We start from the raw sequence: 230686 nt of genomic DNA on the forward strand, positions 1-230686 counted from the left end.
GATGAAGAAGGAAAATATGTCCCAGGTGACTTTATATGGCAAGATGGTAGTCACCAACATACTCCTTTAACAAAAGATGGTTGTTTGTGCTTTACAGTTGTCAGTAGTGCGCTACATTTTAATAAGGGCTTCAGCAAGTTACTAAATCCAATAGGTAATTTGATTTACTAAGAGAATTTATGCACACAGATATAATAAAAATAGGTATAAGCGCCTGCTTAGCAGGCGAAAAAGTTAGATTTGACACAGGTCATAAAAAGTCAAATTTCTGTATGGATGAGTTAGGTAAACACGTTGAATATACACGGTTTTGTCCGGAGGTAGCGGTAGGTTTACCAATACCTCGACCAACTATTCGCCAAGTTAAAGTGGGAGATACTATTAAAGTATGTCGCCCAGATGGTACTGGAGACGTAGGCCAACAACTTACCGAGTATGGTAAAAAAGTTGCAACAGAACAAGCTAAAGAGTTGAGCGGGTTTGTATTTTGCGCAAAAAGTCCAAGCTGCGGCATGGAACGCATTAAAATATACAACGAAGCAGGCACGGGTAATACTTCTGAAGGCGTTGGTTTTTTTGCTGAGCAAATAATGAAGCACAACCCATTATTGCCATGTGAAGAAAACGGTCGCTTAAATGACATGCATTTACGTGAAAACTTTGTAATGAGAATTTACGTATTTAAAAATTGGCAAAAGTTGGTACAAGAACCACTAACGGTTCACAAGCTTACTCAATTTCATTCTCAGTATAAGTACTTGTTGATGGCTCACAATTACCAAGCTTATCGAGATTTGGGTAATCTGCTTGGAACGTTCGTAGGTGATGATATAAATGCAGTTGCGGATGAATATATTTTAGGTTTGATGACGGGTCTGAAAAAGCCAGCTTCTCGCAGAAATAATTGCAACACCCTAATGCATTTACAAGGCTACTTTAAAAATGATTTATCGAAGGTTGAAAAACAAGAACTTCGTGATGCGATAGACGAATACCGCGAAGGATTGGTGCCATTGTATGTACCACTTACCTTGTTAAAACATCATTTGAAAGTTCATCCGAATGAGTACCTTGAAAAACAAGTGTTTTTTAACCCATACCCTCACGATTTAAAACTACGATTTGGTATTTAATGGATACATTATTTTGGTTTAGGCGCGATTTGCGCCTTTTTTCTAATGAAGCGTTAATTCAAGCGCTAAATAATGGCGCTAAACACGCCATTTTTTTTGTGTCTGAAAAGCAGTGGCAACAACACCAAGCTGCGCCTATTCAGATTGACTTACTCAAGCGCCGAGTTACTTATCTTCAATCACAACTTGCTGATTACGGTATTACTTTACATATTATTGAAGCGCCTAGCTTTTGTGATTGTACGCGCGAGCTTATTAACTTTTGTAAAGCAAACGATGTAAAACACGTAATTGCTAATACAGAATATGAGCTTAATGAAGTAAACCGCGATAAAGCAATTTCGCATGAATGCGATGAGCTTTCTATTACTTTTACTTTGTACGAAGGTGATTTAATTGCACCTGTTGGAACGGTCAAAAATCAAAGTAATGAAATGTATAAAGTGTTTACTCCATTTAAACGTGCATGGTTAAAGCAGTATCAAGATACACACTTTAGTTTGCCACAATGGCCTTTAACTTCTGAGCTTATTGAGTTTGACGAGAGTGACTTACTAAAAAGTGATGGGTGCTCAGATAAGTGGCCGGTTGACGACGAAACACTCTCTACGGTAGTTGATAATTTTATATGCGACAAACTTACAAGTTACGACGACCAGCGTGATATTCCCAGTGTAAAAGGCACATCGGGTTTAAGCCCGTATTTAGCACTAGGTATTGTAAGCACAAAGCAACTGCTTATTAATATTCAGCAGCGTTATCCTGATATTTTAACTACATCAAAAAGTAAAACGTTTACGTGGATTAACGAGCTTGTTTGGCGCGAATTTTACAGGCATTTAATTGCTGAATTTCCGAAGCTTTCGCGCGGCGATAACTTTAACGAAAAGTATAATGCTGTAGTGTGGCGTAAAAGCGAAAGCGATTTTAAAGCATGGTGCGAAGGGCGTACAGGTTACCCATTAGTGGATGCAGCAATGCTACAACTTAAGCAAACCGGTTGGATGCATAATCGTTTACGAATGGTTGTTGCAAGCTTTTTAACTAAACATTTATTAATAGACTGGCGTGAAGGTGAACGCTTTTTCATGCAGCACTTAATTGATGGCGATTTAGCCTCAAATAATGGTGGTTGGCAGTGGGCTGCAAGTACAGGCTGTGATGCTCAGCCTTATTTTAGGGTTTTTAATCCTATCAGACAAAGCGAGCGCTTTGATCCAACGGGCAAGTTTATCCGTAAGTATTTGCCAGAGCTTGAAAACGTGCCAGATAAACACATTCATTTTCCACACACTTATTTAGCCGCAACAGGCAAAGATAAGGAATGTTACTGGCCAGCAATAGTTGATCATAAAGCGGCACGAGAACGTGCACTTGCTGCATTTAAGGTGTGATATGGATAACCAGTTACCAGTAGATAAATTTGTTGAAATATACCAACAGCTTGATAGCACTAATCTTGATTTATTGAGTGATATTTACTGTGACAACATACAGTTTATAGACCCGATGCATGAAATTAACGGCATTGTAGAATTGCGCAGGTACTTTGCTAACTTATACAGCAATGTTAAGCATTGCCAGTTTGATATTAGTGATTCGTTTAATAGCGGTAACAATGCTTTTATTTACTGGACTATGCATTATGCACATCCAAAGCTTTCATCAGGTAAAACTATCTCGGTAGACGGTCATAGCAAGCTTATTTTTAAAGATGGCAAAATTATTAAGCACAGAGACTACTTTAATGTGGGCGAGTTGTTATACAAACATATTCCTTTACTTGGTAGCGTTATAAAGCTAATTGATAAAAGGGCAGGTTAATTATGATCACACTTATAACGGGTGCTACATCAGGTATTGGCGAGCAGCTAGCAATTAAATATGCACAGCTAGGAGACACTGTTATAGCTTGCGGCCGTAATAGTGATAAGCTCGCCGAGCTTGCTAAATACGACAATATCCAAGCATGTAAATTTGATGCAACTAACCTGCAAGATATAAAAGAGTCTACTATTGGCTTTCCTCATTTTGACCGTGTTATTTTAAACGCTGGTAATTGTGAATATATAGATGATGCGCGCAACTTTGATAGCGCGTTGTTTGAGCGTGTAATAAACGTTAACTTACTTTCTATGGGGTATTGCCTTGAGGCGTTACTTCCTAAAATAAATCCAGGCGGCCAACTTGTTTTGGTCAGCTCAAGTGTTACTTACCTTGCGCTACCTCGTTCAGAAGCTTATGGCGCATCAAAAGCGGGTGTAAGTTACTTAGCAAAAAGCTTAGCGGTTGATTTAAATGATGTTGATGTGACTTTAGTTCATCCCGGGTTTGTAAAAACGCCACTTACTAATAAAAATGATTTCCCGATGCCTATGGCCGTTACTGCTGAAAAAGCAGCTGACTACATGATTAAGGGTATTCAAAAACGCCGCAAAGACGTTCATTTCCCTTATCGTTTTACACTTATATTAAAAGCTTTACGCATTTTACCACTGCCGATTTGGCTTAAAATCGCAAAAGGATTAGCCCGTTGAAAAAAATAGCAATAATAGGAACTGGTGTATCTGGTTTAACATGTGGGCATTTGCTTCACAAACATTACGATGTAACCGTATTTGAAAAAAATGATTACATAGGTGGCCACACAGCAACGGTTGATGTTGATGTGTGTGGCATCAAATACGCAATAGACACTGGCTTTATTGTATTTAATGACCGAACTTACCCATATTTTGAAAAGTTACTTTCGCGCATTGGTATTGATAAACAAACAACCCAGATGAGCTTTAGTGTGCACAACGAAGCCACTGGTTTTGAATACAATGGACATACGTTTACAAGCTTATTTGCACAGCGTCGTAATATTGTTAGACCTAAGTTTTGGCGATTATTGTACGACATTGTTAGGTTTAATAAGCTGTGCAAAGCAATGCATGAAAAAGGTGATTACCAGTCTGATCAATCATTAGGGCAATTGCTTAACGATAACCAGTTTAATGACTTTTTTAAATACCATTATATTCTTCCTATGGGCGCGGCTATTTGGTCTACCAGTATTAAAGAAATGGAAAACGTAGGCGTTGAGTTTTTTGTTAAGTTTTTCTTTAATCACGGGCTTTTAGATGTAACCAATAGACCACAGTGGTATGTAGTACCAGGAGGCTCTCGTCAGTACATTAAGCCGCTGATCAGAGGTTTTGCCGACAAAATTAACCTCAATACAAATATTAAATCAGTTACGCGTCAAAATGATGAAGTAACAATAGAGTTTGCCAATGGTGAGCAAAGTAAATTTGATAAAGTAATATTTGCTTGTCATTCAGATCAGGCGCTTGCACTACTGGGTGATGCTACTGAGCAAGAAAAGTCAGTATTGGGTGCAATAGCTTACACTGAGAACTCAGTGGTGTTGCACACCGATACAAACCTTTTACCAGATAGAAAAGCGGCATGGGCGAGCTGGAACTACCTACTTAACAACAACACTGATAAAGCCGCAGTTGTTACTTACCAAATGAATATTTTGCAAGGTATACAATCAGATACGCAGTTCTGTGTAACGCTTAACCATCTTGAAGGAATAAGCCAAAGTAAAATTTTGCGCGAGTTTACTTATCACCACCCTGTATTTAACCAAGAGTCTATTGCAGCTCAAAAACTTAAACACAGTATTGATGGACACAACAATAGTTATTTTTGTGGTGCTTATTGGTACAATGGTTTTCATGAAGATGGCGTACACAGTGGTGTAGATGTAGCCAAGCAACTTGGGGTCGAATTTGACTAGTGCAGTGTATTTAGGCGATGTTAAACATCGCCGTTTTGCTGTTAAAGAACATCGCTTTAGTTACCCTTTATATATGATGTGGGTAGATTTAAATAATCCTCAACAACTAAATGGTGTTCATAAACACATAGGTACATCAGGCTTAAAGGCGTTAAAGTTTAATGAAGCTGATTATCTTAAAGGCACCTCACAGCTTGCTAAACGTCCTCTTATTGAGCGTGCACACGAACAACTTGCCAATTTAGGTATTACTGAAACCTTTACTCATATTTACATGCTTGGGCAACTTCGTTGTTTTGGTGTATATTTTAGTCCTGTTAATTTTTACTTTTTTGGTCATAACGACACCTGTTTTAAATACATGATTGCTGAAGTAAGTAATACACCATGGAACGAACGTCATTATTATTTAGTACCTTTAGAAAAAAAAGTGAACTTTAAAAAGGTTTTTTCCGTATCACCTTTTATGAATCTAGATATGAACTATCATTGGCATGTTAAGCTATCGCCTGATAAAACATTGATACACATTGAAAATAAGCGAAATGAAGAGCTATTATTTGATGCTACACTTCGCTTAAAGCGTAAAGAACTTACTAAAGAAGAAGTTAATAAGTTATTTAAACGTTTTCCGGCCATGACATGGTCTATTTTCAAAGGTATTTATTATCAAGCGTTAAAATTGTTTATAAAACGAGTTCCTTTTTTAGGTCACTCAGGCAAGCCATAAAGCACATAGATAGTCAGGACAATTAATAGGTATTTCAATGGATAAAGTGTCGAGCTTAAATTGCGAACAAAGCACAAACTGGTTAACTAACATATATAAAAAATTAGTGACTAAAGCCTTTTCGTCAATTGAAACAGGCCAAGTTATTTTAGTAGATGCAAACGAGCGTACAGTTTTTGGTGACCCATCCTCAGCACTAAAAGCAACGATTATAGTAAACGATAAAGCTATGTATAAGGCATTTGCATTATCTGGGAGCGTTGGCGCTGGTGAAGCGTATATTTTGGGGCATTGGTCTTGTGACAACTTAACCTCTTTCATTGAGATATTTGCTATAAATGAGAAGCAACTTGATGAGTTTGAGAAGAAATTCGCATTTTTTAGTAATATTGCACATCGGTTTAATCACATAAAAAATAAAAATTCTGAATCGGGCTCTAAGAAAAACATCGTTGCTCATTACGACTTAGGTAATGATTTGTACGAATCATTTTTGAGTAAAGAAATGCTTTATTCAAGTGCTGTATATCCTACAAAAGAAGCGACACTTGAAGAGGCTCAACAATACAAGCTTAAACGCATTTGTGAGCAAGTTGAGCTTCAAAAAAATGATTCAGTAATTGAAATTGGTACAGGGTGGGGGGCTTTTGCTATATATGCAGCCACACATTACGATTGCCATGTAACAACAACAACCATATCTGATGAGCAACATGATTATGTCGCTAATAAAATTTCAGAGCTTGGTCTTGAAAGTAAAATTACATTACTTAAGCTCGATTACAGACAATTGAAAGGAAAGTACGACAAGCTTGTTTCTATCGAAATGATAGAAGCGGTGGGCCATGAGTACTTACCTAGCTTTTTTACCCAATGTGGTGAGCTGTTAAAAGATGACGGTGCCATGCTCATACAAGCTATAACTATTGGCGATCAGCGTTATAAGCATTACTTAAAAAACTCTGATTTTATTCAGCAGTATATTTTTCCAGGCGGGTGTTTGCCATCACTTAACGAAATGAGTGAGCAGATTAAAAATAATACCGACATGGTAATTCATACTGTTAATGATATTGGTGCACACTACGCAAGAACATTAGCAGACTGGCGAAGCCGTTTTATAAAAAGTTGGCCTGATTTGGACCGCTCAAAATTTGATGAACGTTTTTATCGTTTATGGTTGTTTTATTTTGCTTATTGCGAAGGCGCGTTTAGAGCTAGAGCAACAAGTACGGTGCATTTAATGGCGCGTAAACCACGTTTTGTTAGCGATAACGATGATATTGCGCTCGGTTACTAATTTTTTTTTATTTCAAGCAGTGTGGTTTTTATCCTTGATGCTTGAAGCTGATTCGCTACTTTTTAGCGGATTGATTATTGTTTTAATGTTTTGGTTGTCAAAACAAAAAAAACAAGACACCTTACTTCTTATTAAAGCCCTACCTTTAGCACTATTATTAGAATTTATAGCAGTAAAGTTAGGCTTGTTAGAATTTAAAGTTTATCCCTTCCCTCTATGGCTCGTCTTTTTATGGGCTGCGTTATTACTTTCTTTAAATACTTCTATGGTTTTTTTGAGTAAATTAAAGCTTTGGCAGGCCTTTTTAGTATGCATGGCTTTTGCGCCAGCAAGTTATTGGGCTGGAGCACGCTTTGAAGTAATAAGTTTAGGTTTACCTTTATGGCAGTTTTGGCTCGTTTACGGTGCGCTTTGGTCTACAGTGTTTACTGTTATTCTTTTTATAAATCAAAAAATCAAGTTATTCATCAATCGCTGATCGCCCACAATTCCCATTTCGTAACATTACTCATTGACTCAAGGGAGCTTATTTTGAAATTTTTACTAAAGGCAGTTACTTTTTATTTGCTTACAACTTCAATTGTTTTAGCTAACACACAGTTTAACAAAGTAGGCGAAGCACGAATGGAGTATTTATTTTGGGATGTATATGACGCGGTTTTATTTACCTCTTCAGGTAATTACAGCGCAGGAACGCATCCTATTAAATTTAAACTTACCTATTTACGTGACTTTGAAGCTAAAGAAATCGTAAAAGCAACAAATGAGCAGTGGGAGCATATTGGAAAAAAAGAGCTAGCAGACAAATACGACAGTAAATTATTGTCTATTTGGCCTGATATTAGACAAGGTGATTCGCTAACGTTAGTCACAAATGAGCAGGGTATGAGTACTTTTTATCATAATGATGAAAAAATTGGCGAAATAAATGAACCTCAATTTTCGAGTGATTTTTTAGCCATTTGGCTGGATGAAAAAACCTCTGAGCCGAAACTACGAAAGCAACTATTAGGGAATTAATATGAATGTATTTAACGCGTTTAAAACAGCTCTTGTATGCTTATCTGCTTTGTTGCTGATAAGCTGTTCGGCACCAAATGTAGAGCATTATAAAAATACATCGCCAAACTTTGACTTTAAAACATTTTTTAGTGGAAATTTGAAAGCCTACGGTGTTGTACAAGACTTTAAGGGTGAATTGACCCGCAAGCTTGTCGTAGATATGAATGCGAGCTGGGATGGTAACCAGGGCGTTATTGAAGAAGACTTTGTTTATGACGATGGCGAAACTCAAAAGCGTATTTGGAAAATAACGTTAAACGAAGACAATAGTTTAACGGGTGTGGCAGATGATGTTATAGGTACTGCAAAAGGTAGAAGTGATGGCAGCGTATTTCATTGGAATTACGATGTAGAGCTTCCATACGATGGCAGTACTTTAAAAGTGAATTTTGATGATTGGATGTACCTGGTTACACAATCGCGCTTGATAAACCGCACATCTATTGTTAAGTTTGGAGTCGAGGTCGGGGAAGTGACCTTAGTGATCGAAAAAATATAGCTTATTTACCCAGTTGCTTAACTTGCGCCAAAATTGTACTCAAATTAAGTCTTTGTTAACCCAACACGCTGTATTTTACAGAGAATTATTTAAATTTTACTCATTTTTTAAGAATTTAAGCAAAAAATGCAATTTGCTGTTGCTAACTCTTTAAAAATGCATAAAGATAGGTTTTGCGAAGGCAAAATAATAACGAATAGGAATCTAACAATGAATAAAGCTCAATTAGTTGAAAAAATTGCTACTGATGCAGAAATCTCTAAAGCCGCTGCTACTCGTGCTCTTGACGCGTTTACAGGTGCTGTAACTTCTTCTTTAAAAGAAGGTGATTCAGTAGCATTAGTTGGTTTTGGTACTTTCTCAGTAAAAGAACGTGCAGCTCGCACTGGCCGTAACCCACAAACGGGTGCTGAGATCCAAATCGCAGCGGCAACTATCCCAAGCTTTAAAGCAGGTAAAGGTCTTAAAGACCAAGTAAACCCTTAATAGGTTTAACGAATTAAATTAAAAAAAGAGCTAATTAGCTCTTTTTTTTTATGTTTAATAAAGACATCAATTGATGCCTTTATATTATAAATTTATGCTTTTAAGGCTTTATCGCCTCGACCAATGCCAACAGCGCCAGAACGTACAACTTCAATAATATCGGTTTCATGACGAAGAGTGTCTAAAAACGATTCTATTTTGTCTGTGCTGCTCACTAATTGTAGACTATAGCTTTGTCGGCCCATATCTAAAATAGCACCTTGGAACACATCAACTACTCGCGTAACCGCTGCACGAGTCGTCTCGTCTTGAGCAAATACCTTAACAAGCAATAGCTCACGTTCAATGTGACTCATTTCTGTTAAATCGATAATTTTAAGCACGTCGACTAGTTTGTTAACCTGCTTTGTAATTTGCTCTACAACTCTGTCATCACCCATAGTGGTAATGGTAATACGCGACAATGATTGATCGTCAGTTGTGCCCACAGTTAGGCTGTCGATGTTATATGCACGTTGTGAAAAAAGCCCAACAATACGTGATAGGGCACCTGGTTCGTTTTCTAATAAAATAGATAAAATACGACGCATTATGCTTTTACTCCTTTACGTAACCACATCTCATCAATGCCGCCTAACTTAATTTGCATTGGGTATACATGTTCTTTTTCATCAACGTTTATATCTAAAAAGACTAATCGGTCGTTAATTGACATTGCTTTATCGATAGCAGGTTGTAACTCATCTAGTGTGTTTACTTGTATGCCTACATGGCCGTAGCTTTCAACTAACTTAACAAAATCAGGTAGTGAATCCATGTAAGATGATGAATGACGTCCACCGTAAACCATGTCTTGCCATTGGCGTACCATACCTAAAGAGCGGTTATTAAGTGATACAACTTTTACCGCTAGGTTGTACTGTAAACAGGTTGATAGTTCTTGAATATTCATTTGAATAGAGCCATCACCCGTAATACACACAGACTCTTTATCAGGAAAGGCTAGCTTTACGCCCATTGCAGCAGGTAAACCAAAGCCCATGGTGCCTAGGCCGCCTGAGTTGATCCATTGACGAGGATGCTTAAATGGATAATATTGCGCTGCAAACATTTGATGCTGACCAACGTCAGAACTTACGTAAGCATCGCCATTAGTAGCTTTATAAACCGCTTCAATTACAGCTTGTGGCTTAATTTTGTCGCCATCAGTGTTGTAGCTTAAGCACTTTTGTTCGCGCCAGCTGATGATTTGTCGCCACCAATCTTCTTGCGCGCTGCGGTCTATTTTAATTGGGCTTTTATCAATACCCGCTTGTAGTTGTTCAAGTACGGTTGCTAAACAACCTACAACTGGTATGTGTGCTTTAATTGTTTTAGAAATTGAAGTTGGGTCAACATCAACATGAACAATTGTGGCATTAGGGCAAAACTTTTGAACATTATTAGTTACCCTGTCATCAAATCGGGCACCAAGCGCTAAAATCACATCGGCGTTAGCCATTGCTTTGTTTGCCTCAAGCGTGCCGTGCATGCCTAACATACCTACAAAGTTTGGATGCACACCTGAAATACCACCCAATCCCATTAGTGTATTTGTAATGGGGGCATTTAATGATTCAACTAAATGCGTTAATTGCTCTGATGTATTTGAAATGACAATACCACCACCAGAGTAGATAACCAGTTTTTTGGCCTCTAAAATAGCTGTTACGGCTTTGCGAATTTGTTTTGAGTGCCCTTTAGTATTAGGGCTGTAAGTTCTCAGCTCGGTGGTTTTAGGAAATTCGTATTCAAACTTAATAGCAGGGTTAAGCATATCTTTTGGAAGCTCAACAACGACAGGACCTGGGCGGCCAGTGCTAGCAATATAAAAAGCTTTAGCTAAGATTGTAGGGATGTCTTTAGCACTTCTACAGTTAAAACTGTGTTTAACTACAGGGCGAGAACAACCCACAATATCGGTTTCTTGGAATGCATCGTCGCCAATCAAATTTGTAGGCACTTGGCCTGATAACACAACCATAGGAATTGAATCCATGTAGGCCGTTGCAATACCTGTAATACAGTTTGTAGCGCCAGGGCCTGAGGTTGCAAGTACAACACCAACGTCTCCAGTAGCGCGGGCATAGCCGTCAGCCATATGTGTTGCAGCTTGTTCGTGACGTACTAATATATGTTCAATGTCATCTTGCTGAAAAAGTGCATCATATAAGTCTAAAACCGAACCACCGGGATAGCCAAATATGTATTTTACCTTTAACTCTTTTAATGCCTGAACTACTAGTTCAGAACCATTATATTCTTGTTTGCTCATCCTCATTCCTCTGTGCGCTTTTTTATGCATAAAAAAACCCCCGCGTAGTGCGAGGGTTTTTAAAAAGCAGTATCACCTTTTAATACATCCCCGCTGGGCTTATAACTAAGACCAGTACGAGTACGACTAAAAGATTAATGTGTGTGTTCATAGTTTTTACTCTACTTAGCAAAACACTGCTTTTAAATTAAAGATTTTGTATAGGTTTATTTTTAAGGGTTTTGAGCCTTCATGTCAACCTTGAAAGCTGTTTTTTGCATTTTAAATTCGTTTTGTGGCTTTTTTTAATTTAAACCTGCAGAAAGCCTATGTTTAATTGAGTTTACTGGCAGAAATTATGCATTTTAGGTTGTAAGTTCGATTTTAGATATAAAATAGTGTGAGAGACCATTAGCTTTAATTGCATATGTTAACTATATGTTTTTATCGCATGTTTAAATTTCTATTATTAGGTATGATTGCTACATAATTATGTTTGAGGAAAACACAGTGAAAAAAGTGACGTTAATTGCGCTTTTAACTACGCTATTAAGCCCTATGGTGGCGGCTAATAACTTAAGTCCGCATGATGTTGGTATAACTAACGAAGAGCGTATTTTATATTGGCTTAAAAAAAGAGACCAAATATCTTCAAGTGAGTTAGATAGTTCATTTAAGTCATATATGAGTAACAAAGACGTTGCCAATCACTCAATTAAAAATGGCTTTAGGCAATTTAAATCCTCTTCCAACTTTTTTTCAAACACAAATAAACAACAGGTCGCTTTTTCAACGTCGCTAGTGCCAGATCAAAGCGTTAATGATGTAAAAGTGTTAGGTATCTTAATTGATTTTCCTGATCTTAAACATGACGACAATCAACTTGTAGAGCAAGACACCGACATGTTTTACGCTGATTATTCAACTGAGCACTATCAGCAAATGCTTTTTAATACTCAAGGTTATACAGGCCCTGATGGACAAAGCTTAAAAACGGCTGCTGATTATTATAAAGCGGCTTCGGGAAATAGCTTAAACTTTAGCGGGCAGGTATATGGTTGGGTAACCGCTAATAGCAATGCAAAAATATATGGTGAGCGCCAAGGCAGTACACGGGATATAAATGCGCCCGCTTTAATTAAAGAGGCTGTGGAGAAAGCAGTTGCAAAGTTTAATATTAATTTAGCGGATTATGACTTAACTGATTTAGATGATATTGATGGTGACGGTATCCTTAATGAACCTAATGGCATTATTGACCATGTAATGGTATTTCATTCAAGTATTGGCGAAGAAGCGGGTGGCGGTTACCTAAGCACCGATGCTATTTGGTCGCACCGCTACTATGTATTTGATGAAAATAGCGGGCCGAGCGAGATTGCAGGCAGCAACATTAAGCTCTTTGGTTATACCATTAACCCTATTGATGCCGGGATTGGTGTGGTTGTGCATGAGTTTGGGCATGATTTAGGATTATTAGATGAATACGACTTACAATCTAACACGGTAGGTGAGCCTGTCGCATCTTGGTCAGTTATGTCGACAGGAAGTTGGGCTGGTTCGCCAAGAGGCTCAGAGCCAGTTATGTTTAGCCCTTATGCGCTTGAATATTTACAAAAGCGGTACCAGGGTAACTGGGTTAACCAGCTTACGCTTGATATGGATGAGATAGAGGCTAACTCACAGCAAACATTAATTAATACTGCGAGTACTTCACAACAGCAAAATCAAATAAAAATAACACTACCACAAAGGCTCGAAAAATTTAGGGATCCAGTTGAAGGTGATTTTCAATACTATTCAAATACGGGCGACAATATTAGCAACAGCTTAGCTAATACAATAGCGCTACCAAGCACAACTGAGACACTTACTTTAAGCTTTATTGCTTATTACAGTATTGAGCGCGATTACGATTTAGTTCAAGTAAAAGTAAATGGCGAGCCAATCGCGAGTAATTATACGCAAGCGCTTAATCCATACTACGGTGATATTGGTCCGTATATCTCAGGTGATTCATTTCTTAATAGTGATGCTAAGCAACCTAACGGCTATTTGACCCATAAGTTTGATTTATCAGCTTATTCTGGGCAAACAATTGATTTAAAAATTGAATACATAACAGATGCGAACACACATTATTATGGTTTTGTTGTTGATGATATGCGCATTGAGCAAAGTGATACTTTAATTTGGCAAAATAATGCACAAGATCAAGTTCACACTGAGTTTAATGGCTTTGAAAAAGTAGGTAGTTACACATATGCATCGCCATCACATTACTATCTACAACTGCGTTCATACACAGGCGTTGACAGTAGCTTACAAGCTGAGCAGTACTCACCAGGCTTATTATTGTGGTACAGCAATGAATCTCAAGCAGATAATAACACTACCGAGCATCCAGGTAGTGGTTTTACATTAGTGGTAGATGCCGATCAGCGTTCAATAAATAAGGGCAGTACGCAAACTCCGGCTGCTTCAGCAATTCAAATACGTGATGCTGCTTTTAGCCTATATCAACAAAGGGCAGGGTTAGGTGATGATGATTTATCAGCTATCACCGGGTTTACTGATAAAACCGATTATAGCTTTGAAGCGCAAAAACCATCGGGTGTTGTGCTTCCACAGGTTGGTTTTGGCTTTAATATTATAAGCCAGTCAGCAGACAGTGAAGATATAGAAGTAGAGCTTACTTACGATGTTACTAAGGGAATTAATTTTACTAAAAACGGTTTAACCGTTAATTTTAGTGTAGAAGGTTTTGCACTTACTCCTGCGGACAAATTTACGTGGAGTTTTGACGATGGAAGCTCCAGCACAGAGTTAACGCCTACTTATGAATACCAAGACTATGGCACTTATAACGTTGAGTTTATGGCAGATAATGGTACTTCACAGCAAGTCGCTGTAGCACAAGTTACATTAGTTGAACCATTAACTGTAAATGAAATTGAATATGTAATAAACCAAGGAGCTTTAACAGCTGAGGCATCGCTTACAGGTGGAATCGCACCGTATACTTATAATTGGCAGCTAGGAGATGGAAGTACTTTAGCGACTCAATCGCTTACGTATAATTATTTGTACTCTGGCGATTACCAAGTAACGCTTACAGTGACAGATGACGAAGGCACTGAACAATCAAAAGCGATTGATGTAACTGCTAATGTTCCGCTTAGCATAAACGCAAACGTTACAGTTAGTGATTTAAGCGCACAATTTAATGCCCAAGTAACCGGCGGCTTTAATAGTTATACTTACAGTTGGGATTTTGGTGATGGCAGTGCGTTATCAAATTTACAAAACCCAAGGCATACTTATCAAGCTGACGGGACTTATAACGTAACGTTGAATGTTACTGATACTCAAACCAATGATACTTTTACTCAAGAGTTATCTGCTACTGTACAAAAACAACAAAGTAGTTCGGGTTCAAGTGGCGGATCACTGACGGGTTTATTAGGATTATTACTGTTAAGTTTATTTAGGTTTAATACTAACCTGCATAAATACACTAGGTTAGTAAACGCAGTTAGCAAACACAAAAAAGCCCGCTAAATTAGCGGGCTATTTAAATTAATAACAAATATTAATTATAAACGGTCAATTACTGATTGAGTGAAATCAGTTGTACCGTGGCTGCCACCTAAATCGCGAGTTGTACGGTCGCCTGATTTAATTACATCAGCAACAGCACTACGAATACGCTCTGCAGTATCGCCCATATTTAAATGCTCAAGCATTTGAATAGACGCTAAAATTACAGATGTTGGGTTAGCTAGGTTTTTGCCAGCAATATCTGGTGCACTACCGTGTACAGCTTCAAAAATTGCAGCGTCTTCACCAATGTTAGCACCTGGAGCCATACCTAAACCGCCAACTAAACCAGCACAAAGGTCAGATAAAATATCACCAAATAAGTTAGTCGTAACAATTACGTCAAACTCTTCAGGTGTCATTACTAGCTTCATACATGTTGCATCAACAATCATTTCATTTGATTCAATTTGTGGGTAACGCTCAGCTACTTCACGTGCTACTTTTAAAAACAAACCAGATGTTGATTTTAAAATGTTAGCTTTATGAACTGCAGTTACTTTTTTACGACCTTCGCGTACCGCTAGCTCGTATGCAAAAGTTACGATTTTTTCTGCGCCTTCACGCGTAATTATCGACTTTGCTTGTGCTTCATTCCCGTCTTCACTTACTACTTGGCCAGCACCTGAGTACATACCTTGCGTGTTTTCACGAATAGTGATGATATCAATATCGTCGTAACGCGCTTTAGTACCAACAAATGATTTAACTGGACGTACGTTAGCGTATAAACCAAATTGCTTACGAAGTGTTACGTTAATAGATGTAAAACCTTCACCTACAGGCGTAGTTAATGGGCCTTTAAGAGTGATTTTGTTTTTAGCAATTGTATCAACTGTTTCTTGCGGTAATAACTCACCTGTTTTTTCAAGTGCAGCTAGGCCAGCATCAACAAATTCATAATCAAAGTCGCAACCTGCGGCTTTTAATATTTCAAGTGCTGAGTCGATAATGCTCGGACCGATGCCGTCGCCTTTGATCACTGTGATGGTTTGTTTGGCCATTGACTTTTCCTTTAAAGAGTTTGATTTGCACATAAATTATTACTCTGAGAGAGTAACCGCTTGTTAGAACATTTATGTGAACGTGCTTGAAAATTTAAGGGCGCATTTATACCAATTTATCACCCATTTTGCTAGTTTATACAAAAAATACTGGGTATACACGAAAGTTATAATTGGTATAAAGACATAAAATAGCTTCTAATAAACTAAATACTATTAAACAACTCAAGAGATTCTAATTGTTGATAAAAATCAGCTTGGTTATGCCACTTGAGTATTTTTAGCTGTTCATTTAACGTTTGCTGCTGCCACGGAGTTAGCGAAAGTTCTGGTTTAAACACATTTTGAGCAACAACCTTAAGTGTGATCCAAAGTTTATGGGCCTCAGTTAAGTGCTTTTTAGGTGTTTGCTCTGCTTCTAAGAGTGCTGCTGTCCATGGGTTATCACTCAATAAAAGAGTAAGCTGTTGTGTTAGTTGTTCGGTGTTAATTGCATTTACCCCAAAAAAGGAGCAGATAGGGGCACTCAATGTTTTATTTGGTGTGTCGTCAATCAGCGTTTTACGAGAAAGCTGTGTACCGCACTGCGTTAATAAAAAATGGGCGTAAGCGTATAAAGGTAAAGTAATGTGCTCAAACTGGTCATGGTCATTTTTACTAACCAATAAAGCCATTATTTTTACTAATCCATTTAATCTGTTAGTCACGTAGGCTTGCAATGGATGTGGGGTAACATTAACTAATTGTTCAAAAACAACCCGTTGAATTATTGCAGGTGCATTATAATAACCGACCATAGATAAACTATGTTTTAAGTCTTTTGCGGGCTGATGTTCTTTATTATATGGTTTTACTGCCTCGCATAAATTAGCAATTACGAGAGGGTGAGGCGCCATCAGCAGGCTTAATCCTTTATAGCTGTATTCGTGCTGTAACTTAATATTACTTATTAGCTCAAGTAAAGATTGTGCCTTATCAATCTCAAGCTCACTTTGTGGTTTTACATGTTCACTGTTAAATACTTTAAAGCTAATGGTTTTATCAGTGCAATGCCATTGTTTTGGATTATCGTTAAGCGTTGCTTTTACTCTGTACCAGGTTAATTTATTTGGATTTGCTGTACTAATTAAAACATGCCGTTGTTGTGCATCAGTTGCTAAATAAATCATGGTTTGCTCAGCGTATAAAACGCGGCTTCCCGGTAATAATGGCCCTAAATGCGCTATTAGTGATTTAATTAATTGCAGTGCGAACAAGTTAGGTGTGCGAATGTACAAATCGGTAAGTGCTTTATATAAGCTTATATGTTTATTAGCCGTGTTGCTCGTAATGTTCATGCTAATAATATTTGCTAGAGCAATCAGCGTTATGCCCCCATCGTAAAGCATTATTGTAGGGGAACTTACCAATGCTTGTTTATACTTATTTAATTTAGCTAGTAACTGCGTAACAGGTTTTGCTGAATCGCCACTAGCTAACATTACTTTTGCTGCTAACTGATGACGCATTTTCCAAATTTTTTTATCAGAATCTTGAAAAGGTGTTTGCTCGCAAAGCTTGTTTAATTGCGCTCCAACACATAAATGTTCAATGAGTGTAGCGGCTATGTATAGCTCACTTAAGGCACTATTATAATTTTGAGATTTACACAGGGCAGCAGTTATGACGCTCTGACTAACAACTAAATTTGTTGCATAAGAATAACTTGGATTATAAAGCGTTAATCGGGATTGTAATGCGAATGGCTGTTTGCTGTAGAGCACTCTATATTGCTCAGCTAGCTTACTTGCCATTGGATATAGAGCTGTCCATTTTTGTTTATTGTTATAATAACTTAAAAACAGCTGCGTATTATTAAGCAGCTGCTCTAAGGTAGTTGAAACAGCTTCATCCATTAAACCTTCACCTAATTTTGTTCTTGGTATTTATTGTATGCACTCGGGCCCCATAAAAACAGCTGCCCATTTTTAAATAATAGGCCAGTACATTCATCCATAGTGGTAATACCGTCAGATGTTTTATGTTGTGTACGATAAAAAACTATCTGAAATACTTGTTCACCATCTCGTTTGGCATAAGTAAGATCGGGGCTGCCTAAGTAATCAAGAACACTATTTAGTGTTGTTGGCTGCTCAAGTGATAGTTTTTCGATGTAACGTTTATTGAAAGCCTCTCGGTCTTGCCAAATCATAGCTTGAGGATCGTCTTTATAAAAGGTAATCACCAATGCAGCTATCAGTGCATATAGCCCTAAACCTAAAATTAAATATCGGATAAATTTTTTCAATATGGCTTACTCTGACTCCGGTAACTAATATCAGTATACGTTTTGTAATGTTTAGAGGCTATTAACTTGCGACTAATTAAGTCTTAACTGCTTTAAACTAAAACCTAAATTTATATCGGTGCGTAAACTAACCAAGTGCTTTGAAATTACGTACATATCCATATTAGCGGCTAACCTTGCTTTAATACTCGGGCTTAGAGACTCATCTTCGGCTGCTTGTTCAATTGAGTTATAGTTATTAACTATTTGCTGCGCAGATTTAGTACCTATTCCTTTAACTCCCGGAATATCATTTGTTTTATCGCCCGCTAATGCCCAAAAATCAACGAGTTTATTTTGCTCAACACCAAAACGCTCTTTTATACTTGTCTCATCAAGATAGAGCTTTTTAAAGTAATCGTAAACTGTAATGTAAGGGCCAATATAAGGTAAAAAGCCTTTATCAGTAGAAACAACAGTGCTCGTTATTTGATTATTTGATGCCTTAAAGGCAAGCGTTGCAATAATATCATCAGCTTCATCGTTAATAGGCTCAAATACTACAATACCTGTTTCTTCAATTGCGGCTTTAAAATGCAATAGAGCATCTTTTAATACTTGGGGCATTGGCGCGCGTGAATGTTTGTAGTCTTTATAAAAATGATAACGCCAGCTTTTGTCACCATCGAACACAGCAATGGCATGGGTTGCATTACTCGTATCTAAAAGCTTTTTACAGGCGTGGGCTACACGTGCACAGCACGTTTGTATCATTTGCTCGTCGCTATGATGTTTTTGATTCGCGTCAACGGCGTAAATGCGCCTAATTAAATTAAGCGCATCTATAAGAAGTAAATGGGGTTTCAAACTATAAAACTCATGCTTTTATTTTGTAACATGGAACATATTTACTACCAGGGAGCTTCATGCGACCTTGAAGAACAAATGCCTGTAATAATTTATCCATATTTGTCATAAGGGCAGGTTCGCCACTTAAAATGTATGGACCGTTTTGTTTAATGGCTCTAACGCCTTCGTCTTTTACATTACCAGCAACAATACCAGAGAAAGCTCTACGCAAATTAGCCGCGAGTAGCTGTTTAGGCTGATCAAGGTGTAAATCTAGACTTGCCATATTTTCATGTGTTGGTGCAAAAGGTTGTTGAAAGTCGTTATCTATTTTTAATGTCCAGTTAAAGTAGTAGGCATCACCTTCACTTTTACGGTAATCACGAACATTAGCCATCGATGACTTTAGTTTTTGACCGACTAATTCAGGATTATCAATAATTACTTCAAACTTATCCAACGCTTCCTTACCAAGTGTCATTTCAACGAACTCGCATAGCTCTTTAAAGTACGCCTCGCTTTGTTTGGGGCCAGTTAAAATAACAGGTAAACATTGTTTAGTATTATCTGGGTGCAACAATATGCCTAATAAATATAACAACTCTTCAGCAGTACCTGCGCCACCAGGAAAAATGATAATTGCGTGAGCTGTTCTAATAAAAGCTTCAAGGCGTTTTTCAATATCAGGTAAAATAACGAGTTCGTTTACAATAGGATTTGGTGGCTCGGCAGCAATAATGCTTGGCTCTGTTAAACCTAAGTAGCGATTATCGGTGTTACGTTGCTTTGCGTGGCCAATAGTTGCGCCTTTCATTGGGCCTTTCATCGCACCAGGACCACAACCGGTACAAATATTTAATCCACGTAAACCAAGTTCGTAACCTACTTGTTTTGTGTACTTATATTCAACCTCGTTTATTGAATGTCCGCCCCAGCAAACAACCATGTTAGGCTCGCTTTTAACACGCAGCGCACCTGCATTTCTGAGCATATCGAACACCATATGGGTTATGGCTTTTTGCTCTTTTAAATCTTTTTCGTATTTTTGACAAATAAACAAAATATCACGAATAACAGAAAATATATGTTCGTGAATACCGGTAATTATTTCGCCATCAACAAATGCGGTTTCGGGTGGGTTTTCAAGCTCAATTTTAATACCTCGTTCGCGGCTTACTAAACGAATATCAAAATCTTTGTATTTGTCGTATATATCGTTACTGTCGTCGGTATGACTACCTACATTGAGGACTGCAAGTACGCAGTTTCTAAATAATTTATAACGCTCACTAGCAGACGATTGCTCTAATAAATCAACTTCTAATTGCGACAGTAAATCTAAAACCCCAGTTGGGTTTAACTGTATTAACATAGACGTGCTCCTACTACTAAATCGTAAAACTACTTGTCATAAAAGTTATAATAGCTATGACATTATTTACTGGTACAAAGTCTATCTCGCCCTGAATTTTTGGCTTCGTAAAGTGCATCATCAGCTCTATCAAATGCCTTTAATAGGGTATCGCCTTTTTTAAATTGAGTTGCACCTACCGAAATAGTGATCTCAATTTGTTTTTCTCTAAATTTAAAAGGTATATTTTTAATTACCTTTCTTACTTTATCCAGGGGTAATGTTGCGTTTTCTAGCGACACACCTGGCATTAATAGTACAAATTCTTCACCGCCATAACGCGCTATAAAATCAGACTTTCTTACCGATTTTTGCAACGCTTTTGATATAACTTGTAAGGTAATATCACCTGCGGTGTGGCCAAATCTATCATTGATAGATTTAAAGTGGTCAACATCAATAACTGCAAGCGTAACATCTGATGGCTGCACATTAAACAAATGCATTTCGTGATTGTAACGTTCGTCAAATGCAGCCCGGTTAGGCAGTTTTGTAAGTCCATCTAGTAAGCTTTTAAAGCGCTGTTCGTTTAAGCGTTTTTTATACGTTGTTAACTTATCTTCTAAAGTAACAATTCGAGTATTTATTTCATTAAAACTAGCGCTAAGCATTTCTCTGTCTTTTCGTTCTAACTTTTCTTTTGCTATAAAATCTTCGCTTATTGATTTTAATTCGTTATCTACGAGTTCTTTTAAAGATGAGATTGATGTAGCTTTTTGCGTTTGCTCATTAAGATTTTTTATTTTTAGTTCAATGCTTTTATTAAGTGAGTCAAACTCAACTTCCATAGACTCAGAGTGCTTGCTAGTTGAGACGATAGAGTTATGAAGATCTTCGAGGGTTTGATTTAATGAAACTAAAAAGCTTTGCGCGGATTTACGCTCTTTACTTATATTTTTTACCACTACATCAATAATACTAATTGCAACATCAAGTAATGTATCGATTGAGTCACTTTCTGTAATATTATTTTTTATATTATTAATTTGTAGCGTAGCTTCTTCTTCAAGTATAAGTTCATTTGCGAGCTCAAGTAGTTTTTTTGCACGCGCCTGTTTTACTGGGCGCTGCTGATCAACTTGAGGGTTTTGCTTGGTAAGCAACGCTTCATGATAAAAGCTAATAAGTTGATCAAGTAGCGGAATGTAACCATGAGTTGAATGAACGTTATTAATCTCGTGATCGAGTAAATTTCTTAGAGTCCTACGAGTATCGTCAGGTAAACCTTTGGTTTTTTGTAATTGTTTACCGGCACTTTGCACACTGTTGTATAAATTACGTTGCTGAGCTTGTTGAATCGATTCTTGGTTTTTAAGTAGGATTAAAGTTTCACTAATAAGGGGAGCAAGGTTTTCAAAACTCATGCCTTTATTAAGCGCACTTCTAAATTTGGCGAGGCGATTATCTAACTCGATATCTAGTCCTTTACAGCTCAACGATAGTTTAGCTGTAAAGTCACATAGAACATCTACTTGATGTTTACGAGCGCTCTCAACAGCCATACGCGCATCAATTGCTTGTTTTAGCTTTTTATCTGTTGCGTTAGATCTTTGTGACACCTAAGCATACCGCCATCAAATTAATTTCATTATCTTCAGTTTACAACAAATTTTTATTATGTGTAGTTATCTAGTAAAAAACTTAGAAATTTTAATAAGCTACTACTTATAAACTCGTATATAGGGTCATTTATCGTATTTAATTCACTTTTAAATAGGGGCTTGTTAGTCTTGTAAGCAATTAAGTTTCCACTAAGAGTCTCTATGAAAAAGTTATTAGCCCTTTCAATTTTAGCTGCATGTTCAGCGCCTGTATTTGCCGATGTAAATTATTCTTTAGAAATCTCGCAACCACAGCATCATTTAGGTGATGTAAGTGTTGAGTTTCCAAAAACAGCGCAAGCACACCTTGATATAAAACTTCCTGCGTGGCGCACGGGTCGCTACGAAATGTTAAATCTTGCAAATGGCATTCGCTACTTCAAAGCCAAAGACGAAGATGGCAAAGAACTAAAATGGGAAAAAATAGATCACAGTACATGGCGTGTACATCTTAATGAACCTACAGAAGTAAATGTTGACTACCAGGTGTATGCAAATGAGCTTGGTAAACGTGCTCGCCACATTGACGACAGCCATGCATTTATAGATGCGTCAGGCTTTTTTATGTTTAGTGAATCATTTCGCCAAGAGCCTGTAACCGTTAATTTAGACGTGCCTAAAAAGTGGCGTTCTGTATCGGGTATGAATAATTTAAAAGGCAAAAATTCATTTAAAGCAGCCGATTACGATGTACTTGTTGATTCACCAATCGAAACGGGTATTAACCAACTACACACATTTGAAGTAGAAGGGCGTGAATATGATTTAGTTATATGGGGCGATGGTAACTACGATGTAGAGCTAATGCTTACCGATCTTAAAAAATTAGTTGCCACGGGTAATGTAATTTGGGATGGCTATCCGTATGAGCGTTATGTATTTATGGTGCATGCAACATCAGGAGCTGGTGGTGCAACAGAGCATTTAAACTCAACAATTATTCAACGACCACGTGACCGATTTGGTAGCCGCGAAGATTACTTAGGTTTTATTAGCACCGCTGCGCATGAGTTTGTTCATACATGGAATGTTAAAGCATATCGCCCTCAAGGTTTAGTGCCATACGATTACACTAATATGAACTATTCAAAACTGCTGTGGATTGCAGAAGGTTCAACAAGTTACTTTGAAGATCATTTATTAGTGCGCTCAGGCATTCAAACAACAGATGAATTTTTTAAAGTAATGAGTAAAACCATTAACCGTCATTTGCAAACACCGGGCCGTGAAGTGCAAAGCGCAAGCGAAACAAGCTTTGATAAATGGATTAATCAAGGTGGCGATCACGCACGTAACTACAGCACCAATATTTATTCAGAAGGTTCGTTACTTTCACTTGCTTTAGATATCGACTTACTTGAAAAAAGCCAAGGTAAAATAAGCTACCGAGACGTACACAAAGCACTTTATAACAATCATAAAATGCCCGCTGGATTTACAGATACAGATGTACTTAATATCTTAAAAGATTTAACAGGACGTGATTATTCAAGCTGGTGGCAAGAAAATGTAGAGTCGCCTGCAAGTATTAACTTTGACGACTTACTTACTAAAGTAGGCTTGAAATTTGAGCGCCCTGAAAAAGCAAAAGCACTTGCAAGTATTGATGCTACCGCCAAAAATACAGGTGAATTACTGACGTTAAGTTATGTACGCCGTGGTGGCAGTGCGTGGAAAGCGGGTTTAACTACCGATGATAAAATTGTCGCTATAAACAAACATCACGTAGGTAAAGATTTAAAAACTAGCCTAGAAACGTTTAAGGCAGGCGACAAAGTAACCGTTGACTATCTTCGTCGCGATGCACTTGAAAGCTTAACATTAGTATTATCAGAAGATTTCGATAAGCCTAAAAAAGTAGTTGCTGATAAAGAGGCAACGCCACAGCAAAAAGCACTATTCAAAGCATGGATTGGCGTGGAACATCCAAATGATGTGACAAAAAAATAAATTCAGTTTTTATAGAGTTTAAATACAGTTAACAATTATTAAAAAAGAGCTTCGGCTCTTTTTTTGTTTTGTATAATGGCGTATATAATGTACATGGAAATTTAATATTAAAATTAAATTTAATTATTATTTGGTGTTTTTTATTACTAAATAAAATTACTTATGGATATAGCCTCAAAATGAAATTAGACGACGTTGCTTCAGACTTAACCAACTAATTTGTAATTAACGACTATTTGCACCAGTTATTTGATGCAGTAAATGTAATTTCTGTTCAAGGTTATGACAATGAGCGTCGTGTTATTTATTGGAATGAAGGCAGTGTGCGACTTTACGGATACACCAAAGAAGAGGCCATAGGGCAAAAAATAGAAGACCTTATAATTCCAGAATCAATGTGTGAATTTGTAATTGACGCACACAGTGATTGGGTAGAAAAAGACATAGAAATTCCAGCATCCGAAATTACCCTAAAAGGTAAAAATGGCGAAAGTGTATCTGTTTTTTCTAGCCATGTTATGTTTACAAATCAATATAATACAAAACAAATGTATTGCATTGATATTGACTTATCTGAGGTTAAAAAGGCACAAGCAGATGCATCATTTAATGAGGATATGCTAAAAACTATTTTTGAGGCAATTCCTGACTTATTTTTCTTGATGGAAAATGATGGAACTATTATTGAGTATCATGCCAGTAATGAGACCGATCTCTACACCAAGCCAAAGCAATTTATTGGTAAAAAAATGGGTGATGTACTCCCGCGCGCTGTAGCCAAAAAATTTGAAACCTATATCAGCCTCGTATTAGAAAAAGAGCAGATGATGAGCTTTAAATATGAGCTAGCTTTACCCCATGGGCTCGTTTTTTTTGAAGCAAGAATAAATAAAATAACAGAACATAACCAGTTAATGGTTATTATTCGAGATATTACAGAACAGCATAAATCAGATGAACTAATTAGACATCAAGCGTATTACGATAGTCTAACTTTACTCCCTAATCGTTTTTTAGCACTTGATCGTTTGTCGCAATTGCTTATTGAGGTACAAAGAAATAACGAGAAAGCTGCGGTACTGTTTTTGGATTTAGATGACTTTAAAAAAATAAATGATTCCTTAGGTCATGAAACAGGAGACAAACTTTTAATTGAATCAGCGCAAAGGCTACAAGAGGCACTGCGAAAAGACGACACGGTAGGGCGCCTAGGTGGGGATGAGTTTATCGTATTACTACGAGGTATAACTGATCACCATTCTGCTTTAAAAATTACTGAAAAACTGGTCAATAACTTTAGAGCCCCTTTTAAAATTGAGGGCCGAGAACACATACTTACAGCGAGTATTGGTGTAGCCATATACCCAGAAAATGGTAATACAGTAGCTGATTTATTACGAAACGCTGACACTGCAATGTATCAAGCAAAATCATATGGCCGTAATACTTATTCATTTTTTACTAAAAAAATGAATGTAATTATTCAGCGCCGACTAGTAATAGAAGAGCAGATGCGTGGCGCCCTTGAACGCAATGAATTCGAGCTATTCTACCAGCCCCAATTTGACGCCAAAAATAAACACATCATTGGTGCAGAAGCGTTATTACGTTGGCATAACCCTGTGTTAGGTAATGTAACACCTGATGAGTTTATACCTATTGCCGAAAATACAGGATTAATTGTACCTATTGGCAAGTTTGTAATTAGCCAAGCTTTACACTTTTTAAACACATGGCAAAGTACCTGTAAACGCCAACAAAAATATACAATGGCTGTTAACTTATCTCCTCGCCAATTTAGAGACGTAGGACTACTCAGTTTTATTCAAAACTCATTGAGTGAAGCAAACGTAAATCCCGAAAGTTTAGAGCTTGAAATAACTGAGGGAGTATTGATGAGTTGCCACACAAATGTTGTTGATATACTGACCGAAATTACAGCGTTAGGCATTAACTTATCAATGGATGACTTTGGTACAGGTTATTCATCATTAAGTTATTTGAGGGAGTATCCGTTTAATGTACTTAAAATAGATAGAAGTTTTATTGACGGTATTGTACTAAACAATGAAGATTGTAATCTCGTAAAGGCAATTATTGCCATGTCGCACAGTTTAGGGCTGACAGTGGTAGCCGAAGGCGTAGAAACAAAAGAGCAGCATACTTTGTTGAACAAATTAGACTGTGATTTTATGCAAGGCTTCTATTTTAGTAGACCCATACCAGCAAAACAGTTTCTTGATTTTTCGATGAATTTTGATAAAAAGTAAGATCAAACACTCGATTGTAACAATTCATTGCACGGCTATTGACCTCATTAGCTACTGACGAGTAACCTGTTATAGAAACAAATAAAAAGGATTCTATAATGCGTTTAAAACCTCTTGTAGCTACATTAGCAGCCACATTTTCTTTATCACTTTCAAGTAGTGCCATAGCCGACGAAGGCATGTGGCAACCACACCAACTTCCAGAGTTAGAATCAATTTTAAAAGCCAAAGGGCTTGAAATTGATGTTGAATCTATTTCTAAATTAACCGAATTCCCAATGAATGCGGTAATTAGCCTAGGTGGCTGTACAGCATCGTTTGTATCGCCTAAGGGTTTAGTTGTGTCAAACCATCACTGTGTTTATGGCTCGGTGCAATACAATTCAACACCTGAAAACAACATATTAGAAAATGGCTTTTTAGCTAAAAGCCCTGCTGAGGACTTACCAGCAGCGCCGGGTTCACGCGTATACGTCACAGAAACAGTTACTAATGTGACTGACAAAGTTAGTAAAGGTATTGAAGAACTAAGCGGTAAAGCACGCTACGACGCAATAGTAAAAAACGAAAAAGCGCTAGTAGCCCAGTGTGAAGCCGACGAAAGCTACCGTTGTAATGTGTATTCGTTTCATGGTGGTTTAGAGTTTTACCTAATTAAGTCACTTGAAATTAAAGACGTACGTTTATCTTACGCACCAGCTATGGGCGTAGGTAAATACGGTGGCGATATAGATAACTGGATGTGGCCGCGCCACACAGGCGACTTTGGTTTTTACCGCGCTTATGTAGGCAAAGATGGAAAACCAGCTGAGTACAGCGAAGACAACGTACCTTACGTACCAGACTCTTACCTAAAAGTAAGTGCCAAAGGCGTGCAAGAAGGCGACTTTGTAATGGTTACAGGCTACCCAGGGCGTACTAACCGCTACCGCATTGCAACAGAGGTAGATAACGTATTTAACGACAGCTACCCTAAAGCACGCGTTCATAACTCAAAATACGTGTCGCTTATTGAAGAAAACTCAGAAGACGGCAGTAAAGCGCGTATTGCTTACGAAAGCACCATTGCAGGTTATAACAACTATATTAAAAACTATGGTTCGATGATCGAAAGCTTCAAAAAAGGCACTATGCTTGAGCGAAAAAAACAGTTTGAGCAAGAGTTAACACAATGGATCAATAGCGATGGTGAGCGTAAAGAGCAATACGGAAGCGTATTAGGTGAGCTATCTGAGCTAATTGCACAATCACAAGAGCACAGTGAACGCGACCGAATGTTAGGTTATGTACATCGCTCACAGATGATCAGCACAGCACGACGTTTATACCGCCTAGCTTACGAAAAACAAAAGCCAAATAGCGAACGTGAATCTGGTTATCAAGAACGTGACTTACCTCGCATTAAAGCAGGGCTTGAGCGCATGACGCGCCGTTATGATAGCAAAGTAGACAAAGCTATTTTACTGCACTTTTTAGAGCTGTATGCAGCACTTCCAAAAGAAGAGCGCTTTAGCGAGGTTGATAACGTATTTAAAGTACAAAATGGGTTTGATAAAGCAACCCAAAGCGCGTTACTTGATAGCATGTATGAACAGTCAAGACTCGATAATGCCACTGTTCGCAATTCATTATTTGAACAATCGTTTAGCCAGCTAAATCAAAGCCAAGACCCATTTGTGCATTACGCTAAAGCAATATTTAAAGTAATGAAAGCACAGGAAGATAAATCAAAAGCACTTGCAGGTAAATTACAAGCAGCTCGCCCAGAGCTAATGAGCGCAATAATTGCGTTTAACAAAGCTAAAAACAAACCTGTATACGCCGATGCCAATAGCACATTACGAGTAACCTATGGCACCGTAGGTGGCTACTCACCTCAAGATGGCTTGGTAGCAACACCTTTTACCTCGCTTGAAGGGTTACTAGCTAAAAACACCGATGTTGACCCATTTAATGCACCTAAAAAGTTACAAGAGCAAATTAAAGCTAAGCTTTATGGTGATTACACGGGTGGCATGAATACAGTACCCGTTAACTTCTTATCAAATGTAGACACTACCGGTGGTAACTCAGGTTCGCCAACACTTAACGGTAAAGCAGAGCTTGTTGGTTTACTGTTTGACGGTGTTTACGAAAGTATTATTGGTGACTGGGATTACAACCCTGAGCTTAATCGCTCAATCCACGTTGATTCACGCTACATGCTTTGGGTAATGGATAAAGTAGATAATGCACAAAACTTGTTAGACGAAATGACAATCGTAAAATAAGTAATTAGTGAGATAACAGAAGGGCGCTTACTGTAAAGGAAGCGCCTTTTTTATTAATCATAATGGGTTACGGTTTGTATACGTCAGTAGCTGTACTAGCTCAGACTTGATCTGACAGTTACCCGTTTTTTAATCGGTGACTGTCAGTCTAGATTTGAGCTAAATTTTTCTCAGCCCAGATCAATTTTCCATCTAATAAAGTTTCTAATGGCGTTCTGCCACAGCATATTTTTCCTTGATGAGTTCGGTCATTATTGTAATAAATCATCTATTCGTCCAGATCCTTTTGCAATTCCTCTAATGAGCTATATAGCTTTTTACGGAATGTAACTTGATAGAATTCATTGAGTATCGTTTTATGGAAGCGTTCGCAGATACCATTTGTTTGCGGTGACATAGCTTTGGTTTTTGTATGATCGATATCATTAATAGCCAGATATAACTGGTAATCATGATGTTCGACTTTGCCACAATATTCAGTGCCTCTATCGGTTAGAATACGTAGCATAGGAAGCTCGTACTGTTCGAAGTACGACAGTACTTTGTCGTTGAGTATGTCAGCCGCAGTAATTGGCGTTTTCGTGGTGTAGAGCTTAGCGAACGCTACTTTTCTGTATGTATCAACGAAGGTTTGTTGGTAGATACGCCCAACGCCTTTGAGATTACCGACGTAAAATGTATCTTGAGAGCCTAAATAACCTGGGTGAGCCGTTTCAGTTTCACCACACGCTTCGTCATCATGTTTTTTCTTTTCAAGCGCAGCTACTTGAGCGTCGGTGAGAATAATACCTTCGTTAGCCACTTTATTTTCTAGCGCCTTGAGACGCTTTTTAAAGTTCTCTAGGTCATGACGTAGCCATATTGAACGAACACCGCTGCCAGAAACGAATACGCCTTGTTTTCTGAGTTCATTACTCGTTCGGTGTTGGCCGTGAGCTGGATAATCGACAGCGTATTTAATAACGGCTTGTTCAGTTGCTTCATCAACTCTATTTTTTAAGTTTGGCGCCCTACGACTTTTATCAATTAACGCATCAAGTCCACCGTCTTCGATTAATTCTTGATAACGATAAAATGTATCACGGGATACTCCCATCACTTTGCAGGCTCTTGATGCGTTGCCAAGTTCTTCTGCAAGATTAAGTAAACCCGCTTTGTGTTTAATAATTGGATTGTTAGTATGTAGCATGAGAGTTACCTCTTATATGTTTTGATTTAAAGATTCGACACCTTTTATCAAAACGGGTAACTCTCACTTTTGCAAGTTGATGTGTCAGATCTTGTCTGAACTAATACAGCTAAGTGCCATAAGCGGTCATTGGTAGCCACTGTTTTAGTTACGTTTCAGCAACTTACTATGTATTTGGTATTAAACTTGAAAATGTACGTTTGTAAATTTCAGGCCATTCATTAAAATCTAGCCCCCAGATCTCTTTAGCTTCTATAAACTCAGATTCTAATTCTACTTTTTCACCTGCGACTAAATAATCTTCATAAAGTTGATAATAAGAAGCTGCTTTAGTTGAGAACTTTAATTTGTCAAAATTTACTTTCTCACGCTTAGCGCACAATTCTAATTTATTATATATTTTGTAGAGGCTTAAGCTTATAAACGCATGCTGTATTTCTTTACATTTATGCGAAAAATTGCGTTCACTTGCGCGACTTACCAAAGGAATTAAAACTATTTCACAATAATTTTCTAATTCACCATATCGGCCTGCTTTTTGGTAATAAGGGATAATTTTGATTATATCAGCTTCTGACATTTCATAGTCTTCATACAACTCATTCAACAAGAGAATCGCTTCATCATACTTCTTTGACTTAGCCAAAGAAGTTGCATTCTTTACTTGCTTATAAATATCCATTTACACTCCATTGTTAAAAGCGCATAACGCCCTAACAGGCGAAAAATACTTGGCTAAAATCAGCGACGAAGGAGCAAAAGCCAACTGTTATTAGCCCTTTTGAGTAATTTGTTATATATCTTTTACACCTGATACCTTCGTTATAAAAATACCAAGCTTTTCTTGTAGATCTTCATTGGTAGAAATTGACTCTTCATAAGCAGTAATATGGTCAACATCATATTCATTGACACCGTGAGCAATATTGTCGTTAATTCTCTTTGCTTCTTTTAATGCATCAATTAATTCTTTATCCATTACAGCTTTGTATACATTTAATGCATAGTCACGCTTTTCAGAGAAATCTTTATAAACACTTGGATCAGGAGCATCAATTGGGTTAGGTCTTTCATCCATATGTCTTTCTGCACACTCTTCTTGAAGGTAAAATTTAGATGCTTTAATCACTAAAGATAATGACTTACTGAGCTCGAAAAGAATTGGTTTATTTATATCCCATAATCTATCTTTTCTTTGTTGCCTTATCGAGCTGAAATGAATAACTGTTGCCATAAGAGTCGCGAAAGCAATAACTATATTTGTGGCAATTGATACATCAAACTGCACACCTGCAACTAAAATAGAAACAAATAGAATAAATCCAGCAAAAAAACCAACGATGGAACCAACTAGAAATTTAAACACCTAAACCCCGAAAGATATATTACAACTTTATCAGAGAACACTATCCCATTTTAGCGGGAAAACGTTCTTATTTTATGAACTTACATTAATAACAAACAGTTTAAGTTATTGCTAGCTATAAATATTATGCTTTCTGATATTTATACAAGCATTTAAAAAAGAGGAAGGTTTCCTCTTTTTCTTACTAAGTTAGTGACAACTCGCCTGAATAACCATTGATCGCTCCAAGCTTTACTTCGGCAAAGTATCAGTTGCAGATCTTTACACACTGTACTTATTTATATTTTTAAAAGACACTTGAGGCTGTTCTACATAGATAGCGCCACTTTATTTGACGTTTTTTTAGACTTTAAACTAGCAAATAGCGGACGTTAATTTAAATTCCACACTTCAAATAAACATATAAGTTTTATTTCAAAATATGATCTTAAATTACACCACCCTAATGATTTAAAAGTTGTTATTTTGAAGTGTACTTGAAATATACATGGGTCTAATTTTGAGTTTTTGTATTAAGCAAACTTTTGAACATGCTTTTTAGTTTATGTAAGAACGATCTCGGCGTTTGTTTTTCTAGTTCATGTATATGGCCTAAGAAATCTATAAATTCCCCTTTTTGGTATTTAAAGGGCGTTTTTTTGTCTTCATCTAATTCATGTATATGGCCTAAGAAATCTATAAATTCCCCTTTTTGGTATTTAAAGGGCGTTTTTTTGTCTTCATCTAATTGTTCCATTAACTGACTCGGTGAAATAGGAGGACAAGGTAAATCAATCGATTTACTTTGGGTCATAACACGTATGAACTTTCTATCCACCGTTAAAAAGTAATCCATACTATTTGTTTCAGCAGACCATAGATGAAAAGCATCAAGAAGTTGATTATCTGAAATACCTTTGCAAATAGTCTTAAATCTTTCGATGTTCTTCAAGTTAGTTACCATATGCGGAGGCAAACGTTTAAACGTTGGGCTATTAAAATCAGCTTTTGAAGGTTCGAAATTTAGCAATGATTTATAGAAACCTATAATCCTATCTTTTTGTAGGTGCAAACTTAAATCCGACTGTTGAAAGTAGGAACGCTCAACTGCTGATTCAACTTCCTGTATTTCTATATCCGCAAAAATAAAACCTATTTTTCTTATTGCGGATCTATGCCAACTTTCATAGCGTAGTTCAGAATAAGAATATAGTTGAATATCATTTAAACCAGCTTTTTTTGCGATAGTTGGTAGCCACTCAATTTGTTCACTTAGCCAAGACTCGGTATCGTGGGGTAGTTCTTTAGGTATATAACCTAACGACTCGGCCTTCATTTTGCTTTCATCGTCATATTTAGTAAGTTTGGCACCTTCTAGCATCTCGCTATGACTTAAAATACAGTTATCTACAAATATCCTGATTGGTGTGTTCATAAAGCTATCTCTAATTATTATTATCAACCAATATATATGAACTTAAGTTCATTGATAAACTGTCAATAGGTCTGATGAGGCTATTGTTTGATAGAGGTTTTTAAAGTTTGGGTGTGAAATGAGTCGATATCAATCAGCTTTAGTTGATTGTTAGTAATTTGGGTTGTTTAAATCTTCTTTTCTAACACGCTTCTGTCCAAAAACGAGTTTAACCGACCGTCTGCTTCTCGCTCTGAGCTGCCTTTAACTTAAATCAAATCACCTTAACACCCTTAAATATATTTCATGTACATTTTATAACCAAGAAGTGCTAGGTTAGTGGTAAATTAATTGAAGGAAATAATTATGAAATTAGAGTCATTAGCACTGCACCACGGTTACGAATCTGAGCCTACGACCAAATCGGCAGCCGTGCCTATTTATCACACTTCTTCTTATACATTTGACAACACGCAGCATGGCGCTGATTTATTCGATTTAAAAGTACCTGGAAATATTTACACCCGCATAATGAACCCAACCAATGCCGTACTTGAACAACGTATTGCTGCAATGGAAGGGGGTATTGGTGGGCTAGCCGTGGCCTCTGGGATGGCTGCTATTACGTATGCTATTCAATGTTTGTGTGAAGTCGGTACTAACATTGTCAGCACCAGCCAAGTATATGGTGGGACGTATAACTTATTTGCTCATACACTACCTAGGCAAGGTATTGAAGCACGCATGATTAAAGCCGATGACTTTACCGCGTTCGAGAATGCTATTGACGACAACACCCGCGCTGTTTTTTGTGAATCTATTGGTAATCCTGCAGGTAATATTGTTGATATTGAACGTTTAGCACGTATTGCACACGGCAAAGGTGTGCCGCTTATTGTTGATAATACCGTGGCTACGCCGTATTTATGCCGCCCATTTGAGCTGGGCGCCGATATAGTGGTTCACTCACTTACAAAGTATATAAACGGGCACGGTACTGCTATTGGCGGCATGATTGTCGACTCAGGTAAATTTGATTGGAAAGCGAATGCCACGCGCTTTGCAATGATGAACGAGCCCGATCCGTCGTATCACAATGTGGTTTATACCGAAGCTTTTGCTGAAGCTGCATTTATTGCACGTTGTAGAGTAGTGCCACTTAGAAATACTGGCGCAGCGCTTGCGCCTAAAAACGCATCTGACATTTTAATTGGCCTTGAAACCTTAGGCTTAAGAATGGATCGCCACTGCGAGAATGCACAGCAGCTAGCTGAGTATTTAGAAAATCATCCAAAAGTGCTTTGGGTTAATTACGCAGGGCTTAAATCAAGCCCGTATAACGAAATGAGCCAAAAAATTACCAGTGGTCAAGCATCGGGTATTTTAAGCTTTGGTATTGCTGGTGGCCTAGAAGCGGGTACTCGTTTTATTGATGCGCTAAACATGATCTTACGCTTAGTTAATATTGGCGATGCCAAGTCGCTTGCGTGCCATCCTGCGTCAACTACACACCGCCAATTAAATGATGAAGAGCTTGCTAATGCGGGTGTAAGTCGCGATTTAATCCGTTTGTCAGTTGGTATTGAAAACATTGCTGACATAATTGCCGATGTAAGCCAAGCGCTCGATAAAGCATAGTTACCTCACTACCTTTCATAAAAAACTTTAAAGCATAAAAAGCGTTAGTTGAAAATAAACTATCGTTTTTTATGTTTTTCTAAAACCAATTAACAAGTATACACCCTTATTTTATATACCTTTTTTATAAAACCTCCCTAAGACTTTTATATTTCTATCGTTTGTTTTTCATTCACATGTCAATTTTGTATTGACACTAAGATTAGTTACTACTACATTTGTAACAGTGTCACTACAAATGTAGTAATAGGAGCGACAATGAAACTTAGTGATTTTGAAATGGATATTATGCAGCTGCTCTGGCAGGAAGAACCCTGTACCGCGAGTCAACTACATAAAGTGCTTTTAGCTGATAAGCAAAAAGATAAAAAAGTAGCCTATACAACAGTTAAAACTATTGTAGATAGGTTAGAACACAAAGGAGCGATTGAGCGTTGTGGACATGAAGGACGAGCTATTATTTTTAGAACAATCGTTACTCAAGACACATTATCGGAGCAAGCTATGCCTAGTTTTATGCAACGATTTTTTAAAGGTAATTCTCGTAGTTTAATTGCCCACTTTATCAAAGAAGAAAAGCTAAATGATGAAGATATAGAATATTTACAAACGCTTTTAAAAAATAAAAAGTTAGATTAAAGGAGAGGGTAATGACGGATTATTTACTAACTTGCACACTTATTAGCTTATGTATTTTGCTTACAGTAAAAAGGCTTAAAAATGCCCCAGCACGATTAAACTTTTACATTTTAATGATTGCCTTGGCATGTTGGTTTGTCCCTTGGCAGTACTTTTCCCAGTTACCCTTATTTGAAGGGGCAAATCGTTACACATTTAACGTGGCGCAATTGATTCCCGATGTTAAAGCACTAATACCAAATGCTGAACAAGTAGCAACTAAGGACGAATTACAAAGCGATATGGGTATATGGGACTTATTGCCATCACTTAGTAATGTTTTTATAGTTTTAGTTTTAGCTGGTTTTGGATTGTTTTCATTACGCGTGAGCCTTTATGTAAAGCTTATAAAAAACTTATACATTAACTCAAAGCCAAGTCCTGAACTTAAACACATTAACAATCAGTATCCAATTAGACTAACAACCCATACAGAGCCTGCTTTTGCTACCGGGTTAATAAAGCCTGTTATTTGGCTAGAGTCGACGATGGTAAATCGTGAAGAATTAGATTCAGTCATTCAACACGAGGTAACTCATTTACAACAAGGTGATATTTATTGGACGTGGCTTATTTGTTTTATAGAAAGCGTTTTTTGGTGGAATCCTATTTGCTTAAAGTTAACTGGTTTAGCAAAAGAGCAACTCGAACTTAGCTGTGATGAGTTGTGTATGCAAAAGCTAAAAGGTAAATACCAATTGGATTTAGCCAGTTTATTGCTACAAGAGCAAAGTGCTAAAAGCTCGCCTCACTTTTTTACCCCCCCACTTTTGAATATTGCTCATTCTAAGAGTTTTAATATTCAGAGGATCAAAATGTTAAACAAGGAAAAAACAATGAAAAGTAAATATTTGGTTATGGTTGCGGCGGCAATGTCTTTTAGTGCTTTAGCTGCAGCGCAAATTGTAGATGGTAGTTCAGATAACAAGCAGCCAAGTAATAATACGTCTCAGGCTCCTGTTAAAAGTGAAGAATATAAACAACAACTTGCACAGCTTCTAAAAAGTGCTGCTGGGGCAAAAAGTGATACCCCTGAACTGTTAAACCAAGCTGCGCAAGGCATACAACAATGGCACTTAAATAGAGATAAACTTGCTGGTTTTGAAGAAGCTGAAATTAAACTACAAAGCTTTAGGCTGCTAGATCACGTTTACTCTAAACTTGAGCAATATGAAGATATACTGAGTGCTTACGAAAAATGGTATGAGCCTGGTAGTAACCCGCCTTACTTTTTAAAAAATTCACTAGCAACCGCGTATATACAACTAGGGCGTTATGAGCTTGCTGTTTCAGAGCTTGAAGATTTATCAAAACAGCTTGAAGGGAAACTACATGTTGGCTCTGCTGATAACTTAGCACTGGCATACATTTACCTTGATGATTACGATAAAGCGTTAAAAACCCTAGAGAAGGTTGATGCAAAAGACGATGTATACGGAAATATCCTTAAATATTATGTTTATGATAAACAAAATAACCGTAAAAAGATGGATGAAATCAAAAGTAAAATCCCAGAAGCATTTGCAGTTACCCCCGCGTTATTACCACAAAGCGGCCTACCTGGTTCGCAATTGTTGAGATTGCTATAAGTTTTCAATTACGATGAGGCTCGGAGTATCTGAGCCTCTGTTTATGTTATTGGTACAAATACAGTAAAATAGGTCTAGATTATTTAAATCTCTTGGGTAATCGCTTAGCGATAACCTAAATAAAAATGGCTAAAAGTAGTGATTTTTCACAATAGTTGGTATGTTACAAGTAACATTTTATTTAATTGTGTGTGATGAAAAAAAACAAGCGTTCTTCTCTTCAAGATATTGCCGATGCGGTTGGTGTAACCAAAATGACGGTGAGTCGTTATTTACGTAATCCCGAAAAAGTATCAGAGTCTACTCGCACTAAAATTAGTGCAGCTATTGATACGCTAGGTTACATTGCAAATAAAGCCCCTGATTTACTCTCTAATGCTAAAAGCTACTCTATTGGTGTACTAGTCCCATCGTTAACGAACCACGTATTTGCTCAAGTTATAAAAGGTATTGAAGACGTAACAGGGCCTGCAGGATATCAAACAATGTTAGCCCATTATGGTTACAACCCTGAAATTGAAGAAAAACGGGTTGAGTATCTATTGTCGTATCACGTTGATGGTTTAATTTTATCAGAAACCACACACACAGACAGAACGCTAAAAATGATTGAAACGTCAGGCGTACCTGTGATTGAAATAATGGATACTCATCACTCTCCAATGCAGCAAGTGATTGGTTTTGATAACGTTAAAGCCGCTTTTGATATGACGACGGCACTTTTAAATAAAGGCTATCGCAATATTGTTTATATAGGTGCAAGGCTCGATGTACGAACACGCCTAAAATTTCAAGGTTATTCAGATGCTATGTTAGCTAAAGGTTTTACGCCTAAAAGTGTGATGACTGATCAAGCTTCATCTTATAGTTTAGGTGCTGAACTTTTACAAAAAGCGCGTACTGACTACCCAAATACTGACTGTTTGTTTTGTACTAATGATGATTTAGCAATTGGGGCTATTTTTGAATGCCAGCGAAACAACATTTTAGTGCCTAGCCAAATGGGGGTTGTGGGTTTTCATGGCCATGATATTGGCCAAGCAATGGTGCCTCAATTAGCAAGTGTGATCACCCCTCGTTATCAGATAGGTAATGTTGCGGGAAGAGAGTTGTTGAGCCGGATTAATTCAGATTTGGATGCTAGGATTAATTATAAGCAAGTAATTGATACTGGTTATATAGTTCATCTAGGTGAAAGTGTTTAAATACTCTAATTATATGAGCCTAATTACCTGTGCCTAATTACCTGAGCCTAAATAACAAAAGGCTCAGGTAATTTTTATATGTGTGATGATAACTCTACATACTGTAATTTTACAAAAACAGAGAAATAATCATAGCGACAAGTGCGCCAACAGTACCAATAATAGTTTCCATTACCGTCCACGTTTTAAGAGTTTGCATTTCGCTCAAACCGAGATAGCGACTCGCTAACCAAAATCCTGAGTCGTTTACATGGGAGAGCACAATAGAGCCCCCACCAATAGCGATAGTGACAGCGGCAAGCTGCGCTCCATCAAGGCCTAAAGGCTGAAGCATTGGAATAATTAAGCCACACGCTGTAAGCATAGCTACTGTCGCAGAGCCTTGAATAACCCGCACAGCGGCTGATAATACAAAAGCGAGTATTACAATCGGTAATCCTGAGCCAGCTAAGTAATTACCTAGTGCAGTACCTACTCCGGAATCAACTAATACTTGTTTAAATACCCCACCGGCACCAGTGACAAGAATAATAATTCCTGCAGGTTGTAAGGCACTACCACAAATTTCCATGATTCTAGCATTAGGGACACCGCGCCTTGCACCGAGCAAATAAAATGCCATTAGGCAGGCAACTAAAATTGCTGTAAATGGATGACCTATAAAGGCTAACCAATTATATAAATCAGAGTCTTTTTCAACAAAGCGGCTACCAATAGTATTTAAACTAATCATAATTAACGGCAGAGCAATTAAACCTAATGCTAATCCAAAACTAGGCGTCCCTTTACCAACTCTTTGGTTATCGTCGATTTGTTCGTGCTGTGGGAGTTCTACATGAATAGATTTAGAAATAATAGAGCCCCAAATTGGACCTCCTATAATCATTGCCGGTATGGCAGCAATAAGGCCAAATAAAATCATATAACCATAGTCAGCGCCTAATTGAGAGGCAACCAAAATCGGCCCTGGCGCAGGAATAAGAAACGCCTGACAAGACGCTATCCCAGCAAGTAGCCCAATACCAATTTTAACAACGCTGCCACCGCCTTTTCGTACCACAGCAAAAACAATACCGATTAAAAGTACAACGGCTACATCAAAAAAGAGGGGGAGGGCACAAATAAAGCCCGTAAAGGTAAGCGCCCAATTAGCGTTTTTTTCTCCAAAACGGTGTAAAAGTGTGTGGGCAATGCGATCCAGCGCGCCGGTTTCTTCCATTACTTTGCCAAACATGGCGCCTAAAGCGACCACCACCGCTACAAAGCCTAGTGTTCCGGCCATTCCTTTTTGAATTGTAGCGGCAATTATTTCTGGGCTCATTCCTGAGAATAATCCTGCAATCATAGAAACAAGGATCAAAGAGACGACAGCATGTAGTCGTACTTTCATTACTAAAAAAAGCAATAAAAATATGGAGCCTACCGCTGTTAGTATTAATGATAAATCTGACATTTTTCCCTACTTATATTCAGTGTGAATTATGATGTTTAGTGTGTGTTTAACTTCACTTTCGTATTTGTTACGCGTAACATGTTACCCGTAACTCAATATAATATATACATTGAAAATAATTAATTATTAAATTAAGGCGAGGGTAAATACATGAGTAACACAAATGTAGGTCGTATTTATATTGTAATGGGGGTTTCAAGCACAGGAAAGTCAAGTGTGGGTGATGCATTGGCAAAGCGCATTGGCGCTAAATTTATCGACGGAGACGACTTACATCCCAAGGCTAATATATTAAAAATGTCATCTGGGCAGCCTTTAAACGATGCTGATCGTGTGCCTTGGCTCGAAAGAATACGTGATGCTGCATTTAGCATTGAAAAGAAAAATGAAGTCGCGGTAATAGTCTGCTCAGCATTAAAAAAGAAATACCGAGAACAAATATGTGATGGAAATATAGGCATTACCTTTTTACATCTTTTTGGTGATTTTGAGCTGGTTAAAAGCCGTATGCAAGACAGAAAAGGGCATTTTATGCCTGTTGATTTACTCAAAAGCCAATTTGAAGCGCTAGAAGTTCCAAAAGAAGATGAGCCCAATGTTATAAATATAGATATTAATAACTCATTTGAGCAAGTAGTCGAAAGCTGTATTAGCGCAACTAAAATGAATAGCCACAACAAGTTAAAAGTTTTTAGTTAATCAATTAACTGTTACTTTTAACATTTAGGGGCTTTATTTGTTATGAGTTAGCGTCTGCTCGTGGTGTTTCTAAAATCGCTTTTTTTTCATCTTCAGATAATATTATCCAATCAAAAATTTCTTCGTTAGTACGCCCACAACCGGTGCAGTAACCGCTGCGCCTTTCGCATATTCCTAGGCAATCAGTTTTAAATTTAGATTGTTTTTTGTTTTGATTTAATTGGCGCATATTAAAGTCCTAGTGGTGGTGCAATTTCAAAGCGAGTAGAAAACCCGTTACCTTCTTGATTAGTAGAGAGTGTAATGACTGGGGTTTTAGTATCAAGTACAAAGGTGCTGTAAATTGAACTTGCTGTTTCTTTTTGGCTTTCCAACCAACCTGTTTTGGTTAAGCATTGGCGTAATTGCTTAGCCAGTTTTTGATGAGACTTTATTGTTTGCGTTTGTGTTTTAACAGGTGTTTGGCATTGGTAGCTTGCTTGCTCTGACTTATTTAAAGTAACCGTACAGTTTGCTCCAATCATATGAGCACTAGTACGCCATTGATTAGTAAACTGGTTATTTACTTTATCTGTTTTGATTGAATTAAAACCAGACTCATAACTGCTTATAAGGTTATTTATGGTGCTGCATTCATCGGGTGTTACTGTGGTTTTTACAGACTGATTCGTTGTAGTAGTAGTGGTTGTTGTAGTTGTAGTCTGATTAGTTTTGCTGGTACAGCCCGCTAAAATAAACGCGACAATAGAAGGAATAATATAGTTTTTCATAGTTCACAGTAACCGAGTAATTTAGCCACGCACTATATCACACGTGATTTACTGTAAAAATAAAAAGGCCCATATAAATATGAGCCTCTTTGTTAGTCACAACTAATGCTATTTATGGCGACCTTGCAAGCATTTAACTACATCTTCAAGGGCTAAGCCTTGGCGTTGTAGTAATACAGTCAGGTGATAAATTAAATCAGCAGATTCGTTTGTTAGCTCATCGTTATCGTGTTTCATAGCGGCAAGGGCAACTTCTACGCCTTCTTCACCTACTTTTTGACAACTACGGCTTAAGTCTTTTGCAAATAATGACGCTGTGTAGCTTTTTTCAGGGTCGTCATTTTTACGCGCAACAATCACATCTTCTAACTGTGCTAAAAAGCTTAAACTTGGTTTTGCTTCATCACCAAAACAGCTTTGTGTACCTAAGTGACACGTTGGGCCTTCTGGGTTGGCAAGTACTAAAATTGAATCGTAGTCACAATCTGTATGCACAGATACTACGTTTAAGTAGTTTTCTGATGACTCGCCTTTAGTCCATAAACGCGATTTTGAACGCGAGTAAAACGTTACCTTATTGGTATCAAGCGTAACAGCGAGTGCTTCGCTGTTCATAAAGCCTTGCATTAAAATAACACCAGAGCGGGCATCTTGAATAATCGCAGGGATCATATCACTTTTAGCGAAATCGACCTGAGCTTGGTTTTGTTGTGTTACTTGCATAATCTTGCTGCCACTTGGTTATCTGTTAAAAATTGTTTTAGTTCGCCAATGTTAATCACATTTTTATGAAAAACGCTGGCAGCTAATGCACCATCTACTTTGCTTTGTTTAAATACATCAACAAAATCTTGCATACTACCCGCACCGCCAGAGGCGATTAAAGGAATGTCACACAGCTCGCGAATTTTACTTAGTTGCTCGTTGTCGTAACCGTTACGAACGCCATCTTGGTTCATACAGTTTAATACAATTTCGCCTGCGCCTAGGTCTTGTACGCGTTTAACCCATTCTTGTGTTTTATAGCGCGTACGGCTTGATGCATTAGGATCGCCGGTTAATTGGTAAACTAAATACTCGCCGGTAATTTCATCAAAAAAGCTGTCAATGCCGACTACAACACATTGCTTACCAAACTCATCGTGTAATTCTTTAATAAGTTCAGGACGCGCAATAGCAGGGCTGTTAATGCTTATTTTGTCTGCGCCGCGCTCAAGTACCCGCGCTGCATCAGCCACTGATTTAATACCGCCCGCTACACAAAATGGAATATCGATATTACGTGCAATGCTCTCTACCCAGTTTACATCAAGTAGGCGTTTTTCAACGCTTGCACTGATTTCGTAAAAAACCAGTTCATCGGCGCCAGCTTCGCTGTAGGCTTTAGCCATTGTTAAAATATCGCCAACTATTTCATGGCCTTTAAACTTTACGCCTTTAACTACTTGACCGTCTTTAACGTCTAAACACGGGATTATGCGTTTTGATAACATGCCAGTGCCTCCTCAACGCTAAATGCGCCATCAAGCAATGATTTACCTAAAATAACGCCGCCCACACCAAGCTCTTTAAGCTTTTTAATGTCATCTAGTGAGCTTACGCCACCTGAGGCTTGCACTTTAATTGTGCTGTTATGGCGAGTTAAATCTTCGTAAAGCTCAAACGATGGACCCGTCATGGTGCCATCTTTACTGATGTCCGTGCATAAAAAATCAATAACACCTAAGCTTACATAAAAATCTACCAGCTCAAGTAAACCAAATTCAGATTCACTTAACCAACCGTGCGTTGCTGGTGCCCAGCCCATGGCTGTTTTATTTACATCAAGAGCAATTACAAAATGCTCTGCGCCAAATTGCTCAATCCAGGCTTTTACTTGTTCGCGTTTTTCTACTGCCATTGAACCAATAACAACTTGGTTTGCACCGGCTTTTAGCCAATCACTTACATCTTGCTCTGAGCGAATACCGCCGCCCACTTGGTACGGTACGTTAAGTGCTTTGGTTGCAGCTTGAATATGTTTCCACTGTTTTTTACTTGGATCGCGTGCACCTTCTAAATCCACAAGATGTAGTTTACCTGCGCCACTGTCGGCGTATTCTTTTAAACGCGCGCCAAGTTCGAAAGGGTAAAACTGTGCTGTGTCGTATTTACCTTGGTACAAGCGCACAATTTGATTTTGTAATACGTCTAATGCTGGAATAATCACAAATAATCTCTTTTTTGTTAGTTAATGGGCAGCTTACAACTGCCAATCAACAAAATTTTGTAATAAACGTGCGCCAACTTTTGCGCTGCGCTCTGGGTGAAATTGCATGCCTGCGTAGTTGTCTTTAGCAACAATGGCTGAAAAGGTTTGACCATATTCGCCGCTCACTAGTGTGGCGTCGTTTACGGTGTGCGCAAAGCTGTGAACAAAATACACTTGCTCATCAAGCGTTAGCCCTTTAGTTAATGCATGCTCTTTGTTAACGCTTAAGTTGTTCCAACCCATATGCGGCGACGTTAAATTGCCTACATCAAGCGCTTTTACTTGTCCTGGTATTTTACCTAGGCACTGTACGTTACCTTCTTCGGTGCTTTCGCACAGTAACTGCATACCTAAACAAATACCCATAAGCGGGCGCTGGTATTCATTTATAGCTTGTTGCCAACCGTTATCGACTAGGCGTTTCATAGCAACCGATGCATGGCCTACACCTGGCAATATAGCGCGCTCAAAACCCGCTAATTGCTCTGGTGATGTTATTACTGTTGGCGTTTGGCCTAAGCGTTCAAACGCAAAGCGTACGGAATTAATATTGGCACAACCGGTATTAATTATGGCAATCATAAACATCCCTTAGAGCTGGCTGTTTGTTGGGTCGTGTCTTGTGCTACGGCCATACGAAGAGCACGTGAAAACGCTTTAAATAAGCCTTCTACTTGGTGATGACAGTTACCGTCGCTTACCGATAAAATAAGGCTAATAGCGGCGTTATCACTTAAGCTTTTGAAAAAGTGCTCAACCATTTGTACGTCTAAATCGCCAGCTTTTTCGCGACTAAAGTTAGCGTTTAATACAAATGATGCACGGCCCGATAAATCAATTTGTGCTTCGGCTTTACACTCGTCCATAGGAAGCGCAAAACCATAGCGTGCAATTTGCGATTTGGTGCCAAGCGCTTGTTTAAGTGCAACACCAAGAGCAATACCAATGTCTTCAACAAGGTGGTGCTCATCTATGTGTAAATCGCCTTTGGCTTTAATGTTTAAACCAATGTTTGCGTGGGTGCGAATTTGATCTAGCATGTGATCAAAAAAGCCAAGTCCGGTGTCTATGCTGCCATTTTTAGTTTGATCTAAGTTTATGGCTACATCAATTTGGGTTTCTTTAGTGTTGCGTGTAACACGACCTTCGCGGTTTGCGGTAGTCAATTTTGTCACTATCGCACTCCAATCGCCGTCGTATAAAATACCTTCACAACATAAGTTTTGAGCAAGGCCAATATCGGTCTGGCGATCGCCAATAACAAAAGAGCGCGCTAAGTCTACTTTGCCAGAGCGCATAAGCTCGGTAAGTAAGCCCGTTTTAGGTTTACGGCAATCACAGTTTTGCTCATCAAAGTGTGGGCAAATTAATACTTCGTCAAAGCTAATGCCTTGGCTTTGCATTATGTCCATCATTTTGTCTTGTGCTATGTCAAAATCAGCAGTAGGAAAGCTATCCGTGCCTAAACCATCTTGGTTAGACACCATTACTAAACGGTAACCTGAGGCTTGTAATTGTAATAACGCAGGAATAACACCAGGTAAAAATGCTAGCTTTTCAAGGCTATCTACCTGTTTGTCGGTAATTGGCTCTTCAATAATAGTGCCGTCGCGGTCTATAAATAAATAGGGGTTACTCATGATACTTCGTTTCCTGCTAAAGATGCTGCGGTAGCCGGCGTTTGTAAGCCATCTAACCAAATTTTTACTTGTTCAAGTTCTTGTTCACTGCCAATTGAAATTCGTAGCCAGTCGTCTTCACCGTATAGTGTAAAAGCGCGCATAACCAAACCTTGCTCAAGTGCAATTTTAAAGTAGTTTTTGTCGGCTAATTTTAAAGTAACAAAGTTACCTTCACCAGTGAGAATTTTTAATGCAGCAGGGGAGGCGTTTAGCCAATCTACCAACTTAGCTTTTAAGCTATTTAGAATAGTAACTTGGCGGCGCATTGATGTAATTGCATCGGGTGCAATTGCTTGCGCTGCAATACTTGCTACAACACCTGATACCGGATACGGCGCAATGACTTTACGAATTGGCGCTAGTACGCTCACTTGTGCAAGCGTAAAGCCTGTTCTGAGCCCTGCTAGCGCAAAGGCTTTAGAAAGCGTACGCAAAACCACTACATTACTAAACTCATTAATAAGTTTAGTCGCGCTTTGCTCTGGGCAAAACTCTATATAGGCTTCGTCAACAATAACTAATGCTTTACCTGCAAGTGCTGTTGCAATCGCTTTTACTTTATCAAGTGGCGTTAAGCTGCCAGTTGGATTATTTGGGTTACAAATAAATACCAGCTTTGAGCTGCCAACAGCTGCAACTATTTCATCAACACTGCCACTTAATAATAATTCTTGTGTAAGCGCGTTAATACTAACGTTGTGTGTATCGGCGGTAACTTTGTACATACCGTAAGTTGGTAAAAATAGCGCAATACTATCTTTAGCTGGCTCACAGTATGTGCGCACTAAAAGCTCAATGCCTTCATCTGCGCCGCGCGTCATTAATACATTTTCGCTTTCAAGATCTGTATAAGCTGCGTACCTGTCAATAACCAGTTGCGGTTGTGGGTCGGGGTAGCGATTTAAATCCTCAATACTCAGTTCAAGATTTTTAGCATACGGGCTTTCGTTAGCATTTAGCCACGTAGTACCGGTTAGCTTTTCACTTTTTGCAGAGCTGTATGCAGCAAGGGCTGCAATATTCTTAGGTAATAAGCTAGACGCTTGTGCGCTCTCATTGCTCATTTTTAATTGCCTCTAAACGAATTGAAACCGCATTAGCGTGGGCATCAAGGCCTTCTGCATCTGCAAGTGGTAAAATTGCTTTTGAAAGCTGCGTTAAACCACTTTTAGTAATTGTTTGCACTGTGTATGTACGGAAAAAATCAAGCAAGTTTAAACTCGAGTAAGTTGCACTGTAACCATATGTTGGTAACACGTGGTTAGTACCCGATGCGTAATCGCCTGCAGATTCTGGTGTGTAGTCACCTACAAATACTGAGCCTGCATTTTTAACTTTATCTAGGTAAGGTGTTGCATCGCCTAGTTGTAAAATTAAGTGCTCTGGGCCGTATTGCGCCGATACGTCAAATGCTTGTTTAACTGAATCAACTAAAATAAGTGAAGAATTAGCGAGCGCTTGCTCGGCTGTTTCTTTGCGGCTCAAATTAGCTAATTGGCTTGTAAGTGCCTGCTGAGTTTGTTCTATAATACTTTCGCTGTTACATAGTAAAATAACTTGCGAGTCAGCGCCGTGCTCTGCTTGTGAGAGTAAATCGGCGGCTATAAATTCTGGGTTTGCACGTTCATCTGCAATAACTAATACTTCAGAAGGACCTGCTGGCATATCAATTGCCATACCTGGGATAGTTTGCGCAACGAGCTGTTTAGCCATTGTTACGAAGCTATTACCTGGGCCAAAAATTTTGTTTACTTTAGGAACTGATTCAGTGCCATAAGCCATTGCTGCAATTGCGCCTGCGCCACCACTTTCTATCAAAGTAGTAATGCCACATAACTTAGCTGCATATAAAATAGCAGGGTTAATTGCTTTATCACCTTGTACCGGCGTAGCAAGTACAACGGTTTTAGCGCCGCTTAACTGTGCTAATACACCTTGCATAATAACCGACGATGGCAGCGGAGCACTGCCACCGGGTACATAAATACCGACTGCTTCGATGGCTTGATATTTCAGTTCACATACAACGCCTGGTTGGGTTGATAATTTAATATCTTTTGGCAACTGCGCTTCGTGAAAACGTTTAACATTTGCATAAGCGGTGTCAATTGCGTATTTAAGCTCAGCACTTAGTGCTTGCTCAGATGCGTTAATTTCATCTAGCGGTACGCGCAAACGTGGGTTAGCTCTATTATCAAACTCTTTGGCCATGCTAAGTAAGGCCTCATCGCCTTGCTCTTTTACATTACCTAAAATAGTTTTGCATATTGCTTCAACCTTTGCGCTTACAGAAACTGCAGGGCGCATTAGCGCCGCTGCTTGTACTTGTGAAGATTCCTCATTCCAACGAAGCATGGTACTTACTCCATCATTTTTTCAATTGGCATAACTAAAATAGAGTTAGCGCCTAGGGCTTTTAACTGCTCCATTGTTTCCCAAAATAATGTTTCGCTGCTTACCATGTGCAGTGCTACGTATTCTTCATTACCCGCAAGGGCAAGTAGAGTCGGTTGACCAGAACCAGGTAAAATTTCACAAATTTCATCAAGTTTGTTTTTTGGTGCGTGTAGCATGATGTATTTGCTTTCTTTAGCTTGTCTAACACCACGTAGGCGCGGCATAAGCTTATTGATTAGTGCTAGTTTGTCAGCGTCTTGCAGATCTTTATTTTGAATTAAACATGCGTTTGATTCTAAAATTGTATCACCTTGAATTAAGCCGTTAGCTTCAAGTGTTGCGCCAGTAGATACTAAATCACAAATTGCATCAGATAAACCTGCACGTGGTGCTACTTCAACAGAGCCAGTAAGCATTACTGTACTTGCGTTGATGCCTTCGCGCTTTAACCACTGAGTTAAAATTTCTGGGTAGGTAGTTGCAATACGTTTGCCTTCAAACCAGCTCTTATCGCGAGTGCCTAGCTCTTGTGGCCAAGCAAGTGCAAGACGACAGTAACCAAAATCTAGTTTTGAAAGTTTGTTTACTTCGCTTGGAACACCTTGGCGTTCACGTTCTGCTTGAACTTCTACTAGTACGTTTTCGCCAACAATACCTAAATCACATACACCGTCCATTACTAAACCAGGAATATCGTCATCGCGCACACGTAGTACGTCAATTGGCATATTAGTTGAGTGTGCAATTAAGCGTTGTTCACGAAGGTTAAGTTTAACACCTAACTGTTTTAACAGATCTTGACAATCTTTAGATAGGCGGCCGCCTTTTTGGATGGCGATACGTAGACGATTTGTGTTACTCATTATTCATTTTCCTTTAATTTAAAAACTAAAAACCCCGAGGGGAACCTCAGGGCGAAAATGAATCAATGTTTTTTGAATCGCCAGAGGTTCCTTTTAGGAATAACCTCTCAGCGAAAGACCTGACAGGTTATTCCGGTGAATGGTGGTGATGATGTACTGTTGTCAGGTTTAAGCGCATTTTTTATCCTATGTAACTGCTCGTTGTTATAGTAACGTTCAGTTGTTATCTGTTTAAATAAATTTCGCATTCATAAAAACATAAACAGCCATATTATGGCAAGTTTTTTTTAGCTTAATTAAAGCATATCTTATAACTGTCGATAATATTAAGAAGGGAAGTACATTTTTTGCATATATTTGTTTGTTTATTAGCCAAACCAAGCGTTTAGATAATTTAACAGTAAACTAAGGAAGTGTGTATGGATATCATGATTCCTTATTTAGGAAGAATAACCAGACTAGAAGTTGAGTCAAAAAGTGCTTTTCATATTGCGGGTGTGCAAAGTGGATCGGCCGCTGAAAAAGTTGAGCTAGAGAATAAAAAAAGGCGTGAGTTACAAAAAAAGAAAAAGCTCAATATGCTTGATGATCAAAATAGTAAAAAAAAGTCTAACGTAGATGATGACGAAAACCCCCATTTAGATACGTGGGCTTGATAATACCAATTTTACTAAATACATAAGCAATTAACTAAAAAGGCCCTTGCGGGCCTTTTTACTATGTATTTTGCTTATGCCAATTAGCTTAAACTCTTAAGCAGATAGGCATTACTATTGGTTTTTGCTTTTAAATATATAAAAGCTAAATATAGCGAACACACATACCTGAGCTACAATACCTTGCCATGTTGACTTAATACCAAGCCATGCTATTTCAAAGCTCATTGGTAGCGACGCAATACCTATTATATCGGCCTCTTGTAATGCAATAACGGCTTTGCCCATAAGCACAAACGAGAGTGCAAATAATAGGTAAGTGGTAATTGCAAAAAACTTAGCAACCGGTAATTTAATTGAGTACTTAATTAATACCCACGTAATAATAGCCAGTATTGCTACAGCTATCGCGAAACCCGATGCAATAGATGAATATTGAGCAGGCGAGCTTTGCGTTAATAAAGACTGATAAAACAATACGGTTTCGAATACTTCTCGGTACACGGCAATAAAAGAAAGCCCCGCTAATCCCCAAAGTGTTCCCGACTCAAGACGCTTATCTATATTGTCTTTTATATATTTTTGCCATTGTTGCGCACTTGTTTTACTGTGCATCCATACGCCAACATACAGTAGGATTACAGCGGCAAACAATGCACCTGCACCTTCCATAACTTCGCGACTTGCACCACTTATTTCTATTAATGTTTGCGCAGCAGCCCATGTTAAGCCACCGGCAATAAGTGCGGTTACCCAGCCAACATGTACGTATTTAAGCGCATCTTGACGTTTCGTTTTAATAAGCACAGTCATAAGGGCAATTATAACTAAGAGTGCCTCTAAGCCTTCTCGCAGTAATATTATTAAACTCGCTGAAAGTAGGGCGCCATCAGTTAGCTTGGTTTCGTTTAGCATGCTATCTGCTTTAGCGAGTTGCGTTAGTGCGGCATTTACTTTTTCGGCAACGACGGCTGTATCTTTTTCGTTTTTGAATGTTTGGCGTAGGTTCATCAGTTGTACTTCGATGTTTTTACGCAGTGTTTCGTCGTAGGCATTTAAGTTGTTTTCAACAAGCTCAAAGCCATCTAAGTATGCGCTAATTGCTAAATCACTTGCTTGTGAGTAATTGCCTTTAGCATGCGCAGCTTGCGCTGCAAGTAACTGCGTGCGAGTAACTGTTATCGGATTTTTGTTAGCGCTAAATAATTGCTCTGGATTACCACGAAGCCATTTAACGTAATGTGCTTGTGCTTCACTTTGACCTGCCGATAATTGTGCAGGGTTTAGGTTTACAATCTGCGAAGCGGTAATGTTTTGTTCTACATTTTGTGGTTTTTGAACATCTTTAAATGCCAAGCTACCTACATAAAAAGCTAAAGACCATCGTTGTTGTTCATTAAATTGGGTAAAAGCAACCATAGGCGTGTCGTCAATGCCGTTACTTACAGCGTCAAATAACCCCATTAATGAGCGGTTTGTTGCGCGTTCTTCATCGGTAAAGTTGGTAGGCTCTGGCGATAAATTTTTTGCAAGCGGACCGTCGCCTTGACCGCTTTGGCCGTGACACATTGAGCAGTTAGTAGCAAAAAGCGCTTTAGTTTGCTCAACCGGAAGCAGTGATGTAGGTAACGATAGTTGTGGCATAAAGGTAAGCAGCGACTCACGAAGCGCTGAGCTTGCTGCACGTACATCGGCAACACTCGCTTTATTGGCAATCGCTGTATGCAGTGCTTTAGCTTGTGCCTTTACTGTATCAAACTCATTGGTTTGGCTTGATAGCTGTCCAGCTTGCTCAATAATAACGTGCGAAAATTCAGTCATTTCTTGATATTCGTCGGGGTCTAGTATTTCACCATTTCCAACAGCTGCCACGTAATCTACACCTACATACTCTGCAAGCTGTGCAATTTGTTTTATTTTTGTTTGCTCATTAGGTGAGGCCGACACATTAAAGCTTGCCATAGCCATTATAAAAAGCACAAAAAAACAATGAAATTGTCGTTTGCCCAGAGATACCAAATTTAAAAACACGTGAGAATTATTTTTGGACATTGAAAAGCCCTACAGAGGAAAAGCCAAAATTATAATTGTTTTCATTTGCATTTCAAGCGGATTAATTTAAACAAAGAAGATAAATAAAAAGGATAACAATTTATAGAACTTTAAAGTGTTTTTGTAACACGTGAGTAACAGTAACCAAGTGATTTATATAATAACTTGGTTACTGAGTTGATTGCTCACAAAGCATTTATTACTTTGCTTGCTCAGCTGACTTAATGCTGCTTTGAATAAGCGGCGAAATAGTTAAGCCTTGTACAATAATAGAAAATATAACCACAACGTAGGTAACAATAACGATTAGGTTATGTAGGTCAGAGCCGCCTACAAAAACTTGCTCGCGTGGAATTGCTGCCGCCATTGCCAGTGCAAGACCACCGCGTAGCCCACCCCAGGTTAAAATTTTAACACTGTGTTTATCGTAACTTCTAAAGCGTTTAAAGATAACAAAGGGTGCGCCTACGCTAATAAAGCGTGCTAGTAATACTGCAGGTACCATTAGTAAGCCTAAGCCAATTTCACCAAGCGTGATTGGCATCGTCACTATTAGCATACCTATTATTAAAAACAGTAGGGCATTTAAAAAGCTATCGGTTGCATGCCAAAAATCTTTTACGTAACGAGTGTCTTCAGGCCCCGTGCGCTCAGTTGCTTTAGTACGAGTAATGTTACCCATTAATATGCCGCTCGTAACCATGGCAAGTGCGCCTGATATTTCCCAAATATTTGCAGCAGCAAAACCTGCGGTAGGAATAGTTAAGGTTATCAATAAGCGAATGTTTACATCGCGGCTGTTAATAATTAAAAAGTGGCCAACCAAAGCAATAACCAAACCAAACGCAATGCCGCCTAGGGCGTCTACAAAAAAGAGTTCTGCTATATCGCCAAATTGTGCATCGGTGCCATAAAAAGCAACCGAAAAAATGGTCGTAAATATTACTAAACCAATACCGTCGTTAAATAGCGACTCACCTTCTACTTGAACTGAGATTCCTTCTGGCGCTCGCATTTGTTTAATAATAGCAAGTACAGCAATAGGGTCGGTTGGGCTAATAAGCGCGCCAAATAATAAACAGTATATAAACGGTACATCAAAGCCAAATAAGGCAAATAGATAAAAACTTAAATAACCGACTATAAAAGTGGAAGCAATAGTAGAAAATAGCACTAGTGCGGTTATTTCCCAGCGCTGTTTACGAAGCGCCATAAGGTTAATTTCCAATGCGCCAGCATAAAGTAAAAATCCGAGCATACCTTTGAGTAATAACTCGTTAAAGTTAATACTGGAAACAATTTGGGTCATGGCTAACGCATTTTGATCGCCTAATAATTTAACGGCAATAATCAATAATAAAGAAATAACAACTGAGCCTGTAGTAATGGCAATTGTAGTTTGCATTTTGAGGATATATTGGTTTGCAAAAGCAATAAAAATTGCAATGGCAGAGAGAAAACAAATGAGATACCAAGCATTCATTGGCTAACCTTACTATTTTTTTAACGACACACGAAAAAGAGGATTATAAACCCGCGTATGGTACTCCTGTAATATTTCAGAGTCACAGTTTTTATGCCTAAATATAGCTTTTAATAAAGATTATTTTTAGTAAGAGTTAATAGGAAATTAGGCTTTGTAAATATTGTCATTATTAAATTAAATGTACGTTATAAATACACGGTGTATTGTAAAATCGAATGATTAATCTCACTATCAAAGTGCGTATTAATTCGTAAAGTAAAAGTGGGTTTTGTAATTACTTGCCCTTAATGCTTTGCTTACGTAAAATCCCGCTATTATTTATTATAAAGTGATTGGTATTATCAAACAGCTGTTTAGTGCAACCGGGCCTTTAGCGTTATCTTTAGATGGGTATACGCCTCGCCAACCACAAATTGATATGGCAGTAGCTGTTGCGGATGCATTAAAAAACAGTTCGCAATTAGTTGTTGAAGCAGGTACGGGTACGGGTAAAACATTTGCATATTTAGCCCCTGCACTTAAGTCAAAAGGGCGCACAATAATATCAACAGGTTCTAAAGCTTTACAAGAGCAGCTTTATCACCGAGATTTACCGCAACTAGTTAAAGCTTTAAGTGCTTCAAAAAAAACCGCCTTATTAAAAGGGCGCGCCAATTACCTATGCACCTACCGACTTAATCAACATGTTGCACATGTACCTACTGACGACTCTGACGTAATGCATCAACTAGCTATGGTAGCTAAGTTTGCAAGCGAAACACAATCGGGCGATTTGGCTGATTGTATAGGTATAGAAGATGATGCCAAAGTACTGCCTTATGTAAATTCAACAGCCGATAATTGTTTAGGTAAAGAGTGTCCAGATTTTCAAAGCTGTTATATACGTAAAGCACGTTTAACTGCGGCCGATGCCGATGTGGTTGTAATTAATCACCATTTGTTTTTTGCTGATATGGCTGTAAAAGAAAGTGGCTTTGCTGAACTTATGCCAAAAGCAGATGCTTACATATTTGATGAAGCCCATCAGTTAAGCGAAATTGCCAGCGATTACTTTGGTGAAAGTGTTAGCACTAAAAAGTTGGTAGATTTAATTAATGATTTACGTGCTATTTATAGAGCTGAAATTCCCGATATGCTGCAACTTGGTAAAAGCTTAAACAAGCTTGAGACAAGCGTTGCTGATTTACGTTTACAATTTGGTGTTGATGGCAGTAGAGGCGATTGGCGAGAAAAACTAAGCGATAAACAAATTTGCTCGGCGCTCCATCGTGTGATCAGTGATTTAGATTTTGTTTATCAAGTACTCAAGCTTTGCCTAGATAGAAGCGACAAAATTGAGCATCCATTTGAACGTGCACTTGCGTTTAAAGGGCAGTTAGAGCGGGTTTTTGATACAGCCCAAACCGGCTTTAGTTATTGGTATGAAACAACGCGCCGTTATTTAACAATTAATATAACGCCATTGAATGTATCAGCTAAGTTTGCTCAAATGATGCAAGACACGGGCGCAGGATTTGTATTCACTTCTGCAACACTTTCGGTTGATAACAAACTAGAGCATTTTAATGCAAGCCTAGGTTTAAAGCCAAAACAAAGCATGATGGTAGATAGCCCATTTGACTACCCTAATCAGGCGCTGCTGTGTTTACCTCGCTACTTACCCGAATCGCATGCTGATAATATGCCACATGCAATTGTAAAACTAACGCTTGAGCTTATAAAATCAGCACAAGGGCGTTGTTTTGTGTTATTTACTAGCTATCGAATGATGCACTTAGTGGCCGAAGGGCTAACTACACAAATAGACTACCCAGTTTATATGCAAGGGCAAATGTCTAAGCGTATAATTTTAGAGAAATTTACTCGCCATGGTAATGCGGTATTACTCGGCACGGCTTCTTTTTGGGAAGGTGTCGATGTACGCGGCAGTACATTAAGTTGTGTTATTATAGACAAATTGCCATTTGCAGCCCCTGACGATCCATTGCTACAAGCTAAAATGCAAGATTGCCAAATGCAGGGAAAAGACCCTTTTTCACACATACAATTACCGCAGGCTGTAATTGCGCTAAAGCAAGGTGTAGGGCGTTTAATTCGAGATAGTAAAGACAAAGGCGTACTTGTAATATGTGATAATCGCTTAGTTACACGCCAATATGGCCAAGTATTTTTAAAAAGCTTACCACCGATGCGCCGCACGCGAAGCTTAGAAGATGCCAATACATTTTTAAAACAAATTAATTAGAGTACTAAAATGATCAAAAGTAATATCCTTGCCCTTGATGCTTCAACTGAAGCACTTTCAATTGTTTTACATTACCAGGGCCAAACGTTTCATCATTTTGAAGAGTGTCCGCAGCAGCACAGCCAAAAAATACTTCCACTTGTGGATGAACTTTTAACTAAAGCAAACTGTAAATTAAAAGACTTAGACGTAATTGGTTTTGGCCAGGGGCCAGGTAGTTTCACCGGTGTACGTATTAGTGTTGCTATAGCGCAAGGCTTAGCGTATTCAACTAATTTGCCGCTTGTTGGTGTGTCTACACTGGCTACTATGGCTCAACAAACGTTTGAACAAAAAGGCAGCCTGAGTGTTTATCCAAGTATAGATGCGCGTATGGGGGAGATATACTTTGCACATTACCAAGCGCAAAATAATCTAATGCTTTTAGTTAACCAAGAATGCGTTATAAAACCTGATTTACTAAACAATAAGTATATAGCAACCACTGAGCCATCTGTAGCAGTGGGCACAGGTTTTAAAACCTATCCTGATGCGCTTAATGACTTTGAAAACGTGACAATTAATACTGATATTACATTACCAGATGCACGTTATATGTTAGCGCATGTTGAAGCCACGTTTTTAGCGGGTGACGTTGTAAAAGCGAGTGACGCTCAACCTAAATATGTGCGCGATACGGTAACGTGGAAAAAGCTACCAGGACGTGAGTAATCATATTATTTGCAAATTGGTTGTTTTTAAATCATAATTTTATGCAATATTAAGGTTGGAGACGCGTAATGACGCTGCCTATTGGTTCAGGTTTTTTTACCGGAGATATTCCGGGTAGGGTTAGCTCTACTAAAGTTGTTACTAATAAACCACAGAGTTTATTAGACCAACCGGCTGCTCAAAAAACGAATCCCGATTATGTAAAAAGCAGTGTCGAGGGCGTTGAACTTGCTAATCAGCTGTTTAAAAGTAGTGCTAAAAGTAATGAATACAGCCAAACAATTTACGACCAACCGACAGCTCAAGTAAGCAAAGCGATTTCTACTTATACTGAATTTGCTAATTTAGAACGCAGAGCAGAAGTACAAAATTTAATAGGCGTTGATATATACGCTTAACGCTTATTTAAGCGCTTTAGATAAATACAGCTATAAAATTTAATAAAAAGCCCGAACATTTGTTCGGGCTTTTTGTGTTCAAAAGTACGTAAAGCTTACTGCTTAATAAAGCCAATCAGCTTATCTGCTATATCAGTATTATTTTGTGAACCAATAAATTGTTCACTGCCTTTACCATAGGCAAATACCTGCACGTCTACAGCAGTATGTCCGCCTGTTGTCCAGCCAGTAAAGCTTGCATCGCTAATAATACTCTTAACAGCTAAATTAAGCGCTTTTTCACCCATTTTTTTAGCTTGCTCAAGTTTTATTTGGTTTTCAGTTGTAAATTCAATATTGGTGTTAGCAGTCCATACTGGTTTTAAATCATCAGAATCCAGTAAAAGTTGAGTTAGTTTACCAGCAGTTGCTTTAACACCTTTTACTACATCAGTTTCCCATTTGTACTGACCATGTGCGCCAAGGGTTAAACCTCCTGTAGAGTGATCTGCAGTAATGACTAAAATAGTATCTTTATTTTTATCAACATACGCTTTTGCTTTTTCGATTGATTTAGCAAAATCATCCATCTCAGCCATTGCACAGGCTATATCGTTAGAGTGACCACACCAATCAATTTGGCTGCCCTCAATCATCACAAAAAAGCCTTCTTTGTTTTGATTATCTAATAAACCAAGTGCTTTAGACGTTAACTGAGTAAGACGAGTTGGGTTTTCATCTAATGCAAAAGGTAAGCCTTTAGATGCGTATAAACCAATTGCAGGTATTTGTGTAATTTGCCCTAGGTTTTTAATGTCGTCGCCATATTGATAACCAGCGGCTTTAAATTCATCAACTAAATTACGGTCATCACGAATAAAGTATTTAGTACCGCCACCAAGCATTAAATCAACCGGTAATTTACCCGCAATTTTATTGTCGATGTAATCATTGGCAATGTCATTATAATTATTACGTGATTCATTATGCGCCGCAAAACTTGCTGGAGTTGCGTGGTTAATTTGTGAAGTTGCTACAAGCGCTGTTGTCATACCGCGCTCTTTTGCTATTTCCAGCATGGTTTTAACTGATTTTTTGTCTGTATCTACTGCAATTGCGCCATTGTAACTTTTATGACCGCTACTAAGTGCTGTAGCACCTGCTGCGCTGTCTGTCACATAAGTATGGTCATCAGGGTAGGTACGAGCCATACCCTTTAAAATAGTGTCAAAAACCGTGCCTTCTACTTCTTTTGTTGCAGGGTCGTCTTTAAAATAGCGATAAGCCGTGGTGTAAGCCGGACCCATGCCGTCACCAATCATATAAATTACATTTTTAGGTGCTGATTCTGCGTAAGCACCAGAAGCGGTGCATAAAAGCGCTAATAAGCTGATCTGTTTTTTCATGGTTGTGTACCTTATGAGTGTACCTTATTTAATAGCCGCTGATATTGTATACAGATAGTATGATAAATAAATGAATATCTAAGATATTTATAATTTAGGGTTATATGAATAGAATTGTAGTTAACGCTGTTAGTTCTATTTATTTAAATTATACTGGTTATAGCTTAACTACATATGATGCTATCACCTTTTAATTGTTCAAAAGGCATACAAAGCAAATATATTTAAAAAGATCAGCTTATTTTTTTTGTAATTAAGCTTATGATATCGTTTAAATTTTATTTTATATTTTTTACTTTCTTTAGAACATCAAGATAATTAAATAGCGAATTTGGCACCATTTTCTCGGTTAGTGGTCTGACAACTTGTATGCTATAAATAATGATGCTCTAAATTAATAAAGGACTTGCCGTGCAGCCATTTAATATTGAAACCAATAACTTGAATATTCATGGCTTAAAAGTAGGTTCTGGGGATGAAATAGTAATAGCGTTGCATGGTTGGTTAGATAACTGCCACAGTTTTATACCAATGTTAAGTAAAGCTAAGCCAAAGCACACTTGGTACTGTATTGATTTTGTCGGGCATGGTTTATCATCTTGGCGAAGTGATGATGCACATTATTATTTTGTTGATTATATTGATGATGTGTACCAACTTATTAATGCGCTTGGTGTTAAAAAAGTGCATTTAGTTGGGCATTCGATGGGAGCCTTGGTTGCAGGGCTTTTTGCTAGTTGCTTTGGTGATTATGTAAAATCTGTTACCTTTATTGAGGGGATTGGGTGTGTTACAACTCCTAGCGAAGGCGTATGTGAACAGCTAAAAAGTGCAGTATTAAATAGAGCGCGTTTAAAAAATAAGAAGCAGAGAGTTTATAAATCGAAAGAGCTTATTTATGAAGCACGTGCTCAAACAACCGATTTGAATAGTGAGCTTATTGCTCTTTTAATGCAGCGAAATATAAAATCGGTTTTAGATGGTTATACATTAACAACTGATCCAAAGCTTAAAAATCACTCAGGTTTTAGGTTTAATGAGGCGCAATGTATTGGTGCAATAAAAGATTTAATTGCACCGTGCCAATTAATTTTAGGTAACGAAGGTTATTCGTTTGTAAAACAAAATCTGGCAAAGTATATTAGTTATTACAATAGCTTAAAGGTAATTAATGTAGATGGTGGGCACCACTGTCATATGCAAAGTAGTGAACTATGTTTTAAGCATATTCAAGACTTTATGCTGCAAAATGGTGCATGTTAATTGTAAGTTTACGTAAAATGTGGGATTATTCCTCCATTAGAGTATTTGCTCAATTGTTAAAGCGCCTTACTTAGATTAAGGTTAATAAAAATATAATTATAAACAGGGGCTAAGAGTGGAAAAAATCTGGCTTAAGCGCTACCCAGAGGGTATGCCTGAAACAATCGATCCTGAGCATTACAACTCGTTACTCGAAGTGTTCGAAAAAAGTTTTACTGACTACACCGATTTACCTGCATTTACTAATATGGGTAAAACGCTGTCTTATAGCGAAATAGATACAGCAACAAAAAAAGTTGCTTCCTACATTCAAAATGATTTAGGTCTTAAAAAAGGCGACAAAGTTGCCGTAATGATGCCTAACTTACTACAAACACCAGTCACCATTTTAGGTATTTTACGTGCAGGTTGTGTGGTTGTAAATGTTAACCCACTTTACACTGTGCGTGAGTTAGAGCATCAGTTAAAGGATTCTGACACTACCGCTATTTTCATTTTAGCAAACTTTGCTGACACACTTGAAAAGTCACTTGCACACACTGATGTTAAACACATTGTAGTAACGCAAGTAGGCGATATGGTTGGTGGGCTTAAAAAGCACATAGTCAACTTTGTTGTTAAGCACATTAAAAAAATGGTGCCAAAGTTCAACTTACCAAACACAATTAACTTTTCAGACGTTCTAGCTGCAGACGAAACTAAATATACACGTCCTGAAATGAGCTTGTCCGATCTTGCTTTTTTACAGTACACCGGTGGCACAACAGGTGTATCAAAAGGGGCAATGCTGAGCCATGGCAATATGGTTGGTAACCTTGAGCAAGTTTCAGGCTGTTTAGACAAAGTGTTAAATCGTGGTACAGAAGTTGTTGTTACCGCTTTACCGCTTTATCATATATTTGCTTTAACAGCTAACTGCCTGACGTTTATGAAGTACGGTGGTTTAAATATATTAATCACAAATCCACGAGATATGCCTGGGTTTGTTAAAGAGCTAGGTCAGCATAAATTTACAGCTATTACTGGTGTTAATACGTTATTTAACGGTTTATTAAACACACCAGGTTTTGCTGAACTTGATTTCAGTCATTTAAAAATGTCACTTGGTGGCGGTATGGCCGTGCAACGTCCTGTTGCTGAAAAGTGGCAAAAAGTGACTGGCTCAAAATTAATGGAAGGCTATGGCCTTACAGAATGTTCTCCATTAGTAACTATTAGTCCTTATGATTTAGAAGCATATAACGGCTCTATTGGTTTGCCTGCGCCTAATACTGAGATTAAGCTAATACTTGATAACGGTGAAGAGGCCGCTAAAGGTGAACCGGGTGAAATGTGTGTGAAAGGCCCGCAGGTTATGGTGGGCTATTACAATCGACCAGATGCAACAGCTGAATGTTTAAAAGATGGCTGGTTTGCAACAGGTGATATTGCAACTTATGACGATGAAGGTTTCTTCTTTATTGTAGATCGCAAAAAAGACATGATCATTGTATCTGGCTTTAATGTTTTCCCTAATGAGATAGAAGAGGTAGTGGCTATGCACGAAGGTGTGCTTGAAGTTGCTGCTATTGGTATTCCTCACGATGTAAGTGGTGAACAAGTTAAAGTTTTTGTTGTTAAAAAAGACCCTTCTTTAACTGAAAAAGATATAATAAGTCACTGTCGTGATAATTTAACTAATTACAAGGTCCCAAAACTGGTAGAGTTTAGGGATGAGTTACCTAAAACTAACGTAGGTAAAATACTCCGAAGAGCCTTGAAAGATTAGCAACCTATAAAAAAGCCGACATATGTCGGCTTTTTTATTGTAGGAGATTAAGTGCAATACCAATTGATCGAAACCCAAAATCAACTGAACACTTTTGTTGAACAAATAAAAAATAAGCCTATTTTAGCTATTGATACTGAGTTTATGCGTCGTCGCACTTTGTATCCAGAAGTTGCACTTATCCAAGTTTTTGATGGTGAGCATTTAGCGCTTATCGATCCGTTAGCTGAGCTCTCATTATTCGATTTTTGGGAAATACTAAAAGATCCTAGTGTTTTAAAAGTACTGCATTCTCCTTCAGAAGATATTGAGGTTTTTCAAAAATACGCAGGCTTTGTTCCATCCCCACTTTTTGATACACAATTTGCGTTGCAGTTACTTGGGGAAGGTAACTGTATGGGCTTTGCCCTTATGGTAAAAGAGTTGCAAGGTATTGAAATAGATAAAAGTGAGTCACGCACTAACTGGCTACAACGTCCGTTAACTAAAAAACAGTTAGATTATGCTGCTGCAGATACTTTTTACTTATTGCCGTGTTTCGAGCTGATTATAGAGCGTATTAATGCCGCTGGGTTCTTTGACATTGTAATAAACGAGAGTGAGCTGATAGCTAAAAAACGTGCGTTTCAAACACCAGACGAGCTTTTATATAAAGATATTAAAAATGCATGGCAACTCAAACCGCACGAACTTGCGGTTTTAAAAGAACTTGCTGTATGGCGCAGAAGCAAAGCCATTAAGAAAAATTTAGCGCTAAATTTTGTGTTAAAAGAACATAACATGACTGAAATTGCCAAACGTGGTCCTTCAAGTTTAAATGCTCTACGTCAAATTCCAGGAGTTGAAGCTATTGAAGTTAATCGCTCTGGTGTAGATATAATCAAGTGTATTGAAGTTGCCAAAGCAGTACCAGATGCTGAGCATCCTGAAGTACTTAAGCGCTTAATTGATTTTCCTACTTATAAAAAAGTAGCCAAAGATATTAAACAAAAGATCACTAAAGTCGCTAAAGAGCACAATATACCAGAAGACGTTATGGCCTCTAAAAAGCAAATTAATCAATTGATTAGTTGGAATTGGAAGTTAACTAATGAGCAAAAACAAAGCCATATTAAGCCTGATTTATTAAGCTCTTGGCGCTATAACTATGTTAAAGACGCTTTAAAAGAATGGGATACTTAAGACTAGATATTTTTTTTACTGTGTAATACTTATACCAATCCGCAATAATACTTAATCATTTTACGGCGCTAAACGTGTCGTTACCTGTGTTAAAAAATCTCATTTAGAACAACTAAATAGCGATTTTTTTGCCTAGCTATCAACACGTTTTTCCATCCTCAAAATAGATCACTTAATTAAGCGAATTGGTATTATCTATAATTTTTGTGTTACATAGTGAAAAAGTTTTAGTTGCATGCAAGGGATTAAAACGTAGATATTTAGAAAGTTATTAAAAAGTAAATGAAAATAAAGAGGGCGCTTATAAAGCGCCCTTTCTTCAATTACTTCTTTTCTTCATCAGGTAGTGTAACGTTTAGCTCAAGTACGGCTAAATCGTCTTCGTTTTGATCAAACTGAACCTGAACTGCATCGGTACTTACGTTCACGTATTTACGGATCACATCTAAAATATCTTGTTTTAATTGTGGTAAGTAATCCGGCGTTCCTCGCTGAGAACGCTCGTGCGCGACAATGATCTGCAATCGCTCTTTTGCTAGTGACGCACTGTTTTTCTTTTCTGAGCGGAAGTAGTCAAGTAAAGACACGTTAACCTCCAAAAATCCGTTTAAATAAGCCTTTTTTCTCAACGTCTAAGAAGCGAAAATCGACGGTTTCACCTAGTAAGCGGTTAATTGCATCAGAATAAGCTTGGCCTGCATCAGATTCTGTATCCAATATAACAGGTTGGCCTGAGTTTGAAGCACTTAATACCGCTTGCGATTCAGGAATAACCCCTAATAATGGGATTGACAGAATATCTTGCACATCTTCTACCGATAGCATTTCACCTTTTTCAACACGACCAGGGTTATAGCGTGTTAATAGTAAGTGTTCTTTAATATTTTCTAGGCCTTCTTCAGCACGTTTTGATTTGCTGTGTAAAATACCTAAAATACGATCTGAATCTCGAACTGACGACACCTCTGGGTTTGTTGTAACAATTGCTTCATCAGCAAAGTACATCGCCATCATAGCGCCAGCTTCAATACCTGCTGGTGAATCACATACTATGTAATCAAAGTCTTCTTTTAGTTCATTTAGTACGCGTTCAACACCTTCACGTGTTAAAGCATCTTTATCACGAGTTTGTGAAGCAGGTAGTAAAAATAATTTATCTACACGTTTATCTTTAATAAGCGCTTGGTTAAGGTTTGCCTCACCATTAATTACATTTACAAAGTCATAAACAACGCGGCGTTCACAACCCATAATTAAATCTAAGTTACGTAAACCAATATCAAAGTCGATAATAACTGTTTTATAGCCTTTTAACGCTAAGCCTGTGCCAATTGCAGCACTTGATGTTGTTTTACCAACACCGCCTTTACCTGAGGTAACGACAATTACTTTTGCCATGAGATTTATCCTTTAACCAAAGCTGAAATTTCTAATGATTCGTCTTTTTGTTGTATTTGCACTGCATTTCCCCAATGTTCACCTTGTAGCGAATCACTGATCCAGTAATTACCATCTATTGAAACCAGCTCGGCTTCAAGTTTTTGGCAAAAAATGTGTGCTTCTTTAAAACCTTTTGCGCCTGCAATAGCGCGACCGCGTAGGGTGCCATAAATATGCACATTCCCATCGGCAATGACTTCCGCACCATGACTAACTGCGCCAAGTACTATCAAATCTCTATCTTTTGCATAAACTTGTTGTCCAGAGCGAACTGTACCGCTGATAATTTGCGCTGGTAAATGCACCGTTTTTTCTACAATCGATATATTGGGCTCCTGTTTAACAGGTTCGCTCTTAACGTCTTGTGAATAATTTAAAACAGATAAGCCAGCAGCCTTTGCTTGAGTATGTTGCTCATCTGAGCCATTACACACACCAACCGCATTAAAACTCATTCGCTCGATTAATGATTTTAAGTGAACAAAATCAAGTGAACTGTTTTTAATTTCAATTAAATTAACGACAATAGGCGCACCCTCAAAAAACTTAGGGGCCTGGGCTATTTTTACATACAGTTGTTCTGCTAAAAGGTTTATATCAGTACTATAAAGATGCAAAACTGATAACGTAAAAAGATTCCCTTTTAACTCAAAAATTTGGTCCGACATACACGCTCAATTGATTTGTCTGATTAGAAATTAATTTTAGATAAACGTAGGCTGAATAGGGCCTTTATTGAAATTTCTAATCTAATTTTTCTAACTTATTATTACTCTCATGTTATAGTGTGCGGCATTGTTAAGCAAGAATTTATAGGGTCATAATGCTCACTGCAGTATATAAAAGTAAGAAAAAAGCGGATACGTTCTTATTTGTTGAAAAAAGAGATGATTTTAGCAAAGTTCCGGAACCTTTGATGACTATGTTTGGTCAACCTGTTTATGTGATGATCATCAATTTAGCAAAACGTGAGCATTTAGGTGGGGCAGGTTTAGAAACTGTAAAAGCAGCGTTATCAAATCCTGATAAAGGCTACTACTTACAAATTCCACCACCTGAGCAAAATTTGCTAAGCCAATTACGAAAAGACAATGGAGTTGATAGTGATTAAAAAACTTATCGTTATATTATGTGGTGTATGTTTAAGCTCACCTGTTATGGCAAAAACTCAGGCTGAATTTCAAGATTATTTAGCGAATTTAAAGCAAGAAGCTATCGCAAAAGGTTATGAAGCCAAACTTATTGACGATGCGTTTGCAACAGCAACGTATAAAGAAAAAGTGGTTTCGGCTGACAAAAACCAGCCAGAAGTAAAAGAAACCCTTGAAACGTATTTACCAAAACGTGTACCACAATGGAAAATTGACCGCGCACGTAAGCTTTACGCAGAAAACAAAGAGGTACTTGAAAAAGTAGCGAAAGAGTTTGGCGTACAAGCACGCTTTATAGTCGCGCTTTGGGGGCTTGAAAGTAACTTTGGTACAATTCAAGGCGGTCATAACGTTATTTCATCATTAGTGACACTTGCTTTTGATGGACGCCGAGAAGCACTTTATAAGCGCCAACTTTGGGCTGCACTGGATATTTTAAAGTCGGGCCACATAACGCTTGATAAATTTAAAGGCTCTTGGGCAGGCGCAATGGGGCAAACGCAATTTATGCCTACCTCTTTTAATGCTTACGCGGTTGATTACAACAACGATGGTCGTAAAGATATTTGGACTACAAAAGAAGATGCTTTTGCCTCAATTGCTAATTATCTAAAGCAAGAAGGCTGGAACGACTCTCTTACGTGGGGTCGCCAAGTTCAGTTACCTGAAAACTTTGATAGTAAATACGTTTTAGTGCGTGGTACCAAAACTCGCAAGCAGTGGTTAGAATATTGGAACGACTCAGAGCGCTCATTAGCTGATTGGCAAGCAATGGGTGTTCGTAAAGCTGATGGTTCTGATTTACCTAATGTAGACGTACGTGCTGCGCTGGTTATGCCTGATGATATAAATGGCCGTATGTACTTAGCGTACGATAACTACAAAGTGTTTATGCATTGGAATCGCTCGTATTACTTTGCTACTAGTGTAGGTTACTTGTCGGATAGAATTGGTTATCCAAAAATCTAATTTTTAAAATATACCTATAAATAAAGCCGCAATTGCGGCTTTATTCTTTTTTGAATATCTTTTCTTTTAGGTCAATAACTTTACCAATTCCAGAACCTAGCTTCATTAGCTTATTAAGTTGCTCTGGCGTTAAACGCTGTAGTTCTGATGACCATTTAGTGACGGTTTCAAGTAGGTTGTGAATCTCACCCATTTGTTTTTGTGCGTAAAGTTCATCGTCGTTACTGGCTTCGTCTAATAAGTTATCGCGTAGTAGCGTTAAGGTGGGCTCAATTTCGCGCTTTTTACGTTCTTCAAATACGCGATTTGCCATATCCCAAATATCGCCAGCAGGGGCGTAGTACTCTTTACGATCGCCAGGAATATGCTGTACTTTAATTAACTGCCACGATTGCAGCTCTTTAATGCCCATACTTACATTACCGCGAGAAATACTAAGCGCATCTGCAATCTCATTAGCTGTCATTGGGTTTTTAGTAATAATCAGCAAACCACACATTTGTCCGATCGTACGATTGAATCCCCATCGGCTGCCCATCTCACCACAATGCATTACAAAGGCAAAATTCTTTTCGGATAAACTCATAGCTTAGTAACTTTCAGTAATTTCAGAAAGTAAATGCTAGCACGCTCATTATGGATAGCAAGTTCTTAGCAGGCTTATAAGTTAATTTAAATGACTAAAATATGATTTAGATTAATATTTATACATCTATATTAGGATATGTTGTACACAACAATACATAAATAAATCCTTATCTTTAATTTTCTTCACATACGATGGAATGACTATGAAAGCTGCAATTAATACTCAATACAAAGGTAAATTAGAAATAACAGACTTACCAATTCCTGAGGTGGGAATAAATGATGTTTTAGTAAAAATAGCGGCCTGTGGCGTTTGCCATACCGATTTACATGCCTGTCATGGGGATTGGCCAGTAAAACCAAAAATGCCATTAGTACCAGGGCACGAAGGTGTCGGTGTTATCGAAAAAGTCGGAAGCAACATTAAGCACTTAGAAGTTGGCGATAGAGTCGGTATTCCTTGGCTCTATAGTGCATGTGGGCACTGTGAGTTTTGCCTAGATGGTAAAGAAACACTGTGTTTATCGCAGCACAATACTGGCTATTCTATTGACGGTAGTTATGCAGAATATTGTTTAGCGCATGGCGACTACGTTGTAAAAATACCAGAAGAACTCGGTTTTTCTGAGGCTGCTCCATTATTTTGTGCAGGTGTTACAACCTATAAAGCATTAAAAGTATCCGGTGCTAAACCAGGGCAGTGGGTTGCTATTGTTGGTGTGGGCGGGCTTGGTCATTTAGCAGTACAGTACGCTAAAGCAATGGGTTTTAATGTAATAGCTGTTGATACAGGTAAAGAAAAACTCGCGCTTGCTAAAGAGCTAGGCGCAGATATCACCCTCGATTTTAAAGAGGTTGTTCCAAGCGAAGCTATTTTTGAACAAGTCGGTGGCACGCATGGTGTTGTGTGTACTGCGGTGTCTAAAGCGGGGTTTGAACAAGCCTATAAAAGTGTACGCCGTGGCGGTAAATGCGTATTAGTGGGATTACCTCCAGAGGATATGCCACTTCCTATTTTTGATACTGTGCTTAATGGCATTTCAGTAGTTGGCTCTATTGTTGGTACACGTAAAAATTTGCAAGAATGCTTGGAATTTGCAGCGCAAGGTAAAGTAAAAGCGATTATTGAAGAAAAACGCTTAGAGGACATTAACGAAATTTTTGATGATATGCTCAAAGGTGAAATTAACGGTCGCATAGTGGTTACTATTTAATTTAGATTAAGCGTTTATAAAACACAAAAAAGCACGGCTTCTAAATTAGAAAACCGTGCTTTTTAAGTATTTAACTAACCTGAGCGCTGAAAATAGCTGCTTGAGATAGATTTATTATCCAGAGTTCAGGTTAACCAATTAAAGTGTGTAACTAAAACTTAGTTTTGCATTACGCTCTTCGCCTGGCATACCACCTAAAAACATCGCTTTTGAGTAATACTTTTTGTTGAACAAGTTATTTAAGTTTAACTGCATATGCCATTTATCAGTTGTATACGATACAGCTGTATCGTAAGTCGTGTAACTTGGTACATAACCATCAGGAATCGAGAATGAACTTGAATTAGTACTTCTGTTATCTACAAATGTAATACCACCACTTATATTTACAGCTTCAGGTAAATTAAACATATCTGCGTAGTAGGTTACCCACGTACTTGCTGTTACGTAAGGCACACCTTTTTGGCGTGTGTCGTAACTGCTGCTATTAGGATTACTTTTGTCACGTGCATCTTGATAAATACCGTTTACGTTTACTTTCCATTTATCGTTCAAGTAAGCATTTAAATCAAGCTCAACACCTTTTGTTTGCTCTTTACCATCATAATAGCTTTCAGGTACATCTGAGCCTGATGTTAATGCGTCATAAAGCGGGTTTGCGTATTCTAAATTAGTACGAGAGCTTTCAAATATAACAACAGATGCGAGTAGTTGGTCATCAAATGCTTTAAATCTAAAGCCTAGGTCGTTACTTATAGACTCTGAATCTTCACGGTCAGCTTCGTTACCTGCCACAGAGCCTAATACACTATACGCTGTACGCCCTTTTGAATGATTTACAAATACAGATAAATCTTCAGATGGCTGATACGTTGCCCCCAGATTATACGTTAAGCCAGAATCTGATGTACTCGCTTCAGGTGTTGGCTCTGCACGGCTAGAACTGTAACGCTCATCAACACCAAAGTGCTCATAAGTTTGCTCAATTCGGTTATACGCCACACCAATACGCGTTGTAAGTTCTTCAGTTATGTAACCAACATGTTGAATGCCTAAGCCCCATGCTTGTACTTTTTTATTGTAGTCACTTGTTTTAAGCGGATCGTAATCTTCAAAGTTACCGGTTGGCCAATTTGGTTCTCTTATATCGTAAATATACGGCAACGAACCTTGGTACGTTACATCACCATCATTGTTTGTGAGTACGTAATCTTGATCCCATATTGAGAATTGTTTAAAACGAATATCTCTATCTTCGTAGTTGGCGTTAACTAGTAATTCGTTATCTACGTCGCCTAACATAAAGTCATAACGTAAATCTAAGAAGTACTGCCATGATTTTTCATCTGCTTCTACTTGGCGGTATTCTTGGCGGCGTGCTGCATACGGGTAAAGTACACCGTCTTCAACTAATGGAGCACGAGGGTCGTTATTAATTATTCCATCGCGTGTTGAATAGACGTAGTTATATGCACCTGTTTGGCGCGCAAAACTTGATGTGTAGTTACGGTACTGTAGCTGCTGGTTTAAAAACAAATCGTCAGTAATGTAATAGTTATGCGTTAATTTAAAACGCAACTCTTCACCTTCGTTAGCATCAGCCATTGGTGAAATAATACCATTTGTGCCAAAGCTATAAGGTGTTAAGCCATCAGATGCAGATAATGAATTAGCAAGTTGGTCGCGTTGTGCATCACTTAACTGTACGCCGCTTCCTGTCGGATCGTTTACTAAATCGGCACCAGTTACTTCACCCGCGCTTAAGCCGTTTGCAGTTTCTGCACTGTAAATACGAATAGGATGACCAATAGAATCAACCGCTATTTCATCTTTTATATAGGCTGCAGAAAGCATGATGTTTTGTCTGTCATTAAGCACGAATTTAAGTGAGGTATAAATTTCGTCGCGATCTTCTTTTAAATCGCGAAATCCGTCACTTGACGCTGTTTTAGCCATAACACGATAAGCTAAATCATCTGTTATAGCGTTAGTGCTATCAAACGATAATGAATAGCTATCCCACTGGCCAAGCTCAGCCGATACTTTGTGTTTTTCTTCAAACTCTGGCTTTTTTTCAATTAGGTTTATTACGCCACCTGCGCTACCAATGCCATATAAACCTGTTGCAGGGCCTTTTAAAACCTCAACAGATTCAACATTTGTAAGTGAACGAGTTGGGTTAAATGTATTCCCCAGGCCTGCACCACCATACATACCATCGTAGGTGTAGTTTGCATCTAAACCACGAATTACTAAGTTATCACCAATACCGTAATTATTACCTGCTTGTGTTAAGCCACTTACGTTTCTAACTAAATCTTGTAAGCTATCTACACCTTGGGATTCAATCAGTTCTCGGTCAATAATTACAACCGGTGCAGGAGTTTCCATTAAAGACATGTCTGATTTAGTAGCAAGACCAGAGCTCATCACCACGCGGTTTTGCTTTTCGTATACGCTGATGCGTTCAATATCAGCATCAACTTGTGTATTTTGGGCAAATGCCATATTTGCATTTAAACAAGCAAGAGTAATAAGAGAGTACTTAAACGTTTTCATAGAGTGATAATTATTCGCGTTATTGAATTTTCGCGAATGATAATGGTTATTGTTTTTAAAGTGAATAGAAAGTTCATTTTATTTGATTAAATAAAACTGTTCGGATAATTAATAGACAAAAGCTAGTCTAATAGGGGGGCGGTGACCCTTTTATGGCATATTCAATATAGGTGAGAGTTTTATTAAGGCTGAGTAAACTCAGCCTTAATAGCGTGTATTTACAACTGGTTTTTATAAACAACACCTGCTTTCATTACAAAAGGTACTGCCTCTAAGGTTTTAATACTTTTAAGAGGATTTGCTTTTACCGCAATTATATCAGCTGCAAATCCGGTTTTAATTTGTCCTAACTGAGTATCCATTTTTAATAACTTAGCGCTATTAATAGTTGATGCTTGAATGGCTTGTAGTTCTGTCATGCCAAATTCAACCATGCGGCTAAACTGTTTTGCATTATCTCCGTGCGGGTAAATTGCTGCATCGGTACCAAAGACCATTTTAACACCCGCTTTTACAGCACGGCTAAAGCTATCACGTTGCCTTTTAGAAACTTGGCGCTCTTTATTTAGGTTTTCTTCGTCTACGCCGTTTTGCTCGCCATAAGTGAGTGTGTATTCGGTGTTATAAATATCCATAGAAAGCCAAGTTCCATGCTCTTTGGCAAGCGCTATCGCTTCGTCATCTAAAAAGCTGGCATGCTCTACGCTATCAACACCTGCTTTAATGGCTGTTTTTATACCGCTTGTACCGTGTGCGTGAGCAGCTACTGGTAAATCTCGCATATGGGCTTCATCAACAATGGCTTTCATTTCTTCAAAAGAATACTGCTGTGCACCTACTTTAGTCCCTTTTGAAAATACTCCACCTGTGGCGCAAAACTTAATAGCATTTGCCCCGTATTTAATATTTTCGCGTACTTTTATACGCGCAGCCCATGGACCGTCTGCGACGCCACTTGAAGTATATTTAAGCTCAGGAGGCAGGCGGTTGTTATCACAGTGCCCGCCAGTAATGCCGAGTGATGGGCCTGCAGCCCAAATACGAGGGCCAACTATGTCACCCGCATTTATGCCGTCACGCACGGCTATGACGCTGTAACCTTCTGCGCCAACATTACGTACTGTTGTAAATCCAGCTTCTAAGGTTTTTTTAGCAAAATGAGCCGCTTTAATCGCCATTCTAGGAACTGACTGGCCTAAACGTTCACTGCGCGGCACCGTAGGGTCACTCGTTAAATGCACATGCATATCCATTAAACCAGGCATAAGGGTCAAATCAGGGAGTTGAATATGTTTATCATCTTTAGTTAGCGTTGGTTTTTTATTTTGTTCAATGTTTGTAATTACGCCATCATCAATAGTAATTAAGGGTGATTTAATGAGCTTGCCATCTTTAACATCAACCATGGCTTTAGCCGATAGGTATGTAACTGCATGGCTATTAAAAGTGGTTAAGCAAAGTAAGGCAATAGAGGTGCTGAGTAGTTGTTTTTTCATTTTATTTTTCTTTTAAATCATATTTGAATTAATAGAAATGTAACAAGTTCAGATAAAAGTGCAAATTTAATACGATGAATGCAATCTATCGTAATTTCTTTATTAAGCACGGTTTAATGCGCATAATTAAAAAACGATATTAAAAAGGATTATCATGAAATCAATTAAATTAGCATTAGTTGCCAGTGGCGTTATGTTTGCTTTAAGTGGCTGTATGAATACTGAGCTTAGTACACAGACTAATACCAGTACGCAGTTAAACACAGTTAACGCATCAGCAGGTATTGTTTCAGAGCTTTCAGCAGAGCAACAACTCGATGTACTTGTTGCACAGTATTACGATGAATCGCTCACATATAGCCCCATCAGCGCAACGTACAATGGTCGTAATGAGTTTAACGATCAATTCACGCCTGTGATTTCAAAAGAAAATAGAGCTAAAAAAGCCGCTTTTTATAAAAAATATCAACAGCGATTAAACTTTATAGATAAAGCACAGTTAAGAGGGCAATCGCTTTTAAGTTTTGAAATATTAGAGCGTGACCTTGCACTTAAATTAGAAGGCATGCAGTTCCCTGATTATTTACTACCAATAAATCAAATGGCGGGTGCGCATAACACCTTTGCAGGTTTTGGTTCAGGTCAAAGTGCTCAGCCGTTTAATACCGTTGAAGATTACACGGCTTTTATCTCGCGTAGCGAAGGTTTTGTAAAGTGGCTTGCAAGTGTAGAGCGTTCAATGGCGCAAGGCATCAAACTAGGTATTACGTTACCAAAACCACTTGCTGAAAAATTACAGCCACAATTTGCAGCTCATGTAGTTAAAAATGCCGAAGATTCATTATTTTGGGGACCAATTAAAAAATTACCAGAATCGTTTAGCGCACAACAAAAGCAAAAAATTACAGCGCAGTATCGTCAATTGATTATGCAGCACTTAGTACCGGCTTATAAAAGTATGAGTGACTTTTTAGCTAATCAATATATTCCTAATAGTCGAGAAAGCGTAGGTTACAGTGACTTACCAAACGGTAAAGCATGGTACGAATACCAAATTAAGAAAAACACAACGCTTAGCTTATCTGCAGACGAAATTCATGACATTGGTTTAAGTGAAGTGTCGCGCATTTTAAGCGAAATGAAAAAAGTAAAAGAAACCGTAGGCTTTAAAGGTGAGCTATCTGAATTTTTTGATCATTTACGCGATTCAGATGAATTTTACTACGACACGCCCGAGGAGTTAATTGCGGCATATGAAAACGTTAAGAAAAAAATAGATGCGCGTTTACCTCTACTTTTTAACATAGCACCCAAAGCACCTTACGTTGTAAAAGCAGTTGAAGCCTACAGAGCGCAGTCGGCAGCAGGTGCATCCTATGCATCTCCGGCGCCTGATGGCTCTCGCCCTGGTATTTTTTATATCAATGCTTATAACTTAAAAGCGCAGCCTAAATTTTTACTCGAAACTTTATCGATTCACGAAGCAGCCCCGGGTCATCACTTTCAAATAGCACTTCAGCAAGAAATTGAAGGCTTACCTGATTTTCGTAAATTTGGTGGTTATACCGTGTTTGCAGAAGGTTGGGCGCTTTACGCAGAAAGCTTAGGTAAAGAGCTAGGCTTATTTACCGACCCTTATATGTGGTATGGACGTTTATCGGATGAGCAATTACGCGCAATGCGTTTAGTGCTTGATACTGGTTTTCATGCAAAAGGGTGGACGCGTCAACAAGGTATAGATTACATGCTTGCAAATTCATCTATGGCTAAAAGTGATGTAATTGCTGAAGTAGAGCGATATATTGCATGGCCAGGACAAGCGCTTTCTTACAAGTTAGGGCAATTTAAAATTCAAGAATTACGTGATTTTTCTAAAAAAGAACTCGGTGATAAATTTGATATTAAAGCGTTTCACACGCAAATATTAATTGATGGCGCATTACCAATGCCAATCCTTGAGGAAAAAATTAAGCGTTGGGTTAAATCTCAAAGCTAATTTGTAGCGCAAAGCCAGTACTTTGAAAGGGTATTGGCTTTGCGCCATTTACAGCAATACGGTAGAATGCGCGCTCTTTAGGGGGCACGAGTAAACTATGTTTGATCAACAATTAGCAAATACACAATTTTGGCTTAAAAAAAGCTTAAGCGACATGAGTCAAAACGAATGGGAAGCCATTTGTGATGGATGCGGAAAATGTTGTTTAAATACGTTTATTGATAGCGAAGATGAAGACGAATTTACCGCCACCGATCAGTTACGCGAAGGTGAGCAATTAATATTTACTAATATTGTATGTCAGTATCTTGATAACAACACCTGTGGTTGTAGCGAATATGAAAACCGCCAAACGCTTGTTCCTTCTTGTGTAAAACTCACAAAAGAAAACCTTAAAGACATCTTTTTTATGCCACAAAGCTGCAGTTACCGTCGTTTACATGAAGGTCGTGGTTTGGCTTCTTGGCATCCGTTATTAAATAATGGTGATAAAACAAAGATGCATGAGCTAGGTATTTCTGTAAAAGACAAAACAGTAAAAGATTGCGATGTAAAGCTCGACGACTTTGATTTGTACATTGCAGAATGGCCAACAAAGGACGTAGATTAATGAGTAAACAACAAGCCGTAATTGGTTTAATCAATCCTAAAAGCCCGACTAATGTTGGCGGTGTATTGCGAGCAGCTGGCTGTTATGACGCTAAACAAGTTTTTTTTACAGGCAATCGCTACTTAAACGCCAAAAAGTTCCATACAGATACAAAAAATGTAGTGGAGCGTATTCCTTTAACCGAAACAGATAATTTAGAAGCAATAAAGCCACAAGGCGCAACGGTTGTGGTTATTGAGCTTATTGAAGGTGCAACACCTTTACCTGGGTTTAAACATCCTGAAAATGCATTTTATGTATTTGGCCCCGAAGATGGCTCTGTATCAAAAGACGTCTTAAAGTGGTGCGATGAGGTTGTTTATATTCCAACTATTGGCTGCATGAACTTAGCGGCAACCTGTAATGTAGTTTTGTATGATCGCTTAGCTAAATTAGGCGGCGTTGAGAGTAGTGACGATACTATTATTAGCTCTCGTGATACAAACAATAAAATGAGGTGGCAAAAAAGCTGATTAGTTAAGGTTTATTTGTGCAAAAGTGTTAGTAGTAGCTAAACTTAAAAACACCATTAATCACAAATAGATACTAAAATGCGCTGGTTTTATTTTATATTATTGCTAACAACTAGTAATAGTTTTGCTGAAACATCGGTTGAGTATTTTCAAAATGGTACTCAACACACTTTAACTGGGCATTCCCATAAATCAGGGGTGCTCTATGAAGCTAAAAACTCCAAACAAACACTTCATCTAGCCACACTCGATTGGCCTCCCTATATTGGTAATAATGTATGTAATAAAGGCTGGGTTTATCAATTTTCAATTGCCTTGTTAAATAGTAAGGGCTACAGCGTATATATTGAATTTTTGCCTTGGGCAAGAGCGGTACGAAATGTAGAACTAGGCAGGGCTGACATACTAATGCCTGAATACTTTATAGAAGATACAGCCCCCTCCGATTATGTTGATGGTAAAACACGTCGAGAATTACTCGGCTTATCTAATTCGTTTAAAGGTGGCGAAATTGCTTTTTTAAAAAGGAAAGGCGATACAGACCATTTCACAGGAAACTTGAACTCGCTCAAAGGGCTTAAGATTGGTGTTGTTCGAGGGTATCAAAATACGCCAGAGTTTGATGCCATGATGGACAATGGTGAGTTTGAAGTTATCGCCTCTGTTGATGACTTACAGCTTGTTAAGCTACTGACTGCTAAACGTGTTGATTTGGTTATAGGCGATCCTCAAGCTTTGAAATCATCTGTGGCTTACTCCTCTTTAACTAAACCTGAAAAACAGTCTTTGCTTTCTTCCATTGAGCAAGAAAGCATTCCTTTGCAATATAACTCGTTATATTTTGCCATTAGTAAGCGTGCACATAATTGGCTTTTAGTATTAGAGGATATAAACGAAGGGCTTTATCAGTTTAATAACAGTGGCGAAATAGACCGAATTATTAGTGCGACCAACACGCAATGTGAATAATAGAACTGGAACGTTCCATAAGTGCGCGGACTAATTTATATTTAAACATGTAAAATCGTTTTCAACTTGTTAATGGAGTGAAAACGACGTGAGTGAAATAAATACAAACCAATCATTCGCGGTCAACGAACAGCCAAATAAAAATTATCTGTTTCCACTGACTGCAATGACGACCCTATTTTTTTTATGGGGCTTTATTACTGTTTTAAACGATGTACTAATACCACGCTTAAAAGGCGTATTTGATTTGAGCTTTTTTGAAGCGATGCTAGTACAGTTTTGCTTTTTTGGGGCTTACTTTATTGTTTCTATTCCTGCGGGGCTTTTAGTTAAGCAATTTGGTTACAAAAAAGGGATTTTAACTGGTTTAATTGTGGCTTCAATGGGGTGTATGTTGTTTTACCCTGCTGTTGTAGTACATGAATATTGGCTATTTTTAGGCGCTTTATTTGTACTTGCTGCAGGCGTAACAGTACTTCAGGTTTCTGCCAATCCTTATGTTGCTGCTCTTGGCAGCGAAAAAACAGCTTCTTCTCGTCTAAATTTAGCACAAGCACTTAATGCGCTTGGTACTACAGTTGGGCCTTATGTTGGTGGTTTATTATTTTTCGGTACTGCAGGTAGTTTAGCCGCATCGTCAGCAACTGCTGAATCTGTAAAAGTGCCTTATTTAATGCTTGCTGGCGCTTTATTACTTATCGCTATTGTGTTTGCCTTTATAAAGCTTCCAGAAATTGAAGCCCACAAAGAGGAAAATAATACAGCAATTGAATCTCGTTCGTTAATGCAAGCACCGCACTTAACTATGGGTGTACTTGCTATATTTTGCTACGTAGGTGGGGAAGTTGCCATTGGCAGCTTTTTAGTTAACTACTTTGGTGAGGCACACATAGCAGGGCTTGAAGAGCATACTGCGGCCGCACTTATTAGTTATTACTGGGGCGGGGCAATGGTAGGGCGTTTTATAGGCTCTGTATTATTACAAAAGATAGCACCTTCTAAAGCTATAGCGTTTAATGCATTTAGTATTATTGCGCTATTACTGATCACTATTTTTACTCAAGGTGACGTCGCTTTATACTCAGTATTGGCAATTGGTTTATTTAACTCAATTATGTTCCCGACTATATTTTCAGTTGCAATCGAGCGACTAGGATCATTGACGAGCAAAGGTTCTGGCTGGTTATGTTTAGCAATTGTTGGTGGTGCACTTGTACCATTACTGCAAGGGTTTATAGCTGATACAGTAAATATACAGCAAAGCTTTTTTGTTCCAATGTTATGTTATATATTTATTGCATGGTACGGTTTAAATGTTGTTCGCTTAGCAAATAAGTGGAAATAACAGACTATACAAGAGTGACTGAATACGTATTCAGTCACTTATAAAGTTACATTTAATGGGAACGTTCCACAAGCTATAAATCTAGTCATTAATTAATTTAATATTAGCCAGTTATCCACAAAAGCCTTTTTTTTTACAATCCTTTATTCTTATTTTTCATCAATAACCTAACTGTAAGTCTCTTTTACTAAGACATTTAGCTAAATTTTTGCTAAAACAGTAAGGCTAATAACGATAAATAATAAAAAGGATGTATATGCTTAACTCGTTGAAATTTACTTCCAAAGTGACTATTGCAGCCTCCTTAATTTTGGTTTTGGTGCTAGGGTTATTTACTTTTAATAACTACATTGCGATGCGCAAGCAAACCGAGCAGCAGTTAAGTTTGGTATTGCAACAAAATTCCGAATCTGTTTCACAAAATATAGCGAATTGGTTAAATGCAAAGTTGGCGATTGTTATATCAATTGCTAAAACCCATAAAGCGAATGATTCTAAAGCACTCACCCTTTCACAATTAAATACAGCAGAGCTTGCTGGAAGCTTTAAAAATACGTATATAGGTAAATCCAGCGGCACGTTTATATTAAACGATCAATCAGTCGTTTTACCTGCAGATTTTGATGCGACTTCTCGCCCTTGGTATAAATTAGTCGAAAACAAATCAAATACCGCTTTTACAACTCCTTATATTGATGTGACTACTAACGAGCTTACAATTTCAGCGGTAGTACCCATACTCCAAAATGGCCAGTTTAGCGGCGTTGCAGGTGCCGATATTGATATGCAGACCGTGACAAAAATTATCAACGATATTGACTTTTTAGGACTCGGTTATGGTTTTTTACTCGATAATAAAGGCCAAGTGTTAAGCCATCCAAATGCTCAGTTAAACTTAAAAAATACATCAGACATCTTTGGAACCAATACACCTTTACAAAGTGAGTTTACCCAGTACGAGATAAACGGAGAGTCTAAGCTTATTTCGTTTACAAAAATTAGTGGTATTGAAAACGTAGATTGGTACCTAGGTGTTGTTATAGACAAAGATAAAGCGTATGCCAGTGTCTCTAATTTTGGCCAAACCGCAGCTGTTTTTATGGTGATAGGAATTATCACTATTATAATTATGATGCAGCTTTTATTACGCTATTTAATGCAGCCAATGAATCGTTTAAACGATGCTATTAAAGATATAGCACAAGGTGAGGGCGATTTAACAAGGCGTTTAACCGTTGAAAACGACGATGAATTTGGCGATTTAAGCTATTCATTTAATATTTTCATCGAAAAAATTCAGCATTCAATAGAGCAAGTAAAAGAGTCTACAAAGCAATTAGATACAGCTATTGAGAGCTTGGTATCACAAACACATTCTTCGCTGTCTATGTATGATGATCAAAGTAAACGAACCGATATTGTTGCAGCGGCTATCAACCAGTTTTCTGCCACATCAATGGATATCTCAAGTAATGCAGAGAGTGCATCGCAGCTTGCTAAAAATGCAGATGAACATTCAACACAAAACCAAGAAGCATTAAGCCACAGTGTTGCAACTATCCACCAGCTCTCGGGTAATATGGAAAAAGCTCAGCAAACTATAAACAGTTTAAATACGCATACAGCCAGTATTGGCCAAGTGCTTGAAGTTATTAAAGGTGTAAGCGAGCAGACTAATTTATTGGCACTTAATGCCGCAATTGAGGCCGCTAGAGCAGGAGAGGCGGGACGCGGTTTTGCCGTTGTAGCAGATGAAGTTCGCCAATTAGCGCACCGCACTCAACAGTCAACGCAAGAGATTGAAGACACGGTTAGTCAGTTGCAAAAAGGCTCAAACCTTGCGGTAGAGCTTATGAAAACAAGCCTTGAAGGCAGTGAACAAAGCGTGCAACAAGCCGATGCTGTTGGCAATTTAATGAGCCATGTTATACAAGCGATTCAACAAATTAACGATGCAAATCACTCTGTGGCCACTGCAACAGATGAGCAAAACCAAGTTGTTAAGTTATTAGATACAGATATTCAAACAATTAATTCGCTTTGTATACAAGGCAAGGCCAACTTAAATGACACGCTTGACGAATGTACCAAACTAAAACAACAGTTTAGTGCTTTAGAAAATATGGTTCAAAAGTTTAAAGTATAAAATTAATGACTAAAAAAAATGTGAATAAACCAAATTGGCTCAGTCTGATAAATATCGACAGTGTTTATAGCTCAGACATGCAACGCAAAGCGTTTTCCTTATTTACCATGATTGGGATTTCAATTGTGTTGATCGCAGTATTAGTGTTTTTTAATTATAAGCTTTATTCGCCACTACTGACCGCTTCATTAATTATCGTTAACATTACAAATATAAGCTGTTCTATCTATTTTATAAAAACGGGTAATCTGCAAGTTGTGGCATTAATAAGTATGAGCATTGTGTGCATGATGTTTATTGCACTTGTTTATACCGGCGGTAAAGATAATACCGCGCTATATTGGCTAATGTTTTATCCTGTCGTAACGTTTGCATCTTTAGGGGTTAGATTAGGTGCTTGGTTAGGCTGTACCTTACTGTTTTCTTGTATTGTTATTTTATACGGCCCTGACTTTGGTCAAGTTAGCTATGGCAACGTAGAAAAAACACGTTTTATAGCGTCCTTTTCTATGGTGTTTTTATTCTCATTTATTGGTGAGTATTTTAGGCATAAAAGCCACATGGCTATTGCCGATATTACGCTAGAGCAAAAACAAGATGCTTATACTGACCCCCTTACTGGCATAGCAAATAGGCGTTTTATTACCTCTCATTTTTTAAAGCTTGCTCAAACACGCCCAGAGCAGTACTTACCTTTTTCAATTTTGTTAATTGATTTAGATAATTTTAAATCTTTAAACGATACGCATGGCCACGATTTTGGTGATACGGTATTGATAGAATTTACCAAACTTCTTGAGTCTCAATTTTTGGCAACTGCGTTAAAGGCCCGTTATGGCGGTGAGGAATTTGTTGTTATTTTACCGCAGCTCACAGCCTCTGCAGCCTCTGTAATTGCGAACAAATTTCGAGAAGCCGTGGCAGGGCATGTTATATTTACTGATGACAAGCAGCGTATTTCAATCACCTGTAGCATTGGTATTTCCCAAGTAAATAAAGTAACTGATTATGATGATTCATTAAAGCAAGCTGATGAAGCTCTTTATAGTGCAAAGGCTGCTGGTCGTAATAGTGTCGTCTCAAACTAGTTGAAGGATTAATATGTCTCAAAGTAAGTTAATATATGTTCATGACCCAATGTGTAGTTGGTGTTGGGGTTACTCACCAACCTGGCTTAAGCTAAAATCAGAGCTTGCTGGTAAAGTGGCGATAGAATATAAAGTAGGTGGTCTTGCTCCCGATAGCCAAGACCCAATGCCACAAAATATGAAAGAGATGCTTGAGGGGACTTGGCATAAAATTTCAGCGCAGTTAGGTACGCAATTTAATTATAACTTTTGGCGCAACTGCCAGCCAAGGCGTTCAACGTATCCCGCATGCAGAGCTGCACTTATAGCGCGTAAAGCGGGTAAAGAAGCTCAAATGGTGGCTGCTATTCAACACGCTTATTACCTAAACGCACAAAACCCGTCTGATGAAAGTACATTAATTAGTTTGGCTGAAAAAATTGGCTTAAATAAAGATGAGTTTTCGGAGCAGCTAACATCAAGCGAGCTTAATGATGAATTTAAAGCTGAGTTATCGTTTGTTCGCACTTTACCAATTCAAGGTTTTCCCTCACTGGTGCTTATTAAAGATAATAAAGCTCACCCTATAGAAATTAATTATACCGATTGGCACTATTCTCTTAATCAAATTAATTCAATTTTGGATTAACCACCTTCTTGCATCTTCTTAATAAGGGGTATTTGGCCAGCAAGTACCCTTATTCGCGTTAAAACTTCCTCGTAAGTCTTAATTGTTACCATTGTCATAAAAGCGACTTTTTTGCGCAACATCCTTGTCATGTTTCATCTATAAACTCCTGCTCATTGAATTATTAAGTCATAAATTATTTATATAACAAAGTTTATGACCTAAAAAAACAAACTAGCAAATCCGCTAACTAACGAGTAAAGGTGTATGCGATGAAAGGCGTTAAACCATTAATCTTAGCTGGTATTGTGGCCGCAAGTGCAGCAGTACACGCAAACGATTTAGATAAGGTTATTGATAAAAGCAGTGAAATTAATAAATCAGCTGCGCAATCACAAACAAAAATAGACAAGATTGCAGATTCAATGCAAGGACGTTTACAGCAATTTAAAACCCTCAATAAAGAGATTGATGGTTTAGCTGTATACAACGCCCAGCTAACTAAACAATTAAATAATCAAATAGAAGAGATGGAATCTTTAAACCTGTCAATGGATCAGGTTTCTATTATTGAACGTCAAATTACGCCGCTAATGCTTAGAATGATTGAAGGTCTTGAGCAGTTTGTATCTTTAGATGTTCCATTTTTAGCTGATGAGCGCACTAAGCGCGTTACGTCTTTAAAAGAAATGATGAATCGTGCTGATATTAACTCAAGTGAAAAATTCCGCCGTGTACTTGAAGCGTATCAAGTAGAAGTTGACTACGGGCGCACTATTGAAGCTTATACCGCACTTTTAAATGTGGATGACAAAGAGCGTGAAGTTGATTTTTTACGCATTGGCCGTTTAGAGCTTATTTACCTAACACGCGATGGCAAAAAAGCAGGTAGCTGGAATGCAGAGACAAAATCATTTGAAGCATTACCAGACTCTACAATAAGCCAAATTAATAAAGGTTTACGCATTGCGCGTAAACAACTTGCCCCAGATATGTTAACTCTGCCAGTACATGCAGCAGAATAAGAGGTTGAAAATGAAATTGTTTACTCAAATGACAAAAATAGCTCTTTTTGCTGCAAGCCTAAGCATTACTGGTGCAAGTATAGCGGCAGAGCCAATGAACTTAGATTCATTACTTAAAACGCTCGAAAATGGTAAATCAGCTCAAAGCGAGCAAAATAAACAACGTGAACAAGAGTTTGCTGCTCGCCAAAACGAGCAAGTACAAACACTTAAAAATACCCAAGCAAAGCGCAATCAAATGCTGGTGGAATCTGAGCGTCTAGAAACGCAATTTGAAGAAAACGAAGTAAAACTTGCTAACTTAACAGACACGCTTTCTAAACGCATGGGTTCGCTTAAAGAGTTGTTTGGCGTTCTTCAACAAGTTGCAGGGGATTCTAGTAATAAATTTGCGACATCAATAGTATCTGCTCAGATTGCTGGGCGCAGTACGTTTATGGATGACCTTGCTCAAAAGATGGGTTCAACTTCAAAACTTGCGTCAATAGAAGATATTGAAAAAGTATGGTTTGAATTACAACGCGAAATGACCGAGCAAGGTAAAGTAAGTCGTTTTAACGCAAGTGTTATTGTTGAAGGCGGTACTAAAGCACAGCAAGAAGTTGTGCGAGTGGGGGCATTTAACCTTATATCAAACGGTAAGTATTTAGAGTTTAATTCCTCGACTAATTCTTTGAGTGAATTAACACGTCAACCTGTATCGCGCTTTACTGCAACAGCAGAAGAGCTACAAAGCACTAAAAGTGGCGTGGTGCAATTTGCACTTGACCCAACAGGCGGCTCTATTCTTGGTTTATTAGTACAAGCACCTGATACACAAGAACGTGTTCATCAAGGTGGCACAGTGGGTTATGTGATTTTAGGCGTAGGTGTTATTGCACTTCTTATATCACTTGAGCGTTTTTTCTCACTATTGATTATGGGCGGTAAAATTCGTCGCCAGCTTAAAGATACAGTTGCACGTGATGACAATCCGCTTGGACGCGTAATGAAAGTAAAAGATCAATTTCCAAGTGTTTCACACGACACACTGGAGCTTAAACTAAGTGAAGCTATTTTACGTGAAATGCCAAAAGTGACGCGTAATTTAACACTTATCAAAATCATCTCTGTTGTTGCGCCGCTACTAGGTTTATTAGGTACGGTAACCGGCATGATCAATACATTCCAAGCAATCACCTTATTTGGTACTGGGGATCCTAAGCTTATGGCGGGTGGTATTTCTCAAGCGCTAGTAACAACGGTATTGGGCTTAGTGGTCGCCATACCAACGGTATTTTTATACACCTTACTTAATACGCGCGCTAAAAATATCTTGTTAACTATTCAAGAGCAGAGCGCCGGTATTATTGCAGAGCGAAGCGAGAAAGGAGCATAAACCATGGTGCTATTGATTGATTCAATCAATGCTATCCGTGATTTTCTCGACACTGGTGGCCAAGTTCTCTTGGTCATCGGGGTGTTAATCTTCGCGATGTGGTTATTGATACTCGAGCGATTTATTTACTTTTTTAATGGTTTTAGAAGCTATAAACACGCTCTTAAAGCCAATTGGATTAACCGTGCAGAACGTGATAGCTGGAATGCAGAGCAAATACGCGAAGCGATGATATCGCGAGCTGGTATGCGCTTAAACACCAATCTTTCTTTGATTAACGTGATGGTTGCTTTGTGCCCGCTACTTGGTTTGTTAGGCACGGTGACGGGCATGATAGAAGTGTTTGATGTAATGGCAATTACCGGCACAGGTAGTGCGCGCTCAATGGCATCAGGGGTATCAAAAGCAACTATCCCGACAATGGCAGGCATGGTAGGTGCGTTATCTGGGGTATTTGCCTCAACGTATTTACAACGAAAAGCTAAGCGCGAAGTAGAACTACTACAAGACAGCATGGTTTTAGACCATTAAGCAAAATTTTGATAAGCGGCTTATATAAAGCCGCTCATCCTAGGAGAATAAAAATGAGAGCCCCGTTAGGAAACCTATTTCAAGAAGACGAAGCTGAAGAAATAAACATGACCCCAATGTTAGACGTTGTATTTATCATGCTTATTTTCTTTATTGTAACTGCCTCTTTTGTTAAAGAAGCCGGTATTGATGTAAACCGCCCAGAAGCCGCAACAGCTGTTAAAAAAGAGCGTGCTAATATTTTAGTGGCTATTTCTGATACAGGCGAGATTTGGATTAATAAACGTCAAATTGATGTACGCGCAGTACAAGCCAATATCGAGCGTTTAAAAGCAGAAAATCCACAAGGTAGCGTTGTGATTCAAGCGGATAAAAAAGCCACTACCGAAATGTTAATAAAGGTGATGGATGCCTCGCGCGCGGCGGGCGCATTTGATGTATCAATTGCCGCACAAGATGCGTCTTAAGGGCTAGTTATGTTGCGATATTTAGTTGCATTAGTGATAGCCGGTGTAGTGACCTTTATGTTGTTTTTAGGCATGCAGGCACTGATCACTGGCGGTGAAGGCGCTATGACGGATCCGGTTAAGGGTAACGTACTTGATTTTGTTCGCTTGAAAAAAGAAGAAACCGTACAAAAAAAAGAGCGTAAGCCACAAAAGCCACCAACACCAAAAGAGCCGCCACCACCAATGGAATCACCGCAAATGCAAAATAGTGATGCTACAGCAAATGCTAACAACTTTGACTTTGGTGCCAATGTAGATGCGGATGTAAATTTAGCCGGCGGGTTAGCACTTGAAACAAGTGATGGTGAATACTTACCGATTGTAAAGGTGGCACCAGTTTATCCGCGCCGTGCGTTATCACGTGGCATAGAAGGCTACGTGATTGTTGAATTTACAGTAACTAAACAAGGCACTGTACGCGACCCACAAGTAGTAAAAGCAGAGCCTGAGTCACTTTTTGATAGAGCTGCGATGGATGCAGCCCTTAAATTTAAATATAAACCGCGCGTAGTAAACGGTGAAGCCGTTGAAGTTGCGGGTGTTCAGAACAAAATATCTTTCCAAATTAGCGGTTAATTAGTAATTAACCACGAGTAAACGGACAGAAATGCGAGGCGATTATGAAATTACTACCTACAGCTAAACTTTTAAAGTTAACTCTATTTTGTACCGCTGCGATCAGTACAAGTATTGTTACACCAAGTGCTCTAAGCCTAATTCCAGGGCTACATGTAGCTACGGCATATGCAGAGCAAGAACAAAAAACGAAACGTGTACCAGCACTACGTGAAAAGGTTTATAGCCAGCTTGCTCGTGCCCAAAAACTTGCAGACGATGGTGATGTTAAAGGTGGACTTGAAGCGCTTGATAGCATTCAAGAGCGAGCTGCAAGCATGAACTCGTACGAAGTGGCAATGATGCATAACTTTTACGGGTTTATTTATTACAACGAAAACGACTTACCAAAAGCGATTGCCTCGTTTGAAAAAGTGGTAGCTGAGGAAGCCATTCCTGAGTCACTTCGTTTAAGCACTACATTTAGCTTGGCTCAACTGGCTATGGCTAATAGTGATTACACTAAAGTTATCTCTTTTTTAGATGATTGGGACAGTATTAACACTCAGCCTAAAACAGAAGGCTACTACTTGTTAAGGGCTCAAACATACTATCAGTTAAAAGATTATAAAAAAGGGCTTGAGTACATATCTCAAGTGATTGCTTTAAGCGACAGCGAAGGCAAAATCCCTAAGGAAAACTGGTTAGTACTACAGCGTGCAATGTATTACTCGCTTAATCAAACTGACAAAGTTGTTGAAGTGCTTGAGCGCATGGTAAAGCTTTATAATAAGCCTGAGTATTGGGTGCAGTTATCGGGTATGTATGGTGAAACAGGTAGGGAAAAACAACAGTTGGCGGTAATTGAAGCCGCTTATCAGCAAGGATTTTTAACCTCTAAATCTGATTTACGCCAATTAGCGCAAGTGTATTTATACAATGGTTTAGCGTTTAAAGCTGCAAAAGTGATGAGCGATGCCATTGATAAAGATATTGCTGAAAAAACAGCAAAAAACTACGCTTTTGTTGCCGAGGCGATGATCCAAGCTAAAGAAGATGAAAAATCTATTACCTACTTTGCAAAAGCTGCTGATTTATCTGAGCACGGTAAATACGATCAACGTTTAGCCGAAGTATTTGTAAATACAGAGCAATATGAAGAAGCCGCAGATGCAGCGCGTAAAGCACTTGATAAAGGTGGCCTTGATTTTGAATCAAATGCATTTGTTGCACTGGGTATGGCGCAGTACAACATGCAAAATTTTGATGCATCAATTTTAGCGTTTGAGCAGGCAGAAAAACATAAAAAATCTCAGCGTTTAGCACAGCAGTGGATCAAATATGTAAAGCGCGAAAAAGTGCATGCAGAAACACTTAGAACAGCTTTACTGTAAATTTTAAAGCGCTTTACTAATTAACAAGTAACGCGTGTAAAACCAGTTCATAATCGCAACACTAAAACCGCCTCAGGGCGGTTTTTATCGTCTCTAAAAGCATCCAATTATTTGATTTTAAATAAGTTACTTTTGTCATCTTATGGTTATTAAACTGTAACTACTTTGTCATAAGTCTCCCGTATTGTAACCGCAGCTAAACTCAAGTGACCTTAAAGCATTATTTAAGTGTTTTATGGTGACTTGAGTTTATTTGAGCACCTAAAAAATAATTAAATACTTTAACGGAGTGAACAATGAAATTATCTGACTTATTCAAAGTAAGTTTGATTGCAACTGCAGTATCTTTAGCTGGTTGTGGTGGAGACTTAGTAGTATCTGAAGGCGACACAACTATTAATGAAGGTGATACAGTAACTAACGTTATTGAAGGCGGTGACGATACAAGTGGTGAAACCTCATCACGTGATGATTCACAAAATGCTACCACTGGCTTTCCTACTGATATTGATAATGCACTAACTCAAGGTTTAGCAACTGATGTTTCTAGTGAGTTTACATCTATTACAGATAAGCCCGTATATCGCTTAGCTGCAGATACCGTGTTCACTACTGATGTATCGTTAACAAACGACGCACACTGGATCTTAAATGGCCGTACTGCGGTTGGTAATGATCGCGCAGATAACGCCAAGCTTTATATTCAGCAAGGTACAACGATTATTGGCGAAACAGGAGATGACTTCCTAGTTGTTCGTCGCGGTTCACAAATTGAATCGGTAGGGACTGTAAGTCAGCCCATTACAATGACCTCAATTCAAGATGTTACAGCTCAAGAAACAACGATTGGTCAGTGGGGCGGTTTAGTATTATTAGGTAACGCGCCAGCAAATTCTTGCGGCGACCAAGAAGGTGAAGCAACAGCTGATGAACTTGCTAATTGTGGTGTGTCGGCTGAAGGTGATGCAGGTCAGTTTGGTGGCGATATCAGTGATGATAATTCAGGTACTTTAAAGTATGTACTTGTTAAGCAAGCCGGTAAAACGTTAGGTAATGGTGATGAGTTAAATGGTATTACGTTTGCCGGTGTTGGCTCTGCAACTACGGTTGATTATATTCAAGTACATGAAAATCTTGATGATGGTATAGAGTTCTTTGGTGGCACAGTTAATGTAAGCAATGTTGTACTTACAAATATTGGTGACGATTCGCTAGATTGGTCTTTTGGTTGGACGGGCTCAGCCACAAACGTTTATATTCAGCAAGCGGCTAACGTAGGCGATAACGCTATCGAAGCTGATAACTCTGAATTTGATTCAAGTGCAACACCATTAACACTACCTACTATTTCAAACGTTACAATTGTGGGTGCTGAGGGCAATAACGGCATTCGTTTACGTGCGGGTACTGCTGGGGTTCTTAAAAATGTATTTGTAACGGGCCCAGCTACTTATGAAAACTGCTTACGTGTAGGCTCGGATTCAGTACCTCGTGCAGAGGATGGCACACTTACGATTACAAACTCTATAGTTGCTTGTCAAACTGCAGCGAATAACTTTGGCAGCGAAGTTATTAACGGTGGCGATGTACAATCTTGGTTTGAAGGCCAAGACGCTAACCAAACACTTACCCCAGCTGATTTAATGCTAGATGACAACGGTTATACACCTCTTGCTGGCTCGCCGCTTATTGCAAATACGCAAGTTGGTGCATTTGATGGCTCAACTAACTGGATGGAAGGTTGGACTGTTGGTATTAATGGTGGCTTCCCTATTGATATTGATAATGCGCTTGCACAAGGCTTAGCATCAGATGTTTCTAGCGAATTTCCGGAAATTACAGATAAACCAGTATATCGCTTAGCTGAAGATACAACGTTTACAGCGGATGTAACACTTACAAATGACGCACATTGGATTTTAAATGGCCGTACTGCAGTAGGTAATGACCGTGCAGACGCTACAACACTTTATGTTCAAGCAGGCACGACATTAATTGGTGAATCAGGTGATGACTTTTTAGTTGTTCGTCGTGGTTCGCAAATTAACGCAAATGGTAATGCAACTGCACCTATTACAATGACATCTATTGAAGATGTAACAGGCGCTGAAACAACAATTGGTCAATGGGGCGGTTTAGTACTTTTAGGTAATGCTCCTGCTAACTCGTGTGGCGATCAAACTGGTGAAACGACTGCTGAAGAACTTGCTAACTGTGGTGTATCTGCAGAAGGTGATGCAGGACAATTTGGTGGCGATATTAGCGATGATAACTCAGGTGTTCTTCGTTATATTGTCGTAAAGCACGCAGGTAAAACTCTTGGTAACGGCGATGAGCTTAATGGTATTTCGTTCGCGGGTGTAGGCTCTGCAACAAAAGTAGAATATATCCAAGTTCATCAAAATCTTGATGATGGCGTTGAGTTTTTTGGTGGTACTGTAAATGTTCGTAACATAGTACTTACTGATATTGGTGATGATGCATTTGATTGGTCGTTTGGTTGGACTGGTCGTGCGCAAAATATTTATATTCAACAAAGTGCTGTTGGTGGTGATAACGCTATTGAAGCGGACAACTCAGAATTTGATTCAAATGCTACACCTTTAACAAAGCCACTAATTTCTAACGTAACAATTGTAGGTGCTGATGGTACTAACGGTGTTCGTTTACGTGCAGGTACAGCGGGCGTTCTACGTAATGTAGTAATTACAGGACCTGAAGGTTACTCAAACTGTTTACGTGTGGGTTCTGACTCTGTAGCAAATGCAGAATCTGGAGAGCTTTCTATTGAAAACTCAGTAGTGGCATGTAGTGAAGATAATAACTTTGGTAGTGAAGCAATTGGTGGTGGTAACGTTCAATCTTGGTTTGAAGGCCAAACAGGTAACCAAACGCTTACAGCTGCTGCCCTTAGTTTAGCAACCGATGGCTTTACACCTAAATCTAGCTCACCATTATTAGGTTCGGGTGTTGATTCGTCAGACCTTGATTCGTTCTTTACTAAAACAGATTATATTGGTGCGTTTGATGGCGATAATAACTGGATGGATGGTTGGACAGTCGCTATAACGCCAAGTTTTCCTGATGATATTCAAAACGCCTTAGAGCAGGGTTTTGCTACTGATGTATCAGCGAGCTTTCCTGAAATCACAGACAAGCCAGTTTATCAGTTAACTTCTGATGTTGTATTCACTTCAGACGTAACATTAACTAACGATGCACATTGGATTCTAAAAGGCCGTACAGCCGTAGGTAATGACCGCGCTGATGAAACGACTTTATATGTTCAATTTGGTACTACGCTTATTGGCGAGTCGGGTGATGACTTTTTAGTTGTTCGCCGTGGTTCTAAAATAGAGGCCGTGGGCAGTGCAACTCAGCCAATTACTATGACGTCTATTGAAGATGTTACTGGTGGCGAAACGACTATTGGTCAATGGGGCGGTTTAGTGCTTTTAGGTAATGCACCGGCTAACTCGTGTGGCGATCAAGAAGGCGAAGCTACCGCTGATGAGCTTGCAAACTGTGGTGTGTCTGCTGAAGGTGATGCTGGCCAATTTGGTGGTAATGACCCAGAAGATAACTCAGGTACTTTAAAATACGTAGCAGTTAAACAAGCAGGTAAAACGCTAGGTAACGGAGATGAGTTAAACGGCATTACGCTTGCTGGTGTTGGTAGTCAAACAGAGCTTGATTACATTCACGTTCATGAAAACCTGGACGATGGTGTTGAATTTTTCGGTGGTACTGCAAACATCAGTCACCTGGTTTTAACTAATATTGGTGATGACTCACTAGATTGGTCATTTGGTTGGACGGGTAAAGCGCAATACGTACTTATCAAGCAAGCTGACTCAACAGGTGATAATGCAATTGAGGCGGATAACTCTGAGTTTGATTCAAGTGCAACTCCACTCACAATGCCTACAATTTCTAATGTTACTATTATTGGTAATGTTGGGGTTAACGGTATACGTCTACGTGCAGGCACTGCGGGTATGCTTAAAAACTTGGTTGTGACAGGCGGGGCAGATTATTCAAATTGTTTACGTGTAGGTTCAGATTCAGCTCCTCGCGCAGAGGATGGTACATTAACTGTTACTCACTCAGTTGTTGCATGTGAAACAGCAAATAACTTTGGTACGCAAGCAATTGGTACTGGTAATGTTGAGTCTTGGTTCTTAGGCCAAACAGGTAACTCTGTGCAAGCAGCCACAGACCTTGGTTTAGCAGATAACGGATATATGCCTTCGGCTGAGTCATTACTGTTAGGTAATGGTTTTGATTCTTCAAGCCTAGATAGTTACTTTGATTCAGTAGATTACATTGGTGCAATGGATGCACAAACAGACTGGACAGCAGGTTGGGTTAAGGTAGGTCTTTAATCCAAACCACATTATAGCCGAGCGAAAGCTCGGCTAATGTCTTGTTTTGTTTCGGAGTATAAAAATGAAATCTTTTAAACCCTCTTCTCTTGTTCTTTGTAAACTAAATTGCGCAGTTATGGCTGCAATTATGGGGCTATCAGTAAACACAGCTATAGCAGCCGAAGCCGAAGAGCAAGAAATAGAAGAAGTTGTTGCTGTAGGGCAACGATTAAAAGGCAGTGCGGGTGCGGTACTGCAAGAGCGTCAAAATCAGGCATTTGTTGCTGATATTATGGGTGCTGATCAAATATCACGCACAGGTGATGGCGATGCAGCTTCAGCGCTTCGTCGTGTGACTGGTTTAACCTTAGTCGATGGTAAATATATTTATGTTCGTGGTTTGGGTGAGCGTTATTCAAGTACCCAACTTAATAGCATGTATGTTCCAAGCCCAGATCCCACTCGATCAGTTGTTCCACTGGATTTATTTCCATCGGATATTATTGAAAGTTTAAGTGTGCAGAAATCGTTTTCTCCTGATATGCCAGCGCACTTTGGTGGTGGTAATGTAAATATACGCACCAAATCTATTCCTTCTGATTTTTTGTTTAAAATACAGTTAGGTACTTCATATAACACCTCTAACAGTGACACCGGTTATTTTTACAGTGGTGGTGATGATGATTGGATGGGGCGCGATGATGGTACACGTGCTTTACCTTCATTAATTTCTACAGCGCTTAAAAGTGATGCAGGACTTGAAGGTGACAGCAGTACTACGCTTGAGCAGCGTCAAGCGCTCCTACAATCTCTAGATTGGCAAGTTGGACCTACTGAGAAAGACGTTGATCCAGGCATGAATTTTTCAGTAGCACTAGGTGATAGGTTTGAGTCTGAAGTAGGTACTTTTGGCGTTCTTGCAGCTGTTTCCTATGACAATGAATGGGAAGTAGTTAAAGAGCAAAGCGGTACAAATTTAGGTAGTTTGGGCTGCGAAGACAAATGTTTTGCACAAACTTATGATGGCATATCTACTGAACAAACCGTTCGTTGGAGTGGCACATTAAATTTAGGTTATGAATTTAATAATAACCATAAATTTGAACTAACGAATATAGCTCTTCATGATATGAGTGACAGAGTGCGTAATCGTGACTTTTTCGATGCTAACGAGTCAGAAGAAGGTGTTACTGAGTTACGCCGTGTTGACGTTATGTATGAAGAGCGTGAAATGTTCTCTACGCAGCTCAAAGGGACGCATAACTTTCCTGAATTAGAAAATTTATTTTTTGATTGGTATGCCGGTACAAGCCGCGCCAACAGAGATGCTCCTGGCGCATTGGATGTTGTTTTTCAAACTAACTTAAATGATGGTGTATTTGAATCAGAGCAGTTACAAGATGTTGCTGCAACAAACGTAACACGTGATTATCAAACTTTGCATGATGACGTAGATACATATGGTTGGAATATGGGCATCCCGTTTTATGGTGATGGCTATGAGTTAGAGCTTAAGGTGGGTGGCGATTTTTCTGAAAAAAAACGTGATGCAAGTAATATTCAATTTGGTATTACGCACCGTGGTATAACAGATGAATATACATTTGGCTCAAACATAGACCAAATTTTTTCTGACGAAAATTTAGCTAATAGTGAGTTTTATACAAGTATTACAGGCTCTGGTATTTTTGATGATGGTACCGCAGATGGTGATAAGTACAGCGCTGCACATAAGTTAGACGCTTATTATTTTATGGCCGACTTTTTCTACGAAAACACATGGCGTATAACCGGTGGTATTCGTTGGGAAGACTTTTCTCAAATATCAGTGCCTTTTCAGGCTCATACTAATTTCTTTGATGGAACAATTGAAGAAGTGAGCGAAGTTGCAATAAAAGAAGATAACTTTTTTCCTTCTTTAGCAATTACTTATATTATGGATGAAGAAATGCAGTTTCGCTTAAACTTAAGTGAAACGACGATTCGCCCAGATATGCGTGATGTAAGCTCAACTTATTATGTTGACCCACTAACAGAGTTTTTAGTGCGAGGCTCGCCTACACTTCAAAGCTCTAAGCTAAAAAATGCTGACTTTAGGTTTGAGTGGTACATGCCTTCAGGAAACAATCTATCAGTTGCTTTGTTTTATAAAGATATTGAAAACCCAATTGAAATGGTTGAGTTAGCGGGTGTTGGTGGAGCTGCTCCGCAATTACTAACAGCAAATGCGCAGTCGGGTGAACTAACAGGTATTGAGGTAGACTTTTTAACTGACTTTAGTTTTATTCATAATGATTTATCTGCCATATTTTTATCAGGTAACGTTACTCTATCGGATTCAAGTGTTGAGCTTGGCATAAACGATGCTGATGGGGTTGATTCATTATTTGAACAACAACTAAAAGAGGCGCTTGAAGCTGACTCTGTTTCTAACATTGTTACTAATAATAAACGTCGTTTAGTTGGTCATTCTGAATGGGTAGCAAACTTACAAATGGGTTATGACTCTGCTGATGGTTTTCATTCTACTTCAGTTGTTTATAACGTGTTTGGGCCGCGCATAATTGTACCAGGTACGCGTGGTAACGAAGACGCAGAAGAAAAGTCATTTCATTCTCTTGATTTAGTTTATTCTTACTTCCCTAACTTTAATACTAAAGTTAATTTTAAAGTTAAAAATATACTTGGCCAAGAAAAAGAAATTGAACAAGAAAACTTAACACTTTGGCGTCAAGAAGAAGGCACTGAGTTTAGTTTAAGCTTTAGCTACGAGTTTTAATTTTCTACCCAAGGAAGGGGGATATAATAAAACCTAATTACCTATTAGCCCTGTATTTAATACAGGGCTTTTTTATGACTATGAAAAATATTTAAGTTCTACTTTATTCACTAGTTTTAGCGCGCTGGTGGTGTTATTTTGACGTTAATGAAAATTAAATCTCACGCAATGAATTTAATTTTTAATGTATTAAGGCATCTTTTATGAATCAAACAGTGGAACAAACAATGAAAAAAGTAGGATTAGTCGGTTGGCGTGGCATGGTTGGCTCTGTGTTATTAGAACGTATGCAGCAGCAAAGTGATTTTGCCCATATCGACACCACCTTTTTCACCACCTCACAAGCGGGTCAACTAGGCCCTAATATAGCAGGCGACGCAAAACCATTGCTAGATGCAAGTGACATTAGCGAACTTGCTAAAATGGATATTATTGTTACTTGCCAAGGCGGTGACTACACCAATGCGGTATATCCAAAATTACGCGAGTCGGGTTGGGATGGTTACTGGATTGATGCAGCTTCAGCACTGCGTATGAGTGAGGACAGCATAATAGTGCTAGATCCCGTGAACAAAGATGTTATTGAACAAGGCTTAGAGCAAGGCGTTAAAACGTTTGTTGGCGGTAACTGTACAGTATCGCTAATGCTACTTGCACTAGGTGGTTTGTTTGAGCAAGACCTAATTGAATGGGTAAGCCCAATGACTTACCAAGCAGCCTCTGGTGCTGGTGCACGAAATATGAAAGAGCTTATTGCACAAATGGGCGCTATTCATGCAAGTGTTGCTGAGCAATTAGATAACCCAAGTTCTGCTATTTTAGAAATTGATAAAATAGTCAGTGAAACAATGGCGTCAAATGACTTACCACAAGACCAATTTGGTGTGCCACTAGCGGGCAGTTTAATCCCGTGGATTGACGTACCTATGCCAAGCGGTCAGTCTAAAGAAGAATGGAAAGCGCAAGTAGAAGCCAATAAAATTTTAGGCTCTTCTAAGCAACCAGTGCCAATTGATGGTTTATGTGTTCGTATTGGCGCTATGCGTTGTCATTCACAAGCGATGACCATTAAATTACGTGAAGATATTAGCGTAGAAAAAATTGAAGAAATTTTAGCGTCTCATAATGAGTGGGTTAAGGTAATTCCAAACGAGCGTGAAATTAGTGCCACAGACTTAACACCGGTTAAAGTAACGGGCACTTTAAGCATTCCTGTTGGGCGTATTCGTAAATTAGCTATGGGACCAAAATACATTAGCGCATTTACAGTTGGCGATCAGCTTTTATGGGGCGCGGCAGAGCCACTTCGTCGTATGCTACGCATAATTGTTGATGGTGAGTAATACCAATTCGCAATAATACTTAATCAATTGAGGGGTTAAATCTGACGTTAACTACGTTAAATATTTTTGATATAGAACAACTAAATAACGAATTTTTTGCCTTGTTATCGACACGATTTTCTTCCCTCAAAATAGATCACTTAATTAAGCGAATTGGTATAATATATAATCAGTATTAACAGAAAGGGTTGGCAATTTGCCAGCCCTTTTTAGTTTAATGGCTTATAAAACCGCTTAAGAGGCTAAAACAATACTTTTTTATGAATGTTCACTTTTGTTTATTATTGAACTTAAGTAAACTGTTTACATTGTGCAACAGCCTATTCAAGTAACATTAATGACCTCTCACACAAATAACTTTGCCAATAAGCGATTAGCATTTGTTAGCTCCTATTTTAGTTCTGCAATTGCTATAAACACGGTTGTTTCTTGTTTTCTTATTTTTAGCAGTATTAACCACAGCGCCTCGCAAGAAAAACTTTATTGGCTTTTTACGTTATCATTTATTTCATTACTTCGAATAGCAAGCCATGTATTTGTTAACAACACCCATGCTTTTAAATATCATCTGTATTTTATAGGTTTATTATTAACGGCTTTAACATGGGCTGCTTTTCCTATTTTGTTTTATGAAAACATGCAAATGCAGGAAAAATTTGTATCATTGGTTGTTTTTAGCTCCCTTGCTGGTGGAGGCGTTAATGTTTTAGCTTCAGATATTCGTTCCTCCTTGTCGTATATAACCTGCTTATTGGTTCCTTTTAGTATTTTATTACTTTTACAGCCTATTGAAGATGAGAATGTACTAGGTGTTTTAGGGCTCGTTTTATGGTTTATTTTGTGTTTTATAACGGCTTCACGTAGTGCAAAAGATGTAAAGTCATCAATTAATAACGAACTTAAGTTAGATCAATTTATTGAAAACTTAGAAAACGAAGTGCAACTTCGTACCGAACAAATAATTTCTTTAGAGCAAAAAGACAACCTAACTAAATTATTTAACAGGGGGAGCTTTGTTTCTAATGTTGAACTTGATTTAGCCAATCAAAATGATGATATTAAAGCTGTTTTATTTTTAGATATGGATGACTTTAAAATCATCAACGATAAATACGGTCACGATTTTGGTGATTTTGTACTGGCTCAAACAGGTAAACGATTAGTTGAAACACAAACCCAAGGCGACTTTATTGCTTGTCGATGGGGAGGTGATGAGTTTATTTTTTATTCTCGCACTAACACCGAAGACGAACTTTTTGACTGTGTTTTTAGATTAGTTAAAACCTTAACGAAAACAGTAAGCATGGACAGCTATCAAGTAAATCCCTCTTTTAAGGTTGGGCTGTATTTTACGCGCGAAAATTTTAATCTTGCAGAGGCGATTAAATACGCTGATGTAGCTATGTATGAAGGTAAGAAAAGCCGTAATGAAATATCGGTATTTGACGAGCGAATGCATGAATCGCTTAAAAGAGAAGAAGTACTTCGCAGCTCAATTAAAGAGTGCGTAGAAAAAGGTGACTTTCATCTGTGCTATCAACCTATTGTTGATATAAGCACAAATGAAATAACTACGTTTGAAGTACTACTTCGTTGGCAGTTTAATGATGAATTTATTCCCCCTTCAGAATTTATAGATATTGCAGAGCGATATGGAAAAATTAATATACTCGGCGAATTTGTACTAGAGCAAGCTATTGCGAGCTTAAGTAGGCTAAATGTCGTAAATAGTAATATTGGATTGTCGATTAATGTGTCGGTGTTGCAACTAGAAAACCATAACTTTTTAGATTTTTTAGTTGCGCTTTTAAATAGATACGCAGTTAAACCATACAATGTGCATTTAGAAATAACAGAAACAGTCATGATTAAAAATTTACCGTATTTGTCTAAAGTGATTACGGCCATAAAAAATACTGGAGTGCGTATTTCTATTGATGACTTTGGTACTGGGTTTTCTTCTATATCGGTTTTAAAAGAGCTATCAGTTGATTACATTAAAATAGACAAATCTTATATTGATAATATTTGTGAGTGCTCAAAAGATAAAAGTATTGTTTCTGCGGTAACTAACATGTCGCATATGATTGGTTGCCAAGTAATAGCGGAGGGCGTAGAAAACTCCGCTCAGTTAACGTTATTACAAAGTTTAGAAATTGATAAATACCAAGGTTTTATATTCAGTAAACCAGTTAGATTTGATCAAGCACTATCCTTGATATATTAAAGGTGCTCGCTGTTTTTATTTAGTTAAGCATTGCTGCATAAACCCAATTTTTTGTAGCAATTTTAAATTGGTATAACCTTTGCTGTTAATACTTAAATTAGCCACTTTAACTTCACTTAGGCTATTAACGATGTATTTTAAATACGATTTACGTAGTCTTATTACAATTTTGCGTAATTTTTACATGTTTAAAATGCTCATTTGAAAGTATTAGGTAAAGGAAATTACAATGAGCTCGGTTTCTAATGTATTTCATAGCAAATGGTTTAACTCATTAGCGGTTATTTTATTAGTCCTTATTATTGCCAGAATAGCCGCACCTTATGCGCTTCAGCAGTATGTAAATTATCAGCTAAAACATACGCAAGGTGTTACGGGGCATGTTGGTGATGTAGATTTGTTTTTATATCGCGGTGCCTACGCGATTGACGACGTTGAAATTTACGCTGTTGATGCAACTTCAGCTCCTAAGCCTTTACTGAGTATTCAAACTCTCGATTTTTCACTTGCGTGGTCAGCCCTTTTAAAAGGGAATTTAGTCACAAATATGGCTTTTACGCGTCCTAAAATAGTTATTTACGATAAAGACCCCAATGCTTCTGAGCAAAATCAACAAGTAAAAGATGAAACCACTTGGGTGGGGCTGGCGAATGACTTAGTACTGTTTTCTATTGATACCTTAACAATTGAGCAAGGCAAGTTAACTTTAGTTAACTCAACGAATAGTGGTGAAAAACCCACTTTTATATCAAATATCAACGCTCGAATTGAAAATATAACCAACGCGCAAAACCTATCAAAAACACTAGTGACTACTCTAAGCGTAGAAGGTGCATTAATGGGGGAGGCCGCATTAAAGTTTGATGGCAAATTAGATCCCTTTAGCAAACAAGCCAATTTTGATTTTAACGCAGAGGTACAGCGTTTCTCTGTTAACAACCTCGATACTGTATTTAAGGTATACACGCCTTTTGATATTGAAGCGGGTGGCATTGATGGCGCTATGGAATTGGTGGCTAAAGACAATAACTTAAATGGTTATGTAAAAGCGGGCGTTCAAAACTTGAGTGTGTTCTCGTGGCGCGAAGATATAGAAAAAGATGACGATGGAATATTTACGGCCATATTTGAAGGCAGTGTTGATTTACTGGGCTCTATACTCGAAAACGATGAGTCTAAACTTGTTGCTGCACGTATCCCTATAGAGGGGCAATTAGATAATACGGATGTTTCGACTTTTCAAGCTGTGATTTCGGTATTAGAAAACGCATTTTTTGATGCGTTTAAAATGAAAGTAGATAACGTTATTTCTTTTGAAGATACGGATGAAAAATCTGATAACGAGGAGAATTAAAGCTCTTTGGTAATGTTCGTTTTAGTTAAATACTTAAGCTGCACCCACTTTTTAAACTTTAAGTGGGTGCTTTAGTACTTTTCTCAGATTAGTTTTTGCGGTTACTCAATAGCTCTTTAAGCTCAGCAATTTGGGATTGTAGTTCGTTTACTTGCCCTTGCGTTGCAGGTAGAGAATCGTTATCCGCAAGCTCTTCTCGGGCATTTCGGTGCTCCTCACTCATTACTTCTAAAATCGCACCTACCATCATGTTTAAAAATACAAATGCAGTTAAGAATATAAACGTAAGGTAATATATCCAGCTTAATTCGTACACCGCCATTGTTTCGTACATTATGTCGGTCCAATCTTCAAACGTTGCTATTCTAAACAAGGTAAGCATTGATATTGAGACGTCTTGCCAAAGTACGGGATTGATTTCAGCAAACATCATGCTACCCATTGCAGCGTATATATAAAAAATAACAAACATTAATAGGGCTATATAACCCATTTGTGGAATGGCTTTAATCAATGAGTTAACCAATAAGCGCAGCTCTGGGATCATCGAAACCAATCGTAACACTCTAAATATGCGCAACAGCCTAGCTATTAACATTGTAGAGCCAGCAGCAGGGTATAAACTGCCCAATACTATGATAGTGTCAAATATATTCCATCCCTTAGAAAAGAAGTCTTTAATGCCTTTGCTTGCAACAAAGCGAATTATTAGTTCAATTAAAAAGAATGCAGTAATGCCAACATCCATCCAATTTAGAGCAAGCTCTACGGTAGGATGTAGTGAGTAAGTGTGTGCACCTACTGTAAGGGCAGAAACAATAATTACAGCTATAACAAATGATTGAAATATCTTGCTTTTGTCTATACGCTGAAACAACTTTTGTAACTGCGACATCATAGTAATAGATCCTTTGGATATTAAGATTTTATGGCGCTAATATACAATAGTATCATAATAATTTAACGCTTTTTCGATATAGAAAGTGTAAGGAAATTTAATGTTTATCAATAAACTAAAAAGCGGCGCATTACTTATTATTGGATCATGTGTTTTGGCTGGTTGCAGCTCTGATGCACGTTTTCATGAATTACAATCGGCGCGCCTTGATGAGTGTAACTATAAAGCTGACAAAGAATATTACGAATGCCTAGATAAACAAGACTCTAACTACGAAGAGTTTAAAAAACAGCAACAAGCCCAGACTAAATAAGTAACCTTTATATTTATGACTAAAACTCAAAAACAGCGCGATAAGCAAATTCGCTTAGCGCTTACTAATGCATGCGAAGCAATAAAAGAAATGGTAATTGGTTTTGATTATCTAACGCATACAGTTGATTTAAATAACGAAGTAAACACGTTAAAAATACAATGTTACTTTATTGATGAGGTAGCCCGTGAAGATGCAAAACCGCAACTTGATGAGTTAACGCAGATTATACTTAGCCAGCTAGCAGCTATTAAGTTGAACGCAAAACCAGCACACATCTCATTTTTAGCCAATTAACAGCGGTTTAGTTGGTATGACATCACATGGACGTTATAATTAGATAAATTATTTTTAGGGTTTAAATTATGGCTGTTCCTTCGCGTTCGCAAATTTCACCAGGTACCACAGTAAATATTGTATTAAAAGAAGATCAACGCAGCGGCACATTAACTGAGGGTGTGGTTGAGCGCCTTTTAACAAAATCACCAAATCACCCACACGGTATCAAAGTACGTTTAGAAGATGGTCAAGTTGGCCGAGTAAAAGAGATTTTATAATGGCAACATTAACAGAGCAGGCTTTTTGGGATTTAGTAACAACGCCTGATTTAGGGCTCGATCCGCAAAGTGTGAGCGATAACCTAAAAACTAAACTGACTGATTTAAGCGATCAGCACCTTATTGATTTTGATAAGCACTTTGGCATACATATGCGTAAATGTTTTACCTGGGATTTGTTTGGTGCCGCCTTTGTGATGGCTGGATGTAACGACGATTACGGTTTTAGCGAGTTTAGATGTTGGTTAATTTCGCGTGGTAAAACAGTTTTCGAAAACGCTTTAGAAAATGCTGATTCGTTAGCGCAGTGTACACCTGTTTATTACTTAAATGAGCAGCCTTACCCGTATATTGATGAGTATGATTTAATAGCCGGTTTATTATTTGAAGAACGCAGCGAAGACGAATTACCGTTTATTCCATCAGGCAGCGATGAACCCAAAGGCAAACGTTTTAAAGACAAACCTAAGTTTTTAAAGCAAAGCTACCCTTTATTATTTGCAAAGTACTGGCAATAAAATAAATAGTAATTTGTGCGCTATTTAAACAATTTAATGAGTTTAATTTCCCTACAAGTAAGCGCATTGATATAAATCGTTTTGTTGTTTAAGTACGTATTAACTAAAGTACTTAACAGCAAAATGGTTTGTAATGCAGTATCTAGGATGAATCTTTGTGGATTTAAATGTGTTCAATCTAAGGGATTTATTTGTGGCACGAGGTTTGTAACCTAATGGGATCGGTAATTGCTCTTGCGTTATCTTACTGGCTTACACACATGTAAGAATCAGTATAGTCGAGCAAAGCTCCCTTAGCTGCTCGTGTCTTAGTTCCTGAATACGACTTCTCTCCTTTTATAGTAAATCTCTGTTATAGTTGTTAAAAGTTATAAAAGCTAGGTGATTAGGCATTTTGCTATTATTTAACACGCTGACTCACGAGGATACACCCACGAAATGAAATATTTAACACTCGCTTTATTAACTGTCGCTTTTACAAGTGCAAATGCTTTTTCTGAGCCGAGTAATAAAACACGATTTATACCGCTTTTAAAGTCAAAATTGGGAGCCTACGAAGTTGTGTCGAGCAACTCAGGGTTATGCGTTAACAGCAATTTGAGTTTGACAGATGAAAGTGATTTAAGTGCTGGTTTTAAACTTGGTGAGCAAATTGTATTTGGATCGCTCCACAATGGTACCCGAACCATTAAAAAACCAAACTTTTGCTTTATAACCAGCACGCTTAAATATAAAAGTGATGGCCTTGAAAACGGCTTAAGAATGAGCCGTTGTGAAAGCCCAGCAAACGAAAAAACAATCAGTCAAAGTATCAAATTTTTAGCTGATAACACACTCAAATACACATTGAGCGAACCCAATGTAGAGTGCACATTTAAAAAAGCAGATGAGAGTAAATAAAGCATCTAGTAAGTAGTAAGTAGCAAATCATTCGCAGTATATTTTAGGGATATCGCGCCAACGCGTAGTGTACTGCGGCGACAAAAAATCACGGTTCATGTGCCACCGGTCATTTAATTTACTACTTGCAAGGCTTAGCATTCCTTTTCCGTATCGATTGTTAATTGTGTCTAAGCATTGCATAAGTTTCGGATTATCAGGGCTTTTATTAAATAAGTCATTTTGCTGAAACTGTTCTGATATTAGCTCTACCGCACCCACACCACATTTATAAAACCGTATACCGGGTTGGTAAATCTTATTAAATACCTCAGATACAGCATTAGCCATCACGCAGGTGTCGTTAGTGGGTGAGGGGAACTTATACACAAAAGACTTTTTATAATATTTATTTTCGTGCGCGCCACTGGCTGCAAAAATATAAAGCTGGTGAGTGAGCGAGTGTTGCGCTCTTAATTTATTAGCCACTGTGGTTACATGGTTAATTAGCGCTGTTTTAAGTGCTGTTGGCTCACATATGCGCTCTCCAAAACTACGGGTTGAATAAATCTCCCGCTTATCTTGTCGTACATCATCCCAGTTTAAACATGTTATCCCGTTAAGCTCGCTTACTGTGCGTTCAACAACCACACTAAATGCACGGCGCATTGCTCTAGGGTTTTGCTGAGCAAGATCCCAGGCGGTGTGTATATTCATTATTTTAAGTTTTTTAGCTAGCCGCCGGCCTATCCCCCACACATCTTCGCAGCTCATTCTTTGTAAAATAGCTTGGCGAGTTTGTTCGCTATTTATTACTGCTACACCATTAAAACCACTGAGCTTTTTAGCAGCATGGTTAGCGGCTTTTGCTAAAGTAGGGGTCGGGCCAAAACCAACACCTACAGGTAGCTTTGTTTCGCGCCATACTGTGCGCCTTATTGTATGACCGTATTCATGCCAGTCTTTAATTAATGATGTGTAGCCATCAAAGTGCAAAAACGATTCATCAATACTGTATATGTGCTGTGTATCGCAAAAGCGAGCGATGATATTCATCATTTTGTCGCTTAAATCAGCATAAAGCTCGTAATTGCTAGAGCGAATAACAACGTTGTTTTGCTCAAGTAAATGCTTAACTTTAAAGTACGGGCCAAATTTAGGAATATTTAAGCGCCGAGCAATAGGGCAAATAGCGCATACACAGCCATCGTTATTGGTAAGTACAACCACGGGTTTGGATCGAATAGCAGGGTCAAATACTTTTTCGGCGCTGGCATAAAACGACACAGCATCAACTAAGGCATACATTTTAGTAACTCTGGGCTTTGCCTGTGCATTCTTATTGATAGCGTTACTACGCCTTCGAGCTGAAACTCGTCTGCAGAGGTTAGTTGTACAGGCTTATGTAAAGAAGACGCTGAAAGCAGCCGTGCATTGGTTTTATCAAGCAGTTTGCATACAAAAAGACCATTTAAGTTAGCAACAATAACGTCACCATTTTCTGCAGGCTCTGCACGGTCGATAACTAATAAGTCCCCTTCAAAAATTCCGACTTCTTGCATAGAGTTGCCCGATGCTAGGCCAATAAAGGTAGCATTTGGGTGCTTTATTAAAAGCTCATCAAGGGTTACACCTAGCTCGGTGTACTGCGCTGCGGGCGATTCAAAACCACACACGCCTGCTTCTATATAAATGGGAATGACAAACATAACACAACCTAAAACGCATATACTGTATAAGTGTACAGTATATGCGTTTTGTGTAAGTTATGCCAAGAAATGTATAACCGATCAATCCATATTTTTGATCATTTGCTGTGCGATATCTAAAAAGTCTTTGATTTGCTGAGGTTTTAAGTTTTTACACATTTGATTATTTATTTTCTGCTCTGAGGCTAATAACTTATCAAAAAGAACTTTGCCTTGCTCTGTGAGCGACAAAATAAAGCAGCGCTTATCGTGCTCACTTGCCTGTTTATTTATTAAATTTAAGCCAATAAGATCTTTAATTAAACGTGCTATTTGCGCTTTGTCGCGCTGCGTTTTAGTAACAATATCGTTAGCCGTACAGTTATTTACGTTCGCGATAATATGTATGCAGCGTACGTGCATAGCATTTATACCAAGTTCGCCTGCGTTAATTGCTTCACGAATTGTGACGCGGTAATTTTGCATCAATTCAAACAGCGTATTTGATAAAGGTGTATTCATAAAACTCTCAATGTAGTTGACAAAGTCAATTAACTTGTTATAGTTGATTTTATCAACCAATGGGGCGTTGTGCAATGTCTGCTTTTATAGCAGCTAATTATTATACCAATCTGCTTATATATGGGGTTTATTTAATTTGTTAAATTGATCAAAGATTTATGCAAGTTGGTATTAAAGTCCAAGTTTTGTAAAACGAGGTAATGCATGGGTAAACAAATTCGCAAAGCTAACATATTAAGTACGCAGCAAATCACACCACACCTACAACGCATTGTTGTAGGCTCTGATGATTTTAACGACTTAACCTCACAGCACATTGGTAACTATGTAAAAGTACTGATCCCAAAAAATGGTGAAGTAGATTTTAACTTAAAAACAGCGTGTATGCGATCTTACACAATAAGGCATGTAGATGCACAAACAGGCGCGTTAACACTTGATTTTGTTATAAATATGCACCAAGGTCCGGCAACTGACTGGGCTAAAATTGCAAAAGTAGGTGATGAGGTAGGTATTGCAGGCCCAGGCCCTAAAAAGCTAGATAATTATGGGCATTCGCATTATGTGTTGCTAGGGGATTTAACATCGGTAAATGCAATAAAGGGGTATGCGCAGCAATTACCTTTAACTTCAAAAATTGATGCTTTTGTACATGCGCCCACTGAGCAAGACATTATTGATTTAGAAACAAGCCGCGATATTAATTGGCTTGTTACCGACAACGCTGACGAAGTGCTACTAAGCGCGCTTCAAAATTTGCACATTACAGCAGAGCCTCCCATTGTATTTATGGCATTGGAAGCTGGGCTTGTGCGTAAAGCAAAGACATTGTTAACAGAGCAATTTAATATACCACGCGGTAATATTGTTTCCTCAGGGTATTGGAAAAAAGGCGTGGATTCAGAAGGCTATAAAAAGCTGCGCCAACGTGATGCACAGCTTGCTTGAATACCTTAGAGCAAAATAACATATACCTATTTTGCTCTAATACCACTGCGTAACTTGAATTGACCTAATAGCAGACCCATTTAAGTGTTTTATGCTAATGATGTAATACATTGTTAGCATGCATTTTTAGGAGCTGCTATTTTGTTAAATTCCATTCCTTTTTCGTTATTAGAACTTGCCCCCATGATCAAAGGGGACAGCGTTACTAACACTCTTCATAAAAGTACTAAATACGCTCAACGTGCTGATGAGCTTGGCTTTAACCGTTTTTGGCTTGCTGAGCATCATAATATGCCAGGTATAATTTGTGCGGCCACTTCAATTTTGGTTGGTCACATTGCAGGTAATACCAAAAAGATACGCGTTGGGTCAGGCGGTATTATGCTGCCAAACCACTCCCCATTAGTTGTTGCTGAACAATTTGGTACATTAGAGAGCTTATATCCAGGGCGAATAGATTTAGGGCTAGGGCGTGCCCCAGGTAGCGATCCTGTAACGAGTCGTGCATTAAACAACGATATGAGCCGCGCAGAAAATTTCCCAGGTGAGGTAACTGAACTGCAAACATTGTTAGGTCCTTACAATGGTACGCATCCTATACGTGCTATACCGGGTGAAAACACAAACGTTCCGATTTGGTTATTAGGCTCGAGTTTATTTAGCGCGCAACTAGCGGCGCAAAAAGGGTTACCGTATGTATTTGCAGGGCATTTTGCACCGCGCTTTGTGCACGATGCAATAGCGTTGTATAAGCGCGAATTTAAAGCATCAAGCGTACTTGATAAGCCATACGTAATGCTTGCACTGCCTTTAGTGGCTGCAGATACCGACGATGAAGCGCAATATTTATCGACTACTTCTAAGCAACGTGTACTCGAACTTATACGCGGTAATGAGCTGTGGCTAAAACCGCCTGTTGAAAGCATGGACGGGTTGTGGAGCGAACAAGAACGCGCTCATGTAGAGAACTTTTTAAGTCTAAGCGTAGTAGGCGGACATGTAAGTATTAAACACAAGTTAGAGATGATAGCTAAACAGCTAGAAGTGGATGAGTTTATATTTACCAATGATGTATTCGATAGTGAAAAACGCCACCGTGCACTCGAAATTTTAATGGAAATAAAACACTAAAATATAGTTAGTTAAGCAAGCGTACACTCTGGGCTTGTTAATATACAGACATCATCAAAAGTTAAACTTTTTTAACTCATTTTATTAACTTTAAGTGATGTCTGTATTTGTTATTTAAATATTCAAAGTAAATTTGATTGCTATTTTTAGTAAATATTTTGCTTTATATACCGTTCTGTTTTTTCAATTGAACTGATTTAAACAATCAATTTTAAGATATCACTTTTGTTTTTTATAATGTAGCTATTAAACCAGACATCATAAAATTAAAGGCAGGTACACCGTGAACTCTCTAAACACCGCAACAGCTAATTCAGTTAACAAAACAGCGCAGCCAAAAGTTGCTCTGGTTGCTGAAGGTGGCGGGCAGCGAGGGATATTCACAGCTGGCGTACTTGATGCTTGGTTAGAGCAAAGCTATGACCCTTTTGATTTATTCATTGGTACTTCAGCGGGTTCGCAAAACTTAACTAGCTACTTAGCGCGCCAAAAAGGCTACGCTAAACGCCTGATCAGAGGGCTTTCGCGTAATAAGCGTTTTTTTCAGCTTGGTCGTGGATTAGTGGGTAAGCATATAGTTGATTTAGATTGGTACTTTGACAAAACCACTGAAGTAAACAGAGCTATAGATTTCAAAACAGCGAAAACTAGTTTAGGTGAGCGTGAACTACTTATAACAGCCACAAATGCACGAGACAGAAAAGCTTATTACTTATCGCCTACAGGTGATAGTGGTCAATGGCGTGATTTGTTAAAGGCTTCTAGCGCACTCCCGTTTTTATACAAACAAGGTGTAAAGTTAACACCTTGGTTAAACGCAAAAGCAGCGAATGAAACACATCTTATTGAAGAACAAGCACAGAGCGATTTTTATCTAGATGGCGGTTTAGCAGCACCACTTCCCGTGTGTGAAGCTTACAACCGAGGTGCACGTAAAATTGTTGTAATAAGAACGGTTGACGCTAATTTTCAAGCGCAATCTGCATGGGTACAAAAGCTAAGAACATTTGCTATAGCATCAGGCTATTGTCCAAAAACATTGGACTACTTAATACAGCACGAGAAAGCGTATTTAGATGAGCTTGAGTTTATTGCAAATCCACCAAGTGATGTGGAAATAATACAAATTTTTGCAGACGAAAAACTACATAGCAAATTATTAGGTAGTTCAAATAACGATTTACGTTTTGATCATAAATTAGGCTTAGCTGCAGGTCGGTCTTATTTAGCGCAGCAAAGCCAATTTGAGATCAGCAATACGCATAACTATACGCAAAGCGAATATAGTTACAATTAAACCAAATTCTTATACCTAGATTGCAAATAGTACTGCAACTTAAAATTGCAGTACTATTCTTCATTTAAATGACACCCACCTAAATTTGTATGTTTATTAACCCCTAGATTCTGGCGCTTCAATTCTTTAAAACTATAAATGGGTGTCATTCTAAATTTTTAAATTAGCTAAAGTTATTGTGAACACTTAAATAATATAAATGGGTGTCATTTTAAACCTAAAAATAAACCTAAGTTGATGAGAGTAATATGCTCGTTTCACTATTTAAAATACCGTCTATTTCTCTTACTTGCCTAAGTACTCCATCAAACTCACTTAAATTCGCGGCCTGTATCTCTGCTACCAAATCCCAAGCACCATTGGTAGTGTGCAATTTTGTAAGTTCGGGTATACCACGCATAGTTTTAATAACTTGAGAAGTTGATTTACCAATCACTTCCACCATCATAATTGCACGAACGGCTTCGGTTTCTATGTGTTCATGCACTCTTATAGTAAACCCCAAAATAGCGCCTGAACTCACTAATCGATCTAATCTATTTTGCACTGTCCCGCGTGACACATTTAAAGAACTTGCTAAAGCAGAGATAGAGGCGCGACCGTCTTTTCGTAATTCAGCAATTAAAGCGTTATCAAGGGAATCGTAAATATAAGGAGTCATAAATCAAACCTTTTAGAGCATGGCCTACTAAAATACACAATTTGTATATACCTGCATAGCAAAGTGATAAAAATTAATAAAATTTGTATAACTAATTGCCATATTAAATAGCATGCGGCCTCGCTAAACTTGTTTTAAATTAACTAATACATTTATTTAAGAGGTTTCAACATGAGTCATTTTATAGCACAGCCAAAACAAGGCGTTCCGTTTGTTAGCGTTCAGGCAATGGCTAAGCTTATAAATAGCTTAGGTATCGAAAACGTTTTGTTAGAGCTAACACATAAATTAGAAACCGACTTTGCCCGTTGGAAAGAGTTTGATAAATCACCTCGCTATGCAGCACACTCACCAGAGGGTGTAATAGAGCTAATGCCTGTGAGTGATGGCCAGATGTTCAGCTGTAAATATGTAAACGGTCACCCAAAAAACACCTTTCGAGAACTTCAAACAGTCGCTGCATTTGGTATTTTAGCCGATGTAGATAGTGGTTATCCGGTAATGATCAGCGAAATGTGCCTACTAACAGCGCTTCGTACAGCGGCTACATCGGCGCTGGTGGCTAAGTATTTAGCACCAAAAAACTCAACAACACTTACATTAATTGGTAATGGGGCACAGTCTGAGTTTCAGGCACTGGCATTTAAAGCTGTATTGGGCATAACACATATTCGTTTATACGATATAGATGCAAACGCGTCTAAAAAAGCATTTACTAATTTAAGTGCTTACGGGTTAAACGTGATTATTTGTAATAGTGTACAAGAGGCAGTAAAAGGGGTAGATATTATCACTACCTGTACTGCTGATAAAACTAACGCCACTATTTTAACAAATGACATGATCCCACAAGGTGTGCACATTAATGCCATAGGTGGTGATTGCCCAGGTAAAACAGAGTTAGATGCTAGATTGCTTGAGCGTGCTAATGTATTTGTTGAATACGAGCCACAAACTCGAATAGAGGGCGAAATTCAACAAATGAGTCCAAGCTTTACAGTAACTGAGTTTCATAAAGTTATTAATAAGCAGTCGCTTGGGCGTACTAGCCAAGATGAATTAACCATTTTTGACGGTGTTGGCTTTGCGAGCGAAGACTTTACAGCACTGGTATTTATACGCGATGAGTTAATTAAAACGGGCGAGTTTGCTTTGCTTGATTTAATTACACAACAAGCGGACCCTCGTAATTTATTTTCAGTGCTTAGTGAGCAACCATTAGTAAAAGAGCACGTGGCATGAGCGAAGTAAACCAAGCCCCCAATGCTGTAGTGATGGTAAGGCCACATCACTTTACATCTAACCCACATACAATGCTCGATAACGCATTTCAAAGTGAATGTTTAGCACAAAATCAAAGTGAACAAGCATTTAAAGAAGTGACTAATGCCGTACAAATATTAAAAAATGAAGGGGTAACAGTTCACCTTTTTGAAGATGAGCAAACACACACTCCCGATTCAGTTTTTCCTAACAATTGGTTTTCAACTCATCAAAGTGGCCAATTAATAATCTATCCAATGTTTGTAGAAAACAGAAGATTAGAATATCGAAAAGATATTATTGATTTTTTAACGGATCACTATAAAGTGTCTTCAGTGACTGATTATTCATTTTTATCGAAAGAAAATTCATTTCTTGAAGGCACTGGTTCACTGGTTATCGATCATCAAAATAAACTCGCTTACGCGGTAGAATCAAAAAGAACTACCAAGTCGGTGGTTAATACAATATGTGAGCAATTAAAACTATCACCCATAGTGTTTAACGCATATGACGAGCAAGGAACTGCGGTTTATCACACTAATGTTTTAATGTGTATTGCTACAAAATTTGTAATGATCAGTTTAAATATGGTGCCAATTGAACAACGTGCACAGTTAGCTAAACATTTTTTGAAAAGCCATCATCAAGTTATCGATTTAACGCTTGAGCAAATTAATAACTTTTGTGGCAATGCTATTGAACTACAAGGTAAAAATGGTCGTATTTTAGCCTTATCGCAAACTGCGTTTAATGCACTTACACCTGAGAAAATAACAATTATACAAAAAACGGCTAAGCTTGTACCGTTACCGATTCCTACCATTGAGTCGGCTGGTGGCTCAGTTAGGTGCATGATTGCAGGAGTTCATTTGCAAAATAAATAATGTATAGTTTTAAGGCAGCTTAGCTGCCTTATTTACATTAAATTTTTAGTCGATGTCGCAAGCAAAAGCCGTTATACCCAAAAAAGGGTATTAATATAAAAAATATAAGAAGGAATTAGCAATGTTCGATACCGTCGTCAAAAGCGTAAACAACCTTTTGTGGGGAGAAGGCCAGGTACTTATTTATATACTCTTGTTTACGGGGGTATGGTTTTCAGTACGACTAAAAGCAATTCAAATACTTAAATTTAAACATATGTTTAGCCTTTTAAAAGGCAGTAGCAAATGTAAAAAAGACGACATTTCATCATTTCAAGCGTTGTGTACAGGGCTTTGTGCACGGGTAGGTACCGGTAATTTAGCCGGTGTGGCGGTTGCAATTTCACTTGGCGGCAGCGGCGCTATATTTTGGATGTGGGTAATAGCCATATTGGGTATGGCTACAGGCTTTGCCGAAAGTGTACTTGGGCAAGTATATAAAGTGCGCGATAGTGGCGGCGAGTTTAGAGGGGGCCCTGCGTATTATATTCAACAAGGTTTGGGTAGCCGGGCGTTTGCCATTGTGTTTGCTGCGTGTTTGTTTTTAGGTTACGGCTTTACGTTTAGCGCAATGCAAACGAACACAATTACCGACGCACTTAATTACGCGTTTGAAGTTCCTACATTTTATTCAGGCCTGGTTATTACCGTGCTAGCCGGCTCAATTATACTCGGTGGCTTTAAAGCAATTGCCCGGTTTGCAGAGCGTGTTGTGCCAATAATGGGCATTGTGTTTGTACTTGCTGCGGTAATTATTACGATTATAAATTTCACGCAAGTACCCGCCATGCTTAAAGATATATTTTTATCAGCGTTTGGTTTACAAGAAGCAGGCGCCGGTGCAATGGGCGCTGCCATTAAAAACGGTATTCAACGTGGTTTATATTCTAATGAGGCCGGTGCAGGTAGTGTGCCGCATGCTTCAGCAAGTGCCAGCCCAATACCTAATCACCCTGTAACGCAAGGTTACATACAAATGCTAGGCGTATTTTTCGATACAATAGTACTGTGTAGCTGTACCGCGGTGATCATTTTATTAGCCGATATAGACATAAGCGGTGAAATGGAAGGCATTCGTTTAACACAAAGCGCGATGACCGCTCATTTAGCACAAGGTGGTGTTTACTTTGTAGCAGCCGCTATAACCTTATTTGCTTTTACATCGGTAGTGGCAAACTACGCCTATGCAGAGAGCAACTTGCACTTATTTAAGCTCGACAACAAAGTAGGGCGCGGCATTTACACTTTGCTTTATTTATCAATGATGTTGTGGGGCGCGTCGGCCACATTAAAAGAAGTCTGGGATTTAGCCGATATTGCCTTAGGGTTAATGACAGTGGTTAACGTTATCGCTATTATACTGTTAACGCCGACTATTTTGTCTGTCACGAGCGATTACCACGCACAAAGAGACAAAGGTTTAGAGCCCGAATTTAAAGTAAAAGATGTAAAAGTACAGGGTAAATGCGAAGACGGCATTTGGGACTAATTCAGCACACTTAACTACAAAAAGCGGTTTTATGGCAACATAAAGTCGCTTTTTGATTTGCATAAATATTCACTTTCAGTATTGTAAGAAAACTATAGCAACCAAAATAAAGGCACAATTTTTTAGATGATCGAGATTCACGCAGGGAAAACAGCGGCTAAAATTATTAACGAACAGGGCTTTAAACCTGAACTTTTTACCTCTTTTTTAGGTGCAAGTGGCGGTCCTAAATGGTTTACATTATTTGGCTTAGATAAATATATTTTTGGTGAATTTTTTAAAAGCCGTACCCAACCACTTAATTTAATTGGCTCATCTGCTGGCGCTTTTCGCTCTGCGTGTTTTGCACAAAACGATCCTGTTGCTGCGATTGAGCGCTTAGCAAAATCGTATTCGCAAACGCGATATTCAAGTAATAAACCTACACCAAGTGAAATCACAATAAAAGCGCGCGCATTACTTGAAGATGTTTTTGGCGATAACGGCGTAACCGAAATTATAAATAACCCAATATTTAAAGCGCACTTTATTGTAGCGAAATCGAATGGCTTTATTGCCAGCGAAAATAAATTAATACAGTTAATGGGTTTATCAAAAAGTTATATGTTAAACCGCGTTAACCGAAAATTATTAGGCTCACAGTATGAGCGTTTTATATTTGGCCCAGAAACAAGTGACTTATCAATTACCGATACCTACAATTTTAAAACACAAAACATAGCGCTTACTCAAAATAATTTAAAAGATGCATTACTTGCATCGGGCTCTATACCACTTGTTATGCAAGGCATAAAAAATATTGAAGGCTCGCCGCAAGGAATATATCGCGATGGCGGAATAATTGATTACCACTTTGATTTAAAAATTAATAACCCAGGCTTAATTTTATATCCGCATTTTAATAGTGAGCCAAAAGCAGGGTGGTTCGATAAAAATTTAAAACGTAAAGTATCACCACTTAATTACGATAATGTGGTAATGATCACTCCATCAAAAGAATTTATAGCAAGCTTACCGTACGGAAAAATTCCAGACAGAAATGACTTTACCGATCTTGATGCAGACACGCGTATAAAATATTGGAATACCGTGTTTAGTGAGACCGAGAAGTTAGCTGATGATTTTGACAGAAAACTCAATAGAGAAAATGTTGAATTGAAAATAATTTGATGATCTAATCTATCAAGTAATGACGTTCTATGTCTGGTGGTTAATTGATAATTTAAATATTACGGTACTAATATTAAAGAAAAGGGCGAAAGCCCTTATTGCTAACGCTTAAGAATACTGTAAAGCAATATAGTTTGTCTTTTGTTACTAATGAATTTTAATATAAGGCTTCATTAACTTGGTTAGCTCTTTTAAAAAACAATTTAAATTAGAACTAGCTTCTCTATTGTATTCATAAATCATTTCTAGGACAGTTGGTTCATCAGTGCTTTGCATTGCTCTTTTAGTACCATTAAAAGATACTGCACATTCATGTACTTTATCTAGAAATTTATAAATTCCAGATTTTGATGGAAATAGTAATTCTGAAGCATGAAATGAAGCAATAAAGTGGCTAAAAGTAATGTCAGAAATATATCCATTAGTATACTCTTGATATAGCTTCTGTGAATCTATATAAACTTTATATCTGCTATTAAAAAGAGCTAAATTAAGATTACGTTTTTGTATTCGAGTTTGAATGGACGCAATTACAAACATAGCTATAGCTATAAAAGCTGAGACCAGGGATACAATGAGTGTTAAGTTATCTATCGTGTTGATAGGCATTTTCTTTATCCTTGTTTATTTATTTAGTCTATCATATCAGAAAGAAAACAAATAAAAAGACTTATAAATCAGTGCTTTAATTGACCGTGCAGTCACTTAAACTAAAGTTTTTATTAACTTCCTGTTCTTTAAGATATTTCACCAATTATATTTAAAAGCTGGCTTTGTAGGTTAGATAAATAAATGTTCTAAGTTTTATTTTGTGCTTTAAATATTTTATATATCTTTTCTGATATTCATTAAACAATGAAGAGAGGATGATAAGCATTGTATATTGGATTTTATAAACGTTAAATTATTTTAGCCGATAGCTGATTACCCATAAATTACGTTATGTTAAATTGCATGGGTTTTAATAAAGCGAGCGTGATTATACAAACCAGCTCGCTTTTAGGAGAGTAACTTGGTGGTTAATTAAGCTCTGAATCAACCCAAAACTTAGTTCCTTTTAATACAGCTTGTAGTGCAAGGCCGTTTTCGGTTACAGAATATACAGTAACTTGATCTGCAATCGCTTCGGCAACCAGTGCACCGCCTTTATCTTCATATTTTGCTGCTGCATCAGCGTTTCCGCCAAATGCCCAACCATGTTCAATAAATCTGTTTAATGCAGCTTGGTTATGAAAAACCATTACAACGTTAAAATCTTTAACGCCTAAGCCAAGTCCTAAACCGGCTTCGCCCATATTCATGTAAGTCGATTTACCTGTAAGGTTATTTTTAACTACGCCGTAACCACCACCAAAGCTAGCAAGCACTACATTTACATTCGCGTTATCGAATACAGCATAACCAGCAGAGTTAGCAATTTGTTTTTTAACATCAGGTTTTTCAGCGTATAATTTATCTAATGTATTTGTTTTCATACTTTGTACAAGTGAACGTTTTTCGCTTGGTGATGCACTACCTGTAGTAGCACACCCAGTTAACGCAACAGTTAAAGCAAGTACGCTTAGTATAATTAGTTTTTTCATAATGTTTTCCTTAATAAGATATAGCAACCAACAACCATAGAATAATCACGGTATTAAAATAATTAGAGCTTTACTATGTCCAATACTAGACAGTATCGGACTTTAACGTTATTCTGTAAGTCTATTATTTAATTGAATATTTATACATTATGCTTGTTGCTTTGGTTGATACGTTAAAACAATTAAGATATCAAATTGCCCATCTAGATGACGGTACTCTCAATTCAGAATACCCAGAACTTGCATCCTTTATACAGGAAATTGGCTTGACTGTAACTGAATCAAAAGCTGATCTGACATTCTTATATCAGTTTTTGTATGTTTATGGCCGAAAGTCAGAAGCCACTTATAGTCGTTTTCGAAATGAGCTTGAACGCTTTTATTTATGGTCGTGGTTAATAGCAGAAAAATCAGTATTTGATTTAAAACGTGAAGATATTGAAGCTTACGTTGATTTTATGGTTGAACCCGATAAAGCATGGGCTGCAACTTCAGTGCAATGGCGTTATAAAGATGAACAAGGAATTCGTCGATTAAACCAAAATTGGCGCCCTTTTATGCTTAAAGAATCCATTGCTAGTCAGCAAACTTTATCGTCTATGTTTACTGCTCTAAATGTATTTTATAAGTTTGCCCTACTCGAAGAAAAAACATTTGCTAACTTTGTCCCTGTTGTTAAAAAAAATAGTCCGTACTTAGTTGTTCAATCACAAATTCAAATTCCAGACACATTAAGCGATATTCAATGGGAATACGTTTTTGGTGTAACGCGTGATTTATGCGAACATAACCCTGATTTAGAGCGAAACTTATTTACGCTTGCCTGCTTAAAAGGTCTTTATTTACGAATTTCAGAATTATCTGAGCGCCCACAATGGTCGCCGGTGATGTCTCATTTTTGGCAAGATAATGATGGCTTTTGGTTTTTACGTATAATGGGAAAAGGTAATAAATTACGAGATGTAACCTTAAGCGATGATTTTGTTGAATATTTAAAACGTTATAGACTATACAGAGGTTTACCTGCCCTTCCCCGTGTTGATGAATCAGATCCTTTGGTTCATAAAATTCGCGGGCAAGGTGGTATGACCGTAAGGCAAATTAGGCGTTTAGTTCAACAAAGTTTTGATTATGCACAGCAATCATTACTCGATGATGGTTTTAAAGATGATGCTGAACAACTTGGCGCTGCAACTGCGCATTGGCTTCGCCATACTGGTGCAACTCATGATGCGCAAACCAGACCGCTCAAACATTTATCAGAAGATTTAGGTCATTCTAAAATTGCGACTACCGATCAAATTTATATTCAAACAAATATTAAAGAGCGAGCAAAGTCAGGACTTAAAAGGAAAATTTAATGGAGTATTTAGTAATAGCATTTATAGGCGGATTATTTTTAATTTATTCTTTAACACTTCGCCAGTTAGAAAAAACAGAAGTAACAGGCCCAATGTTTTTTGTTGTTGGCGGAATATGTTTAGCTTCAATGCTACCCAACGAAGGGGATAAAATAAAAGAAGGCGTTGATCTTTTATTACCATTTATAGAGCTTACGCTAAGTATATTTTTATTTTCAGATGCAGCTAAATCAAAGCTAAGTGTTTTAAGGCATAGTTTTCAGTATCCTAGTTTACTGCTGTTTGTTGCCCTACCCTTAACTTTGTTACTTGGTATTGCTGTTGCTTTATTTTTCTTTGCTGAGCTTTCACTTATTCAAGCAGCGTTGCTCGCTATTATTTTAACACCTACCGATGCAGCTTTAAGTAAAGGGTTACTAGCAAGTACACAAGTGCCTGAAAAAATACGCGAAGGAATAAATACTGAAAGTGGTTTGAACGATGGATTATGCGTACCTATATTTTTAATATTTATATTACTCGCTAAAAATCCTGATTCAGCTATTACTGCAACACAAACATTAAGTGTGTTTGGCCGAGAGCTTGGCTTGGCTTTATTAATAGCTATTACAAGTATTGTTGTTTTTATACCGAGTTTAAACTTTGCAATGAAACGTCATTACTTTGCACAAAATACCAGTCCATTTTTATTACTCGGTTTTGCTATGGCTGTTTTTTCTGTCACTCAGTATTTTCATGGCAGTGGATTTATTGCGGTGTTTATTGCCGGTTTATTATTTGATAAATTTTCGACTGAAGAAGTTAGAACAGAATTAATTGAAGACTCAGAGCACATTGCAGATTTTACATCGCTAATGATTTGGTGCTTGTTCGGGTTTGTTTGTGCTTACTTAGTTATTCCGAAATTAAATACTGAAATTATAATTTACGCTTTGTTAAGTACAACATTGATTAGAATAATTCCTGTTATGTTGTCATTGCAGTTTACGGCATTGAGTATTAAAGAGCGTTTTACATTTGCGTGGTTTGGACCAAGAGGATTAGCATCAATTGTTTTTACATTGATGGTGATAGATACGCAAATAGAAAACAAATATCAAATAGCGACGATAGCAATGACGACTATTTTGTTTAGTGTATTTATACATGGTATTAGCACTAAACCTATTGCCGATAGTTTTGTTAAAAAATAATCATTTAAACTAGGTAAATTAAGAATACGTATTAAAAAAGGCGTAACGGTTATTTTCATCACTGATGAAGTTAATCGTTGCGCCTTTTTGTATTTAATGAATAATTCACTAAATTGGTATTTAGATAAAACTATTTAAGTACTCTTATATAAGTGACCTTATTTAAGCACTCTTATTTTATAAAGTTATTTAAGAACCTGTGCTAGTAATTCAATTGGGTGTTTTGGTTTAAATTGTTCAAAACGTTTAACTTGGCTACGACAAGAAAATCCCGTAGATAAAAGTTGCTCTGGTTTATTTTTATCTACAATTGGTTTCCAACTCATTTCGTAAAGTGCACGTGAGTTATCTTGATTTTGTGCTTCGTGGCCATAAGTTCCCGCCATTCCACAACAACCTGTATTTGTTGTTTTTAATGTTAAACCAATATCACTGAAAATTGTTTGCCAAACATTTGCCGCTTTTGGCAGTGCAGTTGTTTCAGTACAGTGACTCAGTAATGTAAATTCGGTATCTGTATTTTGCTTTGCGCTTAGTGATTTAAACGATTGTGTTTCTAACCACTCATGGGCAAGTTGCACATTAAATTCACCACGGTTATTTTCTAAAATTGTATTATATTCATCGCGGTAACACATAACGAGTGACGCATCTAAACCGACTAGGGGTGCATTAATATCATTTAATTTATTTAAAAACTCAGCTGCATTTTTAGCTGTAACTTTAAATTCATGCAAAAAACCTTTTACGTGTTGCGGTTTACCATTTGGTTTAAAAGGTAATAGCATTGGTTTTTTGCCAAGTTGGGTTATTAAAGTAATAAAACTTTCTACTAGTTCGGCTTCGTAAAAGCTCGTAAATGGGTCTTGTACTATTAATACATATTCACTTTGTTGCTCTGCATTTAATTTATTTAATAAATCAAAATCAAATTTTTGTGTTTTAGTAATACGCTTTGAAAGTGCAGGAATACTTAACTGTGGTGTATCAACATAGCCAACTGTTTTTTTAATAACATTGCTTACTAATGATGTTTTAACAATTGGGTTTATAACTTTTGCAAACTTTGCCATTAATGGCGCGCTGCTTTCTATGTTACCAACAAGGTAATCTTTTAGCGGACGCGCATAATAACTATGATAATAATTTAAAAAGCGCGAACGAAAAGTAGGAACATCTACTTTAATAGGGCAAGCAGTTGTACATGCTTTACATGCTAAACATTCATCCATTGACGCTTTTACTTCGTGAGAAAAGTCGTAAATACCTTTTCGTTTTTCGCGGCTGTGAACGAAACGTTCCCACCAGGTGATTACTTCACCTTTGTTAAGCTGCTTTTCTACTTCGAGTAAATCTACATTTTTTGACTCTTGTAAACGAAGCCATTCGCGCATTAAACTTGCGCGTCCTTTTGGTGAATTACGGCGATCGCCAGTTACTTTATACGATGGACACATAGGTGAATTTTCATCGTAATTAAAGCATATGCCATTACCATTACAGGTCATTGCATTGTTAAAACTGGTTTTAACTTCTATTGATATTTGCTTATCGAAGTGCGATCTCTTTTGTCCATCAACACTAACTAGTGAGTCTTCACTATCGATAGGAGTACATATTTTACCAGGGTTAATACGGTTGTTAGGATCAAAAGCTGTCTTTATTTTACGAAGTTGAGTATATAAATGCTCACCAAAAAATTCAGGACTATATTCACTTCGGTAACCTTTACCGTGTTCGCCCCACATTAAACCACCGTACTTAGCGGTTAGTTTTACTACTTGATCTGAAATAGTTCTAAGTAGTTTTTCTTGTTCTGGGTCGCACATATCAAGTGCTGGGCGTACGTGTAAAACCCCCGCATCAACATGGCCAAACATACCATACTGTAAATTATGGCTGTCGAGTAATGCTCTAAATTCGACAATATAATCTGCTAAGTTTTCAGGGGGTACAGCGGTATCTTCTGCAAAGGCGAGTGGTTTTTGACTGCCTTTTACATTACCTAATAAACCCACAGACTTTTTACGCATTGCGTAAATTTTAAGTATATCGCTTTTATCACTGGTTAACTGATATCCTATAACGCCATTAGTTTGATTTGCTACGCATTCGTCTAGAAGTTTACAAAGCGTGTCTACTTTGTCTTTTATATCATCGTTTGATACTGCATTAAACTCGACCATGTTAAGGCCTTGCATATCTTTATTTGGTACGTCGGTTATTAAGTCCGATACTAAATTCCAAATAATGTCTTCACGCGCTAAGTTTAAAACTTTGCTATCAACGGTTTCTACCGATGTTGCGCGTGCATCAACTAAAAACGGTGAATGACGAAGTGCTGAATCAAAACTATCGTACTTGATATTTATAAGGGTTTTAAATTCAGCAATCGGTGTTAGGTTTAATTTAGCTTCAGTTACTATACCTAATGAGCCTTCTGAACCTGTTATTAGTCGGCTCATGTCAAAAGTAAGTAAGTCATCACTTAGCACATGCTCTAGGTCGTAGCCGGTTAAAAACCTATTTAACCGTGGAAACTTAGCTAAAATAGCTGCGCGTTCATTAACTGAAATATCTAAAACTGTTTTATATAAACTACCAATTAGAGAGTCTTGCTCGGCTATAATTTTTGCTTTGTCGATGTCTATTGGTGAGGTACACATAGGTGTGCCATCGACTAAATAAGTTGTAAGCCCTAAAACATGATCGCTTGTTTTTCCGTAAACTAACGAACCTTGCCCAGAGGCGTCAGTACTTATCATGCCACCAATAGTTGCCCTGTTACTGGTAGATAAATCGGGCGAGAAGAAAAAACCATAAGGTTTTAAAAAGTCATTAAGTTGATCTTTTATTACGCCGGTTTGAACGCGTACCCAGCCTTCTTCTACATTTATTTCGAGGATTTCGCGCATATAGCGAGACAAATCTACAACAATACCTGGTGTTAACGATTGACCGTTAGTACCTGTTCCGCCACCACGAGGGCCAAAAGTTAAAGATAAAAATGGGTCGCGAGATGCAGTTTGCAGTGCGAGTTGAATATCTTTTTCATTTTTTGGAAAAATAACACCTTGGGGTATTTCCTGATATACACTGTTATCGGTTGAAGCAGTAATACGCGTTGCATAACTTGCATCGGTATCTCCACTAAAACCTTGGCTTGCAATGGTATTTAGGTAATTTGCGACAAGTTCTGTCGCGGCATCTTGCTGTGTAATTGTTGCTATCATGACGGCGATATTTTAGGGCATTTGACTAATTATATCATGGTGATGGCGAATAGAAATTGAAGATTTTACAGTTTGTAACACTCTTTTAGTCGATTTTAATGCAGCTTAAATTATACTCAAGTTAACGAGTAATGAGGTGTTTTATATGAAAAAATTACTATTACAGATCAGTGGCGTGCTATTTATTTTACTAGGGTTATTTTTTGCGGTTGTACCAGGACCATCACTTATATTTTTTATGGCGGGTTTATTGTGTTTTTCGTTTTATTACCCTAAAGCGCGACATTACTTATCACTTTGCCAAAAGGCGTTAACTAAATCATGTGCTTATTTAGATAAAAAAATAGCCCGTTAATTTAACTTTTAATTGGGTATAAAAAAATGCCAGCAATACATTGCTGGCATTTTTTATAGCTTACCTATTTATTACTTTGCTAATTTTTTAGCTAGGTATAACCATGTTTCTATTACTGTGTCTGGATTGAGTGAAACAGAGTCAATGCCCTGCTCTACTAACCATGCTGCAAAGTCTTCGTGATCTGAAGGACCTTGACCACAAATACCTACGTACTTGCCTTTTTCTTTAGCTGTTTTAATTGCCATAGAAAGTAGTTTTTTAATTGCTGGGTTACGCTCATCAAATAAATGTGCGATTAAACCTGAATCACGATCAAGACCAAGCGTTAACTGTGTTAAATCGTTAGAGCCGATAGAAAAACCATCAAACATTTCTAAAAATTCATCAGCAAGTAATGCATTTGAAGGCAGCTCACACATCATGATTACTTTAAGACCATTTTCACCCCGTTTAAGGCCATGCTCTTCTAGTAATTCAATTACGCGTTTACCTTCTTCAAGGGTACGTACGAATGGGATCATGATTTCAATGTTTGCCATATCCATGTCGTTTCTTACACGTTTTATAGCTTCACATTCTAATGCAAAACAATCGCGGAAATCTTCAGAGATATAACGTGCGGCGCCACGAAAACCAATCATTGGGTTTTCTTCTTCTGGCTCGTATTGCTGGCCACCAACTAGGTTTGCGTATTCGTTTGATTTAAAATCAGACATACGCACAATTACACGCTCTGGTGCAAAAGCACAACCAAGCGTTGAAATACCTTCAACCAGTTTTGTTATGTAAAACTCTACTGGTGATTCGTAACCGGCAATCATGTCAGTAATTTCTGCTTTTAATGCATCTGTTTGCGCATCAAAATTTAATAACGCTTTAGGGTGAACGCCAATCATACGGTTGATAATAAATTCAACTCGCGCAAGGCCAACACCTGCATGCGGTAAGCGTGCAAAGTCAAAGGCGCGATCGGGGTTACCCACGTTCATCATTACTTTCATTGGTAGTTCTGGCATTTTATCAACGCGCGACGTTAGTATTTCAAAATCTAAAATACCTTCGTAAATAAAGCCGGTATCTCCTTCGGCGCACGATACTGTTACTTCTTGGCCCGCTTTAATTAAATCAGTTGCATTACCACAACCAACAACTGCCGGAATACCAAGTTCGCGTGCAATTATTGCCGCGTGACACGTACGGCCACCACGATTTGTAACTATCGCTGCTGCACGTTTCATGATTGGTTCCCAATCAGGGTCGGTCATATCGGTAACTAAAATGTCGCCTACTTGTACCTGGTCCATTTCTTTGATTGAATCAAGAACACGTACAACACCGCTACCAATTTTGTGACCAATTGCACGGCCTTCAACAAGTACATTACTTGTGCCATTTAATTGAAAACGTTCCATTACGTTTGAGTCTTCGTTTGAGCGGACAGTTTCTGGACGTGCTTGAACTATATATAGTTTGCCGTCGTTTCCGTCTTTTGCCCATTCGATGTCCATAGGACGACCGTAATGTTTTTCTATGATTACAGCTTGTTTGGCAAGATCTTGCACTTCTTCATCTGTAATCGAAAATTTATTAGAAAGCTCAGGGTCAACATCAACGATTTCTACTTGCTTACCATGTGCTTTGTCTTCTGAGTAAATCATTTGTATGGCTTTAGAACCAATATTACGACGTACTACTGAAGGTTTGTTTTTAAGGAGTGTTGGTTTATGAACATAAAATTCATCAGGGTTAACGGCGCCCTGTACAACCATTTCACCTAAGCCATAGCTTGATGTAATAAATACAACGTCTTCAAAACCAGACTCTGTATCAATACTAAACATTACGCCAGATGCTGATTTATCTGAACGTACCATGCGCTGTATACCTGCAGATAACGCTACACCACGGTGATCGTAACCTTGGTGAACACGATATGAGATTGCACGGTCATTAAATAATGAAGCAAATACGTGTTTAATAGCGACCATGACTGAATCGATACCGACAACGTTAAGGAAAGTTTCTTGTTGGCCTGCGAATGATGCATCTGGCATATCTTCAGCGGTAGCTGATGAACGTACCGCAAATGAAACATCTGCTGCAGTATCGCCATGGAGTTGGCTATATGCGTCGCGAATGGCTTGATCTAGGTTTGGTTGGAATGGTGTGTCGATTATCCATTGGCGGATATCGGCACCGACTTTAGCGAGTGTATTTACATCATCAACATCAAGTGTATCTAGGATGTCATGAATTTTGGCGGTGAGTCCTGATTGATCTAGAAACTCATTAAAAGCATCTGCGGTAGTTGCGAAACCACCCGGTACTTGTACACCTGCGTTTGCGAGGTTTGAAATCATTTCGCCAAGTGACGCGTTTTTACCGCCAACTCGAGGAACATCTTGCATACCAAGCTCTTGATACCAGAGAACGTATTCTTGCACGGATCTTTCTCCAAAAAAAACAAATTGTAGGTCTAACTGTGAGAGTTAAGAAAGAAAACCTTTTATAAAGGCCGTCATCATTCTACACTGGCAACAGTCCTCACGTAAACCGTGGGAAACCCATTTTAGGGATTTAAACGCAATAAAAAGGTTAATTATGAGAACTGCTTTTTATATATCAGATGGAACAGCAATTACTTCAGAGGTATTTGGGCATGCGACTTTGTCGTTGTTTCCTATCGATTTTAATCATAAAACAATTCCATTTGTAGAAACTGAAGAAAAAGCGCACGAAATTAAAGCTTTAATTAATGCAACCGCTGCAAAAACAGGTGAAAAGCCTTTCGTGTTTTTTACTTTTGTAAATCACAATTTAAGTGAAATTATAAAATCGGCTGATGCAGTTACGTATGATTTTTTAACTACGTATAGCGAAAAAATAGAAAAAGAGCTCAATGTAGCCCCTGTTCCAAAAATGCATCGTACGCATTCTATCCACGAAAAAAGTTATGATTTTAGAATTGATGCGGTTAACTATGCTCTTATGAATGATGATGGTGGAAATATTAAAAACTTTTCCGAAGCAGACATCATTTTAATTGGCGTTAGCAGAAGTGGTAAAACACCGACAAGCTTATACTTAGCACTGCAGTACGGCATTAAAGCGGCTAACTACCCTATTACAGAAGAAGATTTAGATAATGAAGGTTTGCCTAAATGTTTAGTCCCTTATAAACATAAGTTATTTGGACTGACGATTGACCCTGAGAGGCTTGCGGCTATAAGGCATCGACGTATGGCTAACTCTAAGTATGCTTCAATTAAACAGTGCCGTATTGAGGTGCGCGAAGTAGAAATGTTGTATAAGCGTCACAAAATAGCTTACTTTAATTCTACGCATCATTCTGTTGAAGAGATTTCTGCAAAAATACTGATAGAAACAGACTTGGAGCGACGTAAGTACTGACTTACTCATCAAATTTGAAATAAAAAAACCGCAACTAAGCGGTTTTTTTTGTATCAATAAATATTATTTACGTGCGTCTTTTAGTAAATCAGCTACTAAAAAGCCTAACTCTAATACTTGGTCGGCGTTAAGGCGAGGATCACACTGTGTTTTGTAACGCTGTGCTAAGTCATCGTCAGATAAACCGTAAGCACCGCCTGTACATTCTGTTACGTGCTGACCTGTCATTTCTAGGTGAACACCACCTGCGTATGAACCTTCAGCTTTGTGTACAGCGAAGAATTGACTGATCTCGCGCATGATATTATCGAAGTTACGCGTTTTGTAACCTGAAGTCGCTTTTTCAGTATTACCGTGCATTGGATCAGAACTCCAAATTACTTTACGGCCTTCTTGTTGAACTCTTCGTACTAGTGCTGGGAGTTTTTCTGGCAGTACGTCTGCACCCATACGTGTAATTAGCGTTAAACGACCAGGAATGTTATCTGGGTTTAATGCGTCAATTAAACGAATTAGGTCGTCTGGGTCCATACCTGGGCCAACTTTAACACCAATTGGGTTTTTAATGCCTTTAAAGAACTCAATATGTGCGTGGTCTAGTTGGCGTGTACGTTCACCAATCCAAACAAAGTGAGCAGAACAATCGTACCAATCACCCGATAAATGGTCGCGACGTGTTAGTGCCTCTTCGTAACCAAGTAGTAAAGCTTCGTGAGAAGTGTATAAATCGGTTTCTTTTAAGCTTGGTGCAATTGTAGAGTTAATTCCGCACACTTCCATAAACTCTAGTGCGTCTTGAATTTTATCTGCAAGTTGTTGGTATTTTTCTTTAAGTGGATTTGCAGCAACAAAGCCCATGTTCCAGCGGTTAACCTGATGAAGATCGGCTAGGCCACCTTGTGCAAATGCACGTAATAAGTTCAACGTAGCGGCACTGTGATGGTATGCAGTCATTAAACGTTGTGGGTCTGGAATGCGCGCTTCTTCTGTAAACTCAATATTATTAATAATGTCGCCACGGTAAGATGGTAAAGACACGCCATTAATTGTTTCTAAGTCTGCTGAACGAGGTTTAGCGTATTGACCAGCCATACGCGCTATTTTAACTACAGGGCATTTACCGCCATAAGTTAATACAACAGCCATTTGTAAAATTGTTTTGAATGTATCGCGAATATTAGCTGCATTAAAATCGCTAAACGACTCGGCACAGTCACCACCTTGAAGTAAAAATGCACGACCTTCGCACACGTCTTCAAGTTGTTTGAATAGGCTTCTTGTTTCTTCTGCAAAAACTAGAGGCGGAGCCGTTTTTAATTGGCCTTCTACTGATTTAAGTATTTCTTGATCTGGGTACTGTGGCTGCTGCAGTATTGGCAGCTCTCTCCAGCTATTTGGGTTCCACGATGACATAATTTTTCCTCATTCCTACATTACCTGATAAGAAGAAATTAACGTATGCAGACCCCTATGTTCAAGGACTAAATTCACTATTTTCCAATTATTTAGTTATGAGTTAAGTATAAAAGTAATTTTACTTAACTCAGGTGATTATATAACAATCACTTTAGTTTTATTTTAAATAAACTAAAGTGATTAAAAACATACAATTAGAGTTAATTAGTTTCAATTTTAACACATTGAGAATAAATAAAGCACAAGGGTATATTATATGTATTTTATATAAGAACACATCATACTTAAATTGCATCAAATGTAATCTTAACTTTACGGGCTAAATTAATTATTAACTAACAGGGACTATGTGCAGGCCTAAATATATGATATGGGATTTTTTGTTGCTCATTTATATGCACTTTAAACCTAGTAGAATGGCGCTGTTGATTATTCTGATGCCAGAATATACTTACAACTGACACAAGGTTAATCTGCTGATTCAGCACTCATCTTCCCACCCTGCCGACAGCGTTATTTAGCAAGTTGTCATAACTAAAAACTTAACTGCCAGTGATGCCTTAAATGACTCTCATGCAAAAAGCATGTATGACATTCTAAGCTTTTGGATGATAAACCCATAGACAAAACACGTTATAATATTAATAACTAATTAGAGAAACAACCAAAGCTAACACTATTATTTAGAACTTAACCGCACCAAGTTCATTTTACATCCCTCATTTATTACACTACATAGGCAATTAAGCTCTAAGCGGACTAACTCTTTAATCAATAAAACAGTACTAAATTACAGGAATAAGTAGAACCACTTACTCCAGAAAGAACACATCATACATAGTTTGCTTTTAATGCTATCTGAACGGTGAGTATTATTTTATTAAATATTTACTCAATGCAAAGTGCATGCAATAATATGGAGTTAGTAAGATGTGTTCTTTGAGGTGTGTCGTGGTTACTAAAGTGCAAATTAGGAGTCAGTTTGATTTAATGAACGAATTAACTTTAAGGTTAATTGAGGAATTAAACGAATGTGAGTTTTCCAAAGCAGAGTACTATCAGTTACCTGATGTAAGTAATTTAGATGAAAATAAGGTTCCTGAGTCCATACTTGTCTCTAAAATAACTGGAGCGCCGGCTCAAAAGGCAATTTTAAACTCCTTTTCTGACATTTATAAAAAATCGGGCTTAAGCAGTCGCGTGTTAAAAAGGCACCCTGGTTTACTTATTATTAAAAATGCAGATAAACAAGCTTTAAATAATCGTATAGCACAGGTTAACAAAGCTAAAGCTAGTTTCAAAGAGTGTATATTGGCAATTGATAATAACGATGCCCGATTTGAGGCTGTTCATAATGCAATACCAAATTTAATAACACTTGCTGCTTATCGTAAGATTCACAGTGAGAGTGAATCACCATTTTCTGTTAGGTTTACTTGGATGCACAAGCACGCAACTAAAACGTTGACTAAAAAAATGGCCCTCGAAATGCTCGACAAATCGGCCAGTTATCGAAATCCAAGAATGATAGATCAGCAAAAATGGCAATCACTTGTAGCTCAAGAACAATTACGGGTTGCTAGTTTAGGTGAAAAGGAAAAATTAAGAATTCGTCGCCCTACTCGTGTAAGCCCTCAAGTTAATGTGAGATACACAGCACAAAACCGCTATCATGTGAGCGCCGCATTACCATTTATTCTGATTAATCCAGAACCAGACGTTAAACTAGGTATCTTACCTGATTATAAAAAACCCGAAGCTCATCCTCGAAAACGTGAGTATGATTTTTTAGTTGATAGGCTATATTTAGAACAAGTTGACCGATAGCTATTATGTTAAAAAGGCCACAATATGTGGCCTTTTTAGTAAATATGTACAGTATTTAAAATAACGTTTATTATTTTTCTACTATCTCTTCTATTTTATCTTCATCAATTAACACTGCATTTTCAACAATACGTTTACCGCCTTGAATCTCAATGCGTTTGTTGTGTTTGTTCAATGTAAGTATTTCATCGCAAAACTGATCAGAGGGGTGCATTTCGTATGTGTAATCAATAATGTTACCAGTTTTGTCATCTTTGACGTTTGTAATGCTGTATTCTGATATAGCACCTTTTTCAATCAAATCTTTCATTGTGGTGGTCATATCACGACGAAGCGCTTTTAATTTATTTTCCGTAATATCATCAGTTGAATAAATAGATCCATATTTTTCCATAATAGAAAGTAATCTAAAATGATACGTTTTACCTGGAGCTGCATAACGCCAAAGGTGATACAAACGAAGCATCATCCAACGCGATAATCCCCGTTTTAGTTCTTGTGCACTATTAAAGTAATACCCTTTGTATTCAAGGTTATCAATCATGTTATGAACAAACGCATTTAAGCAGGCCACACACTTTACATTGCCGCCTTGACCTTTTTTACCACTAAAGTGAAGTGACGATAAAAAGTTCATATTTGACTCGTAAAACGAATCATCTATATCGGAGTTTTTAGTATCGGTTGCTGAATATTTAAATGAAAGTTTAGAACCTTGCAATGCTTCAAGTGACTCTTTAATTGCAGGATATGGCATTGACTGCCCTACCGCTTTGAGCTCTTGAGCTAATTCGTTCATAGAAAAAACAACCGCGTATTGAATACCGGACTTAAAATTAATTTTAACTATTTTGCCTTTAGAAGCTAAACGAATAAGTGCTCGTTCTACTTTTTCTTCTCTGTCCGATGGCCAAACAAGATACTCGATATCTTCACCATCTTTACGAGTACTGACAACAGCAGGGGTAATTTTTATCTCACCATCGTATAAAATACCATCTACTTTCTCTGATATTTTACGCGTAATGATTGTTTTTTTAGGCGCTTCTTCAAGTGGCAATTTTTTATAGCCAGAGCGAACAAAACGGCCCCACAAATCATAATGATTAAACGTGTTTGAATATGCACGTAAACCATGAGCTGCATTTTCAATAGAAATTCGCACGTCTTTGTTGTCTGTAAATAGTGCTAAACTTTCGTTATCAATTGCACTTTCCACCCCGTGGATTTGGCCCCTGAGTGTATCGGGCAAATTATCTACCGAGATGTTGACCTTTCGGCTCATTGTTCTTATTTCCATTTTTATTGCGACATCTAATAACAACACATTAAACAACAAAAGTTAAATGTTTAAGTTAGTATAAAAGTGATCTGACTTTAAATAAAACGTTTAGATCACTATTATACTAAGTAATGTACATAACTTGCGATTTCAGATCATATTTTTACTAACTAGGTCATCTCAAATCGGTTTTTTACTAACTCAGCTGTTATTTTGTCCATCACAATGGCTTTATTTTAAAATTTAGCACGACAAATTCATACGAAAATTAATATCCCTGTGGATAAAGGCTTATCGAGTTAGCATAGATCTGATCTGTACCAAGTACAGATCAGATCTATACTAATTAAACGTACCTATTGACGCTAAGCTTAGTGCATAACTTTATAATTTACTTAGTAAAAAATTGATCTCAAGGGCTTTTTTTGTTCATAACCTTATGCGCAACCTGTGTATAACTTGATTTAAAAAATAAGGCTTAGTAAAAAGGTGATCTGCAGGTAGATAAAGATCTGATCTTAACCAAGTATAACGCTGATCTGCTTTTTTTTATATTGTTTATATTAATCATAATGTTATGTGTTAATTTAAGGTCCTTAACCTTTACTACCTTATATATTTAACCACCTTTAAACTTCTTTATTTATACTAAGCAATATTAAAAGTGTAAAAGTATTTTTAAATGTCTTCTTTTTAAAATGCATGTCGTCTTAAATAGTTGTTTACAGCAATTTGAATGGACATTATACTAACTGCCTAACTTTGAGGAAAAAAGTATGTCTATCAATAATAACGCGCTAAGTACCTACCGGCTTCTAAAAGCAACTGCAGAAGTAGCTGAAAAATCTTTAGAAGGTCGTATTCAGCACTATCGTGCTCATCTTAAATCAGAAGAAAAAGAATTAAGAACTTATACGCAAAAAGCAGCTGCCGATTTATTAGGTTGTAATAATCGTACTTTAAAAAGACGTCATGACAACGGTGACTTTGATGATTTAAACATAAAACGCGGCGCCAATGGTCATTATGCTTACACATTAGTAAACATTTTTGCTATGGCTGATATTATGGATATTAAACCAGATCATCGTACTGGTGATGACAAACTGCAAGTTATTGTCATTAATTCTCTCAAAGGTGGCTGTGGCAAAACAACTAGCATGGTTAATATTGCAGCAGCGCTGGCAACTACAAATATTAAGCGCTATCGCATTGGTATAATTGATTTAGATCCTCAAGGTTCTTCTTCAAGCTTTTTTCCTTCAAGCGAGCATGACCCAATTACTGTTGGTGATTTAATGCGTGATTGTATAGATTTGGATGAGGGCGAAACATGGCCTGAATTTGTTTCAAACTCATTTTTACCAACGCATATCCCAAATATTCGTGTACTACCATCAGGTATGGACGATTTTTATTTTGAGCACGAAACTGCAACATTACTCAAAGACACCTCAAATTATGAGCAAACTCGTCATTACCATAAGTTACTTGAAAAAGTAATTAACCCTGTTAAAGACGAGTTTGATATTATATTAATAGATACAGCTCCAACTCTTAACTTTATGTTTTATAATGCATTAATGGCTTCTACTGCGATGCTTATCCCTGTTCATCCAGAAGCTGTAGACTTTGATGCTAATAATAAATATTTAAAACGACTAGGCGAGATTTACCATACCGTTGCGGCACTTGGCCATGAGGGATGGGATTTTATGCAGTTTTTAGTGACCAACTATGTAAAAGGTAATCACTCACAGCGCGATATTGTTAAAGATGTTCGTAGTGCATTCGGTCGCCAAGTTATGAGTTACCCAATCAACCACAGCTCGGCGATTACTGCTAGCTCTTCGTCTTTCAATACTATTTTTGATCAAAAAGCGTCAGACAGCTTAGCAAGCCGTGAATCACTAATGCGCGCTCAAGAAAATATTAAAGATGTGGTCGATGAGCTAGAAATGCTTATTCGTTCAAATTGGCAGTCAACTCAATCAACACTCAATACCCCTAAGTAAGGATGTTAAATAAAAATGGCTAAAAAACGTAAAAATGACACCCGCTTAGATCCTTTTGCAACAGCTGTAGGAAGTAGTAGCCTTGACGCATTACTTGAACAAGCAAATGCTGGTGATGTAATTCGCATGCCAGCACCGAGCGATCCTGAGCGCCAAATTACTCTTATTTGCAAAGTGATCGCACACGCTGACATTGAATCTACAACAGGTGTGTACGGTAAAAACCGCCGTGTACAAGCACTTCTTAACGAAAAGTCAGTATCGGATATTCTACCTGCCATTGCAGAGGATGGCCGTAATCAGCACCCTGCACTGCTTTGGGATCAGAGTGATAAAAGCTTAGTTTTAGCGGGTTCTCGCCGTCGTATGGCCTGTATTTTAGGTAACGCCGATTATTTAGTACTTAGTTCAAGTGACTTTACTGAGCAAGACGCTAAAATTTTAGCTGTATCTTCAGATCAATATATCGCTCCAAGTTTATGGGAGCTGGGACAAGCTTACCAGCAAACTAAAAATGAGCTTATTGAACAAGGTAAAAAAGGATCTTACAGAGAGATTGCTGCAATTGAAGGTGTATCACACACCGCCATTGCTGATGCTGTTAAAGCCTATGAACAAATACCTGCTGAAGTTATTGCACTCTACCCTACTGCGAATCACGTGGGTCGCGAAGTGGCTAAAAAACTCATGAGCGCAAAGGAGAGAGACCAAGAGGCGTTTAATCAACTTGTTAGTGACCTAGCTAGTGATGAAGAGCTAAACGCCATTACAAGTGACGACAAGCGTGCAATGGCAATCACCAAATGCCTAACTGCTGAGCCTCAAGTTGCTGTTAAACGTGAAGCTGTGCTTGAAAATAAGTTTGTATCGGTACAACGCAATTTAAAAAGTGGTGATGTGTCTATCAAAATCGACAATAAAGTGATGACAGACAAACGCTTAGAACAATTAACTAAGCTATTAAGTGTCTTTAATTAGTTAGTTAAATAATGATCTGTCAGACATATATACTTAGTTAAATACTGATCTGACAGATTGTTTTGTTAGTAAAAATCTGATCTTTACTAGCCTAATCCTACCTTAAATAATCATATTTTCTCTTCAAGATCACTTTTTTACTAACTAATCGCCCCCTTTTAGCTATTCGCTCTTGATTTATTATTATTGTTAGTAAAATTGTGATCTATAACGTGTCGTTTAATCTTTATATTTGTATGTAGTGCCTAATATTTTGCGAAATTTTATACTCATTTTTACCTATAAACCGATTTTTTACTAAGCTATCAGCTCCAACCAGTTTATATCTTGTTAATAGTACTTTAGCTCAGAGCACATAAGGCATATACTGGCAGAATTATTTTTAAAATTTAATGCTTAGAGTGACATGTCTGCTAACTTATCAAAAAATGATTTAATGGCTATTTTTGAAGAAATTAAAAATGAGCAGGCTACCCAGTTTCCTCTTTCTGAACGCTTTATTAAAAAACTTTTCCGCGAAAATGTCTTAGATAAAGGCAAAGAGTACTACAAGAAAGGTCAAATCACCTGGCTAGAGCATACCCCTAATTTTTCTGTTGTAGACTCTACCGTGCAAGTGGATAACGGATCATCATTTAACCAACGTATTGAGATCAGTAAAGTACCAACTGGTTATTCTGTTGATACACACTGTACGTGTAATGCAAAAACCAAATGCCGACATTTAGCTGCTATTTTGTTTAAGCTTAAAATAGAGCACTCTGGTGAATACGGTGAAGATTACTTCATTAATGATTGGTTTAGTGAATTAAGCGCTCTTAAAAGTGGTGATCAACATACGCCGTCGCAAGTATTATTATTTGTATTAGATATTGAAAATAACAAAGTATTTTTAACACCTAAAATAGCTAATTTTGAGACTAAAAAGAATTACACGTTAGGCCGAAACCTCACAGAGCAACAGTTAAATAGTTTCGTAACGCCAAATGATTTACTCGAAAGTGATTTTAGATTATTTAGTTGGATACGTTCACAAAATGCAGTAGGAAGTATTGAGCTAAAAGGCCAATGGGGCTTTAGTGCCCTACAACAATTGATAGCTACTGAACGCTTGTTTTTTCAGCGCTCTCGCGTGCCAATTAAAGCGCAATCTGGCCAAGCATTGAGTTTTAGTTGGGAGCAAGATAAAGATCTATCACAATTAGTTATTAAGCTTGAGCAAACCCAAAACTGGGCTTTATTAAAAACAACACCGCCTACTTATCTCGATTTAGATCATTTAAAAGCGGGTCGTCTTCGTACCCCATTGAGTGCAGACGAAATAGCGCATTTACAAACTATGCCTGCTTTGCATGACGCTAATTTTGACAGAATATATAAACAGCTTGCCGATAACTTTGGTGCAGGTGTTATACCGCACCCTACTAACTTGCAGCCAACGTTACCTAAGCTATCTAGTAATGCTGTTTTAAAAGTAACAATGGGCGAGCAAGGTTTATCACTTTCGCTGTTATTTAAGTATAAAAATAAAAACTATTTAGCTGGTTCTGCCCCAGCAAGTACTATAAATAGCGCATTTGAAAACACCGTAACTAACGAGCTAATCAATCTAGGGTTTGAATTTTGTAAAGGGGGTTTACAAAGTGAGCTTGTATTTACAAAGCAATCTCCTATCCATTTGCATTGGCTAATATACGAAGTATTCCCTGGCTTTAAGCAGCGTGGTTGGCAAGTCAGTGTAAGTAAAGTAACAAGCCCTAATCCACAATGTGAAGTGAGTTTACATGTACACCGTGCAGCAGGGCATCAAATGCACTGCAAAGTATTGTTGTGTGACGCAAAAGCATCGCTGTTGTTTACTAATGCTGATTCGCTTTATCAGTCATTGAATCGCCAAAGTGAACTGTTTTATTACTACCCGCTTGGCCGTCAATTTGGGGTTATTAATAAGTCTGCCATTAACTTATTAAACGAATTTAAAGAACGTTTTGAATTTGTAAAAACACGTGACGAATTTAATATTCCGCTTTCGTATTTACCTGAACTAGTAAAGCACACAGCTATTAACGTAGAGCTTCACGACGATTCACTTGAGCTATATTTACAAGAGTTAAATAATACCGATAAGGCAATGCCTAAGGTTTCATTACATGGCTTAAATGACTCAGTAACACTTCGTGAGTACCAACAGCAAGGCGTTGATTGGCTTAGCTTTTTAAAACGTCATCAATTAGGTGGTATTTTAGCTGACGACATGGGGTTGGGTAAAACACTCCAAGTTATTGCATTTTTAGCGAGTACATTTAATCGCCCACAAGCAGGCCCTACACTTATAGTGTGCCCAACTAGCTTGGTGAGTAATTGGAAAAACGAAATTACTAAGTTTGCTAAAAGTTTAAAAGTAACCACTATTTTTGGATCAAACCGTAACGATCCTTTACAACACTTAGCACAAGCGCAATGCATTCTTACTACATACCCGCTTTTAAAGCGTGATATTGCATATTATTCGCCATTATATTTTGAAAATATTATCCTCGATGAAGCACAATACATTAAAAACGATACCGCACAGGTCTCACGATTAGTTAAACGCTTAAATGCCGACTTTAAACTTTGTTTAAGTGGTACTCCAATCGAGAATAATTTACTTGAGCTTAAATCGTTACTCGATTTTGCTATGCCATCGTTACTTGGGTCTCAAGCCCACTTTAAGCAGCACTTTCAAACACCTATTGAGCGTGAAGCTGATATGCAGAGGGCTGAGCAGTTAAAAGCGTTAATTATGCCCTTTATAATGCGCCGCACTAAAGCACAAGTAGCGCAAGAGTTACCTGAAAAAACAGAGCTTACAAAAGAGTTTGAGTTTGAGCCTAAGCAAAAAGAAATGTATCAAGGCATTACACGTTCATTAGAAGAGAAGCTAATAGACTTATTTGCCGAACAAGGCGCACAAAAAAGTAAGCTTGCATTTTTAGAGGCGCTTTTAAAGTTAAGGCAAATTTGTTGCCACCCTAAATTAATAGATCCAGATACTCAAGCAGGCTCCGCTAAGCTTGAATGGTTAACAACACACTTACCGCTTATGCTAAGTCTGGGTCGTAAGATTATTATATTTAGTCAGTTTACATCGGCACTCGATTTAATAGCCCAACGCCTTGAAGAAATAAACATTAACTTTAGTATGCTTACAGGGCAAACGCGTCAACGAGATAAAGTAATCGACGAGTTTACCAGTGGTAAAACATCCGTGTTTTTAATTAGCTTAAAAGCCGGTGGAACAGGCCTTAACTTAACACAAGCAGATACCGTTATTCATTTTGATCCATGGTGGAATCCCGCAGTAGAAAAGCAAGCGACTGATAGAGCCTACCGTATTGGTCAAACTAATCCTGTATTTGTTTATAAGCTCATAATGAGTAACTCAATAGAGCAAAAAGTATTTAAAATGCAGCAAGACAAGCAAGCCCTTGTTGATGCATTATTTACTGATAAATCAATGAGCTTTACAAAGTTTGATGAGCAGCAAATGTTGTCATTAATTAAAAACTAAAAAAGATCTAAAAAGTTTTGATCTTTTTATGAACTTAATTAAAAAGCGGACGTCTATTATTATGCTTGTTGATTAATTGCAGTTAACACAAGCATCATGTTGATTTCCCATTTAGTTACTAATTTTAGTAATGATTGAGCCAGCCCATTTTGAGTTGGCTTTTTTTATGTCTAAAATTTAGCGTGCAGTACTTATTTTAAAAGTTTTTATTTTTTTATGAACTTAATTCAAAAAGACGCGTCTACTATTATGCTTGTTGATTAATTGCAGTTAATACAAGTTTTCATGTTGATTCCCTATTTAGTTACTAATTTTAGTAATGATTGAGCCAGCCCATTTTGAGTTGGCTTTTTTTATGTCTAAAATCTAGCGTTCAGCACTTATTTTAAAAGTTTTTTATTTTTTTTGAACTTAATTAAAAAAGACGCGTCTACTATTATGCTTGTTGATTAATTGCAGTTAATACAAGTTTTCATGTTGATTCCCCCTATTTAGTTACTAATTTTAGTAATGATTGAGCCAGTTCATTTTGAACTGGCTTTTTTTATGCCCATAATTTGATTTGTTTAAATCAACCCGAATAAAAATAAATGATCTTCCGCAAATTAATTTGAATTAATTATTTTGTTATCCGGTCTACTCTAATGCCTGTTGTTATATAGCCTCACCTAATAATATTAGTTATTTTGGTGATTATGTATTTAAGTTGCAGCTTGCTCGGGCACATGTTGATTATCCCTTTGATTACTTAACTTAGTAATATTTGACCAGCTTATTTTAAGCTGGTTTTTTTATGTCTGTAATTTCTTAACTCCCCTACTTCTGTTGTTGGTTATTGGTTATGATGGCATGTCTCTAAATTTTATAAGTTTATTTTATGCTCACTCAAGTACTCACTAATATTGATTGGTTAAGCGCTGGTGCTGGTGTTGCTTTAGGCGCCCTATTTTACGGCGCTGTATCAACACGGCTTCGCAAAAAGCTACATCTACAAATAAGCGAACAGCAGCAACAGCTTTCCCTGTTACAAAACCAATTTGATAATAAAGAGCTGCAATACAGCGCCTTGCTAGAAGATCATGAACTGCTAGAACATACTCACCAAGAGCAGCGCGATGAAGCGCAGCATTTTAAAACCCGTTTTAGCGAACAAGAAAAACAAAGCATTCAATACAATCACTTTTGGCGTAAAGCCGAAGGCGAGCTGGCAGCGCTTCGTGAACAATACAATCAGCGCGATGTTGAATATAATAATATGCGCACTACCCTTGAGCAAAAACAGCAAAACTTTAGCGAGCAACTCGCGCAAATTGAGCAAAGTAAAAATACGCTCAAAAAAGAGTTTGAAAACCTAGCCAATAAAATTCTAGAAGAAAAATCACAAAGCTTTAAAACCTTAAATCAAGAAAGCATTGAGCAATTATTAAAACCAGTTCAAGGCGAGCTAAAAGGCTTTAGAGAAAAAATGGAATCAATGCACGTTGAAGACATAAAACAACGGACTGCGCTTAAAACCGAGCTACTGCATTTGCAAGCTAAAAGCCAAGCTATAACAGATCAAGCCGACAAGCTCAGTAACGCCCTACAAGGGCAAAAGAAAACCCAAGGTAATTGGGGCGAGCTTATGCTCGAAAACGTATTAGATAGTGCTGGCTTACGTGCAGGCGTTGATTATAAGCGCGAAGTGTCGTTTAACACTGAAGATGGCCGCTTACGCCCTGATGTAGTTGTGTACTTACCACAGGGTCGCCACTTAGTTATTGATGCTAAAACTTCATTAAATGCCTATACACGCTACGTGAATGCTGAAAATGATCTAGATGCTAATCAAGCAATTAAAGAGCATGTAAACGCCGTTACAGCGCGTATTAATGAACTTGCGAGTAAATCGTACGACCGCTTACCAGGTATTAACTCGCCAGAAGTGGTGGTTATGTTTGTACCAATAGAATCAGCTTTTGTAGAAGCACTCAAATATCAAAGCGATATTTACCAACAAGCAATCGAAAAAAATATACTGGTAGCTACACCCACGACTTTGCTTACTAGTTTAAATATTGTTAAACAGTTATGGCGTTTTGAAGAGCAAACTAAATACTCAAAAGAGCTGGCAAGTCGAGCGGAGCGTTTTTATAACAAGCTCAATGGTTTTTTATTGAGTATGGAAGGTGTAGGTAAGCAGCTTGATAAAGCGAAAGAAAGTTATGATAAAGCATTTTCGCAGCTATACCGTGGTAAAGGTAATTTAATTAAACAAGCATCAGAGTTTAAAGAGCTTGGTGTATCGGTACAAAAAGAGTTACCTAGTGAGAGCGTAGAACGTGCTCAATTAGAATTAGATTAACCCTGATTTATTTTTTATTTAGTTTATGTAAGTTAAACCTTAAGGGTATTTATGAATAATAAGATTGTAGGAATTGTTTTAATCGTTATAGGTATCGCTTTAATTATGTGGGGATACGACGTGTATGATGCGGCGGCTTCGCAGCTTAGCCGTGCATTTAGTGGCGACACACCAATAGAAGCATGGGCGGGTATTATTGGCGGTGCCATCTGTGTGTTAATTGGTATTAAAAAGCTCAAGTAACCTGAACTTGAATAATTGATCTATTTAAGCAGCTATTTTCAGCGCTAACTACGTTGAATTTAGTTGCAATTTGCTGCACTGCACAGTGTTACTTGGCAAGATAAAACTCTTACAGGGCTTGCCAGCAATGGCATTGTGAAAGAGTAAAATACGCCGTGTATTGCAAGGCAAACCTTCAAAAATAAACGCTTCAGTAATATTTACCCCAATTATTTCAACTACGCTCGGTTAAATTAGCCAATTATTGCCGCAATCGCTTTGCTAGTGAAATTATTTGTGCATCTTTAATTTATTGCGGTTTTGTCTACTAATTTGTACACATCTAATAAATGTAACCATTTTATGTTGTATAAATGAGTATTAAAGCGTGCACCAATTTGGAAGTATGCTTTTTTATCAAGCTATTAAAGTGCACTGTTTTGTGCATTTAAAAGGACTATACGAGTAAAGAAAATAATCAGTTATAAATGTTAATTCAAACGTCTATTCAGTGTTTGTTAATTTAACTATCTTATTGATAGTATTGTCATTTATGATATTTTCCTTGCTTGAGTTTGGTTGTTATTTATACTAGCTTAGAGCGTAGATATTTAACCTACTCAAGGAGAATAGTCACATGGTATCTCGCAGAAATTTTATTAAAGCAGGGGCTGCTTTAAGTTTAGGCTCTATTTTTAGTGCTTCAGCTTTGGCTGAGCAACTAAAGGTAAAAATGTCTAACGGCAGTGTTATGCAAACTAAAGGCTCAATAGATAAAAGCGCTGCTCTACCCACAAACGATGTTACTAACGCTAAGCATTACCGGCCGGAATCAAGAATGGGCTTGGGCGGCCTTGCCGCCGGGAATGGCTTTAATACTATATCAAGCGATACAGAAATTTTAACAATGCTAAATGCAGCATGGGATTCTGGTATTCGTCATTTTGATACATCACCTTTTTACGGTTTGAGTTTAAGCGAAAGGCGCTTCGGTGATTTACTTCGAAACAAAAAGCGTGAAGATTATGTTTTATCCTCAAAAGTAGGTCGCCTTCTTACCCCTTCAGCAGAGCCTTTAGAAAATAGTTGGCATTGGGCTGATCACTCACCGTTTCATTATAAGTATGATTATTCAGCCTCAGGCACGCGCCGTTCAATAGAAGATACTTTGCATCGTATTGGTGTCGCCTCACTCGATATTGTCTATATTCACGATTTATCACCACAAAACAGCGATATGGGAGATGACTGGCTTAAGTATTTTGATCAAGCGGCTAAAGGTGCTATTCCTGAGCTGACTAAAATGCGTGATGAAGGAATAATTAAAGGCTGGGGTTTTGGAGTAAATACACCTCATGCTGTTTATAAAGCGCTTGATATGTCAGACCCAGATATTTGCTTACTAGCGCTACAGTATTCAATTTTAGATCACAAGCAGGCACTTGATAAAACCTTTCCTATGCTTGATAAACGAGGTATTTCAGCAGTCATTGGTGCGCCGCTTAATGGTGGTTTTTTAGCCGGTCGTAACCGCTTTAATTACTCGCCTAAAATTCCAGGGCCTATGCAGCAAAAGTTTAATGCAATAAGCGACATTGCATCTAAACATGGGATTGATATTAAAACAGCTGCACTGCAGTTTGCAGAGGCGCCTTCAACGGTATCCTCAATTATTCCTGGGGCACGCACGGAGGAGCAAATTAAAGCTAATGTAGCCTCAATGAAGGTTACTATTCCGGATGCGTTTTGGAGTGAGTTAAAAGCTAAAAACTTGATTGAACAAAACGCGCCAGTGTAAGTTGGCTATTTAGGTGTGCTACTTAAATGCGCCAGTGTAAGCACACCTATTTATAACTAATGTTTAATTAAGCCACACTTGAGAGGGTTGATTGTTGAGTGCTTATATAAGCCCAATTAACGCACTCTTGCGCTAAAATCGCGATGGTATCTAAGCATGTATCGGGTGAATTTAATACTTGTTCATTTAAAACTAGCGGTATTTCGGTGCAACCAAATAGTACTGTATCGGCACCGTGGGCTAGCATTAGCTCATAACTTTGTTTTAAAAGATTATGTCCTGAGGTTAAATCTCCTGACTTAACCGCCGTTATACCTTGCATTATAAATGTTTGCTGCTGCTCGTTAGGCTCAATAAATTTAATATTGTGCTTACTAAATGCCGTCTGATATATCCGCATATTGAGCGTGGCTGTGGTTGCTAATATCCCTATCTTACGTCTGCCCGTTGCCTTTGCGCGCTTAATAACGCTTTGTACAATACTAATGGTATGCACATCAGCATTTTGCGTTAGTGCGTTGTACCAATAATGCGCGGTATTACACGGTATAACAATGCAACTTACACCTAAGCTAGTAAGTTGGTTAAAACCCTTTTTAAGCTCAAAAAATGGATTTTCATCTTCTATACCCATTAAAAAATTTGTTCTGTCAGGAATTTGCGGGATATTCCTTATAAACATAGGTATGTGCTCTTGATCATTCTTAGCAGGTGATAACGCAATTACTTGATTCATAAATGAGGCGGTAGCCAAAGGCCCCATTCCTCCCAATATTCCTAGTGTTCTAAGCATTGTTATATTCCGATAAGTTGTTACTGTATGGGTTAAATTTATCGTGTTTTTTTTGTTTTGAATAATGCTATTATTTTACTGGCCATGCTTAAATTGCATATCTTGAGTGAGTATTATGAATATAGAGAGTAAATGGTTAGAAGATTTTTTGGCCTTATCTAATACAAAAAGCTTTTCGCAGGCCGCAAGGCTTAGGCATATAACGCAACCTGCTTTTAGTCGACGAATTAAAGCATTAGAAGAAGCCGTAGGTGCAGAGCTAATAGATAGAGAGAGCTTACCAATTACACTTACCTCAAGCGGTAAAATATTTCATATAACAGCGCGTAATCTAATAAACCAAATGAATAACTCAGTGAGTATGTTAGAAGAACTCTCCTCTGAAGAAACTCACTCAGTAAAGGTTGCTGCAGCGCACTCATTAGCTACGTTTTTAGCGCTAAAGCTGTCGAACTTTCATAGTAAAAGTGATCGCAAAGTAGTCCTCAATATAGAAGCCATTGATGTTGATAAAGCCACAGCTACGCTCGAACATGGCGCATGTGACCTACTTATTGCTTTTGATAACGAACGATTAAAGTTACCTCCGTTTAGTCATCAAAAAATAGGCAGTGCAGAGTTATTGCCGGTGAGTGCCTGCAATGCAAACGGTAAGGCAATATACAATTTAGAAAGTGATGGGTTTGTACCTCACTTAGCTTACAGTTTAGATTCTTATATGGGTAGGCAGTTAGAGCCGATAATATCGGGCTCTAAACTTAAAAAAGTATTTGTATCGTCGATGACAGAGCTTTTAAAAATACAGGCTTTAGAGGGTAATGGCATTGCTTGGTTACCAAACTATGTCATTACTAAAGAGCTAAAAGAGAAAAGTTTAGTTGTGGTTGGCCAAAAGCATCATTGCGTACCTATTACATATTATGCGTATCGGTACCATGCAGCGCTTCACCCTGGCGGCGAGAGCGTCTGGAATAAATTAAAAGAGCTAAATGTATAACGCAAAAAATTACTGTAAACCCCCATTACAGTAAAATGGGCATTATTAATTTAACGCGCTCACAGTAATATGAATCTGTATTTTAATTATATTCCTATTTTATTATGGATTTTTACTTCCATAATAATTGGGTGTTTTGTCCCTTTTTTAATTTGCTTAGATAGTGACGAATTATCCATATCATGCAGTGCTGCGGCTTTGGCAAATGAGCCTTGTTGCACTACATCTACAAATAACGTTAATTGATTACTTATCGATATATCACTGTCCTAAATCCCAGTAAGGTGTATCGCCATAATAGCCACTTGCAAAATCAACAAACGCACGTACTTTACTGGGTAAAAACTGTCTGTTTGCATACACCATGTAAAGCCCCATTGGCTCGGGTTCGTAGTCATTTAAAATGCGCACTACTTTACCTTGAGCCAGTGCTTCCCCTGCTATAAATGTTGGCTGCATAGCAATACCACCACCCGCAATGGCTGTATTTAGTAGCAAATCACCATTGTTAGCCACAAAGTTACTTTCAAGCTTTAGCTCGCTTTTTAACTCATTAACCCCAAATAATCGCTTTGTGGGTTCGCTGTGGGAATAGCGTAAATAATTATGTGACTGTAAATCTAAAAGCGTTTGTGGCGTGCCATGGCGTTCTAAATAGTCGGGTGATGCAAACACCGCTAGGTGTATAGGTGCAATTTTTTTAGCTATCAACGTTGAGTTTTTTAATACGCCAATGCGTAGAGCAATATCAATACCCTGCTCTACTATATCTACATATTGGTCGGTGAGCCGTAAATCTAACTTTAAATTTGGATACTGCTTTTGAAAATCAACCAGCAAACCTGCTAAATGCTTAGTACCAAACGACATAGGTGCACTAATACTAAGCACACCCGAGACATTCTCGCTTAAGTTATTTAGTGAGTTTTCCATGTTTTCAATATCAATAATCACCTGCTGACAACGCTGATAATATTGATTTCCAGCTTCTGTAACACTTACTTTTCGCGTTGTACGGTGTAATAAACGCGTGCGTAGATTATCTTCCAGCGCAGAAATATATTTGCTGACTAACTGCGGCGAAATATCGAGTTTATCGGCCGCTTTTGAAAACGATCCTTCTTGCACAACGGCTAAAAAGGTCTTCATGGTGGTGAGTTTATCCATCTTTAACAGTACTTTGTTGATAATGTATAAATAAGTGTCATATTTATCGTCAAATTAGAAACTTATATAGTGTTTATAACTTGTTTATTTGTTTAAGGTTTTAGTATGACTCAACTTGCTTTATTTATATCTCACGGCTCGCCAATGATGGCTGTTCAGCAATCGGCTACGTCAGATTTTCTTGCATCATTAGGTCAAACGGTGAGTAAACCACGTGCTATTGTGGTGTTTTCTGCCCACTTTGATGAAGCGCACGATATAGTTATTACATCCGGAGATGCGCCGCATACTATTCACGACTTTTATAACTTCCCCAAGCCCCTGTATGAAATTCAATACCCAGCACCAGGGGACCCTAAGCTTGCTAATACTATTAGTGAGTACTTTTACAAAGCGGGTATTAAAACGGTGCAAAATGCAGATCAAGGGTGGGATCATGGTGTGTGGATCCCGCTGCGCTTAATGTACCCAGCAGCTAATATTCCCATTGTTCAGGTGTCTATTAACACGCGTTTGGGCGCTCAGGCTATGTATAAATACGGGCAGTTACTTGCACCACTGCGCAGCGATAACGTATTAATTATTGGCTCCGGCGGGATTAGTCACAATCTACGTGAAATATTTAAAAGCCCTGCAACACCTAATCGTGTTCAAATGGTTGATGAGTTTACCTATTGGGTTGAGCAAAAATTAATAGCGCAAAACACCCAAGCGTTACTTAACTATTTAAATGAAGCACCCCATGCTTTATTTAATCACCCTACCCAGGAGCACTTTTTACCTCTTTTTGCAGCGCTAGGAAGTAGTGACGGTAAAGCCGAAAAAATACATGAAGACATCGAAATGGATGTTTTAGCGCTTGATGCGTATAAGTTTTATTAAATTGAGCGTTCGTTCAAAGTAAGTTAAGCTGTAAGCAAGTACTCTAAAACCAACTTAATTTATTGCGGAGCAAACATGGCAACTACACTTGCATTTGACGTATACGGTACGCTAATAAACACTCACGGCGTACTGTCCTTACTCGACGACATGATTGGCGATAACGCCCAAGCATTTTCAAATACATGGCGCGAAAAGCAATTAGAGTATTCATTTAGACGTGGATTAATGCAAAATTATATTCCTTTCTCGCTATGTACAAAACACGCACTCGATTACGCCTGCTTAGCGCACAAAACCGAGCTAAGTGAAGATCAAAAGGGGCAACTGCTAGAGCTTTATAAAACGCTTCCTGCGTTCGATGATGTAAAAGCAGGCCTTGAGCAATTAAAAGCGAAGGATTACCGTTTGTTTGCATTTTCAAACGGCGCTGCCGACGCAGTTCATACCTTATTAGAAACCGCTGGCATTAATGAGCTTTTTGAAGGGGTAGTAAGTGCCGACGACGTTAAAACCTTTAAACCAAACCCAGGGGTTTATAGCCACTTTTTACGCGAAACTAATTCAACAGGCGCAAACACGTGGCTTGTATCAAGTAATCCGTTTGATGTAACCGGTGCCATATCGCATGGTATGCGCGCGGCGTGGATTCAACGATCTAAAGAATCTATTTTCGATCCGTGGGAAATACAGCCAAATACTATCGCAACCGACTTACTTGATTTAAAAGCAAAATTAGAAAGCGTTAATTAAGCCGTACTTTTATACCCAATTTACAGTTTTAGGTGTAAACCTAGCTGTAAATGGGGTCCACTTTTTAAATTTGTTAGCCACTTATAATATGACTGCTTTAACTTACCTCTCCTCACTTTTTAAATATCGCATTATTAAAAAACCTAATTAAATAGTATGCGCTTTAAATATTTGCATAACTCATTTTATATACATCGGTAGTTTTAAAAGTAATTCCTTATAACTAATTACTTTCCCTTAAGTACGATAATAACCCTATATTTAGTCCTTAATCATTATTGATAATGCAAATTATTACTATTAAGATCCTTGAACCCAAATAAGCACCAAGGAGCGAAATATGTCACGATTACAAACTGCACAGCTCAGCCCTATCCAAAACCAATCTTTATTTGAGCAAAATGGCCTACCGCCGCAATTTAATCTCGATCAGTTTATTAATTATCAAATAGCGTCGCTGCAGGGGCTTTCGGCTGTACAACAAGCCATGGCTAAAGCGCAAAAGCCGTTTTCTGGTGTGTCGGTTAATACGCTTGCCGCCACTGTTAATGATGTAGATTTAGCCAAACCTCTTGCTGATTTTCCTGCGGTATTAAACGAGCTTAAAAGTGTGTATTTAGATCACGCTGTATATTTTCATCACCCGCGTTATATGGCGCATTTAAATTGCCCTGTTACATACCCTGCGGTTGTGGCTGAGCACATAATTGGCGCAATTAATACCTCGGTAGATACCTGGGATCAAAGCGCTGGCGCGACCCTTATTGAACAAAAGCTAATTGATTGGAGCTGTGAAAAAGCAAAGCTACCTAGCACTGCTGATGGCGTTTTTACTAGCGGTGGTACACAATCGAACTTAATGGCAATGCTTGTTGCACGCGAAGTAGCTGTAAGCCGTTATGCACCAAATCACGAAGTAAAACTGCAAGGTTTGCCGGATGTAGCCTCGCGATTTCGTATTTATTGCTCTGAGGTGGCGCATTTTAGTATTCAAAAGGCAGCGGCATTACTGGGCTTAGGTTATAACGCGGTAGTGCCCGTGGCTACAAACAATAAAATGCAAATGGATATGGACGCACTTAACCACGCAATTGCGGATTCTAAAGCTAAGGGCGATTTACCTATCGCTGTGGTAATTACCGCAGGTACAACCGATTTCGGCTCAATTGACCCTATTGAAGAGATAGCAAAACTTGCTAAAAAAGAGCAGCTTTGGTGCCATGTTGATGGCGCATACGGCGGCGGGTTACTAGTAAGCGAGCATCACCGAAGTGCTTTAAACGGCATAGAACAAGTAGATTCAATTACCATTGATTACCATAAATCATTTATGCAGCCGGTTAGCTGCAGTGCTTTTTTATTAAGTGACAAACACCACTTTAGCCATATTACCCTTTACGCCGACTATCTAAACCCATTAGCTGAGGCCGGCAATGGCACGCCAAATTTAGTTGATAAAAGCTTACAAACCACACGCCGTTTTGATGCCTTAAAACTTTGGTTAACACTGCGTACTATGGGCGAGGCGCCACTTGGCCGAGCGTTTGATAAAGTAATTGGGCTTGCTCGTCAAACCCACATTGTGCTTAACGACCACCCTGATTTTGAAGTTATAAATTACCCAGAGCTTAGCGCGCTAGTATTTCGCTTTGCGCCAGAAGAGCTAAAACATAATCCCGATTTACTCGATATCCTAAACCTGCACGTACGCCAAACATTTTTAAATACCGGTGAAGCCATGATTGCGCGCACCAAAATTAACGGCCGTCACTACCTTAAATTTACGTTACTCAATGCGCAGTGCCAATTGAGCGATGTGCGCGCCGTGCTTGAACAAATTAGCACTATTGCGTGGCAAACGTATAAGGAGCAAAAATAATGAGTAACCAACCTTATGATTTTATAGCCATTGGCCTTGGCCCGTTTAATTTATCGTTAGCGTGTTTAAGTGAACCATTAGAGGGCGTTAAAAGCTTATTTTTAGAGCAACGTAGCCAATTTGATTGGCACCCAGGAATGATGCTAGAAGGTGTTACTTTGCAAACGCCGTTTATGTCTGACTTGGTGACCCTTGCAGATCCTACTAGCCAGTACAGTTTTTTAAATTATGCCAAGCTTAATAATCGCTTATACCCATTTTATATTCGCGAGAGCTTTTTTTTACTGCGTAAAGAATACAACCTATATTGCCAGTGGGTGTGCTCGCAGCTTAGTAACGTAAGCTTTAAGCAAAGTGTAACTAAGGTTGAATTTTGCCAGCAAACTCAGTGCTATACCCTTACCTGTAAAACCCCAAGTGGTGAGCAACAATACCTTACGCGCCACTTAGTGCTTGGCACTGGCCCTGCCCCATATATTCCTGATTGTGCAGTGCAATGTAATTCTAATAACGTAATGCACAGTAGCGACTTTTGCCACCGCCTTGATGAGCTAAAAACTGCTAAACGGGTTACGGTTGTGGGAGCTGGGCAAAGTGCTGCTGAAATTTATCACACCTTATTACAACAAGCTGTGCCACAAGGTTTGCAACTAGATTGGATTGCGCGACCGCCGCGTTATTTTCCGCTGGAATACACTAAACTCACCCTTGAGATGACCTCTCCTGAGTATGTTGATTACTTTTATAATTTAAAAACTGAGCAACGAGATTGGCTTAACAAAAATCAAAAAAACCTATTTAAAGGCATTAATGGCGATTTAATTAATGACATTTTTGACACCCTTTACGCGCAAAGCCTAGATGGGCCTATTTCTACCACATTTAAAACTAACAGTAAGCTTACTAATACACGTAAAAGTGCTGGGCGCTTAGTAACTGAGTTTTATCATCAAGAGCTAAATGAAGCCTTTGAAATAAAAACCGATTACTTAATTTGTGCCACGGGCTTTAAATACAAGCGCCCCGCTTTTTTAAACCCTATTGCGCAGCAGCTCCCAGAAGATGAACAAGGCCGCTATTTAGTTAGCCGCGAGTATGCGGTAGATAGCGACCAAAAACGTATATTTGTACAAAATGCAGAGCAGCACACCCATGGCTTTGTAACCCCCGATTTAGGCATGGCGTGTTATCGCAACAGTATAATTTTGCGCGAAATACTCGGTTATGCGCCGTATCAGGTTGAGCAAAAAATTGCTTTTCAGTGTTTTGATTTAAGCGATGTAGAAACCCATTCACAGCAAAAGAGTAACGCCGCATGAGTTTACGTTTAGCGCTTATTTTGCTTACGGTTATTTCGGTAGTGTGCGACACCTTATTACTGCCGTTTTATCCGCAATTTTTTGCCAGCGAATTTTCTGTAAGTAATCCCACACTTATTGGGGTGTTTGTAGCTAACTGTTGTATTACCGTTATGCTCGCATTGCCCCTGTGGGCAAAGGTTGCCAAAAAATACCACGAGTTGGCTCTTTGGCTTGTAACGCAAGTGATTGCCGCCTGCTTTGGTTTGCTTTGCTATTTTGCAACTAACGTGTGGGAATTCTGGTTTTATTATCAGCTTATGTTGGTGCTTAAAGCCAGTTACCTGCTTATTTACCCGTTTGCACTGCGTTTAGAGCAGCAAAGTAAGCATCTTTCTATTATTGGCTTGTTTTCGGTACTTATGCACTTTGGTGCTATTGGCGGCGCGTTAGTGGGCGGGTACTTTTTTAGTATAAATGCACCGCGTTATGCATTGTTATTAAGTGCTGCGGGCGATGTAATACAAGTGCTGCTGTGTGCCTATTTAATGGTGAGCTTAAAGTTAGGTATTTATCAGCACGCGATTGAAAGCGAAAAACCGCGCACTCGTACGCCGTATTTTATTTGGCAATTTTGCTTTATAAGCGTGGTGGTTTATTTTAGCGCCTTTTTAATTAGGCCGTTTTTTACTACCCACTGGCAAGGTATGAGCGCACAAAGCAGTGCGTTTGTAAGCGCGCTTGTGTACGCCATACCTGCTTTTTCAGCCCTACTTATGCTGTTGTTTAACCACTTTAGGCAGCACTTACCTCTTCCTACGCTTAGCCGCACCAGTACGTTTTCGTGCGCGCTTATTTTTGGCGCTATTGGGCTTTATTTACAGGCGCAAGAGTCGGTGTGGTTAGTTGTCAGCTCTCGCGTTTTATACGGTATAGCGCTATTTCAGGTCATGGTTTTATTAGAAGTGATGTTATTTGCTAAAAGCGAGCCTGCTCACTACGGCAGTGATTTTGCCAAAGTGCATGTTGCGCAAAATATTGGCGTTATTTTAGCGTCGTTATTAGTGGGTATGAGTGTGGAATATTTTAATACCACCGTGCCTTTTTACTTTGCTGCCATTGGCTTTGCAAGCCTTGGCGCTATTTTGCTATGGCGCGTTAAATTTGTTAGCCAAGCTGCACACACAGCCACTTAATAATTAAAAAGATTTAGGAGTTTTTATGTATTTTTCATCTTTTGTAACCACGTTACAACACACCGGTAATGTGACTATGCGGTTACTACAGCAAAGCGATATGCCCATAATTTGCCAGTGGCTTGCTCTGCCTTACGCGCATTTTTGGGGTATGAGTAAACACACACCCGAGCAAATGTGCAGCGCCTACCAAGATATAATTAACAACCCGCACCATCATGCGTATGTTATTGAGCAAAATAATGAGCTGCTTGCCTTAGTTGAGCTTTACAGCCCAAAGCACGACAAACTACTCGCAGCTGCCTATGAGGTACTGCCAAACGATACCGGCATGCATATTTTACTTGCCCCAAATACACAGCCTAAACGCCATTTTAGTTTTGAAATAATGCAGTGCGTATTGCACAGTATTTTTACTCATAATGCCGATGCACGCGTAGTAGTAGAGCCCGATATTGCCAATAGTAAAATTCATACCTTAAATAAGCGTTTAGGCTTTGTGCATACTAAGCAAATAACCCTTGGTGATAAAAACTCCTACCTTGGGTTTTGTAATAAAGCTGCGTTTGAAACGCACGTTAATTTACATCACAAAGCGCAAACGCCAATAAACACCGACTATATAAAGTTTGACCACTGGCAATGGGCAAACAGGCACTTACAAAGTAAAGCCATTAGCGAACTGGTACACGAGCGCTTATTGGTTGCAGAGCAAACCCCACAAGGTTTTAAAGTAAATATTGAAGGGGGTTATTTTATATTTAATGGCCGTGCTATGGCGCTTAATCATATAGATATAGACGAGCCAAGCTTATGCTTTTATAACCTTAATAATGAGCAAGCAGAGCTTGATGTACTGCACTTTTTTAGCGTGCAAGGCCCTGCGCTGGGTTTAACTGGCGAGCGTTTAGCCACTTACCTTGAAGAGCTTAACGCCACACTTGCGAGTGCCTGTTATAAACGCGAAAACAACACCCTTAACGCAGCCGAACTAGCGCAATTAGGGCTACAACAAATAGAGGCCGCAATGAGCGAAGGCCACCCTGCGTTTGTGGCTAATAATGGCCGTATTGGTTTTAGCAAAACCGACTTTTTACGCTATGCGCCAGAGGTAGGTAAACCGTTTAAAGTATTGTGGTTAGCGGCGCATAAAACAGTATGTGATTTTGCTTATAGTGAATACTTTAGTGACTACCCAAGCCATATTAGTGGTGAGCTTGATTTAACTACCCGTGATACGTTTAACAAAGCGCTAAAAACGCAAAACCTAAACCCCGACGACTACCTATTTATGCCTGCCCACCCGTGGCAATACCAACATAAATTAAGTGTGGTGTTTGCCAACGAGTTTGCCAATAACCGCTTAGTTTACTTAGGTGAAGGCGACGATTTATATCAAGCACAACAATCTATTCGCACCTTATATAACTGCTCACACCCGCATAAGCCGTATTTAAAAGTGGCGCTGTCTATTTTAAATATGGGTTTTATGCGTGGGCTTTCGCGCGCTTATATGGCGGTAACCCCGGCTATAAATGATTGGGTATTTAATAAAGTAAACCACGACCCAACACTTAGCGCGTGTAACTTTACAGCACTAAGAGAGTACGCCACTTTAGGGTATGCGCATCACACCTTTGAGCAAAGTGCACTCGGTGATACGCCGTATCGTAAAATGTTTGCCTGTTTATGGCGCGAAAACCCAAACCATAACTTACAAAATAATGAGCAGCTCTCCACCATGGCCGCATTGCTGCACCTAGATAACAACGGTAAAAGTATGGCAGGTGCATTAATAGATCAAAGTGGTTTAAGCACACATGCTTGGCTACAACACTATTTTAACGCCTATCTTATTCCTTTAGTGCATTGTTTTTATGCCCATAAATTAGTGTTTATGCCGCACGGCGAAAACCTCATTTTAAAGCTTAAAAATTCAGTACCCGTAGGCGCTTACATGAAAGACATAGGTGAAGAAGTGGCGCTGCTTAATAGCACTGAACCTTTACCTGATGAGGTTTCGCGTATTCATATTGCTATGCCAAAAGAGCTTGAATTACTGAGCATATTTACCGATGTATTCGACTGCTTTTTTAGATACCTAGTCGCTATTTTAGTAAGAGAAGCGCGCATTACCGAGCACGATTTTTGGCAAGGCGTTGCGCAAAGTGTTAAAGCGTATCAACAAGCCAACCCTGCCTTAAATGAGCGTTTTAAAGAGTATGACTTTTTTAGTGATGAATTTGCACACTCTTGCTTAAACCGCTTACAGCTTGGCAATAATAAGCAAATGGTTGATTTAACCGACCCCGCAGGCAGCTTACAGTTTGCAGGGAATTTAAATAACCCGGTATCGGCAAAGTTGTATGGCTAAGCCAGTAACCCTTGCGCACTTTTTATTTTGCCCAAGTGAGCCAGCTACTGCGGCTCACCCAAGCTTAGATTTAGTGCGCAAATTAGCGATTCATTGCAAGGCGCATTACCCACATGCGCCTGGGCAATTTATTAGCCGGCATTTGTATTTGCAGCTTTGTTGGCAAACTATTTATGCCTATTGTTATTGGCATACTTCTAAACAAAATGCACATAACCCCATGCAATTACAGCTTAAAATTAATGGCGCTTATAGCCGAGGGTTTAACCTCAGCGGTGCGCCTATATTAAGTAAAGCCGAGCAAAACATTGCACTTATTGAGTTTTTTAGCTGTGTAGGTAAGTGGATAAATACCGATTATTCGCTGGGTAAAAAAGAGCAAGGACGCTTATTAATCGACACCCTTAACAGCGCATTTGAGCGCGCTCATAGCTTAAATTTAGCAAGTGCTGAGCACATTACACATTGCCATCAACAGCTACATAACTTAATCAGTAATCACTTTAATTTAAACACCCCATTTAAATTAACGCCTAAGCGCTTAACGTGCTGTCGTTATTTTTTAGCAGGTTATAACAAATGCCAAACCTGCCCAAAAAAGGATATTAAAACCAATGAACACACGTCTTAAAACGATTGACCTTGCCCGAGGTGCGAGCGTTTTTATTATGATTTTAGTCCACACGTTATGGATGTACTCAAGCACAGCGCTTCAAAGTGAAAGCCTATTTGGTGCTGTTATTCATATACTTGGCAAAGGCACCGCCTCGTTTTTAGTGGCAATGGGGCTGTCTATGGCGCTTTCGCGCAGGCAAACCCCAATGTTATTAATTAAGCGTGGTATACAGCTTTTACTCCTTGCGTATTTAATGAATGCGGCAAAATTTTGGCTACCCATTGAGGTGTTTAATACCATGCCCGAGGCGTTTATAAATGCCTATGGCTGGCAAAGCCCATTGAGTGCTGGGCAGTTACAATTTATGGTGTTAACTGGTGATATTTTACAACTTGCAGGGGTGAGTTTAGTGCTGTTTGGTGCGCTTAATATTGCCCGCTGGAAAACCACATGGATTGCATGTTTAGCTGTGGCTATTGCACTTGTAAGCCAGTTTGTAAGGGGGCAACAGTTTGCGCTTTCGCGGTATATTAGTGACTTGTTTTTTGCTAATAACTACCAAGTTTATTTTCCGGTATTTCCGTGGATAAGCGCTATATTAACGGGTTACGTGCTTGGTCGTTTGTATATAAATAGCCAGCATAATGCAGCATACTTATTTAGTGTATGCGCAAAGTTAGGTGCTGCATTATTAATTATAGGTACAGCGTGGCTTATTACTGATTTTAAGGGACAGTTTGGCAGTTTTTTCCATTTAAATGGCGGCGGTATTATTTATTTAATTGGCTTAAATTTATGCGCGTTAGCGGCCATAGAGTATGTACTTGCTAATAAATTCAACGGCCCTATTACACGGGCTCTTTTGTATGCGAGCAAACATGTTACCGCTTTGTATGTTATTCAGTGGGTGCTTATTTGCTGGTTTATGGGAGTGTTTGGTTATCATACGCAGTCGCTTGTGCCAACGCTGTGCCTAATGGCGCTTATGAGTTTACTCACTTTTGCAGTACACAAAATGTATTTGCAAACTAAGCTAACCTTACTTGGTTTTAAGCAAAAACCTAAACGTGCAGCTTAAACTGTAAAGGGGCTTTACGGGCGCAGTTACACGCGCCCTAGCCTGCCTTTATTGCTTCAATTACTGTATTCATGCGCTTTGCCATTGGCCTATTTCGGTGATGGCACACATAAATATTTTCGCTAATCGGATTAGCTAAGTGGTGCGTTTTAATAAGCGCAGGTTTATTAAATGCGCTAACGGCATGCGCAGGTAAAACCGTAAAACCTAGCCCTAAACTTACCGGCTCCAGTATTAAACTTATCTGGTTAGAAAACCCCGTGCGCTTAAATTGATCAACATGCTCAAACTCGCTGTAGTTTTCGCTAAGTAATAGCTGGGCGTGGTGTTTTGCATCGGGGTGGCCAATAAAGCCAAGCTCACATAAGACCTCCCACGTTGGGTTTTTAATATGTGCGGGGGTGACAAGTAATAAGGCTTCTTTACCAATTTTGTGGCTGGTAACTTCGCTAAGCGTCGGAGCTTGAGTTAAAAAACCTATGTCGGCACTGTGGTTTGCCACAGCTTGCTCTACACTTGTATTGGGTGCAAAGCGATAATCAATATTAAGCTCGGTATGCTTTGCCTGCAGCGCTAATAATTGGCTATAAAATTGTAGCCCACAACTACCAGGCGATTGTATTTTTACCAAGCCGCTGTAAGGCGAATCATCTTTTAATTGTTGTTCTAAAAATTGCCATTCCTTTAATAACAAGCTGCCTTGTTGATACAAGTTTTGCCCATGTACGGTAAGGGTAAATTGTTTGCCGTGGCGCTCTAATAGCGCGCAGTTTACTTGCTGCTCAAGCTTTTTAATATGCTGGCTTACGCCAGATTGGGTCATAAAAAGGCGTTCGGCGGTTTGGGTAAAGTGATTTACCTCAACCAACGTACAAAACGTGTTTAACCATGCAGGGTTTATCATTACAAAACATACTCAAAATGATGATTAATGATAATTTTACTTAATATTGTTCAGTTCGTAAACTAACTCCATCAACTAGCCACAAGATAAGTCACAAGTTAAAGAGGAAGCATTATGAGTCATACATATCCACGTAGTTTTTCGCACATTGGTATTTCGGTTCCCGACGTTGAAAAAGCAGTCGAGTTTTACACTAAGGTTATGGGTTGGTACACAATAATGGAACCGACTTTAATTACCGAAGACAAAAGCCCAATTGGCGAAATGTGTACAGAAGTATTTGGCGAAAAGTGGGAAAAATTCAAAATAGCGCACCTATCTACAGGGGATCGTATTGGTGTCGAAATTTTCGAATTTAAAAACCAAGAAAACCCAAAAGACAATTTTGAATATTGGAAAACAGGCATCTTTCATTTTTGTGTTCAAGACCCTGATGTAGAAGGTTTAGCTGAGCGTATTGTAGAAGCTGGCGGTAAAAAACGTATGGAAGCCCCTCGTTATTACTACCCGGGTGAAAAGCCGTACCGCATGATCTACATGGAAGACCCGTTTGGTAACATCCTTGAGATTTACAGCCACAGCTACGAGCTTATTTACAGCGCAGGGGCTTACTAAAAGCACTTAGCCTAAAGCATTTTGCTAAAAGCAAAGGCCGCAGTATTTATTACTGCGGCCTTTTTGTTTTAGATAGGCGTGTAGATCATTATTTAAGCTAATTTAAGGGGGTATAAAAATCAATCTCTTCATTTGTTTGATTATAGGTACATACACTGATAGCTTACTAATTACACAAAGTTGTACTGAAGGAAAAATATGAAGCTGTCATTGGAAGATATCACCGCCGATAACTACGAAGCCATATGCGATTTAGAGGTTGCTAAAACACAAGAAGAATACCTAGCGTGTAATATGTGGTCGTTAGTTGAGGCGCACTACAATAGCGGGTATACCTGTAAAGCTATTTACCTAAATGGTGTACCATTAGGCTTTTTTATGTGGGTACAAGAAACCCCAACAAAGGTTTCTATTTGGCGCTTTATGGTTGATCAAACTCATCAAAATAAAGGCATTGGGCGCAAAGCACTAGGCATGGCAATTGAGCAAATAAAAACTACTCCAGGCCTTTGCGAAATTGAAATATGCTATAACCCGAGTAACCCAATAGCCAAAGATTTTTATACAAGCTTTGGGTTCAAGGAAGTGGGCCTCGATGAGGATGACGACGATATGTTAGCGGTTATTAAAATTAGTAGTTAACTCATTCATAAGTAGGCCGTTAATTTTAAGGAATAATAGTTGTAAGATTAAATTTTCCAGCCGTTTATGTGCCAGTGCAGGTCAGATAAGCGAAGCGCCACCCGACACAGTAAAGTACCTTGCCAATTATTATCAGTATTTTATGTTGTCGAGTGGCTGGAGAGTGCCAATTGCAGCCATTCCGGTATAACTCGTTTCTGCCCCTTTCTGCGTTAGTTTGATTACTCGGTGGCAGATCGAGCCACTGACATCGAAGTACTTTTCCTCATGGGTGGCGATTGAGGGGCTGTGCTCGGAATCTCCCATAGATACGCAAATTGCACTTCAGATATTGCGATCCCAAAAAACGCATAACGATGCGTTTTTTGGTGTGTAGGTGTTGGGTTATAATTGATACTTAGCCTGCCATCTCATAACACGCGCTTTGTCACGATTTTCATAGGCCTGAATCGCTGGTAATAGTTCTAAGTTGAACTCTCTTTCGTTGTCATTAGCTATCGCCGTGAGAAGCATTGTGTACCAGGCTGTAATTCCCCCCTGAGGTGGTGACTTAAACTTTGGAAAGCGAGGAGTAACACCTTCTCCATCTATCCATTCATTTGGCAAATCGGGTCTGAGTATCAATGCTCGTCCAAGACCAATGGAGTCCGCTGCATTTATAGATAAGGCATCTATTACCTGCTCCCGTTTTTTAAAACCGCCAGTCACTACTAAAGGAATACTTGTTAAGCTTTTAGCCTTTATTGCAAAGTCAATGAAGTACGGGCCGCTTGAAGCACTGTCAGAGCTGGATTTTGCTCCAGGAAAATAAGAACCGCCGCTTATCTCAATCAAGTCGATAGACGTTTTATTAAGGATGCGAATAACTTCTAGAGCGTCGTCTTGAGATAATCCTCCTTCTAGTTGATCAGAAGAGTTCATCTTGATGCCAATAGGAAAAGTCCCCCCCACCGCATCTCGGACTTTCTCTATTATCTCTATAACGATTCTGCTACGTGCTTGTATTAAGCCGCCATATTGGTCTTTGCGGTGATTGAATAGCGGAGACAGAAATTGGCTAAGCAGAAAACCATGACCTGCATGTATCTGAACACCTGTGAACCCTGTTTTTTTAGCAATCTTCGCAGCTCTGGCATACACATCTGGCAATAAAGATACTTCTTTCTCTGACATACCTGCACATTCAAATTCACTTATCTTAAGAGGTGATGGACCTTTGGGCTGGCTAAGTAGTTTGTAAGCCAGTCCTCCTGCATGACCTAACTGAGGCCATATGTGGGCATCATTAATCGATGCGCGGGAGGTTAACATTTGTAAATCTTTTAGGTTGGATTGATTAGTTAATACCAGGTTTCCTGGTTTTTCAGGGAACCTGGGATCTACCTGCACTTCACCAATGACGGATAACCCAATACCACCCTCTGCCCATCGTTCATAGAGTCGAGACTGAGCTTCAGTAGGGTTCCCTTCACCGTCAGCGAGTGAGTCAGACATTGCTGACTTTATTAGACGGTTTTTGATGACTGCGCCACAAGGGAGCTCTAAAGGAGGATCAAGTAAGTTCGCGGTGTGTAATGGCTGGGTCATATCTACCTCTCGGGGCACCAATACTTATGTACGGTGTTAATTAATAACGGTAGAGACATTGTCCCCGATTTTTACTAAACTAAAAAGATAGCAATAGTTCAAACACTTTTAAATATTATTTAATAATGAATACATCAGATCTCAATCTATTCATACGAATAGTGGAAACAGGCAGCATAACGGAAACCGCAAAACAACTGAGTGTCACTCCTGCGGCAGTCAGCTCTGCGCTTAAAAGACTGGAAAAAAAGTTGGATATACAGCTACTTATCAGAACCACAAGGCAATTAAGGATCACACCTCAAGGCGAACAATTTCTGTTTCATTGTCGCCAGGCATTAGCCAGTTTGGAGCAAGGTCGTATAGCTGCACATCAGACACAAGGTAAGGTGAGTGGTAAGCTAAGGTTGTCCGTTTCATCTGACTTAGGGCGCAATACTCTTTTACACTGGGTAGAAGAGTTACTGGATGAACACCCTTTATTGTCGATTGACCTTACGGTTGGCGATTCAATTTCAGATTTTTTTCTCGACCAAGTTGATATGGCACTTCGTTATGGGAAGCTAGAAGACTCATCGATGGTTTCATTTCATATCGCCACCGTGAGCAGGATCACCTGCGCCTCTCCATCCTATATATCTAAACATGGTGAGCTAACGCATCCTAACAGCTTAAAGGAGCATAATTGCTTATTGCACCGTCGAGCTGGTCGTTTATTGAACAGCTGGGAATACGCTGGTCATTCTGGCTCATACAAAGTCAAAGTGGATAGCAATCGAGTCAGCAATGATACTGACATTGTTCGTAAATGGGCTGTTAGTGGTAAAGGGATAGTGTATCGCTCCCAGATAGATGTCCATTCAGAACTTCGGAGTGGGCAACTTGTACGGCTTTTACCAGGCTTTGAATCACCACCTGTTGAGTTAAATCTAATCTGTCCAAGCAGAGAGCAGGTTAGCCCCGCTGTTATTGCTTTTCGGGAACTGCTCAGGAAGAAAGTGGCACAAATCGTTTCGTGATGGTGTTTCGTGGATTAATATACAGTATTGCAGCAAAAAATAATTCACTCCCAAAATCGACCATGCTCGAAACTGTCCAGTTCCGCGCAAACCGACCACCGCTGACAACGGTGGTCTTTGACGTTTTGAGATACGAGAAGTTATCTGAAAGCGGGGTTCTAGGTTATTTACTCTGACGAGCTTTTGTCCAAAAATGAGTCTGATCGACCGTCTGCTTCTCGCTCATAACTGCCTATCAATTGCACTCTACAATGTCTTATTTGATCTTCTTTGCTTATTTATTTTTTACTGTTTTTGGCTGGCTTAATAGGTTTTATAAATATATGATATTGATAATTATTTGCATTAAAAGGTTTTGAAGGTGTGTATGAAAAAGTCTATCTTAACTCTGGCGTTAGTTACGGGTTTGAGTGGTTGTAGCACAACAACTGTGCCGCCTGATAAAAGCTCATCGCTTTATTACGCTGCGCTTTATAATGCACAAGCAAAGCCTGTTAGCTCTGTATTATTAGAGCCCAAGCTATTAAATGCCGATGTGGTTTTAGTAGGTGAATGGCATACGCACCCGGGTGTGCATTTATTTCAGGCTGAGTTATTTGAGCAATTAAGCAAAAGTAATAAACGCACTGCCCTGTCGCTTGAACAATTTAGCCGCGCCGATCAGCTTACTTTAAACCAGTATGTTAAAGGTGAAATTGGTGAGCAATACTTAATTGATAACACCCAAGCGTGGCCTAACTACAAAAGTGATTACCGTGCGCTGGTAGAGCTGGCAAAAACGAACAATAGCGATGTAATCGCTGCAAATGCTCCTAAAAATATTGTTACGTGTATTGGCAGGCAAGGCATAAGTTACCTAAATGAACTTGATGAAACACAGCAGAGCTATATTGCAGCCGCTATTGATACCTCCCCCAGTGATTATAGACAACGTTTTATGACCTCAATGCATCACGGCTCGCCAAGTCAAAATGAAAACTATTATGCTGCGCAAGTTACCTGGGATGAAACCATGGGGGAGTCTATCGTTAACTATTTAAATAATCATAAAGATGCGCAAGTAATGCATATAGCGGGCGATTTTCATGTAAAAAATGGCGAAGGTATAGCGCGCGTTATTAAGCGTTTAGCGCCAGAGCTAAATGTTGTGTGGATATCGCCGGTAACGAATGTGCAAGCTAATCAAAGTGGGTATCAGTTGCAGGTTAACCCTTTGCCAACCCGTTATGTACAAAAAGAACATCAGCAAGCCGCTTTTAAAGCGTTAGGCAAGCGAGGCGAGCAAACAGCTTGCTTATAAAATAACGACATAGTTAGTGAATCTCTTAACCAGGGCGCAGGTTAACTATGTCGTCATGTATTTAGTTTAGTTATTTCGGGCTTGGTTGGTTAGCTCAACCAGCGCTTTACGTACCTCTAACGGGCTGTTGCACTGGGTTTTAAAATTAATAAAGTAATTACGCTTTTGGCTTTGTATATAAAAACCAGTGGGTAATAGGCCGCTCATTATAGGGGTGTTATCGGCTACGCCGTAGTGCTGCATTAATATGAGCGACATAGCATCTTGGTGATCTTCATTCATATGGTTAATCATGCTTTGCTGTTGGCTTTCATCCCAGTTTTTTGCCTCGCCCTGCCACTCGATTTGTTCAAGCCAAAATATTTTGCCAAAGCCGCCAATGTAACGCACTCGCACTACGTCTAATTGCCATAATTGAAAGTCGTGCGCGTTGCGATAGCTAGCGGCTTCGGGGTATAGGGAAATATAGTTATCAAGTAAAGTGTGTGCTTGCTCACTTGGCACAATAGAGCCATCGCCTACAAGCGTTACGCGGCCGTGCTCGTTTTGATCGCCACTGTCGGTGGCATCAAACACAGTTAGGCTCATACGTGAGTCGTGCTTTAGATTTTTAGTGTGCTGGGCTATATCGCTAATAAAAAAGTAAACGCGGCCTTGTTCGTCGCACATATAGGGGGTTACTGAGCCAAACGGGTAACCGCGTAAATTATTAGAAATGGTCGACATGACACCAGCATTGGTTTTGTAAACCAATGTGCGTGCATCGTTTAACGCTTGCTCTCTCATAAAAACTCCTGACGTTGAGAAAAAACCATGGGTGCATCGTTATAAGGATGAGGGTTTACGTGCAGTTTCATGGCGTACATTTGTTGTAAGTTTTGTTCAGTTAATACGGTGTTTATAGGCCCACTTTGCAGCACTTTTTTGTTGTGCAGTAAAATAGCATCGGTTGCATAAAGGCTGGCTAAATTTAGGTCGTGTATTGCAATAATGGCGCTGTTACCCTGCCCTACAAACGCTTTAACGCAGCTGAGCAAAGCATGTTGATGGCGCATATCAAGTGCTGATGTAGGCTCGTCGAGCAGCATTAGTTTTGGCTCGGCCGATTGTGTAAAGGCGTTTAGTTGCGCCAAAGTGCGCGCCATATGCACACGTTGTTGCTCTCCGCCCGAAAGCGCACTTACGCGGCGAGTTAAATAATGGCTTAAATCCATAATAGCGGCGTATTTATTTACTTTTTCGCTTTGCATTTTTAATGACTCTACATACGGGTAGCGGCCCATTGCAATAAGCTCAAATACAGTAAAATCAAACCCTACGTGGTTTGCTTGCATCATCACTGCACGCTGTGTGGCTAGGCGTTTTTTAGCATGAGCGGCCAGCGGCTTAGCATTAAAAAGTACACTGCCTGTAAAGGAGTGCATACCTGCTAAGGTATGCAGCAAGGTAGATTTACCTGCGCCATTTTCACCAAGTAGTGCTACAAGTTGCCCTTGTTTAGCGCTGCCATTAATAGCGTTTAAAACGCTGTGATTATCAAAGCCAACGCTTAGATTGTTAAACGTGATCATGACCAACCTCGCTTATTTTTCACTATTAAATAAATAAACAATGGCGCACCCAATAATGCAGTAATAATTCCAATGGGTAGCTCTGATGGCATTATGGCAATGCGTGCTAGCCAGTCAGAAAGTAGCAATACCACTACGCCAATTAGCATACAAAGCGGCAGCATATTACGTAAATGCGGCCCCACCATTAAGCGGGCAATATGCGGGACTACTAAACCAACAAACCCTATTAAGCCGGTAAGTGCCACAACCGCCCCTACTCCTAGTGCAACAAGTATAATTACATATAGTTTGAGCTTGTTGGTGTCTACCCCTAGGTACTGAGCTTGTGACTCGCCAATAAGGAGTAAGTTCATGGGCTCTTTTAACCGCCACAGGCCAATTAGGCTGATAAACAGTAACGGCGCAGCTTGAATAATCGTGCTCCAGCTTGCTCCGCCTAATGAGCCCATGGTCCAGTAATTTATTAATCGTAGCGCGCTATCGTCGGCAAAAAAGCTCAGTAGCCCAATAACCGCAAATGCTAACGCGTTAATAGCCACCCCCACTAATATAAGTGTGGTGATATTAATTTGCCCTTGCTGCTTGGCAATAAAATATACCAGCGAGGTAACACCAAGCGCCCCTAAAAACGACGCATAAGGTAAATACAACTGCGCGTTAAAATTAAACTGCGCGCTAAGTGCTATAAACGCCACAGCAACCATAGCCGCACCCGCACTAATGCCAATAATAGATGGATCGGCCAATGGGTTGCGGCACAGCGCTTGCGTTGACGCGCCTGTTTGGGCAAGCACCAACCCTACAAGCACTGCAAGCACAAAGCGTGGCAAACGTATTTGCATTACGACATTTATTTGCAGCGCATCAAACTGATTAAAGCGCTCGGGTGCAAGCCAAGCAATGGCTAAACGCCAATCCCACCCTGCTGGCCCATACCCTATGCTAAGTAGCGCCAAAGCAAAAATACACACAGAGGCTAATAGCATCCATTTATGGGTTTGGCTAAGTGTTACAGGGTTAAAACGGCTCAATATTAGGGTGTTCATAAGCGGGTTTTATACTCGTTAAGCTCATTAATTGCTGTGGCTATACGCGGCGACATGCCAAGCGAAAGTAGGCTATCTATTACAAGTAAGTTACAGGTTTGCGCCGCTTTTAATAAGTGTAGTGTAGGTTGCTCACAAAAAGCCTGCTTACCGCCAAGGCTTTGTACAACATGGGCTGGGGCTACTAAAAAGTCGGGCTGATTTACAGCCAGTACTTCACTATTTATTGCTTTAAAGCCTGAATGCGTAGCGCCTATATTGGTAATGCCTGCATAGCTAAATAATAAATTAGGGACGGTTTCTTGCCCGGCGGCAACAAGCCCGCGCTCATTAGCTGAGAGTAAAAATAGCGCGCTGTGTGTTTGCGCTTTTGCTTTATCAGGTAACGATTTTGTAATGTGTGTAATAAGTGTTTGTGCTTTTTGCTTGGCGTTTAAATGGTCACCTAAGCGTTTTATTAGCTCAAGTAGCTCGTTAACTGAGGTCGGCTTTTTATAATGAATGAGCTTAACCCCTGTTGCCTCAATTTGCTTAAGTGCTTGGCTTCGCCCTGCGCCTTCAAGCGCTAACAAGGTGGTTGGACGCATTGAAAGTACGCCTTCTGCAGCTAAATCGCGATAATAGCCCACTTGCGGTAATTGCGTGGCTTGGTGCGGGTACATGCTCGATTGATCAACAGCTACAAGGGTATTTTGTTTGCCCAGCGCATAAATTATTTCTGTAAGGGTGCCGCCAGCACTAATAACACGCTCCTGTGCAAGTGCAGGTTGAGCGACTAAAGCAAACAATATAAATAGGTATTTCATTACAAACTCCGGCTTTTATTTTTTGGCTATTATAACTAGTTAAATCTAAATGAAAATGATTATCATAATTAATTGATCTTAATTTGACTTAGTTGTAACATCTTCGCCATAAATAATAACTATTATCATTTGGAGTTAAAATGAACCCCTCTGCATTTAAATTTACTGCTATAGCAACCTTATTACTCGGATCGGGCACTGCATTTGCCGAAAACATAATTGACGATCATATTGTTGTGAGTGGCTCGCGGTTTGAGCAAAAGCTTAAAGATGTAACAGGCTCAGTAACGGTTATTACCGAGCAAGATATAGAGCGCCAGCTAGCTGTAGATTTACAAACCATGTTTAAGTACGACCCAAGCATTGCAACCACAGGCAGTGGTGCAGGCGCGCAAACACTTACTGTACGTGGTGTTGGTGGTAACCGTGTTATATTTATAAAAGATGGCCGACGCACCAACGATGGTTATGCAGGCGGAGGGGGCTATTTAGTTGGCCGCAATTACTTTGATGTAGCAGGCGTAAAACAAGTAGAAGTAGCCAAAGGTGCTGCATCGTCTTTATATGGCTCTGACGCACTCGGTGGCATTGTGGTTATAACCACTAAAGATCCAAGCGATTATTTAAAAGATAACAGCAGCTATGTAAAAATGGCACTAGGGTATCAAGGTCAAAGTAACCAAATTGCCGCTGACATTACCGCTGCAAAAGACTTAGGCGACTTTGCAGTAAGCGCAGTTTATAGCCATCGCGACAGCGAAGAAGTTCAAAATTACGACGAAAACTTACCCGGTTATGATGCAAAGTCGGACGCTTTATTAGTTAAATTTGAGCAACAGCTTGATGAAAAACGCACACTTAAATACACCCTTGATTACTTTAATCAAACAACTGAGCAAGTAATTACTCCTGCCGTTCAAGAAACCGAGGAAGACGACACTAGTTGGTCACTGGCGCTGGATTATCATTCAGAAGTAGCTACAGCTGCGTTTGATAAATGGTACGGGCAAGTGTCTTACAGTAGTTACGAGCAACAAAGCGATGCAATTAGTGGCGCAAGCACCTACACCGATTATAACGACTATCGTTTTGAGCAAAATATTTTAGGTTTAAAAGCAGTATTTAATAAAGGCCTTAAAGGAGAAACCACCGATCACGAAGTGGTATACGGGATTGATATCGATTTATACGACACCACCCGCCCACGTTTTAAAACGCGTACTTTAGCTGATGGCACCGTTGATTTTACCGATCAAAAACAAAAAGCATTCCCGGGGGCTGATACCTCTTTAATTGGCGCTTATGTACAAGACAGTATCTCGTTTAATAACAGCGCGTGGTCGGTTATTGCAGGTGTGCGATACGATTACTACACCCTAGAGGCTAAAAGTGATGAGTTATACGCCGATGCACAGCTTGATGATATTACCGAATCTGCCTTTTCGCCTAAGCTAGGTGTTATATACCAAGTGGATGATAACTTATCGTTGTACGGGCAATACGTACGAGGCTTTAAAATACCACCACACGACCAAGCCTATCAAAGCCACGGCGTTGAGCCGTTTTATCAAATATTACCAAACGCCGATTTAGACCCAGAAAGCAGCGACTCATTTGAGCTTGGGCTAAGATACGCAAGCAGCGATATTAGCGTAAATTTAAGTGCTTTTTATGCAGCATACGGTGACTTTATTGAAACCGCCGTAGTGGGTGTTGAGCCAACGTACATTCCTAATGTAAACAAAACGCTGTATCAGTACCAAAATATTAGCGAAACACAAATAAGCGGTGTAGAAGCCGGAATTGCCATGTATGTCGCTGAAAATATACTACTTGAGGCAAACGTAGCCTATGTTGATGGTGAAAACAAAGAAACCGATCAGCCACTTACCAGTATTAGCCCGTTAAATGGCTCAATATTGTTAAGTACAGAGCTGGGTAATATTAACTGGACCGCTGCGTTGCGTTTAGCTAAATCGCAATCGGATGTAGTACTTGATGCAAACGATGATAAAACTACGCAAGGGCATGGCTACGGCGTTGTTGATTTATACGCATACTACGAATGGCAAGCGTGGCAGCTAAATGTAGGTGTACTTAACTTGCTCGATAAAGAATATGTACCTTTTGAGTTGATTGCAGGTCAATCGCAAAGTGCTGATTTTAGCCAATACACCCAACCTGGGCGTAACTTTTCAGCAAGGGTAAGCTATCAGTTTTAATTAGCTCCTAGAAAATTAAATAGCAACAAACGCTGCATGAAGCTGCAGCGTTTGTTGAGTTTATTTTTATGATGACACCCAACCTAATTTTTTATTTATTGATTCCTAGATTCTAATTGGAAGTGCACCACCTAATTCATTATGGCTAAAGTACAAAATTAACGGTGGGTGTCATCTCAAAATTTAATCTTAAAATTTACTAAAAACAAAGTAACACTTTATAAGCCAGCGATTTAAAGCCAAAATCACTGGTTTTATAAATTAATTAACTGCAAAGTCTTTTGTTTCTAAATAGCTTGGTACGGTTTTAAAACATGCCTCTAGTTTGCTTTTAAGCGCAGTGCTTATCGAAGCATCACACTTCAATTTCCCGTTATATTTACTCATAGTAAGCGGTACTAAGCTTAACGAGTCATAGCTTGGCTTGCTTTGTATTTTATGAATTACTAAACCTTGCTGCTCTGTTAGCTTTATTAATGTAAACACATTTTTTTGTGCTTGATTAGTCGTTATTTTTTCAACATATAGCGGGTTTTTAAAGGTTAGCTTTGTAGTAAAAAGTGCGTTGCCACCGCGTTCAAAATGGCCGTTAAATACAGTTACATTTAAGGTGGGTGTCTTTTTATTTATTAATAAATTTAGGTCAAATTTGGTTGGTAAAATAGTGATCTGTTCTTGCTCGTCTGCTGCTTTATTTAAAATATTTTTGATTGTTTTTAAGTGGGTGTCATCCGTAGTTACTTCATACACTATTTGGTAGTTGTGTGGAGGGGCGTATAAAGGCATGTGGCTGGCAAGTACTTTATCGCCGGCTAAAATAAGCGCCATACCATGGAAGCCATTATAGCTTTGGGTTTTGTGTGAATCGTGTTGAGGTGTATTTGCGTGCGCTGCACTCGATAATAAAATAAAAAATAGCAGTATGTGTTTCATGTTAGTGCTCAAAAAATATATATAGCGCCACTATAAGCTGATTTTTATATACAAATAATCGATAATAAGTAATTAGTTGTTTCCTTTTAGTTAATACGGTTTGGCGCTATGCATTTAGATGACATTGAAAAAGTAATTCATATGGCGGGTTCGCAAAATCTGCATACAACCGCTAAGCACTTTAATATTACCCCTGGTGCGCTGTCTAAAACGCTAAAAAAGGTTGAGGCAAACTTAGCCACGGAGCTTTTTAACCGCGTAGGTAAAACCTTAGTACTTAATGATAAAGGCAAAGAATTTGTTAAGCACAGTAGCGATTTAGTTCATAATTACCAGCAGCTTACTAGCCGTTTTAAAAGCGATAGTCATAAATTTAATGCGGTTATTGCAGGCCCTGCCATTTTACTCAAAAGTGGCGTTAAAAAGCTGCTTACACCTCTTAGCAACCTGCCTTGCTCGGTGCGTATTAATAATATATTTGAAGATGAAGCCATAAGCCAAGTTGCATCAGGCTCGGCGCATATTGCGTTAGTAACTCGCGAGGCATTCAACAACAGCTCACATACTAATTTAGTGTCGGTTGACGTATTTAATACTGAGTTTAGTGTAGCTGCGTCTCCTTCACATCAGCTAGTACAAAAAGGCTTTTTAACACTCAATAAAAACCAATTACTACAGTTGTCTTTTGCATGCCCGTTGTTTTCACCACTGTGCGGCCTTGAACAAGGTATTGGCTCCGACGGTTGGCAAGATGAAATAGCCCCGCGCAATATTGTATTTAGATGTAGCGATTACAGTGCATTAATAGAGGTGATACAAAGTGGCTTGGCGTTGGCATATTTACCAAATTTCGTGATTGATGATTTAGGGCTTAAAAAATTAACTGTAAAGGGGGTTAACAGTCGCTACAGCGAAGACATAGTAATGATTTACAAACCATCAAAAGCTGATGGCTGGCTTAATAAACTCATGCACTCTTTGTAGAGAATTTATCAATTTAAGTTCAATGTAAAGTATTACTTAGCTAAGCAGTGGTTAGCTAATATCAGCAACAATGCACTGATTACGGCCATGTTCTTTTGCATGGTAAAGTGCTTTGTCAGCACATTTGTAAACTTGGTCTATGTCGTTACTGTGCTCAGGACTAAAAAAATCAAACTAAGTGCATAAAAAAGGCCAGATGCAAACGCTACTGGCCTTTCATTAAAACCGTCATGTATTTAGAGATGACGGGATGTTATTTAAACTTATTTACTTACGTTTTTACGGCGTCTATTAAACCATACTAATGGAGTAAGTAATAAAGCTATAAAGCCAAAACTACCACCACCGCTAGATTTTGATTCAGTTACAGGCACTGTTGCTACCGCTTCATTTTTTACCATTACAGTACTTTGTTGAGTCACAGTTGTTACACCATCACTTACGGCAACTTCAAAAACAAGCTCTTCATCTGCAGTAATAGCTGCAGGTGTAAAGCTTAAAGTTTCAGTGTCAGTACCAGTGAGCGTAGCAGCACTACCGCTAACCTGAGTCCAAGCATAAGTTAGTGTTTGACCATTGCGATCTGTAGCTGTTGCTGTAATTGTTCCTGTAGCAGATTCAGTAATTTCCGCCGATGCACTTTCGACTAAAACAAGTGGGGCTGCGTTATCACATGCTAGTGAATCACCCGCTACAAGCTCTGAAAATACAGGAGATAAAACGTTAGACATAGTTAGGTTATCAATCCACCAACCTAAATCATCAACTGCGCCATCTGATGAGATTCTAAAGCGCACTTTTACTAAGTTGCCGTTTAGAGCATCACCAAAGTTGATAGTTTCATAATTACCATACGCGCCACTATCTTGTACGTTATTACCTGTAAAAGTTTCACGTTCTTGAAGTTCTTGCGAATCATTTTCGATTAGAACAGCGTCGTAGCCAACATCAAATGTGCCGCCAATTTCAGTAGCATCAACCCAGTCACCGCCATTAACACTAACTTCTACAACACCACCATCCCAGTTTTGCTCAATACTATAGAAATGCCAAAATGAGATTTCAAAGTCGCCTGAGTAACCAACTTCGAATGACTTACTCTCTACTGCTACATCTGATTGGAAACCATTATTTACAAGGCGCATTGCCTGTGTGCCTAGCCCAAACCCACCTTGTTCAAAGAAGGCAATATTACTACTATTATCCATTACCTGAGTGCCAACAGCTAAGTCACCACCAAACATTACGTTTTCTTTTAAATCTAATAGTGATGAACTTGCTACTTCCATATCATCTGAAGCTACAGCTCCAACAGGCATTTCTGATTTAAAGCCCATATTTACTTCAAACGTGAGTGTTTGATCAAGCGCTTCAACAATATCATCGTCTGTTTCAATTTCAGGAAATGTGACTTCAATTTCTAGTGTTTCAGCTGTACCCGCTTCGTTCAAAGTAACTTTGATATCGTTACTTGTTATTGCTTCGTACGGTTGAACTTCACCAAAAGTAAGTAAACCATCATTTTCAAATGTTACATCGTGATCGCTTATAACAGTCAGCTGTGCTGTTGTACCACTAAGTACTTCACTACCACGGTTAGTAATTGTTACGCTAACCGTACTCGTTTCGCCTTTATCTAAAATATTATCATTAGTACAAAAACCAAGCTCTGTACCATTGTACATGTTGTTTAAGTCAGCACTTGCAAATGCATAGCTAGAAAGCTGTGTTTTATCTGATTCAACCACACCAGTAAGGTCATTACTGAAACGATCTGGCGATACTGCGCCAAGGCCCATACCACGTTTAGCAAATGCACCTACCATTAGTTTGTAATCAGCAGGGTCTACTGCATAGGCTGCAGCTAAAATAGCATCACGTGCTTCAGTGTAGGTTGGTGCTATAGGCGTTAACTTGTAACCTGCAACTAAGTAATCAGCCATTCGAGTTTGTGCTTCATTAAAGCCATGCTCGTTAATAAGCGCTACGTAGTTTTCCCATAATACAGTTGCCCAAATTTCGCCGGCAGCATGAGGAGAGGCTACGCTTGTTGGTGAAATACCAATATCAGCGCCAGCATTTTCAGTAATATGGCGGAACGACAATGCATTTACATCTGTATCAGTTGAATAAGGAAGACGACGAATACCGAAGTAGAAGTCTTCTACAAATGTGCCGCTACCATATGCTTTTTGGAACTTATCGTTACCTGTAATATTTATATCGCTTTCTTTAGCGATAAACATTAATGAGTGGAAATCGCCCCAGCCTTCGCCCATTGCGCGGCCTTGGAAGTTAATAAGGCCTGATGAATTACCGACTAAGCGGTTACTAATATAGTGACCCCATTCATGAGCAATAATACCATTATCAAACGTACCATCTTTTAATGTTGCTTTTGTAAACATGTTTACAGTAACAACTTCACGAACATCAATTAGGTCATACATTGCATGACCATCAGCGTAATTTAAACCCATATTTGGAATGGTTACAGTATCGTCTTCACCGCCCATTGGTGCCGGTTCTGCCGTATCTGGGTCATTATTAACAACGATAGTTGCTATTGCGCCTGCATCTTGTGCATTTTTTACTTTAACTGTAAAAGCACATGAACCACGGTCTACAATTGCAATTTTTCCTGCTAGTTCAGCTGCATTTATAGCAGGCTCACAACCATCATTTACACTTGTTGAATCTACTGTATTTCCATCATCTAAACGAACAACTTCTGCAGCCACGTCACTGAATTGGTATTTACCAAAGCCCGATTCTTTTGTTGAAGCTAAAAGACCTAAAGAATCATGTGAAGTTACTGTAATACCAAAATCTACACCAACAGTGGCATCTTTACTGTTGTACAAGTACATTTGCATACGTGGACTAGCACCATCAGCTGGCGTAGACATATTTGCGTTATTACGACCTGAGTTATCTTGAGCCTGTGCTTCAATCGGGTCACCTTCTACGCCGCCACGACCAAAGTTAGATACCTGCGCTACATTTGACGTTTCATCAAAGCCATGGTCATAGAAAAAATCATGTAAAAAGTTATTCATGTAAAACAAGTTAACAATAGCCGCTTTACGGTTTGCGTAGCTATTTGCGACTTCATCTACTTGATAAGGGTAGTCAAATGTGAAGTCTGCTGTTGTTTCAGCAGTAAAGTCACCTTCACTAAAGTCTTGAGGTGCAACCACATCTGCGTAAGCAAATACGTTATTACCTGATGTTGTTGTTGCGTCATCAGCTAACCATGGGTCCATTGTGCTTAGTTTGCTGTAGTAAGATAGAGATACCATTGGCGCATCTAAAATCTCAGTCTCGTCTACTTGTCCTGGGCCATCTGCAGGAATTACGTCACCGTGCGGGCTTTCCATTGGGTAGCCATCTTGGTTTGCGTAAACACGGTAATTAAAGTCAGCTGCATGAGATTTCAAATCTTTCGCAAAATATACTTTGCTGTTATTTGAATCTACTACGTAGCTAAAGTAGTCACTTTCTAAAGAGCCAACTTCTGCTACTTCTACTTCAATGTAGTAAGCTGATTTAAGCTCGCCTGCAACTTCAAAAAACACTTCTTTTGCACGTGGTGTACCTAAAACAATCTTAGAATCATCTAATGATTTAGCCTCATATTTTGCATATCCACCTTCGTTACCAATTTTACGAAGTGAGACATCAATATTTGCTAATTCACTAAATGCTTTTCTTATGCTTTGCTCAGAGCTTACAAAACCAGTTAACGCAGCAAGTTTATTTTTAGATGACGACGTATCAGCAAAATAACCCGAACTTGCTACTAAGTTGTACTCTTTATCCATTAACAAGTTGTATTCGCGGTTAAAAACTTCAACACCGTTTACTTGTTGTTTGTATTTTGCACTAATAGAACCGCGTTTTTGCTCTGATAAATCAACCATAACAGCAGAAGATGCTGTTGCTTTACGATTACTAATACCTGTTAAAGTTTCAATATAAAAGTCAGCAGCATATTGATTACGGTTATCAGCTGCGATTAAAGCCATGTCAGGCTTACGCTGACCTATTGCTTGCCACAAAAATGTTGCTTTACCCATTTGTGCATCGTAAATAGATTTTTGACCCGACACAGTGGCGCGTTCGGCTAAGGTTTTCTGCTGAACGGCAGCTAAAGAAGCGCCCTGAGTAACTGAATTTGTTGCACTTACATCATAAAATCGAGTTTGTTCAGCGGCCGTTAGTTCACCTGCTGCTAATGTAGATGTTACAACCATGGCAATAGTTGTTAATTTGAATTGAGACATGTATCCACCTGTTTGTATTTATTATGTTTAAATACTTAATGTTTTTAAATTGATTGTTTTATGTAAACATCTAGTTAAGTTGTTAATATACAGACTTGAATAAGGCTGAATAGCTTTAAATTTAAAGAAAAGTAAACAAAGGTAAACGAATGCAAAAAATAATTTTTACAAGTGCAGTGCCAATAATCGCAGCTTTATTACTATCTGCATGTAATAACAGTGAAAAAACAGAGGTTAACAACTCTCAGGCACAACCTAAAACAGCAGAAATCATTATAAAAGAACCATCTAAGAACCAGAAAAGTGACACTATTTTCCCTAAAAAAGAAAGTAGTCAAGGTGTTATTAAAAATGCATCTAAAAGCATAAATTCATCGGGTGATAAACTTATCTTTAACTCTGAGCAGTTATTTAAAGGCGACGTTATTTATAATCAGAACTTAAAACAAAAAGGTGTAGTAACAGGTACTCTTACCATTACATTAAATACCGATTCTGTGCCTGATGAGTTAAAAAATAATTATGAATTAATCAAGTCAACAGCTCACAATTACACATTACTTGTTGAAAAAGGTGTTGATATTGCAGGATTGTCTAGTGCTTTAAACAGCTATAAATCAGTGACCAATGTAGAAATTGCAATTAACTATTCACCTATCGAAACACACTTTTAATCAGCAACAATGCACTGATTACGGCCATGTTCTTTTGCATGGTAAAGTGCTTTGTCAGCACATTTGTAAACTTGGTCTATGTCGTTACTGTGCTCAGGCCAAGTTGCAATCCCAATTGAAATTGTTATAAAGCCGATAGTTTCCATATTTGTAGACTCAACAGTTTTACGTAGTCGCTCTGCTATTTTGAGCGCACTTTGGCTGTTTTCATTAGGCAAGACAAGTACAAACTCTTCACCACCTATACGTGCTACGATATCGTCTTTTCGAGATAATTTTTTGATAATATCAGTAAGCGATTTAAGAGCTTCATCTCCTTTATCATGGCCAAAGGTATCGTTAACTCGCTTAAAGAAATCGATGTCTATCTCTAAAATAGCAAATGGAGTTTGCTTAAACATCAACTGGTTTAATAAACCGTTTAAACTCCTACGGTTGTGAGTATCAGTTAGGGGATCTGTTTGCTCATCATGACGAAGCTGACCTATCTGCATTTGCAAAGTATTAACTCCATTGAGCATTGCAATTTTTAGTCTTTGGCTTTCAAAGTACCAAGATTTAACACTTTTTAGCTCTTCAATACTTGTTGGATCGTCAAGTGTGTTTGCTTTGTCTGCTAGTTGTTTTAAAGGTCTAGAAATTAAGTGAGCAAAAAAACCTATTAAAAGAAACGTAATAACAGCCATCGGTAATGTACGTTTTATTACTTCAGTTATGAGTAAATGAGTAAATCAAGTGACGAAAGCGTTGCTCTTACAGGGCGCTGAGCGACAATTACCCATTTTGCTTTAGGCACAGAGGAAAAGCCTGCTAGCATTTCTATCTCTTGGCTATTTTTAACAATAGAAGTACCGCTTTGGCCTGTAATCATATTATTAGTGATGGAATTATTTGTGACGACTGTCCCTATTAGTGCCTGATCTGGGTGATAGAGAATTCGCCTACTGGCGTCGACCACATAAATATATGTTCCACCCTCATAATAATGCTGCTCTAATAAGCTATTTAAAATATTACGCTCCTTTAGATAAAGAGAGCCACCAATATAACCAAGGTAATCTCCACTTTGATCAAACAAAGGATGAGAAATAAAAACAATAAAGTTCCCAGCAGCCGACATATAAGGCGCGCTGATTAATGGTCTTTTTTCTTGTAGCGCTTGTACAGCGCCAGGTGAGTGGATTGATTCACCAATAAGTTGCGGAAATTTAGGAGAGGTTGCGACAACAACACTATGCTTATTAATTACAACCGAGTTAAAGCTATTCGTTTGTAAGTGTAAGCGGGTCGCTTCTTGGTTTAATAAATCTTCATCATCAACTCTTTGCTCTATTTTTTTAGCTGAATAGGCCAGTTGTTGCATTGCGGATTCTAAAAAATTATCTGTTGCTGATGCCAGTTTATTGGCATAAGCATAGTTACTTTTTAGCGTGTAAGCTGTTAACTGCTCTTTTTGTACTTGGTAGGTAGAATAAAAGCTACTTACTAAAGTACTAATAGAAGCCGTAATCGCTAAAAGCTAGAAGCCGTAATCGCTAAAAGCAAAATAAGAAATCGAAGATTTAAGGCCGTTAATAACTTTTTTCGCAAACGTATGCCATCCTAAGTACAGGTATTCAGTACCCGAACCTATAATTGTATATAAAGCCCGCAATTATACCCTCTTGAAAATTTATTATCTAATATTAACAAAGCCACAAAAAATATAACTAAATATAACTTTTCGCTAGTTGCAAGACTATAAATTTTCTTTAACTTTTACAATACGTTATTGTTTCCTCTGCAAAAAATCCTTCTTTTGCAGTTACCTCAAAAAGTAGTTAAGCTGCTTACACTTATCTACTTTTTAGCTTTGGAGTGTGTTTTGCTAAATAAGTGTATTGTATCGTCTATCGTTTTTTTATCTGGGTGCTTAATGCCATTACAATCCTCGCTTGCTAAACCCGTGCTTTCTCTTGAACAACAACTTGGGCAAAAGCTAATACTCGACTTTCGTTACTACTGCCAGCAAGGAGTAAGTAATAAATGCCGAACTCCAATGACCGAGTTACCTAATGAGCTCGCTACCACTATTGCAAAATACGATATTGGTGGGGTAATTTTATTTTCTGAAAACACTCAATCGATAGAGCAAACAATTACGCTTAATAGCCAATTGCAAACAGCTGCAAGTAAATCCATTAGTAAGCTGCCGCTATTTATATCAATAGATCAAGAAGGTGGACGTGTAGCGCGTTTACCACGCGATGTTGCCACCTCATTTACGGGTAATATGTCGATTGGCGCAACCTACAAAAAACACGGTACAAGCTTTGCGACAAAAACAGCAACAGTAATAGCTAAAGAGCTAAATTCGCTGGGTATAAATGTAAACTACGCGCCCACGGTTGATGTAAACATGAACCCCGACAACCCAGTTATTAACGTACGCTCGTTTGGTGAAAATCCAGCATTAGTGAGTAAATTGGGCGCCGCACAAGTTGCAGGATTTGAAAGCAACGGCGTGATTACCTCGCTAAAGCACTTTCCGGGTCACGGCGATACAAACGTAGATAGCCATACGGGTTTGCCTAAAGTAAACCACGCAAAAGAAGTTATTTACGAGCAAGACCTAGCACCGTTTAAACACATTATTGCCAAGCAAAACCCAGGCATGATAATGACGGCGCATATTCAATACCCAGCGCTCGATAGCACAACGTTTATAAGTGTTAATGGCAAAACGATGATAAAACCGGCAACAATGTCGCGCGCAATCATTACTGATATTTTACGTGGCGAGCTTAATTACCAAGGAGTTGTAGTAACCGATGCGCTTGATATGGCTGGTATTAGTAACTTCTTTACACCAACTCAAGCGGTAATAAATACATTTGCCGCTGGAGCTGATATTGCCCTAATGCCTATTGAAATTAGAACACCAGATGATTTAAATAAACTCGATGGCCTTATTAAAGAGCTTGTTGCAGCGGTTAAATCAAACCAACTTGATGAGCAAGAAATAGCACAATCGGCACAGCGTATAATTACACTTAAAAATAAATTTAGATTAAGCACTAATTTTGACCCTATTACCGCGCTCATAAATGCAAAGCAAACAATTGGCAGTGCAGCACATCGCGAAATAGAAGCGCAGCTTGCTGTAGAGGCAATAACGCAGGTTAAAAATAATAACAGTACTTTGCCGCTTAATTTAAAAGCAGGAAGTAATGTTCATATTATTATGCCCGACACGCGTAAATGTATGGCAATGCAGCAAGCGATTGAAGCTATCAGCCAGCAAAAACTTAACTATAGTTGTAGTAGTTTACAAGGGTTTAATCCGGCACAAGCTAAAACACAAATACACGCTGCTGATGTAGTTATCGCCGGTAATGCAACACCTAATCAAAGTGCGGTCGAAATTGGCGGTATGGATGATTTAAAAGATGATTCAAATTTTGCACTTAATAATGCTGAGCAGCCAAAAGCACTTGAGTCATTATTAAAAGTGGCAAAAGAGAAAAACAAAAGCACTGTATTTATAAGCCTAAGAGCACCTTACGACATTGCTAAATTTGGCGATTATGCAAATGCTGTACTTGCATCGTATGCATATAATATTGATGTAGATAAAAACGATATTGTATCTGGCCCTGCTTTTATCGCACTTGCAAAAGTGTTACTAGGAGAAGCACCGGCTAATGGCGTATTACCTGTCACAATAAAACCGCAAAAGGCGCACTAATATGAAACTCAATTGTGATTTAGGCGAAAGCTTTGGCGCGTGGAAAATGGGGCTAGACGATGACGTTATGCCACATATTGATATGGCTAACATTGCGTGTGGGTTTCATGCAGGTGACGCCGATGTAATGGCAAACACTCTTGTACTTGCCAAGCAACATAACGTACAAATTGGTGCTCACCCAAGCTACCCAGACAAGCAGGGCTTTGGTAGGCGCTCAATGGTACTTAGCGAAAAAGAGCTTACAAATTGCCTGCACTATCAAATAGCCGCTATTGAGGGGATGGCAAAAGTACAAGGTTTAACACTTAGCTATGTAAAACCCCACGGCGCACTTTATAACGACATGATGGCAAATTATCAAATATTACAAACCGTTATAAATGTAATTGCCAGCTACCCAACAGATTTAAAGCTAATGATTTTAGCGACTAAAAATGCCAATAAGCACATTCAAATAGCCAAAAGCTCAGGAGTTGATCTAATACTCGAGGCATTCGCCGATAGGCAGTACACCGACGACGGGCATTTAGTGTCACGAACACTTGAGGGTAGCGTTCACAACAAAGCTGCATTACTAAAACAAGTAACTCAGCTTTTATCCGATGGCAGCGTGACAACACGAACTGGAAAAAAACTAACGCTCAACGCCCATAGCTTATGCGTACATGGCGACAACGCTGATGGCATAGCGCTTATAAAAGACATAAAAGCCCTGTGTAACTCAGCTAACTAAACACTTTTACACAACCACAAATAGAAGCTGTAAACCCCCTTTACAGCTTTAACTCATAGATTTAAATAAGAGCTTCATCGCATCCTACTGTTAATTTAATAATCCCTAACATATAACTACTTAGCAAATTAAAAAAAGTAACAACAGGGATAAAAATGAAAAAGCTTTTAACACTTAGTCTTATTTTAGGCTGTAGCAATTTAGCCTACGCTGAAACAAATACACTACAACTGCAAGACGTGTTTAATTTAGAATATGCTAATCAAATAGATATAACCGAAGACGGTAAAACTGTTTATTTTGTGCGTAACCGCATGGATATAAAAACAGATCGCAAAGTGGGTAATATTTGGTCTGTTGATTACAAAACTAAACAAATGCAGCCGCTAACCTCTGGCGTACATATGGATTATTCGCCAGTACTCTCTCCTGATGGTCAACGCCTTGCGTTTATATCAACCCGCGATGGCAGCAGCCAAATATATATTAAATGGCTTAAAACCGGTGCTATGGCAAAAATTAGTAACTTAACGAGTAGTCCACGTTCGATTACATGGAACCCTGATTCTAACCAATTAATATTTAGCATGTTTGTCCCAAGCGCTAATTCAGCGCCAGTGAGCTTACCGGGTAAACCAAAAGGCGCAACCTGGGCAGAGCCCGCCAAATTTATTGATGATTTGTATTACCGTTCAGATGGTGGCGGTTACACACAAAAAGGTTTTAGCCAATTATTTTCCATAGATGCTAACGGTGGTAATGCTAAACAACTCACTCATGATGAGTTTGACAACGCGGGCGATGTAAGCTTTAGTAACGATGGTAAATCACTTTATTTTTCTGCGAACAGGCACACTAACAACCAGCTAAAATTCACAAATAATGAAATTTATAAACTTGATTTGGCCTCGCAAACTATAACCGAAATTACTAAACGAGATGGCCCTGATGAACAACCTAAAGTATCGCCCGATGGTCGTTACTTAGCGTACACAGGTTATGACGATAAACGCACTAATTACGAAAATGCTCAACTTTATATTCGTGATTTAAAAACAGGTAACACAACTAGCTTAACGCCAAATTTTGATCGTAGCGTAGGTCAAATAAAATGGAGTGCCAATTCAAAAGGTGTGTACTTTAGTTACGCCGATAAAGGTCAAACCGCCCTTGCATATCAACCACGCAGTGGCAAGCGTAAAATAATAACAACTCAAATTGGCAGCGTTGCCTTTGGACGCCCTTATTCTGGTGGCGACTTTGATGTAAGCGAAGATGGCGAGGTAGCCTTTACCCTTGCAGATACTCAGCGCCCTGCTGATATAGCAACAATTAAACGCGGTAAAGTGCAGCGTTTAACTACCCTTAATGCAGATGCATTGGGCGACAAAGCTTTGGCTAAAGTGGAAGAAATTTGGGTTAAATCAAGCCACGATGAGCTTCCTATTCAGGGGTGGATTGCCTACCCGCCAGAATTTGATAGTAGCAAAAAATACCCGCTAATACTAGAAATACACGGCGGTCCTGTCGCTAATTATGGCCCGCACTTTAGCGCTGAAATTCAACTGTTTGCAGCCAAAGGTAATGTCGTTTTATACATGAACCCACGTGGTAGTGATTCCTATGGTAAAGAGTTTGCACAAACTATTCATCATAATTACCCAAGTAACGATTTTGATGACTTAATGACAGGCGTTGATGCGCTAATAGCGAAAGGCTTTATTGACGAGTCTAAATTGTTTGTGACCGGTGGTTCTGGCGGCGGCGTGCTAACAGCTTGGATTGTGGGTCATACCGATCGTTTTGCTGCGGCTGTAGTTGCCAAACCGGTTATTAATTGGATCAGCTTTGTACTAACTGCCGATTTTTACCCGTTTTTTGCTGATTACTGGTTTCCAGGGAAACCATGGGATCACATTGAGCATTACATGAAACGCTCGCCTATTAGCTATGTTGGAAACGTTAAAACTCCTACTATGTTGCTCACTGGGGAATCTGACTACCGTACACCAATTTCAGAAACTGAACAGTTTTATCAGGCATTAAAGTTACAAGGTGTTGATACTGCAATGGTGCGAATTCCTGATACATCGCATGGTATTACAGCTCGCCCATCAAACTTAATGACCAAAGTTGCTTATATTCAATGGTGGTTTGATAAACACACTAAATAACCTAAAATTTGTATAACATTTATAGCTCAAATAAAAGCCACTTTAAATAAGTGGCTTTTGTATTTATCGCCGTAGTATTCAAACTGTAAACCCCCTTTACACTTCTGTGACAGTTAAATATCGGACTTAGCTAAAACTTCAGTTAGTAAAATTTCGGTTTATAGCATTTTTTGTAACTTGAGTTGGTAAAAAATCGGTTTGAGTCACTGTTTATAACCTCTCAGTTAGTAAAATTTTGTTTTATAGCAACGAGAAGTTAGTAAAAAATCGGTTTATAAATTATCTGCGTTTGCCTATTAAAGCAAAAATCAGTCACTTATCCGCTTTTTTTAGTTGCCGTAAACGCTAATTACAGCAAAATCACCTAAAAAAGGTTGTTTTATAAAACGTTAGTTAAACTCTGATCTGTAGATTCACTCAGGTAGTTAAATAGTGATCCAATATGATTTAGTTAGTCAAAGTCTGATCTAAAAATTAAAGCAATAAAAAAGGGCCTATTGGCCCTTGAGTAACACTATCTAGTTAGGAATTAAAACTGGTTCATGGTGTTATCTTCACCACCGGCTTTTAGCGCGTTATCACCAGAGAAGTATTCTTTGTGCGTATCGCCCATGTTAGACCCTGCTAGGTCTTGGTGTTTAACAGAAGCTTGCTCACGGCGAATTTCTTGGCGTTGTACATCACGCACGTAAGCCAGCATACCCATATCGCCAAAGTAACCTTCTGATAAAATATCAGTGCTTAGCGCAGCTGTATGGTACGTAGGCAGAGTAATTAAGTGATGGAAAATACCTGCTTCACGTGCGCCATCGCGCTGGAAGTTTTGCACTAGTAAATCGGCTGCTTGTGCAAGCTCTGTTGCATCCATTTCTGGTGCCATAAGGCCTTTATTATCGCCAAGGCTTGGGTAAGCACTAAGGTCACGGCCAGCTTCTTCCCACTCTTGATACACTTGCTCACGAAACTTAAGCGTCCAGTTAAACGAAGGCGAGTTGTTGTATACCAGTTTTGCATTTGGCACGTGTTCTTTTACACGATTCACCAGTTCTGCAATTTGTTTAACATGTGGTTTTTCTGTTTCAATCCACAGTAAATCAGCGCCCGACTGCAAGCTAGTAATACAGTCTAATACTACGCGGTCTTTTTCAGTGCCTTCGCGGAACTGGTATAAACCGTTATCTAGGCGAGTTGGTTTACATAACTGGCCATTAATTTTCATTGCCGTGTCGCCTTCATTTAAGTCATCAACACCGTTAATGGGCGTGGTTTCTAAAAATGCATTGTATTGGCTTGCTAAGTCTCCTGGTGTTTGCGACACAGGTACCTTTTGCGTAAGGCTGGCACCCAATGAATCTGTACGTGCCACAATAATACCGTTATCAATACCTAGCTCTAAAAAGGCGTAACGTACTGCGTTAATTTTTGCTAAAAAATCTTCGTGTGGAACGGTCACTTTACCCGCTTGGTGACCACATTGTTTGGCGTCAGATACTTGATTTTCTATTTGAATGGCACACGCACCGGCTTCAATCATTTTTTTAGCCAGTAAGTAAGTTGCTTCTTCGTTACCAAAACCTGCGTCAATATCAGCAATAATTGGCACAACATGGGTTTCAAAGTTGTCTATTTTATCAATAACAGCTTGAACATCGCCGCCGTTCGCTTTTGCTTCATCTAGGTCGTTAAACAAGTGGTCTAGTTCACGTGCATCAGCTTGCTTTAAAAACGTGTAAATTTCTTCAATTAGCGCAGGTACCGATGTTTTTTCATGCATGCTTTGATCTGGCAGCGGACCAAATGCAGAGCGGAGCGCTGCAACCATCCAGCCACTTAAGTATACATAGCTGCGTTTAGTTGTTTTTTGATGGCGCTTAATAGCCATCATCATTTGCTGGGCTGTAAAGCCATGCCAACAGCCTAAAGATTGGGTGTACTGGCTTGTGTCGGCGTCATATGCAGCCATATCTTCACGCATTACGTCTGCTGTGTATTGCGCAATTTCAATCCCTGTACGAAAACGGTTTTGTAAACGCATACGGCTTGCGTATTCAGGGTTAATAGCTTTCCATGCGCTGCCTTGTGTTTGGCAAAGAGTAGAGAGTGTGTCTGTTTCGCGTTGATATGTTGTCATAATAAAATCCTTCGAACGAGTGTGTAAATTATTTTAATGTTGTGAGAGTGGCTAGGAGTGTGTTCCGTAGCGCTTAATTCAACATTAGGCTCCTTTTCTAGATTTAGTAAATTTATAGTTGTTATTGTGGCTATACATTTTGTGAATAGCTAAAAAGCACTCAACATTGCCTTTTTGAGTTATTGTTGCCTTACGCACAAGCACACAACAACATCGCGACCGTTTAAAGGAAGGCAACTATGTCCCACACTCTCACACATTCAGGACTCAGCGTAGATACACAACTCACTGATTTCGTTAAAAATCAATTGCTACCAGGCACTCACTTAAGTGAGTCACAATTTTGGCAAAGTTTTGCACATATCGTTCAAACACTTACCCCTATTAATAAGGCACTGCTTGAAAAGCGAGAGCTGCTTCAACAGCAAATAGACGACTACCATCTTGCTAATAAAACCTGGGATAGCGCTAAATACCAAGCCTTTTTGCAAGATATTGGCTATTTAGTTAAAGAGCCTGCCAACTTTGAAATTGAAACCCAAAATGTAGAGCCCGAAGTGGCCCTTACAGCAGGCCCTCAGTTGGTTGTGCCTGTAAGTAATGCACGCTTTGCACTTAATGCCGCTAACGCTCGCTGGGGCTCGTTATACGACGCTTTATACGGTACTGATGTGTTAAGCGAAGATGACGGGGCTGAAAAAGGTAATACCTACAACCCTGTTCGTGGTTTTAAGGTAATGGCCTACGCTCGCCAGTTTTTAGATAAAGCATTGCCGCTGACCAATGGCTCGCATATAGAAAGCACGAATTACTCAGTAGTAGATGGCGCACTTTTAATTACCTTGCGTGACAGCTCTCAAACCACATTAGCTAACCCATCTCAGCTTATTGGCTATCAAGGAGAAGCACAAAACCCAACTGTAGTGTTATTAAAAAACAATGACTTACACATAGAGCTACATATCGATCACCACCACATTATTGGCCAAGCTGATAAGGCTGGTTTAAAAGATGTAGTGCTAGAGGCCGCTCTTACCACCATTATGGATTGTGAAGATTCAGTAGCTGCGGTAGATGCAGAAGATAAAGTACAAGTTTATAAAAATTGGCTTGGGTTGATGCAAGGTAACTTAGTTGAATCGTTTAAAAAAGGCGATAAAACTGTTGAGCGTACCCTGCAAAGTGATAAAACATACACCGCACTTGATGGCGGCACCGTTACTTTAAAAGGCCGTAGCATGATGTTTGTAAGAAACGTTGGCCATTTAATGACGAACCCTGCTATTACTGATGTGTTTAATCAACCGGTGTTTGAAGGCATTATGGATGCGATGTTTACAGCCACTGCTGCCCTGCACGACCTAAATAAAAAAACAGGTATCAAAAATTCAAGCGCGCAAAGTATTAATATAGTAAAACCCAAAATGCATGGCCCAGAAGAGGTGGCATTTACTAACACTTTATTTAGCTTAGTAGAGGAAGCGCTAAGCTTACCTAAAAACACGCTTAAAATGGGGATTATGGATGAAGAACGACGTACTTCTGTAAATCTTAAAGCGTGTATTTATGCAGCTAAAGAGCGTGTTGTATTTATTAATACCGGGTTTTTAGATAGAACAGGCGATGAAATTCATACCTCTATGCAAGCGGGCGTTGTGCTTCCAAAAGCACAGATTAAGCAGCAACCATGGATACAAGCTTATGAGGATCGCAACGTCGATATTGGCCTTGCTTGTGGCTTAAGTCATAAAGCACAAATAGGTAAAGGCATGTGGCCAATGCCAGATAAAATGGCATTAATGATGGAGCAAAAACAAGCTCACCCTAAATCAGGCGCTAATACTGCATGGGTGCCCTCCCCTACAGCCGCTACCCTGCATGCAATGCATTATCACGATATAAACGTATTTAATGAGCAGCAAAGTATAGCTAAACGTACTATTGCGAGTCTTAATGACCTGCTTACACCGCCGCTAATGGCAGACCCTAAAACGCTTTCAAAAGAAGATATTCAAAGTGAGCTAGAAAATAACGCACAAGGTATTTTAGGTTACGTTGTACGCTGGATTGATCAAGGCGTAGGTTGCTCAAAAGTACCTGACATTAACCATATTGGGCTAATGGAAGACAGAGCCACACTGCGTATTTCAAGCCAGCATATGGCTAATTGGTTGCTAAATGGCGTGTGCTCACAAGCGCAAATAAAATCAACAATGGCTAAAATGGCAAAAGTGGTTGATGGCCAAAACGAGCATGACACTGCGTATACACCCATGGCAACAAGCGAAGAAACCCTTAATAACAGCATTGCGTTTCAAGCCGCTACTGCGCTGGTTTTAGAGGGCGTAACGCAACCTAGTGGTTACACTGAACCACTACTACATAGCTACCGTATAAAATATAAAGCACAAAAGTCGAATACGCTTTAACTGCTTAATCAAAGTTAAAATTAAGTACTAAACCAGCTTAAAAGCTGGTTTTTTATCGCCTAAAATTAGAATAACAGCACTTTTAAGGCATTTTAAAAATATATATTCAAATAAGCATAATACACATGAATATCTAACATTTATTCAAACGTAAAAAAGCGTGTTTTGCATACACAAAACACGCTTTTAAAGCTTTTAACCGTTTACGTTTAATTTTTTACAATGGCATTGTGATAAATATTTTGTACATCGTCACAATCTTCAAGCATATTTATAAACTTATCAAAGTTAGCAATAACTTCTTCGTCTTCAATTTCAATATTAACTTGAGGGATAAACGTAATTTCATCTACTTCAAAGTTAATGCCTTCAAATGCGTCTTCAAGGGCAGTTTTAGCTTTAAAGTATTCTGTTGGCGGTGCAAATACCGATATTTTACCGTCCTCGGCTTCAACATCGCTTACATCAACATCAGCTATCATTAATGCTTCTAATACGACTTCATCGTCATCGCCTGCAAAGCCAAGTACCGCATAATGATCAAACATATGCGCTACACAGCCAGGAGTACCAATTTTTGAGTCTGTTTTAGTAAATGGTAAACGTACATCTTTGATAGTACGGTTCGGATTGTCAGTTAAACAGTCAACAATAACCATGCAGTTACCAGGGCCATAGCCTTCATAACGGGCAACAGAGTAATCTTCTCCTGCGCCACCGGCTGCTTTTTCAATTGCTTTTTCAATAACGTGTGCGGGAACTTGGTCTTTTTTAGCTTTTTCGATTAGACGGCGAAGTGTTTGGTTTACTTCGGGATCGGGATCACCACTTTTTGCTGCAACGTAAATCTCTTTGCCGTACTTTGAGTTTACTTTTGTTTTTGCATTGGCTGTTTTGATCATAGAACTTTGACGAACTACAAATGCTCTGCCCATTTTGTGCCCCTAATGAATACGTTACGTTTTGCGGTATTTTACCAATTCAAAACGTATTGGGCTAGCTCCGCAATGGGCAAAACTTGATTAATAAAAACTTTTATAACTACATACTCATTTCAGAATAAATCAAATGGCATGCTATTTAACATAACTCTATTTTTTCAGAATAACTCTCAACTAATGTCACTAAGTCAGCAAAGTCATGTAAAACGTAATCTGCCTGATCGGCATAAGCAGGCGTTGACTCTGGAGCGTATAAACACGCGCGCATATTTGCATTGTGCGCAGCTTGAATGTCGTAAAGGTAATCGCCTACATAAAGTAAATTTCTGGCGTTAATGTTCCAAAGTGTAGCAATGGCATTTAAAGCGCTGGGATCTGGCTTTGCTGGGGCATCGCTTCGCGTTAAAACTGTGCTGATAGGGAGTGGATTATTTTGTAATTTCATTGCCGCTGCTTTATCAAAATTGCGAGTAACAATCGCCATCGGAATATTTTTAGACTTTAAAGCATGAATAGCTTCACTCACACCAGGTAATATACTGGCATGTTGTGCATCTATTAATTCGTGTTGGTGAACTATATTCATTGCCTCTTCACGCATATACGGTGAGGGCAACTGAGCAATGTAATCAAGTAAGTCTTGCTCGCAAGGGCAACCTATTTGGGCCTTTATTAATGCAAAATCTAATTCTGATGAAACCAATGTTCCATCTAAATCAAAAATCACTCCAAAAATAGCCTCAACCTGAGTAGTCATATCATTCCCTGAATTTAGTTATTACTAAATAAAATTTAAACATAAAATTCTCTACTGCTTATGCCCAAGCCAGTTATAGCTAAAGGGATAAATGAAACTAACTATATTTAAATTATTTATTTGCACTGCTATCAATCTATTGATAATACAGTAAATATAATTGGTAGTTGTAGCATGCGCAAAAAATGGTAAATATACAAATTGAACTACCAATTTTTACGTAAATTTACATATACCAGATCAAAAATGAACGCAGTTTAAACGTATGAAGAAAACGCGCACATTAACTGCAGTGCGCGTTGGTTGGGGAAGTTTTAACTGTTAATTTTGCTCAAAGCGGGCTTCGAGCCAAGTATCATCTTGTGCAAAGTTTAAAGTTTTAATCTTACCTTTGCCCTCAACGTTTACCATATTTACCTGAGATGGCCATAAATCACGAAGCGCGCCATTGCTCATTTTAATTCCTTCAATGTTTTCAGGAATTGGTGCTTCTTGGTAAACCCAAAAAAACTTACCATCAACTTGTGCTCCCACAAAGTTAAGTGGTAAAGGTTCACCACTTAATGTTTGTAGAGCAACATGCGATTCAACATATTTAGCAAAACGTTGCTGATCGGCTTTATTGCTAATAATATCGATTTTGCCTTCAAATAATGTTCCTACGGCATGTTCGGTATCATGTAAATAAAAGCGGTGCATTAACTCAACATTATGCGTTCGTTTATTAAAAAGCACGGTTGTAATTGACGATTTTAGTTGATGCGCCATACTCGGCGCAGCAACTAAAAGGCAAACAATAATAAGCAAAAAGCGCATTATTGCGGCTCCTCACCGTTATCTTTTTCGTCTTTCTTCTCATCAGTTTTAAGCTCAGTTTTAATATCTTGCATGATATCGCGACTTACTTTAGCTTTACTCTTTTCCTTTTTAAACACTTCAATACGTGAAGGAATAATACGACGAGGGTAGTTATTATTTTCAATATCTACATCCGCAGTTTCCCAATTAGGATCTACAGTAACTGATACAAGCGGTTTGTTTTTATCGGTAACAATTAGCTTTTGAACATTTTTATAATTACGACGCCAAATTTCAGCAGGAATATAACGCTCTTCAGTCGTGCCATCTTCATATGTTAGCTCAAGTAATATAGGCATTACCAAACCACCAAGGTTTGAAAATTCCATAACGTAGTAGTTTTTATCTTCTTCTAAAGCACGTTCAAGCGTTTTACGCTCCCACGGCTCTAAGCCTTTTAAAAACTTATTGTACGAGTTACGTTCTTTATTGGTTACAGTAAAGCGGTCGTTTTCGTCATAAAAATCGGTAACATCAGGGTTTTGCTCAACCCATGTTTTTTTACCTTCGGCGCGGTTACGCTCAACAAATAATGACGTAGGCTTGTCTGCTTCAATATCACGTAAACGGCTGTAATCAATATCAGGGTTTTTAGTGTCTAAACGTAGTTGATACACTTTATCTAAAGAGATATCAACATGGTCTGTGGTGTAAAACCAGCCACGCCAAAACCAATCTAAATCAACACCAGAGGCTTCTTCCATTGTACGGAAAAAATCAGCTGGAGTAGGGCGCTTGTATTTCCAGCGCTGAGCATACTCTTTAAATGCAAAGTCGAATAAGTCACGGCCTAAAATTACTTCACGTAAAATATTAAGGGCTGCGGCAGGTTTAGTATAAGCATTAGGGCCTAAACGTAATACGCTGTCTGACTGAGTCATAATTGGTACTTGGACTTCTGACTTCATGTAGCTCACTATATCGCGAGGCTCAACACCCCAAGGAATAGTAGGATCCCATTCACGACCAGCAACACCATCTAAAAAGCTGTTTAAGCCTTCATCCATCCACGTCCATTGGCGCTCATCTGAGTTCACAATCATCGGAAAGTAAATATGACCCACTTCATGAATAACTACGCCAAGTAAAAAGCGCTTTTCAGCCTGAGAATACGTACGAGTACCGTCATCTTGTAACTTAGTACGCGGACCGTTAAAGGTGATCATTGGGTATTCCATACCACCAACTGGGCCGTTAACCGACTGTGCAGTTGGGTACGGGTAATCAAAAGAATACTTAGAGTACACTTCCATTGTGTGTACTACCGCTTCAGTTGAGTACTTTTTCCATAAGTCACCACCTTCTTTAGGGAAGAACGACATTGCCATAACTAAAGGCTGAACGTCACCACCTTGTTGATAACCTTTTGCATCCCACATAAACTTACGAGACGACGCCCAAGCAAAGTCACGAACATTCTGTGCTTTAAAGTGCCACGTTTTAGTTTTGTCGGTGCCTTCTTTTTCGTTTTCTAGCGCTTCTTCTGCGTTAACAATAAACACAGGACGCTTAGATGTTTCAGCTTGCTTTAAACGTTTGCGCTGAGTACTTGTAAGTACTTTGCTCGCGTTATCAAGCTTACCTGTTGCCGATACAATGTGATCCGCAGGAACAGTAATCTCAACATCGTAATCACCAAACTCAAGCGTAAACTCACCAGAGCCTAAAAATGGCTTGTTTGTCCATGCCTCGTAATCGGTATAAGCCGCTAAGCGAGGGAACCACTGAGCAATTAAGAATATGTCGTTGCCATCTTCTTCAAAGTGCTCGTAACCAGAACGTGCACCTACAGCATCTTCTTCAACAATGTTGAAGGCAAAGTTCATGCTAAATTCTACTTCTTTACCTGGTTTTAATGGCTCGTTTAAATCAATGCGCATTAAAGTATCAACTACAGTTACGCGTAGCTCTTTACCATCGTCATCTTTTACGCCACTGATAGTATAACCCAGTTCGTTGTCGCTCATAAATTGCTGACGGCGTAAGTCACCTAAACTTAATTTAGCAGGCTTTTGAGCTGGTAGGCTTTCTAAAGTGCTTTTAAACGTTTTAGTTGTTTCGGCAATTGAATCGCTTTTAAAAATATTTTGATCTAACTGTAACCATAAATATTTAAGTGTATGCGGAGAGTTATTTTTATATTCAATGCTTTGGCTACCGGTAATACGGTGCTTTTTTTCATCTAGCTTTACATCAATATCGTAGTTTACACGTTGCTGCCAGTATCTTTCACCTGGTTCGCCAGCGGCACTACGATAAACGTTGGGTGTAGGAAGCGCTTCGTCTAATTGACGAAATTTATCAACAAAAGAACCTTTTGTTTGCTCAACCGAAGACGCCATAACCGCACTAGATATTGCCAAAGGCAATACAAAAGCACTTAGCGTAAGACCTATTTTTTTCATTGTTAGTCCTAATATAATTTTGTGAGCATACTTTGACAAATATACCAGTTAGCTTCAATAAATTAGCGACCAAGTACCGTATTTTTAGGGTGATGTTCACTTAGTTTATTAGATTGAAAAGTACAATTATTTTGTAACAAAATACGAATAAATAAAAACTGTAAAGGGGCTTTACAAAAGTGGGTTTTAATAATGGTTTTGAGCTGTTAAATACAAGTTTTAGAGCTTGAAAAAAGCACATTAATTTTACCTACTTTGCTAAAAAAGTATTGCTTTAACATTATCAGGTAAACCAATAATCCTATGTATAAGTGTCTCAAATTTCCAACAAGTAAAATGAGCTAAAAGCCCACTTTACTGAACAAAAATACAGTGAAAACAGCTGAATTATTGGCTCAAATATTGCCGAACTTCCTTAATGTTCGCTATTTTTACGATAAATGATAAATAGTGCAATTTTAGGTTGATCTTTAGTGCAGTTTATATTTAAAATCGCCAACCTTTTTATTTGAGGCAAATAAATTCGTCACATTTATCCTCAAATTAATATCGATTACTAGCAAGAAATGCGGTGGGCTTATGGATTTTTACATCCTAAAAAAACAACAAGAACTAATTGCGATTCCAGCAAGTGAGAATAACTGTAAGCAGTATCTCGATTCGGGTTATTTTTATATCGATAAAGTAGCAGCGTGCAACGAAACTAATGCATTAAAGGCGCTACACGCAAAACAAACTAAAACGTTAAAAATTCCATTATTAATGGCACTTTTAGCATTACCGGTTGTTTTTTCAGCTTGGTACAGTTTAACCTAAGGTAATACACGGCTTAGGCTTGCATCTTTAACTGCCTTGGGTATATTGGCGCTCTTACGGTTTTATTAAGAGCGCGACATGAAAGTCCTCCACACCTCAGATTGGCACCTTGGCCAACAATTCTACGAACACGACCGCCGTGTTGAGCATCAAGCCTTTTTTACATGGTTATTAGCCACTCTTGTTGAACAACAAATAGACTTACTTTTAGTTGCTGGCGATATTTATCATACCGCGACTCCAAGCGCTAGCGCCGAAAATCAGCTTTACCAATTTATTAAAGACGCCAAAAAGGCATCCCCACAATTACACGTAGTAATTATTGCGGGTAACCACGACTCTGCAAATCGTATTTTGACAGCTCAGCCATTACTAGCGCAATTTGATACACACGTAGTAGGGCGCTTTGATGTCGCGACACCCGATGAAACTGTTATTACCATAGATACCAATGGTAAACGCGCTGTAATCGTCGCTATGCCATTTTTACGTGCAAGCGATGTAAGTTTACTTAGCCAAACTGAAAACGGCCCTAGTTACGCTCAAGGCGTTGCAAAAGCTTATGAACTTGCACTAGAGCAAGCTACTAATATAAACGAGCAAAACTCACCACTAATAGTTATGGGGCATTTACACGCAAAAGGCGGGGATATCTCAAGTGATTCTGAGCGTAACTTAGTAATAGGTGGTGAGGAGTCTATTTCAGCCAATGTATTTGGTAAACAAGCCAACTATGTTGCCCTTGGGCACTTACACAAAGCGCAACAAGTCGCTAAAAGCGATATTATTCGCTACAGCGGCACACCTATACCTATGTCGTTTTCAGAACGTAACTACACGCACCAAGTAAATGTTGTTGAGTTTATTATTGATGAAAAACAACATATTAGTACAACTGTAAACCCCCTTTACATTCCGCGCTCTGCCGATGTAATTGTTTTACCAAAAGGGGAGTGTGTGCCATTAAGCGAACTATGCGAGCAAATTAAAGCGCTCGATGCTGCACAAAATACAATAGCGCCTTATTTACGTGTAAAGCTTAAATCAAGCGATACCGACACCACCTTCAGAGAACAAATAGAACAAGCACTTGAAGGCAAGCATATTAAATTTTGTGGTATTGAACGTGTACGTGAGCAATCGACTCAAAATGACGACAACACCGTATTTGAAGATTTAAGCGAAGTTGAAATGCTCAACCCGCTTAACTTATTAGAACAAGCATTTGCAAACGATAAAGATATGGCAGGGCAAAGCGTACCCGATGAGCTAAAAGCACTTTTAAGTGATGTGATAAACGAGCTTACGGAGCAAGAACAACTATGAAAATAACCGCAGTTCGTATTCATAATTTAGCCTCAATAGTTGATGCTGAAATAGACTTTACTCAAGCCCCATTAAAAGATGCAGGCTTATTTGCAATAACAGGCGATACCGGCGCTGGTAAAAGTACCTTTTTAGATGCGATTTGTTTAGCCCTTTATACAAAAACAGCGAGGCTACGCGGCGATAAAGGTAACTTAATTGAGTTTAATGGCGACAGCATTAAGCTTAATGATGCGCGAAACCTACTACGCAGAGGTACATGGGAAGGCCACGCCGAGGTTGACTTTTTAGGGCAAGATAAACAGCTTTACCGTGCGCGTTATACAATTGCACGGACCCATAAAAAAGTAACTGGCAAACTTAAAGTAGCAGAGCACACATTAGTAACCCTGCCAGACGAAACCCTTATAGCTGACAAAAGCCACACAATAAAAGAAGTTGAGAGCAAAATAGGGCTTAACTTTGAGCAGTTCTCCCGTGCCGTACTTTTAGCGCAACATGAGTTTGCTGCATTTTTAAAAGCCACTGGCGATGAGCGAGCGCAACTTTTGGAGTGCTTAACAGGCACCGATAAATTTAGCCGTATTGGCGTGCGTATTTTTGAGCGCCATAAAGAGCAAGTGGCAAAGCTTGAAGCGCTTAAAGCAGGCCTTGAAAGCTATACCTTATTAACACCAGAAGAACTCGAGTTACAACAAACCAAGTTAACCGATTTAAAAGCGCAAACCGAACACACTAAAAAAGAGCTGACCAAAACCGAAAAAGCACTTAACTGGTATCAGCAAGCTACAGTGCTTGAGCAAAATTTACTGCAGGCACAGCAAACTCAGGAACAAGCAAGCTCAGCGCTTGAAAGTATCGTTGTTCAAAGCGAGCAAGCAAAACAAGCTAAACAAACGCTTGAAATAAAAGATAACCGCAGCCGTTTTACTCAATTAACCGATCAAAATACGGCGTTAGATCAGCAAATAGCATCGCTTAAAAGTGTTGATCATTTAGCGGTAATTAACGAGCGTAACACCGCGCTTGCTAAGCATACTGAGCTACTTAATAACGCCAATGAGCAAAAACAAAATGCAGCGCCCGTTATAGCAAAAGCGAGAGAGCTCGACAGTAGCATTGCTTTGCAAACTCAAGCTGTAAAAGGCGCAGAGTCGCAAATAATCAAAGAGCAAACTCAACTTGATGAGCTCAATCAGCAGCTTAAACAAAGCAATAACGAGCTAGAACTCGCTAATACCGACTCAACTAAAAGCCAGCAATGGCTTAGTGAGCATGCACAGCTGCACGTTTTAGCAAAAGACTGGAGCTACTATCAGCAAAGCTTTAATACCTACTTAAATGCACAACAGCAATTAACTGCAAACCTTGCACAAAGCCAAACTCTTAATACCGAGCTTGCAGGTCAGAGCAAGCATTTAAATACACAAAGTAATAAAGTGCAGGAGTGCGAGGCGTTACTTACGAGCGAGCAGTCAGCTTTGCAGGTTTTAAACACTCAGCTTAATGAATTTAATGCAGAGCACTGCGACGCGCAGCTAAAAAGTATTGATTACTTAAAAGAGCAGCGAGAGCGCTATAAGCAATTTAATGCGGACCTAAAACAAAGCACTCAACGCCAGCAAGTGCTCAATCAGCAGCTAAATGAAAGCCAGCAAGTCCATGTTTTACTTAATCAGTATTTAATAACCAGCGAGCAAGCACTTAAAGGCAGCGAGTACGCACTTAACCAAGCGCGCTTAAGAGCCAGCGAAAACGTAGAGCATTTACGCACTGAGCTTCGCCCTAATGAGCCTTGTTTAGTGTGCGGCGCCACTGAGCACCCGTATGCGGTAAACCAAAATCAGCAATTAAATAACTTAATTACCGATTTTGAAAACGCTTTTAATGCCGCTAAAAAGCAATTTGACCATGCACAAAGTGAGCTGCATAAGCATCAAACTCAACATGCTGTATTAACTGCTGAAAACGGACAACTTGAGCAAGTAATTCAAACGGCAAAAACCAAACAGCTCGACATTAGAAATACCATGCTAGGCGCACGTAGTGAGCTTAACGACTTAACGCCTGATCAGCTTGAAGTAACTTATAAGCAACTAACGCAGCAAAAAGCGCAATACTTTGAGCAACAAAAACGTCAACGTACACTGCAAACTAAAGTAAATGAGCTACAAGCAGCACTTAAAGCAGAGCAGCAAGTACAGCAGCAACTGAGTAATAAACACCTTGAGCTTACACACCAGCAAAACCAGTTAACGAGTAAGCATAGCGAACTAAGCGCGCAAATTAACGAGCTGGGTACAACGCTTAATAGCCAATTTGAAAACAGTGATTTTTGGCAGCAACTACAAGCCAATACGCTTGAACTTACCGAGCTGAGCGAGCAGGTTTCGCAGTATCAGCAAACTCAAACGCAACTTGAGCAAAGCCAAAAACGTCAAGACACAGCTAATGAGCAAATAAAGCAGCTCACACCGCTTGTTAGTAAAAGCGAGCAATCGTTAAAAGCACTTAATGAAGAGCTTGTTAAAGCTAAAAATTTACTAAGCACTGTGCAAAGTGAGCGCTTAGCTTTATTTAATAACGAGCAAATAAGCGCAGACGACTACCAAGCAAAACTTACAAGTGCGCAAGAGCAAATGCAATCGCAGGTTCAAGCGAGTCATAAAGCCTATGACGACGCTATAAAACAACGAGATGAGCACGCTATAACGCTTAAAAATGTGGAGCAACGCTTACTTGAAAACAGCCAAGAACTAGCAACACTTGAGGCACGTTATAACCAGTGGTTTACTGACTTTAAAGCGCAATACAGCGATGTAACGCACGAACAGGTCAAAATTTTACTAACGCTCAGTAGCGATACTATTAAAGCACATTTAAATCAACACGAGCAGTTAACTCAAGCGTTAACAGATGCAAATGCCGCATTAAAACAGCAGCAACTTACGCTTGGAAAACACAACAGTAGCGATAAGCCAACACAAAGTGCAGAGGCTTTAAGTACGCAATTAAGCAGCTTAAATGAGCAACAAACGCAGCTGCAAAATTCATTACTAGCAACTAATACCGCTATTGAGCAACACAACCAAAACGCAAAGGCGCTTGAAGGCAAACAAGCTGAGTTAACTACGCTTAAAACACAGGTAGAGCAGTGGCACTTGCTTAATAAAGTATTGGGCGATGCAACGGGTAAAACCATGCGTAACTTAGCACAAACACAAACGTTAAAAATATTACTGCACTATGCCAACAGCCATTTAAAAACACTCAACAAACGCTACGAATTAACCGCCATAGCGCAAACGCTCGACATTGCAATTATCGACCGCGACATGGCCGACGAGCAACGCTCTGTTAATACGCTCTCGGGCGGTGAGTCATTTTTAGTATCGCTAGCGCTTGCACTTGGTTTAGCATCGCTTTCGTCTAACAAAGTACAAATCAATTCTTTGTTTATTGACGAAGGGTTTGGTACGTTAGATAGCGAAACCCTAAGCATTGCAATGGACGCTTTGGATTCTTTGCAAGCACAAGGCAGAAAAGTAGGCGTTATATCGCACGTAACACAAATGAGCGAGCGTGTAGCCACTCAAGTGCATGTAGCCAAAAAGCCAGGTGGATATTCCACAGTTGAAGTTTTATAAGCAACATTACTGAAAACAAGGAGATACAATGCCAACGTTTACAGGCGAGCAAGCAACACAATACGATAGCCGCATAACCCGTTTAGTGCCTGGTTATGAATTATTACATCAGCTCACTAATGCGCAACTACAAGCAACGCTGGGCGACAATGCACATATTTTGGTAGTAGGGGCAGGCACAGGCAAAGAAGTACTTGCACTGGCTGGACTAAACCCTACGTGGCAATTTACTGCGCAAGATACATCAGCCGATATGCTTGCTATCGCACAGCAGCAATTTGATGAGCAAGGCATAACAAGCCGCGTAGATGTACATAATGGCCCCGTTGATAAGTTATCGGTTAAAGCCGATGCCGTTTTATGTTTACTAGTAATGCATTTTTTAGAAGATAACGGCGATAAAAAAGAGTTATTAAAAGCGATTAAAGGAAGCCTTAAAAAAGACGCCAACCTTTATATTGCAGATTTAATGCGCCCCGAAACTTCTTTTGAGCGCGAAGCCCAGCTTACAACTTGCGCGCAATTGGGTTTAACCGAAACAGGTAAAACACAAACAGGGCACGACTTAGAAAATGAGTTTTACCCGCTTGATAGAATGCGCTTTAGCGAATTGCTAAATGAGTGCAAATTTGGCATTCCGAAGCTGTATTTTAAAGCCCTAGGTTTTAGCGGATATGTAGTTTAAGTTTCACAAGCTAAACAAGCACCCGCTATTTAGCACCAATAAAAACACCGAGTGAACAAACTCGGTGTTTTTATATAACCCTCTCTACACCCCGAAGTTTCTCTAAGCGTAGGTCGGATAAGTGAAGCGCCACCCGACGCTCTAATATCCACATCACTCAGATCATTACTGTGCCAGCAATCCTAACCAATCTCTCCAAGTGCTTTCATTGCAGCTTGTGCTTTGTCTGTTTGTACAAAAATATGGTCGTGATAAAACGCAGCTACCACATTAGCGCTAATGCCATGCTCAGTTAGCTTTGCAGATACCGCAGCTGTTAGCCCAACGGCCTCTAAGCTTGAATGTACATTAAGAGTAATTAAATTATATTTACCCTCGTAAGTAATACCTGCTTTATCGGCGATTTCAGCTTTTAAAATAAGGGTTAGGCCTTCCTCTTCAACGTAAGTGGCAAGTGGCTCTAAGTGAACATAATCAGCCAATTTCCCTGCCAAACAGCAAAATATGTATTCACCTTGTTTAAGCACAGGCTGCATTGATTTTAATAATTCGTTTAACTCTAAAATTCCGGCCATGGTCGTTCCTTACAATGTGTTATTTAGTGCCTTTTAGCTGCGCGACTAGCTCGCTTAATCTCGCAATTTTTATATTACTTAATTGCCTGTAATCAAAATACGGGCACACAATAATGTTGTTACTGGTGTCTATTGCAAACTCGTCGTCGAGCCAATCAAATTGTGCATGCAACTTACCTTGTTGTAATAAGTTTTTAGCGTGCGTACGCCCAGCAATTATGTGTAGCTGATTTTGATTGCTAGTAGCTTTATCTGCGCAAGTAATAGTAGTGTCAGGCGCGCTAAATAGCAGGGCGGTTTTACTATTTTTTTGCAGTAAATACTCATCGCGATATTGTTGCCAAGTAGGGGCTTGTTTAGCAAATGAATAATGCTCACTTGGCAGGGAAAATAGCACTTTGGCGTAAACGTTAAACACTTTGCGCCAACCAATACCACAGTACTGGTTTATGGTATTTATTTGCTCATTTATAACCGGTTCTAGGCATTCAAGTGTTTCAAAAAACGGCATTGGCGGCGCTTTTGCTACGTATACCGCCACGCTAAATTGCGTATCACCTAAGCCAACTAATTGGGTATTCAAGTTAGTTAGCCTTGTTTTGCGCTAAAATACGGTCGAGGTTATTTGCAAAGTTTTGGCGATCGGTTTGGCTAAGTGGCGGCGGCCCACCACTCATTTCTACGCCGCTTGAGCGCATGGTATCCATAAAGTCGCGCACGTTAAGTATTGAGCGGATATTCTCGGTGGTATAAAGCTCGCCACGTGGGTTGAGTGCTTGCCCGCCGTTATCAATTATTTCACTTGCTAGCGGAATATCGCCTGTAATAACTAAATCGCCTTTTTCAACACGTTTTACTATTTCGTCGTCGGCTACATCAAATCCCGACGATACTTGAACGCGGCTTATGTATTTTGACGGCGGAATACGCATTGCATGATTCGCTACTAAAATAGTCTCGATTTTCATACGCTCTGCAGCTCTAAAAAGTATTTCTTTTATAACAACAGGACACGCGTCTGCATCTACCCAAATTTTCATGCTATGGTCATTTTTATTGCTTTAGAATTAATACGATCCTATAGCAAATTTTTTTAATCGGCTAGCAAACTTTATATCCATCTATATTTAGATAATACGTACGATTTATGTAATTAAAAAAGGAGCTTACATGAAGGCTATTAAATACGGTTTACTTATTACAGGGTTATTTTTTCTTAGTGCCTGCACCAGCCCTCCTGAGGGAATAACACCCGTTAAAAACTTTGATATACAAAAATATAAAGGCAAATGGTTTGAAATAGCGCGTCTTAATCACTCATTCGAAGAAGGGATGGAGCAAGTTACCGCGACTTATTCAATTAACGACGACGGCACAGTAAAGGTCCTTAACAAAGGGTATTTAACGGATGATAAAAAATGGGATGACGCCGAAGGCTTAGCCAAGTTTGTTAAGGGCACCGACACAGGGCATTTTAAAGTCTCGTTTTTTGGTCCATTTTATGGCGCTTACGTGATTTTTGAACTTGACCAACCCGATTATCAATATGCATTTATAACCAGTTACAACAAAGATTACTTGTGGTTTTTGTCGCGTACACCAACGGTTAGCAAAGAGCTTAAAGAACACTTTTTAACTAAAGCTAAAGAGTTGGGCTTTGCTACCGATGAAATAATTTGGGTAAACCAAGAGACTATGTAAAGGGGGTTTACAGTTAGTTATATACGTTTTTAAAGTAGTAATAAAAGAGTAATTTAATTGTAAAGTAACTTAAATATATTATGGTTATATTGTGTGTACTTGCCGTGAGACAGCAAGTATTGGAAACACTGAATATCCCCTATTGTTGGCAAGCTATATAGCTTGCCATTTTTTTTGCCTAGGGCGTGTTGATCTTTGTGGATTGAAATCTGTTCAATCTCGGGGCGATTAAATCGCGGCGCGAGGTTTGTAACCTAGTGGGCTAAGTAAAAACCGAGCAACAAAGAGTTAATCGTCCCTAGAAAGAACCCAAAGGGCAGCGCATGTTTGGTATTTATGCTGCGTTATCGCCTATTTATGGGGAATAACCACACTACATAGGCTCTGCCTTGCCTAAATACCAAACAGTCTGCTGCAAATTCACCCACCAAAGATCAACACGCCCTAATCTATGGGAAAGTAACGGATCACGTTTTTACTAACTAAGGCTAGTTTAATGCTAAAAACAACCCACTTAGTACAACTAACACGCTATTTAAAACACTAAACCACTTCACGTAGCCTACTAAAAAATTATAAAAAACCATTATAATTAAGACACTTAGGCTCATAAATCCGCAAAATAGTAATGCACCATATCCATCTTGAGTAACTATACAAAGCACAAAGCTTAGTAAAATACTGATCCAAGCAACTAATAGCAGCTTTTTACGTTGGGATTCTGTAGGGCGTTTTTTAAATACATCTTTAAAATGATTATACTTAGCTAGCGCAAAACAGTTAAAACTGAGCAGGCATAGGCTAAACCCAAGTAAATCAATCATGGTTTTTGCCCTTTAAAGTTATTAGATTGACTAGGGCTGGTTATTTTTGAGTTGTTTTTAGCAGTACGTAATTTTTCGGTTTGTATAAAAAACAATATACTAAATAACAAAAACAGTGCATCAAAAGTAAATAAAGCCCACTGTTCGTGCATCAAATAGCTAACTAGATTACCGTTAGTTGTAAGTGCATTAATAACCGGTACGCTTAAACATGCAACAGCATTTATAGCTGCCATAACTCGCCATTGCAGTGTGTCGCGCTTTATAAGTGCTAAAAGAGCAACCGCTAGCCATGTTAAAAAGAACGCGAGTATTTCTTTATCGGCGCGCTCTGCGGTAGTTGGGCTAAGTAGTCTGTTAGCAATAAAAAATGCACACGTTGCCAGTGGAAGTCCCATAATAGTGGCTAGGTTTAACCCCTCAACTAGTTTTAAACCAAACGAAGGTTTAACGTTATTTTTAGTTCGCTCGCGAATTCGCTTAGCCCACATAATACAGCCAGAGCCAATCATTACACAGCCTGCAATACCGCCTAATACGTATAACCAACGCAGTAACCACGTAGCTAAACGCCCTGTATGCATTGAATTAAGTGATTCGTAAAGCGCTTTGCTGCTAGTTAGCTCGTCATCAGTTTTAGCGACCATTTGCCCTGTAGCACCACTAAATATTAAGCGTGGTGCTTGGTCACGTAGTGTTTTACCTGCGCTTACCAATACGGTAATTGTTGAAGCTGCCATATTTGGTTGGTTAACTTGTACGCGAGTAATATCTGCATGAGGCCACTTAGTATAAACCTGATCTAAAATGCGTTGTATTGGCACCATTGGCAATTCGCCTTGGGCTTTATCGGTCATGGTATTGCGAGGTGTTACATCGTTAAAAAAGCCACGCATGCCGTCATCATAAGACGTTTGCGCAGGGTAGGGAAACAACATAAATATAAGTGTAATTATACCCGTGTAAGTAATCATTAAATGAAAAGGAAGGGCAAGCACAGAGCTTAAGTTATGGGCATCTAACCATGTACGGCTACCTTTGTTACGCCTAAAGCTAAACATATCTTTAAAAATACGCTTATGAATAACCACCCCCGATATAATGGCAATCAGCATAAAAAAGCTAGCAAAGCACACAATCCAGCGTGCGGTTATTGCATCCATGTAATGTAAATCATAGTGCAGCCGATAAAAAAAGTTACCGCCTTTAGTATCTACAAAGGGCTCAAGCTCTTGCATGGTATTAGGGTTTAGCTGTGTGTTTTCAAACCGGCTGCGGCGCTGGCCTGGCTCTTTTGGTTTTGCATAACCATAAATTAAATAAGGAATACGCGGCTCGGGTAATGTAATACGCCAGCTTGATGAGTGAGCTCCATGGCTAGCTAAGTAATCAAATCCGGTAATTATTTGTTGTTTTTGCGCTTCTATACGCTGTGTTTGGGCTTGCACATTATGAATGGCTGGTTGATTCCACAGCGTTATTTCGTCTCTAAAAAAGCTAAGAGTCCCTGCAAAAAATATTAAATATAATAACCAACAAACGAGTAACCCTACCCAAGTGTGCAACCAAGTCATCGATCTGAAAAAGCTGTCTTTCATACCCAACCCTTCAGTAATGCAAGCAATCCTATGAACGCTCCTGTACTTAGTAAAATACTGATCCATACTGTTTTTAATGATTTAACGCTAAAAGCATAAATAAATACAACGGCATAAATTAAAATGCTGATTGAAACACTAAACAGCACAGCGTCTTGTTTAGCTATTGGCAATACAAAACTTAATAACGCAGTGCTTGCAGAGGTAAAAGCATAGCCACCAATTATGGCAATAAAAAAACGTAAAAATACCAAAACTCGATAACTGCTTACGCTTTTTACTATAAGCGCAATCACGTTAACCTTATCGAATGGCGCACTGTGCAAAGGTGCCTGCATAGTTAATTAATCCCTTTATTTAAAGCTGAGGATAAAACAAAGGCGCTATTATATATGTTACAAATACAAAAGATAGTTATTCTCATTTGTGATATTTAATTTTTAAGTAAGTTATGCTTACTTAATTACTTAGTAAAATACTGATCTGATATTGTTTAATGATATTGCACAGGCTCTATGTAAAGCTTAAGGTTAATAAACTGAGTAAAAATAAAGAGTGAATAACGATGAGCGATCACGAAAAACTAAATTACGTTGAGTTTCCTGCATGCGACTTACCCGCAACTAAGGCCTTTTTTAGTCGTGTATTTAATTGGCAGTTTACTGACTACGGCCCAGAATACACGGCGTTTAGTGGCCAAGGGCTCGATGGTGGCTTTTTTAATGCGCCGCTTAAATCGCTAACTCAAAACGGTGCTGCGCTATTGGTTTTTTATAGTAACGACATTCACGCCACGTATAGAAAAGTACAACTCCATGGTGGCACAATATTAAAACCTATTTTTGAATTTCCGGGTGGTTGCCGGTTTCATTTTGCAGAGCCAAGCGGCAATGAATTTGCTGTATGGGCCGAGCAACGCTAGGTTTTACAAGGCTTGTAGCGCGAATGAGCTTAAAGATCACGATTTTACTAACTAACGCTCGTTTTAATTAAAATAAACCGATTTTTTACCAACTCATTTATCATAAATGGCCATTTAGGATAAATATTAAGCATTTAAGGCCAAATAAACATGAATAGTCACCAATTAATAGAGCAAGTTAGTAAATGCGTGATCTGTGAACCTCATTTACCTTTAGGGGCTCGTCCTGTTATACAATTTAACCCAAACGCACGTATTTTAATTGCAGGGCAAGCACCTGGAATCAAAGTTCACGAAACAGGTGTGCCGTTTAACGATGCAAGCGGAAACCGCCTGCGAGAATGGCTTGGGCTAACACGTGATGAATTTTACGACGCTAATAATATAGCCATTTTACCTATGGGCTTTTGCTACCCGGGTAGGGGGAAGTCGGGTGATTTACCACCGAGAAAAGAATGTGCCCCTGCATGGCGCGAGCAATTATTGGCTGCACTACCAAATATTGAGCTGACAATAGTGCTTGGTAAATACGCGCAGGCGTATCATTTACCAGAGACTAAAAAAATGCCACTTACGGAGTTAGTAAAATCGTGGCGTGAGTATTGGCCAAATTATTTAGTGCTTCCACATCCGAGTCCGCGTAATAATATATGGCTTAAAAAGAACCCATGGTTTGAACAAGATGTACTTCCAGAACTAGATAAGCACGTGGCTGCTATTTTAAATAAGTAATACTTCTAGTTATTGTAAAGGGGCGTTACAGTTAACTTAAAAATTAACACTCTAATTAAAAACAATAACAAACGAGGCTGTCTAATTTGAATGCATCTATATTAACTGAAGTAATACTTCCACTCGCCCTTGCACTTATTATGTTTGGTATGGGTCTTGGGCTCACAACAACCGATTTTACTCGTTTATTTAAAAGCCCGCTTGGCATTGTCATGGGTTTAATAGGCCAACTTGTAGCAATGCCTTTATTAGCATTAGGGCTGTGTTATTTACTAAACCTACCAACGCCTATCGCTATTGGTTTAATGATATTAGCTGCTTGCCCCGGCGGTACTATGTCAAATGTAGTAAGCCAGCTTGCTAAAGCTAATTTAGCGCTTTCGGTAAGTTTAACCGCTGCCTCTACCGCAATTAGTATAATAACCACACCGTTTATTATTGGCTTTGCTATGAGTCAGTTTGCCCCAGCGGACGATGCTACTTTTTCTATTTTAACTACTTCATTAGGGCTATTTTTTATTACCTTAGTGCCAGTTGCTATAGGCATTTGGTTGCGTCACTTTAAAAGTGATTTTGCCATTAAAGCAGAGCCGTTTTTTAGACGCTTCTCGTTGTTTTTTATGCTTATGATGATTGCCGCACTAGTAATAAAAGAGCGCGATTTATTAGTTAGCTCATTTAACAACGTATTTTGGGCGTGCATAGCGCTTAATATTGGTTCAATGGTTGTTGGTTGGTTAATTGCTAAGTGTTCAAAATTAAATTTAACTGATTCGCTGACGCTTTCAATTGAGGTTGGAATTCAAAATGCATCGTTAGCTATTTTAATCGCTATTAGCTTTTTAAATAAACCAGAATACGCAGTTACCGGTGGCGTGTATGGCCTTGCCATGTTTATAGGACCACTGCTATTAATTGGCGGGTTAAAGCTTAAAAAATAAACTTATCTAGGGCATGTTGACCAAGTTACTTTAATTTATGGCTGCGGATAACGTAGCCGTAAACTCAAGTCTAAAAATACCACCAGTTAAATGTATGCTCTGCACTCATCGCGCCATCAAGTTGTAAGCTTATAAAACACTCTCAAGCTTGAATATTGCACCAGGCGCTGAACTTGCTCGCGCAAGGAGCGAAGCTCCTAATTACTAAAGCGCATTTTAGGATGGGATAAGAGTGTAAGTAATACGGTAAAAAAGCAGTTAATTATTTAGTTACTAAAATAGCGCCTCAAATATGAGGCGCTACTTTAAAACTTACTATTTGGTTTGCATGTTTCTAGCGCGTTCTTCTGCATCTATTAATGCTTGCGATTTAGGCGCGCGTTTTTTCTCTTCTATTTTGGGTTTTTCAGTCGAGTCAGGATCCCAGCTTGAGTCTAACGACAAGTTAGCAAATGGATTGTTATTGTCTGCTTTTTTAGGCTCACTTTGTGGCTCATCAACTGGCGGTGTTGTTTGTGCTTGCTCAGGTGTTGAGCTTTGTTTTTTAGGCATCGGCTTTTCACCAGGTAATGGTGCATCTGGGTTAAATGTACGTACCTCTGGTTCTTTAAAGTCTTGCTCTGTTGTATATGTAGTCGATTGAGCGTCAGCAATTTGCTCTGGTGCGTGTAAATCTACAACCGGCTCACTCGCTGTTACTGGCTCAGGAGTACTAATAACAGGCTCTACAGTGTTATGTTCGGCTTCTATTGGCGCAGGCTCCGTTATATGAGCAGTATGGTGCTTACGTTGTTTTTTTACAGGCTTTGCATCTGGATCAAAGTCGCGTACTTCTGGCTCATTAAAGCTGCTGGCATTTTTAATACGCTCTAAGGTTGTTTTGGCGGCGGCTTCAAACTCGGCTGTATTAGGCTCTGGTTTTTGTTTTACTTCGTTAAATGTAGCGGTACTTGTTTGCTCTAAAGTATCAATTGAGTTAAGCGGTGTAGGCTCAATTTCGCTTGTTTGCACTTGTGTAGCTACGTTGTTTTGCTCATCTGAAATTTGCGGTGGTGTATGTTCAATATCAGCATTTTGTGTAGTGTTCGTAGGCTCTAAAGGCTCTTCATTTGCCTCTACGCTGCTCTCAACTGGTTTATTATTTTGAGTTACTTCGTTGATGACGACAGGCTCAATCTCTGGCTCTTTTGTAGTTTCAGGTTTAGCTGGCGTAGCAATTTTTTCTGATTTAACTTCAGGTGGAGCCGCTATAGTCGGTTCTGCCATCACTTTACTTTGTTTTGCACGGCGCAGGCGCACGACTACCATAGCGCCAATAAGTACCACTATAACAAGTATTAAAGTGGGTAAAAGTAACGAGCTTGGGCTTTGTGCTATAGGTTGCGGCGCAATAACTGGCGCTGGTTTAGTTAACACCGGTGCTGGTTTTACAGGTACAGACTTTTCAGGCGTAGGTTGAACGTTTTGCTCTGGCGTCGCCGGTTTTACTTGCTCTATCACAGCTTCGTTTTTTTGCTCTGTAACTACTTGCTCGGGTACTGCTGTTGTTGGCTCTGCATCAATTACTATTTCGTTACTATTGGTATTTAGCTGATCGTTAATTTGTTGTTTTTGATCATTAGTTAAATTAAGTGTTTGCTCGTTGATGCTATCTTTAACAGCTTCTTCAGTGAGTTGTATTACAGGGGCAGGTTCAACAATTTTAGGTTGTGGCTGAGTAATAATGGCTGGCTCTGGCTCTATTATCTGTGGCTTTGGTTGTGCTTGAATTTCTTTTGGCTTATTACAGTTGTTTTTGTAATCACGCGCTGCCTTACGATATTTTTGACTCGCTTTATTATTACTATTTTGCTGCATTTCTTGTTTAATTAAAATGCACATAGCTTCGTTGTATGCAGCACTTTGCGCACTATAAAATAGGGCAAAGCAAAGGGTAAATCTAATTAGTTTTGATATCATAAAGTTATGCGCGCTTAAATATTAATAGTTTGATTTTAAGTGCAAAATTGAAAATTATCCAGAGTAATACGACTAATCAATAACCATAAGGCTGCGATATTCATCGTAAGCAAATTGGTCTGTCATACCGCTTATATAATCTTGAATTAATCTACAGCGATAATAAAATTCGTACGCTGCAAAGTGATCGGGCTCTTCTTGCATCGCATCTATTGCGTGTTGGTAACTATTTAAGTGCTTTTTAGAGAGCTTTTTTACAAGTCGCGACTCAATTAATAAACGTGAATCGCCATTTAGAGCGCGCCTAAAGTCATCGCTGTTCAATTGCAGTAGCGGTTTGTAGCAATCGAGTAAGTCATTAATTATTCTGTAACCTTGCAGCTCTAATTTTTCGACTTCTTTGTTTGAAAATACATGCTCAAGTGCCACTTGCTTTAGCATTTTGGTTACAGCGTGTAGATGGCTTCTATCTTCTAAAAGTGCTTGGTTAAAGTCGCCATGGTAAATAGGTTCTATATTTTCAATAAAGCGTTTTGCAGCATGTCCAACTAGCGGATGTAAAAGTGCAACGCGCAGGTATATAAAAAATTCGCTATTAAAGTTATACGGTTGTGCTTTGGCGCGCTCATGTGCGTAGTCAACTGCTTTATCTACAAAAGTTTGGTGCTCTGTATCGTCTATTGTTAGGTTTATGAGTGCTTTTTTATAATGACTTTTAAGCTGTGTACATAAGAATTCGGTGCTTATGATCCCTTTTTCAACAGCATCCTCTATATCGGCTAGGCAATACGAAATGTCGTCGGCGGCTTCCATTATATAACTTGCTGGATGGCGGCAATATGGCTCAATAGTGAGCTCTTTTTGTAGCGCTTCAACAAAGTTTTTTTCGCTGTAGTAGTAACCTACTTTTTTCATTAAGTAGTTTTTATTTTGCGGTATATCTTTTGTATCAAGCCCTGCAGGTCGAGTGTATTTTAAAATACCAGCACTTTGGCTGTAAGTTAAATTAAGCGTTTGCAACGAATGAATTATACGTATGCCTTGAGCGTTGCCTTCAAAGTTACAAATATCAAGCGCAAGGTGTTTAAAAACAACACCTATACCGGTATTGGGCTCTTTGCAGCGCTCGGGTGTTACGCTTGCTAGGTTGTTATTAAACCAGTGGTTTATTGCCGCTTCACCAAAATGTCCAAACGGTGGGTTGCCTATATCGTGCATTAGGCAGGCCATTTCTACTAAGCTTTCTAGGGGGCGTTCTAGGTCGGTTAAGCCGTAATCTTTTTGTTGTTGGTAGCTTAAATTTGCAAAAATACGTTGCACTATAAAACGACCAACCTGTTGTACCTCAAGCGAGTGAGTTAAGCGCGAACGAACAGCTGCGTTACGCTCAAGCGGAAACACTTGGGTTTTTTGCTGCAGCCTGCGAATAGCGGCACTGTTAATAATACGGCCACGGTCGCTTTCTAGCGCCATTTGTAAGTTGGAGGTTGTGCGATACATTCGTGCTGGCGTTATTTTTTTACTAAAATCTATGGTCATCTTTATAGTTATCCTTTTTACAATTGATGACTGGCATAGTTTTTAGCACATAGTCATTTGTCTTTAATATACAGGGTTTAATCTATCAGTTTGTATCATAAAGTAACAACTTGCTTTAAAATAATTTTTTGAGTTATTGTTGTGCATTTATAGGTGTTTATAATGAAACAGTGGATTTTAAAGGCAGTATCAATTTGCCTAATGTTAGGAATGAACAGCGCGTTTGCTGCAAAAGAGCAAACTGTGGTGCTTGTATCAATTGATGGCCTGCGTTGGGATTATATTGAAAAACACGGCGCACCAAATTTAAAAGCAATGGCCGAGCGCGGTGTTCGCGCACAAAAACTAATACCTGTTTATCCAACTAAAACGTTTCCTAACCATATTTCTATTATTACGGGCTTATTGCCGGTAAACCATGGCATTGTTGATAATAGCTTTTGTGATAAAGCGCGTAAAAACGACTGTTACAGCATGGGCAAAGCATTGGGCGATAGCACTTGGGTGAAGGGGATTCCGCTTTGGAATTTAGCAAAAATGCAGGGGCTTAAATCGGCTACTTATTTTTGGCCTGAGTCAGATGCATTATTTAACGGCATGACACCAGATTACTTTTATCACTATTCTAAATACAGCGATTACCAAAGCCGTGTTGATCAAATTATTCAATGGTTAAGTTTGCCAAAAGCACAGCGCCCACGTTTTATTGCGAGTTACTTTTCGCTAGTTGATAGCATGGGCCATGAGTTTGGACCAGACGCACCACAAACGCGAGATGCAGTTAAACAGCTTGATGAATTAATGGGGCAATTACAAACTCGCTTAAGTAAATTAGAGCAAGAGGTAAACTTAGTTATTGTCTCGGATCATGGTATGGCGAGTATAGATCCAGATAAAAGTATTGATGTAACCACACTGCCTCAAGATGAAAACTTTTTAGTTAAAAACACCGGTCCACGTTTACTCATATACACTCAACCCGATGCAATAAATGCGGATATAGCCGGCTATAAAGCTCGTTTACAAAAAGCAGCAAACGGTCGTTATACAGTATTAACTGACGAGCAGTTAGCAGCGTACCATTACAATAAAGGCACTCGCGTAGGCGATATTGTGGTGCAAACTACAGCGCCAGCGGTATTTACCAATGGTAAAAAACCAACCTATTTAGGGACTCACGGTTATGCATATACCGAGGATATGGCAGCATCATTTATTGCTGTAGGCCCTGCATTTAAACAAGGTATAAGCCTTAAAGAAGTGAGTAACCTTGATATCTACCCAGTACTTGCAAAAGTGATGGGGCTTAAATTGTTAAACAAAGTAGATGGCAATGGTAAAACATTAATGCCGGCAATTAAGCAAAAAGTGGTTGTGCATTAGCTTAATCTATAAGAGCGCGTAAGCGCTCTGCAGGGAAGAACATGTTAAAACTTTAAAGTGGGCTATTTAGCCCACTTTTTAATGCGCTACTTATTTAAAGTTAGCAATACTTGTTTTTGTAGCAGTAACCGTGCGAATTGCATACGCTTGGTTTGTAATACCAAAAGCAATACCATTTACGCTCCAGTTAGGGTTAGAGAAGTAATCGTACTGAGTTGCGCTACCGTAAACGTGCGGGTAAGCCATAATACTTGCAAACTCATTTTGTACGCCATGACCCATGCCATCTACATATACACCGCCAGATGTGTCACCTTGTTTGCGTGAATGCGCTAAACCTTGGTTATGACCAAGTTCGTGTACAAATGTAGTTGCACCACAATCAATTGCAGTGATTGAGTACATACGGCTGCTCATTGAGCTATATAGATTGCCATTAGTGCCTTGGCCAACCCACGCTAAACCACATGAAATAAGCCCATTGCCAGCACTTTGGCCAGTACCTAATACGGCAATCATGTCGGCTTTCCAATCGCTGCGTAAACCATCTACGTAGCTGCTATTTGTAACCGAATCTAACCAATCCTCAGACGGCGTTACTGCGTAGTCACCTAAGTTTTGTTTGCCAGCTAAGCGTAGTGTTATATCAACGCCATTTTGGCTATATACCTGATTACTAAAAGCAATTAGTTGATTTATTTTAGTGTCAATATTACTAGTTGCGGCAGCTGATTGGTCGGTATATAAAATACCGATATCGATTGTTTCTGCTTGTGCAACACTTGCTGCACATAATGCCGCAGTCAGTGCGGTTGTTGTGATTACTTTTTTCATTATTGTATTTCCTTACTCTTGTTGTGGTTGGAACTGTTTTTAACTTGGTTAAGATCATAAAAAGCAGACACACTAAAGCTGCCTTATAGTGCGGCTTTAATTGCTTTTTATACTTTTTGGTTAGCCATCAATTTTTGGTGCAAATATATCGATGCTTTTATCTGATTTGGGCTTTGGTGCGGTTACTTCATGCTCTATGTGGCTTTTATATAAATCGCGTTTTGCTGCAATCCATCCGTACTTACCTTTACTTTCGAATACATAGTTGCCAGAAGGTGCAGTAAATTGGCCATATACGGCATCTTTACCTACTGTTAAAACGGTATTATGCATGCGACCGTCAACACCCACTATTTTACCAAATATGCTCTTATCGCCATTTTCAGACTCAACCACATTAGTCACCTCTGCGGTGAATGTTTCGGCTGTTTGCGGAATAGCTAAATCAAAGTTTTCGCCAGTCTCTAACGCCTGTAAAGAATTTAAATCAAACTCAATATAGGCCTCGTTATGTAAGTCGGTAGGTAAAACTTTTGCGTTTATAAGCACTTGCTTTGCTTTGTCTGATAGGCGATTTACGGCATCAAATTCTTCAAACGGTAAGCTGTTGTCAGGGGCAACAATGGGTTTAACGGTAATTGGATCTTTACTCATATCAATAGGTGCAGGGGGATGCGTATTGCGCGTTTTTTGTAAATCAATAGGAACAAAATCAATAGCAACAGGCGCGATAGGTTCGCCCGTTTCATCTGCATTAAAAAATAGCCCATAAACTGCAAATGCCGATAATGGTATAGCAATTAGTAAGACGACAGATCTCTTCATTTGTTTCTCTTTTAGTGTTTTTGGTTAACTATTTGTTACTTTTTATATTATTAAATGGATTAGATCAAGATAATAAATGTAACCGAAAAGAATTATTTCTTAATTTTATAATTCCTTATAAAATATAAGGATATTTATTTTTGGTGTGTTTTTTGCTCTTTTTAGTATTGGTTTTTAGTAGTGTTTACGCGGGCTTTGGCGCAGTTGTAGGTACTTGTTTGTTTAGTTAAATACAATGGTTAAAAGTGACTTTTTGACGTTATTTACAATGAAAAATAAAAAGTGAATTTATTTCACCTTTTGTAAACCAATCGCTAATTGCAATGTAAATATTGGGCACGTATGTTGTGAGCTGCATAAATGCATTACGAGGAATTTATGAAGGTGTCTGATCAGTTGCTTAACCGAATTACAGCAGGACTTGTGGCTGTAATTATTGGTTTTTCGAGTTCTATTGCATTAATTTATCAGGTAGTGATAACCCTTGGTGGTACGCCCGATTTAGTAGCTAGTTGGATTTTAATGCTCGGTTTAGTGATGGGCACAACGTCAATTGGTTTATCGTACTATTACAAAGTACCTGTTTTAATTGCGTGGTCTACCACGGGAGCTGCATTACTTATTTCAAGTGCCCAAGGGTATAACTTAAATGAGGCTATTGGCGCGTTTATGCTCAGTGCATTGCTCGTGTTTTTGTCGGGGGTTACGGGCTGGTTTGAAAAAATAATGAACCGTATTCCAAGTGAGCTTGCATGCGCCATGTTGGCCGGCGTGCTTGTTACCTTTGGTATCGATGTGTTTAATTTTATGAACGACATGCCTTTAGTAATTGGTTTAATGGTCGTTATGTACTTTATTGGTAAACGCTTTTTTGCCCGCTTTGCTATGTTAAGCGTGCTTATTATAGGTGTATTACTCGCTTGGCAAATGGGCCATATTGATACCAGCGCGCTGCACTGGAAAATGAGCGAATTTTCTTATATTGAACCCGCTTTCCACTTGCAAGCATGTATTAGCATAGGTTTACCACTTTATATAGTTACCATGACTTCGCAAAATTTACCGGGTATTGCGGTTTTAAAAGCACATAAATATAAAGCGCCTATATCTGCATCTCTTAATGTTACTGGCTTTGCAAATATGCTTAGCGCTCCTTTTGGAGCCTACTCTATTAATTTAGCCGCTATTACCGCAGCTATATGTATGAGTGATGAGGCGGATAAAAATCATGATAAACGTTATTGGGCGAGTATAGCGGCTGGCGTATTTTATATTTTAATGGCGCTGTGCGCAGCTACATTAGTTGGCTTGGTGGCAAGTTTACCCCAGGCACTTATTTTAGCTTTGGCGGGCATTGCGCTATTTGGCACCATTGCTAATAGTTTGCAGCAAGCCCTTAGTCGTACTGAATATACTGAGGCTGCAATAGTCACTTTTTTAGTAACTGCATCTAACTTAACATTACTCTCAGTGGGGTCTGCTTTTTGGGGGATTATAGCGGGTGTGCTAACGCTTATTATCACCAGGAAAGACTAAAAACTGTGAATATGTAAAGCGAAAATACTGCTCATATAGATGATTAAAATAGTTTAACCAAGCTTATTAAAAAGGCTGCAATTGCAGCCTTTAGTTTTACATAACAGGGTTTATCTAATCATAAGTATGATGGCGAGTTACGCTAAACCGATTAAGTATATGGTGCATAACATACACAACACATAAGCTTAAGATTATAGCCACAGATACCGAACTAAACCGGTACATTGCACTATAAACAAGATCTTGGCCTGGCCCGAGTGAATTTCCAAACAAAATACCAAATGTAGTCAATACACCAAAACCAATGCCAGGTATGCCTCCGCCTAAAATATGAAAGCGCGCAAAAACAAACGAAAGTATCCACAAAATAGCCATCGGAAAAAGTAAAAAATCAGAGTGACTATACAAAAATAGTTGCGATAGTAACGCTGCATTACAGCCTATAAGCGTTCCAATTGCTCGCTGCCAACCGGCCATACCTGCGGCTTTCCAGCACAACGAAAATAAAATAAGCACAGAAGCTGCCTGCGCAGATATTGAGTCTTGTAAATCAAGAACCTGAAAAACAACAAAAGAGAGCGTAGCCACGGTTGAGCATAACAATACCTCATGGCGAATACTTTCTTTTGCTTTAGCTGGCATTACTCGCCCGGGCCTTGCGGTTACATCAGGAAATAGGCCATGCATTAATGCTCCAATAATAACGGTTAAAAATATAGCCAAACCATTAGTTAAAATTAATGGATAAATACTGCTTCCTTGATCAACATAGCTGGAAAAATGCAGCTGAATAGAAAGACTGATCACGCCTAAAGCGCCAAATAAAAAGGCACTACCGCTACTCATTTTATGAAATAAAAAGCAGAAAACACCAAACACTAACAATGTCATAACGACTGGTAAGTGAGAAAATAATCCCTGCATTATCAGCACTATAAGTGCGCTAAATGCAGCAGATGCTATAAATTGATTTATAAGCCCACGACTTAACGTAGGTACCATGCCCAATATCAACATAGGATAAACGGTAAAAAATATACCATTGGGCCAGTTCATTAATTTACTAATAGTAAAGCCAAGGGTACACCCACCTGCAATGCGCAGTGCTTGGCGAAGGCCATTGGAGTCTAATTGTGGGCCTTGGCTAACAATTTGAGTCATAAAGCCTCCATTAATAAATGTAGTGTAACCAGCTAATAAACCTGATTTGTGCAGAGCCAAACCATTGCCCAATTGTTGATTCTGGTAATAATTGTACTGTTGCACGTGAGCCACTAGGCATGTTTGCTATTAAGTCTTGATGATTAATGAGCTTTAAGTGAATGCGTTGACGCTGTGCATCACGCACCCAACGATTACTGGTTTCTGTTGTACTTAGTAAACCATTAGCACTAAGTTGACCACTGCTAACACCTGCTTCAAATGTTTCAAGTATTGCGTCGTAAACTTCACCTGGACGGCTATCAAATACTACGCGCGCTTGGGTGCCTTGCTTCATATTTGTGAGTGACTTTTCTCTAAAGTCGGCAACTAAATCTGCCTTTTTAGCAACAATAGCTAATAACGGGCTGCCTGCAACTGCGTATGCGCCGTTTAATAATTGTAAATTAGCAACTACGCCGTCACTTAATGCGCGCACTTTTGTGTAGGATAAATTTAGCTCAGCTTGCGCTAACTGGTTAGCAGCGTGGCGCATGGCTAAGTTTTTGTTCCCTGAGTCACCTCTAGCTAAAACCGCTTCAGCTAACTGCGCTTCAAGGGCTGCAACATTTGCTTTACTCGCTTCAAAATTAGCACGAATGCTTTCAAGTTCTTGCTCCGATATAGACTTTTGCTTATAGAGCTTTTCGCCTCTGCTTTTTAATAGTTTTTGCTCATGCTGTTTAGCGTTTGCAGCACTTATTTGTGCCTCAAGCGCTTTAACATTGGTATCAAGGCGTTTATTTTGTAATTTGGCATCATCAAGGGCGAGTTGAGCTTGTTCTTTAGCTAAATTATATGGGCCTTCATCGATACTAAATAATATATCGCCTGCTTTAACTGATTGGTTATTACTAACTTGCACACTAGTGACTCGGCCACTAATTTGCGGTGATATTTGCACAACAGGGTGATAAACACGTGCTTGTGGTGTCACAGGCAAAACCATATCGGCCACTAAATAGTAAATAAATACTAAGATAAACCCTATGAGAGAAAACCTTACATAGCGTGCAAACTTTTGATCCGGTGTCATTTTTAGCCTTACTTATTAACTTGAATGCATTTAAGGGCGTTTTGCTCTATTTTGATCAAACCAAATGCAATCGCATCTAGTTGCTCAACAGATAAACCGCTGTATAACTGATTTTTTATATCGGAAATAGTCTCTTGCAATGAATGTAAAATGGCATCACTTTGCTCAGTAAAATAGAGTCTTTTACTGCGCTTATCATGTTTGTCTACACGGCGAACAATTAACGATTGCTCCTCTAATTGCTTAAGCGTACGAGTCAATGAAGGCATTTCTATCCCTAAGCTATTAGCAAGCTCAAGTTGTGTTAGTCCCTCACCACGCATACTAATATGCATTAGTGCAGTCCAGCGCGATTGAGTAAGCCCTAAAGGCTCAACTGCAATGGTTACCGCTTCGCGGCATAAGCGATGAACTCGGCCCATATTACCGATAACAGTTAAATCGAGTGTTTCGTGAAAAGGTTTGTGTGTAGGCATAGCCATCCCAACATAGTTAGCAAGCTAACTATTTTATCATTACTTAGCTTGCTAAGTAAATATATGAAAGAGTGGGAAATGGTAAAATATTTGCTAAACCTCACTTGTAGAAATGGTGAGGTTTAGCAGGAGTTTAAAAGTTAAGTAAATTAGCAGGGGAGTATTGATCGGTAAGTACTTTTGTATTTGCGGGCCAATCTTGGTCGTTTTTAGTAAATTGCATAAATTGGCTAATCGCTTTTATGTCTATACCGTATTTTACTAATTTAGGGGCGAGAGCATTTACACGCGTGTTAATTTGCGCTTCGCTCGGCATTGATTTAAGTCCCGCTAAAATAATACGATTACTACGATTTTCGCGACTTACATTTATAAAGTCGCCAAATACAGCGTGGTAAGTTGCCGACTCATGCTGATAAAGTTTACTACTTGAAAACGTATTTGCAGCTATAACACCGCCTTCGGCTAATACGCTTTGTACTTCTTCAAAAAACTCTTTAGTAAGCAAATGCTCCGGAATATAGTCGCCGTTAAATGCATCCAAAATAATCCAATCGTACTTTTGTTTTTTAATTGCGGCACGTTTTATAAAAATACGGCCATCTTGCACGCTTGATGTCACTAAATCGTTTTCTATAAAGTTAAAGTAATCGCGTGCAACTTTAGTTACTGCGGGATCTATTTCAACATTATGAATTTTTGCAGTGGGGTATAGCTCATGAATAACGTTAGAAAGCGTACCGCCTCCTAATCCTATAATAAGTACATTTTTAGGATTATCGGCTACTAAAAGGCTCGCAAAAGTAAGTTTAGTGTAATTAAAAACAAGTTTGTCGGGATTGTTTTTATACATACAGCTTTGGCTTGTTTGGCTACTTTTAGTATTAAATTTAAGGCAACGTAAGTCGCTCGTTTCTTCAACAATAATATTGCGATAAAGCGAGCGCTCTTCGTGGATAACTTTACTGCACGCAAAACCCGAAAATGCAATTAACGGCAGTAGTAGATATTTAAGCATGAGCAAGCTCCTTATTATTAGCCAAGGTATTAATTACAATCGCGACTAAACCCAGTGACCCAAGCGTTAGAGCAAAGGCGCTAATAATAGTATTTACGTCAAACGCGAGTACAAAGTAAAACGAGGTAATTATAGTACCCAGTGCACTGCCAAGCGTACTTACAAAGTATAAACGCCCAGCCACTTGGCCGCTTTTATCGCTATCGGTTACCAGTAAGCGCACAGAGTAGGGCGAGATCATGCCTAAAATAACGGTAGGTATAAAAAATAAAGCAGTTGACGCTAAGAGTGAGCCGTAGCGGCTATCTTCAATATGGGTAAATATAAATTCCATGATTGGCTGCGAAAATAATGTAATAGGCACCACCATAATGCTGGCTATTAAAAATATTAAACCATATTTGGTAAGTGATGCATTTTTAGTGCTGAGTTTACCGCCAAGTAAATACCCAAAAGATAAACTAAGCATAAATACTGTAATTATACTGCCCCAAATATGTACGCTACTACCAAAAAAAGGGGCGAGAATTCTCCCTCCTAAAAGTTCAATCCCCATAATGCAAAAACCGCTGCAAAAAGCTAAAAAGTAAATTAACGCGTTTGTTTTTATGCTCATGTAATTATCGTTATGTAACTTAAGTAGAACACTATACTAACGTGATGACACGGCAGTCGCTAGTGCATTAATTAATCGCTCAGTGATTTTTTAAAAAGAAGTTTTGTTATAAAGTAACACATGCTACAATTTTGTTATACTATAACACTTGCTTAGTTAATCAATCACATGAAGTACTCTTTAATTTATTTAGCCTGCCTAGGAATTAGTGCGCCCAGTATTGCGCAAGATCAAAAAGAAGAAATCGAAAAAATATCTGTCACTTATAAACAAGCTTATCGCGGTGATATTCCTCAAAAGCAAATGCCACAATCTATAGTTAGTATTAATAGTGCTGAGCTTAATAAAAAAGGAATTACTCAACTACAAGATGCGCTTGATTTTTCAGCTAGTATTTCACGTAAAAACAATAGCGGTGCATTGTGGGATAGCTTTTCTATTCGTGGCCTTTCGGGTAACGAAAATATGCCATCGGGCTATTTAGTTAATGGCTTTAGCGGTGGGCGTGGTTTTAGCGGCCCGCGTGATGTATCTAACATTGATTACATTGAAGTACTAAAGGGCCCAGGTTCAGCACTTTATGGGCGATCAGAGCCAGGCGGTACTGTAAATATTGTAACTAAAAAGCCACAGTTTGATTCACAAGGCGAGATAAAACTAAGCTTAGGCAGCGACAGTTTTAATCGCGTTGAAGGCGATTATACTCAAGGCATTAACGACACCACCGCGTTTAGAATAAATGGCGCATGGCAAGATAGTGACAGCTACCGCGATGAGGTATACACCAATAAAAAGGTGATTACGCCGTCTATTTATCATCAAATAAACGCATCGACCAGTGTAACTTATGAGTTTGAATACGTAGATTTAGCTCAGCTATTCGACCGTGGTATTGTTGTACTCGATAACGATTTTGACACAGTACCAAGCTCGCGCTATTTAGGTAACCCAAACGATGGAGACACGCAGGTTTACTCTCGAGGCCACCAAATTACGTTAAATCACGATATTAACGATGAATGGTCACTCGTTGTAGGTGCAAATTATCGAGACTCTAGCTTAACGGGTTTTTCGTCAGATGCAGAACTTGCACCGTCACGCCAATCGTTATTTGACGATGGCCGCACACTTACCCGCCAGCAGCGCTATCGCGACTACGAAGTAGAAGATTTAAGTGTAAAGTTTGAAGTTAGTGGAAGTTTAGATACAGCCGGCATTTCGCATCATTTATTAATAGGTATTGATGCATATAAATACGATTTGCGCACGGCGCTTTCTCGTTATCGTGGCGGTAATGGCACTTATACTATTGATATTTTTGAGCCTGATTATTCTGGTGAACGTCCTGCTGTTTCGCTACTTTATGAAAATGATGAAGAGCAGAATGCTTACGGTATTTACATTCAAGATCAAATGGATATCACTGATAAGTTTAAACTTTTACTTGGTCTTAGATTTGATAGCGTAGACCAAGATATTTTAGAAACCAACAGCGGTGTATTTTCAACCAGTTCTGAGAGCCAAATAAGCCCACGCGTTGGCGTAGTGTACGCACTAAATAATACTATAACCTTTTACAGCAGTTACTCTGAAGGCTTTTTACCACTGAGCGGTACTGATGCAAACGGCGACCCGTTTGGCTTTGAGTACAGCGACTCGTTTGAAGTTGGTGCTAAGTTTGAATACCTAGGTGTAAACGGTACTGTGGCATTTTTTGATGCTTCTAAAAGTAATATGTTAGTAGCAGACCCCGTAAACGTTGGTTTTTCGGCTCCCATTGGTAAAGCTGATAGCAAAGGGTTTGAGCTTGATTTAAATACCTATATTACCGATGCAACAGCATTTAACTTATCGTACGCCTATATAGATGCCACCACAGCAAACGACATTATTAATGCCGATTGGGGCGTGCCAATAGAAAAAGGCAGCCCACTGGTAAATGTACCAAAAAACAATCTAAACCTTACACTTAGCCATCAAACAGCATTAATGGGTAAAGAGCTTGAATTTGGTGCAAGTTACCAATATACCAACAGCCGCCTAGGTGATGCCGCAGATTTGAGCTTTAGACTACCAAGTTACCAATTGGTCGGCCTGTTTGGTCAATTAAATCTAACAAATAAAACAGAATTAAATGTGAGTATTAATAACATTTTTAATGAAGACTATGCTCAAAGTAGTTACAACGCTTTGTGGGTTTATCCGGGGGCGCCTACGCAATTTAAAATGTCGATAGCTTATAATTTTTAATAGCTTAGCTTATTAAGCTTTTAAACAGTTTTCATCCTAAAGCGTCTTAATTTAATAATTAAGGCGCTTTTTTATTTAAATTAAGGTTTCTTAAGTTTTCTTTAAGTTTCGCTCGCTAAGTTACAAACATACACTTTATATGAGCGATGTTTATGCAATTAGCACACCTACCTTCATCACCCGTTTATATTCAAAATAACTCATGCTTTGTTAGTGCTCGCATTAATGATGAGCATAGAAGTGCGTTAGAAAACACAGTTAAAGAAGGGTTTTTAGTCGCTTACAACGCCACGCTTACCTCTTTTATGCCATTACTTTGCCAATATACGACAAACGAAGGGCAATGCACATTGGGTTTAAGGCAAGCAACAGCTCCTCTATTTATAGAGCAATACTTAGCACAGCCCATTGAGCATTTTTTACCTGAGAACACTCAGCGTAATAAAGTATTTGAGCTTGGCAATCTATGCTCTACACATCGCAAAGCAACGCTTGGGCATTTTATTGTTGTTAATGAAGCCCTGCAAAGTGTAGGAGCAAAACATTTAGTATTTTGCGCCACTAAAAAAGTACGTGCACTGCTGCGCTTATTAGGCGTTAACTGCACTGAAATTGCTGTGGCAAACAGTTTTGTTGTGGAGCATCCGCTAAGTTGGGGAAGTTACTACGCTAATCAGCCTACCGTATGCGTTGTGAGTTTAGAGCAAGCTCACCAACAAGTATTAAATACCTCAATGCTTTATAGTTTGATGCAGCAAAACCACTCAAATATCAATTCTTTGGTAAATGCGTTGGTGAACGTATGAATTACTATAATACCCATGCAATATCGCCATTAATTATTGCTTATAATAAAGAACAAACACTTGAAATTAACGGGGATGAGTTTAACCAGCAAATACAAAAAGTAGTAAAAATACTACATAGCTTTAACGGCAAATGTATCGCTTATAAGCTCGATAATACGCCAGCTTGGCTTGTTATTGATGCCGCTGCTGCAGTTTCTAATAAAGTGGCTGTGCCAATTGCTCACTTTTTTAGTGAACAACAAACTCAATATGTACTAGCTCAATGTGGCGCTAATGTATTTATGAGCGACACACTAAACCCTTTATTTGGGGAGCCGGCTGCATCAATTACTTTATTTGAGTGTTACACATTATATATTTACGAAATCGTTGTAGCTAACCCCGGCAGTTATTTTCCAGAAACTCAAAAAGTAACATTTACGTCAGGATCAACCGGGCAACCAAAGGGCGTGTGTTTATCTGCAAAGAGTCAAATGCAGGTAGCGCAATCTCTGTGCGATAAAATTAACATTAAAAAGCCTGTTCATTTGTGTTTATTACCACTTGCTGTATTGCTTGAAAATATAGCCGGTGTGTATGCCCCTTTAAAAAGTGGCGGTACAGTGCATTTAATGCCGTTAAATGAATTAGGCTTTGTTGGTACTGCATTAAAACAGCCCGCACAGCTTATAGCTGCTATTGATAAAGTTAAGCCAAATACGCTTATTTTAGTGCCTGAACTATTAGCATGCTTAGTTACTTTTGCAGAAGATGGGTGGCAACCGCCTAGTTCGTTACAGTTTATTGCCGTAGGTGGTGCGCTTGTCAGCGAAATGCTATTAACCAAAGCGCGTAGCTTAAATTTACCGGTATACCAAGGCTATGGGCTGTCTGAGGCGGCATCTGTAGTTAGTTTAAATACACCCACAAACGATAACATCCACAGTGCCGGCTCTGTGTTACCTCATATTCAAACCAAAATTGAAAATGGTCAGCTTTTTATAAAAGGCGATTTGTTTTTAGGTTACTTAAACCATCAACCTCACAACAAAAACCAGTGGTATGCAACCGGCGATCTAGTCGAGCAGCGTCAAAATACTTTATTTATTAAAGGCCGACTAAAAAACCTAATTATTACCAGCATGGGTCGTAACATCAGTGCCGAGTGGCCTGAATCACTATTACTCAGTCAAAGCGGTATTTTACAAGCCGTTGTGTTTGGTGAGGGGCGACCTTTTCTCAGTGCCATTATTTACGCCGATACAAAGCTAAGTAACCCAGTGTTAGCGCAGTACATTAACGAAATTAATAAACAACTACCCGACTATGCACGAATTCAAAAGTGGCATCGTTTAGCTGCCCCATTAAGTGTGCAACAAAGATTATTAACAACAAATAATCGCCCAAAACGAAATGCCATAAGTAAGCAGTACCATGCTGTGTTTGAGCAATTTTACCGACTTGGAGAAGTAATTAATGAGTGATTTTTTTAACATCCTTAAAGAGCAAACTAAACAAGAGCAAAACTATCTGCTTGCAGCGCCTATTATTCAGCGTGTTTTTAAAGGCGAAGCATCACTTGAAGAATACGCCTCGTTTTTAGCACAAGCGTATCACCATGTTAAGCACACCGTGCCATTAATGATGTCGGTTGGTGCGCGATTAACCGACGATCAAGAATGGCTGCGCGAAGCCGTCGCAGAATATATTGAAGAAGAGATTGGTCATCAAGAGTGGGTACTTAATGACATTGCAGCATGTGGGTTTGACAAAGAAACAGTACGGTGTAGTCAGCCGCAATTTGCTACCGAAATGATGGTGTCGTATGCGTACGACTCCATTGCACGTAAAAATCCGTTGAGCTTTTTTGGCATGGTGCATGTGCTTGAAGGCACTTCTATAGCGCTTGCTGATGGCGCGGCTTCAAACATTGCAAATGCTGTGGGCTTACCTAAAAAAGCATTTAGTTATTTAACCTCTCACGGCGCGCTTGATATAGAGCATGTAAAGTTTTTTGAAAACCTAATGAATCAAATAACAGACGAGACGGATCAACAAGCCATAATTCATGGTGCAAAGCGCTTTTATCGTTTATACGGCGATATATTTCGTGGACTCGATGACGAACCATTTTTTAAAGCAAGTGTACAAGGCAAATTGGTATGAGTAGTTCTTTGTGTGTGCTCACTGGTGCAACAGGCGGAATAGGGCAAGCGATTGCTAAAGCCCTATATGCAAAAGGGTGGAAGTTACTGCTTGTAGGGCGAAATACCCAAGCCCTTGAAAAACTGAGCCGTGCATGCCCAGACAGTGAAATATTTACGGGCGATTTAACCGACGATACAACACGTATTAACCTAGCAATAAAAGCCAAGCAACTCGGCGGCGTTAAATTACTTATTAATAACGCAGGTATAAATACAATGCAAAGCCTTGAGCACACAAGTAATGAGCAAATAGATAATATGCTCATTACTAATTTGTCGGTGCCTATTAAATTATGCCAGCTATTTTTAGGGCAGTTAGCGTATACCAAAGGCACTATTGTTAACGTGGGATCATCGTTTGGCAGTATTGGCTACCCGTTTCAAACGCTTTATTGCGCCAGTAAATTCGGTTTACGTGGCTTTACAGAAGCGCTCTCTCGTGAGCTTAACGGCTCAGGCATTAAAGTGACCTATTTAGCACCAAGAGCAACAGATACATCTATTAATAGCAGTAAAGCGCGGGCAATGAATAAAGAGCTCGGCAATAAAATGGACTCGCCAGAATTAGTTGCTCAAGAGTTATTAGCTCTTATAAGTTCAAACCAAACAAGGCGCTTTATTGGTTTCCCTGAAAAATTATTTGCACGCATAAATGGCGTATTCCCAAGCGTTGTTGATAACGCTATTGCAAAGCAACTTCCTAAAATTAAACGTTTTTTAAGTTAACAAACACACAAGGGCAAAATTATGTATAAATTTACACTCACATTTTATTTAATACTAACCTCTGTATTTGCAACTGCAGTACACGCAGATGAAGCGCAAGACTTAACCGATATTCAACAAAAGTGGGCAATTGCTAATTACGAACTTGAAGACGATGCGCAAATAGACGCGTTTACGCAACTAAGTGAGCAAAGCGCATTATTTGTTAAAAACTATCCAAGCTCAGCGCAAACACATATTTGGAATGGCATTGTGTTAGCTAGTTTTGCTGGCGCAAAAGGGGGCTTGGGCGCACTTGGTTTAGCAAAAGAAGCAAAAGCGTCACTCGAAAATGCACTCTCGATTGATGGCACTGCATTAAATGGCTCAGCTTACGCAAGCCTTGCAACGCTTTATAGCAAAGTACCTGGCTGGCCAATTGGTTTTGGTGATGACGACAAAGCTGAAAAATTATTTAAACAAGCGCTCGCTTTTAATCTCGAAGGCATTGATACTAATTACTTATACGGTGAATACTTGTATGACGAAGGCGATTATAAACAAGCTAAAGCACGACTACTTGTAGCACAAGCTGCTGGGATTCGTGATACTCGGGCAAAAGCAGATAAATATCGTCAACAAGCAATAAGTCAGCTATTGGCAAAAGTAGATAAAAAATTAAAAAGATAAACACATAATGCATTTATTACTCGTTGAGGACGATCATTTAGTGGCGCAAGGGCTTATTCGCTCTTTGCGCCAAGAGGGCTACAGCGTAGAGCACAGTGGCACAGTAAAGCACGCCTTAGAGTGCCTTTCTAGTGGTGAGATTGAGCTTGTTATTCTCGATTTAGGATTGCCTGATGGCGACGGTTCGCAAGTTTTAAAGCATATTAAAGCGCAAAAAAAAGTTATTCCTGTGGTTATTTTAACTGCTCGCGGCAGTATTGACGACAAAGTCCAAGGGCTCGATATGGGGGCAGATGATTACCTTGCAAAGCCGTTTGACCCCGCTGAGCTATTTGCCCGTTTACGTGTAGCAAGTCGGCGTATTAACCAAACACAATCAAGCTTATTACGCTGTGGTGATGTAGTAATGGATACCTCTGCTCATACAGTTAAACTAAGTGGGCAGTCACTTACACTACCTCGAAAAGAATACATGCTTTTAAAAGCGCTAATGGAAAATCAGGGAAGGGTACAGTCAAAACAACAACTCGAAAACAAACTTTACCAATGGGGTGAAGAAGTCGGCTCTAATGCCATAGAGGTGCATATTCATCATCTTCGTAAAAAATTCCCTAGTGATTTTATTAAAACCTTACGTGGCATTGGCTACGTGGTTGGTAAGCGTTAGAGTGTATTTGTTTTTCGAGGTTGAAAATGTCAATTCGTAAACGTCTGACCTTAATTTTACTTTCAATGATGGTGCTAACTTGCTTTTTAGCATTAGTAAAAGGCTATCAAAAAAGTATGCACCACGGTGAAAGTTTGCTTGATGATGAACTTAAAATAGTGGCTGGCGTTTTAATTGAGCAACCATTGGCACTAAGCACAGATGCAGTACAAGTAAGTAATAATAGCGCTCAGTTGTTGTATCAAATTTGGCAAAATAATAATTTACTTAGTGGCTCATCGAGTTTAACGAATAACCAAATTAGTTTTAGCGAGGGCTTTCAAACGGCCAATGTAGCAGGGCAGCGTATGCGGGTATTTGTGATGAGTAAAAACACCCGTAAAGTCATCGTTGCTGAACCTATGGCAAAGCGTTTTGAATTAGCTGAAGCCGTTATTTTATCTGCAATGTTACCTATGCTTTGGGCAGTCCCTCTGCTTGCTATTTTTATTAGCTTTTTTGTTAAATACGCATTAGCCCCTCTTACCCGATTATCTAAGCAGTTGGCGTCTCGCCAAGCGAATGACTTTACGCCAATTAACTGGCAAGTAACCGACGAGGAAATTAAACCGGTTATTAATCGTTTAAACGACTTATTTAAACGCGTAGAAACTGCCTACTTACGGGAGCGCTTTTTTGCCTCAGATGCAGCTCACGAATTACGTACCCCGCTTAGTAGTTTAAAAATTAATGTACATAATTTGGCTAATAAACAAAGTAATCTGCAAGACCATCAAGAATTACAAGCTATGTCGCAAGGCATTAATCGCTTAAGTAATATTGTTGAGCAAATGCTTATTTTAGGACGTACTCAGCCTGAACAATGGCAGAGGCAATTTAGCGAACAATCATTGCTAACGATTACTCAGCAAGTCGTATCGGAGCAATACGACAAAATAGATGAAAAAAACCAAACCATTAGTCTTGAAGGCGATGATTTTGTAATTAATGGTGATGAGTTTACATTAACCACGCTTATCGCTAATTTACTTAGCAATGCCATAAAATACACACCCAATAATGGTCAAATTATAATTAAATTAGTATCAAGTAATAACGGCTTTAGTTGGCAAATTGATGATTCTGGTGCGGGTATGACTGAAGAGCAAAAAGAGCGAATATTCAATCGTTTTTATCGAGTAGGTGGCGATCAGCATCCATCAGGCGAGCAAGGTGCTGGTTTAGGTATGGCGATTGTTCAACATATAATTGCTATTTATGGCGCAAGTATTCATTTAGCGAATAGCCCTTTAGGTGGGCTAACCGTTAAGGTTACTTTTACAGGAGTAAAAAGTGACTAAACGTTTATTTAATCAGTGCCTTTGTTGTTTGCTATTTTTGTCGTTTAACGCGGCGAGTAAAGAGTACCTTATTGTTTTGAAAGATCATTTGTTTTATCCCTCGCAAATTACCATTCCCGCGAATAAAAAAGTAAAGCTATTGATAGAAAACCAAGATAGCACACCAGAAGAGTTTGATAGCTTTGATCTAAACAGAGAAAAAGTACTCTACCCAAACCGTAAAAGCATTATTTATATAGGACCGCTTAGTAAAGGGTATTACGAATTTTTTGGTGAGTTTTCGCCCAATACAGCAAGGGGTGTTGTAATAGTTAGTGATGAGGAGGCGCAGCATGCTAATAACTAGTTTAGTCATGAGCCTTAATCAATTGCTACCTGTGGCTATTTTATTAGTGCTACTACAAGTGGTTAAAAAACAAAGCGCTTTAAAAATAGGATCTGCTTTACTAATTGGCGCGCTCATGTCGTTTATGTACATGCAAAGTGCATCATGGGTGAGCCAGTGGTTTGAACACCAAGGGCTAGAGTACTCACAAATAGGGCTATGTATTACTATATTTATAGCCGTATTAGTATTTGCAATAAAGCAAAAATCAGCGGCTTTTTATATTGTTGTTATAAGCACAATAACATTGTATTTAAGCCACTATATTATTTACCTCACCAGTTTTTGGCAAAGTAATGATGCAGGGCAAAGCTTATTTATTGGCACTTTATTAGGTGTTGGAATTTGTTTAAGTTTTAGCGTATTGCTGTACTTTTTAATGAATGCAATTAAGCACCGCTTTGGTATGTATCCGCTTTTTACTTTGCTTGCTTTTAACAGCGCGGCTAAGTTATTAGTTGCACTGGATTTGGCAAGCCAAATAGACTTAATTACCAACACCGCAACCGTGTGGGATTTACGCGATGTATTAAGCGAAAACTCTGAGCTCGGGCGCGTACTGCGTGCTCTTGTTGGTTACGAGGCTACCCCTGATCTAATGAGTGTACTTATATATAGTACTAGTAGCGTGATATTTTTATCACTTTGTTATGTTATTTCGGCTTCAATATCTAAGGAACGTGTATGAAAGCACTCAACCTATATTTAGCGCTTAGCTTTACCGTTTTTTGTTTGTTGGTACTTTCAATCCCAGCAAAGGCCGATGGAATTGTTGTTGATAAGGTATATCACCCCTATATTTTACCTTTTGAGCGAGAGTTTGAATGGCGGTTAGTGTCGCACCAAACAGATAGTGGCAACATACTAGCGCAGCGTTTGGGTGGTGGCGGTGCTATTAACGATACAATGGCACTAGAAGGCTATTTAGTTGGTGAGCGAGATGACAACGGCGACTTTGGTTTAGAAGCTTATGAGCTTGAACTACGCTGGCAATTAATTGAGCAAGGTAAATTATGGGCTGATTGGGGGGCATTATTTGAGCTTGAAAAAAAACATAATGAAGATGTGTATGAAGCAACTTCGGGTTTTGTGATCGAAAAAGAGTTTGGCAAAACAAGCTTAACTATGAATGCTTTTTTGGTTTACGAGTGGGGGCAGGATATACAAAATGAATGGGAAAGCGAGTTTAGAGCGCAATATCGCTATCGCTATCGTTCTGCTTTTCAGCCATCTATTGAGGTGTACGTAGGTGAAGACTTTGTTGGCATAGGGCCTGGGTTTATAGGTTTGCAGCGTTTTGATGGACAAAAGCAGTTAAAATGGGAAGCGGGTTTTATCACTGAGATAAGCCAATCAGAAAAAAATCATAGTTTTAGGCTCGCATTAGAATTTGAATTTTAATAACCAAGGAAAGCGGTTTTGGTTGTTTATCACTCTGATTATAGATAGGTACTTGACATATTTTAAAAAATCTATATAGTGGGCTGCAGCTAGAAAGAAAGCATGTAAGCTATAAATCTCCATTTCGATGTTGTATAAGTAATACTTGTAGTACCGTCCTGAAGTTTTTAAAGTACCATCTCATTTTTTGCTACACCCGCTCTTATGAGCATATTTTTTATTTTATATCAGGATATTACAATGTCTAACATCGTATCAGGTACAGTTAAGTGGTTCAACGAGTCTAAAGGTTTTGGTTTCATCGAGCAAGAAAATGGCCCAGACGTTTTCGCACATTTCTCAGCAATCAAAAGCGAAGGTTTCAAAACTTTAGCTGAAGGCCAACGTGTAGAGTTTACTCTTTCACAAGGTCAAAAAGGTCCACAAGCTGATAACATCACAGCTGTATAATTTTACTTTTTAAGTAAAATGAAAAAAAAGCGCTTAAGGCGCTTTTTTTGTGTCTGAAATTTGACTCAACCTAAGCTGCACCTATTATTAATGTAAGTTCATCAGTAGGTATCGTTATCATTAAATCCTTCCTTATACTTGTTTTTATATTTATCAGTCATTACGCACAGGCTGAAGATTTCAAGCTCACGGTCTACACTGAGCACTTTTCGCCATACAATTTTGAAAACAAAGCGCGTCAACTTGTTGGCATAAATCTCGATATTGTAAAAGATGTATGCATTGCGTCAGACATTACCTGTGAATTTAAAATACTTCCTTGGAAACGTGCTTACAGCCTAGTCCAAAAAGAAAAGCATTCAGGTATTATCTCTATCGCTAAAACATCTCAAAGAACGCCTATTTTTAATTGGGTAGGGCCTTTGGCATCCAGTGAAACATTTTTTTATAAACTTAAAAAAAATACTCAGTTAAAAATGAATAGCTTAAATGAAGCAAAGCAGTTTTCACTTGCTATCGTAAGAGGGGATATTTACGAATCCATAATTAAAAAAGTAGGGTTTGAAGCAGGTAAAAACCTTTTGTCCATAGGTGATGAAAAGCAATATATGCACTTGTTTTTAAATAGTAAAATAGATTTGATTTTAGGCTCTGAATACACCATTGGTTATCAACTTTCGCCTTTTGGGTATAGTGAAGACGATGTCGTTAGGCTGCAGGAATTACCATTACCTGAGATAGCAGGTAACTACATCGCGTTTAATAAATCAGTACCCAATTACATTGTAGAGCGTTTTAATAGGGAGTTTGAAAAGCTTAAAAAGAAGGATAACTTTTCGGCTTATAAAAAACGTTATAAGCGCTAATGTTAGTACCAGTAAGGCAGCCCTTTCTTTTGCTTTATTTTTAAAAATGCAGCTTGCAGTGATTCTATTAAATGCATATCTGTTTTTTTATTCGCAGCTAAATAAGCATCAATTGTTAGCTCATCTATTTTATAAATAAACTTTAAGTGTGCTGGTTTGAGCTTTAGATAATCACTCATCTGCTGCATATATAAAGGATCGTCTACAATTAAATCTACTTTTTTAGCGAGTAGTAAAGAGTATGACTTTTGAATATCAGAGGTTAAAACAACTTCAAACCCCAGTTTTGCGAGGGTTTGTGTTGAAAAATCATTGCGCTGCATAGCAATTTTGTACACTTTGGCTTGTTCAGTAGTGTTTATAATAAGATCATCTCGCTCTGATAGGCCAATAAAGCCTAGTTCAAAACGTCCGACAGGTCCTATCCAATAAAATTTGTCTTCTCGCTCTACAGTGCGTGCAAGGCTGTATATAAAGGTATTTTTAAGCTCATCTGCAATTTTATAAGCACGTGCCCAAGGGTACATTTGAATGTTAGGTGTTAGATCAGCCTCAGCAAATATATCCCTAATAAATTGAGTACCTTCACCTGCTACCTCACCATCAATCAACACCTGGTTTGGCGGTGCTAACTCTGTAACAACAAGGATGGGTTCTTTTGCTTGAACATACACAGAGCAAATTAAAAAAAGAGAATAAAGAATATATTTCACAATAGCGGATCGTTAGTCGGTTAGCTTAAGTAATATAAGTGTGGCTGAAAATACGAAAAACACAAAAAATATTTATGTGACTTTGTTACTAAGATATTGGTTTATTTGAGTTATATATAACCATAAATAAGGTTAAATAGCTTAAAGGTGGGGGAGTGTATAAATGTGGAAGGCCTAAAACGATAAAAGGGCCTTGCGGCCCTTGGTGAAGTATCGTTCAAGTCAGATAGAGCTTTAACCCCTTAAAGCGCTATCCTCTTGTTTTGCAACACCGGTGTTCATCTCAATAAGTTTCTAAGCTAGCGAGAGGAAAAACCCAGCAATTGCTGCGCTCATAAGGTTAGCCATAGATCCTGCTAACACTGCTCTGAGCCCTAAGCGTGCGATATCCTTCCGCCGACTAGGCGCCATACCGCCTAACCCACCTAGTAAAATGGCTATCGATGATAAGTTAGCAAAGCCACATAGAGCAAAAGTAACAATTGCTTGTGTGTGCGCGCTTAACGTATCGCGATAATTTATAAAGTCTAAGTAAGCAACAAACTCGTTCACTACTATCTTTTGACCAATAAAGCTGCCGGCTATAATTGCTTCATCCCATGGCACACCTAGTAACCATGCAACAGGAGCAAATACATAACCTAATATTTCTTGAAGCGTTAATGTTGGGTAATCAAACCACCCACCAATACCACCTAATAAACCGTTTAGTAGTGCAATTAGCGCTACAAAAGCAAGTAACATTGCACCTACATTAAGTGCTAAATGCATACCGTTTGCTGCACCTGATGCAGCTGCATCAATTACATTTACAGGCTTATCTTCGTCATCTAAATCTAAATCAGCTAAGTTATCTTTAGGCGTTTCAGTTTCTGGCACAATCATCTTGGCCATTAAAAAACCACCTGGAGCAGCCATAAAGCTCGCTGCTATTAAATACTTAAGATCTACGCCAATAATAACGTAACCGGCCATTACAGAGCCTGCCACAGTGGCTAAGCCACCTACCATCACTGCAAACAATTCCGATTTAGTCATTGTTGCTATAAATGGCTTAACTATTAGCGGTGCTTCAGTTTGGCCAACAAAAATATTTGCTGTCGCTGAAAGCGATTCTGTGCGAGAGGTTTTCAATAATTTTTGTAAACCGCCGCCTAAAATCCTAATTATCCAATCCATGATGCCAAGGTGATACAACACAGCAACAAGTGCTGAGAAAAACACGATAACGGGCAAAACTTGAATCGCAAAAATAAAACCTAATGTGTCTTGTGAGGCAAGTGGGCCAAACAAAAACCCAATACCGTCGTTTGCATAACCAATAACCGACGATACGGCTGCTGACATGCTCGTTAACACATTTTTTCCTGCTTCAAAAAACAGGACAAAACCGCCAATAACTACTTGCATCGCAAATGCTATACCAACGGTTCTTAAATTAATTGCCTTGCGATTAGTTGATGCCGCAAAGGCAATGCTTAGTAGCACACACATGCCCACTAAGCTCATAAATGTTGTCATACAAATGTTTCCCGTTGTTATTCTTGTAGTAAATATTTTATCTTACTTTTTATTATATCAATCGCAACGCGGTTCATACCGCCTCGAGTCACAACTAAATCTGCGTTATGCTTAGAAGGCTCAATAAATTGATAAAACATCGGTCTAACAGTTGCTTGATACTGCTCAACAACAGATTGTAATGTTCTGCCTCGTTGCTCCATATCACGTTGCATACGACGCATTAAGCAAATATCTAAAGGCGTATCTATAAACACCTTAATATCAAATTCTTTATTAAGCGCTTTGTCACTCAATAATAAAATACCTTCAACAATGAGTATTTTAGCAGCAGGCACTCGGCGAGTTTTCTCGCTACGTGTATGCTGTGCATAATCATACGTTGGTACTTCAACTGAATTTCCACTACGAAGCTGTGTTAAATGCTCAAGCATTAACGCATGTTCAAATGCATCAGGATGGTCGTAATTCGTTTGCGTACGATGCGCCATCGGTAAATGCGACTGATCCTTGTAGTAAGCATCTTCTTCAATAATGGCGATAGCGCCTGGTTCAAGCTCATTAACCAATTCATTGTATATAGTTTGGCTAAAAAGAGATTTGCCCGACGCAGACGCGCCTGCAATAGCTATAATAGTAGTTCGTGTCACTAAAGTTCTCACCCACACAGAAGGATATATTGTTGGTAGATCACAATAGCAAAAAAGACACGATTAATCTCTTTTGCTTCGCTTAAGAATGCAAATTTATAATGTTTAGGTTTTATGAAACAGGACTTTTGTCCTGTACGGAAAAATCGATCAGCGGATAAAGTAACCACCTAGAATCAAAGTGAGATCAAAATGGCAAGAGCAATTATCTTAATGGCAGATAGCCTAGGAATCGGTGCAGCACCAGATGCAGATAAATTCGGCGATCTTGGGGCTAATACATTCGCTCACTTACTAAAAGCATATTACGACGAAACAGGCGCTGCATTATCGCTTCCTAACCTATCAAAACTTGGGTTAGTGGATGCATGTGAAGCTGCCGGTGGAGAACCGTGTTTAATTTCAGACCGCCAAGCTTCTCAAGGGGCATGGGGTTACGCTAAAGAATTATCTAGCGGAAAAGACACGCCATCAGGTCATTGGGAAATGGCAGGAGTACCTGTGTTATTTGATTGGGGATATTTCCCAAAAACACAGCCAAGTTTCCCACAAGAATTTATAGACGAGTTTATAGCTCGTACTGGTATTCCTGGCATTTTAGGCAACTGCCATGCATCGGGAACAACCATTTTAGAACAGCTAGGTGAAGAGCACGTAAAAACAGGTAAACCAATCTGTTACACCTCAGCTGATAGCGTGTTTCAAATAGCCGCGCATGAAGAGTCATTCGGCCTAGAGAAGCTTTATCAAGTTTGCGAAATCGCACGGGCGCTACTTGATGAAATGAATATAGGACGAGTGATTGCGCGGCCATTTTTGGGTTCAAATAGCCAAGACTTTGCTCGAACGGGTAATCGTCGCGACTATTCAGTGCTTCCGCCAGCACCAACATTGCTAGATGTGTTAGCAAAAGACGGCGGCGAAGTAATTAGTATTGGTAAAATTTCAGATATTTACGCGCATCAGGGCATAACCCAAAAGCATAAAGCACCTGGGCTTATGAACTTGCTAGAAAAAACCAGCGAAGTAATGAAAAGCGCACCAGATCATAGCTTAATCTTTACTAACCTAGTTGATTTTGATGAAAAATTTGGTCATCGCCGTAACCCAGTAGGTTATGCAAAAGCATTAAAAGAATTTGATGACTATTTACCAACTATACTAAAACAGTTAAACGCAGATGATATATTAATGATCACTGCAGATCACGGTTGTGACCCAACCTTTCCAGGTTCTGAGCACACTCGCGAATACGTACCGGTTATTGCATATAAACCAGGTATGAGTAACACACCTCTAGGTGAACGCAACAGCTTTGCAGATATCGGTCAAACACTGGCACAGTGGTTTAACTTATCTGCGCTTGATTACGGCGACAGTTTTTTAAATGAGCTAACAACGCCAAATAAAAAGGAAAACAATTAATGAGTACTCCGCATATCAGTGCAAACGTTGGTGATTTCGCCGAAACAGTATTAATGCCAGGCGATCCGCTACGTGCGCAATATATTGCTGAAAACTTTTTAGATGATGCAGTACAAGTTACAGGTGTTCGTAACATGTACGGTTTCACTGGTACTTACAAAGGTAAGCCAGTAAGCATCATGGGTTCAGGCATGGGCATTCCATCAATGTCTATTTATGCACGTGAGCTAATTGTAAGCTTTGGCGTTAAAAATATTATACGTATTGGTACGTGTGGTGGTATTGGCACAGATATCAAAATCCGTGACGTAATTTTTGCACAAGGTGCAAGCACAGATTCAAACGTAAACCGTGCACGTGTTCGTGGCTACGATTTTGCTGCTATTGCTAACTTTGACCTACTTTTAAACGGTGTAAACGCCGCTAAAGAGCTAGGAATAGAAGCAAAAGTAGGTAACGTATTTACAACCGACACTTTCTACCAAGCAGACGACTCGTTCTACAAAGACTTAGACAAGTTAGGCATGCTAGCAGTAGATATGGAAACAGCCGGTTTATATGGCGTTGCAGCTGAATACGGCGCAAACGCAATGGCATTATTTACAGTAAGTGACCACGTAATCACCGGTGAAGCAACACCTGCTGATGAGCGTCAAAGCACGTTTAACGAAATGGTTAAAATTGCATTAGAGTCAATAGCTTAAATAATACATAACAGTTCCTTGGTAACGTATTCACTAAGTTTTGGAGACACGCCCAAAGTGAAGTGAGACTAACCTCCAAAGCCGCATTTTATGCGGCTTTTTTTATGCCTGAAGAAAACTGATTGCAGCTTCTAATTACTTATACCAATTCGCTTAATTAAGTGATCTATTTTGAGGATGGAAAAACGTGTTGATAGCTAGGCAAAAAATTCGCTATTTAGTTGTTCTAAATGAGAATTTTTTAACGCAGGTAGCGACACGTTTAGCCCCTAAAATGATTAAGTATTATTTCGGGTTGGTATTAATTCAACCATCTAAAAACTGCGTTTTTAAACGCCTGCAAGCAGCGCGTCTACAGGTAAATTAAACTGCTGAGTGTAAGTTTTCCACGTAGGCGCAGAGCTTGCTCGCGCGAGAAGCACTTAAGCTAACTACTCTAAAAGCGCAGCATCTCTAAACCTATTTGTGTATAACAGCCCTAAAAAACAATATGCACGCAGAGAAGAAAAGGAGGAGCAAATGAGAAGAGCAAAACCAATGCTGACTCGGCATTATAAAAGTACAAGCGTTGCTTTAAAAGCTTGTAACCTGCGCGAATAGCTGTGTTTATACCAAGTTTAGAGTATGACTTGTTGCTCATGTTAGAAGCACAGTTTCTGATTGTTTTTATTATTTTAACTTCTAAGCTCTTCTCTAAAAGCGCAGCGTCTCTAAACCTCTTTGTGAATTAATCACTTTTGATCTTAGCTCTACGCTAGAGCTGAGTTTGTAGAGCGCAGTTAAGCTTCTAATTACACAACAAACTTTACCTTTAAAAACAAAAAAAGGGCCAAGGCCCTTTTTTATGGTGTTGCGCCTAATCATACAGGCCAAATTCTGAGTGCTTAAACAACTTCACCAGCCACTATCGTATTAAAGCTGTCGTTGTCATGCAGGCTTGCAAATGCGCTCTCATGTAATAATTCATTACGTAAGTTTGGAGAGTATTCAAGTGCCATTTTAATATCGGCTAAGGCATCAGCATGCTTATGTGTTAGTGCATAAGCACATGCTCGTTGCCAATAGGCATAACCATAGTCACTATCTATATCAATAGCTTGATTACACAGCTCAATGGCTTGTGCTGTTTCATTAATTTCTAGTAGTGCATCGGCTTTATAAGCAATGGCTTCCACATCTTCAGGTTTGCGATTGAGTATTTCGTCAAAAATTTCAATTTTATTTGCAAAATCACTTTCTAGGTTTGCGCGCATCCACAACGAATGAACTTCGTTAGTCACCGATATGCGCTCTTGGTTGCTGAGTATTTCTTCTGAGCGAACGCGTAGTTTTTCTTCAAGAATTTTTAATCGGTCTTCATACTCGTCTGTAATTACACTCACACGCGTATTTACAATATCTTCTACTTTGTTTTTAACATCGCGCAACGAGTTCCAACCCACTAAAACTAAAATCGACGCCGTAGCGGTAATTATAAAAAACACATTATTAATGGTGTCTGTAGTGTACGTTAATGCGCGATCGGCAGTATCAAGCTGCGCATGAGTAACCTGCTTAGTTACATCTTCACGAAGCTTTTGCTGATCTTGCCTAACTGCTTTTAGCTCATCTAATATGTAGCGCTCCATTAGCGGCTTATACATAGGCTCTTTGAGTTGTTGAAGAGCTTGTTGCTCTTGTTGTGCTGTAGGTGAAGCTGGTTGCTTTTCAGCAGAGTTCACTATGCCTGAAAACAAATTTAAACAAACAAAAAGTACAGATAGGTAATAACGCATTGGTACGCCTAATTAAATTAATTACTGTAATAACTTTAACATGCAGGGCTTAATGGCACTAGGGCGTGTTGTTCTTTGTGGATTAAAATTGACCTAATTTAGATAGGAGCAATAGTTGTAAAATTTATTTAGCCTAGTGAGCTTAGCAATAATAGGGTAAAGCGTGAGCATATTACCCATGCTCAGGTAATTTGAGTAAAAATAGACAAAAAAAAACCAGCTCAAGGTGAGCTGGCAAAAACTGCTTAAAACAACAATATGTCGTAGGGATTCACAGGAGAACAACTTCATACTAACTGAATCTTTATGAACAAATACTTAATTTAATTCAACTAGTTAAAAATATAAGAATACT

The 230686-nt window shown here is 38.8% G+C and carries 195 protein-coding genes and 2 pseudogenes (1 of these 197 running past the window's edge); 118 read left to right on the forward strand and 79 right to left on the reverse strand.

Annotated features, from left to right (window positions below):
• The 12 genes from H5092_RS04890 to H5092_RS04945 form a co-directional block, all read left to right on the forward strand.
• A protein-coding gene (locus H5092_RS04890; RefSeq protein WP_182733001.1) for a ChrR family anti-sigma-E factor crosses the window boundary here: on the forward strand, positions 1 to 171 show its 3' end. It extends 510 nt beyond the left edge of the window; only the last 171 of its 681 coding nucleotides appear in the window; the start codon falls outside the window, past its left edge; it ends in the stop codon at positions 169 to 171.
• A gap of 8 nt (positions 172 to 179) precedes the next feature.
• Positions 180 to 1133 (forward strand): DUF523 and DUF1722 domain-containing protein, encoded by a 954-nt coding sequence (locus tag H5092_RS04895; protein WP_138490055.1) that lies wholly within the window; start codon positions 180 to 182, stop codon positions 1131 to 1133.
• The gene (gene phrB / locus H5092_RS04900) at positions 1133 to 2527 is read left to right on the forward strand and encodes a deoxyribodipyrimidine photo-lyase (RefSeq protein WP_182733002.1); all 1395 of its coding nucleotides are present in this window, start codon (positions 1133 to 1135) and stop codon (positions 2525 to 2527) included. The genes H5092_RS04895 and phrB overlap by 1 nt, the downstream gene beginning before the upstream one ends.
• A 1-nt stretch (position 2528) precedes the next feature.
• Positions 2529 to 2957, forward strand: coding sequence for a nuclear transport factor 2 family protein (locus H5092_RS04905; RefSeq protein WP_002962464.1), 429 nt, complete (start codon positions 2529 to 2531; stop codon positions 2955 to 2957).
• 2 nt (positions 2958 to 2959) lie between these two features.
• A complete protein-coding gene (locus tag H5092_RS04910; RefSeq protein ID WP_002962466.1) occupies positions 2960 to 3670 on the forward strand; it encodes an SDR family NAD(P)-dependent oxidoreductase in 711 nt (236 codons plus the stop codon).
• Positions 3667 to 4923, forward strand: a complete 1257-nt coding sequence (locus H5092_RS04915) for an NAD(P)/FAD-dependent oxidoreductase (RefSeq protein WP_182733003.1) — start codon at positions 3667 to 3669, stop codon at positions 4921 to 4923. The genes H5092_RS04910 and H5092_RS04915 overlap by 4 nt, the downstream gene beginning before the upstream one ends.
• Entirely contained in the window at positions 4916 to 5653 is a 738-nt protein-coding gene (locus tag H5092_RS04920) for a DUF1365 domain-containing protein (RefSeq protein ID WP_182733004.1), read from the forward strand. Before H5092_RS04915 ends, H5092_RS04920 begins: the two co-directional genes overlap by 8 nt.
• A gap of 37 nt (positions 5654 to 5690) precedes the next feature.
• On the forward strand, positions 5691 to 6953 hold the full coding sequence (locus H5092_RS04925; RefSeq protein WP_024596923.1) for a cyclopropane-fatty-acyl-phospholipid synthase family protein: 1263 nt from the start codon (positions 5691 to 5693) through the stop codon (positions 6951 to 6953).
• Positions 6931 to 7431, forward strand: a complete 501-nt coding sequence (locus H5092_RS04930; protein ID WP_182733005.1) for a DUF2878 domain-containing protein — start codon at positions 6931 to 6933, stop codon at positions 7429 to 7431. The genes H5092_RS04925 and H5092_RS04930 overlap by 23 nt, the downstream gene beginning before the upstream one ends.
• A 53-nt stretch (positions 7432 to 7484) precedes the next feature.
• Complete coding sequence (locus H5092_RS04935) at positions 7485 to 7973, forward strand: chalcone isomerase family protein (RefSeq protein WP_165724281.1); 489 nt, start codon at positions 7485 to 7487, stop codon at positions 7971 to 7973.
• A gap of 1 nt (position 7974) precedes the next feature.
• Positions 7975 to 8514 (forward strand): DUF3833 domain-containing protein, encoded by a 540-nt coding sequence (locus H5092_RS04940; protein ID WP_165724279.1) that lies wholly within the window; start codon positions 7975 to 7977, stop codon positions 8512 to 8514.
• A 210-nt stretch (positions 8515 to 8724) separates the two neighbouring features.
• Positions 8725 to 9000, forward strand: a complete 276-nt coding sequence (locus tag H5092_RS04945) for an HU family DNA-binding protein (RefSeq protein ID WP_002962474.1) — start codon at positions 8725 to 8727, stop codon at positions 8998 to 9000.
• 92 nt (positions 9001 to 9092) lie between these two features.
• Here H5092_RS04945 and ilvN read toward each other — a convergent pair whose 3' ends face one another.
• Positions 9093 to 9590 carry an acetolactate synthase small subunit gene (gene ilvN / locus H5092_RS04950; RefSeq protein ID WP_002960314.1) on the reverse strand — a complete coding sequence of 166 codons (498 nt, stop codon included), beginning with the start codon at positions 9588 to 9590 and terminating at the stop codon, positions 9093 to 9095.
• Complete coding sequence (locus H5092_RS04955) at positions 9590 to 11314, reverse strand: acetolactate synthase 3 large subunit (RefSeq protein ID WP_024596926.1); 1725 nt, start codon at positions 11312 to 11314, stop codon at positions 9590 to 9592. The genes ilvN and H5092_RS04955 overlap by 1 nt, the downstream gene beginning before the upstream one ends.
• A gap of 489 nt (positions 11315 to 11803) precedes the next feature.
• Between H5092_RS04955 and H5092_RS04960 the strand changes: the two genes are divergently transcribed.
• Complete coding sequence (locus H5092_RS04960; protein ID WP_182733006.1) at positions 11804 to 14854, forward strand: immune inhibitor A domain-containing protein; 3051 nt, start codon at positions 11804 to 11806, stop codon at positions 14852 to 14854.
• Positions 14855 to 14889: 35 nt separating this feature from the next.
• On the opposite strand, the gene H5092_RS04965 is transcribed toward H5092_RS04960, so the two are convergent.
• From H5092_RS04965 to H5092_RS04990, 6 genes are all read right to left on the reverse strand, one after another.
• Positions 14890 to 15897, reverse strand: a complete 1008-nt coding sequence (locus H5092_RS04965; RefSeq protein WP_002960311.1) for an isocitrate dehydrogenase — start codon at positions 15895 to 15897, stop codon at positions 14890 to 14892.
• Positions 15898 to 16103: 206 nt separating this feature from the next.
• Positions 16104 to 17792 carry a hypothetical protein gene (locus tag H5092_RS04970; protein ID WP_182733007.1) on the reverse strand — a complete coding sequence of 563 codons (1689 nt, stop codon included), beginning with the start codon at positions 17790 to 17792 and terminating at the stop codon, positions 16104 to 16106.
• An 11-nt stretch (positions 17793 to 17803) separates the two neighbouring features.
• The gene (locus H5092_RS04975) at positions 17804 to 18187 is read right to left on the reverse strand and encodes a DUF3192 domain-containing protein (RefSeq protein ID WP_024596929.1); all 384 of its coding nucleotides are present in this window, start codon (positions 18185 to 18187) and stop codon (positions 17804 to 17806) included.
• Between the two features lie 69 nt (positions 18188 to 18256).
• Complete coding sequence (gene xni, locus H5092_RS04980; protein WP_182733008.1) at positions 18257 to 19030, reverse strand: flap endonuclease Xni; 774 nt, start codon at positions 19028 to 19030, stop codon at positions 18257 to 18259.
• 10 nt (positions 19031 to 19040) lie between these two features.
• Positions 19041 to 20384, reverse strand: coding sequence for a nucleotide 5'-monophosphate nucleosidase PpnN (ppnN, locus tag H5092_RS04985; protein WP_182692829.1), 1344 nt, complete (start codon positions 20382 to 20384; stop codon positions 19041 to 19043).
• A 62-nt stretch (positions 20385 to 20446) separates the two neighbouring features.
• The gene (locus H5092_RS04990) at positions 20447 to 21982 is read right to left on the reverse strand and encodes a GGDEF domain-containing protein (RefSeq protein WP_182712414.1); all 1536 of its coding nucleotides are present in this window, start codon (positions 21980 to 21982) and stop codon (positions 20447 to 20449) included.
• Positions 21983 to 22186: 204 nt separating this feature from the next.
• Here H5092_RS04990 and H5092_RS04995 point away from each other — a divergent pair, with 204 nt between their 5' ends.
• The 3 genes from H5092_RS04995 to H5092_RS05005 all read left to right on the forward strand — a co-directional run bounded on the left by H5092_RS04995 (position 22187) and on the right by H5092_RS05005 (position 28514).
• Positions 22187 to 23974 (forward strand): M61 family metallopeptidase, encoded by a 1788-nt coding sequence (locus tag H5092_RS04995; RefSeq protein WP_182694898.1) that lies wholly within the window; start codon positions 22187 to 22189, stop codon positions 23972 to 23974.
• Positions 23975 to 24198: 224 nt separating this feature from the next.
• The gene (locus H5092_RS05000; RefSeq protein ID WP_310736005.1) at positions 24199 to 26244 is read left to right on the forward strand and encodes an EAL domain-containing protein; all 2046 of its coding nucleotides are present in this window, start codon (positions 24199 to 24201) and stop codon (positions 26242 to 26244) included.
• Between the two features lie 98 nt (positions 26245 to 26342).
• A complete protein-coding gene (locus tag H5092_RS05005; protein ID WP_182733009.1) occupies positions 26343 to 28514 on the forward strand; it encodes a S46 family peptidase in 2172 nt (723 codons plus the stop codon).
• 148 nt (positions 28515 to 28662) lie between these two features.
• On the opposite strand, the pseudogene H5092_RS05010 reads toward H5092_RS05005, so the two are convergent.
• The 4 genes and pseudogenes from H5092_RS05010 to H5092_RS05025 all read right to left on the reverse strand — a co-directional run bounded on the left by H5092_RS05010 (position 28663) and on the right by H5092_RS05025 (position 32483).
• Positions 28663 to 29703: pseudogene (locus H5092_RS05010) on the reverse strand (IS481 family transposase).
• Positions 29704 to 29869: 166 nt separating this feature from the next.
• Positions 29870 to 30385, reverse strand: coding sequence for a hypothetical protein (locus H5092_RS05015; protein WP_182733010.1), 516 nt, complete (start codon positions 30383 to 30385; stop codon positions 29870 to 29872).
• A 111-nt stretch (positions 30386 to 30496) separates the two neighbouring features.
• On the reverse strand, positions 30497 to 31069 hold the full coding sequence (locus H5092_RS05020) for a sulfite exporter TauE/SafE family protein (RefSeq protein ID WP_182733011.1): 573 nt from the start codon (positions 31067 to 31069) through the stop codon (positions 30497 to 30499).
• A 493-nt stretch (positions 31070 to 31562) separates the two neighbouring features.
• Entirely contained in the window at positions 31563 to 32483 is a 921-nt protein-coding gene (locus tag H5092_RS05025) for a hypothetical protein (protein WP_182733012.1), read from the reverse strand.
• A gap of 345 nt (positions 32484 to 32828) precedes the next feature.
• Between H5092_RS05025 and H5092_RS05030 the strand changes: the two genes are divergently transcribed.
• From H5092_RS05030 to gntR, 4 genes are all read left to right on the forward strand, one after another.
• Positions 32829 to 34100: an O-acetylhomoserine aminocarboxypropyltransferase/cysteine synthase family protein gene (locus H5092_RS05030; protein WP_182733013.1), complete on the forward strand. Its 1272-nt coding sequence runs from the start codon at positions 32829 to 32831 to the stop codon at positions 34098 to 34100.
• Positions 34101 to 34358: 258 nt separating this feature from the next.
• Positions 34359 to 34739, forward strand: coding sequence for a BlaI/MecI/CopY family transcriptional regulator (locus H5092_RS05035; RefSeq protein ID WP_182692377.1), 381 nt, complete (start codon positions 34359 to 34361; stop codon positions 34737 to 34739).
• An 11-nt stretch (positions 34740 to 34750) separates the two neighbouring features.
• Positions 34751 to 36367, forward strand: coding sequence for a M56 family metallopeptidase (locus tag H5092_RS05040; protein WP_182733014.1), 1617 nt, complete (start codon positions 34751 to 34753; stop codon positions 36365 to 36367).
• Positions 36368 to 36561: 194 nt separating this feature from the next.
• A complete protein-coding gene (gene gntR, locus H5092_RS05045) occupies positions 36562 to 37572 on the forward strand; it encodes a gluconate operon transcriptional repressor GntR (protein ID WP_182733015.1) in 1011 nt (336 codons plus the stop codon).
• A 109-nt stretch (positions 37573 to 37681) separates the two neighbouring features.
• Here gntR and gntU read toward each other — a convergent pair whose 3' ends face one another.
• A complete protein-coding gene (gntU, locus tag H5092_RS05050) occupies positions 37682 to 39025 on the reverse strand; it encodes a gluconate transporter (protein ID WP_004586388.1) in 1344 nt (447 codons plus the stop codon).
• 150 nt (positions 39026 to 39175) lie between these two features.
• On the opposite strand from gntU, the gene H5092_RS05055 reads away from it, so the two are divergent.
• Positions 39176 to 39724, forward strand: a complete 549-nt coding sequence (locus H5092_RS05055) for a gluconokinase (RefSeq protein WP_182733016.1) — start codon at positions 39176 to 39178, stop codon at positions 39722 to 39724.
• A 40-nt stretch (positions 39725 to 39764) separates the two neighbouring features.
• Here H5092_RS05055 and H5092_RS05060 read toward each other — a convergent pair whose 3' ends face one another.
• The 10 genes from H5092_RS05060 to hisG all read right to left on the reverse strand — a co-directional run bounded on the left by H5092_RS05060 (position 39765) and on the right by hisG (position 47687).
• Positions 39765 to 39953, reverse strand: coding sequence for a DUF1289 domain-containing protein (locus tag H5092_RS05060; RefSeq protein WP_165723885.1), 189 nt, complete (start codon positions 39951 to 39953; stop codon positions 39765 to 39767).
• Position 39954: 1 nt separating this feature from the next.
• Positions 39955 to 40494, reverse strand: a complete 540-nt coding sequence (locus tag H5092_RS05065) for a hypothetical protein (protein WP_182733017.1) — start codon at positions 40492 to 40494, stop codon at positions 39955 to 39957.
• Between the two features lie 108 nt (positions 40495 to 40602).
• Positions 40603 to 41217 carry a bifunctional phosphoribosyl-AMP cyclohydrolase/phosphoribosyl-ATP diphosphatase HisIE gene (gene hisIE / locus H5092_RS05070; protein ID WP_007376299.1) on the reverse strand — a complete coding sequence of 205 codons (615 nt, stop codon included), beginning with the start codon at positions 41215 to 41217 and terminating at the stop codon, positions 40603 to 40605.
• The gene (gene hisF / locus H5092_RS05075; protein WP_002960269.1) at positions 41208 to 41987 is read right to left on the reverse strand and encodes an imidazole glycerol phosphate synthase subunit HisF; all 780 of its coding nucleotides are present in this window, start codon (positions 41985 to 41987) and stop codon (positions 41208 to 41210) included. The genes hisIE and hisF overlap by 10 nt, the downstream gene beginning before the upstream one ends.
• A complete protein-coding gene (locus H5092_RS05080) occupies positions 41969 to 42703 on the reverse strand; it encodes a 1-(5-phosphoribosyl)-5-[(5-phosphoribosylamino)methylideneamino] imidazole-4-carboxamide isomerase (protein WP_182733018.1) in 735 nt (244 codons plus the stop codon). Before H5092_RS05080 ends, hisF begins: the two co-directional genes overlap by 19 nt.
• Positions 42704 to 42736: 33 nt before the next feature.
• A complete protein-coding gene (gene hisH / locus H5092_RS05085) occupies positions 42737 to 43327 on the reverse strand; it encodes an imidazole glycerol phosphate synthase subunit HisH (RefSeq protein WP_002960265.1) in 591 nt (196 codons plus the stop codon).
• A complete protein-coding gene (gene hisB, locus H5092_RS05090; protein ID WP_182720314.1) occupies positions 43324 to 44385 on the reverse strand; it encodes a bifunctional histidinol-phosphatase/imidazoleglycerol-phosphate dehydratase HisB in 1062 nt (353 codons plus the stop codon). The genes hisH and hisB overlap by 4 nt, the downstream gene beginning before the upstream one ends.
• A complete protein-coding gene (gene hisC / locus H5092_RS05095; protein ID WP_182720315.1) occupies positions 44382 to 45491 on the reverse strand; it encodes a histidinol-phosphate transaminase in 1110 nt (369 codons plus the stop codon). The genes hisB and hisC overlap by 4 nt, the downstream gene beginning before the upstream one ends.
• On the reverse strand, positions 45481 to 46782 hold the full coding sequence (gene hisD, locus H5092_RS05100; RefSeq protein ID WP_182733019.1) for a histidinol dehydrogenase: 1302 nt from the start codon (positions 46780 to 46782) through the stop codon (positions 45481 to 45483). Before hisD ends, hisC begins: the two co-directional genes overlap by 11 nt.
• 5 nt (positions 46783 to 46787) lie before the next feature.
• A complete protein-coding gene (hisG, locus tag H5092_RS05105; protein WP_182733020.1) occupies positions 46788 to 47687 on the reverse strand; it encodes an ATP phosphoribosyltransferase in 900 nt (299 codons plus the stop codon).
• 419 nt (positions 47688 to 48106) lie between these two features.
• Between hisG and H5092_RS05110 the strand changes: the two genes are divergently transcribed.
• Positions 48107 to 48343: a hypothetical protein gene (locus H5092_RS05110; protein ID WP_002960256.1), complete on the forward strand. Its 237-nt coding sequence runs from the start codon at positions 48107 to 48109 to the stop codon at positions 48341 to 48343.
• Positions 48344 to 48457: 114 nt separating this feature from the next.
• Here H5092_RS05110 and H5092_RS05115 read toward each other — a convergent pair whose 3' ends face one another.
• Together H5092_RS05115 and H5092_RS05120 are read right to left on the reverse strand one after the other, a co-directional pair.
• The gene (locus tag H5092_RS05115; protein ID WP_182694935.1) at positions 48458 to 50311 is read right to left on the reverse strand and encodes a cytochrome c/FTR1 family iron permease; all 1854 of its coding nucleotides are present in this window, start codon (positions 50309 to 50311) and stop codon (positions 48458 to 48460) included.
• A gap of 283 nt (positions 50312 to 50594) precedes the next feature.
• A complete protein-coding gene (locus H5092_RS05120; RefSeq protein ID WP_024597348.1) occupies positions 50595 to 51878 on the reverse strand; it encodes a sodium:proton antiporter in 1284 nt (427 codons plus the stop codon).
• Positions 51879 to 52209: 331 nt separating this feature from the next.
• On the opposite strand from H5092_RS05120, the gene H5092_RS05125 reads away from it, so the two are divergent.
• The 3 genes from H5092_RS05125 (at position 52210) to H5092_RS05135 (ending at position 55235) form a co-directional block, all read left to right on the forward strand.
• Positions 52210 to 54126, forward strand: a complete 1917-nt coding sequence (locus H5092_RS05125; protein ID WP_182693235.1) for an ATP-dependent DNA helicase — start codon at positions 52210 to 52212, stop codon at positions 54124 to 54126.
• Between the two features lie 9 nt (positions 54127 to 54135).
• Positions 54136 to 54837, forward strand: a complete 702-nt coding sequence (gene tsaB, locus H5092_RS05130; protein ID WP_182733021.1) for a tRNA (adenosine(37)-N6)-threonylcarbamoyltransferase complex dimerization subunit type 1 TsaB — start codon at positions 54136 to 54138, stop codon at positions 54835 to 54837.
• A gap of 68 nt (positions 54838 to 54905) precedes the next feature.
• Positions 54906 to 55235 (forward strand): hypothetical protein, encoded by a 330-nt coding sequence (locus tag H5092_RS05135; RefSeq protein WP_182716646.1) that lies wholly within the window; start codon positions 54906 to 54908, stop codon positions 55233 to 55235.
• A gap of 95 nt (positions 55236 to 55330) precedes the next feature.
• Here H5092_RS05135 and H5092_RS05140 read toward each other — a convergent pair whose 3' ends face one another.
• Positions 55331 to 56620 (reverse strand): alkaline phosphatase, encoded by a 1290-nt coding sequence (locus H5092_RS05140; RefSeq protein WP_182733022.1) that lies wholly within the window; start codon positions 56618 to 56620, stop codon positions 55331 to 55333.
• Between the two features lie 411 nt (positions 56621 to 57031).
• Here H5092_RS05140 and H5092_RS05145 point away from each other — a divergent pair, with 411 nt between their 5' ends.
• From H5092_RS05145 to rnd, 3 genes are all read left to right on the forward strand, one after another.
• On the forward strand, positions 57032 to 57883 hold the full coding sequence (locus tag H5092_RS05145; protein WP_182694886.1) for an alpha/beta hydrolase: 852 nt from the start codon (positions 57032 to 57034) through the stop codon (positions 57881 to 57883).
• Between the two features lie 115 nt (positions 57884 to 57998).
• Positions 57999 to 59651, forward strand: coding sequence for a long-chain-fatty-acid--CoA ligase FadD (gene fadD, locus H5092_RS05150; protein WP_182672373.1), 1653 nt, complete (start codon positions 57999 to 58001; stop codon positions 59649 to 59651).
• 51 nt (positions 59652 to 59702) lie between these two features.
• Positions 59703 to 60833 (forward strand): ribonuclease D, encoded by a 1131-nt coding sequence (gene rnd / locus H5092_RS05155; RefSeq protein ID WP_182733023.1) that lies wholly within the window; start codon positions 59703 to 59705, stop codon positions 60831 to 60833.
• Between the two features lie 323 nt (positions 60834 to 61156).
• Here the strand turns inward: rnd and minE are convergent, their stop codons facing one another.
• Genes minE through minC form a run of 3 tightly spaced genes read right to left on the reverse strand, consistent with a single transcriptional unit; the run spans position 61157 to position 62941 of the window.
• Positions 61157 to 61420 (reverse strand): cell division topological specificity factor MinE, encoded by a 264-nt coding sequence (minE, locus tag H5092_RS05160; protein WP_004334706.1) that lies wholly within the window; start codon positions 61418 to 61420, stop codon positions 61157 to 61159.
• 1 nt (position 61421) lies between these two features.
• Positions 61422 to 62231 carry a septum site-determining protein MinD gene (gene minD, locus H5092_RS05165; protein WP_004334708.1) on the reverse strand — a complete coding sequence of 270 codons (810 nt, stop codon included), beginning with the start codon at positions 62229 to 62231 and terminating at the stop codon, positions 61422 to 61424.
• A 5-nt stretch (positions 62232 to 62236) separates the two neighbouring features.
• Positions 62237 to 62941 carry a septum site-determining protein MinC gene (minC, locus tag H5092_RS05170; RefSeq protein ID WP_182733024.1) on the reverse strand — a complete coding sequence of 235 codons (705 nt, stop codon included), beginning with the start codon at positions 62939 to 62941 and terminating at the stop codon, positions 62237 to 62239.
• A 155-nt stretch (positions 62942 to 63096) separates the two neighbouring features.
• On the opposite strand from minC, the gene H5092_RS05175 reads away from it, so the two are divergent.
• Together H5092_RS05175 and H5092_RS05180 are read left to right on the forward strand one after the other, a co-directional pair.
• Entirely contained in the window at positions 63097 to 63384 is a 288-nt protein-coding gene (locus H5092_RS05175) for a YcgL domain-containing protein (protein ID WP_182733025.1), read from the forward strand.
• A complete protein-coding gene (locus H5092_RS05180) occupies positions 63377 to 64393 on the forward strand; it encodes a lytic transglycosylase domain-containing protein (RefSeq protein ID WP_182733026.1) in 1017 nt (338 codons plus the stop codon). Before H5092_RS05175 ends, H5092_RS05180 begins: the two co-directional genes overlap by 8 nt.
• 40 nt (positions 64394 to 64433) lie before the next feature.
• Here H5092_RS05180 and H5092_RS05185 read toward each other — a convergent pair whose 3' ends face one another.
• Positions 64434 to 64979: a GbsR/MarR family transcriptional regulator gene (locus tag H5092_RS05185; RefSeq protein ID WP_024596846.1), complete on the reverse strand. Its 546-nt coding sequence runs from the start codon at positions 64977 to 64979 to the stop codon at positions 64434 to 64436.
• A 205-nt stretch (positions 64980 to 65184) separates the two neighbouring features.
• Here H5092_RS05185 and adhP point away from each other — a divergent pair, with 205 nt between their 5' ends.
• Entirely contained in the window at positions 65185 to 66195 is a 1011-nt protein-coding gene (gene adhP / locus H5092_RS05190; protein WP_182733027.1) for an alcohol dehydrogenase AdhP, read from the forward strand.
• Positions 66196 to 66333: 138 nt separating this feature from the next.
• On the opposite strand, the gene H5092_RS05195 is transcribed toward adhP, so the two are convergent.
• Positions 66334 to 68754 carry a TonB-dependent siderophore receptor gene (locus H5092_RS05195; protein WP_182733028.1) on the reverse strand — a complete coding sequence of 807 codons (2421 nt, stop codon included), beginning with the start codon at positions 68752 to 68754 and terminating at the stop codon, positions 66334 to 66336.
• Between the two features lie 218 nt (positions 68755 to 68972).
• Positions 68973 to 70250 carry an amidohydrolase family protein gene (locus tag H5092_RS05200; RefSeq protein WP_154902860.1) on the reverse strand — a complete coding sequence of 426 codons (1278 nt, stop codon included), beginning with the start codon at positions 70248 to 70250 and terminating at the stop codon, positions 68973 to 68975.
• Positions 70251 to 70404: 154 nt separating this feature from the next.
• Here H5092_RS05200 and H5092_RS05205 point away from each other — a divergent pair, with 154 nt between their 5' ends.
• The 19 genes from H5092_RS05205 to H5092_RS05295 all read left to right on the forward strand — a co-directional run bounded on the left by H5092_RS05205 (position 70405) and on the right by H5092_RS05295 (position 96985).
• The gene (locus H5092_RS05205) at positions 70405 to 72246 is read left to right on the forward strand and encodes a DUF885 family protein (protein ID WP_182733029.1); all 1842 of its coding nucleotides are present in this window, start codon (positions 70405 to 70407) and stop codon (positions 72244 to 72246) included.
• A 97-nt stretch (positions 72247 to 72343) separates the two neighbouring features.
• On the forward strand, positions 72344 to 72856 hold the full coding sequence (locus H5092_RS05210; RefSeq protein ID WP_004334734.1) for a YcgN family cysteine cluster protein: 513 nt from the start codon (positions 72344 to 72346) through the stop codon (positions 72854 to 72856).
• Complete coding sequence (locus H5092_RS05215; protein WP_182733030.1) at positions 72856 to 73368, forward strand: RNA methyltransferase; 513 nt, start codon at positions 72856 to 72858, stop codon at positions 73366 to 73368. Before H5092_RS05210 ends, H5092_RS05215 begins: the two co-directional genes overlap by 1 nt.
• A gap of 78 nt (positions 73369 to 73446) precedes the next feature.
• The gene (locus H5092_RS05220; protein ID WP_182733031.1) at positions 73447 to 74337 is read left to right on the forward strand and encodes an ABC transporter substrate-binding protein; all 891 of its coding nucleotides are present in this window, start codon (positions 73447 to 73449) and stop codon (positions 74335 to 74337) included.
• Between the two features lie 88 nt (positions 74338 to 74425).
• Positions 74426 to 75682, forward strand: coding sequence for a sugar MFS transporter (locus tag H5092_RS05225; protein ID WP_182733032.1), 1257 nt, complete (start codon positions 74426 to 74428; stop codon positions 75680 to 75682).
• 256 nt (positions 75683 to 75938) lie between these two features.
• Entirely contained in the window at positions 75939 to 77828 is a 1890-nt protein-coding gene (locus H5092_RS05230; protein ID WP_182733033.1) for a methyl-accepting chemotaxis protein, read from the forward strand.
• A 5-nt stretch (positions 77829 to 77833) separates the two neighbouring features.
• Positions 77834 to 78916, forward strand: coding sequence for a GGDEF domain-containing protein (locus H5092_RS05235; protein WP_182720328.1), 1083 nt, complete (start codon positions 77834 to 77836; stop codon positions 78914 to 78916).
• 13 nt (positions 78917 to 78929) lie between these two features.
• On the forward strand, positions 78930 to 79544 hold the full coding sequence (locus H5092_RS05240; protein ID WP_165723867.1) for a DsbA family protein: 615 nt from the start codon (positions 78930 to 78932) through the stop codon (positions 79542 to 79544).
• Positions 79545 to 79795: 251 nt separating this feature from the next.
• On the forward strand, positions 79796 to 80548 hold the full coding sequence (locus tag H5092_RS05245; protein ID WP_182720329.1) for a DUF3450 domain-containing protein: 753 nt from the start codon (positions 79796 to 79798) through the stop codon (positions 80546 to 80548).
• Positions 80549 to 80558: 10 nt separating this feature from the next.
• Complete coding sequence (locus H5092_RS05250; RefSeq protein ID WP_004334754.1) at positions 80559 to 81926, forward strand: MotA/TolQ/ExbB proton channel family protein; 1368 nt, start codon at positions 80559 to 80561, stop codon at positions 81924 to 81926.
• A gap of 3 nt (positions 81927 to 81929) precedes the next feature.
• Positions 81930 to 82457 (forward strand): MotA/TolQ/ExbB proton channel family protein, encoded by a 528-nt coding sequence (locus tag H5092_RS05255; protein WP_010552929.1) that lies wholly within the window; start codon positions 81930 to 81932, stop codon positions 82455 to 82457.
• Between the two features lie 53 nt (positions 82458 to 82510).
• Positions 82511 to 82924, forward strand: coding sequence for a biopolymer transporter ExbD (locus tag H5092_RS05260; protein ID WP_004334764.1), 414 nt, complete (start codon positions 82511 to 82513; stop codon positions 82922 to 82924).
• A gap of 12 nt (positions 82925 to 82936) precedes the next feature.
• Positions 82937 to 83542 carry an energy transducer TonB gene (locus H5092_RS05265; protein ID WP_024597386.1) on the forward strand — a complete coding sequence of 202 codons (606 nt, stop codon included), beginning with the start codon at positions 82937 to 82939 and terminating at the stop codon, positions 83540 to 83542.
• Positions 83543 to 83586: 44 nt separating this feature from the next.
• Positions 83587 to 84915: a lipopolysaccharide assembly protein LapB gene (locus tag H5092_RS05270; protein ID WP_182720330.1), complete on the forward strand. Its 1329-nt coding sequence runs from the start codon at positions 83587 to 83589 to the stop codon at positions 84913 to 84915.
• Positions 84916 to 85211: 296 nt separating this feature from the next.
• A complete protein-coding gene (locus H5092_RS05275) occupies positions 85212 to 89300 on the forward strand; it encodes a hypothetical protein (protein WP_182733034.1) in 4089 nt (1362 codons plus the stop codon).
• A 64-nt stretch (positions 89301 to 89364) separates the two neighbouring features.
• Entirely contained in the window at positions 89365 to 92061 is a 2697-nt protein-coding gene (locus H5092_RS05280; protein WP_138490090.1) for a TonB-dependent receptor domain-containing protein, read from the forward strand.
• A 203-nt stretch (positions 92062 to 92264) separates the two neighbouring features.
• Complete coding sequence (asd, locus tag H5092_RS05285; RefSeq protein WP_182733035.1) at positions 92265 to 93404, forward strand: aspartate-semialdehyde dehydrogenase; 1140 nt, start codon at positions 92265 to 92267, stop codon at positions 93402 to 93404.
• A 337-nt stretch (positions 93405 to 93741) separates the two neighbouring features.
• Positions 93742 to 95631, forward strand: coding sequence for a bifunctional diguanylate cyclase/phosphodiesterase (locus H5092_RS05290; RefSeq protein WP_220492469.1), 1890 nt, complete (start codon positions 93742 to 93744; stop codon positions 95629 to 95631).
• A gap of 229 nt (positions 95632 to 95860) precedes the next feature.
• Positions 95861 to 96985, forward strand: coding sequence for a DUF748 domain-containing protein (locus tag H5092_RS05295; protein ID WP_182733037.1), 1125 nt, complete (start codon positions 95861 to 95863; stop codon positions 96983 to 96985).
• An 88-nt stretch (positions 96986 to 97073) separates the two neighbouring features.
• Here H5092_RS05295 and H5092_RS05300 read toward each other — a convergent pair whose 3' ends face one another.
• Positions 97074 to 97883, reverse strand: coding sequence for an ion transporter (locus H5092_RS05300; protein WP_182733038.1), 810 nt, complete (start codon positions 97881 to 97883; stop codon positions 97074 to 97076).
• Positions 97884 to 97983: 100 nt separating this feature from the next.
• Here H5092_RS05300 and H5092_RS05305 point away from each other — a divergent pair, with 100 nt between their 5' ends.
• From H5092_RS05305 to H5092_RS05325, 5 genes are all read left to right on the forward strand, one after another.
• Positions 97984 to 98196: a hypothetical protein gene (locus tag H5092_RS05305; RefSeq protein WP_182733039.1), complete on the forward strand. Its 213-nt coding sequence runs from the start codon at positions 97984 to 97986 to the stop codon at positions 98194 to 98196.
• A 15-nt stretch (positions 98197 to 98211) separates the two neighbouring features.
• A complete protein-coding gene (locus H5092_RS05310) occupies positions 98212 to 98493 on the forward strand; it encodes a hypothetical protein (RefSeq protein ID WP_182733040.1) in 282 nt (93 codons plus the stop codon).
• Positions 98494 to 98561: 68 nt separating this feature from the next.
• Positions 98562 to 98753, forward strand: coding sequence for a YwbE family protein (locus H5092_RS05315; protein ID WP_004334795.1), 192 nt, complete (start codon positions 98562 to 98564; stop codon positions 98751 to 98753).
• Positions 98753 to 99271: a DUF4240 domain-containing protein gene (locus H5092_RS05320; RefSeq protein ID WP_024608120.1), complete on the forward strand. Its 519-nt coding sequence runs from the start codon at positions 98753 to 98755 to the stop codon at positions 99269 to 99271. The genes H5092_RS05315 and H5092_RS05320 overlap by 1 nt, the downstream gene beginning before the upstream one ends.
• Before the next feature lie 438 nt (positions 99272 to 99709).
• A complete protein-coding gene (locus H5092_RS05325) occupies positions 99710 to 100171 on the forward strand; it encodes a hypothetical protein (RefSeq protein WP_004334802.1) in 462 nt (153 codons plus the stop codon).
• Positions 100172 to 100198: 27 nt separating this feature from the next.
• Here the strand turns inward: H5092_RS05325 and H5092_RS05330 are convergent, their stop codons facing one another.
• The 3 genes from H5092_RS05330 to H5092_RS05340 all read right to left on the reverse strand — a co-directional run bounded on the left by H5092_RS05330 (position 100199) and on the right by H5092_RS05340 (position 102360).
• Positions 100199 to 101458 (reverse strand): Y-family DNA polymerase, encoded by a 1260-nt coding sequence (locus H5092_RS05330; protein WP_024597582.1) that lies wholly within the window; start codon positions 101456 to 101458, stop codon positions 100199 to 100201.
• Entirely contained in the window at positions 101446 to 101859 is a 414-nt protein-coding gene (locus tag H5092_RS05335; RefSeq protein WP_004334808.1) for a S24 family peptidase, read from the reverse strand. The genes H5092_RS05330 and H5092_RS05335 overlap by 13 nt, the downstream gene beginning before the upstream one ends.
• Positions 101860 to 101940: 81 nt before the next feature.
• Positions 101941 to 102360, reverse strand: a complete 420-nt coding sequence (locus H5092_RS05340) for a MarR family winged helix-turn-helix transcriptional regulator (RefSeq protein WP_024597583.1) — start codon at positions 102358 to 102360, stop codon at positions 101941 to 101943.
• A gap of 204 nt (positions 102361 to 102564) precedes the next feature.
• Between H5092_RS05340 and H5092_RS05345 the strand changes: the two genes are divergently transcribed.
• From H5092_RS05345 to H5092_RS05355, 3 genes are all read left to right on the forward strand, one after another.
• Positions 102565 to 103308 carry a siderophore-interacting protein gene (locus H5092_RS05345; RefSeq protein ID WP_024597584.1) on the forward strand — a complete coding sequence of 248 codons (744 nt, stop codon included), beginning with the start codon at positions 102565 to 102567 and terminating at the stop codon, positions 103306 to 103308.
• 141 nt (positions 103309 to 103449) lie between these two features.
• The gene (locus tag H5092_RS05350; protein WP_149603722.1) at positions 103450 to 104439 is read left to right on the forward strand and encodes an LLM class flavin-dependent oxidoreductase; all 990 of its coding nucleotides are present in this window, start codon (positions 103450 to 103452) and stop codon (positions 104437 to 104439) included.
• 283 nt (positions 104440 to 104722) lie between these two features.
• Positions 104723 to 105736: a patatin family protein gene (locus H5092_RS05355; RefSeq protein ID WP_182733041.1), complete on the forward strand. Its 1014-nt coding sequence runs from the start codon at positions 104723 to 104725 to the stop codon at positions 105734 to 105736.
• Positions 105737 to 105965: 229 nt separating this feature from the next.
• On the opposite strand, the gene H5092_RS05360 is transcribed toward H5092_RS05355, so the two are convergent.
• On the reverse strand, positions 105966 to 106397 hold the full coding sequence (locus H5092_RS05360) for an Lrp/AsnC family transcriptional regulator (protein ID WP_004334897.1): 432 nt from the start codon (positions 106395 to 106397) through the stop codon (positions 105966 to 105968).
• 171 nt (positions 106398 to 106568) lie between these two features.
• Between H5092_RS05360 and H5092_RS05365 the strand changes: the two genes are divergently transcribed.
• From H5092_RS05365 to H5092_RS05380, 4 genes are all read left to right on the forward strand, one after another.
• Complete coding sequence (locus H5092_RS05365) at positions 106569 to 107639, forward strand: ornithine cyclodeaminase (protein ID WP_182733042.1); 1071 nt, start codon at positions 106569 to 106571, stop codon at positions 107637 to 107639.
• Complete coding sequence (gene ctlX, locus H5092_RS05370; protein ID WP_182733043.1) at positions 107636 to 108547, forward strand: citrulline utilization hydrolase CtlX; 912 nt, start codon at positions 107636 to 107638, stop codon at positions 108545 to 108547. Before H5092_RS05365 ends, ctlX begins: the two co-directional genes overlap by 4 nt.
• A gap of 121 nt (positions 108548 to 108668) precedes the next feature.
• Positions 108669 to 110075 carry a sodium:alanine symporter family protein gene (locus H5092_RS05375; RefSeq protein WP_007377576.1) on the forward strand — a complete coding sequence of 469 codons (1407 nt, stop codon included), beginning with the start codon at positions 108669 to 108671 and terminating at the stop codon, positions 110073 to 110075.
• Between the two features lie 126 nt (positions 110076 to 110201).
• Positions 110202 to 111245 carry a patatin-like phospholipase family protein gene (locus H5092_RS05380; protein WP_182733044.1) on the forward strand — a complete coding sequence of 348 codons (1044 nt, stop codon included), beginning with the start codon at positions 110202 to 110204 and terminating at the stop codon, positions 111243 to 111245.
• A gap of 147 nt (positions 111246 to 111392) precedes the next feature.
• Here the strand turns inward: H5092_RS05380 and H5092_RS05385 are convergent, their stop codons facing one another.
• Together H5092_RS05385 and H5092_RS05390 are read right to left on the reverse strand one after the other, a co-directional pair.
• The gene (locus H5092_RS05385; protein ID WP_182694867.1) at positions 111393 to 111854 is read right to left on the reverse strand and encodes a hypothetical protein; all 462 of its coding nucleotides are present in this window, start codon (positions 111852 to 111854) and stop codon (positions 111393 to 111395) included.
• Between the two features lie 410 nt (positions 111855 to 112264).
• Complete coding sequence (locus H5092_RS05390; protein ID WP_024605345.1) at positions 112265 to 112828, reverse strand: YSC84-related protein; 564 nt, start codon at positions 112826 to 112828, stop codon at positions 112265 to 112267.
• A gap of 149 nt (positions 112829 to 112977) precedes the next feature.
• Here H5092_RS05390 and H5092_RS05395 point away from each other — a divergent pair, with 149 nt between their 5' ends.
• Both H5092_RS05395 and H5092_RS05400 read left to right on the forward strand, forming a co-directional pair.
• Positions 112978 to 114189: a tyrosine-type recombinase/integrase gene (locus H5092_RS05395; protein ID WP_007583195.1), complete on the forward strand. Its 1212-nt coding sequence runs from the start codon at positions 112978 to 112980 to the stop codon at positions 114187 to 114189.
• Entirely contained in the window at positions 114189 to 115382 is a 1194-nt protein-coding gene (locus tag H5092_RS05400; protein ID WP_165736076.1) for a sodium:proton antiporter, read from the forward strand. Before H5092_RS05395 ends, H5092_RS05400 begins: the two co-directional genes overlap by 1 nt.
• Before the next feature lie 185 nt (positions 115383 to 115567).
• On the opposite strand, the gene H5092_RS05405 is transcribed toward H5092_RS05400, so the two are convergent.
• Positions 115568 to 118615, reverse strand: a complete 3048-nt coding sequence (locus H5092_RS05405; protein ID WP_182733045.1) for an FAD-binding and (Fe-S)-binding domain-containing protein — start codon at positions 118613 to 118615, stop codon at positions 115568 to 115570.
• Positions 118616 to 118760: 145 nt separating this feature from the next.
• Here H5092_RS05405 and H5092_RS05410 point away from each other — a divergent pair, with 145 nt between their 5' ends.
• Positions 118761 to 118970 carry a PGPGW domain-containing protein gene (locus H5092_RS05410; RefSeq protein ID WP_182692823.1) on the forward strand — a complete coding sequence of 70 codons (210 nt, stop codon included), beginning with the start codon at positions 118761 to 118763 and terminating at the stop codon, positions 118968 to 118970.
• A 71-nt stretch (positions 118971 to 119041) separates the two neighbouring features.
• Here H5092_RS05410 and ppsA read toward each other — a convergent pair whose 3' ends face one another.
• Complete coding sequence (gene ppsA, locus H5092_RS05415; RefSeq protein WP_182733046.1) at positions 119042 to 121417, reverse strand: phosphoenolpyruvate synthase; 2376 nt, start codon at positions 121415 to 121417, stop codon at positions 119042 to 119044.
• Between the two features lie 157 nt (positions 121418 to 121574).
• On the opposite strand from ppsA, the gene H5092_RS05420 reads away from it, so the two are divergent.
• Complete coding sequence (locus H5092_RS05420) at positions 121575 to 122384, forward strand: pyruvate, water dikinase regulatory protein (protein WP_007583184.1); 810 nt, start codon at positions 121575 to 121577, stop codon at positions 122382 to 122384.
• 63 nt (positions 122385 to 122447) lie between these two features.
• Here the strand turns inward: H5092_RS05420 and H5092_RS05425 are convergent, their stop codons facing one another.
• Complete coding sequence (locus H5092_RS05425; RefSeq protein ID WP_024596521.1) at positions 122448 to 123797, reverse strand: class II 3-deoxy-7-phosphoheptulonate synthase; 1350 nt, start codon at positions 123795 to 123797, stop codon at positions 122448 to 122450.
• A 954-nt stretch (positions 123798 to 124751) separates the two neighbouring features.
• On the opposite strand from H5092_RS05425, the gene H5092_RS05430 reads away from it, so the two are divergent.
• Entirely contained in the window at positions 124752 to 125627 is an 876-nt protein-coding gene (locus H5092_RS05430; RefSeq protein ID WP_182733047.1) for a DNA replication terminus site-binding protein, read from the forward strand.
• A 70-nt stretch (positions 125628 to 125697) separates the two neighbouring features.
• Here the strand turns inward: H5092_RS05430 and H5092_RS05435 are convergent, their stop codons facing one another.
• Positions 125698 to 126912, reverse strand: a complete 1215-nt coding sequence (locus H5092_RS05435; protein ID WP_024596523.1) for a hypothetical protein — start codon at positions 126910 to 126912, stop codon at positions 125698 to 125700.
• A gap of 773 nt (positions 126913 to 127685) precedes the next feature.
• Here H5092_RS05435 and H5092_RS05440 point away from each other — a divergent pair.
• The 6 genes from H5092_RS05440 to H5092_RS05465 all read left to right on the forward strand — a co-directional run bounded on the left by H5092_RS05440 (position 127686) and on the right by H5092_RS05465 (position 137819).
• Positions 127686 to 128924 carry an AAA family ATPase gene (locus H5092_RS05440; RefSeq protein ID WP_024596524.1) on the forward strand — a complete coding sequence of 413 codons (1239 nt, stop codon included), beginning with the start codon at positions 127686 to 127688 and terminating at the stop codon, positions 128922 to 128924.
• Positions 128925 to 128939: 15 nt separating this feature from the next.
• The gene (locus H5092_RS05445; protein WP_182733048.1) at positions 128940 to 129902 is read left to right on the forward strand and encodes a transcriptional regulator; all 963 of its coding nucleotides are present in this window, start codon (positions 128940 to 128942) and stop codon (positions 129900 to 129902) included.
• Between the two features lie 406 nt (positions 129903 to 130308).
• Positions 130309 to 133455, forward strand: coding sequence for a DEAD/DEAH box helicase (locus H5092_RS05450; RefSeq protein ID WP_182715978.1), 3147 nt, complete (start codon positions 130309 to 130311; stop codon positions 133453 to 133455).
• Positions 133456 to 134332: 877 nt separating this feature from the next.
• Complete coding sequence (gene rmuC / locus H5092_RS05455; protein WP_024596527.1) at positions 134333 to 135799, forward strand: DNA recombination protein RmuC; 1467 nt, start codon at positions 134333 to 134335, stop codon at positions 135797 to 135799.
• Between the two features lie 51 nt (positions 135800 to 135850).
• On the forward strand, positions 135851 to 136042 hold the full coding sequence (locus H5092_RS05460) for a DUF3185 family protein (RefSeq protein ID WP_024596528.1): 192 nt from the start codon (positions 135851 to 135853) through the stop codon (positions 136040 to 136042).
• 616 nt (positions 136043 to 136658) lie between these two features.
• Positions 136659 to 137819 carry an aldo/keto reductase gene (locus H5092_RS05465; RefSeq protein WP_024596529.1) on the forward strand — a complete coding sequence of 387 codons (1161 nt, stop codon included), beginning with the start codon at positions 136659 to 136661 and terminating at the stop codon, positions 137817 to 137819.
• A gap of 67 nt (positions 137820 to 137886) precedes the next feature.
• Here the strand turns inward: H5092_RS05465 and H5092_RS05470 are convergent, their stop codons facing one another.
• Positions 137887 to 138612, reverse strand: coding sequence for an aspartate/glutamate racemase family protein (locus H5092_RS05470; protein ID WP_182733049.1), 726 nt, complete (start codon positions 138610 to 138612; stop codon positions 137887 to 137889).
• 115 nt (positions 138613 to 138727) lie between these two features.
• On the opposite strand from H5092_RS05470, the gene H5092_RS05475 reads away from it, so the two are divergent.
• Positions 138728 to 139609: a LysR family transcriptional regulator gene (locus H5092_RS05475; protein ID WP_182733050.1), complete on the forward strand. Its 882-nt coding sequence runs from the start codon at positions 138728 to 138730 to the stop codon at positions 139607 to 139609.
• Positions 139610 to 139695: 86 nt separating this feature from the next.
• On the opposite strand, the gene H5092_RS20620 is transcribed toward H5092_RS05475, so the two are convergent.
• Positions 139696 to 139869, reverse strand: coding sequence for a LysR family transcriptional regulator (locus H5092_RS20620; protein WP_310736006.1), 174 nt, complete (start codon positions 139867 to 139869; stop codon positions 139696 to 139698).
• Between the two features lies 1 nt (position 139870).
• A complete protein-coding gene (locus tag H5092_RS05485) occupies positions 139871 to 140776 on the reverse strand; it encodes a LysR family transcriptional regulator (protein WP_182694855.1) in 906 nt (301 codons plus the stop codon).
• 105 nt (positions 140777 to 140881) lie between these two features.
• Between H5092_RS05485 and H5092_RS05490 the strand changes: the two genes are divergently transcribed.
• The 8 genes from H5092_RS05490 to H5092_RS05525 all read left to right on the forward strand — a co-directional run bounded on the left by H5092_RS05490 (position 140882) and on the right by H5092_RS05525 (position 150852).
• Entirely contained in the window at positions 140882 to 141658 is a 777-nt protein-coding gene (locus H5092_RS05490) for a class III extradiol ring-cleavage dioxygenase (RefSeq protein WP_182733051.1), read from the forward strand.
• Between the two features lie 75 nt (positions 141659 to 141733).
• Complete coding sequence (locus H5092_RS05495; RefSeq protein ID WP_182733052.1) at positions 141734 to 142411, forward strand: haloacid dehalogenase type II; 678 nt, start codon at positions 141734 to 141736, stop codon at positions 142409 to 142411.
• Positions 142412 to 142751: 340 nt separating this feature from the next.
• Complete coding sequence (locus H5092_RS05500) at positions 142752 to 144290, forward strand: aspartate aminotransferase family protein (protein WP_182733053.1); 1539 nt, start codon at positions 142752 to 142754, stop codon at positions 144288 to 144290.
• Positions 144290 to 145609, forward strand: a complete 1320-nt coding sequence (locus H5092_RS05505; RefSeq protein WP_182733054.1) for a lysine N(6)-hydroxylase/L-ornithine N(5)-oxygenase family protein — start codon at positions 144290 to 144292, stop codon at positions 145607 to 145609. Before H5092_RS05500 ends, H5092_RS05505 begins: the two co-directional genes overlap by 1 nt.
• Positions 145606 to 146784: an MFS transporter gene (locus H5092_RS05510; protein WP_182733055.1), complete on the forward strand. Its 1179-nt coding sequence runs from the start codon at positions 145606 to 145608 to the stop codon at positions 146782 to 146784. Before H5092_RS05505 ends, H5092_RS05510 begins: the two co-directional genes overlap by 4 nt.
• Positions 146785 to 146809: 25 nt before the next feature.
• Entirely contained in the window at positions 146810 to 149158 is a 2349-nt protein-coding gene (locus tag H5092_RS05515; protein ID WP_182733056.1) for a GNAT family N-acetyltransferase, read from the forward strand.
• Positions 149151 to 149789 carry a hypothetical protein gene (locus H5092_RS05520; RefSeq protein ID WP_182733057.1) on the forward strand — a complete coding sequence of 213 codons (639 nt, stop codon included), beginning with the start codon at positions 149151 to 149153 and terminating at the stop codon, positions 149787 to 149789. The genes H5092_RS05515 and H5092_RS05520 overlap by 8 nt, the downstream gene beginning before the upstream one ends.
• Positions 149773 to 150852 (forward strand): heparan-alpha-glucosaminide N-acetyltransferase domain-containing protein, encoded by a 1080-nt coding sequence (locus tag H5092_RS05525; RefSeq protein WP_182733058.1) that lies wholly within the window; start codon positions 149773 to 149775, stop codon positions 150850 to 150852. The genes H5092_RS05520 and H5092_RS05525 overlap by 17 nt, the downstream gene beginning before the upstream one ends.
• Before the next feature lie 37 nt (positions 150853 to 150889).
• Here H5092_RS05525 and H5092_RS05530 read toward each other — a convergent pair whose 3' ends face one another.
• The gene (locus tag H5092_RS05530; protein WP_182733059.1) at positions 150890 to 151756 is read right to left on the reverse strand and encodes a LysR family transcriptional regulator; all 867 of its coding nucleotides are present in this window, start codon (positions 151754 to 151756) and stop codon (positions 150890 to 150892) included.
• A 114-nt stretch (positions 151757 to 151870) separates the two neighbouring features.
• On the opposite strand from H5092_RS05530, the gene H5092_RS05535 reads away from it, so the two are divergent.
• Positions 151871 to 152371, forward strand: a complete 501-nt coding sequence (locus tag H5092_RS05535; protein ID WP_002959229.1) for a lactoylglutathione lyase family protein — start codon at positions 151871 to 151873, stop codon at positions 152369 to 152371.
• A 198-nt stretch (positions 152372 to 152569) separates the two neighbouring features.
• On the forward strand, positions 152570 to 153013 hold the full coding sequence (locus tag H5092_RS05540; RefSeq protein ID WP_182733060.1) for a GNAT family N-acetyltransferase: 444 nt from the start codon (positions 152570 to 152572) through the stop codon (positions 153011 to 153013).
• A gap of 384 nt (positions 153014 to 153397) precedes the next feature.
• On the opposite strand, the gene H5092_RS05545 is transcribed toward H5092_RS05540, so the two are convergent.
• Complete coding sequence (locus H5092_RS05545; RefSeq protein ID WP_182733061.1) at positions 153398 to 154600, reverse strand: NADH:flavin oxidoreductase/NADH oxidase family protein; 1203 nt, start codon at positions 154598 to 154600, stop codon at positions 153398 to 153400.
• Positions 154601 to 154725: 125 nt separating this feature from the next.
• On the opposite strand from H5092_RS05545, the gene H5092_RS05550 reads away from it, so the two are divergent.
• Positions 154726 to 155619, forward strand: coding sequence for a LysR family transcriptional regulator (locus H5092_RS05550; RefSeq protein ID WP_182733062.1), 894 nt, complete (start codon positions 154726 to 154728; stop codon positions 155617 to 155619).
• A 367-nt stretch (positions 155620 to 155986) separates the two neighbouring features.
• The gene (locus tag H5092_RS05555) at positions 155987 to 156919 is read left to right on the forward strand and encodes a ChaN family lipoprotein (RefSeq protein ID WP_182733063.1); all 933 of its coding nucleotides are present in this window, start codon (positions 155987 to 155989) and stop codon (positions 156917 to 156919) included.
• A gap of 66 nt (positions 156920 to 156985) precedes the next feature.
• Here the strand turns inward: H5092_RS05555 and H5092_RS05560 are convergent, their stop codons facing one another.
• Genes H5092_RS05560 through H5092_RS05575 form a run of 4 tightly spaced genes read right to left on the reverse strand, consistent with a single transcriptional unit; the run spans position 156986 to position 160345 of the window.
• Positions 156986 to 157705 carry a HugZ family protein gene (locus H5092_RS05560; protein WP_182692940.1) on the reverse strand — a complete coding sequence of 240 codons (720 nt, stop codon included), beginning with the start codon at positions 157703 to 157705 and terminating at the stop codon, positions 156986 to 156988.
• Complete coding sequence (locus tag H5092_RS05565; RefSeq protein WP_182711980.1) at positions 157702 to 158490, reverse strand: heme ABC transporter ATP-binding protein; 789 nt, start codon at positions 158488 to 158490, stop codon at positions 157702 to 157704. The genes H5092_RS05560 and H5092_RS05565 overlap by 4 nt, the downstream gene beginning before the upstream one ends.
• Positions 158487 to 159539: an iron ABC transporter permease gene (locus tag H5092_RS05570; protein WP_182733064.1), complete on the reverse strand. Its 1053-nt coding sequence runs from the start codon at positions 159537 to 159539 to the stop codon at positions 158487 to 158489. The genes H5092_RS05565 and H5092_RS05570 overlap by 4 nt, the downstream gene beginning before the upstream one ends.
• On the reverse strand, positions 159536 to 160345 hold the full coding sequence (locus tag H5092_RS05575; RefSeq protein ID WP_182733065.1) for a hemin ABC transporter substrate-binding protein: 810 nt from the start codon (positions 160343 to 160345) through the stop codon (positions 159536 to 159538). The genes H5092_RS05570 and H5092_RS05575 overlap by 4 nt, the downstream gene beginning before the upstream one ends.
• Positions 160346 to 160485: 140 nt before the next feature.
• Between H5092_RS05575 and H5092_RS05580 the strand changes: the two genes are divergently transcribed.
• Positions 160486 to 162567 (forward strand): TonB-dependent hemoglobin/transferrin/lactoferrin family receptor, encoded by a 2082-nt coding sequence (locus tag H5092_RS05580; RefSeq protein ID WP_182733066.1) that lies wholly within the window; start codon positions 160486 to 160488, stop codon positions 162565 to 162567.
• A 261-nt stretch (positions 162568 to 162828) separates the two neighbouring features.
• Here H5092_RS05580 and H5092_RS05585 read toward each other — a convergent pair whose 3' ends face one another.
• Positions 162829 to 163500 (reverse strand): hypothetical protein, encoded by a 672-nt coding sequence (locus H5092_RS05585; protein ID WP_182733067.1) that lies wholly within the window; start codon positions 163498 to 163500, stop codon positions 162829 to 162831.
• 108 nt (positions 163501 to 163608) lie between these two features.
• Here H5092_RS05585 and H5092_RS05590 point away from each other — a divergent pair, with 108 nt between their 5' ends.
• Positions 163609 to 164484, forward strand: coding sequence for a LysR family transcriptional regulator (locus H5092_RS05590; RefSeq protein WP_182733068.1), 876 nt, complete (start codon positions 163609 to 163611; stop codon positions 164482 to 164484).
• Between the two features lie 263 nt (positions 164485 to 164747).
• Here the strand turns inward: H5092_RS05590 and H5092_RS05600 are convergent, their stop codons facing one another.
• Complete coding sequence (locus H5092_RS05600) at positions 164748 to 168770, reverse strand: rhombosortase-dependent M36 family metallopeptidase (RefSeq protein ID WP_182715956.1); 4023 nt, start codon at positions 168768 to 168770, stop codon at positions 164748 to 164750.
• A 149-nt stretch (positions 168771 to 168919) separates the two neighbouring features.
• Here H5092_RS05600 and H5092_RS05605 point away from each other — a divergent pair, with 149 nt between their 5' ends.
• Positions 168920 to 169444 (forward strand): hypothetical protein, encoded by a 525-nt coding sequence (locus tag H5092_RS05605; RefSeq protein ID WP_154902851.1) that lies wholly within the window; start codon positions 168920 to 168922, stop codon positions 169442 to 169444.
• Here H5092_RS05605 and H5092_RS05610 read toward each other — a convergent pair.
• A pseudogene (locus H5092_RS05610) lies at positions 169441 to 170807 on the reverse strand (diguanylate cyclase). The gene H5092_RS05605 and the pseudogene H5092_RS05610 sit on opposite strands and share 4 nt — an antisense overlap.
• A gap of 552 nt (positions 170808 to 171359) precedes the next feature.
• Here H5092_RS05610 and H5092_RS05615 point away from each other — a divergent pair.
• The 3 genes from H5092_RS05615 (at position 171360) to H5092_RS05625 (ending at position 176081) form a co-directional block, all read left to right on the forward strand.
• The gene (locus tag H5092_RS05615; protein WP_182733069.1) at positions 171360 to 173171 is read left to right on the forward strand and encodes a glycoside hydrolase family 3 protein; all 1812 of its coding nucleotides are present in this window, start codon (positions 171360 to 171362) and stop codon (positions 173169 to 173171) included.
• A 1-nt stretch (position 173172) separates the two neighbouring features.
• Entirely contained in the window at positions 173173 to 173907 is a 735-nt protein-coding gene (locus H5092_RS05620; RefSeq protein WP_182733070.1) for a 5-oxoprolinase subunit PxpA, read from the forward strand.
• A gap of 155 nt (positions 173908 to 174062) precedes the next feature.
• Positions 174063 to 176081 carry a S9 family peptidase gene (locus H5092_RS05625; protein ID WP_182733071.1) on the forward strand — a complete coding sequence of 673 codons (2019 nt, stop codon included), beginning with the start codon at positions 174063 to 174065 and terminating at the stop codon, positions 176079 to 176081.
• A gap of 529 nt (positions 176082 to 176610) precedes the next feature.
• On the opposite strand, the gene H5092_RS05630 is transcribed toward H5092_RS05625, so the two are convergent.
• Positions 176611 to 178212: an isocitrate lyase gene (locus H5092_RS05630; protein ID WP_002959200.1), complete on the reverse strand. Its 1602-nt coding sequence runs from the start codon at positions 178210 to 178212 to the stop codon at positions 176611 to 176613.
• A gap of 239 nt (positions 178213 to 178451) precedes the next feature.
• On the opposite strand from H5092_RS05630, the gene H5092_RS05635 reads away from it, so the two are divergent.
• Positions 178452 to 180641, forward strand: a complete 2190-nt coding sequence (locus tag H5092_RS05635) for a malate synthase G (RefSeq protein ID WP_182733072.1) — start codon at positions 178452 to 178454, stop codon at positions 180639 to 180641.
• A gap of 209 nt (positions 180642 to 180850) precedes the next feature.
• Here H5092_RS05635 and H5092_RS05640 read toward each other — a convergent pair whose 3' ends face one another.
• From H5092_RS05640 to H5092_RS05655, 4 genes are all read right to left on the reverse strand, one after another.
• A complete protein-coding gene (locus H5092_RS05640; protein ID WP_182733073.1) occupies positions 180851 to 181576 on the reverse strand; it encodes a YebC/PmpR family DNA-binding transcriptional regulator in 726 nt (241 codons plus the stop codon).
• A 145-nt stretch (positions 181577 to 181721) separates the two neighbouring features.
• Positions 181722 to 182339: an HAD family hydrolase gene (locus H5092_RS05645; RefSeq protein WP_182720240.1), complete on the reverse strand. Its 618-nt coding sequence runs from the start codon at positions 182337 to 182339 to the stop codon at positions 181722 to 181724.
• A gap of 321 nt (positions 182340 to 182660) precedes the next feature.
• A complete protein-coding gene (locus H5092_RS05650) occupies positions 182661 to 183155 on the reverse strand; it encodes a DUF6702 family protein (protein WP_154902845.1) in 495 nt (164 codons plus the stop codon).
• Entirely contained in the window at positions 183155 to 185602 is a 2448-nt protein-coding gene (locus tag H5092_RS05655; protein WP_154902844.1) for a M1 family metallopeptidase, read from the reverse strand. The genes H5092_RS05650 and H5092_RS05655 overlap by 1 nt, the downstream gene beginning before the upstream one ends.
• A 579-nt stretch (positions 185603 to 186181) precedes the next feature.
• Here H5092_RS05655 and H5092_RS05660 point away from each other — a divergent pair.
• The 4 genes from H5092_RS05660 (at position 186182) to H5092_RS05675 (ending at position 192076) form a co-directional block, all read left to right on the forward strand.
• Positions 186182 to 186418 (forward strand): hypothetical protein, encoded by a 237-nt coding sequence (locus H5092_RS05660; RefSeq protein ID WP_002959190.1) that lies wholly within the window; start codon positions 186182 to 186184, stop codon positions 186416 to 186418.
• Positions 186419 to 186496: 78 nt separating this feature from the next.
• Positions 186497 to 187744: an exonuclease SbcCD subunit D C-terminal domain-containing protein gene (locus H5092_RS05665; protein ID WP_182733074.1), complete on the forward strand. Its 1248-nt coding sequence runs from the start codon at positions 186497 to 186499 to the stop codon at positions 187742 to 187744.
• Positions 187741 to 191391: an AAA family ATPase gene (locus tag H5092_RS05670; protein ID WP_182733075.1), complete on the forward strand. Its 3651-nt coding sequence runs from the start codon at positions 187741 to 187743 to the stop codon at positions 191389 to 191391. The genes H5092_RS05665 and H5092_RS05670 overlap by 4 nt, the downstream gene beginning before the upstream one ends.
• A gap of 28 nt (positions 191392 to 191419) precedes the next feature.
• The gene (locus H5092_RS05675) at positions 191420 to 192076 is read left to right on the forward strand and encodes a class I SAM-dependent methyltransferase (RefSeq protein ID WP_182733076.1); all 657 of its coding nucleotides are present in this window, start codon (positions 191420 to 191422) and stop codon (positions 192074 to 192076) included.
• A 182-nt stretch (positions 192077 to 192258) separates the two neighbouring features.
• Here H5092_RS05675 and H5092_RS05680 read toward each other — a convergent pair whose 3' ends face one another.
• Genes H5092_RS05680 through H5092_RS05690 form a run of 3 tightly spaced genes read right to left on the reverse strand, consistent with a single transcriptional unit; the run spans position 192259 to position 193691 of the window.
• Positions 192259 to 192651 carry an ACT domain-containing protein gene (locus H5092_RS05680; protein WP_182733077.1) on the reverse strand — a complete coding sequence of 131 codons (393 nt, stop codon included), beginning with the start codon at positions 192649 to 192651 and terminating at the stop codon, positions 192259 to 192261.
• 19 nt (positions 192652 to 192670) lie between these two features.
• The gene (locus H5092_RS05685; RefSeq protein ID WP_182733078.1) at positions 192671 to 193234 is read right to left on the reverse strand and encodes a DUF6942 family protein; all 564 of its coding nucleotides are present in this window, start codon (positions 193232 to 193234) and stop codon (positions 192671 to 192673) included.
• Position 193235: 1 nt separating this feature from the next.
• Positions 193236 to 193691, reverse strand: a complete 456-nt coding sequence (locus tag H5092_RS05690) for a YaiI/YqxD family protein (protein ID WP_182733079.1) — start codon at positions 193689 to 193691, stop codon at positions 193236 to 193238.
• A 130-nt stretch (positions 193692 to 193821) separates the two neighbouring features.
• Between H5092_RS05690 and H5092_RS05695 the strand changes: the two genes are divergently transcribed.
• Positions 193822 to 194352 carry a lipocalin family protein gene (locus H5092_RS05695; RefSeq protein ID WP_182696560.1) on the forward strand — a complete coding sequence of 177 codons (531 nt, stop codon included), beginning with the start codon at positions 193822 to 193824 and terminating at the stop codon, positions 194350 to 194352.
• Between the two features lie 488 nt (positions 194353 to 194840).
• Here the strand turns inward: H5092_RS05695 and H5092_RS05700 are convergent, their stop codons facing one another.
• From H5092_RS05700 to H5092_RS05710, 3 genes are read right to left on the reverse strand one after another with little or no spacing between them, the layout of a single operon-like run.
• Positions 194841 to 195176, reverse strand: coding sequence for a DUF3325 domain-containing protein (locus H5092_RS05700; RefSeq protein WP_182733080.1), 336 nt, complete (start codon positions 195174 to 195176; stop codon positions 194841 to 194843).
• On the reverse strand, positions 195173 to 196774 hold the full coding sequence (locus H5092_RS05705) for a PepSY domain-containing protein (protein ID WP_182733081.1): 1602 nt from the start codon (positions 196772 to 196774) through the stop codon (positions 195173 to 195175). The genes H5092_RS05700 and H5092_RS05705 overlap by 4 nt, the downstream gene beginning before the upstream one ends.
• Entirely contained in the window at positions 196771 to 197112 is a 342-nt protein-coding gene (locus tag H5092_RS05710; RefSeq protein ID WP_002959167.1) for a hypothetical protein, read from the reverse strand. The genes H5092_RS05705 and H5092_RS05710 overlap by 4 nt, the downstream gene beginning before the upstream one ends.
• A gap of 227 nt (positions 197113 to 197339) precedes the next feature.
• On the opposite strand from H5092_RS05710, the gene H5092_RS05715 reads away from it, so the two are divergent.
• The 3 genes from H5092_RS05715 (at position 197340) to H5092_RS05725 (ending at position 199369) form a co-directional block, all read left to right on the forward strand.
• Positions 197340 to 197696 (forward strand): VOC family protein, encoded by a 357-nt coding sequence (locus H5092_RS05715; RefSeq protein WP_024595859.1) that lies wholly within the window; start codon positions 197340 to 197342, stop codon positions 197694 to 197696.
• Positions 197697 to 197846: 150 nt separating this feature from the next.
• A complete protein-coding gene (locus tag H5092_RS05720) occupies positions 197847 to 198428 on the forward strand; it encodes a uracil-DNA glycosylase family protein (RefSeq protein ID WP_138490136.1) in 582 nt (193 codons plus the stop codon).
• An 86-nt stretch (positions 198429 to 198514) separates the two neighbouring features.
• Positions 198515 to 199369: a bile acid:sodium symporter family protein gene (locus H5092_RS05725; protein ID WP_182733082.1), complete on the forward strand. Its 855-nt coding sequence runs from the start codon at positions 198515 to 198517 to the stop codon at positions 199367 to 199369.
• Positions 199370 to 199684: 315 nt separating this feature from the next.
• Here the strand turns inward: H5092_RS05725 and H5092_RS05730 are convergent, their stop codons facing one another.
• Both H5092_RS05730 and dgt read right to left on the reverse strand, forming a co-directional pair.
• Entirely contained in the window at positions 199685 to 201328 is a 1644-nt protein-coding gene (locus H5092_RS05730; RefSeq protein WP_182733083.1) for a cell surface protein, read from the reverse strand.
• A gap of 72 nt (positions 201329 to 201400) precedes the next feature.
• Entirely contained in the window at positions 201401 to 202867 is a 1467-nt protein-coding gene (gene dgt, locus H5092_RS05735) for a dGTPase (protein ID WP_182733084.1), read from the reverse strand.
• Positions 202868 to 203029: 162 nt separating this feature from the next.
• Between dgt and H5092_RS05740 the strand changes: the two genes are divergently transcribed.
• Positions 203030 to 204250 carry an alkaline phosphatase family protein gene (locus H5092_RS05740; protein ID WP_039488828.1) on the forward strand — a complete coding sequence of 407 codons (1221 nt, stop codon included), beginning with the start codon at positions 203030 to 203032 and terminating at the stop codon, positions 204248 to 204250.
• 90 nt (positions 204251 to 204340) lie between these two features.
• Here H5092_RS05740 and H5092_RS05745 read toward each other — a convergent pair whose 3' ends face one another.
• Together H5092_RS05745 and H5092_RS05750 are read right to left on the reverse strand one after the other, a co-directional pair.
• Positions 204341 to 205084: a zinc-dependent metalloprotease family protein gene (locus tag H5092_RS05745; RefSeq protein ID WP_182733085.1), complete on the reverse strand. Its 744-nt coding sequence runs from the start codon at positions 205082 to 205084 to the stop codon at positions 204341 to 204343.
• A 120-nt stretch (positions 205085 to 205204) separates the two neighbouring features.
• Positions 205205 to 205909, reverse strand: a complete 705-nt coding sequence (locus H5092_RS05750) for a hypothetical protein (RefSeq protein WP_024599441.1) — start codon at positions 205907 to 205909, stop codon at positions 205205 to 205207.
• A gap of 378 nt (positions 205910 to 206287) precedes the next feature.
• Here H5092_RS05750 and H5092_RS05755 point away from each other — a divergent pair, with 378 nt between their 5' ends.
• Positions 206288 to 207445 (forward strand): benzoate/H(+) symporter BenE family transporter, encoded by a 1158-nt coding sequence (locus H5092_RS05755; protein ID WP_182733086.1) that lies wholly within the window; start codon positions 206288 to 206290, stop codon positions 207443 to 207445.
• Positions 207446 to 207559: 114 nt separating this feature from the next.
• Here H5092_RS05755 and H5092_RS05760 read toward each other — a convergent pair whose 3' ends face one another.
• The 5 genes from H5092_RS05760 to H5092_RS05780 form a co-directional block, all read right to left on the reverse strand.
• Positions 207560 to 208609 (reverse strand): DUF2955 domain-containing protein, encoded by a 1050-nt coding sequence (locus H5092_RS05760; RefSeq protein WP_138490145.1) that lies wholly within the window; start codon positions 208607 to 208609, stop codon positions 207560 to 207562.
• Positions 208610 to 208619: 10 nt separating this feature from the next.
• Positions 208620 to 209684, reverse strand: coding sequence for an HlyD family secretion protein (locus H5092_RS05765; RefSeq protein ID WP_165723799.1), 1065 nt, complete (start codon positions 209682 to 209684; stop codon positions 208620 to 208622).
• Positions 209685 to 209692: 8 nt separating this feature from the next.
• Entirely contained in the window at positions 209693 to 210160 is a 468-nt protein-coding gene (locus H5092_RS05770; RefSeq protein ID WP_024595849.1) for a MarR family transcriptional regulator, read from the reverse strand.
• A 133-nt stretch (positions 210161 to 210293) separates the two neighbouring features.
• Positions 210294 to 211178 carry a spermidine synthase gene (locus tag H5092_RS05775; protein ID WP_165723800.1) on the reverse strand — a complete coding sequence of 295 codons (885 nt, stop codon included), beginning with the start codon at positions 211176 to 211178 and terminating at the stop codon, positions 210294 to 210296.
• Entirely contained in the window at positions 211171 to 211794 is a 624-nt protein-coding gene (locus H5092_RS05780; protein WP_039488814.1) for a fused MFS/spermidine synthase, read from the reverse strand. The genes H5092_RS05775 and H5092_RS05780 overlap by 8 nt, the downstream gene beginning before the upstream one ends.
• A gap of 168 nt (positions 211795 to 211962) precedes the next feature.
• On the opposite strand from H5092_RS05780, the gene H5092_RS05785 reads away from it, so the two are divergent.
• The 13 genes from H5092_RS05785 to H5092_RS05845 all read left to right on the forward strand — a co-directional run bounded on the left by H5092_RS05785 (position 211963) and on the right by H5092_RS05845 (position 223543).
• Positions 211963 to 214044 carry a TonB-dependent siderophore receptor gene (locus H5092_RS05785; RefSeq protein ID WP_182733087.1) on the forward strand — a complete coding sequence of 694 codons (2082 nt, stop codon included), beginning with the start codon at positions 211963 to 211965 and terminating at the stop codon, positions 214042 to 214044.
• 152 nt (positions 214045 to 214196) lie between these two features.
• Complete coding sequence (locus H5092_RS05790; RefSeq protein WP_182733088.1) at positions 214197 to 214850, forward strand: thermostable hemolysin; 654 nt, start codon at positions 214197 to 214199, stop codon at positions 214848 to 214850.
• The gene (locus H5092_RS05795; protein ID WP_182733089.1) at positions 214847 to 216316 is read left to right on the forward strand and encodes an AMP-binding protein; all 1470 of its coding nucleotides are present in this window, start codon (positions 214847 to 214849) and stop codon (positions 216314 to 216316) included. The genes H5092_RS05790 and H5092_RS05795 overlap by 4 nt, the downstream gene beginning before the upstream one ends.
• Positions 216309 to 216998 carry a TenA family transcriptional regulator gene (locus H5092_RS05800; RefSeq protein WP_182733090.1) on the forward strand — a complete coding sequence of 230 codons (690 nt, stop codon included), beginning with the start codon at positions 216309 to 216311 and terminating at the stop codon, positions 216996 to 216998. The genes H5092_RS05795 and H5092_RS05800 overlap by 8 nt, the downstream gene beginning before the upstream one ends.
• Complete coding sequence (locus H5092_RS05805; protein WP_002959137.1) at positions 216995 to 217765, forward strand: SDR family oxidoreductase; 771 nt, start codon at positions 216995 to 216997, stop codon at positions 217763 to 217765. Before H5092_RS05800 ends, H5092_RS05805 begins: the two co-directional genes overlap by 4 nt.
• A gap of 21 nt (positions 217766 to 217786) precedes the next feature.
• The gene (locus H5092_RS05810) at positions 217787 to 218434 is read left to right on the forward strand and encodes a hypothetical protein (protein ID WP_002959134.1); all 648 of its coding nucleotides are present in this window, start codon (positions 217787 to 217789) and stop codon (positions 218432 to 218434) included.
• A 7-nt stretch (positions 218435 to 218441) separates the two neighbouring features.
• Positions 218442 to 219101, forward strand: a complete 660-nt coding sequence (locus H5092_RS05815) for a response regulator transcription factor (RefSeq protein ID WP_024605199.1) — start codon at positions 218442 to 218444, stop codon at positions 219099 to 219101.
• A 26-nt stretch (positions 219102 to 219127) separates the two neighbouring features.
• Entirely contained in the window at positions 219128 to 220441 is a 1314-nt protein-coding gene (locus H5092_RS05820; protein WP_182733091.1) for an ATP-binding protein, read from the forward strand.
• Positions 220434 to 220787: a cupredoxin domain-containing protein gene (locus tag H5092_RS05825; RefSeq protein WP_024595839.1), complete on the forward strand. Its 354-nt coding sequence runs from the start codon at positions 220434 to 220436 to the stop codon at positions 220785 to 220787. The genes H5092_RS05820 and H5092_RS05825 overlap by 8 nt, the downstream gene beginning before the upstream one ends.
• Complete coding sequence (locus H5092_RS05830) at positions 220774 to 221514, forward strand: iron transporter (RefSeq protein ID WP_182733092.1); 741 nt, start codon at positions 220774 to 220776, stop codon at positions 221512 to 221514. The genes H5092_RS05825 and H5092_RS05830 overlap by 14 nt, the downstream gene beginning before the upstream one ends.
• Positions 221511 to 222227: a hypothetical protein gene (locus H5092_RS05835; RefSeq protein ID WP_182733093.1), complete on the forward strand. Its 717-nt coding sequence runs from the start codon at positions 221511 to 221513 to the stop codon at positions 222225 to 222227. The genes H5092_RS05830 and H5092_RS05835 overlap by 4 nt, the downstream gene beginning before the upstream one ends.
• A 240-nt stretch (positions 222228 to 222467) precedes the next feature.
• Positions 222468 to 222677 carry a cold-shock protein gene (locus tag H5092_RS05840; protein ID WP_002959120.1) on the forward strand — a complete coding sequence of 70 codons (210 nt, stop codon included), beginning with the start codon at positions 222468 to 222470 and terminating at the stop codon, positions 222675 to 222677.
• Between the two features lie 152 nt (positions 222678 to 222829).
• Positions 222830 to 223543 carry an ABC transporter substrate-binding protein gene (locus tag H5092_RS05845; RefSeq protein ID WP_241764502.1) on the forward strand — a complete coding sequence of 238 codons (714 nt, stop codon included), beginning with the start codon at positions 222830 to 222832 and terminating at the stop codon, positions 223541 to 223543.
• Between the two features lie 2 nt (positions 223544 to 223545).
• Here H5092_RS05845 and H5092_RS05850 read toward each other — a convergent pair whose 3' ends face one another.
• The 3 genes from H5092_RS05850 to udk form a co-directional block, all read right to left on the reverse strand.
• A complete protein-coding gene (locus H5092_RS05850) occupies positions 223546 to 224256 on the reverse strand; it encodes an ABC transporter substrate-binding protein (RefSeq protein ID WP_080945063.1) in 711 nt (236 codons plus the stop codon).
• Positions 224257 to 224550: 294 nt separating this feature from the next.
• Positions 224551 to 225777 carry a NupC/NupG family nucleoside CNT transporter gene (locus H5092_RS05855; protein ID WP_039488805.1) on the reverse strand — a complete coding sequence of 409 codons (1227 nt, stop codon included), beginning with the start codon at positions 225775 to 225777 and terminating at the stop codon, positions 224551 to 224553.
• A gap of 17 nt (positions 225778 to 225794) precedes the next feature.
• Complete coding sequence (gene udk / locus H5092_RS05860) at positions 225795 to 226427, reverse strand: uridine kinase (RefSeq protein ID WP_024596281.1); 633 nt, start codon at positions 226425 to 226427, stop codon at positions 225795 to 225797.
• A 192-nt stretch (positions 226428 to 226619) separates the two neighbouring features.
• Here udk and H5092_RS05865 point away from each other — a divergent pair, with 192 nt between their 5' ends.
• Positions 226620 to 227852: a phosphopentomutase gene (locus H5092_RS05865; RefSeq protein WP_024596282.1), complete on the forward strand. Its 1233-nt coding sequence runs from the start codon at positions 226620 to 226622 to the stop codon at positions 227850 to 227852.
• Positions 227852 to 228556 (forward strand): purine-nucleoside phosphorylase, encoded by a 705-nt coding sequence (gene deoD / locus H5092_RS05870; protein ID WP_024596283.1) that lies wholly within the window; start codon positions 227852 to 227854, stop codon positions 228554 to 228556. The genes H5092_RS05865 and deoD overlap by 1 nt, the downstream gene beginning before the upstream one ends.
• 884 nt (positions 228557 to 229440) lie before the next feature.
• On the opposite strand, the gene H5092_RS05875 is transcribed toward deoD, so the two are convergent.
• Positions 229441 to 230331: a TPR end-of-group domain-containing protein gene (locus H5092_RS05875; RefSeq protein ID WP_024596284.1), complete on the reverse strand. Its 891-nt coding sequence runs from the start codon at positions 230329 to 230331 to the stop codon at positions 229441 to 229443.
• Positions 230332 to 230686 lie beyond the last annotated feature (355 nt).

This window comes from Pseudoalteromonas sp. SR41-7, assembly GCF_014163935.1.
GTDB classification, from domain to species: domain Bacteria; phylum Pseudomonadota; class Gammaproteobacteria; order Enterobacterales; family Alteromonadaceae; genus Pseudoalteromonas; species Pseudoalteromonas distincta.

Bases quoted from the DNA above. Each gene is read 5' to 3' on its own strand.
- H5092_RS04895 (WP_138490055.1), top strand. From the start codon at position 180: ATGCACACAGATATAATAAAAATAGGTATAAGCGCCTGCTTAGCAGGC.
- phrB (WP_182733002.1), top strand. From the start codon at position 1,133: ATGGATACATTATTTTGGTTTAGGCGCGATTTGCGCCTTTTTTCTAAT.
- H5092_RS04905 (WP_002962464.1), top strand. From the start codon at position 2,529: ATGGATAACCAGTTACCAGTAGATAAATTTGTTGAAATATACCAACAG.
- H5092_RS04910 (WP_002962466.1), top strand. From the start codon at position 2,960: ATGATCACACTTATAACGGGTGCTACATCAGGTATTGGCGAGCAGCTA.
- H5092_RS04925 (WP_024596923.1), top strand. From the start codon at position 5,691: ATGGATAAAGTGTCGAGCTTAAATTGCGAACAAAGCACAAACTGGTTA.
- H5092_RS04930 (WP_182733005.1), top strand. From the start codon at position 6,931: ATGATATTGCGCTCGGTTACTAATTTTTTTTTATTTCAAGCAGTGTGG.
- H5092_RS04940 (WP_165724279.1), top strand. From the start codon at position 7,975: ATGAATGTATTTAACGCGTTTAAAACAGCTCTTGTATGCTTATCTGCT.
- H5092_RS04945 (WP_002962474.1), top strand. From the start codon at position 8,725: ATGAATAAAGCTCAATTAGTTGAAAAAATTGCTACTGATGCAGAAATC.
- ilvN (WP_002960314.1), bottom strand. From the start codon at position 9,590: ATGCGTCGTATTTTATCTATTTTATTAGAAAACGAACCAGGTGCCCTA.
- H5092_RS04955 (WP_024596926.1), bottom strand. From the start codon at position 11,314: ATGAGCAAACAAGAATATAATGGTTCTGAACTAGTAGTTCAGGCATTA.
- H5092_RS04965 (WP_002960311.1), bottom strand. From the start codon at position 15,897: ATGGCCAAACAAACCATCACAGTGATCAAAGGCGACGGCATCGGTCCG.
- H5092_RS04970 (WP_182733007.1), bottom strand. From the start codon at position 17,792: ATGGATGAAGCTGTTTCAACTACCTTAGAGCAGCTGCTTAATAATACG.
- ppnN (WP_182692829.1), bottom strand. From the start codon at position 20,384: ATGTTAATACAGTTAAACCCAACTGGGGTTTTAGATTTACTGTCGCAA.
- H5092_RS04995 (WP_182694898.1), top strand. From the start codon at position 22,187: ATGAAAAAGTTATTAGCCCTTTCAATTTTAGCTGCATGTTCAGCGCCT.
- H5092_RS05005 (WP_182733009.1), top strand. From the start codon at position 26,343: ATGCGTTTAAAACCTCTTGTAGCTACATTAGCAGCCACATTTTCTTTA.
- H5092_RS05015 (WP_182733010.1), bottom strand. From the start codon at position 30,385: ATGGATATTTATAAGCAAGTAAAGAATGCAACTTCTTTGGCTAAGTCA.
- H5092_RS05025 (WP_182733012.1), bottom strand. From the start codon at position 32,483: ATGAACACACCAATCAGGATATTTGTAGATAACTGTATTTTAAGTCAT.
- H5092_RS05030 (WP_182733013.1), top strand. From the start codon at position 32,829: ATGAAATTAGAGTCATTAGCACTGCACCACGGTTACGAATCTGAGCCT.
- H5092_RS05035 (WP_182692377.1), top strand. From the start codon at position 34,359: ATGAAACTTAGTGATTTTGAAATGGATATTATGCAGCTGCTCTGGCAG.
- H5092_RS05040 (WP_182733014.1), top strand. From the start codon at position 34,751: ATGACGGATTATTTACTAACTTGCACACTTATTAGCTTATGTATTTTG.
- gntR (WP_182733015.1), top strand. From the start codon at position 36,562: ATGAAAAAAAACAAGCGTTCTTCTCTTCAAGATATTGCCGATGCGGTT.
- gntU (WP_004586388.1), bottom strand. From the start codon at position 39,025: ATGTCAGATTTATCATTAATACTAACAGCGGTAGGCTCCATATTTTTA.
- H5092_RS05055 (WP_182733016.1), top strand. From the start codon at position 39,176: ATGAGTAACACAAATGTAGGTCGTATTTATATTGTAATGGGGGTTTCA.
- H5092_RS05060 (WP_165723885.1), bottom strand. From the start codon at position 39,953: ATGCGCCAATTAAATCAAAACAAAAAACAATCTAAATTTAAAACTGAT.
- H5092_RS05065 (WP_182733017.1), bottom strand. From the start codon at position 40,494: ATGAAAAACTATATTATTCCTTCTATTGTCGCGTTTATTTTAGCGGGC.
- hisIE (WP_007376299.1), bottom strand. From the start codon at position 41,217: ATGCAAGTAACACAACAAAACCAAGCTCAGGTCGATTTCGCTAAAAGT.
- hisF (WP_002960269.1), bottom strand. From the start codon at position 41,987: ATGTTATCAAAACGCATAATCCCGTGTTTAGACGTTAAAGACGGTCAA.
- hisH (WP_002960265.1), bottom strand. From the start codon at position 43,327: ATGATTGCCATAATTAATACCGGTTGTGCCAATATTAATTCCGTACGC.
- hisB (WP_182720314.1), bottom strand. From the start codon at position 44,385: ATGAGTAACCCCTATTTATTTATAGACCGCGACGGCACTATTATTGAA.
- hisC (WP_182720315.1), bottom strand. From the start codon at position 45,491: ATGAGCAATGAGAGCGCACAAGCGTCTAGCTTATTACCTAAGAATATT.
- hisD (WP_182733019.1), bottom strand. From the start codon at position 46,782: ATGCTTCGTTGGAATGAGGAATCTTCACAAGTACAAGCAGCGGCGCTA.
- hisG (WP_182733020.1), bottom strand. From the start codon at position 47,687: ATGAGTAACACAAATCGTCTACGTATCGCCATCCAAAAAGGCGGCCGC.
- H5092_RS05110 (WP_002960256.1), top strand. From the start codon at position 48,107: ATGGATATCATGATTCCTTATTTAGGAAGAATAACCAGACTAGAAGTT.
- H5092_RS05115 (WP_182694935.1), bottom strand. From the start codon at position 50,311: ATGGCTATGGCAAGCTTTAATGTGTCGGCCTCACCTAATGAGCAAACA.
- H5092_RS05120 (WP_024597348.1), bottom strand. From the start codon at position 51,878: ATGAATGCTTGGTATCTCATTTGTTTTCTCTCTGCCATTGCAATTTTT.
- tsaB (WP_182733021.1), top strand. From the start codon at position 54,136: ATGATCAAAAGTAATATCCTTGCCCTTGATGCTTCAACTGAAGCACTT.
- H5092_RS05135 (WP_182716646.1), top strand. From the start codon at position 54,906: ATGACGCTGCCTATTGGTTCAGGTTTTTTTACCGGAGATATTCCGGGT.
- H5092_RS05140 (WP_182733022.1), bottom strand. From the start codon at position 56,620: ATGAAAAAACAGATCAGCTTATTAGCGCTTTTATGCACCGCTTCTGGT.
- minD (WP_004334708.1), bottom strand. From the start codon at position 62,231: ATGGCAAAAGTAATTGTCGTTACCTCAGGTAAAGGCGGTGTTGGTAAA.
- minC (WP_182733024.1), bottom strand. From the start codon at position 62,941: ATGTCGGACCAAATTTTTGAGTTAAAAGGGAATCTTTTTACGTTATCA.
- H5092_RS05175 (WP_182733025.1), top strand. From the start codon at position 63,097: ATGCTCACTGCAGTATATAAAAGTAAGAAAAAAGCGGATACGTTCTTA.
- H5092_RS05185 (WP_024596846.1), bottom strand. From the start codon at position 64,979: ATGAGTTTATCCGAAAAGAATTTTGCCTTTGTAATGCATTGTGGTGAG.
- adhP (WP_182733027.1), top strand. From the start codon at position 65,185: ATGAAAGCTGCAATTAATACTCAATACAAAGGTAAATTAGAAATAACA.
- H5092_RS05195 (WP_182733028.1), bottom strand. From the start codon at position 68,754: ATGAAAACGTTTAAGTACTCTCTTATTACTCTTGCTTGTTTAAATGCA.
- H5092_RS05200 (WP_154902860.1), bottom strand. From the start codon at position 70,250: ATGAAAAAACAACTACTCAGCACCTCTATTGCCTTACTTTGCTTAACC.
- H5092_RS05205 (WP_182733029.1), top strand. From the start codon at position 70,405: ATGAAATCAATTAAATTAGCATTAGTTGCCAGTGGCGTTATGTTTGCT.
- H5092_RS05210 (WP_004334734.1), top strand. From the start codon at position 72,344: ATGTTTGATCAACAATTAGCAAATACACAATTTTGGCTTAAAAAAAGC.
- H5092_RS05215 (WP_182733030.1), top strand. From the start codon at position 72,856: ATGAGTAAACAACAAGCCGTAATTGGTTTAATCAATCCTAAAAGCCCG.
- H5092_RS05220 (WP_182733031.1), top strand. From the start codon at position 73,447: ATGCGCTGGTTTTATTTTATATTATTGCTAACAACTAGTAATAGTTTT.
- H5092_RS05230 (WP_182733033.1), top strand. From the start codon at position 75,939: ATGCTTAACTCGTTGAAATTTACTTCCAAAGTGACTATTGCAGCCTCC.
- H5092_RS05235 (WP_182720328.1), top strand. From the start codon at position 77,834: ATGACTAAAAAAAATGTGAATAAACCAAATTGGCTCAGTCTGATAAAT.
- H5092_RS05240 (WP_165723867.1), top strand. From the start codon at position 78,930: ATGTCTCAAAGTAAGTTAATATATGTTCATGACCCAATGTGTAGTTGG.
- H5092_RS05245 (WP_182720329.1), top strand. From the start codon at position 79,796: ATGAAAGGCGTTAAACCATTAATCTTAGCTGGTATTGTGGCCGCAAGT.
- H5092_RS05250 (WP_004334754.1), top strand. From the start codon at position 80,559: ATGAAATTGTTTACTCAAATGACAAAAATAGCTCTTTTTGCTGCAAGC.
- H5092_RS05255 (WP_010552929.1), top strand. From the start codon at position 81,930: ATGGTGCTATTGATTGATTCAATCAATGCTATCCGTGATTTTCTCGAC.
- H5092_RS05260 (WP_004334764.1), top strand. From the start codon at position 82,511: ATGAGAGCCCCGTTAGGAAACCTATTTCAAGAAGACGAAGCTGAAGAA.
- H5092_RS05270 (WP_182720330.1), top strand. From the start codon at position 83,587: ATGAAATTACTACCTACAGCTAAACTTTTAAAGTTAACTCTATTTTGT.
- H5092_RS05275 (WP_182733034.1), top strand. From the start codon at position 85,212: ATGAAATTATCTGACTTATTCAAAGTAAGTTTGATTGCAACTGCAGTA.
- H5092_RS05280 (WP_138490090.1), top strand. From the start codon at position 89,365: ATGAAATCTTTTAAACCCTCTTCTCTTGTTCTTTGTAAACTAAATTGC.
- asd (WP_182733035.1), top strand. From the start codon at position 92,265: ATGAATCAAACAGTGGAACAAACAATGAAAAAAGTAGGATTAGTCGGT.
- H5092_RS05290 (WP_220492469.1), top strand. From the start codon at position 93,742: ATGACCTCTCACACAAATAACTTTGCCAATAAGCGATTAGCATTTGTT.
- H5092_RS05295 (WP_182733037.1), top strand. From the start codon at position 95,861: ATGAGCTCGGTTTCTAATGTATTTCATAGCAAATGGTTTAACTCATTA.
- H5092_RS05300 (WP_182733038.1), bottom strand. From the start codon at position 97,883: ATGATGTCGCAGTTACAAAAGTTGTTTCAGCGTATAGACAAAAGCAAG.
- H5092_RS05305 (WP_182733039.1), top strand. From the start codon at position 97,984: ATGTTTATCAATAAACTAAAAAGCGGCGCATTACTTATTATTGGATCA.
- H5092_RS05310 (WP_182733040.1), top strand. From the start codon at position 98,212: ATGACTAAAACTCAAAAACAGCGCGATAAGCAAATTCGCTTAGCGCTT.
- H5092_RS05315 (WP_004334795.1), top strand. From the start codon at position 98,562: ATGGCTGTTCCTTCGCGTTCGCAAATTTCACCAGGTACCACAGTAAAT.
- H5092_RS05320 (WP_024608120.1), top strand. From the start codon at position 98,753: ATGGCAACATTAACAGAGCAGGCTTTTTGGGATTTAGTAACAACGCCT.
- H5092_RS05325 (WP_004334802.1), top strand. From the start codon at position 99,710: ATGAAATATTTAACACTCGCTTTATTAACTGTCGCTTTTACAAGTGCA.
- H5092_RS05330 (WP_024597582.1), bottom strand. From the start codon at position 101,458: ATGTATGCCTTAGTTGATGCTGTGTCGTTTTATGCCAGCGCCGAAAAA.
- H5092_RS05335 (WP_004334808.1), bottom strand. From the start codon at position 101,859: ATGTTTGTCATTCCCATTTATATAGAAGCAGGCGTGTGTGGTTTTGAA.
- H5092_RS05340 (WP_024597583.1), bottom strand. From the start codon at position 102,360: ATGAATACACCTTTATCAAATACGCTGTTTGAATTGATGCAAAATTAC.
- H5092_RS05345 (WP_024597584.1), top strand. From the start codon at position 102,565: ATGGGTAAACAAATTCGCAAAGCTAACATATTAAGTACGCAGCAAATC.
- H5092_RS05360 (WP_004334897.1), bottom strand. From the start codon at position 106,397: ATGACTCCTTATATTTACGATTCCCTTGATAACGCTTTAATTGCTGAA.
- H5092_RS05365 (WP_182733042.1), top strand. From the start codon at position 106,569: ATGAGTCATTTTATAGCACAGCCAAAACAAGGCGTTCCGTTTGTTAGC.
- ctlX (WP_182733043.1), top strand. From the start codon at position 107,636: ATGAGCGAAGTAAACCAAGCCCCCAATGCTGTAGTGATGGTAAGGCCA.
- H5092_RS05375 (WP_007377576.1), top strand. From the start codon at position 108,669: ATGTTCGATACCGTCGTCAAAAGCGTAAACAACCTTTTGTGGGGAGAA.
- H5092_RS05380 (WP_182733044.1), top strand. From the start codon at position 110,202: ATGATCGAGATTCACGCAGGGAAAACAGCGGCTAAAATTATTAACGAA.
- H5092_RS05385 (WP_182694867.1), bottom strand. From the start codon at position 111,854: ATGCCTATCAACACGATAGATAACTTAACACTCATTGTATCCCTGGTC.
- H5092_RS05390 (WP_024605345.1), bottom strand. From the start codon at position 112,828: ATGAAAAAACTAATTATACTAAGCGTACTTGCTTTAACTGTTGCGTTA.
- H5092_RS05395 (WP_007583195.1), top strand. From the start codon at position 112,978: ATGCTTGTTGCTTTGGTTGATACGTTAAAACAATTAAGATATCAAATT.
- H5092_RS05400 (WP_165736076.1), top strand. From the start codon at position 114,189: ATGGAGTATTTAGTAATAGCATTTATAGGCGGATTATTTTTAATTTAT.
- H5092_RS05405 (WP_182733045.1), bottom strand. From the start codon at position 118,615: ATGATAGCAACAATTACACAGCAAGATGCCGCGACAGAACTTGTCGCA.
- H5092_RS05410 (WP_182692823.1), top strand. From the start codon at position 118,761: ATGAAAAAATTACTATTACAGATCAGTGGCGTGCTATTTATTTTACTA.
- H5092_RS05420 (WP_007583184.1), top strand. From the start codon at position 121,575: ATGAGAACTGCTTTTTATATATCAGATGGAACAGCAATTACTTCAGAG.
- H5092_RS05425 (WP_024596521.1), bottom strand. From the start codon at position 123,797: ATGTCATCGTGGAACCCAAATAGCTGGAGAGAGCTGCCAATACTGCAG.
- H5092_RS05435 (WP_024596523.1), bottom strand. From the start codon at position 126,912: ATGAGCCGAAAGGTCAACATCTCGGTAGATAATTTGCCCGATACACTC.
- H5092_RS05440 (WP_024596524.1), top strand. From the start codon at position 127,686: ATGTCTATCAATAATAACGCGCTAAGTACCTACCGGCTTCTAAAAGCA.
- H5092_RS05445 (WP_182733048.1), top strand. From the start codon at position 128,940: ATGGCTAAAAAACGTAAAAATGACACCCGCTTAGATCCTTTTGCAACA.
- H5092_RS05450 (WP_182715978.1), top strand. From the start codon at position 130,309: ATGTCTGCTAACTTATCAAAAAATGATTTAATGGCTATTTTTGAAGAA.
- rmuC (WP_024596527.1), top strand. From the start codon at position 134,333: ATGCTCACTCAAGTACTCACTAATATTGATTGGTTAAGCGCTGGTGCT.
- H5092_RS05460 (WP_024596528.1), top strand. From the start codon at position 135,851: ATGAATAATAAGATTGTAGGAATTGTTTTAATCGTTATAGGTATCGCT.
- H5092_RS05465 (WP_024596529.1), top strand. From the start codon at position 136,659: ATGGTATCTCGCAGAAATTTTATTAAAGCAGGGGCTGCTTTAAGTTTA.
- H5092_RS05470 (WP_182733049.1), bottom strand. From the start codon at position 138,612: ATGCTTAGAACACTAGGAATATTGGGAGGAATGGGGCCTTTGGCTACC.
- H5092_RS05475 (WP_182733050.1), top strand. From the start codon at position 138,728: ATGAATATAGAGAGTAAATGGTTAGAAGATTTTTTGGCCTTATCTAAT.
- H5092_RS05485 (WP_182694855.1), bottom strand. From the start codon at position 140,776: ATGGATAAACTCACCACCATGAAGACCTTTTTAGCCGTTGTGCAAGAA.
- H5092_RS05490 (WP_182733051.1), top strand. From the start codon at position 140,882: ATGACTCAACTTGCTTTATTTATATCTCACGGCTCGCCAATGATGGCT.
- H5092_RS05495 (WP_182733052.1), top strand. From the start codon at position 141,734: ATGGCAACTACACTTGCATTTGACGTATACGGTACGCTAATAAACACT.
- H5092_RS05500 (WP_182733053.1), top strand. From the start codon at position 142,752: ATGTCACGATTACAAACTGCACAGCTCAGCCCTATCCAAAACCAATCT.
- H5092_RS05505 (WP_182733054.1), top strand. From the start codon at position 144,290: ATGAGTAACCAACCTTATGATTTTATAGCCATTGGCCTTGGCCCGTTT.
- H5092_RS05510 (WP_182733055.1), top strand. From the start codon at position 145,606: ATGAGTTTACGTTTAGCGCTTATTTTGCTTACGGTTATTTCGGTAGTG.
- H5092_RS05515 (WP_182733056.1), top strand. From the start codon at position 146,810: ATGTATTTTTCATCTTTTGTAACCACGTTACAACACACCGGTAATGTG.
- H5092_RS05520 (WP_182733057.1), top strand. From the start codon at position 149,151: ATGGCTAAGCCAGTAACCCTTGCGCACTTTTTATTTTGCCCAAGTGAG.
- H5092_RS05525 (WP_182733058.1), top strand. From the start codon at position 149,773: ATGAACACACGTCTTAAAACGATTGACCTTGCCCGAGGTGCGAGCGTT.
- H5092_RS05530 (WP_182733059.1), bottom strand. From the start codon at position 151,756: ATGATAAACCCTGCATGGTTAAACACGTTTTGTACGTTGGTTGAGGTA.
- H5092_RS05535 (WP_002959229.1), top strand. From the start codon at position 151,871: ATGAGTCATACATATCCACGTAGTTTTTCGCACATTGGTATTTCGGTT.
- H5092_RS05540 (WP_182733060.1), top strand. From the start codon at position 152,570: ATGAAGCTGTCATTGGAAGATATCACCGCCGATAACTACGAAGCCATA.
- H5092_RS05545 (WP_182733061.1), bottom strand. From the start codon at position 154,600: ATGACCCAGCCATTACACACCGCGAACTTACTTGATCCTCCTTTAGAG.
- H5092_RS05550 (WP_182733062.1), top strand. From the start codon at position 154,726: ATGAATACATCAGATCTCAATCTATTCATACGAATAGTGGAAACAGGC.
- H5092_RS05555 (WP_182733063.1), top strand. From the start codon at position 155,987: ATGAAAAAGTCTATCTTAACTCTGGCGTTAGTTACGGGTTTGAGTGGT.
- H5092_RS05560 (WP_182692940.1), bottom strand. From the start codon at position 157,705: ATGAGAGAGCAAGCGTTAAACGATGCACGCACATTGGTTTACAAAACC.
- H5092_RS05565 (WP_182711980.1), bottom strand. From the start codon at position 158,490: ATGATCACGTTTAACAATCTAAGCGTTGGCTTTGATAATCACAGCGTT.
- H5092_RS05570 (WP_182733064.1), bottom strand. From the start codon at position 159,539: ATGAACACCCTAATATTGAGCCGTTTTAACCCTGTAACACTTAGCCAA.
- H5092_RS05575 (WP_182733065.1), bottom strand. From the start codon at position 160,345: ATGAAATACCTATTTATATTGTTTGCTTTAGTCGCTCAACCTGCACTT.
- H5092_RS05580 (WP_182733066.1), top strand. From the start codon at position 160,486: ATGAACCCCTCTGCATTTAAATTTACTGCTATAGCAACCTTATTACTC.
- H5092_RS05585 (WP_182733067.1), bottom strand. From the start codon at position 163,500: ATGAAACACATACTGCTATTTTTTATTTTATTATCGAGTGCAGCGCAC.
- H5092_RS05590 (WP_182733068.1), top strand. From the start codon at position 163,609: ATGCATTTAGATGACATTGAAAAAGTAATTCATATGGCGGGTTCGCAA.
- H5092_RS05600 (WP_182715956.1), bottom strand. From the start codon at position 168,770: ATGTCTCAATTCAAATTAACAACTATTGCCATGGTTGTAACATCTACA.
- H5092_RS05605 (WP_154902851.1), top strand. From the start codon at position 168,920: ATGCAAAAAATAATTTTTACAAGTGCAGTGCCAATAATCGCAGCTTTA.
- H5092_RS05615 (WP_182733069.1), top strand. From the start codon at position 171,360: ATGCCATTACAATCCTCGCTTGCTAAACCCGTGCTTTCTCTTGAACAA.
- H5092_RS05620 (WP_182733070.1), top strand. From the start codon at position 173,173: ATGAAACTCAATTGTGATTTAGGCGAAAGCTTTGGCGCGTGGAAAATG.
- H5092_RS05625 (WP_182733071.1), top strand. From the start codon at position 174,063: ATGAAAAAGCTTTTAACACTTAGTCTTATTTTAGGCTGTAGCAATTTA.
- H5092_RS05630 (WP_002959200.1), bottom strand. From the start codon at position 178,212: ATGACAACATATCAACGCGAAACAGACACACTCTCTACTCTTTGCCAA.
- H5092_RS05635 (WP_182733072.1), top strand. From the start codon at position 178,452: ATGTCCCACACTCTCACACATTCAGGACTCAGCGTAGATACACAACTC.
- H5092_RS05640 (WP_182733073.1), bottom strand. From the start codon at position 181,576: ATGGGCAGAGCATTTGTAGTTCGTCAAAGTTCTATGATCAAAACAGCC.
- H5092_RS05645 (WP_182720240.1), bottom strand. From the start codon at position 182,339: ATGACTACTCAGGTTGAGGCTATTTTTGGAGTGATTTTTGATTTAGAT.
- H5092_RS05650 (WP_154902845.1), bottom strand. From the start codon at position 183,155: ATGCGCTTTTTGCTTATTATTGTTTGCCTTTTAGTTGCTGCGCCGAGT.
- H5092_RS05655 (WP_154902844.1), bottom strand. From the start codon at position 185,602: ATGAAAAAAATAGGTCTTACGCTAAGTGCTTTTGTATTGCCTTTGGCA.
- H5092_RS05660 (WP_002959190.1), top strand. From the start codon at position 186,182: ATGGATTTTTACATCCTAAAAAAACAACAAGAACTAATTGCGATTCCA.
- H5092_RS05665 (WP_182733074.1), top strand. From the start codon at position 186,497: ATGAAAGTCCTCCACACCTCAGATTGGCACCTTGGCCAACAATTCTAC.
- H5092_RS05670 (WP_182733075.1), top strand. From the start codon at position 187,741: ATGAAAATAACCGCAGTTCGTATTCATAATTTAGCCTCAATAGTTGAT.
- H5092_RS05675 (WP_182733076.1), top strand. From the start codon at position 191,420: ATGCCAACGTTTACAGGCGAGCAAGCAACACAATACGATAGCCGCATA.
- H5092_RS05680 (WP_182733077.1), bottom strand. From the start codon at position 192,651: ATGGCCGGAATTTTAGAGTTAAACGAATTATTAAAATCAATGCAGCCT.
- H5092_RS05690 (WP_182733079.1), bottom strand. From the start codon at position 193,691: ATGAAAATTTGGGTAGATGCAGACGCGTGTCCTGTTGTTATAAAAGAA.
- H5092_RS05695 (WP_182696560.1), top strand. From the start codon at position 193,822: ATGAAGGCTATTAAATACGGTTTACTTATTACAGGGTTATTTTTTCTT.
- H5092_RS05700 (WP_182733080.1), bottom strand. From the start codon at position 195,176: ATGATTGATTTACTTGGGTTTAGCCTATGCCTGCTCAGTTTTAACTGT.
- H5092_RS05705 (WP_182733081.1), bottom strand. From the start codon at position 196,774: ATGAAAGACAGCTTTTTCAGATCGATGACTTGGTTGCACACTTGGGTA.
- H5092_RS05710 (WP_002959167.1), bottom strand. From the start codon at position 197,112: ATGCAGGCACCTTTGCACAGTGCGCCATTCGATAAGGTTAACGTGATT.
- H5092_RS05715 (WP_024595859.1), top strand. From the start codon at position 197,340: ATGAGCGATCACGAAAAACTAAATTACGTTGAGTTTCCTGCATGCGAC.
- H5092_RS05720 (WP_138490136.1), top strand. From the start codon at position 197,847: ATGAATAGTCACCAATTAATAGAGCAAGTTAGTAAATGCGTGATCTGT.
- H5092_RS05730 (WP_182733083.1), bottom strand. From the start codon at position 201,328: ATGATATCAAAACTAATTAGATTTACCCTTTGCTTTGCCCTATTTTAT.
- dgt (WP_182733084.1), bottom strand. From the start codon at position 202,867: ATGACCATAGATTTTAGTAAAAAAATAACGCCAGCACGAATGTATCGC.
- H5092_RS05740 (WP_039488828.1), top strand. From the start codon at position 203,030: ATGAAACAGTGGATTTTAAAGGCAGTATCAATTTGCCTAATGTTAGGA.
- H5092_RS05745 (WP_182733085.1), bottom strand. From the start codon at position 205,084: ATGAAAAAAGTAATCACAACAACCGCACTGACTGCGGCATTATGTGCA.
- H5092_RS05750 (WP_024599441.1), bottom strand. From the start codon at position 205,909: ATGAAGAGATCTGTCGTCTTACTAATTGCTATACCATTATCGGCATTT.
- H5092_RS05755 (WP_182733086.1), top strand. From the start codon at position 206,288: ATGAAGGTGTCTGATCAGTTGCTTAACCGAATTACAGCAGGACTTGTG.
- H5092_RS05760 (WP_138490145.1), bottom strand. From the start codon at position 208,609: ATGACTCAAATTGTTAGCCAAGGCCCACAATTAGACTCCAATGGCCTT.
- H5092_RS05765 (WP_165723799.1), bottom strand. From the start codon at position 209,684: ATGACACCGGATCAAAAGTTTGCACGCTATGTAAGGTTTTCTCTCATA.
- H5092_RS05770 (WP_024595849.1), bottom strand. From the start codon at position 210,160: ATGCCTACACACAAACCTTTTCACGAAACACTCGATTTAACTGTTATC.
- H5092_RS05775 (WP_165723800.1), bottom strand. From the start codon at position 211,178: ATGCTTAAATATCTACTACTGCCGTTAATTGCATTTTCGGGTTTTGCG.
- H5092_RS05780 (WP_039488814.1), bottom strand. From the start codon at position 211,794: ATGAGCATAAAAACAAACGCGTTAATTTACTTTTTAGCTTTTTGCAGC.
- H5092_RS05785 (WP_182733087.1), top strand. From the start codon at position 211,963: ATGAAGTACTCTTTAATTTATTTAGCCTGCCTAGGAATTAGTGCGCCC.
- H5092_RS05790 (WP_182733088.1), top strand. From the start codon at position 214,197: ATGCAATTAGCACACCTACCTTCATCACCCGTTTATATTCAAAATAAC.
- H5092_RS05795 (WP_182733089.1), top strand. From the start codon at position 214,847: ATGAATTACTATAATACCCATGCAATATCGCCATTAATTATTGCTTAT.
- H5092_RS05800 (WP_182733090.1), top strand. From the start codon at position 216,309: ATGAGTGATTTTTTTAACATCCTTAAAGAGCAAACTAAACAAGAGCAA.
- H5092_RS05805 (WP_002959137.1), top strand. From the start codon at position 216,995: ATGAGTAGTTCTTTGTGTGTGCTCACTGGTGCAACAGGCGGAATAGGG.
- H5092_RS05810 (WP_002959134.1), top strand. From the start codon at position 217,787: ATGTATAAATTTACACTCACATTTTATTTAATACTAACCTCTGTATTT.
- H5092_RS05815 (WP_024605199.1), top strand. From the start codon at position 218,442: ATGCATTTATTACTCGTTGAGGACGATCATTTAGTGGCGCAAGGGCTT.
- H5092_RS05820 (WP_182733091.1), top strand. From the start codon at position 219,128: ATGTCAATTCGTAAACGTCTGACCTTAATTTTACTTTCAATGATGGTG.
- H5092_RS05830 (WP_182733092.1), top strand. From the start codon at position 220,774: ATGCTAATAACTAGTTTAGTCATGAGCCTTAATCAATTGCTACCTGTG.
- H5092_RS05835 (WP_182733093.1), top strand. From the start codon at position 221,511: ATGAAAGCACTCAACCTATATTTAGCGCTTAGCTTTACCGTTTTTTGT.
- H5092_RS05840 (WP_002959120.1), top strand. From the start codon at position 222,468: ATGTCTAACATCGTATCAGGTACAGTTAAGTGGTTCAACGAGTCTAAA.
- H5092_RS05855 (WP_039488805.1), bottom strand. From the start codon at position 225,777: ATGACAACATTTATGAGCTTAGTGGGCATGTGTGTGCTACTAAGCATT.
- H5092_RS05865 (WP_024596282.1), top strand. From the start codon at position 226,620: ATGGCAAGAGCAATTATCTTAATGGCAGATAGCCTAGGAATCGGTGCA.
- deoD (WP_024596283.1), top strand. From the start codon at position 227,852: ATGAGTACTCCGCATATCAGTGCAAACGTTGGTGATTTCGCCGAAACA.
- H5092_RS05875 (WP_024596284.1), bottom strand. From the start codon at position 230,331: ATGCGTTATTACCTATCTGTACTTTTTGTTTGTTTAAATTTGTTTTCA.